Origin of the sequence: Microbacterium sp. Gd 4-13 (assembly GCF_003095395.1) — a bacterium.
Classification (GTDB): domain Bacteria; phylum Actinomycetota; class Actinomycetes; order Actinomycetales; family Microbacteriaceae; genus Microbacterium.
Window position 1 is genome coordinate 1 of the sequence record NZ_QEIJ01000005.1, and the last position, 228,547, is coordinate 228,547.

At 70.9% G+C, this 228,547-nt stretch carries 200 protein-coding genes, 2 tRNA genes, 3 pseudogenes and 1 riboswitch (1 of these 206 cut by a window edge); of the genes and pseudogenes, 81 read left to right on the plus strand and 124 right to left on the minus strand.

The window, feature by feature from the left end:
* The coding region (locus tag DEA06_RS16705; RefSeq protein WP_133241748.1) for an HNH endonuclease signature motif containing protein at positions 1-432 on the plus strand (432 nt) is incomplete at its 5' end.
* Positions 433-620: 188 nt separating this feature from the next.
* Here the strand turns inward: DEA06_RS16705 and DEA06_RS10535 are convergent.
* The 5 genes from DEA06_RS10535 to DEA06_RS10555 are packed head-to-tail and all read right to left on the minus strand — an operon-like array spanning position 621 to position 6,999.
* Positions 621-1,127, minus strand: coding sequence for a hypothetical protein (locus DEA06_RS10535; RefSeq protein WP_116647961.1), 507 nt, complete (start codon positions 1,125-1,127; stop codon positions 621-623).
* A complete protein-coding gene (locus DEA06_RS10540) occupies positions 1,127-3,127 on the minus strand; it encodes a primary-amine oxidase (protein WP_116647962.1) in 2,001 nt (666 codons plus the stop codon). Before DEA06_RS10540 ends, DEA06_RS10535 begins: the two co-directional genes overlap by 1 nt.
* Before the next feature lie 17 nt (positions 3,128-3,144).
* Positions 3,145-4,644, minus strand: coding sequence for a gamma-glutamyltransferase (locus DEA06_RS10545; protein WP_116647963.1), 1,500 nt, complete (start codon positions 4,642-4,644; stop codon positions 3,145-3,147).
* 1 nt (position 4,645) lies between these two features.
* A complete protein-coding gene (gene solA / locus DEA06_RS10550; protein WP_116647964.1) occupies positions 4,646-5,740 on the minus strand; it encodes an N-methyl-L-tryptophan oxidase in 1,095 nt (364 codons plus the stop codon).
* Positions 5,737-6,999, minus strand: a complete 1,263-nt coding sequence (locus tag DEA06_RS10555; RefSeq protein ID WP_165817976.1) for an aminotransferase class V-fold PLP-dependent enzyme — start codon at positions 6,997-6,999, stop codon at positions 5,737-5,739. The genes solA and DEA06_RS10555 overlap by 4 nt, the downstream gene beginning before the upstream one ends.
* 74 nt (positions 7,000-7,073) lie before the next feature.
* Here DEA06_RS10555 and DEA06_RS10560 point away from each other — a divergent pair, with 74 nt between their 5' ends.
* A complete protein-coding gene (locus DEA06_RS10560; protein ID WP_165817977.1) occupies positions 7,074-7,838 on the plus strand; it encodes a class II glutamine amidotransferase in 765 nt (254 codons plus the stop codon).
* Between the two features lie 46 nt (positions 7,839-7,884).
* Here DEA06_RS10560 and DEA06_RS10565 read toward each other — a convergent pair whose 3' ends face one another.
* Positions 7,885-9,003: a hypothetical protein gene (locus tag DEA06_RS10565; RefSeq protein ID WP_116647967.1), complete on the minus strand. Its 1,119-nt coding sequence runs from the start codon at positions 9,001-9,003 to the stop codon at positions 7,885-7,887.
* A gap of 58 nt (positions 9,004-9,061) precedes the next feature.
* On the minus strand, positions 9,062-10,666 hold the full coding sequence (locus DEA06_RS10570; RefSeq protein ID WP_116647968.1) for a ThuA domain-containing protein: 1,605 nt from the start codon (positions 10,664-10,666) through the stop codon (positions 9,062-9,064).
* Positions 10,667-11,326: 660 nt separating this feature from the next.
* On the opposite strand from DEA06_RS10570, the gene DEA06_RS10575 reads away from it, so the two are divergent.
* From DEA06_RS10575 to DEA06_RS16830, 3 genes and pseudogenes are all read left to right on the plus strand, one after another.
* Positions 11,327-11,842 carry a flavin reductase family protein gene (locus DEA06_RS10575; RefSeq protein WP_116647969.1) on the plus strand — a complete coding sequence of 172 codons (516 nt, stop codon included), beginning with the start codon at positions 11,327-11,329 and terminating at the stop codon, positions 11,840-11,842.
* A 244-nt stretch (positions 11,843-12,086) separates the two neighbouring features.
* Entirely contained in the window at positions 12,087-12,641 is a 555-nt protein-coding gene (locus DEA06_RS10585; RefSeq protein WP_116647971.1) for a CGNR zinc finger domain-containing protein, read from the plus strand.
* Positions 12,642-12,762: 121 nt separating this feature from the next.
* A pseudogene (locus DEA06_RS16830) lies at positions 12,763-13,383 on the plus strand (phosphoketolase); the annotation flags it as partial.
* Between the two features lie 42 nt (positions 13,384-13,425).
* On the opposite strand, the pseudogene DEA06_RS16835 reads toward DEA06_RS16830, so the two are convergent.
* The 8 genes and pseudogenes from DEA06_RS16835 to DEA06_RS10625 all read right to left on the minus strand — a co-directional run.
* Positions 13,426-14,286 (minus strand): annotated as a pseudogene (locus DEA06_RS16835) (MSMEG_0565 family glycosyltransferase); the annotation flags it as partial.
* Entirely contained in the window at positions 14,283-15,137 is an 855-nt protein-coding gene (locus DEA06_RS10595) for a carbon-nitrogen hydrolase family protein (protein ID WP_116647973.1), read from the minus strand. The gene DEA06_RS10595 and the pseudogene DEA06_RS16835, both read right to left, overlap by 4 nt.
* Positions 15,138-15,169: 32 nt before the next feature.
* Positions 15,170-16,429: an MSMEG_0569 family flavin-dependent oxidoreductase gene (locus DEA06_RS10600; RefSeq protein ID WP_116647974.1), complete on the minus strand. Its 1,260-nt coding sequence runs from the start codon at positions 16,427-16,429 to the stop codon at positions 15,170-15,172.
* Positions 16,426-16,725 (minus strand): MSMEG_0570 family nitrogen starvation response protein, encoded by a 300-nt coding sequence (locus tag DEA06_RS10605; RefSeq protein WP_116647975.1) that lies wholly within the window; start codon positions 16,723-16,725, stop codon positions 16,426-16,428. Before DEA06_RS10605 ends, DEA06_RS10600 begins: the two co-directional genes overlap by 4 nt.
* Complete coding sequence (locus tag DEA06_RS10610; RefSeq protein WP_116647976.1) at positions 16,718-17,620, minus strand: carbon-nitrogen hydrolase family protein; 903 nt, start codon at positions 17,618-17,620, stop codon at positions 16,718-16,720. Before DEA06_RS10610 ends, DEA06_RS10605 begins: the two co-directional genes overlap by 8 nt.
* Before the next feature lie 7 nt (positions 17,621-17,627).
* The gene (locus DEA06_RS10615) at positions 17,628-18,155 is read right to left on the minus strand and encodes an MSMEG_0572/Sll0783 family nitrogen starvation response protein (protein ID WP_116647977.1); all 528 of its coding nucleotides are present in this window, start codon (positions 18,153-18,155) and stop codon (positions 17,628-17,630) included.
* A 106-nt stretch (positions 18,156-18,261) separates the two neighbouring features.
* Positions 18,262-19,677, minus strand: coding sequence for an MSMEG_0567/sll0787 family protein (locus tag DEA06_RS10620; RefSeq protein WP_116647978.1), 1,416 nt, complete (start codon positions 19,675-19,677; stop codon positions 18,262-18,264).
* 1 nt (position 19,678) lies between these two features.
* The gene (locus tag DEA06_RS10625; protein ID WP_116647979.1) at positions 19,679-20,773 is read right to left on the minus strand and encodes an MSMEG_0568 family radical SAM protein; all 1,095 of its coding nucleotides are present in this window, start codon (positions 20,771-20,773) and stop codon (positions 19,679-19,681) included.
* A 243-nt stretch (positions 20,774-21,016) separates the two neighbouring features.
* Between DEA06_RS10625 and DEA06_RS10630 the strand changes: the two genes are divergently transcribed.
* On the plus strand, positions 21,017-21,247 hold the full coding sequence (locus DEA06_RS10630; RefSeq protein ID WP_116647980.1) for a hypothetical protein: 231 nt from the start codon (positions 21,017-21,019) through the stop codon (positions 21,245-21,247).
* A gap of 13 nt (positions 21,248-21,260) precedes the next feature.
* Here DEA06_RS10630 and DEA06_RS10635 read toward each other — a convergent pair.
* From DEA06_RS10635 to serS, 5 genes are all read right to left on the minus strand, one after another.
* A tRNA-Ser gene (locus DEA06_RS10635) sits at positions 21,261-21,352 on the minus strand.
* A gap of 107 nt (positions 21,353-21,459) precedes the next feature.
* Complete coding sequence (locus DEA06_RS10640; RefSeq protein WP_240606912.1) at positions 21,460-22,767, minus strand: LCP family protein; 1,308 nt, start codon at positions 22,765-22,767, stop codon at positions 21,460-21,462.
* Positions 22,768-22,834: 67 nt separating this feature from the next.
* A tRNA-Ser gene (locus tag DEA06_RS10645) sits at positions 22,835-22,919 on the minus strand.
* A gap of 234 nt (positions 22,920-23,153) precedes the next feature.
* Positions 23,154-24,041: an HAD family hydrolase gene (locus DEA06_RS10650; RefSeq protein WP_116647982.1), complete on the minus strand. Its 888-nt coding sequence runs from the start codon at positions 24,039-24,041 to the stop codon at positions 23,154-23,156.
* Positions 24,038-25,303 carry a serine--tRNA ligase gene (gene serS, locus DEA06_RS10655; RefSeq protein WP_116647983.1) on the minus strand — a complete coding sequence of 422 codons (1,266 nt, stop codon included), beginning with the start codon at positions 25,301-25,303 and terminating at the stop codon, positions 24,038-24,040. The genes DEA06_RS10650 and serS overlap by 4 nt, the downstream gene beginning before the upstream one ends.
* 86 nt (positions 25,304-25,389) lie before the next feature.
* Between serS and DEA06_RS10660 the strand changes: the two genes are divergently transcribed.
* From DEA06_RS10660 to DEA06_RS10670, 3 genes are all read left to right on the plus strand, one after another.
* Complete coding sequence (locus tag DEA06_RS10660) at positions 25,390-26,622, plus strand: diacylglycerol kinase family protein (RefSeq protein WP_116647984.1); 1,233 nt, start codon at positions 25,390-25,392, stop codon at positions 26,620-26,622.
* A 72-nt stretch (positions 26,623-26,694) separates the two neighbouring features.
* Positions 26,695-28,065 (plus strand): deoxyribodipyrimidine photo-lyase, encoded by a 1,371-nt coding sequence (locus DEA06_RS10665; RefSeq protein WP_116647985.1) that lies wholly within the window; start codon positions 26,695-26,697, stop codon positions 28,063-28,065.
* Positions 28,066-28,147: 82 nt separating this feature from the next.
* Positions 28,148-29,209: an LLM class flavin-dependent oxidoreductase gene (locus DEA06_RS10670; RefSeq protein ID WP_116647986.1), complete on the plus strand. Its 1,062-nt coding sequence runs from the start codon at positions 28,148-28,150 to the stop codon at positions 29,207-29,209.
* Positions 29,210-29,299: 90 nt separating this feature from the next.
* Here DEA06_RS10670 and pheA read toward each other — a convergent pair whose 3' ends face one another.
* Positions 29,300-30,253: a prephenate dehydratase gene (gene pheA, locus DEA06_RS10675; RefSeq protein ID WP_116648206.1), complete on the minus strand. Its 954-nt coding sequence runs from the start codon at positions 30,251-30,253 to the stop codon at positions 29,300-29,302.
* A gap of 503 nt (positions 30,254-30,756) precedes the next feature.
* Between pheA and DEA06_RS10680 the strand changes: the two genes are divergently transcribed.
* Together DEA06_RS10680 and DEA06_RS10685 are read left to right on the plus strand one after the other, a co-directional pair.
* Entirely contained in the window at positions 30,757-33,006 is a 2,250-nt protein-coding gene (locus tag DEA06_RS10680; RefSeq protein ID WP_116647987.1) for a glycosyltransferase family 2 protein, read from the plus strand.
* Complete coding sequence (locus DEA06_RS10685) at positions 33,003-34,538, plus strand: chitinase (protein WP_116647988.1); 1,536 nt, start codon at positions 33,003-33,005, stop codon at positions 34,536-34,538. Before DEA06_RS10680 ends, DEA06_RS10685 begins: the two co-directional genes overlap by 4 nt.
* Here DEA06_RS10685 and DEA06_RS10690 read toward each other — a convergent pair whose 3' ends face one another.
* A complete protein-coding gene (locus tag DEA06_RS10690; RefSeq protein WP_116647989.1) occupies positions 34,539-36,641 on the minus strand; it encodes an ATP-binding protein in 2,103 nt (700 codons plus the stop codon).
* Between the two features lie 7 nt (positions 36,642-36,648).
* Positions 36,649-37,305 (minus strand): response regulator transcription factor, encoded by a 657-nt coding sequence (locus DEA06_RS10695; protein WP_116647990.1) that lies wholly within the window; start codon positions 37,303-37,305, stop codon positions 36,649-36,651.
* Between the two features lie 101 nt (positions 37,306-37,406).
* Here DEA06_RS10695 and pgm point away from each other — a divergent pair, with 101 nt between their 5' ends.
* The gene (gene pgm / locus DEA06_RS10700; RefSeq protein WP_116647991.1) at positions 37,407-39,053 is read left to right on the plus strand and encodes a phosphoglucomutase (alpha-D-glucose-1,6-bisphosphate-dependent); all 1,647 of its coding nucleotides are present in this window, start codon (positions 37,407-37,409) and stop codon (positions 39,051-39,053) included.
* 85 nt (positions 39,054-39,138) lie between these two features.
* Here pgm and DEA06_RS10705 read toward each other — a convergent pair whose 3' ends face one another.
* The 4 genes from DEA06_RS10705 to DEA06_RS10720 form a co-directional block, all read right to left on the minus strand.
* Entirely contained in the window at positions 39,139-40,179 is a 1,041-nt protein-coding gene (locus DEA06_RS10705; RefSeq protein WP_116647992.1) for an NAD(P)-dependent alcohol dehydrogenase, read from the minus strand.
* A complete protein-coding gene (locus DEA06_RS10710; protein ID WP_116647993.1) occupies positions 40,176-41,303 on the minus strand; it encodes a glycerate kinase in 1,128 nt (375 codons plus the stop codon). The genes DEA06_RS10705 and DEA06_RS10710 overlap by 4 nt, the downstream gene beginning before the upstream one ends.
* Positions 41,304-41,328: 25 nt before the next feature.
* Positions 41,329-41,643, minus strand: a complete 315-nt coding sequence (locus DEA06_RS10715; protein WP_116647994.1) for a metal-sensitive transcriptional regulator — start codon at positions 41,641-41,643, stop codon at positions 41,329-41,331.
* 94 nt (positions 41,644-41,737) lie between these two features.
* Positions 41,738-43,393: an FAD-dependent oxidoreductase gene (locus tag DEA06_RS10720; RefSeq protein WP_116647995.1), complete on the minus strand. Its 1,656-nt coding sequence runs from the start codon at positions 43,391-43,393 to the stop codon at positions 41,738-41,740.
* Between the two features lie 416 nt (positions 43,394-43,809).
* Between DEA06_RS10720 and DEA06_RS10725 the strand changes: the two genes are divergently transcribed.
* Complete coding sequence (locus DEA06_RS10725; RefSeq protein ID WP_133241749.1) at positions 43,810-44,661, plus strand: hypothetical protein; 852 nt, start codon at positions 43,810-43,812, stop codon at positions 44,659-44,661.
* Positions 44,662-44,684: 23 nt separating this feature from the next.
* Complete coding sequence (locus DEA06_RS10730) at positions 44,685-45,026, plus strand: hypothetical protein (RefSeq protein ID WP_133241750.1); 342 nt, start codon at positions 44,685-44,687, stop codon at positions 45,024-45,026.
* Positions 45,027-45,030: 4 nt separating this feature from the next.
* Here the strand turns inward: DEA06_RS10730 and DEA06_RS16575 are convergent, their stop codons facing one another.
* Both DEA06_RS16575 and DEA06_RS10735 read right to left on the minus strand, forming a co-directional pair.
* Positions 45,031-45,171: a hypothetical protein gene (locus DEA06_RS16575; RefSeq protein WP_165817978.1), complete on the minus strand. Its 141-nt coding sequence runs from the start codon at positions 45,169-45,171 to the stop codon at positions 45,031-45,033.
* A gap of 94 nt (positions 45,172-45,265) precedes the next feature.
* Positions 45,266-46,237 carry a LacI family DNA-binding transcriptional regulator gene (locus DEA06_RS10735; protein WP_240606913.1) on the minus strand — a complete coding sequence of 324 codons (972 nt, stop codon included), beginning with the start codon at positions 46,235-46,237 and terminating at the stop codon, positions 45,266-45,268.
* Between the two features lie 54 nt (positions 46,238-46,291).
* Between DEA06_RS10735 and galT the strand changes: the two genes are divergently transcribed.
* From galT to DEA06_RS10750, 3 genes are all read left to right on the plus strand, one after another.
* Entirely contained in the window at positions 46,292-47,467 is a 1,176-nt protein-coding gene (gene galT, locus DEA06_RS10740) for a galactose-1-phosphate uridylyltransferase (RefSeq protein WP_116647998.1), read from the plus strand.
* Positions 47,464-48,630, plus strand: coding sequence for a galactokinase (gene galK / locus DEA06_RS10745; protein WP_116647999.1), 1,167 nt, complete (start codon positions 47,464-47,466; stop codon positions 48,628-48,630). The genes galT and galK overlap by 4 nt, the downstream gene beginning before the upstream one ends.
* Before the next feature lie 167 nt (positions 48,631-48,797).
* Entirely contained in the window at positions 48,798-49,643 is an 846-nt protein-coding gene (locus DEA06_RS10750; protein WP_116648000.1) for an NAD(P)-dependent oxidoreductase, read from the plus strand.
* 134 nt (positions 49,644-49,777) lie between these two features.
* On the opposite strand, the gene DEA06_RS10755 is transcribed toward DEA06_RS10750, so the two are convergent.
* From DEA06_RS10755 to DEA06_RS10765, 3 genes are read right to left on the minus strand one after another with little or no spacing between them, the layout of a single operon-like run.
* Positions 49,778-50,764, minus strand: coding sequence for an LLM class F420-dependent oxidoreductase (locus DEA06_RS10755; protein WP_116648001.1), 987 nt, complete (start codon positions 50,762-50,764; stop codon positions 49,778-49,780).
* A gap of 4 nt (positions 50,765-50,768) precedes the next feature.
* A complete protein-coding gene (locus tag DEA06_RS10760; RefSeq protein ID WP_240606914.1) occupies positions 50,769-51,845 on the minus strand; it encodes a site-specific DNA-methyltransferase in 1,077 nt (358 codons plus the stop codon).
* Positions 51,842-52,891 carry a biotin/lipoate A/B protein ligase family protein gene (locus DEA06_RS10765; RefSeq protein WP_116648002.1) on the minus strand — a complete coding sequence of 350 codons (1,050 nt, stop codon included), beginning with the start codon at positions 52,889-52,891 and terminating at the stop codon, positions 51,842-51,844. Before DEA06_RS10765 ends, DEA06_RS10760 begins: the two co-directional genes overlap by 4 nt.
* Before the next feature lie 134 nt (positions 52,892-53,025).
* Between DEA06_RS10765 and DEA06_RS10770 the strand changes: the two genes are divergently transcribed.
* A complete protein-coding gene (locus DEA06_RS10770) occupies positions 53,026-54,210 on the plus strand; it encodes an acetyl-CoA C-acetyltransferase (RefSeq protein ID WP_116648003.1) in 1,185 nt (394 codons plus the stop codon).
* Positions 54,211-54,317: 107 nt separating this feature from the next.
* Here DEA06_RS10770 and DEA06_RS10775 read toward each other — a convergent pair whose 3' ends face one another.
* On the minus strand, positions 54,318-56,480 hold the full coding sequence (locus DEA06_RS10775; protein ID WP_116648004.1) for an MMPL family transporter: 2,163 nt from the start codon (positions 56,478-56,480) through the stop codon (positions 54,318-54,320).
* Positions 56,481-56,565: 85 nt separating this feature from the next.
* The gene (locus DEA06_RS10780) at positions 56,566-59,898 is read right to left on the minus strand and encodes a family 16 glycoside hydrolase (RefSeq protein WP_116648005.1); all 3,333 of its coding nucleotides are present in this window, start codon (positions 59,896-59,898) and stop codon (positions 56,566-56,568) included.
* 346 nt (positions 59,899-60,244) lie between these two features.
* Here DEA06_RS10780 and DEA06_RS16915 point away from each other — a divergent pair, with 346 nt between their 5' ends.
* Both DEA06_RS16915 and DEA06_RS10785 read left to right on the plus strand, forming a co-directional pair.
* Positions 60,245-60,379, plus strand: coding sequence for a hypothetical protein (locus DEA06_RS16915; protein WP_276308350.1), 135 nt, complete (start codon positions 60,245-60,247; stop codon positions 60,377-60,379).
* A 3-nt stretch (positions 60,380-60,382) separates the two neighbouring features.
* A complete protein-coding gene (locus DEA06_RS10785; RefSeq protein ID WP_116648006.1) occupies positions 60,383-61,003 on the plus strand; it encodes a hypothetical protein in 621 nt (206 codons plus the stop codon).
* A 97-nt stretch (positions 61,004-61,100) separates the two neighbouring features.
* Here DEA06_RS10785 and DEA06_RS10790 read toward each other — a convergent pair whose 3' ends face one another.
* The 3 genes from DEA06_RS10790 to tatA form a co-directional block, all read right to left on the minus strand.
* Positions 61,101-61,463: a Sec-independent protein translocase TatB gene (locus tag DEA06_RS10790; RefSeq protein WP_116648007.1), complete on the minus strand. Its 363-nt coding sequence runs from the start codon at positions 61,461-61,463 to the stop codon at positions 61,101-61,103.
* Positions 61,460-62,221: a twin-arginine translocase subunit TatC gene (tatC, locus tag DEA06_RS10795; protein ID WP_116648209.1), complete on the minus strand. Its 762-nt coding sequence runs from the start codon at positions 62,219-62,221 to the stop codon at positions 61,460-61,462. The genes DEA06_RS10790 and tatC overlap by 4 nt, the downstream gene beginning before the upstream one ends.
* A 68-nt stretch (positions 62,222-62,289) precedes the next feature.
* On the minus strand, positions 62,290-62,535 hold the full coding sequence (tatA, locus tag DEA06_RS10800) for a twin-arginine translocase TatA/TatE family subunit (protein ID WP_116648008.1): 246 nt from the start codon (positions 62,533-62,535) through the stop codon (positions 62,290-62,292).
* A 428-nt stretch (positions 62,536-62,963) separates the two neighbouring features.
* Here tatA and DEA06_RS10805 point away from each other — a divergent pair, with 428 nt between their 5' ends.
* From DEA06_RS10805 to DEA06_RS10820, 4 genes are all read left to right on the plus strand, one after another.
* Positions 62,964-66,476 (plus strand): PQQ-dependent sugar dehydrogenase, encoded by a 3,513-nt coding sequence (locus DEA06_RS10805; protein WP_116648009.1) that lies wholly within the window; start codon positions 62,964-62,966, stop codon positions 66,474-66,476.
* Between the two features lie 91 nt (positions 66,477-66,567).
* Complete coding sequence (locus tag DEA06_RS10810) at positions 66,568-67,590, plus strand: sugar phosphate isomerase/epimerase (protein ID WP_240606915.1); 1,023 nt, start codon at positions 66,568-66,570, stop codon at positions 67,588-67,590.
* A 17-nt stretch (positions 67,591-67,607) separates the two neighbouring features.
* The gene (locus tag DEA06_RS10815) at positions 67,608-68,876 is read left to right on the plus strand and encodes a hypothetical protein (protein WP_116648010.1); all 1,269 of its coding nucleotides are present in this window, start codon (positions 67,608-67,610) and stop codon (positions 68,874-68,876) included.
* 78 nt (positions 68,877-68,954) lie between these two features.
* A complete protein-coding gene (locus DEA06_RS10820) occupies positions 68,955-70,097 on the plus strand; it encodes a hypothetical protein (protein WP_116648011.1) in 1,143 nt (380 codons plus the stop codon).
* A 265-nt stretch (positions 70,098-70,362) separates the two neighbouring features.
* Here DEA06_RS10820 and DEA06_RS10825 read toward each other — a convergent pair whose 3' ends face one another.
* The 3 genes from DEA06_RS10825 to DEA06_RS10835 form a co-directional block, all read right to left on the minus strand.
* Entirely contained in the window at positions 70,363-71,550 is a 1,188-nt protein-coding gene (locus DEA06_RS10825) for an ROK family transcriptional regulator (protein ID WP_116648012.1), read from the minus strand.
* A 98-nt stretch (positions 71,551-71,648) separates the two neighbouring features.
* Entirely contained in the window at positions 71,649-72,689 is a 1,041-nt protein-coding gene (locus DEA06_RS10830) for an ABC transporter permease (RefSeq protein WP_116648211.1), read from the minus strand.
* A gap of 8 nt (positions 72,690-72,697) precedes the next feature.
* Complete coding sequence (locus DEA06_RS10835; protein WP_116648013.1) at positions 72,698-74,182, minus strand: sugar ABC transporter ATP-binding protein; 1,485 nt, start codon at positions 74,180-74,182, stop codon at positions 72,698-72,700.
* A 305-nt stretch (positions 74,183-74,487) separates the two neighbouring features.
* Between DEA06_RS10835 and DEA06_RS10840 the strand changes: the two genes are divergently transcribed.
* The 3 genes from DEA06_RS10840 to DEA06_RS10850 all read left to right on the plus strand — a co-directional run bounded on the left by DEA06_RS10840 (position 74,488) and on the right by DEA06_RS10850 (position 77,841).
* Complete coding sequence (locus DEA06_RS10840) at positions 74,488-75,537, plus strand: substrate-binding domain-containing protein (protein WP_116648014.1); 1,050 nt, start codon at positions 74,488-74,490, stop codon at positions 75,535-75,537.
* 97 nt (positions 75,538-75,634) lie between these two features.
* The gene (locus DEA06_RS10845) at positions 75,635-76,777 is read left to right on the plus strand and encodes a Gfo/Idh/MocA family oxidoreductase (RefSeq protein WP_116648015.1); all 1,143 of its coding nucleotides are present in this window, start codon (positions 75,635-75,637) and stop codon (positions 76,775-76,777) included.
* Positions 76,778-76,836: 59 nt separating this feature from the next.
* Entirely contained in the window at positions 76,837-77,841 is a 1,005-nt protein-coding gene (locus DEA06_RS10850) for a sugar phosphate isomerase/epimerase family protein (protein WP_116648016.1), read from the plus strand.
* A 175-nt stretch (positions 77,842-78,016) separates the two neighbouring features.
* On the opposite strand, the gene DEA06_RS10855 is transcribed toward DEA06_RS10850, so the two are convergent.
* Positions 78,017-78,862 carry an alpha/beta fold hydrolase gene (locus tag DEA06_RS10855; RefSeq protein ID WP_116648017.1) on the minus strand — a complete coding sequence of 282 codons (846 nt, stop codon included), beginning with the start codon at positions 78,860-78,862 and terminating at the stop codon, positions 78,017-78,019.
* Between the two features lie 82 nt (positions 78,863-78,944).
* Between DEA06_RS10855 and DEA06_RS10860 the strand changes: the two genes are divergently transcribed.
* The 5 genes from DEA06_RS10860 to DEA06_RS10880 all read left to right on the plus strand — a co-directional run bounded on the left by DEA06_RS10860 (position 78,945) and on the right by DEA06_RS10880 (position 85,055).
* The gene (locus DEA06_RS10860) at positions 78,945-79,397 is read left to right on the plus strand and encodes a MarR family transcriptional regulator (RefSeq protein ID WP_240606916.1); all 453 of its coding nucleotides are present in this window, start codon (positions 78,945-78,947) and stop codon (positions 79,395-79,397) included.
* 65 nt (positions 79,398-79,462) lie between these two features.
* Positions 79,463-80,806 (plus strand): MFS transporter, encoded by a 1,344-nt coding sequence (locus DEA06_RS10865; protein WP_116648019.1) that lies wholly within the window; start codon positions 79,463-79,465, stop codon positions 80,804-80,806.
* 240 nt (positions 80,807-81,046) lie between these two features.
* Positions 81,047-82,777 carry a dihydroxy-acid dehydratase gene (locus DEA06_RS10870; protein ID WP_116648212.1) on the plus strand — a complete coding sequence of 577 codons (1,731 nt, stop codon included), beginning with the start codon at positions 81,047-81,049 and terminating at the stop codon, positions 82,775-82,777.
* Positions 82,774-84,126: an FAD-dependent oxidoreductase gene (locus DEA06_RS10875; RefSeq protein ID WP_116648020.1), complete on the plus strand. Its 1,353-nt coding sequence runs from the start codon at positions 82,774-82,776 to the stop codon at positions 84,124-84,126. The genes DEA06_RS10870 and DEA06_RS10875 overlap by 4 nt, the downstream gene beginning before the upstream one ends.
* Before the next feature lie 116 nt (positions 84,127-84,242).
* Positions 84,243-85,055, plus strand: a complete 813-nt coding sequence (locus tag DEA06_RS10880; RefSeq protein ID WP_116648021.1) for a hypothetical protein — start codon at positions 84,243-84,245, stop codon at positions 85,053-85,055.
* A 156-nt stretch (positions 85,056-85,211) separates the two neighbouring features.
* Here the strand turns inward: DEA06_RS10880 and DEA06_RS10885 are convergent, their stop codons facing one another.
* The 8 genes from DEA06_RS10885 to DEA06_RS10920 form a co-directional block, all read right to left on the minus strand.
* Entirely contained in the window at positions 85,212-85,637 is a 426-nt protein-coding gene (locus DEA06_RS10885) for a DUF126 domain-containing protein (RefSeq protein WP_116648022.1), read from the minus strand.
* The gene (locus DEA06_RS10890; protein ID WP_116648023.1) at positions 85,634-86,917 is read right to left on the minus strand and encodes an aconitase X catalytic domain-containing protein; all 1,284 of its coding nucleotides are present in this window, start codon (positions 86,915-86,917) and stop codon (positions 85,634-85,636) included. The genes DEA06_RS10885 and DEA06_RS10890 overlap by 4 nt, the downstream gene beginning before the upstream one ends.
* Positions 86,918-86,922: 5 nt before the next feature.
* Positions 86,923-87,720, minus strand: a complete 798-nt coding sequence (locus DEA06_RS10895) for an ABC transporter permease (protein ID WP_116648024.1) — start codon at positions 87,718-87,720, stop codon at positions 86,923-86,925.
* A gap of 1 nt (position 87,721) precedes the next feature.
* Positions 87,722-88,555, minus strand: a complete 834-nt coding sequence (locus DEA06_RS10900; RefSeq protein ID WP_116648213.1) for an ABC transporter ATP-binding protein — start codon at positions 88,553-88,555, stop codon at positions 87,722-87,724.
* A gap of 55 nt (positions 88,556-88,610) precedes the next feature.
* Complete coding sequence (locus DEA06_RS10905; RefSeq protein WP_116648025.1) at positions 88,611-89,699, minus strand: ABC transporter substrate-binding protein; 1,089 nt, start codon at positions 89,697-89,699, stop codon at positions 88,611-88,613.
* A 183-nt stretch (positions 89,700-89,882) separates the two neighbouring features.
* Positions 89,883-90,137 carry a hypothetical protein gene (locus tag DEA06_RS10910; RefSeq protein ID WP_116648026.1) on the minus strand — a complete coding sequence of 85 codons (255 nt, stop codon included), beginning with the start codon at positions 90,135-90,137 and terminating at the stop codon, positions 89,883-89,885.
* Between the two features lies 1 nt (position 90,138).
* Positions 90,139-91,245 (minus strand): hypothetical protein, encoded by a 1,107-nt coding sequence (locus tag DEA06_RS10915; protein WP_116648027.1) that lies wholly within the window; start codon positions 91,243-91,245, stop codon positions 90,139-90,141.
* Between the two features lies 1 nt (position 91,246).
* Positions 91,247-91,777, minus strand: a complete 531-nt coding sequence (locus tag DEA06_RS10920; RefSeq protein WP_116648028.1) for a UGSC family (seleno)protein — start codon at positions 91,775-91,777, stop codon at positions 91,247-91,249.
* 188 nt (positions 91,778-91,965) lie between these two features.
* Between DEA06_RS10920 and DEA06_RS16710 the strand changes: the two genes are divergently transcribed.
* From DEA06_RS16710 to DEA06_RS10940, 5 genes are read left to right on the plus strand one after another with little or no spacing between them, the layout of a single operon-like run.
* Positions 91,966-92,433, plus strand: a complete 468-nt coding sequence (locus DEA06_RS16710; protein WP_205781262.1) for a MaoC family dehydratase — start codon at positions 91,966-91,968, stop codon at positions 92,431-92,433.
* Positions 92,430-93,347: an SDR family oxidoreductase gene (locus DEA06_RS16715; protein WP_205781263.1), complete on the plus strand. Its 918-nt coding sequence runs from the start codon at positions 92,430-92,432 to the stop codon at positions 93,345-93,347. The genes DEA06_RS16710 and DEA06_RS16715 overlap by 4 nt, the downstream gene beginning before the upstream one ends.
* On the plus strand, positions 93,344-94,948 hold the full coding sequence (locus DEA06_RS10930) for an AMP-binding protein (protein WP_165817979.1): 1,605 nt from the start codon (positions 93,344-93,346) through the stop codon (positions 94,946-94,948). The genes DEA06_RS16715 and DEA06_RS10930 overlap by 4 nt, the downstream gene beginning before the upstream one ends.
* On the plus strand, positions 94,945-95,835 hold the full coding sequence (locus DEA06_RS10935; RefSeq protein WP_116648030.1) for an amidohydrolase family protein: 891 nt from the start codon (positions 94,945-94,947) through the stop codon (positions 95,833-95,835). Before DEA06_RS10930 ends, DEA06_RS10935 begins: the two co-directional genes overlap by 4 nt.
* Complete coding sequence (locus DEA06_RS10940) at positions 95,828-97,003, plus strand: acyl-CoA dehydrogenase family protein (RefSeq protein WP_116648031.1); 1,176 nt, start codon at positions 95,828-95,830, stop codon at positions 97,001-97,003. Before DEA06_RS10935 ends, DEA06_RS10940 begins: the two co-directional genes overlap by 8 nt.
* 80 nt (positions 97,004-97,083) lie before the next feature.
* On the opposite strand, the gene DEA06_RS10945 is transcribed toward DEA06_RS10940, so the two are convergent.
* Together DEA06_RS10945 and DEA06_RS10950 are read right to left on the minus strand one after the other, a co-directional pair.
* On the minus strand, positions 97,084-97,872 hold the full coding sequence (locus DEA06_RS10945; protein ID WP_205781264.1) for an IclR family transcriptional regulator: 789 nt from the start codon (positions 97,870-97,872) through the stop codon (positions 97,084-97,086).
* Between the two features lie 109 nt (positions 97,873-97,981).
* Positions 97,982-99,262 carry a D-arabinono-1,4-lactone oxidase gene (locus tag DEA06_RS10950; protein WP_116648033.1) on the minus strand — a complete coding sequence of 427 codons (1,281 nt, stop codon included), beginning with the start codon at positions 99,260-99,262 and terminating at the stop codon, positions 97,982-97,984.
* 106 nt (positions 99,263-99,368) lie between these two features.
* Here DEA06_RS10950 and DEA06_RS10955 point away from each other — a divergent pair, with 106 nt between their 5' ends.
* Positions 99,369-100,988 carry a DHA2 family efflux MFS transporter permease subunit gene (locus DEA06_RS10955; RefSeq protein WP_116648034.1) on the plus strand — a complete coding sequence of 540 codons (1,620 nt, stop codon included), beginning with the start codon at positions 99,369-99,371 and terminating at the stop codon, positions 100,986-100,988.
* A 130-nt stretch (positions 100,989-101,118) separates the two neighbouring features.
* Positions 101,119-101,280, plus strand: a complete 162-nt coding sequence (locus tag DEA06_RS16580) for a hypothetical protein (RefSeq protein WP_165817980.1) — start codon at positions 101,119-101,121, stop codon at positions 101,278-101,280.
* 5 nt (positions 101,281-101,285) lie between these two features.
* Here DEA06_RS16580 and DEA06_RS10960 read toward each other — a convergent pair whose 3' ends face one another.
* The 3 genes from DEA06_RS10960 to DEA06_RS10970 all read right to left on the minus strand — a co-directional run bounded on the left by DEA06_RS10960 (position 101,286) and on the right by DEA06_RS10970 (position 104,660).
* Positions 101,286-102,209 (minus strand): spermidine synthase, encoded by a 924-nt coding sequence (locus DEA06_RS10960; protein ID WP_346427032.1) that lies wholly within the window; start codon positions 102,207-102,209, stop codon positions 101,286-101,288.
* Positions 102,210-102,304: 95 nt separating this feature from the next.
* Complete coding sequence (locus tag DEA06_RS10965; RefSeq protein WP_116648035.1) at positions 102,305-102,982, minus strand: SDR family oxidoreductase; 678 nt, start codon at positions 102,980-102,982, stop codon at positions 102,305-102,307.
* 79 nt (positions 102,983-103,061) lie between these two features.
* Entirely contained in the window at positions 103,062-104,660 is a 1,599-nt protein-coding gene (locus DEA06_RS10970; RefSeq protein WP_116648215.1) for an AMP-binding protein, read from the minus strand.
* A 267-nt stretch (positions 104,661-104,927) separates the two neighbouring features.
* Between DEA06_RS10970 and DEA06_RS10975 the strand changes: the two genes are divergently transcribed.
* The gene (locus DEA06_RS10975) at positions 104,928-105,236 is read left to right on the plus strand and encodes a hypothetical protein (protein WP_116648036.1); all 309 of its coding nucleotides are present in this window, start codon (positions 104,928-104,930) and stop codon (positions 105,234-105,236) included.
* Positions 105,237-105,303: 67 nt separating this feature from the next.
* Here the strand turns inward: DEA06_RS10975 and DEA06_RS10980 are convergent, their stop codons facing one another.
* The 3 genes from DEA06_RS10980 to DEA06_RS10990 form a co-directional block, all read right to left on the minus strand.
* On the minus strand, positions 105,304-106,149 hold the full coding sequence (locus DEA06_RS10980) for a transglutaminase family protein (protein WP_116648037.1): 846 nt from the start codon (positions 106,147-106,149) through the stop codon (positions 105,304-105,306).
* Between the two features lie 52 nt (positions 106,150-106,201).
* Complete coding sequence (locus DEA06_RS10985; RefSeq protein ID WP_116648038.1) at positions 106,202-107,134, minus strand: alpha-E domain-containing protein; 933 nt, start codon at positions 107,132-107,134, stop codon at positions 106,202-106,204.
* Between the two features lie 105 nt (positions 107,135-107,239).
* A complete protein-coding gene (locus DEA06_RS10990; protein ID WP_116648039.1) occupies positions 107,240-108,961 on the minus strand; it encodes a circularly permuted type 2 ATP-grasp protein in 1,722 nt (573 codons plus the stop codon).
* A gap of 252 nt (positions 108,962-109,213) precedes the next feature.
* Between DEA06_RS10990 and DEA06_RS10995 the strand changes: the two genes are divergently transcribed.
* Positions 109,214-110,764 (plus strand): molybdopterin-dependent oxidoreductase, encoded by a 1,551-nt coding sequence (locus DEA06_RS10995; RefSeq protein WP_116648040.1) that lies wholly within the window; start codon positions 109,214-109,216, stop codon positions 110,762-110,764.
* 68 nt (positions 110,765-110,832) lie between these two features.
* Here the strand turns inward: DEA06_RS10995 and rocD are convergent, their stop codons facing one another.
* Together rocD and ddaH are read right to left on the minus strand one after the other, a co-directional pair.
* Positions 110,833-112,050, minus strand: coding sequence for an ornithine--oxo-acid transaminase (gene rocD / locus DEA06_RS11000; protein ID WP_116648041.1), 1,218 nt, complete (start codon positions 112,048-112,050; stop codon positions 110,833-110,835).
* Positions 112,047-112,943 carry a dimethylargininase gene (gene ddaH, locus DEA06_RS11005; protein WP_116648042.1) on the minus strand — a complete coding sequence of 299 codons (897 nt, stop codon included), beginning with the start codon at positions 112,941-112,943 and terminating at the stop codon, positions 112,047-112,049. Before ddaH ends, rocD begins: the two co-directional genes overlap by 4 nt.
* A 370-nt stretch (positions 112,944-113,313) precedes the next feature.
* On the opposite strand from ddaH, the gene DEA06_RS16720 reads away from it, so the two are divergent.
* From DEA06_RS16720 to DEA06_RS11025, 4 genes are all read left to right on the plus strand, one after another.
* On the plus strand, positions 113,314-116,838 hold the full coding sequence (locus DEA06_RS16720) for an Ig-like domain-containing protein (protein WP_205781265.1): 3,525 nt from the start codon (positions 113,314-113,316) through the stop codon (positions 116,836-116,838).
* Between the two features lie 163 nt (positions 116,839-117,001).
* Positions 117,002-117,379: a GntR family transcriptional regulator gene (locus DEA06_RS11015; RefSeq protein ID WP_116648043.1), complete on the plus strand. Its 378-nt coding sequence runs from the start codon at positions 117,002-117,004 to the stop codon at positions 117,377-117,379.
* The gene (locus DEA06_RS11020; RefSeq protein ID WP_116648044.1) at positions 117,372-118,223 is read left to right on the plus strand and encodes an ABC transporter ATP-binding protein; all 852 of its coding nucleotides are present in this window, start codon (positions 117,372-117,374) and stop codon (positions 118,221-118,223) included. Before DEA06_RS11015 ends, DEA06_RS11020 begins: the two co-directional genes overlap by 8 nt.
* Positions 118,220-118,861, plus strand: coding sequence for an ABC-2 transporter permease (locus DEA06_RS11025; protein ID WP_165817981.1), 642 nt, complete (start codon positions 118,220-118,222; stop codon positions 118,859-118,861). The genes DEA06_RS11020 and DEA06_RS11025 overlap by 4 nt, the downstream gene beginning before the upstream one ends.
* Positions 118,862-118,955: 94 nt before the next feature.
* On the opposite strand, the gene DEA06_RS11030 is transcribed toward DEA06_RS11025, so the two are convergent.
* Positions 118,956-119,420, minus strand: a complete 465-nt coding sequence (locus DEA06_RS11030) for a BphX family protein (protein ID WP_116648046.1) — start codon at positions 119,418-119,420, stop codon at positions 118,956-118,958.
* Positions 119,421-119,458: 38 nt separating this feature from the next.
* A complete protein-coding gene (locus tag DEA06_RS11035) occupies positions 119,459-120,106 on the minus strand; it encodes a TetR family transcriptional regulator (RefSeq protein WP_165817982.1) in 648 nt (215 codons plus the stop codon).
* A 60-nt stretch (positions 120,107-120,166) separates the two neighbouring features.
* Between DEA06_RS11035 and DEA06_RS11040 the strand changes: the two genes are divergently transcribed.
* Positions 120,167-121,450 carry a glycosyltransferase gene (locus DEA06_RS11040; protein ID WP_116648047.1) on the plus strand — a complete coding sequence of 428 codons (1,284 nt, stop codon included), beginning with the start codon at positions 120,167-120,169 and terminating at the stop codon, positions 121,448-121,450.
* Between the two features lie 13 nt (positions 121,451-121,463).
* Here the strand turns inward: DEA06_RS11040 and deoC are convergent, their stop codons facing one another.
* The gene (deoC, locus tag DEA06_RS11045) at positions 121,464-122,126 is read right to left on the minus strand and encodes a deoxyribose-phosphate aldolase (protein ID WP_116648048.1); all 663 of its coding nucleotides are present in this window, start codon (positions 122,124-122,126) and stop codon (positions 121,464-121,466) included.
* A gap of 16 nt (positions 122,127-122,142) precedes the next feature.
* Positions 122,143-122,295 carry a hypothetical protein gene (locus tag DEA06_RS16585; protein ID WP_165817983.1) on the minus strand — a complete coding sequence of 51 codons (153 nt, stop codon included), beginning with the start codon at positions 122,293-122,295 and terminating at the stop codon, positions 122,143-122,145.
* Between the two features lie 149 nt (positions 122,296-122,444).
* Between DEA06_RS16585 and DEA06_RS11050 the strand changes: the two genes are divergently transcribed.
* The 3 genes from DEA06_RS11050 to mtnB are packed head-to-tail and all read left to right on the plus strand — an operon-like array spanning position 122,445 to position 124,947.
* A complete protein-coding gene (locus tag DEA06_RS11050; RefSeq protein ID WP_205781266.1) occupies positions 122,445-123,623 on the plus strand; it encodes a hypothetical protein in 1,179 nt (392 codons plus the stop codon).
* Complete coding sequence (gene mtnC / locus DEA06_RS11055) at positions 123,620-124,318, plus strand: acireductone synthase (RefSeq protein ID WP_116648050.1); 699 nt, start codon at positions 123,620-123,622, stop codon at positions 124,316-124,318. The genes DEA06_RS11050 and mtnC overlap by 4 nt, the downstream gene beginning before the upstream one ends.
* Positions 124,315-124,947, plus strand: a complete 633-nt coding sequence (gene mtnB, locus DEA06_RS11060) for a methylthioribulose 1-phosphate dehydratase (RefSeq protein ID WP_116648051.1) — start codon at positions 124,315-124,317, stop codon at positions 124,945-124,947. Before mtnC ends, mtnB begins: the two co-directional genes overlap by 4 nt.
* Before the next feature lie 123 nt (positions 124,948-125,070).
* On the opposite strand, the gene mtnK is transcribed toward mtnB, so the two are convergent.
* The 4 genes from mtnK to DEA06_RS11080 are packed head-to-tail and all read right to left on the minus strand — an operon-like array spanning position 125,071 to position 129,984.
* Positions 125,071-126,273: an S-methyl-5-thioribose kinase gene (mtnK, locus tag DEA06_RS11065; protein WP_116648052.1), complete on the minus strand. Its 1,203-nt coding sequence runs from the start codon at positions 126,271-126,273 to the stop codon at positions 125,071-125,073.
* The gene (locus DEA06_RS11070) at positions 126,270-127,310 is read right to left on the minus strand and encodes an ABC transporter permease (protein WP_116648053.1); all 1,041 of its coding nucleotides are present in this window, start codon (positions 127,308-127,310) and stop codon (positions 126,270-126,272) included. The genes mtnK and DEA06_RS11070 overlap by 4 nt, the downstream gene beginning before the upstream one ends.
* Complete coding sequence (locus DEA06_RS11075; RefSeq protein WP_116648054.1) at positions 127,307-128,884, minus strand: sugar ABC transporter ATP-binding protein; 1,578 nt, start codon at positions 128,882-128,884, stop codon at positions 127,307-127,309. The genes DEA06_RS11070 and DEA06_RS11075 overlap by 4 nt, the downstream gene beginning before the upstream one ends.
* Positions 128,881-129,984: a substrate-binding domain-containing protein gene (locus DEA06_RS11080; RefSeq protein WP_116648055.1), complete on the minus strand. Its 1,104-nt coding sequence runs from the start codon at positions 129,982-129,984 to the stop codon at positions 128,881-128,883. Before DEA06_RS11080 ends, DEA06_RS11075 begins: the two co-directional genes overlap by 4 nt.
* A gap of 213 nt (positions 129,985-130,197) precedes the next feature.
* Between DEA06_RS11080 and DEA06_RS11085 the strand changes: the two genes are divergently transcribed.
* Positions 130,198-130,785 (plus strand): cupin, encoded by a 588-nt coding sequence (locus tag DEA06_RS11085; RefSeq protein ID WP_116648056.1) that lies wholly within the window; start codon positions 130,198-130,200, stop codon positions 130,783-130,785.
* Between the two features lie 114 nt (positions 130,786-130,899).
* On the opposite strand, the gene DEA06_RS11090 is transcribed toward DEA06_RS11085, so the two are convergent.
* The gene (locus DEA06_RS11090) at positions 130,900-134,586 is read right to left on the minus strand and encodes a bifunctional proline dehydrogenase/L-glutamate gamma-semialdehyde dehydrogenase (RefSeq protein WP_116648057.1); all 3,687 of its coding nucleotides are present in this window, start codon (positions 134,584-134,586) and stop codon (positions 130,900-130,902) included.
* Between the two features lie 54 nt (positions 134,587-134,640).
* Entirely contained in the window at positions 134,641-135,198 is a 558-nt protein-coding gene (locus DEA06_RS11095; RefSeq protein WP_116648058.1) for an acyl-CoA thioesterase, read from the minus strand.
* Positions 135,199-135,407: 209 nt separating this feature from the next.
* On the opposite strand from DEA06_RS11095, the gene DEA06_RS11100 reads away from it, so the two are divergent.
* Both DEA06_RS11100 and cofE read left to right on the plus strand, forming a co-directional pair.
* Complete coding sequence (locus DEA06_RS11100) at positions 135,408-135,926, plus strand: GNAT family N-acetyltransferase (protein ID WP_116648059.1); 519 nt, start codon at positions 135,408-135,410, stop codon at positions 135,924-135,926.
* 1 nt (position 135,927) lies between these two features.
* Complete coding sequence (gene cofE / locus DEA06_RS11105) at positions 135,928-136,686, plus strand: coenzyme F420-0:L-glutamate ligase (RefSeq protein WP_116648060.1); 759 nt, start codon at positions 135,928-135,930, stop codon at positions 136,684-136,686.
* A gap of 84 nt (positions 136,687-136,770) precedes the next feature.
* Here cofE and DEA06_RS11110 read toward each other — a convergent pair whose 3' ends face one another.
* The 3 genes from DEA06_RS11110 to DEA06_RS11120 all read right to left on the minus strand — a co-directional run bounded on the left by DEA06_RS11110 (position 136,771) and on the right by DEA06_RS11120 (position 140,137).
* Positions 136,771-138,540, minus strand: coding sequence for a gamma-glutamyltransferase family protein (locus tag DEA06_RS11110; protein WP_116648061.1), 1,770 nt, complete (start codon positions 138,538-138,540; stop codon positions 136,771-136,773).
* Positions 138,537-139,511 (minus strand): cytochrome b/b6 domain-containing protein, encoded by a 975-nt coding sequence (locus DEA06_RS11115; RefSeq protein WP_116648062.1) that lies wholly within the window; start codon positions 139,509-139,511, stop codon positions 138,537-138,539. Before DEA06_RS11115 ends, DEA06_RS11110 begins: the two co-directional genes overlap by 4 nt.
* 83 nt (positions 139,512-139,594) lie before the next feature.
* A complete protein-coding gene (locus tag DEA06_RS11120) occupies positions 139,595-140,137 on the minus strand; it encodes a helix-turn-helix domain-containing protein (RefSeq protein ID WP_116648063.1) in 543 nt (180 codons plus the stop codon).
* A 66-nt stretch (positions 140,138-140,203) separates the two neighbouring features.
* On the opposite strand from DEA06_RS11120, the gene DEA06_RS11125 reads away from it, so the two are divergent.
* A complete protein-coding gene (locus tag DEA06_RS11125; protein WP_165817984.1) occupies positions 140,204-140,878 on the plus strand; it encodes a DsbA family oxidoreductase in 675 nt (224 codons plus the stop codon).
* A 101-nt stretch (positions 140,879-140,979) separates the two neighbouring features.
* On the plus strand, positions 140,980-141,414 hold the full coding sequence (locus DEA06_RS11130; protein WP_116648217.1) for a nuclear transport factor 2 family protein: 435 nt from the start codon (positions 140,980-140,982) through the stop codon (positions 141,412-141,414).
* Between the two features lie 5 nt (positions 141,415-141,419).
* Here the strand turns inward: DEA06_RS11130 and DEA06_RS11135 are convergent, their stop codons facing one another.
* On the minus strand, positions 141,420-142,193 hold the full coding sequence (locus tag DEA06_RS11135) for an enoyl-CoA hydratase-related protein (protein ID WP_116648065.1): 774 nt from the start codon (positions 142,191-142,193) through the stop codon (positions 141,420-141,422).
* A 197-nt stretch (positions 142,194-142,390) separates the two neighbouring features.
* Between DEA06_RS11135 and DEA06_RS11140 the strand changes: the two genes are divergently transcribed.
* Positions 142,391-146,179, plus strand: coding sequence for a choice-of-anchor I family protein (locus tag DEA06_RS11140; protein WP_116648066.1), 3,789 nt, complete (start codon positions 142,391-142,393; stop codon positions 146,177-146,179).
* A gap of 168 nt (positions 146,180-146,347) precedes the next feature.
* Here the strand turns inward: DEA06_RS11140 and DEA06_RS11145 are convergent, their stop codons facing one another.
* The 5 genes from DEA06_RS11145 to DEA06_RS11165 form a co-directional block, all read right to left on the minus strand.
* The gene (locus DEA06_RS11145; protein ID WP_116648067.1) at positions 146,348-147,535 is read right to left on the minus strand and encodes a thiolase family protein; all 1,188 of its coding nucleotides are present in this window, start codon (positions 147,533-147,535) and stop codon (positions 146,348-146,350) included.
* Positions 147,535-148,710 (minus strand): bifunctional 2-methylcitrate synthase/citrate synthase, encoded by a 1,176-nt coding sequence (locus tag DEA06_RS11150; protein WP_116648068.1) that lies wholly within the window; start codon positions 148,708-148,710, stop codon positions 147,535-147,537. Before DEA06_RS11150 ends, DEA06_RS11145 begins: the two co-directional genes overlap by 1 nt.
* A gap of 32 nt (positions 148,711-148,742) precedes the next feature.
* Positions 148,743-149,642 (minus strand): methylisocitrate lyase, encoded by a 900-nt coding sequence (prpB, locus tag DEA06_RS11155; RefSeq protein WP_116648069.1) that lies wholly within the window; start codon positions 149,640-149,642, stop codon positions 148,743-148,745.
* 142 nt (positions 149,643-149,784) lie between these two features.
* Positions 149,785-151,311, minus strand: a complete 1,527-nt coding sequence (locus DEA06_RS11160) for an MmgE/PrpD family protein (RefSeq protein WP_116648070.1) — start codon at positions 151,309-151,311, stop codon at positions 149,785-149,787.
* Between the two features lie 195 nt (positions 151,312-151,506).
* On the minus strand, positions 151,507-151,920 hold the full coding sequence (locus DEA06_RS11165; protein ID WP_133241752.1) for a hypothetical protein: 414 nt from the start codon (positions 151,918-151,920) through the stop codon (positions 151,507-151,509).
* 141 nt (positions 151,921-152,061) lie between these two features.
* On the opposite strand from DEA06_RS11165, the gene DEA06_RS11170 reads away from it, so the two are divergent.
* Both DEA06_RS11170 and DEA06_RS11175 read left to right on the plus strand, forming a co-directional pair.
* The gene (locus DEA06_RS11170) at positions 152,062-153,648 is read left to right on the plus strand and encodes a HAMP domain-containing sensor histidine kinase (RefSeq protein ID WP_116648072.1); all 1,587 of its coding nucleotides are present in this window, start codon (positions 152,062-152,064) and stop codon (positions 153,646-153,648) included.
* A gap of 2 nt (positions 153,649-153,650) precedes the next feature.
* Entirely contained in the window at positions 153,651-154,307 is a 657-nt protein-coding gene (locus DEA06_RS11175; RefSeq protein ID WP_116648073.1) for a response regulator transcription factor, read from the plus strand.
* 15 nt (positions 154,308-154,322) lie between these two features.
* Here the strand turns inward: DEA06_RS11175 and DEA06_RS11180 are convergent, their stop codons facing one another.
* The 8 genes from DEA06_RS11180 to DEA06_RS11215 form a co-directional block, all read right to left on the minus strand.
* Entirely contained in the window at positions 154,323-155,354 is a 1,032-nt protein-coding gene (locus tag DEA06_RS11180) for a hypothetical protein (RefSeq protein ID WP_133241753.1), read from the minus strand.
* Positions 155,351-156,448: a phosphotransferase gene (locus DEA06_RS11185; RefSeq protein WP_116648075.1), complete on the minus strand. Its 1,098-nt coding sequence runs from the start codon at positions 156,446-156,448 to the stop codon at positions 155,351-155,353. The genes DEA06_RS11180 and DEA06_RS11185 overlap by 4 nt, the downstream gene beginning before the upstream one ends.
* Complete coding sequence (locus DEA06_RS11190; RefSeq protein WP_116648076.1) at positions 156,445-158,295, minus strand: ABC transporter ATP-binding protein; 1,851 nt, start codon at positions 158,293-158,295, stop codon at positions 156,445-156,447. The genes DEA06_RS11185 and DEA06_RS11190 overlap by 4 nt, the downstream gene beginning before the upstream one ends.
* On the minus strand, positions 158,292-159,428 hold the full coding sequence (locus tag DEA06_RS16840; RefSeq protein ID WP_116648077.1) for a glycosyltransferase family 4 protein: 1,137 nt from the start codon (positions 159,426-159,428) through the stop codon (positions 158,292-158,294). Before DEA06_RS16840 ends, DEA06_RS11190 begins: the two co-directional genes overlap by 4 nt.
* Positions 159,428-160,660, minus strand: a complete 1,233-nt coding sequence (locus DEA06_RS16845) for a glycosyltransferase (RefSeq protein WP_116648078.1) — start codon at positions 160,658-160,660, stop codon at positions 159,428-159,430. Before DEA06_RS16845 ends, DEA06_RS16840 begins: the two co-directional genes overlap by 1 nt.
* On the minus strand, positions 160,650-161,828 hold the full coding sequence (locus DEA06_RS11205) for a glycosyltransferase (protein ID WP_116648079.1): 1,179 nt from the start codon (positions 161,826-161,828) through the stop codon (positions 160,650-160,652). The genes DEA06_RS16845 and DEA06_RS11205 overlap by 11 nt, the downstream gene beginning before the upstream one ends.
* Before the next feature lie 174 nt (positions 161,829-162,002).
* The gene (locus tag DEA06_RS11210) at positions 162,003-162,464 is read right to left on the minus strand and encodes an SRPBCC domain-containing protein (protein WP_116648080.1); all 462 of its coding nucleotides are present in this window, start codon (positions 162,462-162,464) and stop codon (positions 162,003-162,005) included.
* Positions 162,465-162,633: 169 nt separating this feature from the next.
* Positions 162,634-163,254, minus strand: coding sequence for a TetR/AcrR family transcriptional regulator (locus tag DEA06_RS11215; RefSeq protein ID WP_116648081.1), 621 nt, complete (start codon positions 163,252-163,254; stop codon positions 162,634-162,636).
* 63 nt (positions 163,255-163,317) lie between these two features.
* Between DEA06_RS11215 and DEA06_RS11220 the strand changes: the two genes are divergently transcribed.
* Positions 163,318-164,295 (plus strand): zinc-binding dehydrogenase, encoded by a 978-nt coding sequence (locus DEA06_RS11220; protein WP_116648082.1) that lies wholly within the window; start codon positions 163,318-163,320, stop codon positions 164,293-164,295.
* Between the two features lie 43 nt (positions 164,296-164,338).
* On the opposite strand, the gene DEA06_RS11225 is transcribed toward DEA06_RS11220, so the two are convergent.
* Positions 164,339-164,818: an NUDIX domain-containing protein gene (locus tag DEA06_RS11225; RefSeq protein ID WP_116648083.1), complete on the minus strand. Its 480-nt coding sequence runs from the start codon at positions 164,816-164,818 to the stop codon at positions 164,339-164,341.
* A 9-nt stretch (positions 164,819-164,827) separates the two neighbouring features.
* On the minus strand, positions 164,828-165,841 hold the full coding sequence (locus DEA06_RS11230; RefSeq protein ID WP_116648084.1) for an aldo/keto reductase family protein: 1,014 nt from the start codon (positions 165,839-165,841) through the stop codon (positions 164,828-164,830).
* Positions 165,842-165,948: 107 nt separating this feature from the next.
* Here DEA06_RS11230 and DEA06_RS11235 point away from each other — a divergent pair, with 107 nt between their 5' ends.
* A complete protein-coding gene (locus DEA06_RS11235; protein ID WP_133241754.1) occupies positions 165,949-167,034 on the plus strand; it encodes an FUSC family protein in 1,086 nt (361 codons plus the stop codon).
* 9 nt (positions 167,035-167,043) lie between these two features.
* Here DEA06_RS11235 and DEA06_RS11240 read toward each other — a convergent pair whose 3' ends face one another.
* The 3 genes from DEA06_RS11240 to rlmN form a co-directional block, all read right to left on the minus strand.
* Positions 167,044-167,898: an ABC transporter permease gene (locus DEA06_RS11240; RefSeq protein ID WP_116648086.1), complete on the minus strand. Its 855-nt coding sequence runs from the start codon at positions 167,896-167,898 to the stop codon at positions 167,044-167,046.
* Positions 167,895-168,767, minus strand: coding sequence for an ABC transporter ATP-binding protein (locus DEA06_RS11245; protein ID WP_116648087.1), 873 nt, complete (start codon positions 168,765-168,767; stop codon positions 167,895-167,897). The genes DEA06_RS11240 and DEA06_RS11245 overlap by 4 nt, the downstream gene beginning before the upstream one ends.
* A 269-nt stretch (positions 168,768-169,036) precedes the next feature.
* The gene (gene rlmN / locus DEA06_RS11250) at positions 169,037-170,278 is read right to left on the minus strand and encodes a 23S rRNA (adenine(2503)-C(2))-methyltransferase RlmN (protein WP_116648088.1); all 1,242 of its coding nucleotides are present in this window, start codon (positions 170,276-170,278) and stop codon (positions 169,037-169,039) included.
* Positions 170,279-170,427: 149 nt separating this feature from the next.
* Here rlmN and DEA06_RS11255 point away from each other — a divergent pair, with 149 nt between their 5' ends.
* Positions 170,428-171,267: an HAD family hydrolase gene (locus tag DEA06_RS11255; protein WP_116648089.1), complete on the plus strand. Its 840-nt coding sequence runs from the start codon at positions 170,428-170,430 to the stop codon at positions 171,265-171,267.
* Positions 171,268-171,312: 45 nt separating this feature from the next.
* Here DEA06_RS11255 and DEA06_RS11260 read toward each other — a convergent pair whose 3' ends face one another.
* The 5 genes from DEA06_RS11260 to DEA06_RS11280 form a co-directional block, all read right to left on the minus strand.
* Entirely contained in the window at positions 171,313-172,779 is a 1,467-nt protein-coding gene (locus tag DEA06_RS11260; protein ID WP_116648090.1) for a DUF4407 domain-containing protein, read from the minus strand.
* A 146-nt stretch (positions 172,780-172,925) separates the two neighbouring features.
* Positions 172,926-173,759, minus strand: a complete 834-nt coding sequence (locus tag DEA06_RS11265; protein WP_116648091.1) for an NAD(P)-dependent oxidoreductase — start codon at positions 173,757-173,759, stop codon at positions 172,926-172,928.
* A 13-nt stretch (positions 173,760-173,772) separates the two neighbouring features.
* A complete protein-coding gene (locus tag DEA06_RS11270) occupies positions 173,773-174,549 on the minus strand; it encodes an enoyl-CoA hydratase-related protein (protein WP_116648092.1) in 777 nt (258 codons plus the stop codon).
* Between the two features lie 131 nt (positions 174,550-174,680).
* Positions 174,681-175,442, minus strand: coding sequence for an SDR family NAD(P)-dependent oxidoreductase (locus DEA06_RS11275; protein ID WP_116648093.1), 762 nt, complete (start codon positions 175,440-175,442; stop codon positions 174,681-174,683).
* A gap of 40 nt (positions 175,443-175,482) precedes the next feature.
* Positions 175,483-176,445 carry a LysR family transcriptional regulator gene (locus DEA06_RS11280; RefSeq protein WP_116648094.1) on the minus strand — a complete coding sequence of 321 codons (963 nt, stop codon included), beginning with the start codon at positions 176,443-176,445 and terminating at the stop codon, positions 175,483-175,485.
* Positions 176,446-176,610: 165 nt separating this feature from the next.
* Here DEA06_RS11280 and DEA06_RS11285 point away from each other — a divergent pair, with 165 nt between their 5' ends.
* Genes DEA06_RS11285 through DEA06_RS11305 form a run of 5 tightly spaced genes read left to right on the plus strand, consistent with a single transcriptional unit; the run spans position 176,611 to position 181,732 of the window.
* On the plus strand, positions 176,611-177,600 hold the full coding sequence (locus DEA06_RS11285) for an ABC transporter substrate-binding protein (protein WP_116648095.1): 990 nt from the start codon (positions 176,611-176,613) through the stop codon (positions 177,598-177,600).
* Between the two features lie 4 nt (positions 177,601-177,604).
* Complete coding sequence (locus DEA06_RS11290; RefSeq protein WP_116648096.1) at positions 177,605-178,456, plus strand: ABC transporter permease; 852 nt, start codon at positions 177,605-177,607, stop codon at positions 178,454-178,456.
* The gene (locus DEA06_RS11295) at positions 178,453-179,223 is read left to right on the plus strand and encodes an ABC transporter permease (protein ID WP_116648097.1); all 771 of its coding nucleotides are present in this window, start codon (positions 178,453-178,455) and stop codon (positions 179,221-179,223) included. Before DEA06_RS11290 ends, DEA06_RS11295 begins: the two co-directional genes overlap by 4 nt.
* Before the next feature lie 17 nt (positions 179,224-179,240).
* Positions 179,241-180,041, plus strand: a complete 801-nt coding sequence (locus DEA06_RS11300; RefSeq protein WP_116648098.1) for an ABC transporter ATP-binding protein — start codon at positions 179,241-179,243, stop codon at positions 180,039-180,041.
* Positions 180,038-181,732 carry a thiamine pyrophosphate-binding protein gene (locus DEA06_RS11305; protein WP_240606917.1) on the plus strand — a complete coding sequence of 565 codons (1,695 nt, stop codon included), beginning with the start codon at positions 180,038-180,040 and terminating at the stop codon, positions 181,730-181,732. The genes DEA06_RS11300 and DEA06_RS11305 overlap by 4 nt, the downstream gene beginning before the upstream one ends.
* A 491-nt stretch (positions 181,733-182,223) precedes the next feature.
* On the opposite strand, the gene DEA06_RS16590 is transcribed toward DEA06_RS11305, so the two are convergent.
* The 4 genes from DEA06_RS16590 to DEA06_RS11330 all read right to left on the minus strand — a co-directional run bounded on the left by DEA06_RS16590 (position 182,224) and on the right by DEA06_RS11330 (position 185,845).
* The gene (locus DEA06_RS16590) at positions 182,224-182,562 is read right to left on the minus strand and encodes a hypothetical protein (protein WP_165817985.1); all 339 of its coding nucleotides are present in this window, start codon (positions 182,560-182,562) and stop codon (positions 182,224-182,226) included.
* A 399-nt stretch (positions 182,563-182,961) separates the two neighbouring features.
* Entirely contained in the window at positions 182,962-183,747 is a 786-nt protein-coding gene (locus DEA06_RS11320; protein ID WP_116648100.1) for an energy-coupling factor transporter transmembrane component T, read from the minus strand.
* Positions 183,744-185,213 carry an ATP-binding cassette domain-containing protein gene (locus DEA06_RS11325; RefSeq protein WP_240606918.1) on the minus strand — a complete coding sequence of 490 codons (1,470 nt, stop codon included), beginning with the start codon at positions 185,211-185,213 and terminating at the stop codon, positions 183,744-183,746. Before DEA06_RS11325 ends, DEA06_RS11320 begins: the two co-directional genes overlap by 4 nt.
* Positions 185,210-185,845 carry an ECF transporter S component gene (locus tag DEA06_RS11330; protein WP_116648102.1) on the minus strand — a complete coding sequence of 212 codons (636 nt, stop codon included), beginning with the start codon at positions 185,843-185,845 and terminating at the stop codon, positions 185,210-185,212. The genes DEA06_RS11325 and DEA06_RS11330 overlap by 4 nt, the downstream gene beginning before the upstream one ends.
* Positions 185,838-185,947, minus strand: a riboswitch (TPP riboswitch). It overlaps the preceding gene by 8 nt.
* A 34-nt stretch (positions 185,948-185,981) precedes the next feature.
* Here DEA06_RS11330 and DEA06_RS11335 point away from each other — a divergent pair.
* Positions 185,982-187,502 carry a D-alanyl-D-alanine carboxypeptidase gene (locus DEA06_RS11335; protein ID WP_116648103.1) on the plus strand — a complete coding sequence of 507 codons (1,521 nt, stop codon included), beginning with the start codon at positions 185,982-185,984 and terminating at the stop codon, positions 187,500-187,502.
* Positions 187,503-187,603: 101 nt separating this feature from the next.
* Here DEA06_RS11335 and DEA06_RS11340 read toward each other — a convergent pair whose 3' ends face one another.
* From DEA06_RS11340 to DEA06_RS11355, 4 genes are all read right to left on the minus strand, one after another.
* Entirely contained in the window at positions 187,604-188,518 is a 915-nt protein-coding gene (locus tag DEA06_RS11340) for a nuclease-related domain-containing protein (protein ID WP_116648219.1), read from the minus strand.
* A gap of 69 nt (positions 188,519-188,587) precedes the next feature.
* The gene (locus DEA06_RS11345) at positions 188,588-189,106 is read right to left on the minus strand and encodes a hypothetical protein (protein WP_116648104.1); all 519 of its coding nucleotides are present in this window, start codon (positions 189,104-189,106) and stop codon (positions 188,588-188,590) included.
* Positions 189,103-189,933, minus strand: coding sequence for an LssY C-terminal domain-containing protein (locus tag DEA06_RS11350; RefSeq protein ID WP_116648105.1), 831 nt, complete (start codon positions 189,931-189,933; stop codon positions 189,103-189,105). Before DEA06_RS11350 ends, DEA06_RS11345 begins: the two co-directional genes overlap by 4 nt.
* Before the next feature lies 1 nt (position 189,934).
* Positions 189,935-190,996 carry an enoyl-CoA hydratase/isomerase family protein gene (locus tag DEA06_RS11355; RefSeq protein ID WP_240606919.1) on the minus strand — a complete coding sequence of 354 codons (1,062 nt, stop codon included), beginning with the start codon at positions 190,994-190,996 and terminating at the stop codon, positions 189,935-189,937.
* A 113-nt stretch (positions 190,997-191,109) separates the two neighbouring features.
* Between DEA06_RS11355 and DEA06_RS11360 the strand changes: the two genes are divergently transcribed.
* Both DEA06_RS11360 and DEA06_RS11365 read left to right on the plus strand, forming a co-directional pair.
* Entirely contained in the window at positions 191,110-192,315 is a 1,206-nt protein-coding gene (locus tag DEA06_RS11360; RefSeq protein WP_116648107.1) for an ATP-binding cassette domain-containing protein, read from the plus strand.
* Entirely contained in the window at positions 192,312-193,130 is an 819-nt protein-coding gene (locus DEA06_RS11365) for an ABC transporter permease (protein ID WP_116648108.1), read from the plus strand. The genes DEA06_RS11360 and DEA06_RS11365 overlap by 4 nt, the downstream gene beginning before the upstream one ends.
* Before the next feature lie 6 nt (positions 193,131-193,136).
* On the opposite strand, the gene DEA06_RS11370 is transcribed toward DEA06_RS11365, so the two are convergent.
* Positions 193,137-193,547, minus strand: a complete 411-nt coding sequence (locus DEA06_RS11370; RefSeq protein ID WP_116648109.1) for a hypothetical protein — start codon at positions 193,545-193,547, stop codon at positions 193,137-193,139.
* 115 nt (positions 193,548-193,662) lie between these two features.
* Between DEA06_RS11370 and cofG the strand changes: the two genes are divergently transcribed.
* From cofG to cofC, 4 genes are all read left to right on the plus strand, one after another.
* Complete coding sequence (gene cofG / locus DEA06_RS11375; RefSeq protein ID WP_116648110.1) at positions 193,663-196,107, plus strand: 7,8-didemethyl-8-hydroxy-5-deazariboflavin synthase CofG; 2,445 nt, start codon at positions 193,663-193,665, stop codon at positions 196,105-196,107.
* On the plus strand, positions 196,104-197,594 hold the full coding sequence (locus DEA06_RS11380; RefSeq protein WP_116648111.1) for an NAD(P)/FAD-dependent oxidoreductase: 1,491 nt from the start codon (positions 196,104-196,106) through the stop codon (positions 197,592-197,594). The genes cofG and DEA06_RS11380 overlap by 4 nt, the downstream gene beginning before the upstream one ends.
* Complete coding sequence (gene fgd / locus DEA06_RS11385; protein ID WP_116648112.1) at positions 197,591-198,610, plus strand: glucose-6-phosphate dehydrogenase (coenzyme-F420); 1,020 nt, start codon at positions 197,591-197,593, stop codon at positions 198,608-198,610. Before DEA06_RS11380 ends, fgd begins: the two co-directional genes overlap by 4 nt.
* A 63-nt stretch (positions 198,611-198,673) precedes the next feature.
* Complete coding sequence (gene cofC, locus DEA06_RS11390) at positions 198,674-199,351, plus strand: 2-phospho-L-lactate guanylyltransferase (RefSeq protein WP_116648113.1); 678 nt, start codon at positions 198,674-198,676, stop codon at positions 199,349-199,351.
* A gap of 97 nt (positions 199,352-199,448) precedes the next feature.
* Here cofC and cofD read toward each other — a convergent pair whose 3' ends face one another.
* From cofD to hemE, 11 genes are all read right to left on the minus strand, one after another.
* Positions 199,449-200,411: a 2-phospho-L-lactate transferase gene (gene cofD / locus DEA06_RS11395; protein ID WP_116648114.1), complete on the minus strand. Its 963-nt coding sequence runs from the start codon at positions 200,409-200,411 to the stop codon at positions 199,449-199,451.
* 100 nt (positions 200,412-200,511) lie between these two features.
* Positions 200,512-201,849, minus strand: a complete 1,338-nt coding sequence (hemL, locus tag DEA06_RS11400) for a glutamate-1-semialdehyde 2,1-aminomutase (protein ID WP_116648115.1) — start codon at positions 201,847-201,849, stop codon at positions 200,512-200,514.
* A gap of 97 nt (positions 201,850-201,946) precedes the next feature.
* Positions 201,947-202,930, minus strand: a complete 984-nt coding sequence (gene hemB / locus DEA06_RS11405) for a porphobilinogen synthase (protein WP_116648116.1) — start codon at positions 202,928-202,930, stop codon at positions 201,947-201,949.
* Positions 202,927-203,733, minus strand: coding sequence for a uroporphyrinogen-III synthase (locus DEA06_RS11410; RefSeq protein ID WP_116648117.1), 807 nt, complete (start codon positions 203,731-203,733; stop codon positions 202,927-202,929). Before DEA06_RS11410 ends, hemB begins: the two co-directional genes overlap by 4 nt.
* Entirely contained in the window at positions 203,730-204,728 is a 999-nt protein-coding gene (hemC, locus tag DEA06_RS11415) for a hydroxymethylbilane synthase (RefSeq protein WP_116648118.1), read from the minus strand. The genes DEA06_RS11410 and hemC overlap by 4 nt, the downstream gene beginning before the upstream one ends.
* A 10-nt stretch (positions 204,729-204,738) precedes the next feature.
* Entirely contained in the window at positions 204,739-205,413 is a 675-nt protein-coding gene (gene hemQ / locus DEA06_RS11420) for a hydrogen peroxide-dependent heme synthase (protein ID WP_205781267.1), read from the minus strand.
* Between the two features lie 128 nt (positions 205,414-205,541).
* Positions 205,542-205,823 (minus strand): hypothetical protein, encoded by a 282-nt coding sequence (locus tag DEA06_RS11425; RefSeq protein WP_116648120.1) that lies wholly within the window; start codon positions 205,821-205,823, stop codon positions 205,542-205,544.
* Positions 205,813-206,223 carry a phage holin family protein gene (locus tag DEA06_RS11430; protein ID WP_116648121.1) on the minus strand — a complete coding sequence of 137 codons (411 nt, stop codon included), beginning with the start codon at positions 206,221-206,223 and terminating at the stop codon, positions 205,813-205,815. Before DEA06_RS11430 ends, DEA06_RS11425 begins: the two co-directional genes overlap by 11 nt.
* 1 nt (position 206,224) lies before the next feature.
* Positions 206,225-206,629, minus strand: a complete 405-nt coding sequence (locus DEA06_RS11435) for a hypothetical protein (RefSeq protein ID WP_116648122.1) — start codon at positions 206,627-206,629, stop codon at positions 206,225-206,227.
* Positions 206,630-206,739: 110 nt separating this feature from the next.
* Positions 206,740-208,212, minus strand: coding sequence for an FAD-dependent oxidoreductase (locus DEA06_RS11440; RefSeq protein WP_116648123.1), 1,473 nt, complete (start codon positions 208,210-208,212; stop codon positions 206,740-206,742).
* Positions 208,209-209,243 (minus strand): uroporphyrinogen decarboxylase, encoded by a 1,035-nt coding sequence (gene hemE, locus DEA06_RS11445; RefSeq protein ID WP_116648124.1) that lies wholly within the window; start codon positions 209,241-209,243, stop codon positions 208,209-208,211. The genes DEA06_RS11440 and hemE overlap by 4 nt, the downstream gene beginning before the upstream one ends.
* Before the next feature lie 123 nt (positions 209,244-209,366).
* Between hemE and DEA06_RS11450 the strand changes: the two genes are divergently transcribed.
* Positions 209,367-210,704 (plus strand): glutamyl-tRNA reductase, encoded by a 1,338-nt coding sequence (locus DEA06_RS11450; RefSeq protein WP_116648125.1) that lies wholly within the window; start codon positions 209,367-209,369, stop codon positions 210,702-210,704.
* 176 nt (positions 210,705-210,880) lie between these two features.
* A complete protein-coding gene (locus tag DEA06_RS11455) occupies positions 210,881-213,772 on the plus strand; it encodes an ATPase (RefSeq protein WP_116648126.1) in 2,892 nt (963 codons plus the stop codon).
* On the opposite strand, the gene DEA06_RS11460 is transcribed toward DEA06_RS11455, so the two are convergent.
* Entirely contained in the window at positions 213,769-214,590 is an 822-nt protein-coding gene (locus DEA06_RS11460; RefSeq protein WP_116648127.1) for an ABC transporter permease, read from the minus strand. The genes DEA06_RS11455 and DEA06_RS11460 overlap by 4 nt on opposite strands.
* A pseudogene (locus DEA06_RS11465) lies at positions 214,587-215,596 on the minus strand (ATP-binding cassette domain-containing protein). Before DEA06_RS11465 ends, DEA06_RS11460 begins: the two are co-directional and overlap by 4 nt.
* Positions 215,597-215,796: 200 nt before the next feature.
* Here DEA06_RS11465 and DEA06_RS11470 point away from each other — a divergent pair.
* Positions 215,797-216,372: an HhH-GPD-type base excision DNA repair protein gene (locus DEA06_RS11470; protein ID WP_116648128.1), complete on the plus strand. Its 576-nt coding sequence runs from the start codon at positions 215,797-215,799 to the stop codon at positions 216,370-216,372.
* Between the two features lie 83 nt (positions 216,373-216,455).
* Here DEA06_RS11470 and DEA06_RS11475 read toward each other — a convergent pair whose 3' ends face one another.
* The 3 genes from DEA06_RS11475 to menC form a co-directional block, all read right to left on the minus strand.
* Complete coding sequence (locus DEA06_RS11475) at positions 216,456-217,841, minus strand: glycine--tRNA ligase (RefSeq protein ID WP_116648129.1); 1,386 nt, start codon at positions 217,839-217,841, stop codon at positions 216,456-216,458.
* 85 nt (positions 217,842-217,926) lie between these two features.
* Complete coding sequence (locus DEA06_RS11480; protein WP_116648130.1) at positions 217,927-218,406, minus strand: hypothetical protein; 480 nt, start codon at positions 218,404-218,406, stop codon at positions 217,927-217,929.
* Positions 218,403-219,536: an o-succinylbenzoate synthase gene (gene menC / locus DEA06_RS11485; protein ID WP_116648131.1), complete on the minus strand. Its 1,134-nt coding sequence runs from the start codon at positions 219,534-219,536 to the stop codon at positions 218,403-218,405. Before menC ends, DEA06_RS11480 begins: the two co-directional genes overlap by 4 nt.
* A 133-nt stretch (positions 219,537-219,669) precedes the next feature.
* Here menC and DEA06_RS11490 point away from each other — a divergent pair, with 133 nt between their 5' ends.
* Positions 219,670-220,479: an SDR family oxidoreductase gene (locus tag DEA06_RS11490; protein WP_116648132.1), complete on the plus strand. Its 810-nt coding sequence runs from the start codon at positions 219,670-219,672 to the stop codon at positions 220,477-220,479.
* A gap of 10 nt (positions 220,480-220,489) precedes the next feature.
* Positions 220,490-220,699 (plus strand): multidrug transporter, encoded by a 210-nt coding sequence (locus DEA06_RS11495; protein WP_240606920.1) that lies wholly within the window; start codon positions 220,490-220,492, stop codon positions 220,697-220,699.
* Positions 220,700-220,720: 21 nt separating this feature from the next.
* On the opposite strand, the gene DEA06_RS11500 is transcribed toward DEA06_RS11495, so the two are convergent.
* Positions 220,721-221,416, minus strand: a complete 696-nt coding sequence (locus DEA06_RS11500) for a GNAT family N-acetyltransferase (RefSeq protein ID WP_116648133.1) — start codon at positions 221,414-221,416, stop codon at positions 220,721-220,723.
* Between the two features lie 94 nt (positions 221,417-221,510).
* Here DEA06_RS11500 and DEA06_RS11505 point away from each other — a divergent pair, with 94 nt between their 5' ends.
* Positions 221,511-222,914 (plus strand): MFS transporter, encoded by a 1,404-nt coding sequence (locus DEA06_RS11505; RefSeq protein WP_276308354.1) that lies wholly within the window; start codon positions 221,511-221,513, stop codon positions 222,912-222,914.
* Between the two features lie 98 nt (positions 222,915-223,012).
* Here the strand turns inward: DEA06_RS11505 and DEA06_RS11510 are convergent, their stop codons facing one another.
* Positions 223,013-223,804 (minus strand): alpha/beta hydrolase, encoded by a 792-nt coding sequence (locus tag DEA06_RS11510; protein ID WP_240606921.1) that lies wholly within the window; start codon positions 223,802-223,804, stop codon positions 223,013-223,015.
* A 75-nt stretch (positions 223,805-223,879) separates the two neighbouring features.
* On the opposite strand from DEA06_RS11510, the gene DEA06_RS11515 reads away from it, so the two are divergent.
* Complete coding sequence (locus DEA06_RS11515) at positions 223,880-225,142, plus strand: peptide synthetase (protein ID WP_165817986.1); 1,263 nt, start codon at positions 223,880-223,882, stop codon at positions 225,140-225,142.
* A gap of 162 nt (positions 225,143-225,304) precedes the next feature.
* Here DEA06_RS11515 and DEA06_RS11520 read toward each other — a convergent pair whose 3' ends face one another.
* A complete protein-coding gene (locus DEA06_RS11520) occupies positions 225,305-227,311 on the minus strand; it encodes an AarF/UbiB family protein (protein ID WP_116648137.1) in 2,007 nt (668 codons plus the stop codon).
* A gap of 111 nt (positions 227,312-227,422) precedes the next feature.
* Here DEA06_RS11520 and mmuM point away from each other — a divergent pair, with 111 nt between their 5' ends.
* Together mmuM and DEA06_RS11530 are read left to right on the plus strand one after the other, a co-directional pair.
* The gene (mmuM, locus tag DEA06_RS11525) at positions 227,423-228,322 is read left to right on the plus strand and encodes a homocysteine S-methyltransferase (RefSeq protein ID WP_116648138.1); all 900 of its coding nucleotides are present in this window, start codon (positions 227,423-227,425) and stop codon (positions 228,320-228,322) included.
* Positions 228,323-228,331: 9 nt separating this feature from the next.
* Positions 228,332-228,547: the 5' portion of a hypothetical protein gene (locus DEA06_RS11530; protein ID WP_116648139.1), read on the plus strand. Its footprint extends 414 nt past the window's final position; the window shows 216 of its 630 coding nt (coding positions 1-216); the start codon lies at positions 228,332-228,334; its stop codon lies beyond the right edge, outside the window.

The following is a 228,547-nucleotide window of genomic DNA, read 5'->3' on the forward strand; positions in this document are numbered from 1 at the left end:
CGGGAACTCTGCGGCGGCGCGGACGGGTGGATGCGGGTGCTCACCCACCCCGAGACGGGGATGGTGCTCTCCGTCGGACGTGACCAGTACCGCACCCCGGCGGCGTTACGACGGCTCGTGGAATGGCGGGCCCCGACCTGCATGGCCCCCGGATGCGGAACCCCCGCCCGAAGGTGCCAGATCGACCACCAACTCGCCTGGGAACACGGCGGCACCACCGAACTCACGAACCTCGGCCCCCTCTGCGTCGGGCATCACACGATCAAGCATCACGGCGGGTGGCGCGTGAGACAGATCCCCGACAGCGGCGGCGCACTCGAATGGAAATCCCCCGGCGGGAGACGATTCGTGGTGCGACCGGAACGGAAAGTCCCCGTCTTCAGACCCGCACCCGACGACGACCGCACATCCGAAGCCACCGCACCCTTCTGACCCGCGCCCTCCTGACCCGCGCCCCCGCGACCCTTCGACAACCCCGGGGCGGACCGCGCCTCGAGCGCGAGCGGAGCGATGCGTCGAGCGGGGCGATGCGTCGAGCGGGCGGGGCGACGGCCCAAGGCCGACGCCGGGCATGCGCCCTCGCCCGGCGCATCGCGCAGCGAAACGCGCGAACTCCCGGCTCAGCCGACGGCCGCGCCCGCGAGAAGGAGGAGCGAGATCGCCATGCTGACGTACTGCACCCGCTCGAGCAGATGGGCGTGATGCAGACGCGTCGCCGACCACGCCGCGTACACGGCGGTCGCGGCGACCAGCGGCAGCACGAGCGAGACCGCCGAACCGCCGTGGTGCGACCCGCTGGTCGCGACCGGCCCACCCGACATCGCGAGCATGAGCCCCGCCATGAGGATGGCACCGATCGCGGAGTGCACGCGCATCCCCACGACCGCCGAGGGCTCGGTCGAACGTCGCCGCCTCGCCCCGAGCGCCATCGCCAGGGCGACCGTCAGCGCACTCCACCCGACCACCGGCACGAGGTGCGCGGCGGTGACGACGTCGAGCATCGCGAGGAACATCACGATCGACAGCGACAGCTCTCGCAGCCGCGGTCGCGGGCGGTCGAGGGCGACGCAGCAGGTTCCGAGGCCGGCGGCCCCCAACGCTCCCGCGTGCAGCAGTTCCGCCGGCATCAGTGGTGATCGTGGTGGTCTGCGTGCGGGTCGTCGCTGCCGTGATGCACGTGGGCGTGACCGTCATGGTCGTGACCGTGCCCATCGTGACCGTGCCCACCCGAGGGCGCGTGACAGGCGGCCTCCTCGGACGGCGGAACGTCGAGCGACGGGTTGCGCACGAAGAAGCCGTCGGGCTCCAGGCGCAGGCCGATCTTGTGAGCCGGCATGATCGGCCACTCCTCGGGCTTCGGGTAGTGGTGCACACCGACGATCGGCCACACCACGAGCTCAGCCCCGTCGAGCGGGCGGTCGGCCTGCTGCCAGGCCGTGATGCCCTCGGCCTCGAGCGGGGCCTGGTTCGGGTACTCCCCCGCGATGAACCGCTCCGAGGCGTCGTACGCGGTGGCCCACAGGTGCTTGCCGACGAACGGCGCCTTGCGCGCCACGACGCTCCCGGGCTTGGCGAACAGGCGCGTGGTGTTGAGCACCGACAGACGGTACGCCGTCGACTCACCGAAGCGGTTGGTGTTCTCCGTGTTCTCGATCCGCCAGTGCAGGGCGCGCGACGCATCCGCCAGGCGCGCCGCATCCTTCTCCGACGAGATGGTCTCCGACACCATCTTCACCGCGTTCCCCCACGGGTTCAGCTCGTCGTCCTCCTCGACCTCGGCGTGCACCTCGACGAGGCGGTTCAGCGGACCGTCGACGGCGGTGTCGAGACGGATGGCGAAGTAGTGCTGGTGGGTCGGAGCCTGCACGTTCGGACTCACCATGCGTCCGAACGGGGGCATCTTGCCGTCGTCGATGCCCGAGACCGACAGGATGCCGGTGAGCTTGATCTCCAGCTCGATGTTGCCGTCCTGGTAGAGCGACCAGTAGAAGCCGTAGTCGTAGTTCGCCACGGTCGCGAAGAACGAGATCACCAGCCGGCGCGAGCGACGCACGTCGGCCTCGCCGGTGCGGGTGTTCACGTGCTTCCAGAGGATCGAGTGGTCCTCCTCGTGCAGACAGATGCCGTTGGAGATCGTCATCGCCTCGCCGTTACCGTCGAGCACGTGCGCGTCGAAGTAGCGGATCTCGCCGAGGCAGTCGCACCCGAGTTCGAGGGAGGCGGTGAGCGGTCCCGCGCCGTACTCGCCCCAGTCGAAGAAGTTCTTGCGGTACGCGGTCGGGTCGGAGTCGAGGTAGGGCACGTACATCTCGTTGATCGACGCCCGGCGCATGACCGAACGGTCGACGTCGCCGTCCCGGTACGAGATGTCGTGCAGCACGAGCCCCTCGCGGTGGGTGAAACCGATGTTGAACGACCAGTTCTGCCAGGTGACGCGGTGCCCGTCGACGTCGAATCCGGGCCCCTGCGGTTGGGTGATCTCCAGCGGCGCGACCTCGCGGTCGGGGCCCCAGGTGCCCGAGCGGTAGTTGCCCGACTCGCTGGCCATCGGGATCACGCCGTGATCTTCGATGCGGATGACGTCGAGGGTCTCGAGATCGAGAATCGGCACGAGGCCCGCCACGGGCCGCGCGTAGCCGTTGTCGTCCACGCTCTCGCGGTACCAGACCGTTCCCCACGACAGTCGGCGGTCTGCGAGGTCCTCGGGCTCGAAGCCCGTGATCGACTCGGGGTCGACCCATACCAGCGAGGTGTCATGGATGCCGCGTTTGGCGAGTGCTTCGACGATGAGCGGGTGGTTGCGCGCCGCCTGGGCGATCGCCCGCGCCTCGTCGGAGGAGACGCCCGGACGCTTCGCGTCGACGTCGGCCCAGCCCGAGAGCACCGCGTCGCGGTCGGTACCCGACGTCCAGCCGGTGACCTCCCACGCGGCGTGGGCGTCGGGGTTCATGACCACCAGTCGCACCGGGCGGCCCTGACCCGGCGCGAGAGCGCGGGCGAGTCCTTCCTCCACGGCGATGCCCCAGAACCGCGGTCGCTCGCCGATACGCGCGTCGGCGCGCACCAGGGCGGTGATCTCGTCGATCTCGGTGGGCGTGAGCGGGTCGCTCCAGATGCGTGAGGTCATGGGGTTCTCCTCCAGTGTCAAAGGGTGACGACGCCGACACCGTCGGCTCGGGGATCGCTCGCGGCGTCGAGTAGGTGGTCGTCGCGTCGCCGCACGAGCTGCACGTGTCCGGCGACGTCCGCGCGAGCGGGAAGGTCGGCCACGGGAACGCCCGCGGCTCTCGCGCCGGCGAGCGCCTCGGGCGCGACACCGGGCTCGGCGGCCAGGGTGAGCCGATCGAATCCGAGGTCGACGTCTCCGACGATCCAGCGAGGCCGCGCGAGGATCGCGTCGAGCGGCTCTCGCATCGATGATCGGGCGGCGAAGAGCTGCGCGAGAATCCAGGGCTGCGCGCGACCGCCCTGGCAGCCGGCGATCACGAGGTTCGCGGCGTCTTCCACGATCAGGGGGCACAGGGTGTGGGGTGGGCGGGCACCGGCGCGCAGAAGGGCCGGCGATGCCGGGTCGGTGCTGAACGCACTCCCGCGGTTGTGGAACAGCACGCCCGTCGCGGGGTCGAGGAACCCCGCGCCGAAGGTGAAGTAGACGCTCTGCACGATCGTGATCGCCCACCCGTCGTCGTCGATCGCGACCACCGAGGCCGTGTCGCCGCTCGCCCGAGACTCGCCGATCGTCGAACCGGCACCCGCGGCGAGATCGAGCAGGGAATCCACGTCGATCGGACCCATTCGCGGATCGCCGAGGTGTGCCCCGCGGGCAGCGACGCCGCGCACGCTCGCGGCCACGAGGGCCGCAGCATCCGCGTTGCCCTCCGCGTCGAGACCGCCCGCCACCACACCCGGCACGAGGGCGCCCGCCGACGGCGGAGGCGCGACCGACCAGGTGCGACCGCCGAGGTCGGTCGACAGCGCGGGGGTCATCTCGGGGGCGTAGCCGGCGAAGTCGTCGAGGGTGTGCACGCCGCCCGCGCTGCGGAGGGCGGCGACGAGCAGGTCGGCGGTCGCACCGGAATAGAAGTCGGTCGGGTCGTCGGCGAGGCGGCCGAACGTGTCGGCGAGAGCCGGCTGCAGGTACGTGTCGCCCTCCGCCAGCAGGTCGCCCCTCGGCGCGAACACGGCCGACAGCCCGGGGTCGGCGAGAACCCCCTCCGCCCTCGACGCGATGGCGCGCGCGAGCCCCGCGCTGACCGTGACGCCGCCCCGCGCCACGTCTGCGGCGCCGCGGAGGGCCGGCGCGAGACCGAGCGCACCGCCGAGCGCGGCGATGGCCTCCCAGCCCGCGACCATCCCGGGCACCGTCACGGAGTGCGCTCCCTGACGCGGCACCGCCGCCCACTCCCCCGACACGGTCTCGATGGCGGCGGGTGCGGTGCCCGCCGCGATCACGGCGGTCGTGACGCCCGCGGGGTCTCGGACCAGCGCGATGAGGTCGCCGCCGATCGCGCACTGGTGCGGATAGACCACCGTCAGCATCGCGGCGGCGGCGAGCGCCGCGTCGAGCGCGTTGCCGCCGGCGGCGACCGCGCGCTCACCGGCGGTGACGGCGGCGCGATGGGGGGCGGCGAGGGCGACGGCCATCTCAGAGTCCTCGTCTCGCGGTCGAGATGAAGGAGAGGTCATCGCGCGAGCGTCCTTCGTGGAGGTCGGCGACGGCGTCGCCCACGGCGGCACCGAACTTGAACCCGTGTCCCGAGCACGCGGAGACGGCGATGACCTCGGGACCGTCGGCGAGCGGCCCGAGCACGAACCTCTTGTCTTCGGTCATCGTGTACAGGCACGCGGCGGCCTCGACGACAGTGGTGTCGATGCCCGGCACGTAGTCTGACATCAGCGCGCGCAGTTCGTCGACCTCGGCGGGGGTCGCGGGGGCGACGGGCTCTTCGGGGTCCCACACCGCTCCGGCGTCGACGCCGATCTTCAACCCGTTCCCGGCCGCGTCGGGGATGCCGAAGACGAGCCCCTCCGGGCGGTCGATCGAGAAGGCGCCGAGCTGCGGCGGCATCGCGACGGGCTGACCCGCGGCGACGGTGAGGGTGAGGATGCGCCAGACCTCGACGATCGGCGCGAGGGCCGGCAGCATCCGTGCCGCCCACGAGCCCGGCGCGACGACCAGGCGTCCGGCGCGGACCTCGTCGTCGCCCGCGCGCACGACGATCCCGGACGACGTCGTGTCCCAGCCGTCGACGCGCGCGCCGAAGCGCAGGTCGGCGCCGTTGCGTGTGGCACTCGCCCGGAGCGCGTCGAGCGCGGCCTCGGCCTCCAGCACCCCGGCGTTCGGGTCGTAGACGGCGCCGTAGCCCTCGGGGATCCGCAGGCCCGGGAAGACCCCGGCGACAGCCGCCGCGTCGGCCAGTGCGACGCAGTCCGGGCCCTGCAGCTGCGAGGCGCCCTCGTGGGCGTACACCCCACCGGTGCGGTGGATCAGTGTGCGACCGCTCTCGCGCTCGAGCGCCGCCCACGCCTCGTAGGCCTCGGCCACGAAGCCGTTCCAGACGGGGTTCGGGTAGGCGCGTCGGATCATGCGGGTGCGGCCGTGCGACGACCCGCGCGCGTGGCCCGCCGCGAACCGCTCCAGTCCGACGACCCGGTGCCCCCGCCGCGCGAGGCTCGCGACCGCCGCGGAGCCGTGCACCCCGAGTCCGAGCACGACGACGTCGGCCTCCACCACGCTCATGCCCCTCCCGACCGATGCGTTCGAGCGATGTGCGCGACCCGGTCGATCAGGGCCGCGAGGTCATTCTCGTCGTTGTAGACGTGGACCGACGCACGCACGACCGCCGAGAGGCCGCGGTCGCCGAGATCCCACTGGCCGTGGGTCGCCGGTACCGACACCACGCGGACGCGGTCGCGGGCGAGCTCGGTCACGACGGTCGCAGAGGGCACACCCTCGACGACGAAGGTCACGATCGCCGACGGGGTGTCGATCGCCTCGCCGAGCGCGACGCCGTCGATCTCGGCGAGCGCCGCACGGACGGTGCGCCCGGTCGCGGTGAGCCACTCCTGGGTCTGCGGGATGCCGCGTTCCAACGCTTCGTCGATGGCGACGCCGAGCCCCAGACGACCGGCGATCGACGCCTCCCAGGTCTCGAAGCGCCGGGCGGACTCGTCGACGTGCCAGTCGGACGCCGACGTCCATTGCGCACCGCGCACGTCGGGTGCCGTGGGGAGGAGGCGTTCGAAGGCGCTCGCCCCGACGTAGGCGAACCCCGTCCCCCGGGGCGCCCGCAGGAACTTGCGACCGGTCGTCACGAGCACGTCGCAACCGATCTCCCGCACATCGGAGTCGAGGTGGCCGACCGACTGGGTGGCGTCGAGCAGGAAGAAGCCGCCGTACGAGCGCACGAGCGCGCCGATCGCGGCGACGGGCTCGACCAGCCCCGACGAGGTGGGCACGTGTGCCGCCGTGACGATCGCCGGCGGCCCCTCGGCCAGCATCCTCTCGAGCGCATCGAGGTCGAGGAGGCGGTCGGCTCCGGCCGACACGATCTCGAGGTCGACACCGTCTTCGCGGGCGAGGGTCATGAGGTGCAGGGCGTGGCTGACGTAGGTGCTGCGCGAGGCGATGATGCGGGATCCCGCGCGGGGGCGGAGGGCGTCGAGCACGACCCGCAGACCCGTCGACGCGCTGTCGAGGAGGGCGATCTCGTGGCGTTCGGCGCCGACGAGGCGCGCCGCGGAGTCGTAGACCGCCTCGATGCGGGGCTTGACCTCGATCGCCGCCTCATAGCCGCCGATCGCCTCCTCGAGCCGCAGGTGTTCGACCGTGGTCGTCACGACCTGCAGCGACGGGAGGGCGGCGCCCGCGGCGTTGAAGTGCCGTGCGTTCCACGAGCCGGCCGTTCGAGCCCGCTCCCGCGCCACATCGATCGGCTGCGGGGCAGGGGGCTCGGCGGAGGTCGTCGACGGCGAATTCGCCACGGGCATCGAGTTCATGGACCTTCCCAGGGGAGCAGTAGGATCCAAACGTAACATAACTGGATCCAATGTGAGGCGGGCGGATGTCGAGGATGCTGGGGACGATCGCTCCGCGGGCGATGACGCCCCACGACGCCCTCGGCGCGACGCTTCTCAGCGCCTTCCTCGACCTCGCGACACTGCACTCCGACGGGTGGGGGTACGCCCGGGCCGACGCATCCGATCACCCTCCCCACCTGCTCACCGGTCTCACCCCCGCTCGCGACGCTCCGCTCGTCGAGTCCTCCGCGGTCTCGCTGCTCTATCTGCGCTTCGCCAGCGCCGGCGCCGCTGTCGCCCCGGAGAACCTGCAGCCCTTCGTCGCGGAAGGCATCGCCTTCGCGCACAACGGAGCACTCACACCCCGCACGCTCGCGCTCGACGCCCTCACCGACCGCGAACGAGCGGGGCTGCGGGGCACGACCGACAGCGAGGTGTATTTCGCTCTCGTGCGGCGGGCGCTGCGCTCGCTCTCCCCGACCGAGTCGGCCGTCGCGGCCGCGGCGGCCGACGTGCGGGCGCTCTACCCCTCCGCGTGCCTGAACGCGATGCTCATCGTCGACGGGGCGCTCGTCGTGGTGCACTCCCGGGGCACCGTCGAGCCGCCGCTCGCCGCCTTCGCGCGGCGCGGGGTCGCCGCGGACGACCTGCCGCCCGGCCACGGCGACGACTACAACGCTCTCGCGACGACGGTGCTCCCCACCGGCGCCAGGGTGGTGGCGACATCCGGCGTCGACACCACCGGCTGGCAACTCCTCGCCGAAAACGCGGTGCACGTCTTCGAGCGAAGCGGGGCCGCGCGCTCGATCCCGCTCTGACGCCGAGCACACGGGGTGCGCCCGAACGCACGGGCTGCGCGCGGACTCAGACCGTGCGTTCGGGCACAGCCCGTGCGCTCGCGGGCTCGTCCACCAGCCCCGCATCGTTCGGCTGCGCAGCGGCAGCGGAGACGGCGGCGGCGATGCGGGCCTGCACGCGCGCCTCCGACCGTGCACGAGCGCGCACGATCAGCACGATGATGACGGCGGCCACCGCCAGCAGGGCGAGCTGCGACCACGGGATCGTCCACACCGTGAACGGCGTCGCCGCCGCCGCGAGGGAGGCCTGCACGGCGTCCTCGCCCACGATCGTCGGCACGGCGGCCACCTCGCCCCAGGCGAAGAAGACCGGCCACACCGCGACCGTCGCCGAGGCGGCCGTCTGCTGAAGAGGCAGGATCTCGCGCTGCTCACCCGCCGCGCTCGCGCCGCCGATGCCGAACAGGCCCGCGGCCTGCGTCGTCGTGGTCGCACCCAGGCGCACGTTGCCCTCGTTGGAGATGACGTAGTCGACCGTCAGCGTGCCGGGGGCGAAGGGGTTCCACGACGGCGAATACGAGGTCGTGATCGAACCGGGAACGACGGATGCGACGACGTCGCCCGCCACGCGCAGGTGCAGGCGCACCCCGACGCGCGAGGCGACCTGCACCGACTCGTCGTCGCCGCGGGCGAGTTCGGCCACGACACCGGCCGGATGGTCGCCGGGCGTCGCCTCGTCGGGGACGTCGACGCGAAGAGGAACGAGCGTGGTCGCACCGGCCGGCACGTCGATGACGATTCCGCCACCATCGCGAGGGGTCGCCCCCTCCACCTCCCCGATGCTCACCCACGTGCCGCTGTCGACAGGGGTCTCGCCCGACGGCAGCAGGTCGAAGTTCCCGGCCTCGGTGACCACACCGTCGCTCGCGTAGATCGCGAACGGGGCGGCGGCGGCGCTGAAGTTGGTCACCGCGATGAACTCCTCCACCGATCCGCCGGGGTCGATCGTGTGCCGGAACGACACCCGCCCGTCCGGGCCCTCCGCCGACGCCGGGGCCACCGCCCAGGTCGTGCTGGTCTCGGCGGTCGCACTTGCGGGTGCATCGAGCGCGACCGCCGCCGGCGCGCCCCCGAGCAGGGTCGCGAGAGCGAGCGACGCGACGATCATCGGGCGGGTCCGCAGCATCCGCGGTTCTCCTGTCTGTGCGGGGGTGAGGCCGAAGCCCCACCCCCGCGTCGGTCGATCAGTCGGTCGGGAACAGCGACAGCGTCAGTCGCGCCGAGTAGTCGCCCTCGGGGGTTCCGAGCGGCGCGTCGAGGTACAACCACGCGTTCACGTCGGTCACCCCGCGGCGTCCGTCGGGCGTCGCCGAGGCGAGCACCGAAGCGACCGCGAGACCCGTGCCGCCGTCGACGGCGGTCGCGACCTGCGGCCCCGCCGACACCCCGTCGCGCGGGGTGACGAGGTTCGGGGCCCACCCGAGGTTCTCGGCGCCGATCGTGGAGTCGCCGGAGACGAACGCCGACGACTGGCCGGAGGCCGCCCACCCGCTGGTGCCGGCCTGCGTCGCGTTGCGCGAATCAGAGACCTTGACCGTCGGGAGCCCCGCGGTGAAGCGCCAGCGGTCGGTGAAGCCCGACTCCTGGTTGAGGCGCACCGACTCGCCGAAATCGGCGACGGTGAGCGCGAGAGCGCCCGGTGCGTCGACGATCGACACGTCGATCGGAACGCCGTCGGCGTCGGTCGGGCCGTCGGCGGTCAGACCGCGCTGCCACTCGAGGAGGTCGGCGATCTTCGCGTCGAGCACGTCGTCGTCGAGAGCGCCCGCGGCGCGCTGCGCCTGCAGCAGCGACGCGATCGCGTCGGCGTGGGCGTCGGCGGCGTCTGCCGTCTTGGCCCCGGCGAGGTGTCCCTGCACCGTGGCCTTGACCGCCTCGTCACCGGTCGCGGCCGCCAGCACTCCGGCGACCTCGGGGAAGGTGACGCAGTCGCCGCCGCCCGAGACGAGCCCCGCGGTCCATTCCAGCCCGCGCAGGATGTGCTCGAGGAAGACGGGGTCGGTCCACGAAGCATCCGTGTGGCCGGCACCCTCGTACCAGGAGCGTCCGCCCTCGAAGTTCTGGCACCACGCGAGCGGGTGGTCTTCGCCCATGCGGCCGTTGCCCGGGTTGTACGTCGTCTCATCGAGCGTGATGAGCACGTGCACGTCTTCACGCGGGTTGGTGGTGAAGTTGTACCACTCGTCGTAGCGCGACCACGCCTCGGGAAGCATCGTCGTCGACGGGTGGCCCGGGTTCTCGACCCGCATCGTGGCCTGCTGCTGCGCGGGGTGGTTGCGGAAGCGCGCCCCACCGCCGGTCAGCTCGCTGTACCAGGGCACGGTGTGCATCGCGTCGGTCGCGGCGTGCAGGCCGACGTAGCCGCCGCCGCCGCGGATGTAACCCTGGAAGGCGGCCAGCTCGGTGTCGTCGAGCAGGCGCGGGGTCGCGGGGTCCTGGCGGTTGGTGCCGTCGACGGGCGACGCGAAGACGATCGTGGCGTACTGGTCGAGGTCGGCGGTGCTGGTGAACGGCGTCGACGCCATGGTCAGTGCCGGCTGGCCGGGCGAGTTCCCGATCGCCGGATCCCACACATCGACCGTGAAGCCGTTCTGCTCCCCGAGCAGGATGAGCGCATTGGTCGTGTCGTCGATGTGCGAGTGCCGGAACCCGAGGGTCTTCCCGACGACGAGAACCTTGTAGTCCTCTTCCTCCGGTTCCGCGAAGGCGGCGGTCGGCGTGACGCCGAGGCTGATGGCGACGCCGGCGGCGGCTGCCACGGCCCCCCACCGGTAGACGGGTTGCTTCATGTGCAATCTCCCTTGAGTGCGTGGCTGGAACGGCCGGGCATAAATGTTGTCCGTCCCGACATATCGAGGTGAGGCTATCCGGGTTTCTGTGAACCGTCAATGAATCGGATGCCGCGCGTGAGTGCTCTTATGCCGGACCCGCACGACGAACCAGCCCCTGGGAGAGAGAAACTCTCGCTCTGGAACGCCCGGACTTCCGCTGAGCGGAACAGGGCGCACCTTGTTCGGGGAGTTTTGCGCAAAGAGCAGACAAAAGAGCGGCCGGCTCTGGTTGCGAATCGCGGAACTTCGACCGAAAGCCGCACGGGTGACCCGGGGGAAGAATCATGGCGCCGCGTCACGGCGGCCCGCCCGCGCCCTTCCGGCACACGGAAAGGCGACACCGCGGAGCCACGGCCCGACACCCGGAAACCCGCCAGCTTCGACCGCGCAACGCGCGCGTAACACCGCCCGTGCAGACTCGATCTCGCAACGTAAGCCGTTGCGGGCCGCCGGGCCAAAAGATCTCGGTGGTGTGGGAGACCTGGACAAGCGCTCGGCAGCGACCGCGCCGCATCCCGTCTCCGTTATTCCTGGCACTCGGACCGGACGAGACCGGCGCGCACGAGCCGCGCCCCCTCTCGCCGGCGTCGATTGCGCTCATCGATAGGAGGAAACACCATGTCCGATTCGCTCATCGCTCCCCCCGCCATCGACGCCCGCGTCTTCCGCGACACCCTCGGGCACTACGCATCCGGGATCACCGTGGTCAGCGCGATCGCCGACGGCGAACCCGTCGGCTTCACGTGCCAGTCGTTCTACAGCGTCTCGGTCGACCCGCCACTGGTCTCGTTCAGCGTGATGCGCACCTCGACGACGTACCCGCGCATCGCCGCCGGCGGCCGTTTCACGGTCAACGTGCTCGCGCACGACCAGCACCACATCTCCACCCAGTTCGCACGAAAGGGCACCGATAAGTGGGCGGGCATCGCATGGCACCCGGCCCGGTCGGGCAACCCGGTCATCGACGCCACGCTCATGTGGGTCGACTGCGAGGCCTGGGCGGAGTACGAGGCGGGCGACCACCTCGTGATCATCGGCCGCGTGGTCGAGATGAGCGCACCCGAGTGGCACACCGGGTCACCCCTGCTCTACTTCAAGGGCGGATACCGGCACCTGCAGGAGCTCGCGGGCTGAGGCGGGAGCGGCCGGCACGCTGACCGCTCCGGGCGGGACGCACGGGCTCGACTGCAGGTCGACACGTCTCGCGCCGCAGCCGAGGCAACGCACGTAGAGCAGCCGCCCCTCGCTGGTGCAGTGCGCGGACTCCGTCGCCCAGCCGTGCTCGTGCGCGGCGACGGGCGAGGGTGCGGGTGAGGGCGGCTGACGGTCGGAATCGAGCGGCGGGGCATCCATGCCTCCACTGTGATGTCATGGTCTTATGCATCTCAACCCTTACGGGGAGTACGCGGTGTTGCTCGCCGCATCCCTCGCCAACGACTGGCCCCGCAACCGGTCGGAGATCGAGGAGCGCACCCGCGACCACGGCATGACGATGGCCTTCCGCGTCGCCGCCGACGATCATGCCCGGACCCGAGCGGTGATCGACGCGTGGCTCACCGTGGTCGACGCTCCCACACCGACCGCGAGAGCGGCTCTGCTCAACGCCCGGATGGCGGCGATCGCCGCCTACCCGCGCCTGACCGACCATGACGGTGAGGGATGGCACCTCCACTACCGCGATGAGGAGCAGTCGCTCGCCCCCGTGCTCGACGCCGTGATCTCGGTGGGCACGGCGATGCACCTGACGACCCGAGGCATGAGCCGTCTTCGTCGGTGCGAGGCCGGCGCCGAACCCGGCGACGCGTGCGTCAACGTCGTCGTCGACGTGACCCGCAACGGCCGCCAGCGCTACTGCTCCGTCCGCTGCGCGAACCGCGCCGCCGTCCGGAGGCACCGGCGCCGCACCGCCGCGCCGCCGCCTCGGGGGACCTAGGCCCCTACCGGCGGAGCGGCCCGTGTGCTGGGGTGGGGTCACGCACGCATGGGCTTCGGTCGGGGCATCCCCCGGGAGACCGCTGAAGCCGGCGCACGCACCGTCGAGAAGGGATCACGCCATGACAGCGGAAACCGTAGCAGGAGGAGGCGGATCCACGGGGTTCGCGTTCCGCACCGACAGCGTCACCGACCGGACGCTCGACGAACTGGACGCATGGTGGCGAGCGGCGAACTACCTCTCCATCGGACAGATCTATCTGCTCGACAATCCGCTGCTGCGCGAGCCGCTCGCCCCCGCGCACATCAAGTCGAGACTGCTCGGGCACTGGGGCACCACGCCGGGGCTGAACTTCGTCTACGCCCACCTCAACAGGGTCATCCGCGACCGGGACCTCCACACGATCTTCATCGCCGGACCCGGCCACGGCGGGCCCGGGATGGTCGCGAACACCTATCTCGACGGGACCTATAGCGAGATCTACGACGACATCGACCACACGACCGACGGGGTCAGGAAGCTCTTCCGGCAGTTCTCGTTCCCCGGCGGGATCCCCAGCCACGTCGCCCCGGAAACCCCCGGCTCGATCCACGAGGGCGGCGAGCTCGGTTACTCGCTCTCCCACGCGTACGGCGCCGTCTTCGACAATCCCGATCTTCTCGTCGCCGCGGTCGTGGGCGACGGCGAAGCGGAGACGGGGCCGTTGGCGACGAGTTGGCACTCGAACAAGTTCATCGATCCGCTTCACGAGAGCAACGACCGGCACGCCCGCGGCGAGCGCCTCCATCGCGGCGAGACCGAAGCCCTCTTTCGTCGAGACGAAGCCCAGCACGGTGGCCCCCGCCACGAGAGACGGCACGTCGCCATCGGCAAGCGTGCCGAGGATGGTCGGCTCGATCCCGAGCTCGACCGCGCGCCGCTCGAATTCCCGGCGGTAGGAGCGGTAGTCGAAGAGAGTCTCCCCACCCCCGAAGACGAGACGCAGTTCCGGCCTCCTGCTCCGCAGCGTCGCGAAAGCCTCGAGCAGATCGAGCGAACCCTTGCGCGGCTCGATCCCGCCCAGAGCGAGCACGTAGTCCCCCAGGTCGGCGCGCCAGCGCGCGCGCAGCGCTTCTCCGGCCGGCCCCGCAGCATCCGCGAAACGTTCGGCGTCGACGCCGTTCGAGATCACGGTGGGCGCGTACCCGTACTCGGCCTCGACTTCGGCGGCGACGGCACGCGAGACGCAGATGCGGGCCGCCGGTCGATGGATGGCGAGTTCGTGACACTCGACGAGTCTCGGTGTGGTGAACGCGTCGAGGTGATGGATGGTCCGGATGCACTCACGGCCCGCCGCGATCACCGCGTTCGCCGAGATGCAGTCCTGCGCGTGCACCACATCGGCGCTGCTCGAGAAGTGCCGTGCCATGGCGCCGATCGAGCGCTCGATGCGCTCACCGACGCCTTCGCCCTCACGCGACTCGAAGGGAACGACGCGAACGCGCACCGCCGGGTCGACCTCTCGGAAGAAGGCCGTGTCGGACCCGCGGCCGAGAGTCCACACCTCGACGTCGTTGCCGCGGGCGGCGAGAGCCTCCGCCAGGGCCAGAGTGTGAACGACGCCGCCGCGCGGCTTGGTCGAGTACGTGACCTGGGCGATCTTCATGGCGCGGTCAGCCGGTAGGCGTGCTCCGCGCGCTGGTCGAGGTGGTTGAGGCTGCGACGAGCTCGTGCACGGGATGCTGCGACATCCGCCTCGGCGACGGCGAGACCCCCCTTCGCCCACGTCTTCGCGATGATCTCGCCGGCCGGGTCGACGATCTTCGCCTGGCCGAGGAATCGCAGGCCGCCCATGACGCCCGTCTGGTTGGACGACACGAGATAGACCTGGTTCTCGGCCGCCCGCGCGCAGTCGTACAGATCGAACAGGTGGGCCTGCCGGTCGTTGCGGATGCGATCGGAGCGGTCGGTGACACTCGCGGGCCACGCGCTCAAGCAGGCGAGGATCTCGGCGCCGTCGAGCGCGAGCGATCGCGCGGACTCGGGGAAGGTCTTGTCGAAGTCGATAAGCATGCCCAGCCGCCCGACGGGGGTGTCGAACGCCGAGAACTCGTCGCCCGCGCGATAGACGTCGGACTCGCCGAGCGGAAGATGCACCTTGCGGTGCGCACCCAGGATGCCGTCGCCCGTCACACAGACGGCGGTGTTGTACCTGACCTCGGCACCGTCGATGACCGCGCGCTCGGCCACCCCGAAGCACACCGTCATCTGCCCGGCCATGGCGGCGACGGCCGCGACCTCCGGCCCGTCGAGGTCGACCGACCGCGGCGCGCTGTCGACGGCGTGCGAGGGGTGCTCGAGCTCGAGCAGATATCCGCCGATCGTCGCATCGGGAAGGACGAGCAGATCCACACCTCTCTCACGAGCGTGATCGATGATGCCGGGCAGCTTGGCGAGGGTGCGATCGACGTCGCGGCCGAAGTGCGCCGCGACCCCCGCCATCGTCACTGTGCCCATTGCCTCAGGGTATAGCTCGGTGCCCGCTCGCCTCAGGCGACGGGAATCTGCTGCTGTTCGCGCACGGCGATCCTGCCCGCGACGTGCTCGGCATCACGGGCGATCGCGTGGAAGCGACCGGATCCCCACGTATGCATCCAGGGGAGGCCGATGAAGAAGAACCCGGGCACCTTCGACTCCCCGTACGTGTGCAGGGGATGACCCTGGTGGTCGAGGACGTCGAGGTTGCCGAGCCAGGACCAGTCCGCGCGGAAGCCGATCGCCCAGATCACTGATGCGACGTCGGCGGTTGCAAGCTGGCGAGGCACCTCGGTCGGCTGCCACACCGCGCTGTACCGTTCCTCTTCCGGGGCGTGGATCTCCTCACGCTCGATGTACCGGTCGATGTCGTTCTTGATCGACTCGGCTACCGAGTCGGCGTAGTCGAGATTGTCGGGCAGAGTGTCGTCGAACAGGAAGGCGCTGTCCGTGAGACCGACGGCGCGGCCGTAGAGACGTACACCGCGCACGGCGAACTGGCGCAGATCGATGTCACGACCGCCGTCGCGGCCGGTGACGTAGTGGTTCGTCGATTCGCGCTTGGCGAGCCCGTGGGCCGAGACCGGCACGTCGTAGATGCCCATCTCGGCGAGCCACGTCATGCAGTCCTTCCCGCGGTAGAAGCGGGCGACCCGGGGCGCGCGACCCAGCGCGAGGTGAACGTCGCGACCCTCGAGCAGGAGGTCCTCCGCGATCTGCGTGCCGGACTGACCCGACCCGACCACCAGGACGGGGCCCTCGGGCAGTTGAGCGGCGTTGCGGTACTCGTGCGAGTGCAGCTGGAAGACGTCGCCGGGGATCTCGCGCGCCCACGCGGGCGTGACGGGAAGGTGATATCCGCCCGTGGCGGAGGTGACCGTGTCGGCGGTGAGGGTGCCCGCGCTCGTGCGCACCGTGAACCCCCCGCCGGGGCGCTCCTCGACCAGAGAGACCGAGACCCCCTCCGCGACCGGCGCATCGAACGTGTCGGCGTAGTTCCTCGTCCACGCGTAGACCTCATCGCGTGCCATGAAGCCGTCGGGGTCGGGGCCGTCGTAGGGATAGCCGGGCAGACGGCACTGCCAGTTCGGTGTCACCAGGGTGAAGTTGTCCCAGCGGCCGTCTCGCCACTCGTGCACGAGCGTGTCACGCTCGATCACCACGTGACGGACGCCCTGCTGGACGAGATGCCAGCTCAGGGCGAGACCCGCCTGGCCCCCGCCGACGATGACGGCCTCGAAGTGATCGCCGTCGTTCAGCGCGACCGGGATCACGATGCGGCTCCCTCGAGGCCGGGCTGCATAGCGACGACCACGACCTCGCCGGCCGCGTACGCGGAAGCGGCGGTCGCGATGGTCTCCTCCGAGTGCATCGCCGAGGTGCAGGCGAATCCGTACCTGGCCCGCACCCGCTCACTGGCGATGGCGAGTGCCTCACTCGTGCGACCGACGAAGTCCGAGAGCGTGTACCGCTCCCCCACCCGCAGATAGTCGTGCATGACGAGACTCGGTGAATAGTGCGACGTCTGTTGGCCGTCGGGCCAACGCACGGCGAAAGTCATCTCAGGCATGAGCCAGCTCCCTCCAGCGTGTCGCGCTGTCACCGTCGGTCGCGGTGACCGGGCCATAGACGTCGGGCCGGCGGTCGCGCAGATGGAACATCCCCCCGCGCATCGCTCGGAACGTGTCGTCGATGTCGATCTCGGCGACGGCGAGGCCCGCGCCGAGCAGCGTCGTGGCGATGATGTTGCCGCCGGGGTCGACGACCTTCGCGTTGCCGACGTAGCGCAGCGACCCGAACGTGCCCGACTGGTTGGACGCCATCCAGAACACCTGGTTGTCCAGCGCCCGGGCGATGTCGAACTGGTTGAACCGGTAGGTCCAGCGGTCGTCCTGCAGGTTCTCCGCCGTCGCGGTGCGTGCGGCCGGCCAGGCCGACATGCTGACGACGATCTCGGCGCCGTCGAGTGCCAGCATCCGCGCAGCCTCAGGGAACGCCTTGTCGTAGCAGATCTGCATCCCCACCCGACCCACCGGGGTGTCGAACGCGGTGTACGTCGAGCCGGCCGAGTACGACATGTTCTCGCCCAGGGGCTGATGCACCTTGCGGTACGAACCGTAGATGCGCTCGCCGTCGAGGCAGACCGCGGCGTTGTACCGCGTCTGCCCGTCATCATCCAGCTCGCAGAACCCGATGGTGAGGATCGTGTCGCCGGCGAGCTCCTGCACCCGCCTGATCTCGGGTCCGTCCAACCGGATCGCAGGCGGGAGAGAGCGTCGGGTGTTCTGGATGGTATCGCCGTGGTTGCCGAGCGAGGAGAGGTAGCCACCGATGGCGGCTTCGGGGAACGCGACGAGGCGGGCTCCCTGAGCTCGCGCGTCTTCGAGCAGCTGCTCGATCAGCGCGTAGTTCTGAGCGAGGTCCCGCGTGAAGTTCGCCGAGACCGATGCGACGGTGACAGACATCCGTGCCTTAGAGGTTGTAGGTGGAGTTGATGATCGCGCCCTTGCGGGCGTAGTAGATCAGCGCGTCCTGCACGTCCAGCGGGTGCGCGGGGACGACACCCTCGATGAGGTCTTCCTCGCGCATGCCGTGCAGCGCCATGCCGAAGCGGCAGCAGTAGACCGTGCCGCCCTCCTTGATGAAGGTCTCGAGCGAGCCGTTCATGTTCAACTCCCCCGGGAAGCCGGAGTCGCCCGTCGTCGGGAAGCCGCGATTCGCCGTGCAGGCGAGCGTGCCCGGGCCGTAGAAGTAGATCGCCGACTCGAAGCCCTTTCGAAGGGCCCGCGTGGCCTGCAGGATCGCGACGAAGCTGACCGAAGACTCGTGCGGGATGCCGTGGATCAAGGTGAAGTAGGTCTCGCCGTCCTCGGCCTGGAAGTCGGGGAAGATCTTGGTCGACCCGTAGATGTTGGTCCCCTTGGGGAGCGAGGGGTGGGGGATCTCGCCGAGGGACGTGGCGATGTTCTCGGCGATCTGGGCGTCGATGTCTTCAGGCATGGTTCATCTCTTTCGTGGGGTGGAGCACGGGATGGAGCTGAAGGGAGCGTGTATCCACACTCCCCATTCGATGTTTCGATGTGGTTTCATCCGGAATGAGGTCGTGTTACGAAGCGGCGGAACCGAGGCCGGTCGCTGCACCATCGCACGCCACGGTCTCGACGCCGTCGGGCCACCGCAGCCGCACGTCCGTCCCGGTGTCGAGCGTTCCGATGACGGCGGTCTCGGCGATGCGCGACGCCGTGCGAGAGCGTCCCGGACGGTCGGCCGTCAGCATCCCGAACCCGGGAAAACATGTCAGCCAGTCGCCGAACGCGACGTCATCGGGCGCGGGGATCGCGGAGACGTCGAGCGTGAGGCCGGTACCCGATGCCTCGGCGAGCATCGCGGCGCTGCCGACGATGCCGCCCATGCTGACGTCCTTCGCCGCGGCGGGGCGGGCTCGACGGACGATCGCGCCGAGCTCGCGCAGCTCGGCCCCGGTGCGTGCCGAAGTGGTGTCCCACTGCTTGCCCTCGAACCCTCGGCGCCAGCGCCCGCGGAGATCGACGGTGAGACTGAGGTCGTCGCCCGCGCGTCCGCCGCCTCCCGGCACCGGCCGCTTGGTTCGTCCGAGTGCGGTCACCGAGAGCGACGACGCGACGCCGAGCTGGGTGTGTCCGCCGAGGATAGGAACGCCCCAGGCGTCCGCCCCGCTGCGCAGACCCCCGAGGATGCGACGGGCGAACGACGCGGTCGGTGCCGCGACCGCGTCGAGCAGCCCGACCGGCTTCGCACCCATCGCCGACAGATCGTTCATGTTGACCAGCACGGCGCACCATCCCGCCCACTCGGGGTCGCGCTCGACCATCGCCGGCAGAATCGCGTCGCACGCGGCGACCACGTCTGTTCCGTGGAGGGGGACCCCATCGTCGCCGACGTAGCCGGAACCGCCGAGAGCACCCGGGTCATCGCCGCGCAGCGCGCCGATGAGCTCGCCGAGCGGGCCCTTGGTCGCCTGCAGGAGTCGCTGGATGCGGTCGATGGGCCAGCGCATGCGCACGTGGGCGGATCCGCCGATCGATGCGCGCCCCCAGGTCTGCCATCCGAGGTGACGGAACAGCGGTTCGTTGCGCTCCTGCACGGTCGCCTCGAATCGGAGCACCCCCTGGGAGAGTGCGGTGGCGCAGGCCTCTCGTACGAGCGCGGAGCCGATGCCGCCCGCTCCGCGGGCGTCACGCCGCACCACGAGACGGCTGCCCGTCCACCACCCGATGTCGCGTCCTTCGACCGCCGGAGCGATTCGCACGCCCCCCAGAACGACTCCCTCCCGGTCGATGCAGACGAGCACGATGGTGCGCGGGTCGTCGTCGATCCGGTCCGCGTCATCGGCGTCGAAGATGCCCTGCTCGGCGACGAAGACCTCGCGCCGGATCGCACGGTAGTCGTCGATCTGGCCGCTCGTCGCCCGCGCAATGCGCCAGGCGGTCCGGTCACGAGCCGCCTCGGGGGCGAGGCCGGTGATGAGCGGGACGTCGAGCATGTCAGGCGCCCGCCGTCTTCAGCGCGCTGCAGGCGCCGCACGCCACGCAGCCCGCCCGCTGGTCCTCGCCGCGCATCCCCGCCGCGGTGAGCAGGTCCGCGACGCGCGTCGTCACCGAGTCGAGCACGGATCGGTGCGGGGCCGGCACCTTGTCGACGTCGGTGGCGAGGGTGCCTTTGAGGGGACGGAAGGGCACGACGAAGGGGTACACCCCCATCTCGATGAGCTCGCGCGCGCCGTCGACGAGTTCGTCGGGGTCCTCCCCCATGCCGACGAGGAGATAGGTGGAGACCTGGTTGAAGCCGAACACGCGCACCGCCTCGCGCCACGCCGCCCGATACTCGTCCATGCTCACGCGCGACTTGCCCGGCATCCACTTCCGGCGTACGTCGTCGTCCATCGATTCGACGTGGATGCCGATCGAGCGGGCTCCCGCGTCGTACAGGTCGGTGATCGCCCGCAGATCGGCGGGCGGCTCGCACTGCACCTGGATCTCGAGCCCCGGAACCGCCTTCTTGACCGCGCGCACGCATCGCGCGAGGTGCTTGGCGCCGCGGTCCCAGCCGTTGGAGGTACCCGTGGTCATGACCATGCTCGTGATGCCGTCCAGCCGCACAGCCGCCTCGGCGACCTCGGCGAGCATCGCGGGGGTCTTCACCGCGATCGTGAGTCCGGCATCGAGCGATGCTTCGATCGCACAGAACCGGCACCGTTCGCTCTCGTCATAACGTACGCAGGTCTGCACGACGGTCGTCGCCAGCACGTTGCGCCCGTGGAGCTTGGCGATCTTCTCGTAGTTGACCCCGTCGGCCGTCTCGAGATCGTAGAACTTCGGCCTCACCACGGGCTGCACATCGAAGCCGAGGTCGGCGCCCTCGAAGGTGAGCCTGCCACTGGAGCTCACGACATAGGGGCTCGAAGGATTGAGCGGGATCGCAGCGCCCTCGCCGTTTATGATGAAGTGGCCGTCGTCACTGGGCCCCGCACCCCCGGATCGCCGGACCGGCGCGTCACTGCGTACGCCGAGCAGCGCGATGTTCACGCGTGTCGAGACGTGGGCGGCGGTGTCGGTCGGAGCAGCCGATGCGGGAGTCATGACTCCAGTAGACGGACATCCTGTTTCGGTGTGGCTACGAACGGATAGCGACCGTGTTTCCGCCCGAGAAGTTTGCGTTTCGTCGAGGCGAGCCGTCGCGCCTGTGGAGGACTCGTCGCGCTCCCGCCGAGATGCGGGCAATCGGTCGGCGCGCGGGCCGATCCCCCGCCTCCCAACGAGGCCCGCGCCTTCCTCCCCCGCGCGACGGATGTGGGCCCCGGTGCCGCTGGCTAGCGTGAAGGCATGAGCGATTCCTCGAACAGCAACCGGGCGTACCTCGCCGTCGGAATCTCGTTCCTCGCGGTCGCGGCGACGATGTGGCTCGCGATGGACAGCTGGGCCATCGCGCTGCCGTTCGCGGCCTCGGCGATCACGTTCATCATCTTGGGCACCCGCCCCGCAGCCCCGCCCGAGACGGACGAGAAGGATGCGGGGCTCGACGGCGGCCCCGGAACGAAGAAATCCCCCGAGTGATCGGGGGATTCTCTGGCGGAGACGGAGGGATTTGAACCCTCGGTCCCCGTGAGGGGACTCCACCTTAGCAGGGTGGTGCACTAGGCCGAACTATGCGACGTCTCCAGGCTTCCGTCGCCGAAACGGCGGACGCACCCACCCATAGTAACGGGTGCCGCAGGTCTCACCGAACCCGCGCCGCCCGCCGCATCCGGGCGTCTCTCCGGCGCGGGTCAGCCGATCCCGGTCAGGTTGCCGTTCGAGCACGTCTCCTGCGCCGCCGTCACACCGGCGATCGAGTCGGGAAGAGCGACGGCCGACTCGGTCGGCGCCGGAACCCCGGTGGCGCTCTCGGTCGGAGCGGGCGCCTCGGGCGCGGCATCCGTCGGTTCTGCCGTGGGCTCTGCTGTCGGAGCCCCCGTCGGGTCGACCACGACGACGCCGTCGCCCTGGCTGGCCTCGCCGGTCAGCTCGAGCGGCTGGTTGGTGGCGAGGGCGTCCCAGAGCGCCGTCGCGGCCGACCTGTTCGGGATCACGCGGTTCGCGTCGACGGGGTCGGCCACGGTCGGGTACTGGATGAACGTGATCTCGTCGAACGGCACGTCCTTCACCGCGAGGGCGATCTGCGCGAGCGTCAGCGGGTTCGTGAGCGACGTCGACGGGTCGATGCTGTTGAGCGCCGTCGACGCGAGCTTGTAGAGCGTGCCCGGGTTCGACAGCACATCCTCGCTCACGAGCTTCTTCACCAGGCGCGACATGTACTGCTGCTGGTTCGAGATGCGACCCAGGTCTCCGCCGTCGCCGACGCCGTGGCGGGTGCGCAGGAACTGCAGCGCTTCGACGCCCTGGATCGTGTGCACGCCCGGGGTGAGATCGAGACCGGTGTACCGGTCGCGGATGCCGCCGGAGACGCAGACGTCGACGCCGCCGATCGCGTTGGTGATCTCGATGACCCCGCCCCACGTCACGGTGGCGGCGAAGGGGATGTCCTGCCCGCTCAGCTCGGAGATCGTCTTCACGGTGCACGAGAGGCCGCCGTAGGAGAAGGTCGTGTTGATCTGCTGCTTGGTCATCGCCGGCGACGTCGTGCCGTCGGCGTCGGTGCACGACGGGATGGGCACCATGAGGTCGCGCGGGAAGGAGATGACCGTCACCCGACGCGGCTCATCGGAGATGTGCACGAGCATGTTCACGTCGTTGAGCTCGCTGGCCGAGTCGGGCCCGGTGCAGCGATCGCCGAAGATGTCGGCGTACTCGGGCTCGCACTTGTCGGTGCCGGCGATGAAGAGATTCACGCCCCCCTCGATCGCGCCGATGTCGGGCGGAACATCCGACTGCCCCTCGAGCTCGATCGCGTCGGCGGTGTAGCTCTGCGTCAGGTCGTACAGCACGTAGCCGCCGACCCCGAGGCCCGCGACGAGCACCACCGCCACCGCGACGGCCACCACCTTCATCAGCTGCGCGAACGGATGCGGCGAGGTGAGGCGTCCGTGACGCGCCACCGTGCGGCGGCCGCGCTTGGCGGGCTTGATCGTACTCACTCGGGTCCTCTCGGGGCGGATCGTTCTCGCCGACCCCCAGGTCCGGCGGAGTGTGCAGATGCTCTTGCGGAGGGTGTGGGATTCGAACCCACGGGACATCTCTGCCCACTGGTTTTCAAGACCAGGTCCATCGGCCGCTCGGACAACCCTCCCGACAGCGTGCTTCGCAGCACCGTCGAACGGCGTCGAGTCTATCGAGTACCTGGCCGCCATTCTGACGCGCCGGTCTGGACAAGCCCTGATAGACGCGCCAAACGGATGCGGCGCGCCGCGCCATCGGCCCCCGGCCGATTTGGGGCGCCCTTCTCCCGTTGGGGCGCGGAATTCCACGCCCCAGTCAGAAGATTGCGCCCCGAACGCACGGAGACGGATGCGGCGCGGGTGCCCTACAGCGCGCGGAGGATCGCGGCGACGCCGCCCTCGTCGACCGAGAGGCCGATCTCGCTGGCCGCCGCGTGCACCTCGGTGGGCCCCTGGCGCATGGCGATGGCGCGGCCGCCGTGCTGGACGGCCCACTCGAACATCCCGATGTCGTTGCGCCCGTCGCCCATGACGAGAACGCGCTCGGGGGCGATGCCCAGCCAGCCCCGCACGAGCTCCAGCGCCGTGGACTTGTCGACGCCCATCGGGGCGATGTCGAGCCACGCGGTCCACCCGATGGCGTACGACACCTGGTTCAGGCCGATACGCGCGACGAGGTCGACGAAGTCTTCGTCGCTCTTGCCGGGCGAGACGACGACCACGCGGCAGACGGGCTGGTGGCTGAGCTGTTCGAACGTGACGTGCCCCGCGCCGCGCAGGTTCCAGTCCTCGAGGTACTCGGTGTACAGGCGGGTGCCGTCGGGCAGCTCGACCATGTAGCGCGCGTCGGAGAGGTGCTCGCCCAGCAGCGTCAGCACCTCCGACGCATCGAACGTCTCGGTGTGGGCGCGCTCGTATCCGTCGGCGCCACCGCCGCCGACGCGCTTCATCACGATCGCACCGTTGGAGCACACCGCGTACTCGGGCCAGATGCCCAGGCGCTCCATGATCGTATGCGTGCTGTCCCAGCTGCGGCCGGTCGCGAGCATCACCTCGTGACCGCGCGACCGCGCGAGCTCAACGGCTTCGACGACCCCGGGAGAGAGCGTCTCGTCTTCGAGGATGACGGTTCCGTCGACGTCGAGGGCGATCAGCATCCGCTCGGCGAGACCGTCTTCGGCGAGATCCTCCACCAGCTCGGCGGCGTCCTCCTGCTCGACGATGTCGACGCTGCCCGTGTCGGGGATCGTCATTCGACGGGCTCCATGACCTCGAGGCCTCCGAGGTAGGGCCGCAGCACCTCGGGCACCGTCACCGAGCCGTCGGCGCGCTGGTGCGTCTCGAGCAGGGCGACGATCCAGCGGGTGGTCGCGAGCGTGCCATTGAGGGTCGCGACCGGCGAGGTCTTGCCGCCCTCGGGACGGAAGCGGATGTCGAGGCGCCGCGCCTGGTAGGTCGTGCAGTTGGAGGTCGAGGTGAGCTCGCGGTACGCGCCCTGGGTCGGCACCCACGCCTCGATGTCGTACTTGCGCGCGGCGCTCGATCCGAGGTCGCCGGCGGCCACGTCGATCACCCGGTACGACAGACCGAGGTCCTGCAGCATCCCCTCCTGCATCGCCACGAGACGCAGGTGCTCGGCCTCGGCTTCTTCGGGGGTCGTGTAGACGAACATCTCGAGCTTGTTGAACTGGTGCACGCGGATGATGCCGCGCGTGTCCTTGCCGTACGACCCGGCCTCGCGGCGGTAGCAGGTCGACCAGCCGGCGTAGCGTTTGGCGCCCCGCTCGAAGTCGAGGATCTCGTCCATGTGGTACCCGGCGAGGGGCACCTCGCTCGTGCCCACGAGGTAGAGGTCATCGTCTTCGAGGTGGTAGACCTCGTCGCCGTGCTGGCCGAGGAAGCCGGTGCCGCGCATGACCTCGGGGCGCACGAGGGTCGGCGGGATGATCGGAGTGAACCCGGAGGCGAGCGCCCGGTCGAGGGCGAGCGTCATGAGGGCGAGCTCGAGGCGCGCCCCGATGCCGGTGAGGAAGTAGAAGCGACTGCCCGAGACCTTCGTGCCGCGTTCCATGTCGATCGCGCCGAGCTTCTCGCCGAGGGCGAGGTGGTCGAGCGGCACGAAGTCGTAGGCGGGCACGTCGCCGTGCGTGCGGAGGGTGACGAAGTTGTCCTCGCCACCGGCGGGCACGCCGTCGATGACGATGTTCTCGATCTTCGACAGCGCGAGATCGGCGGATGCTTCGGCCTCGGTCACCGCGTGCTGAGCGGCTTTCACGCGCTCGCTCAGCTGCTTCGCCTCGGCCACGAGGGCGGCCTTCTCCTCTTTGGGTGCCTGGGCGACGCGCTTGCCGTGGGCGTTCTGCGAGGCCCTTAGCTCCTCGAAGGCCGTGATCGCGGCGCGGCGACCCCGATCGGCCGCCAGGGCATCGTCGACGGTCTCCGGAGACTCGCCCCGGGCCACCTGGGAGCGCTTGACGAGCTCGGGATCTTCACGCAGCAGGGTCACGTCGATCACGCGATCAGTCTAGAGTCCGCGAGCGCCGACCTCACCCGCGGCCGACCCCGTCCGCGCCGAGAGCCCCCGCCCCTAGGGTGGGAGCCATGGCCCCAGCCCCGGCAGTCCCCGGCGACGACGATCCCGGCGCGGGCGAGCACGACCCGGTCTCCGCGGCATCCGATGCCCCGGGTCCTCGCGGCGCCGACGACGACTCTCCCGCGCCCGCGGACGCCGCCGCACCCGACGGCGTCATCCGCCAGCCTGACGACGTCGCGCCCGACTCGTCGGCCGAGGCGGCGGGCGAGGCCCGCCGCGTCGACGCGCTGGGCAATCCCGCCCCGCTCGCAGCGCCGCGGGGAACGGGGAAGCGCGCGGCCCTGGTGTACAACCCGACCAAGGTGAGCCCCGCGACCCTGCGTGCGAAGGTCGTCGCGTTGTCGTCGGAGGCGGGGTGGGACGCCCCCCTCTTCTTCGAAACGACCGTCGACGACCTCGGCGACGACGCCACGCGCGCCGCGGTCGACGACGGCGTCGACGCGGTGCTCGTGGCCGGCGGTGACGGCACGGTCCGCGCGGCGGCCGAGACCCTGACCGACACGGGCATGCCGCTGTCGATCATCCCGAGCGGCACGGGCAACCTGCTCGCGCGCAACCTCAACCTGCCGCTGACCGACCCCGACGCGATGATCCGCGCCACGTTCCACGGCGACATCCACCCCACCGACGCCGGCGTCGCGCGCCTGCGACGCCCCGACGGCACGACCGAGGAACACGGCTTCGTCGTCATGGCCGGCATGGGGCTGGATGCGGCGATGATCGCGAACACGAACTCGCAGCTGAAGAAGACCGTCGGCTGGGTCGCCTACGTCGACGGAGCGGCGCGTTCTCTCGTGAAGGCGCAGCCGTTCCGCATCATGTACCAGCTCGACGACCGGCGCCTCCACGGGGCGAAGATCCAGAGCATCCTGTTCGCGAACTGCGGCACCCTGCCGGCCGGCATCTCGCTCATCCCGGGCGCCTCGATCGGCGACGGCCTCATGGACGTCGCGATCATTCAGCCCACCGGCCCGTTCGGCTGGCTCGGCGTCTGGCGCAAGGTCGCCTGGGACAACTCGGTGCTCCGGCGCTTCCGCGCCGGGCGCCGGGTGCTCGAGCGTCGGCGCGATTCGTCCGTGCGCTACCTGCGCGGTCATGAGATCGAGACCGCCACCTCCCCCGCCCAGCCCGTCGAGCTCGACGGCGACGAATTCGGCGAGGCCACCCGCATCCACTGCCGCATCGTGGCGGGCGGTCTGCAGCTCGTCGTGCCGAAGGGCCACGACACCTCCAGGCTGTAACACGACACCTTCACGCTGTAAGGGGGTGTCAAGCCCGACGATCACGGTCGGCGCCGCCGATAGCGTGGCGGGATGGTGAGTCCCTCCGTCGTCTGGTTCCGCGACGATCTGCGGATCGCCGACAACCCGGCGCTGCGCGCCGCCGTCGACCGCGGCGAGCCGGTGATCTGCCTCTACGTGCTCGAGGGCGACGCCGACGGGATGCGCGAGCTCGGCGGGGCGGCGAAGTGGTGGCTGCACCACAGCCTCGACTCGCTCGGCGAGCGCCTGCGCGAGCGCGGTGGCGCCCTCGTGCTGCGCCGCGGCCGAGCGGCCGACATCGTTCCCGCGGTGGTGGCGGATGCGTCTGCCGGGGCCGTCTTCTGGAACCGTCGCTATGGCGGGGCCGAGCGCGAGATCGACGCCGGGATCAAGGCCGCCCTGCGCGATGACGGGGTCGAGGTGGCATCCTTCGCCGCATCCGTGCTGTTCGAGCCGTGGACCGTGCAGACCGGATCGGGCACCCCGTACTCGGTGTTCACCCCCTTCTGGCGCGCATGCCAAGACCTCCCGGCGCCGCGGGCGCCGCTGTCGGCGCCCCGCGAGATCGACGCTCCCGGGACCCTGCCCGACTCCGACGACCTCGGCACGTGGGAGCTGCTGCCCACGAAGCCCGATTGGGCCGGCGGATTGCGCGAGGCGTGGGAACCCGGAGAGCCCGCCGCCCTCAGACGACTGAAGGGCTTCCTCGACGACGACCTCGGCGACTACGACCGCTCGCGCGACGAACCGGCGGGCGAGGCGACCTCGCACCTGTCCCCTTATCTGCGGTGGGGCGAGGTCAGCCCGTACCAGGTGTGGCACGAGACGGTGAAGCAGCGCAGCACGGGCGCCCACGCGGCATCCGCCTCGCGATTCCTCTCCGAGATCGGCTGGCGCGAGTTCGCCTGCCACACGCTCTTCCACTTCCCCGATCTGGCCACGAAGAACTGGCGCAGCGGCTTCGACGCCTTCCCGTGGCCGCGGCTGAACCCCGAGCACCTCGAGGCGTGGCAGCAGGGACGCACCGGGGTGGCCCTCGTCGATGCCGGCATGCGGGAGCTCTGGCACTCGGGCGCGATGCACAATCGCGTGCGCATGGTGACGGCGTCGTACCTCGTGAAGAACCTGATGATCGACTGGCGCCTCGGCGAGCAGTGGTTCTGGGACACGCTGGTCGACGCAGACGGGGCGAGCAACCCGTTCAACTGGCAATGGGTCGCCGGCTCCGGCGCGGACGCCGCCCCGTACTTCCGCATCTTCAACCCCGAGCTGCAGCGCAAGAAGTTCGACGCGCACGACGAGTACGTCCGTCGGTGGGCACCGGATCATCTCGACGGGAACGCCCCCGAACCGCTCGTCGACCTCGGCGACACACGCCGCCAGGCCCTCGCCGCGTACGAGGACGTCAAGCGGGCGCGCTGAGCGGCACCGGGGCCGAAGAACACGCCCCAAACCCGGCGCGCGACCCGGAATGCGAGCGGATGCTGCGTCGTTGCATCCGGCGATGACTACTCCGCCGCTCGCCCTCTCCGTTCTCGATCTCATCCCGGTCCGAGCCGGCCAGTCGAGCGCGCAGGCCGTTTCCGCCTCCCTCGACCTCGTCGCCCGTGCCGAAGAGCTCGGCTACCGCCGATACTGGTTCGCCGAGCACCACAACATGCCCGCCGTCGCCTCGACGACGCCGCCGGTGCTGATCGCGGCAGCCGCCGGACGCACCAGCCGCATCCGCGTCGGGTCGGGCGGCGTCATGCTGCCGAACCACTCCCCGCTGGTCGTGGCCGAGCAGTTCGCCGCGCTCGAGGCGGTCGCACCGGGGCGGGTCGACCTCGGGATCGGTCGCGCCCCCGGCTCCGACCCCGTGATCACGCAGCTGCTCTTCCGGTCGGGCACGACGAGCGACGTCGACCGCTTCCCCGAGCACATCCGCGACATTCTCGCGCTCACCTCCCCGGAGGGCGCCACCGTGCGCTTCAGCTCCGGCGGCGAGTACACGGTGCACGCGACACCCGCAGCATCCGGCTCGCCCGAGGTCTGGCTGCTCGGATCGAGCGACTATTCCGCATCGCTCGCGGCCGCACTGGGCCTGCCGTACGTCTTCGCGAACCACTTCTCGGGCCACGGGCTCGAGCGAGCGCTCGACCTCTACCGCACCGGGTTCCAGCCGAGTGAGACCCTCGCCGCGCCGCGCACGTTCCTCACGGTGAACGCGGTGGCCGCCCCGACCGCCGACGAGGCCGAGGCGCGGGCGCTGCCGCAGCTGCGCATGATGGCGCGTCTGCGCTCGAACATGCCTCTCGTGCCGCTCGAGACCGTCGAGCAGGCGCGCGCGCTGCCGTTCGATGCGATGGCCGAGTCGCTGATGTCGCAGACGCGCGCGACGTGGTTCGTGGGCACGGGCGACTCCGTCGCCGCCGAGCTCACCGCATTCGCCGCCCGCCACGGGGTCGACGAGGTCATGCTCTCACCGATCGCCGGCGCCTTCGACGGTGAGCCGCTCGACGCGGCCGACGGACGGGTGCAGACGCTGTCGCAGGTCGCCGGCGCGCTCGTTCCCGTCGCCGCCTGACGCGCCGCATCCGGCCGTCGACACACCCCATCCGGCCGAGACACCCCGCCTGGCGCGGTGTCTCGGCCGGTCGCGGTGTCTCAGAGGTCGCTACGCCTCGGGCTCGCCGCTGATGAGCGAGCGCAGCCAGTCGCGCGCCTCGACGAAGACGTCGTCGGAGTAGCGATCGGGGTAGCGGACGATCGCGCGATCGGCGCGGGCGTACGAGCCGAGGAAGATCATCTTCGGGCTGAAGCGGCGCAGCCCGAGGAGGGCGTCGGCCATGCGCTCGTCGTACACGTGGCCGTCGGCGTCGATGACGAAGCGGTAGCGCCCGAGTGCATCGCCGATCGGGCGCGACGCCAGCAGGCTCAGGTTGATGCCGCGCGTCGCGAACTGCTCGAGGAGCTCGAGCAGGGCACCCGGGTGGTCCTCGGGCAGCTCGACGATCAGAGAGGTCTTGTCGGCACCGGTCGGCGGTGCCGGCGCGACCGTGCGGCTGACGAGCACGAACCGGGTCACGGCATTCGGGTTGTCGCCGATGCTCTCGGCGAGCACGGCGAGATCGTGATGGGCCACGATGCCGGGGGCCGCGATCGCGGCGTCGGCGTCGCTCGTGCCGTCGAGGATCCCGAGGGCGCTGGCGACGTTGCTGGCCGCGGGGATGTGCGCGTGCGCGGGCAGGGCGTCGGTCAGCCAGCCGAGGCACTGGGCGTAGGCCACCGGATGGCCCGCCACGAGCGACACATCCTCGAGCCGGGTGCCGGGTCGCCCGACGAGCACGAAGTTGACCGGCACCAGATACTCGCCGACGATCCGAAGACCGGGCATCGTGGCCAGCGCGTCCTGTGCGGTCGAGACCCCGCCGTCGACGGAGTTCTCGATCGCGATCATCGCGGCATCCGATCGTCCCTCGACGACGTCGGCGAGCGCCTCACCGACGTTCCTCACTGCGCGCCAGTGCTGATCGCGGGCCTCGGGCACCTGTGCGAGCGCGGCCTCCGTGAAGGTTCCCGCCGGCCCGAGGTAGCTGTATGTGCGGCGGGTGGGGGCGGTCTCGGGCATCACGGCGATCAGCCTAGCCCCCACCGACCACCCCACCCGCCCACCGGAGGCCCCCCTGAGCTCCGGGAGAAGCAGCATCTCGGCGCGGGTCCGCGATGACGTATCCGTGGTGCCGACGGCTGCGCCTGCGGCACCGGGGTGCTGCTTCGTCCGATCCTCGGCGCGAGGTCGTCCGCGCCGTGGGAGTATGCGTCGCATCCGGCGTCCGAGTCCCGAGGGCGCACAGCAGGTTGCTGCGGGAAGGTGGTCGCGCCCCCAGGGCTCGAGCATCGGTGCGACTCGATACACGCTACGCAAGCCCGTGGGCCGCGTCCGTGGACGCCGACCACCGAAAATGGTGGTTTTCCGCATCCGGCCACAACCCCCCGAAACAGTGGCCCGAGGGGGTCTCGTGCCCGGGGGTGCGGGTCGACAATGTGTGCGGCCTCCTCCCCGAGGGCCAGCCGTCCGACAGATCCGCGCTGAAGCGTTCTCGTACCGCGCGGACGAAAGGTCCCGCCGCCATGACCCGATCAGCACCCGGCCGCTCGCGCACCGCATCCACGCGCCACCGCCGACGCGAACGCACGAACACCGCCCGCACGCAGCCGGCGATGCACGCACGCCCGGGCCGGGCCGTGATCGTGCGCGCCCGATTCGCGGTGGCCCTGTGCGCGGGACTGTGGGCGCTGTATATGACCACCGTCGCCGTCACGCTCGCGCGCGGCGAGGCGCTGACCTCGGTGTGGCATCTCCTCGGCACGATCGTGTTCCTGGTCTCGGTGACCGCCCTCACCTTCTCGGCATGCATGTACCTCCTCGCCCGCGCCGGCGCGCTGCCGCGTTTCGAGCGCCACCGCCGCGCACGTCGGGCCGACATCGACGCGTTCTTCGCCGAGAACCCGGTGCGCGTGCTCGCGCTCGTGCCCTCCTACGCCGAGGATCCGGCCGTTGTGCGCATGAGCCTCTGGTCGGCGGCCCTGCAGGAGGTGCCCCACCTGCGCGTGGTGCTGCTGCTCGACGATCCTCCGGCGCCCTCCGATCCGACCGTCGCCGCGCGTCTCGATGCGACCCGAGCGGTCGCCGTCGAGATCACCGAGGCCCTGCAGCCCGTCCGCAGCGAAGCTCGGGCGGTGATCGACGACATCGTCCGGCACCCCGCTGCCGTCGTCGACGTCGCACGGGTGGCCGACGTCTACGACCAGGCGACCGCCTGGTTGCGGCGGATGGCCGACTCCGAACCGACCGGGACCAACGTCGAGCTGTTCTTCGTCGAGCGCGTGCTGCGCTCCCTGGCCGACGACCTCGACGCATCGGCGTCGGCGCTGCGCGAGGCCGGCGAAGACGCGAGCTACGCGCTCGATCAGGGACGCGCCCTGCAGCTGCTGCGCCGGGTGTCGTCGATCTTCTCCGTGGAGACCGACGTCTTCGAACGCAAGCGGTACGCGTCGTTGTCGCACGAGGCCACGAAGGCGATGAACCTCAACGCCTACCTCGGTCTGATCGGCGGGCGCCACCGGCTGCGTGTCGCCGGCGCCACCGCGACTGAATCGCTCCGCTCCCCCGAGGAACGGTACGAGATCGTCGAGGTTCCGGAGTGCGATCTCGTGCTCACCCTCGACGCCGACTCCCAGCTGCTGCCCGAGTACGCGCTACGGCTGGCCCACCAGCTCCACCAGCCCGGCTCCGAGCGGGTGGCCGTCATCCAGACTCCCTACTCGGCCTACCGGGGCACCCAGACGCGGATCGAACGCCTGGCCGGCGCGACGACCGACCTGCAGCACGTCGTGCACCAGGGGCTCACCGCCTTCTCCGCGACCTTCTGGGTCGGGGCCAACGCGATCATCCGCCGCGCCGCCCTCGAAGACCTCCGACGCACCACGGTGGAGGACGGCGTCGAGGTCGTCCGGTTCATCCAGGGCGTGACCGTCATCGAAGACACCGAGTCGAGCATCGACATCGTCGATCACGGCTGGAGCCTGTGGAACTACCCCGAGCGGCTGAGTTACAGCACCACCCCTTCCGATTTCGGCTCGCTCGTCATCCAGCGCCGCCGATGGGCGAACGGCGGGCTTCTGGTGCTGCCCCGCCTCCACGCCCTCACCGTCCGACGTCGCGGAACCGGCCATCCCCTCACACTGGTGGAGCGGATGCTGCGCGCCAACTACCTCGGCTCCATCGCCTGGGTGACGGTGGGGTTGCTGGTGCTCATGACCGTCTTCCCGCTCGACGGCGAGCTGGTCAGCATCGTCCTGCTCCTGATCGCATTGCCCTACTTCATCGAGATGGCCCGCGACCTGCGCTACCTCGGGTACCGGCGGATCGACGTGCTCGGGATCTACGGGCTGAACCTCCTGCTCGTCGCCGTCAACCTCGCCGGCACGATGGCCTCCATCGCGCAGGCGCTCTCCGGTGGGACGTCGGCCTTCGCCCGCACCCCGAAGGTGCACACCCGCACTCCCGCGGGTGCCCTCTACGTCGTCGCACCGTTGGCCATCGCCGTCGGCGCCGCGCTCATCGGCCTCCGCGCAGCATCCGAGGGCGCCTGGCCGGCCGCGGCGTTCGCCGCCTTCACGGCGCTGTGCATCGCCGGGGCCGTGGTGCGGCTGATCGGCGTCCGGAACGCGATCTCCGACATCTGGAACGGGTGGTTGGAATGGATCTGGGTGGACGCTCCCGCGGCGACCCGTGAGCCTCGAGGCGAGCACGCCGCACAGCCCTGGCGTCGCGTGCTCGAAGACGGCGTGCTCGAGCCGACCGGGGCACTCCGATGAGCCCGCGCAGCGCTCGCTCCGGAACGCGGTTCGCCGGCCGTCGCCTCTCGCCGATCCGGGCGGTGTCGACGGTCGCGGCCGCGCTCGCCGCCGGAGCGGTGGCCGTCGGCGCCGCGATCACGCCGTTCCTGCCGACCGACGTGGCGGCAGCGAACGACCACCGATGGTTCGCCGGGTACTACGACGTCACCCTCGAGGACGGTGAGAAGCTCGCCCGCAGCAACCTCGCCGACAGCGCGGGTGGCGTCGTGCTCGCGTTCGTCGTCGCGGCCGACGAGCACGACTGCACGCCGACGTGGGGGAAGGCCTACGGACTCGACGACGCGGCCGGTCGATTCGAACTCGACCGTCGCGTCGCCCGCCTGGTCGGCGAGGGGCGGCCGGTGGCGGTCTCGTTCGGCGGCGCCGTCAACACCGAGCTCGCCGTCGCGTGCACCGACACCGACGATCTCGTCGGCGCCTACCGCGACGTCGTCGATCGGTACGGGGTCGACACGATCGACCTCGACATCGAAGGAGACACCCTCTCCGACACGGCGGCCTCGACGCGGCGGGCCGAGGCGATCGCCGCGCTGCAGCAGGAGCGCGCGGCCGATGATCGAGTGCTGACGGTCTGGCTGACGCTCCCCGTGGCGCCCGACGGGCTCACCTCCGAAGGGCTCGCCCTGGTGGAGGACATGCTCGATGCGGGTGTGGAGATCGCGGGCGTCAACGCGATGACCATGAACTACGGCAGCGGGGGAACCGCCTCGCTCATCGATCTCAGCACGGGTGCTCTCGACGCGACCGCCGCGCAGCTGCGCGAGACCTGGACCGCGCGCGACCTCGCACTGCCGCCGGGAGGCGTGTGGAGCATGCTCGGAGCGACGCCGATGATCGGGCGCAACGACGTCCCTGGAGAGGTGTTCTCGACCGACGACGCCCGCGCACTGAACGCCTTCGCCACGGAGCGTGGCATGGCCCGGCTATCGATGTGGTCGATCAACCGGGATCGCACGTGCGGCTCGAACTACGTCTACACGGGTGTCGTGTCGAACGAGTGCAGCGGCGTGGAGCAGGTCGGAGAGCGGTTCGCCGACCTTCTCGCCGAGGGATACGTCTCCCCCGCGACAGCCACCGCCGCACCCCGAACTCCCGGGGTCCCCGACGATCCCGAGACCAGCCCCTACCCGATCTGGACGTCGACGACGTATTACTCCGCCGGAGTGACGGTGGTCTGGAACGGGTCGGTCTATATCTCGAAATGGTGGAACGAGGACGGCGCAGCGCCCGACGACCCGAGCCTGGACGCCGCAGCATCCGCGTGGACGTACCTCGGACCGGTCCTCGCGACCGACCACCCGTTCACCCTGCCGACCCTCCCCGAGGGCACCTACCCCGGCTGGGATCCGGCGACCCTGTACGACCAGGGCGATCGGGTCATGTGGGAGGGGACGGGATACGAGGCCCGGTGGTGGTCGCAGGGGAAACGACCGGACCGCTCGGTGCTCGACCGCGACTACTCGCCGTGGAAGGTGCTCACCGAGCCCTGATCACCCTCCGAACGTCGACGAACGCCCATCCACGAGCGCCTGCGCGCGATGCGGGCGGTCCGCCGGCAGGAGGCGTCCGACGAACTTGCGCTCGGCGCGCGCGAGCTCCCCGGACATCCAGTCGGTGATGGACGGGAGGTCGGCGTCGGCGGGGGTCGCATCGCCCGCGTCGTCGAGGAGCACCACGTCGACCCCGCGGATGCGAGCGGCCATGGCTGCGTCGATCACGGCCTCGCTCAGCAGACGCCCGGCACGGTAACCATCGCGCAATCTGCCCTCGACCGCCCGCGCCAGCGCCCGGTCGGCGTCGGCGAGCTGCTCCCCTCTCGCAACACGCTCGAGAAGGGGGCGCGCATAGCGGTCGACCTCGTGGGCGTGGATGTCGAGTTCGCGCTGCACGGCGGCGTCCCACGCTCCGCGCCGTGCGACCTGCAACACCTTGTCGGCCACCGCGATCGTGGAACGCCGGAGGCGCGCGAGCGCGAACGCCGCGGTGGCCCCGAGACCGACGACGACGGCCGTGCGCACACCGGCGCTGACCAGTTGCACCGGCGCTCCCCCGCGCACGGAGGCGTCGGCGGCGAGGACCAGCAGCATCGCCGCGGCGCCGCCCAGGGCGATCATGGGCCTGCCGCGCAGCGCGACGAAGACGAGCACGAATCCCGCCGCGGGCAGGAACCACCCCGTGCCATAGGTGATGGGGGCCGGGGTCGCGACGAGGGCGACGGCCACCACCACCCACAGGAGGGCGGCCGTGACCGAGGCCCGAACGACGGACAACACCGAGCGCGGGGCGCGACGGACCACCTCGGCGGCGGCGAGCACCCCGGCGAGGGTGAAGAGAGTCGGCAGCGGCCAGCTGCTCCCGAGCGCCGCGGCTATCGCGATGAACGACTGGGCGACGAGGAACAGCCCCGCGGCCGCCGTCATCCGCAGCCGGAGCGCGCCCCGGGTGCGGTCGCTCGGGTCGGGGGCGGGGAGAGGCGGTCGCCAGGTGAGCTGCACCGTCGTGCCGTCGCCGGGCGTCGACAGCACCACCGCATCGCCGCCGGGAACCGCCCGCATGACGCCGATGATGCTCAGCGCGATGCCCAACCGGTCGGCGGCGACCGCCGAGGGGTCGAACCCCGACCCGTCGTCGCTGATCTCGACGCGCGCGCCGTCCGCGTCGAGCGAGACACTCACGCGGCGACGGCTCCCGTCGGCATGTCGGATGCTGTTGTCGAGCGCTTGTCGCGCGGCCGTCACCAGGGCGCGCGCCACGTCGTCCTCCGCGGTGACCGCATCGGCGGTCGCAGACACATCGACCCGCGCGTCGGCGCGGAGGGCCGCCCCACGAAGATCCGCGAGCCAGTCCGTCTCCCCGTCGCGGTGATCGACGATCCCCGTCGCCCGCAGCGCCTGACGGCGAACGGCATCCGCCGTCAAGGGGAGTGCGTCCGCCGCGCCGCGGAGAGCGGCCAGCACCTCATCGTGAACGAAAGCGGCGCCACGCGCACGGGCAGCCAGGCGACCCCGCTCCGTCGCCTCGCGGCGGATGGCGGCCTCGGCGCGGTCGGTCGCCGCGTCCAGCTCCACCGCGGCGCGCAGGACGCTCGCACCGACCACGCACAGCAGACCCGCCGAGAGCATCGCCTGCGCGTCGTTCACGAAGCCGTTGAGCGAGTACCCGCCCAGCACCACCCGGTACACCGCGATCATGACCGACCACGAGGCGATGACCACCCACCCGAGGCGCTCGCCTCCCGCCACGACCGTCGCCAGAGCGACGACGCCGATGCTCGTCATCGACCATGGCACGGTCCCCCCGCCGCTGACCAGACCCGTCGCCGGCGCGAAGGAGAACATACCGACCGCGTAGGCCGCCACACCGATACCGGCTCCCACCCGCACCACCCGCGCCGACGACCACGGCGCCGCAGCCGCGACGAGGGTCAGCACGGCGTACGCCGCGCCGCTCAGCATCAGATGCCAGAACGGCACCCCCGCCCGCCCCGACGGGTCGGCGACCAGGGTGCCGACGAGCATCGACACGACCGCCGAGATGCCGACGGCGACCATCAGCAGGCGCAGAGTGGCCAGCTCCGCGCGGCCGACGTTCATCGAGAGGTCAGCCGCGACTCGGGACAGGCACGAAGCCGTCCTCGATACCGCGTCGGTAGAGATCGACCTTCGTCGTGGCCGGGCGCCCGATCAGGCGATAGACCGACCGGATGCGGCGCAGATGATCGTTGACGGTGTTCTCGCTCACGAAGAGCGCCGCGGCGACCTCTCGCGCACCCATCCCGGAGGCGTAGAGCGACAGCACCTCGCGCTCGCGAAGAGTCAGCGGCGCCGCGTGGAGGGTCGGGTCGGTGTCCAGCGCCGACGCCCACTCCGTGCTCGGCACATGCTCGCCGGCCGCGGCCGCGGTCATGACGGCCACCAGTTCGTCACCCGGAGTCGACTTTCGCGCGATCCCGAGCGCCTCGGTGCGCGAGGCCTCGCGGATGAGGAAGGGGTTCTCCGCCGACGTGAGAACAAGAACGTGCGCGCCCCAGGCCCGCAGCGTGTCGACATTGCGGTCGGGCGTCGTGTCGTCTCTCAGGCTGAGATCGAGCAGCACCAGATCCGCGTCGCGCGTCTGAGCGACCATGTCGGCGACCGATCGCTCGTGCCGGGCGAAGACGAGCCCCTCGGCCCCTTCGACCAGGCTGCGAACGGCAAGCCCCACCAGTTCATGATCGTCGACGATCGCGATGCGCGCCGGCCCCGCCCCTTGCCCCATCTGACTGAGTATGGCCTAACCCGAGGGTCGGCAGGGGTGCGAAACCAGCAGTTCGTGTCAAAGGCGTCCCGCAACGGGCTCTCACCGGGCAGACTGGGGGAATGAGCAGTCGCGCAGGACGCCCCGCCGAAGCATCCGATCTCATCGACATCGATGAACTGATCTCGGCCTATTACGACCGCAAGCCCGATGTGACGATCCCGGAGCAGCGCGTCGCCTTCGGCACGAGCGGCCACCGCGGCTCGTCGTTGTCGACGAGCTTCACCGAGAACCACATCCTCGCCACCACCCAGGCGATCGTCGACTACCGTGCGGCGCAGGGGATCCGCGGGCCGCTGTTCCTCGGCCGCGACACGCACGGGCTGTCGCTGCCCGCCGAGCGCAGCGCGATCGAGGTGCTCGTCGCGAACGGCGTCGACGTGCGCATCGACGCACGCGACTCGTGGGTGCCCACCCCGGCGCTGAGCCTGGCGATCCTCAACCACAACCGCGGCAAGGCGCTCGATGACCCGACCCGCGGCGACGGCATCGTCGTCACCCCCAGCCACAACCCTCCCCGTGACGGCGGCTTCAAGTACAACCCGCCCCACGGCGGCCCCGCCGACACCGACGCGACGAGCTGGATCGCCGACCGCGCGAACGAGCTCATCGCCGCCGACCTCGAGGGCGTGCAGCGCACGCGTTACGCCGACATCGACGGCGAGGCGCTCGGCGAGTACGACTTCCGCGAAGCGTACGTGCGCGACCTCGAGGGGATCATCGACATCGAGGCGATCAAGCGCGCCGGCGTGCGCATCGGCGCCGACCCGCTCGGCGGCGCATCGGTGGAGTACTGGCAGCTCATCGGCGAGCACTACGGCCTCGACCTCACGGTCGTGAACCCCGATGTCGACCCGACGTGGCGCTTCATGACGCTCGACTGGGACGAGAAGATCCGCATGGATCCCTCGTCTCCGTCCGCGATGGCCGCGCTCGTCGCCCGCCGCGAGGAGTACGACATCCTCACCGGCAACGACGCCGACGCCGACCGCCACGGCATCGTCACCCCCGACGCGGGCCTGATGAACCCGAACCACTACCTCGCCGTCGCGATCGACTACCTCTTCGCGCACCGGCCGGGCTGGCCTGCGGATGCCGCGGTCGGAAAGACGCTCGTGTCGTCGATGATCATCGACAAGGTCGCCGCGTCGCTCGGCCGCACCCTCCTCGAGGTGCCGGTGGGCTTCAAGTGGTTCGTGCCGGGCCTCCTCGACGGTTCGGTCGCGTTCGGCGGCGAAGAATCGGCCGGGGCGTCGTTCCTGCGCACCGACGGAACGGTCTGGACGACCGACAAGGACGGCATCCTGCTCGCCCTGCTCGCCGCCGAGATCCTCGCGGTGACCGGCAAGACTCCGTCGCAGCGCTACGCGGAGCTCGAAGACACCTACGGCTCGTCGGCGTACCAGCGGGTCGATGCGCCCGCCTCCCCCGCGCAGAAGGCGGCCCTCGCGAAGCTCTCGCCCGACGCGGTCACCGCGACCGAGCTCGCCGGCGAGCCCATCACGGCCAAGCTCTCGCACGCTCCGGGCAACGGCGCGGCGATCGGCGGCCTGAAGGTGCAGACCGAAGACGCGTGGTTCGCCGCGCGCCCCTCCGGCACCGAAGACGTCTACAAGCTCTACGCGGAATCGCTCCGCGGCGAAGGCCACCTCCGCGAGGTGCAGGAGCAGGCGCGCGCGGTCGTCGCCGAGGCCCTCGGCGGGTCCTGACCCGCAGCATCCGCTCACGACGACACCCCGGCCTCATCGAGACCGGGGTGTCGTCGTTCGTCGCTGCGCACGCAGCGGCGGCGGGTCAGATGGTGGCGGCGTCGATCACGAAGCGGTACCGCACGTCGCTGGCGAGCACGCGCTCGTAGGCCTCGTTGATCTGCGCGGCGTCGATGAGCTCGACCTCGGGCGCGATGCCGTGCTCGGCGCAGAAGTCGAGCATCTCCTGCGTCTCACGGATGCCTCCGATGCTGGAGCCGGCGAACGAGCGGCGGTTCGAGAACAGCGTGAACACCTGGATCGGCAGCGGCTCGGGCGGCGCGCCGACGTTGACCATCGTGCCGTCGAGCGAGAGCAGACCGAGGTACTGCTTCAGGTCGAGCGGTGCGCTCACGGTGTTGACGATGAGGTCGAGGCTGTTCTTGAGCGTCTCGAACGTCTCGGGGTCGCTCGTGGCGTAATAATGGTCGGCGCCCATGGCGAGGCCGTCGTCCTTCTTGCGCAGGCTCTGCGACAGCACGGTCACCTCGGCGCCCATCGCGTGCGCGATCTTGACCGCCATGTGCCCGAGCCCGCCGAGGCCCACGACGGCGACCTTCTTGCCGGGTCCGGCGTTCCAGTGGTGCAGCGGCGAATACGTCGTGATGCCGGCGCAGAGCAGGGGAGCCGCCTTCTCGTACGGGATCGCCTCGGGCACACGCAGAACGAAGTCCTCGTCGACGACCACCTTCTGCGCGTAGCCGCCCTGGGTGATCGAGCCGTCGCGGTCGACGTTGGCGTAGGTTCCGACATTGCCCTTCAGGCAGTACTGCTCCTCGCCGGCGAGGCAGTTCTCGCACTCGCGGCAGGAGTTGACCATGCATCCGACGCCCACGCGGTCGCCGACGGCGTGGCGGGTGACGTCGGAGCCGACCTCGGCGACGGTGCCGACGATCTCGTGCCCGACCGTGAGCGGGTAGGCGACCTCGCCCCACTCGCCGCGGATCGTGTGGATGTCGGAGTGGCAGATGCCCGCGTAGGCGATGTCGATGAGCACGTCGCGCGGGCCGACCTCGCGGCGGTCGATCGTCGTGGGCTCGAGGGGGGAGGTGGCGGATGCGGCGGCGTACGCGCGAACGGTGGTCATGTGACTCCTCGGGGATGGAGTTCGAGCGTATCCGCGAGCCGGGCCCCCGCGGCGCGGATTGACACGACGGGATCGAGCACTGCCGCCGCGGCCGACCCCGCGAGCTCGGCCAGCGACACGGTCGCCGTGAAGGCCGACACGTCGGCGTCGGCGGAGAGGCGACCGCAGACGAGCGCCGTGCGGCCGGGAGCCAGCGCCGCGACGAGCGCCGGCACCTTGCCCGCGGCCGACTGCCGGTCGTACGCACCCTCGCCCGTGACGACGTGGTCGGCGGATGCGGCGGACTCGACCAGTCCCGTCAACGCGGCGATCTCCGGCGCGCCCGCGACCAGGTCGCCACCCCAGGCGAGAAGCGCCCAGCCCGTACCGCCCGCGGCCCCGGCGCCCGGAGCGGCCGCGTCGACCGCGGGCGCGAACGACGCCAGGCGTGCCAGGCCCGCGTCGGCGCGGGCGAGGCCCGCAGCATCCATCCCCTTCTGCGGACCGAACACCCGGGCCGCACCCCGTGCGCCCAGCAGGGGGTTCTCGACGTCGGTGAGCACGCGCACTCCCCCGGGCGGGAGCGGCGCGAGTGCGGCGAGGTCGACGGCCGCGAGACGCTGCAGCCCCTCGGCCCCCGCGGGGATCGGGTCGCCCGCCGCATCGGTGAACCTCGCCCCGAGCGCGCGGAGGAGGCCGACCCCGCCGTCGGTCGAGGCGCTCGAGCCGATCGCGAGCACGAGCTGCGAGACCCCCGCGGCGAGAGCGGCGGCCACGGCGCGGCCGAACCCGAGGGTGGACGCCGTCCACGGGCGAAGCGCCCCGTGCAGCAGCTCGATGCCCGACGTCTGCGCGAGCTCGACCACCCCGATCCCCGCCGGCGCATCGGCTGTGGCGGGGAGGCGGAGCCATACCGCGCCGACGGGTTCACCCGCCGGACCGGGCACGGTGACGGGCACGCGCACGGCCCCCCGAACGGCCGCCGCCACGGCATCGAGCGTGCCCTCCCCACCGTCGGCCATCGGCGAGAGCACGATCTCGTCGCGGGGGCGCACCGCGCGCCAGCCCGCGGCGAGCGCGGCCGCCGCATCCGGTGCCGTGACGGTGCCCTTGAAGCTGTCGGGTGCCATCACGATGCGGGCCATGCCACCATCCTGGCGCCGCACCCGCTCAGGCGAGGGTGAGGAACAGCTTCTCGAGCTCGGCCACGGTGAGCCCGCCGCCCGTCTCGCTCGCCCGTCCCTCCGACGCCTCGCCCGCGGTCGCCTCGTCGTCCAGGCATTCGCGCATGGCCGTCGAGATGATCGCGAAGCCCGCCCTGTCGAGGGCGCTCGAGACGGCGGCGAGCTGCGTGACGACATCGCGGCAGTCGCCGCCGCTCTCGACGGCGGAGATGAGACCCGCCAGCTGACCCTGGGCGCGCTTCAGCCGGTTCGCGATCTTGCGGGTCGCGGCGGGGTCTCGAAGCTGACCGGACGAGCTCATTCGCGACCCCCTCTGGCCGGTGTCGGCGCTGATCGAAGGAGCGTGCGAGGGGTGAGACGGGACATACGTCTGCTTCTTTCTCGAGGTCGGGCGGTCATGCGTGGGGGGCTTGCGCGGAAGGATTCTGCGATGCCGATGTTCCGGCGCTCCAGGTGAGCCAGCCGCCGTCGAGGTTGCGGACGTCATGGCCGAGCTGGGTGAGGAGCCGCACGGCGGTGTGGCCGCGCTGCCCGACCTGGCAGTGCACGACCAGCGGCGCGTTCGGAAGCTCCCGGTGTCGCGCCCGCAGCTCGTCGAGGGGCATGAGCACCGCGCCGGGAATCAATCCGGCGGCGTGCTCGGCGGCCGACCTCACGTCGACGACGACCGCCCCCGCCGCCCGGTAGTCGCTGAGCTCGTGCCATTGGATCGATCGGTCGATCCCCCGCGCGATGTTCTCCGCGACGTTGCCCAGCAGGTTGATCGGGTCTTTCGCGGATCCGTATTGCGGGGCGTAGGCGAGCTCGAGATTCGAGAGCGACGAGGCGGTGAGACCGGCCGCCATGGCCACCGCGATCACGTCGAGGCGCTTGTCGACCCCGTCTCCTCCGACGATCTGCGCGCCGAGGATGCGGTCATCGTTCGGATCCACGAGCAGCTTCATCGCCATCTGCTCCGCACCCGGGTAGTACGTCGCGTGCGAGAACGGATGCGTGTGGATCACCCGGTGCGCGCGGCCGGCCGCCGCGAGCCGCCTCTCGCTCCACCCGATGAGACCGATGGTCACGCCGAGCACGCCCACGATGGAGGTGCCCGATGCCGGCGCGGCCTCCCCCGCGTCGTGCCCGGCGATGTCGTCGGCCGCCGCGCGACCGTGTCGGTTCGCGAGCCCCGCCATGGTCACCAGCGTGGGCTCGGCGTCGATGCGGTCGATCTTCTCCACTCCGTCGCCGACGGCCCAGACCGAGGCGACGCTCGTGCGCTGGCGGCGGTCGACGGCGATTCCGCCGGTCGGGCCGATGGCGAGGCCGGCAGCCCGGGCGAGACCGCTCTCCGGGGCGACGCCGCTCGCCTGGACGACCAGATCGGCGGGAACCTCGGTCCCGTCGCTCAGCCGGACGACCCCGGGGGCGCTTCCGACGACCGTCGTACCGCACCGCACGTCGACTCCGGCGTGTTCGAGCACCCGGCGCACGGGGGCAGCCATCTCGGGGTCCAAGGGCGAGAGAACCTGCGGCCCGCGCTGGACGAGCGTCACGTGAGCCCCTCGGGCCAGCAGGTTCTCCACGGCCTCCAGACCGATGAACCCGGCCCCCACCACGACCGCTCGAGGCTCGTCGACGTCGGCGAGCACGCTCATGATCCGATCGACGTCGTCGAGGCTCCGCAACGTCGTGTTCGGCACCGCACCGTGGCGCGGTTCGGCGGAGGCACCCATGGCCAGCACGAGATCGTCGTAGTGCTCCGTGCGAGATACGCCCGAGTCGAGGTCGACGACATCGACGGTGTGCGCGACCGGATCGATCGCCACGACCTCGTGCCGCACCGCCACGGTGATCCGAAACCTCGCGGTGAGCGCCTCGGGTGTCTGGAGCAGGAGGGAGGAACGCTCGGCGATCGCCCCGCCCACGTAGTACGGAAGACCGCAGTTCGCGAACGACACGTGGGACCCTCGCTCGAAGACGACGATCTCCCGGTCCTCGTCGAGCCTGCGCAGGCGCGTGGCGGCCGACATTCCCCCGGCGACCCCGCCGACAATGATCGTTCTCATAGGTCCCATGATACCCCCGGGGGTATATTGCTCGCAGCAGACACCGCGTCTGCGATGAGCAGACACCGCGTCTGCGATGAAAGGGGTTGCGATGTGCCGTCAAGTGACGTGCCGAACGTGCGGCAAGACGAGTTGGGCCGGCTGCGGCCAGCACGTCGACGAAGTGATGCGCGGAGTGCCGCGGGCCGATCGCTGCCCGGGCCACCCGAAGTCCGAGACCTCGGGCGGCGTTTTCGCGCGGCTGTTCGGGCGCGTCTCGAACTGAACCCCCCGACGTCGCCCGATTCCCGTGCACTGCGGAGGAGATGTGCACACCGGAGGGAGCTCTGGCTCACAGCATCCTCCGTACCGCACATCGCCTCCCGTGTGTGCGGGAGCGGCGCTCCGCGAGAGCGCCGCTCGTGGGAGAGTGGGGCATGCGCTGGGGACGTCGCCGAGAGATGGCTCACGACACCTTCGATAAGGCCGGGCTGCCGGGCTTCTCCCGCGTCGACGGACTGCTCCTGCGCGAAGGGCCCGGGGACGCCGTTCCGATGGCCGTCTTCGAGGACGCGATCCCCACGGTCACCGAACGCCGACGGATACTCGAGCGCGGCTACGGCCTGCATGTGCTGGGCGTTCCGGCCGCACATCGAGATCTCACGTTCCTGAGCGACTTCCTGGGATTGACCGCTCTCAGCGTGACCGGGGTCGACTACGACACCCGGCCCGTCAGTGAGATCACGACGCTCGAGCATCTGTCGCTGGAGGTCTTCGGTGCGCCCGAAACGGACCTCCGTCCGCTCACCTCGCTGACGTCTTTCGCGGGCGCATGGGAGACCAACCAATCGGTCTTCGAGATCGCCACTCTTGAGCGGGCGTCTTTCCATGACGTGGAGGCGAGTGCTGTGACCGAGATCCCGGCTCACCTCCTCGAGCTCGACCTGGCGAGCGCACCGCGCATCCGCTCGCTCCACGGCACCCGGGACGGCGACGCGGCGCTGCGCCGACTCTCGATCGACCGGGCCCGCCTCTTCGATGCGACCAGTCTCACGACATTCCCCCACCTCTCTGCCCTCGCGATCAGCGATGTCACTCGGCTCGTCGGCACGGCGGCCCTCGCCGACCTTCCGCTTCGAGAGCTGGGGCTCCTGAACTGTCGCCACATCGCGGACATGGCGGAACTCGCCCGGCTGACGAACGTCCGCGCGACGGTGACGGGCAGGTTGGCCGCCTCGATAGCCGAGATACGCACCGGCTGCGAACCACCGTGGGAGTACACGACCTAGCGGCGGCGGCTATCGTGTCCGGCATGATGCCCTCGCCCCAGGCTCCGCCGGAGCGTCGGGTGATCCGCATGTTCTGCGACTACGGACGGCGCCACCCGCTATGGGAGAGCTCGACCCCGACCTGGGACGTCGACTACACCACGACGCCGGAGACGTACGGCCTGTCTCCGGAGCTGGCCGAGAATCTCGAGGGATGGCAGGCCTTCTTCGAGAGCCACGGCGATCCTTTCGAGGGATGGGACAGCGATGCCAACCTGCAGAAGTGGCTGCGCGACGGCGCCTGGCTCGCCGACCGCCTCCAGGCGGAGGTTCAGTCGTTCGCCGATGTCAGACGCGAGTTCGGTCCGCTGAACGATCGCGAATGATCGGTCAGGCCGGCTCGGTGGTGCGGATCAGACCGCAGTTCACGCACGACCACGCCACGAGGAACCGCTCATCGTCGAGGATCTCGAACGTGAGCGGATCGCCGCAGGTCGGACACGACCGCGGGTCGGGGGCCTGCGCGCTCATCCGCCCAGCCTAGGGATCCGCCGAGTTGCCGCAGTCTGGGGCGTCAGAGCCGGGCGTGACCCCGGGTTGTGGCACCTCACCAGCGAGCGCGCGGTCAGACCGCTGAGCTCGACCGCACCACGAGGGCGGGCGGGAGCGACACCAGGGGCGCGGCCTCTCGGCCCTCGATCAGTGCGATCAGGGTCGCGACGGCGCGCGCGCCGAGCTCGTCGAAGTCCTGACGGACGGTCGTGAGGGGCGGGCGGAACTCCGCCGCATCCACGATGTCGTCGAAGCCCACCACCGCGACGTCGTCGGGCACCCGCCGGCCGGCATCGGCGAAGGCGCGCAGGGCACCCAGCGCCATCTGGTCGTTCGCCACGAACACGGCCGTGGAATCGACAAGACCGGATGCTGCGGCGTGCCCCGACCGCGACGTCCAGTCGCCGCGGGCAACCGGCGGCGGGGTGACCCCCGCAGAGGAGAGCACCTCTCGCCAGCCGCGCTCGCGCTCGACGGCGGCGAAGGAGTCGGCGGGCCCCGCGAGATGGTGCACCGTCGGGTGCCCGAGATCGAGCAGGTGCCGGGTGGCCGCGGCCGCACCCGCGGCGTGGTCGGTCTGCACGAGGGCGAAGCGGTCGTCGGGGGCAGAGTCCACGGCGACGAGTCGCATGCCCTCGGGCACCGCGGCTTCGCGCGTGAGGGGGGTCGCTTCGTTCAGCACGATGGCACCGCCCACTCCCTCGTCGTGGAGCCGGGCGAACGCCTCGAGCATGCCCCGCTCGCCGCGGGCGGTGGCGACCGTGAGGGCGTAGTCGCCGGCGGCCGCGACCTCGGCGATGGACTGCAGCATCCGGGAATTGCCGACGGTCGCGAGCGTCGAGACGATGAGCCCGATCGTGCGGCTCTGCCCCGTGCGCAGCGCGCGAGCCGCGCGGTGCATGCGGTAGCCCAGATCGCTCATCGCGCGCTCGACGCGGGCACGGGTCTCAGGATCGACCCGCGGACTGTCGTTCGCCACCCGCGAGACGGTCTGCGCCGATACCCCCGCGCGCTCGGCGACATCCGCCATCGACACTCGCAGCATCCTGACCTCCCTGGTCATGTTGACGATATCACGCGCGCAAGCTAGCGTGTTATCGTGAACACGCAACGCATCGACGCGGTCCCCCTCGGCGGGGGAGTCGCGAAGCGCTCCACCCGCCTCGCCGACGGTCGGGAGCTCATCTACTTCGACGACCCGGGCACTGCCCTGGGCCCCGATCGCGCGATCGACGAGCGCACCCTCGACCCGAGGCCGGCGACGGCGACGATGCGGCAGGACGTGCTCACCGGCGACTGGATCTCGATCGCCTCCGCCCGGCAGAACCGTGCGTTCCTTCCGCCGGCGAACCTCGACCCGCTGGCACCGCAGACGCCGACCAACCCGTCGGAGATCCCCTCGCTCTACGACGTCGCCGTGTTCGAGAACAAGTCGCCCTCCTTCGGCCCCGCGCTCGCGCAGGCCACCGGCGACGCCCCCGCCGGAGACGATGCTCCGGCCGGCGACGACGACCTCGTCGAGCTCGGCCTCGGACGCAGCCGCACCTCGGTCGGCCGCTGCGAGGTCGTGTGCTTCAGCCCGGCCCACGAAGGGTCGTTCGGCTCACTGGGCGTCGTCCGTGCCCGCACCGTCATCGAGGCGTGGGCCGACCGGACCGCCGCACTGTCGGCGCTCCCGGGCATCGAGCAGGTGTTCCCGTTCGAGAACCGCGGCGAGCAGATCGGCGTCACCCTCGCGCACCCGCACGGCCAGATCTACTCCTACCCCTACGTCACCCCGCGCACGCGCCGTCAGCTCGAGGCCGTCGAGAAGGTCGGCGGCGACCTGTTCGCCCGCATCCTCGAGTCGGAGCAGTCGTCCGAACGCGTGGTCGTGCGGGGCGAGCATTGGACGGCGTTCGTGCCGTTCGCCGCGCGCTGGCCGATCGAGGTGCATCTGCTCCCCCACCGCCATATCCCCGACCTCGCCGCGACCAGCGACGCCGAGCGCGACGAACTCGCCCCGCTCTACCTGCGGCTGCTCCGCGGCATCGACGCTCTCTACGACACCCCGACCCCCTACATCGCCGCCTGGCACCAGGCGCCCGTACGTGTCGGTCGCGACGGCATCCGCCTGCACCTGCAGCTGACGTCGCCGCGGCGCGCGGCCGACAAGCTCAAGTTCCTCGCCGGCAGCGAATCGGCCATGGGTGCGTGGATCGCCGACGTCACCCCCGAGTCCCAGGCCGAGCGCATCCGCGCGGCCATCGCATCCGTTCCCGAGGTGTGCGAATGACCGTGTCGCTCTCCGCAGCATCCGCCCTGCTGGCCACCCTCACCGATCGCGCTCCCGAGGGGGTGTGGTCGGCTCCGGGCCGTGTCAACCTCATCGGTGAGCACACCGACTACAACGAGGGCTTCGTGCTGCCGTTCGCGATCGGGCACCGCACGGCCGCGGCCCTCGCGGTGCGCGACGACGACGTCATCCGGGTAGCCAGCACGTTCGCCGACGGACCCGTCGAGGTCGCGCTCTCCCAGCTCGACGCGGCGATCGACGCCGGCGGGCTCGGGTGGGCCGCCTACCCGCTGGGCGTCGCGTGGGCGCTGCGCGCCGCGTCGACCGCGGGCATCGCGCGCGGTGTCGACATCGCCATCGCGTCCGACGTGCCCGTCGGCGCCGGGCTGTCGTCGTCGGCGGCCATCGAGAGCTCGGTCGCCTCGGCCCTCAACGACGTGTGGGGCGCGGGCCTCGACCTCGTCGCGCTCGCCCGCGTCGGGCGGATCGCCGAGAACGACGCGGTCGGGGCTCCCACCGGCATCATGGACCAGATGGCGTCGATGCTCGGCCGCCCGGATGCGGCGACCTTCCTCGACTGCCGCACGCTCGAGGCCGACTCCGTCGACCTCGGGTTCGACGCGGCAGGGCTCGAGATCCTCGTCGTCGACACCCGCGTCGAGCACGCGCACTCGTCGGGCGGGTACCGCGAGCGTCGCGCGTCGTGCGAAGCGGGCGCCGCCGCGCTCGGCGTCACCTGGCTGCGCGACGTCTCGGTCGCCGACCTCGACCGCGCACGCGAGATCCTCGACGACGAGACCTTCCGCCGAGTGCGTCACATCGTGACCGAGAACCAGCGCGTCCTCGACACGGTGGCGACCCTGCGCGCAGACGGACCGACGGCGATCGGCGAGCTGCTGACGGCGTCGCACGCGTCGATGCGAGACGACTTCGAGATCTCGGTGCCCGAGCTCGACCTCGCCGTCGACACGGCGCTCGAGGCCGGCGCCCTCGGCGCGCGGATGACCGGCGGCGGGTTCGGCGGGTCGGCGATCGCACTTCTGCCGCGCGAGAAGATCGCGGATGCTGCGGCCGCGGTCGAGCGCGCCTTCACCGCCGCGGGCTACACCGCCCCGCACCTGTTCACCGTCGCCGCCTCGGAGGGCGCCCGGCGCGACGCCTGACCCGATCTCTCGACGCTCCGAGGATGCCGCCGCGTTCGGCGGGATCGCGTCTGCGAAGCCTCCGGTGGGCGTGAGCGCCGCAGCATCCGTTCTTCGACGCATGGTCGGTCTGCGGCGTCGAGCGCAAGCGGGCCTCCCACCGAGGGGCGGCGTGCCACTGTGGAGCCATGCGTATCGCACTGACGGGATCATCGGGAAAATTGGGCACGGTCGTCGCCCGCGAACTGCGCGAGCACGGGCACGAGGTGATCGGCCTCGACGTGGTCGGCACCCGCGGACCGGGGTTCGTCCAGGTCGACCTCACCGACTACGGGCAGGTGATCGATGCCCTCGCCGGCGTGGGCGACCAGCACGACGGGGTCGATGCGCTCGTGCACCTCGGGGCGATCCCGGCACCCGGCATCCGCTCCGACATCGCGACGTTCCACAACAACATCACCGCGAGCTTCAACGTGTTCTGGGCGGCCGTCCGGCTCGGCATCGACCGGATCGTGTACGCCTCGAGCGAGACGGTGCTGGGGCTGCCGTTCGACGTGCCGCCGCCGTACATCCCCGTCGACGAGGAGTACCCGGCTCGTCCAGAATCGGTGTACTCCCTCGTGAAGCACCTCGAGGAGCAGCTCGCGATCGAGCTCGTGCGCTGGAACCCGCAGCTGTCGATCACCGCGCTGCGCTTCTCGAACGTCATGGTGCCCGACGACTACGACGAGTTCCCGTCGTTCGACGCCGACGCGACGACCCGCAAGTGGAACCTGTGGGGCTACATCGATGCCCGCGACGGCGCCCAGGCGGTCGAGCGTGCGCTCGAGATCGCCCCGCCCGGATTCGACCGCTTCATCATCGCCGCAGCCGACACCGTGATGGATCGCCCGAACGCCGAGCTCATCGCCGAGGTGTTCCCCGGGGTGGAGCTGCGCGGCGAGTTCGGCGACCACGACACCCTGCTGTCGATCGACAAGGCACGTCGCCTCCTCGGCTACGCCCCGCAGCACTCCTGGCGCGACCCCCGCTGACCCCGGATGCCGGGGCGGCTCCGCCGCATCCGATCAACACTCTCCCGCTCGAACCCACACGCCCGCGCTGCCGCGGGGTGTGGATTCGAGCAGTTGAGTGTGGAGCGGATGCTGCGCCCCGACGCGAGGCGCGCTCAGCGCAGCGCCGGCACGACCTCGCGCTCGAAGAGGTCCACACCGGAGCGGTCGTAGGCCGCCTCGGGGAAGTAGTGGATGGCGTAGCCGAGGCCCGCGGCGGCCCGTTCGGAGAGACGCTCGACGATCTGCTCGGGGGTGCCGAACGCGGGCGACTCGCGGTAGTCGCGTTCCATCTGCGCGGCCCGCTCGGCTCCGACGTGGGGCGTCAGGCGGGCGATGACCGCGTCGAGCCGATCGGACGCTTCCGCCTCGGTCGCAGCGACGATCGTGTTGAAGTTCGTCGATCGGGTGATCTCGTCGAAGTCGCGGCCGAGCGCGTCGGTGTGACCGCGCAACACCTCGGACTTGTGGGCGAACTCCTCGATCGAGCTGCCGAAGTTCGTGTACGAGGCGTACTTGGCCGCGATCTTGAGCGTGACCTTCTCGCCGCCACCGGCGATCCAGAGCGGGATGCCGCCCTCCTGCAGCGGGAGCGGCCGGACGATCGCACCGTCCGCCTGGTAGTAGGTGCCGTCGAGGGTCGCCGAACCGGTCGTCCACGCCTGGTGCATGATCTCCACGCCCTCGCGGAGACGCCCGAGCCGCTCGGCGATCGGCGGGAAGCCGTAACCGTACGCCCGCCACTCGTGCTCGTACCAGCCGCCGCCGATGCCCATCTCGGCGCGCCCGCCCGAGATCAGGTCGACGGTCGCGGCGACCTTGGCGAGGTAGGCCGGGTTGCGGTAGCCCATGCACGTGCACATCTGACCGAGGCGGATGCGGTCGGTCGAGGCGGCGAACGCCGACATGAGCGTCCACGCTTCGTGCGTGGCTTCCTCGCTCGGCACGGGGGTCGTGTGGAAGTGGTCGTACACCCACAGCGACTCCCACGGACCCTCGTCGGCGTCCTGCGCGAGAGAGGCCATGACGCGCCAGTGGTCGGCGGGGGCGATGTCGACGAGGTCGAAGCGCCAGCCCTGGGGAATGAAGAGTCCGAATCGCATGGACTCAGGCTACGGGGGCGGAGGCGACCTCGACCACGGTCGCGTGCGGTATCCGCTCGCGCATGACCGCGACGGCGGCGGGATTGTCGTCGACGAGCACCGCGTGCCGACCGAGGGCCGCGGCGACCGCCCCGGTGGTGCCGCTGCCGGCGAAGAGGTCGAGCACGTGATCGCCCTCGCGGCTCGACGCCTGCACGATGCGTCGGAGGATGCCCTCCGGCTTCTGCGTCGGATAACCGGTCTTCTCGCGCCCGGTCGTCGGCACGATCGTGTGCCACCACACGTCGGTGGGGAGCTTGCCCCGCGCCACCTTCTCGGCGGTGACCAGACCCGGCGCCATATAGGGCTCGCGGTCGACCGATTCGGAGTCGAAGTGGTAGCGCTGCGGGTTCTTCACGTAGACGAGGATCGTGTCGTGCTTCGTCGGCCACCGCCGGCGGGTCTTCGCCCCGTAGTCGTAGGCCCAGATGAGTTCGTTCAGGAACCGCTCGCGCCCGAACAGGGCATCCATCAGCACCTTGGCGTAGTGCGCCTCGCGGTAGTCGAGGTGGAGGTAGAGGGTGCCGTCGTCGGCGAGCAGCCGCCATGCCTCGACCAGCCGCGGCTCCAGAAACCCCCAGTAGTCGTCGAACCGGTCGTCGTAGGCCCGCAGATCTCCGCGCAGCCGCTCGTACTCGCGCCCGTGGAACCCGCGCCACACGATGGTCTGCGCGGCATCCTCGCCCGTACTCAGGACGGATGCTGCGACCTCGGCGTCGCGCTCGCGTGATTCCGCGGTCTCTGCCGCTGCCGCCCCGGGTTCATCCTGAGTTGTGACTGCAGACGACGCCGCAGCCGTACCGGACGCAGCCGCAGCCGTACCGGGCGCAGCCGCAGCCGTATCGGGCGCAGCCTCGTCGGGGGTGGGCGCCGGCGCCCACGTGCGGGCGGTCTCGACCGCGCGCTCGCGCGTGCGCCCGGTGTTGAAGGGCGGGTCGAGGTAGACCAGCGTGAAGGCGCCGTCGGCCAGGGCCGCGGCGGCGGCGAGGTTGTCTCCCGAGTAGATCTGCACCGATCCGGGGAGGGCGGCGCCGGAGGTCACGGCACCCGGTGCAGCCAGGCGTCGCTCGAGAACTTCGATGCCACGAGCGCCTCGGCCTCGGCGTACTCCTCGTCGCTGATGCGGCCGGGTACGGCTCCGTACAGGGTGGAGAACGTCGAGATGAAGCGGTCGATGATCTGCTCGCGCGGAAGGCCGGTTTGGCTGCGCAGCGGATCGACCCGCTTGGCGGCCGAGACCGTGCCCTTGTCGCTGAGCTTCTCGCGGCCGATCCGCAGCACCTCGGTCAGCGTCTGGCCGTCCATGTCGTAGCTGAGGGTCGCGTGGTGCAGGACGCCGCCGTTGGCGAGTCGCTTCTGCGCGGCACCGCCGATCTTGCCGTGGGGCCCGGCGATGTCGTTGAGCGGTTGGTAGGTCGCGTCGATGCCGAGCGACTGCAACGCCTGCAGCACCCAGTCGTCGAGGAACGCGTAGGAGTCGGCGAAGGTCATGCCGGCGACGAGCGAGGCCGGCACGTAGAGCGAGTACGTCACGATCGAGTTCGCGGCCATGAGCATCGCCCCGCCACCCGAGATCCGTCGCACGACGTCGAAGCCGTGGCGGGCGGCGGCCGCCGGGTCGACCTCGTTGCGATACGACTGAAACGAACCGATGACGACGGCGCTCTCGTCCCACTCCCACAGGCGCAGGCTGGGCCGGCGCCGGCCGTCGCCGACGCGAGTGGTGAGCACCTCATCGAGGGCGAGATTCATGCGCGGCGAGACGGGCTTGTCGTGCAGCACCTCCCACTCGAAGTCCTTCCACCCGGGGGCGGTGATGAGGGCGCGGCGGACGGCCGTGGCGACCGACTCCGGCGTGAAGCCGAGCAGCTGAGCGCCCTCGGGCAACGCCGCGCGGATCGCGGCGGCGATCGTCGGCACGTCGGACTCGACGGCGAGGCCGTTCACCGCCGCGTCGATGTCGTCGAGCGCGGAGTCGGGCTCGAGGAAGAAGTCGCCTGCGAGGTGGAACCCCGAGATGCGGCCGTTGACGTTGTCGAGGTCGACGACGACGAGCTTGCCGCCGGGTACCTTGTATTCGCCGTGCATAGGGAGAGCCTACGCACCCGGCGGCGGGGACGTCAGCGGGCGGGACGTGGGGCTCCGCCCCGGGGTCGCGGTCGACGAGGTCGTGGCGGCGACGGAGCCCGCCTCATCGTCGCCGACGCGCTTAGGGTGAACGCATGACCACGGACGACGTCGTTCTCGTTTCCGCCGCTCGCACCCCGCAGGGGCGCCTGAAAGGGCAGCTGTCTTCGCTCTCCGCCACCGAGCTCGGCTCGATCGCGATACGCGCGGCCCTCGAGCGCGGCTCCGTGCCCGCCGACGCGGTCGACGCGGTACTCGCCGGCCAGGTGCTGCAGGCGGGAGCGGGGCAGAATCCTGCCCGCCAGGCGGCGCGGGGGGCCGGCATCCCCTGGGGCGTCCACGCCGCGACGATCAACAAGGTGTGCCTGTCGGGGCTCACCGCCGTGATCGACGCCAAACGCATGATCGACGCCGGAGACGCGAAGGTGGTGGTCGCGGCCGGCATGGAGTCGATGAGCCGCGCGCCGCACCTGCTGATGGGCTCGCGCGAGGGGTGGGCCTACGGGTCGGTCGAGGCTCTCGACCACATGGCGCACGACGGGCTCACCGACGCGACCGACAACGAGAGCATGGGCGCCTCCACCGAGCGCGCGAACGAGCGGTTCGCCGTGAGCCGCGAGGCTCAGGATGCTGTCGCCGCCCGCTCGCACCAGCGCGCGGCCGCGGCGCAGGAGGCCGGAGTGTTCGACGCGGAGATCGCGGTCGTCGAAGTGCCGCAGCGCAAGGGCGCCCCGGTCGTCGTGTCGCGCGACGAGGGCATCCGCCCCGACACCACCGTCGAGACGCTCGCGGGCCTGCGCCCCGCCTTCGCCGCCGGCGGGTCGCTCACCGCCGGCAACTCCTCCCCGATCTCCGACGGGGCGTCGGCGGTCGTGCTGACGACCCGCTCGCACGCCGCCGAGAACGGCTGGCCGGTCCTGGCCGTCGTCGGCGCCCACGGGCAGGTGGCCGGACCCGACAACTCCCTGCACGAACAGCCCGCGCGTGCCATCGAGGCGGCGATGGCGAGGCAGGGCATCGTCGCCGCCGACCTCGACGTCGTCGAGATCAACGAGGCGTTCGGCGCCGTCGTCGCGCGCTCGCAGGCCGAGCTCGGTCTCTCCGACGACGTCGTGAACATCCACGGCGGCGGGATCGCGATCGGTCACCCGATCGGCGCATCGGGCAACCGCCTCGTCGTGCACGCCGCGCACGAGCTCGTCCGTCGCGGCTCGGGCACTGCCGCCGTCGCCCTCTGCGGCGGGGGCGGCCAGGGCGACGCCCTCATCCTCACGCGGTAGCGGAGCCCCGCCGCATCCGCTCGGCCCCGAGAGCCCAGAACACCCGGACGCGCATCCCGCGTGCTCCGGGTGTTCTGGGCTTTCGACGTGGGTGGGAGGGGGGAGGGTCACATCTTGGCGGGTTCCGGTACGCGGATGACGCGCGCATCGGGATCATGCCTGCGGGCACCGGCGGACGGCCACCAGTTCCCGCGGCCGAGGAGCGTCATGGCCGCCGGCAGCAGCAGCCCGCGGATGAGCGTCACGTCCAAGAGCACGGCCACCAGCATCCCGATGCCGATCTCCTTCATCGCGACGAGCTCGCCGACCGCGAAGCCCAGGAACACGATGCAGATCGCCAGAGCGGCGGTGGTCACCACGGGGCCGGTCTGCGTGATCCCGTACCTCACGGCCTCGGCGTTCGCCGCGCGCGGATCGACGGCGGGGTCACGCTCGACCCACCTCTCGCGGATGCGCGCGAGCAGGAAGACCTCGTAGTCCATCGTGAGTCCGAACGCGAGAAGCCCGATGAACAGCGGCGTGGTCACGTCGAGGGTGCCCACCGGCTCGAACCCGAGGAGCGCACTCCCCCAGCCCCACTGGAAGATCATGACGAGCACCCCCAGCGTCGCCGTCATGGTGAGGATGCTGAGAAGCAGCGCCTTCACCGGAACGATGACCGACCGGGTCAGGGCGAACAGCAGCGCGAAGCTGGCCACGGCGACGACGCCGACGGCGAGCGGGATGCGCTGCAGCAGATGCTCCTGCGTGTCGACGAGGGCCGCCGCGGGGCCGGTCACCTGCACGGTCAGGTCGGTGTCGACCGCCCGCGCCTCGTGCACCAGGCGTTGCGCGGCCGCGCTCGTCGCGCTGTCGCCGACCGGGGTGAAATCGACGGCGGTGACGTCCCCCGGAAGGTCGGCGACGAGATCGGCGTCGGCGACATCGGGCGACGCGGCGATGCGGTCGAGGACGGCGACGACGGCGGGGTCGCCGACCGCGCCGTCGACGACGACCGTCACCGGCTCGACGCCGAACCCGGCGAAGCCCGTCGTCGTCGCCTCGTAGGCGCGGCGCTCCTCGGCCGCCGGCGGCAGCGAGCGGATGTCGGAGCTGTCGAGTGCGAGGGAGGAGAGGGGGGCGGCCAGGGCGAGGAGGACGACAACGGCGCCGATGACGACCGCGACCGGCCGACGCTGGGCGAGACCGGCGGAGCGTGCGAGCCAGCCCCGCGATGCCGACGCGTCCGGGCGCGACCACGGCCGCGCCCACGTGCGGACCCCCCGGGCCGGAAGGTGCCGGTGCACCACGGCGAGCGCCGGCGGAAGCAGCGCGAGACCCGCCGCGGTGGACAACACCACCACGATCGCGCCGCCCAGCGCCATACCCGACAGCAGGGGGTCACCCAGGAGGAGCACGCCGACGAGGGCGATGAACACGGCGAGACCCGAGATGAGGACGGCCCTGCCGGCGGAGGCCACCGTGCGGGTCATCAGGAGCTCGAGCGGCGCATCGGGGTCGTTCTGCCGCTCCTCGCGGAAGCGCATGATCACGAGCAGGCTGTAATCCACTGCCAGGCCCAGACCCAGGATCGTGACGATGTTGACCGCGAACTCGTTGACGGGCATGACCGCGACCACGGCCCCGAGCACCAGGAGCGTCACCACGATGGACGCCAGAGCGACCACGATGGGCAGGATGCCGACGCGGAAGCCGCCCAGCACGATGACGAGGACGACGAGCAGGACGACGATGGCGATCCCCTCGCCGATCGCGGCGTCGGTGAGGGCGCGATCGACGAAGGCCTGCTCGGCGAGCAGCTGCCCTCCGACGAGCACCTCGGGGGCGGCGATCGTGTGGAGACGCTCGGAGACCTCCGCGGCCACCGCGAGGGCGGCCTCCCCCTCGAGTGCGCGGTCGATTTCGACCACCACGAGCGACGATCGACCGTCATCTCCGATCGCGCCACCGGAGGTGTAGGCGTCTGAGACGTCGACCACTCCCGGAACCTCCCGGATGCCGGTCAGCACCGACGTCGCGCTCTCGCGCAGCGCGGGAGAGAAGAAGTCCTCCCCCGCGATCACGGCCGTGACGAGCTCTCCTTCGGGGTCAAGCTGGTCCAGGCGCTCCTGGGCGATCAGCGACTCGGCGCCGGCGGGTGCGTCGTCGACCGACGTCATCCGATCGAAGACGTCACCGGCGAAGACCGCCCCGATGACGATGAGGAGACCCCACACGCCCAGGAAGAGGAAACGGCGCCGAACGGTGGCGCGGCCGAGGGTGGCGAGCATGGGGTCCTCCCGGACTGACGGGGCAAAAGGAGACCCTCCGGTGGCGGACACGAGGTCCGCCACCGGAGGGCGAGGTTCTCTGCGCCTAGCGGCAGCTCTTCGCGGCGTAGGCGGTCGTCGCCTCGCCGGTCCTGCTGTCGCCTGTCGCTGCGACCGTCGCCGATCCTGCCGGGACGGAGGCCTGGCGGGTGGTGAAGGTGTGAGCCACCGTGGCGCCGGGCTTCACCGCCTTGACGACCTTCTCGCCGTACGCGGACGTCAGCGTGACGTCCACAGGAACCGTATCGGAGTTCGTGGCACGAACCGTCAGCGATCCCTTCCCGGCGATGCAGCGGACCTCGCTGGTCGCGCTCACCGACAGGGGCGCCGGAGCGGTCAGATCCTTGACGCGGATGTTGCGGTACGACACCGCCTCACCGCCGCCGTGGTTCTGGACGCCGATGAAGCGGTCCTCGAGAAGGCGGTTCGGATCCGTGCTCGTGAAGTCGTTCACGAGGGTGCCGTTGAGGTAGATCTTGATGTTCTTCCCCTTCACGACGATCTCGTAGCCGTTCCACGAACCGACGGGGTTCAGCGACGCCTCGACGGCCTCCGCGTTCGCCCCCTGGAAGGTGTAGATCGCGCCCGTGGTGCGATCCGCCGCATCCGTCGCGTCGATCTGGATCTCGTACCCCTGGTTCACCGCGACCCACGGGTCGTTGCCCGGGTTCGGGAACCCGACGAACACGCCACCGTTGTGGTCGGCGACGAGCTTCCAGTCCAGCTTCAGGCTGTAGTCGGTCAACTGCTCGGTGCGGTTCCACAGCAGACCCAGGCCGCCTTCACCACGGATGCTGCAGTCGTCCTGGCGTCCGAACCCACCGGGTCCGGCCATGCGCCAGTCGTCGAGGCTCGCGAGCGTGCCGTCGAACATGCCGCGGTAGCCGTCTTCGATCTGTGCCGGGGCGCAGATGTCGGTGGCCGAGCCGATCGACAGGACGTCGACGTTGATGTTTCCCTTGTTACCCGTCTCGTACTTGAGGGCGATGCTGTTCGCCCCCGCGACGAGGTCGAGGTTGCGGGTGATCGTGCTCCAGGTCTTCCAGTCACCGGTCGACGGGAACGTCCAGTTGTCGACCTTGGTGCCGTTGACGTAGAGACCGACGTCCTTCGCCCCGGGTGCGGGGTTGGGCCCGTTCGAGTACCGCACGTTCACGGGGAAGTTGCCCGCCGTCTCGGAGTCCACGGTGAACGTGAAGGCCGATCCCGCGTTCCACATGCCGCCAGCGAAACCGGCACCGGAGTATCCGCTGTGCTCCCAGTCGACCTTGGCGCCGCCGGTGAGCGTCGCCTCCTCGGCCTCGTACCAGCCGCGGTCGGCCGGCGAGACGTAGCCCGGCAGCGAGTTCAGCGTGTACCAGGCCTCGGTGCTCCACAGGTCGTTGCCCGAGGCCGCCTCGAACGGACGCGGCGAACGGATGTAGACCACGCGGTCCTGCTTCAGTCCCTCGATCTGCAGCGTGACCGTGCGCTTGTCGTCGGAGACCTGGGCGCCGGAGACGCTCAGCACCTCCTCGTCGAGCTTGGGTCCGCCGTAGGTGGAGGTGGGCAGGTAGCGCCACTGCTTGGCCTGGTAGGCCTTCGAGATGTTGGCGACCGTCTCGTCCGAGATGGGCTCGGTGTACTCGATCTGGAATCCGCCTTCGACGACCTTCATCGAGGTCATGTCGAACGCGCTCGGGGTCGTGTTCGGAACCAGCTTCTGGAGGCCGTAGGTGAGCTTGCCCGCCTCACCCCAGTTGCCGCCCTCGCCGGTGCCGCCGATGTAGAGCGACTTGTCCGGGCCCTCGATGACGCGGTTGACCCCGACCTCGAACCCGGCGGAGTGACGGAACACCGCACCCTGGAACTCACCGTCGACCTTCTCGAGGAAGGCGCGCTGCAGACCGCCGTAGGTCACGTCGCCGAACATCATCTGGCCGGCGAAAGGACCGTCCTTGAGCATGATCGGCGTGCTCGGGGAGTTGCCGATCTCGTTCTGCGGGATCCAGACGACGGGCTGGGTGACGGGCTGGTCGTCGAACAGGCCCGGCTTGCCGTCGATGTCGGTGGTGAAGTGGTTGAAGAAGCGACCCGGCTTGATGTTCACCAGCTTGTTGGACGGAAGCCATGCGCCCTGGTTGTCCATCGCGAACAGCTCGTTCTCGGGGCCGAAGGCGACGCCGTTAGGCGTGCGCAGTCCACCGGCGATATAGGTGAGCTCCCCCGTGGTGCGGTTGATCGCGACCGACGTGCCGCGGTTCTTCGCCGGCTGCGGGTTGGTGGTGGCCCCGCCGTTGTTGATGGCGACCGAGAGGTTCACGTAGAAGTTCTCGTCGTCGTGGATGAGGCCGAACGCGAACTCGTGGAAGTTGTTGCCCGAGGGGTACTCGGCGACCTTCCGCTTGGCGTCGAAGAGGCCGTCACCGTCGGGGTCGCTGAGCTCGGTGAGCTGGTAGCGCTCCGATACGTAGATCTTGTCGTCGATCACATCGATGCCCATGGGGTTGAGCAGTCCGTCGGCGACCTTCTTGTAGGTCACGTCCTGGGGGCCGGCGGCCGTCTGGACGCCGTCGAGGAGGTACACCTCGCCGGGCTTCGACGTGTCCCAGCCGCCCGAGTTGACCGAGCCGGTGGTGAGGACGGCCAGCTTGTCGCCGAGGAACGCCAGGCCCGAGACCTTCGGGGTGAAGCCCTCCGGGCGCAGGTTCACGAGGGAGTAGTTGGGGTTGACCGCGTCGAGGCGCAGACCGTCTCCGGCGGAGTCGGTGCTGCCCTCGCAGTACTTGGTGCCGGGGGCGGTCACCCGCACGACACCGGCCTCTGTGCTCAGAGCGCTGGTGGGCACGAGAACGAACGAAGACGTCCCGGGGACCTTCCATTCGAGCTTCAGCGCCTGGCCGTTCGTGGCCTCGAACATCTCGACGAAGAGGTCGTGGACGCCGACGTCGAGGGTGGTGGTGCCCTCGACCGCTTCGGTGCCGTGCAGGCCGTCGTTGTCGATCAGCAGCTTGCCGTCGAGCGTCATGCGCGATCCGTCGTCGCTGCTCAGGCGGAACGTGTAGGCCCCGGGGGTCTCGACGGTGAGGTTCGCCGTCACGTGGGAGATGAAGTTGTCGTTGCCGCCGAAGTCCTCGTCGGTCGAGTAGTTGATGTTCGACATCAGCTTGTCGACGTTCGGGGTCTGGCCGGACTTCAGCGTGCAGAGCTGGGTGAGGGGCGGGGTGTAGTAGGTCCGCAGCGTCACACCCTGGTCCTGGCGAGGCAGGTCCGCCGCGGAGGCGGGAACGATCGCGCCGGCGGCGACCAGCACGCTGCCGAGCGCCACCGCGATCAGGGATCTCGCCGCTCGGCGAGTGCTGCGCCGGCGAGTGCCGGACAAGACAGCAGATTCGGGCATCTTTGCTCCTTTGGGTCATTGCCGCCCCGCGCGCGAGTGCCGAGACAAACAGCGGCGAGAACGGGCGTCGTCATCGTAGGCAACTTTTGCCGCGTTGTCTACAAAACCTGTCAGGTGAATGGTGTTTCGCTCCCGGCTGCGAGGTCGGACCGAGGATCTGCAGACGACGATCCTTCGCTCAGAGGCGGATCGAGACCTGTGTTTTCGGCATTCCGCGACCAGAAGAACATTTGATGCCATTCCGGCAACTTCTGCTTGACGGTTGTCAGTCTGCCGACTACTGTCACATCGAACCCGAGTACACCGACCTTCGTGACAGCGCGGCCACGAGACGATTTCGTCATCGATGCCCACCGTCTCGACGGTCGGCATCCCGTTCACCGGGCTGCGCACCGCTGCCCCGCCCATCGAACACATCGCGGCCGACCCGTCGGTCGCACCCTCGCGGGCCGTCGTCGCGACGACCGCAGAACGGAGCTGAACCATGATGACCTCCACCCGCAACGGGCTGGGCGCACGCATCGGCGTCGCCGCGCTCGGCATCGGCATCCTCACCGCCCTCGGCTCCGGTGCAGCCATCGCCGCGACCGAGGACTCCGTCGACGTCAGCGTCGAGATCGAACCGAACGCTGAACCGGGAGCCCTCGCCCTGACCGTGGCCGGCGAGTCCGCCGCCCTCACCGAGACGGATTCGATCGGAACCGACCGGGTCTTCACCGGGACGCTCCCGACGGTCACGGTCACCGATACCCGCCTCGCCGAGGACGTCGATCCCGAGGCGTTCTGGTACGTGCTCGGCTCGATCACCGACTTCACCGGTGACGCCGACCAGCCCGACATCCTCGCGGCCGACGCCTTCGGCTGGGCTCCGGCGATCACCGCGGGCGACCCCGCGCTCGTCAGCGAGGGCGACGAAGTGCTCCCCGGCGCACCGTTCGGCTCCGGGTTCGGCGACGACCAGGAGCTGCTCGCCCTGGCCGACAACGCCGCCGCGGCCGCGCCCGGCTCCTACTCCGCCAACGCCGAGCTGACGCTGCGCACCCCCGGCACGGTCGCCCCCGGCAGCTACGCCGCGACGATCACGCTGTCGCTCTTCGAGGGCTGACACGCACCACACGGTGAAGGGCGGGGCGAGACGATCTCGTCCCGCCCTTCGTCGTTCCGGCCGACCTCCGCACGCCTGGTCTGACGGATGCGTCGACTCAGGCCCGCGTGTCGCCCTCGCCGACGGCCCGCCGACCCGCCGACGGCTCCACCGGCACCGGGGCGGCGCCCCGATGCCGACCCTCCGCCGCCGACGGCGCCTCCGTCTCGGCGATGAGGGCTTCGCGCACGATGCGACGCGGGTCGAACCGACGGGGATCGAGCTGACGCCAATCGCTGTCGGTGAACTCGGGTCCGAGCTCCTCTCGGAGGCGGCCCTCGGCGGATCGCGCGAACACCGTGGCGCGGTCGACGACACGGCGAAGGCCTGCCGCGTAGACGGGCAGTCGAGCGGGACCGATGAGCATCGCGGCGAGGAAACCGATCAGGATGAGCTTCTCGAACGTCAGGCCGAAGGTCATGCCTGAAGCTCCGAACGATCGGGCACGACGGGCAGCGCCTTCGCCTTCCGGCGATCGAGGATCAGCGAGACCCCCACCGCCGCGAAGAAGAGAGCACTCAGCACTCCCGCCAGCATCAGCATCGAGATGACATCGGCTGCGGGTGTGGCCAGGGCCGCGAAGAGCGTGGCCACGAGGATGGCGATGCGCCAGCCGCGAAGGATCTCACGCCCGCTCATCACGCCGGCGAGGTTCAGAGCGACGAGGAACACCGGCAGCACGTACGCGACTCCGACGACGATCAGGAGCTTGAACACGAAGTCGTAGTAGAAGGACGCCGTATAGAACTGAGCCCCCTGCTCGGGCACGAAGGTGGCCATGAGCTCGACGATGTGCGGAACGATCGCCAGACCCGAGGCGCAGCCGGCGAAGAAGAGCGGGATCGCGGCGGCGAGGAAACCGACGGTGTAGCGAACCTCCGACCGGCTCAGCCCGGGCATGATGAACGCCCAGATCTGCCACAGCCAGATGGGCGCCGAGGCGAGGATGCCGATGGCGAAGGCGATCCGCATGCGCAGATCGAACCCGCTCGTCACAGTGTCGAAGTTCAAGACGGCGAAGTCATCGCCCCGCGATGCCGCGACGACGCGGATCGGTTCGGTGATGAGGTGGATCACGGCGTCGGTGAAGATGAAGGCGCCGACCATCCCGAGCACGAGGGCGAACGCGGCGATCATGAGCCGCTTGCGCAGTTCGACCAGGTGGCCGCCCAGCGACATGCGCCGATCGCGGCGGTGCGCCTTCTTCTCGGCGGCCGACGCCCGCAGGGGCGCGGACACCTCTTATCTCAGCGCGTCGACGCGCGGTCGCCGGCGTCGGAGGCGGCGTGCGGGGCCGCCGCCACTCCAGGCGCAGGCGCAGGTGCGGCCGCGACGCTCTCATCCTCCGACTTCATCGCCTTCATCTCACCCTTGAAGACGCGGGCGGACTGCCCGACGCTCTTCGCGAGCGCCGGCAGTTTGGCCGCGCCGAAGAGGAGAAGGATGACGGCGAGAACGATGAGCAGATGCCATCCGGTCAGTCCGTGAAGCATGGGGCCCTCCTTTGGGCTGCGGGCGACATCGCCCGAAAGATCGAGACGGCGACGGAGCGTTGGGAGGCTCCGACGGCAACGGGGCCGATGCTATGCGCGACGACGGACATTTACAAGATACGAGTAGATGAGAGTCTTGTTACCGGTTATTCGTCACCTTTTGATTGACCGCTGTTGGAACATCCGTCATGATGACGACTGAGCAGCTCGCTCATAGACGGACCGAGCGCTCGACCCCCCGCAGGCCCCACGGTTCGTTTCGCTGCGTCCCGCGGCCCGGCCTGCCCCAACTCGACGAGGAGTGGAGGACATGGCGCGCGGAGGACTCCGCGCGGGCTTAGGCCCGGGTCGCCACGCGAAGCCGTTGGACCGGCTGGTGACGACCCGGTGAAAACAACTCGAACTCGCAAAACAGGAGCTGTTTCACGATGAATCTTATTTCCCGGCGGCAGAGCCGGCGCCAGCGCGCCGTAGCCTCTTTCGCCATCGGCGCCCTCGCGCTGACGGCCCTGGGTGCGGGCGCTCTGCCCGCGTACGCCCACGAGGGCGATGACCACCCGCCCGTCACGGAAGAACCAGGCACCACTCCCCCCGTCACGACCCCCGATGACACCGCAGCAGCGCTCGACTGGTCGAACTACGAGAAGGTGCTGCTGACGAAGAACGTCGGCGAGCCCATCGACCTCGCGGTGATGCCCGACAAGAAGGTGCTCCACACCGCTCGTAACGGCGATCTGCGTCTGACAGACCCCGCCACCGGTGTCACGAAGACGGTCAACACGATCCCCGTCTACATCAACTCCGAGGACGGCCTTCAGACCGTCGCACTCGACCCCGACTTCGAGAACAACAACTGGGTCTACCTGGTCTACTCGCCCATCGACGCCGACGGCGACGGAGTCGCCGACACCCCGGTGGGCAACGCGCCCAACAGCCTGCCCGCAGGAGCCGACGAGTCGTACTGGGATCGGTGGGTGGGCGTGAACCGCCTCTCCCGCTTCACCTGGAACGGCTCCAGTCTCGACATCGCCAGCGAGCAGAAGATCCTCGACGTCGAGGTGCAGCGCGGCCAGTGCTGCCACGTCGGGGCCGATATCGACTTCGACGCCGACGGCAACCTCTACCTCTCCACGGGTGACAACACCCCGGCGAGCACCCCGGGTTCGAACGGCTTCGCGCCGAACAACGACGCGCCCGGAATGAACCCCGGGTTCGACTCCCGTCGCGGCGCCGGCAACACCAACGACCTGCGCGGCAAGATCCTCCGCATCCACGTGGAGCCCGACGGCACGTACACGATCCCCGAGGGCAACCTGTTCGCCCCGGGAACCGAGCTGACCCGTCCCGAGATCTTCGTGATGGGTGTGCGCAACCCGTTCCGCATCGAGGTCGACCCCGAGACGAACTCCCTCAGCTGGGGCGACTACGGCCCCGACGCCTCCAAGGCCGTCGCGGCCGGCGCCGGCCGCGGCCCCATGGGTTACGTCGAGTGGAACGTCGTCGGTCTCGACGAGCCGCACAACGCCGGGTGGCCCTACGTCCACGCCGACAACTTCGCCTACAACGACTGGGACTTCGCCACCGCGACCCCCGGGGCGTTCTTCGACCCCGAGAACCTGGTCAACGACTCCCGATGGAACACCGGTCTCACCGAGCTCCCCGCCGCACGGGCGGCAACGCTCTACTACGGCGACAACCCGGGTGACCAGCCGCGCGACGAGCTCGTGAACTTCGGCACCGGCTCGGGCCAGGCGCCGATGGGCGGACCCGTCTACCACTACGACGAGTCGAACCCCTCGACCACCAAGCTGCCGCAGCACTGGGACGGCAAGGCGTTCATGGGCGAGTGGTCTCAGGATTACATCGCGGCGTTCTCCGTGAACTGGGACGACTTCACGGTCGGGGCCATCGAGGACTTCCTCCCCAATGCCGCGCTGAGCTCCAACGGTCAGCCGATCCACGACAACCCCACCGACATGGAGATCGGTCCCGACGGATCGATGTACGTGCTCGAGTACGGAGACGGCTACTTCCGGGCGAACCCGGATGCCGGCCTGTACCGGATCGACTACGTCGCGGGCAACAAGTCGCCCCAGGCGCGCTACACGGCGACCCCGCGTTCGTCGTCGTCCGCTCCGCTCACGGTGCAGTTCGACGCATCGGGATCCACCGACCCCGAGGGTGAAGCACTCACCTACGAGTGGGACTTCGACGGCGACGGCACGTTCGACGCCACCGGCGTGACCACGTCGTACACCTACACGACCATCGCGAACTACACCGCACGTCTGCGCGTCTCCGACCCGCAGGGCAAGTTCAGCCTCACGTCGCAGACGATCTCCGTCGGCAACCAGGCACCCGAGGTCACCATCGAGTTCCCCGGCAACGGCGCGTTCTTCGACTGGGGCCAGGCGGTTCCGTTCAAGATCACGACGGCGGATGCTGAGGACGGCACCGCGACCGACTGCACCAAGGTCGCGTGGACGTACGGTCTCGGACACGACGAGCACGCCCACCCCGAGTCCTCGGGCACGGGATGCACGGGATCGTTCCGCACCGACCCGAACTCGCCCGAGCACGGGCCCGGCGCGCTGCTGTACGGCGCCGTCGTGGTGACGTACACCGACAAGGGCGCGAACGGCCTCCCGCCGGCGACGGGCGAGGCATCGATCCGCCTCAACCCGAAGACGCAGCAGGCCGAGCACGCCATCCAGCGCCAGGGCGTCGTCACCTACGCCGACTCGGGGGCCTCGGGCGGCAACGCCATCCGCGGCCTGGGTTCGGGCGACTTCCTCAAGTACGATCCCGTGAACTTCTCGGGCATCGACGGGGCAGTCGTGCGCGCCAACGGCGGCGGCGAGGTCCAGCTGCGCTGGGGCGCGGCCGATACGGCACCGTTCGCGACCGCGACGATCCCCGGCGGCTCCGGCTGGCAGGACGTCTCGATCACGTTCGACGCTCCCGAAGGATCGGGCGCCCTGTTCGTCACCTCGGCGGACGAGCTCGCGGTCGACTCGGTGAAGATGGTCGGCGCCGGCGCTGCCGACGTGACGCCTCCCACGGTGACGCACACCCTCGCCCCGGCAGCACCTGCCGGTGTCGGCGGCGTGTACAACGTGCCGGTGCGTTTCTCGCTCCGGCCGGTCGACAACGGCGCCCTCCAGAGCGTGCAGTACTCGCGCGACAACGGTGCGACGTGGACCACCCTCAGCGCGAACCAGCAGTACGGTGCGACGTTCTCGGCGAACGGTGTCTACGACCTCCGCTACCGGGCGACCGACGCCGGCGGCAACGTGTCGCAGGTGGGCTCGGTGTCGTTCACGATCGATCTCGACGCTCCGAACGAGCCGACGGTCGACTCCCGGACGCTGGTGACGCTCGGCTCGCCGCGCGCCACCTACGGCGCCCCGGGCGACGTGGTCGTGGCGGTCACCGGCGAAGGCGGCGTTCCCACCGGTGAGGTCGTGCTCTCCGTGGGCACGACCGAGGTCGGACGCGGAACGCTCGATGCCGAGGGCAAGGCGACCATCACGCTCCCGCAGGATCTCCCGGTCGGCACGCACACCCTGCGTGCCACCTACGGAGCCGACGAGGTCTTCAAGACCTCCGCGGGGACGGGCCGCCTCATCGTGTCGCAGGCACGCTCGACGACCGAGGTCGTCGTCGCGCCGAACCCGGTGAAGCCCGCCGTGGCAGCCACCGCGACCATCTCGGTGGAGTCGTCGACGGGCATCGTCCCGTCGGGAACCGCCACGGTCACGGTGCGTCGAAACGGCGCGGTCGTCGCGACGGTCACCGGCACGCTGAACGCGGAAGGTGACGTCGCCGTGACGCTGCCGAAGCTCAGCACGGCCGGCACCTACCAGGTGCAGGCGGCGTACGACGGCTCGACCGGCATCGCCAAGAGCACGGCGACAGCCAGCCTGACCGTCAAGAAGTAACAACTCGGTGAGGGGTCGCACTCCCGGTGCGACCCCTCACCACCCCGGCCGCCCCCGGGCCCACCGGGCGGACCCACCTCGAAGGAGAGTCATGAGTCACCACCACGATCACGCGCACCCGACGGTGTCGGCCCAGCCGATGAGCCGTCGGACCCTGCTGAAGGCACTGGCCGCATCGTCGGTCGCCGTCGGCATCGGTGCCGCGGCCGCACCGGCCGCCTCCGCAGCATCCGCCTTCGGCACGAAGGCCGCCCTCCCGACCGTCACCGCCGGCAAGCGCCTCGTGCCCGTCAACCGCATCGGCATCCAGCTCTACACGATCCGCGACAAGGTCAGCTCGCTGGGCTTCCGTGCCGTGTTCGAGGAGCTCGCCAACATCGGCTACTCGGAAGTCGAGTTCGCCGGGTACACCCAGGGCCAGAACGGCGCCATCACGCCGGCTCAGATCCGTCAGCTGCTCGACGACAACGGCCTGCGCGCCGTCGGCGCCCACGTCAACCTGAACGCGGGCAACATCGACGCGCAGCTGGAGATCGCGAACGTGATCGGCATGCCGCACCTCGGCCAGGGCGGACCCATCGCCGGAGGATACGGCGGGCCGCTCCCGAAGGAGCAGTGGACCACCGCGATCGCAGCATGGAACGCGATGGGCGCCAAGGCGAAGGCCGCCGGTATCAAGCTCTACGCCCACAACCACGCCCAGGAGTGGAACTTCACGACCGACACGAACGAGCGCGTCTACGACCTGCTCTGGGACGGCTTCGACCCCGACCTGGTGTTCTTCGAGATGGACGTCTACTGGGCGCACGTGGGCAAGTACCTCTACCCCGGCGTCGAGCCGATCGACTACATCAAGCGCGACCCGCGGCGCTTCCCGATCCTCCACCTCAAGGACGGCAAGACCAACACGGCCAGCACCAACGGCTACGACATCGTCGAGTTCGGCGCCGGGAACATCGACTACACGGCGTTCCTGTCGGTGCTCCGCGACCGCGGTCAGCGCTACGGCGTGTTCGAGCAGGACAACGCCTCCACCGTCCCGCTGAACCCGGGAGGCAACTCGCTCGCCAACGCCGACCGCAGCTACGACAAGATCGCCGCGCTGCGCGGCTGAGAGACCAAGGACATCACATGAGAAACCTGATCAAAGCGTCCACGGTCGCGCTCGTCGTCGTCGGGGGCAGCCTCGTCGCCGTCCCCGCCTACGCGGCCGACCTGACCTGCTCCGGCGACCTGGGCAGCCAGACCGTCGCGGGCACCCTGACCGTCCCGGCCGGCGTCGACTGCGTCATCGGCGGTGGCACGGTCGAGGGCGACATCATCGTCGAGGAGGACGGCTGGCTCGACGCCACGTCGGTCACCGTGACCGGTGACGTCATCGCCACCGACGCCTACGGCGTGTCGATCGACGGCACCAGCGTCGCCGGCGACATCGTCGCCTATTCGGCCGACACCCGCGGCGGCTTCCTCTACCTCAACGACCTCGCGGTCGGCGGGTCGGTCGAAGCCGGCGGCATCGACGTCGAGGTCACCGACAGCACCGTCACCGGTTCGCTGAACACCCTGGCGGCCACGTACGTCGACCTCCTCCGCACCTCGGTGGACGGCGACGTCTCGATCGACGGCTCCGACTTCGGCGTCTCGGTCTTCGGCGCCATCGTCAAGGGCGGTGTCTCGGTGAGCGGCAGCTCGCGCGACGTGCTCATCGGTGCCGACGCCGACGGCGTGGCCGACTCGTTCGGCAACACCATCGGAGGCGGCCTCTCGCTCACCGGCAACACGGCGAACCTCCGGGTCGCCTCGACGACGGTGTACGGCGGCATCGCCCTCGACGGCAACACCCCCGCAGCGGCCTTCGGCACCGGCGTCCTCGCCGGTTCGGTCACCGGCGACTACACGGGCGAGGCGCCCGGGCAGGCCGACGGCGACCAGTCGATCGCGGTCACCGTTCCCGAGCAGGGCGACGGCGAGCTGACCTGGTCGCTCGAGGGCACGTCCAACCTGGTCGACCTCGGTGTGGCCGAGGAGCGTCTCGACCACTACTTCGCCGACGGCGAGATCGTGCCGATCCGCATCCAGGACACGCGTCGCGACAACCCGGCGTGGTCGATCACCGCGCAGGTCTCGGACTTCACCGCGGGCGGCGCGGCCGTCTCGAGCAAGTACCTCGGCTGGATGCCCGAGGTCTTCGAATCCGAGGGTGGAGCCGTTGCCGGCCCCGCTGTCCCCTCGGGCTTCGACAGCGGCGACGGACTGTCCGCGGCACGCACGCTGGCACAGGCGGACGCAGGTCACACCCGCGGCTCGTCGCTCGTCGGCGCCGACCTCGAGCTCAAGCTTCCGCTCGACACCCCCCGCGGCACCTACACCGCAACGGTCACGCTGACTGTCCTCGGCTGATCACCCCCTCCCGCCCCGGTCGGCGACGTCGAGTCGTCGGCCGGGGCGGGATCCCTTTTTCGAAAGCGAGCCCCCGCCATGTCCCAGGCGACCCTGTCCCCCTCCCCCCTCCCTCGACGGCACCGCGGCTTCCTCGCGGTCGTCTTCGGCCTCCTCCTGGCCCTGACCGCCCCCGGCGCCGCCGCCTTCGCGCAGACCACCGCCGACCCGTCGTACGAGACGACCGTGTCGTGGAGCGTCCGCCCGGCCGATACCGCACAGGGCACCGGCCGCCCCAACTTCGCCTACGAACTCACCCCCGGCGGCACCGTCGGCGACGCCCTCATCGTCACGAATCGCAGCGTCGATCCGATCGACCTCGGCGTCTACGCGGCCGACGGATTCCTCACCGCCGACGGAACCCTCGACATCCTCGCCGGCGGCGAGCCCTCCACAGAGCTCGGCAGCTGGGTCGACATCGACGTCCCCCAGCTGGCGCTCGCCAGCGGCGAAACGGTCGAAATCCCCTTCACCGTCGCCGTTCCCGCCGACGCCTCACCGGGCGACTACGCCGCCGGGGTCGTCGCCTCCATGCTCGTGACGGGCGACGACGGCACGATCACCGAGCGGCGCCTCGGCTCCCGCATCCACCTCCGCGTCCTGGGCGACCTCGCGCCCGCACTGTCCGTGACGAACGTCGCGGTCGATTACCACGGCACTGCGAACCCCATCGCCGGCGGAGCAGCCACGGTCACCTACACGCTCGTCAACGACGGCAACACCCGCCTCTCGCCCGACGTGAACGTATCTGTCGCCGGCCCGTTCGGGTGGGCCCCTGTCACCGCCGCCGAAGAGGTCCCCGACCTGCTCCCCCGCAGCTCCATCGAGCGCACCGTCGAACTCGCCTCCGTGCCGCCGCTGGCGCTGCTCACCGCGGAGGTCACCGCGACGTCGACGGTCGTCTCCCCCGGCATCACGACCGACGCGGTCCTCCCGGAGCCCCTCGTCTCGAACGGATCGGCCGCCACCGCCGCGGTCCCCTGGACGGTGCTGGCGATCCTCCTGGTCATCGCCGCACTCGTCTACTGGCGGATCCGCGCGCACAAGAGCGCCAAGGCGCAGCACCAGCGCGCGATCGACGAGGCCGTCGCCGCCGCGAAGGCCGAGCTCGCCACGCCCGAGACGACCGACGGCACGGCCCCCGTGCCCGCCGGCAGCGGCGCGACGCCCGGCTCGCCCTGAGCGAGTCCCCCAGACACACCTGCGGCGCGGGGAGGGACACTCCGCGCCGCAGGTGCACCATGTCTACGGCGCGTCGCCCGGCGCGCGCCCGCTCCTCAGCTCGCCGCTTCGGAGGAGATATCCACCTCTGAGGACGAGGGTCGCCGGTCGTCTCACCCCAGCACACGACGGTGCTGCGCTGACCGATGGAGAGGACCGCGAGCGCGCCCCTCAGAAACCGCGATCTCCTCCGATGACGAAGACCGACGGATGCGGCGCTGCCGCCTCAGGACGAGATGAAACCGCTGCTGAGGGCCTCGGGCGAGAGCGCGTGCTCCACCGCGAGCATGCTGGCGCCGAGCACGGCGGCCCGCTCGGCGGCGATCGACTGAACGATCGAGAGGTATTCGGTGGCCAGCGGGGTGGAACGCGTGTAGACGACTTCCCGCACGCCGGCGATGAGGTGCTCGCCCACCCGCGCCATGGATCCGCCGATCGCGATGATCGAGGGGTTCATCAGGCTGACGCAGGTCGTGAGCACCTCGCCGATGTCGCGCCCGGCCTGGCGCACCGCCTGGATGGCGTCGATATTGCCGCGCTTGACCAGGTCGACGACGTCGCTGCCGGTGTGGGCGTCGATGCCCTGCTCGCGCAGCGCGCGCGCGATCGCGGGACCGGAGGCCAGCGCCTCGAGGCAGCCGCGGTTGCCGCACTGACAGGGCACGTTCGCGCCGCGGGCGACCTGAACGTGTCCGATGTCGCCGGCGATGCCCTGCGCGCCGCGCTGCAGCTCGCCGCCCGAGATGATGCCGGTGCCGATGCCGGTCGAGACCTTGACGAACATGATGTGGTCGACCCCGGGCCAGGCGACGGCGCGTTCGCCCAGAGCCATGATGTTCACGTCGTTGTCGACGAGCACGGGCACGGGCATCGGCAGGTGCTGCTGGATCCAGCCGGGGATGTCGAAGCGGTCCCAGCCGGGCATGATCGGGGGGTTCACCGGCTGGCCGGTCGAGTGCTCGACGGGGCCGGGCACACCGATGCCGATCGCGGCGACGTCGCCGACGGTACGGCCGGATGCGGAGAGGAGCGCGGTGGCGCTCTGGATGAGCCAGGTGAGAACGGGCTCGGGGCCGAGCGCGACGTCGAGCGCCTCGGAATGCTCGTCGAGCACGTGACCGGTGAGGTCGGTGATGGCGACGGTGGCGTGCGACGCGCCGATGTCGGCGGCGACGACGACCTTGGCCGCGGGGTTGATGGCGAACTGCGACGGCGGGCGTCCGCCGGTGGAGACACCGTCGGCGACGGGAGTGATCAGACCCATGCGCATGAGCTCGTCCACCCGCACCGCGACCGTGGAGCGGGCGAGCCCGGTCGATTTCGCAAGTTCTGCGCGCGTGCGGGGAACCCCGTCGCGGAGCAGCTGGAACAGCTGGCTCACGCCTGTCACAGACTGTGTGGAGTCCGTCGTCATTCTTGCCACGCCCTCAGTAGATCACTAGATGCTATCGCTCAGCCGTTAAGTCGACGGCGGCCACGCAGAAGCGTGGCCGCCGTCGCTACATGTTCGCCTCAGCTCGACTTTCCGGACGGCCGTGCGAAGCGCTGCTGCAGGAGCACCGCGACCACGATGATGATGCCCTTCGCCACGGCCTGCACCGACGAGGTGAGGTTGTTCTGCACGAACACGTTCGTCAGCGTCGCGAAGATGAGCACGCCGAAGACCGTGCCGGTGATCGTTCCTCGGCCACCGATCAGCAGAGTTCCGCCGACGACCACCGCGGCGATCGCGTCGAGCTCGTACAGGGTGCCGTTCGTCGAGCTTCCCGCGGTGGTGCGAGCGAGAATCATGACGCCGGCGATGCCCGCGCAGAGACCGGCGATCGCGTAGAGCCACATCGTGTGCCGCCGGACGTTGATACCGGCGAGGCGCGCCGCCTCGCGGTTACCGCCGATGGCGACCGTGCGGCGGCCGAAGGTGGTGCGGTTGAGGAGGATCCACCCGAGCACTGCGACCAGAGCAAAGATCCAGATCAGCATGTCGACGCCGAGGATGTCGGCGTTGAAGAAGTCGAGGAAGCCGCGGTCGCCGACGACGAGCGTGCGACGATCGGCGAGAATCTCCGCGAGACCGCGCGCAGCAACGAGCATGGCGAGCGTCGCCATGAACGCCACGACGTTTCCATACGCGATCACGATGCCGTTGATGAGGCCTGCGCCGACGCCGACCAGCAGCGCGATGACGACGATCACCACCCAGTGGAGGCTGTCGGCGAGATCCTGCACCACAGCCAGGGCCGCGACGACCGACGCGAGGCCCATCACCGATCCGACCGACAGGTCGATGCCGCCGGCGATGATGACGAGCGTCATGCCGACGCTGATCACACCGATGATCGACGCCTGGCGGAGGATGACGAGGATGTTGTCGACGCCGACGAAGTTGCTGCCCGCCGTCACCGCTCCGACGATCACGATGACCAGGAGCGCGACGACGAGGCCGAGGTTGCGGCCGACGGGTCCGGAGAGGGCGCGACGCCATGCGGGCTGAGGGGAGTCCACGGGCGTTGCCGCGGTCTCAGGAGGGGCGCTTCGCAACCCGGTGGGGGACATCTGCTCGCTCACGCGGCGGATCCTTTCATGACGAGGTCGAGCACTCCGTGCTCGTCGATCTGGTCGGACGGGAGGGTGCGGAGGATGCGACCGTCGGCGACGACGAGAACGACGTCGGCGAGTCCGAGCACCTCCTCGATCTCACTGGAGACGACGACGACGGCGTTGCCGGCGGCGGCGAGATCACGGATGAGGGTATAGATCTCGGCACGAGCGCCGACGTCGACGCCGCGGGTGGGTTCGTCCAGGAGCAGCACACGGGTTCCGTGCACCAGCCACCGGGCGAGCAGGATCTTCTGCTGGTTGCCGCCCGACAGCGTGCGCGCAGCCCGGTCGGGGTCGGCCGGACGCAGCTCGAACGCTTCGATCTGCTCGAGTGCCGTCTTCCGAGCGGAGCGGTCGTCGGTGAACCCGGCCTTGGTGAACTTCTTCATCGATGCCAGCGTGATGTTCACGAAGATCGGCTCGTCGAGCACGAGGCCCTGACTCTTCCGCTCTTCGGGCGACAGCCCGATGCCTGCGTTGACCGCGGAGACGACCGACCCCTTCTTCAGGGTCTTGTCTCCGACCTTGACCGAGCCGCGTGTCGCCTTGCGGGCCCCGTAGACCGTCTCGAGGATCTCCGACCGGCCGGAGCCGACGAGGCCGGCGAGTCCGACGACCTCACCTGCCCGCACCGTGAACGAGACGTCGTCGAAGACGCCGTCGAGCGCGAGGTCCTTCACATCGAGCACGGTGGCCGCGTCTGCAGCGATCGGCGTGCGCTCGGGGAAGACGTTGGCCACCTCGCGGCCCGTCATGAGGCGGATGAGTTCGGGAGTCGGAGTGTCGGCCGCCGAGAGGCCCACGGCGGTCGTGCGGCCGTCCTTCAGGACGGTGATGCGATCGCCGATCTGACGGATCTCCTCGAGGCGGTGGGTGATGTAGACCACCGCAATGCCCTCGGACGTCAGCTCGTGCACCACGTGGAAGAGGTTCTTGACCTCTTCGGTGTCGAGCACGGCGGAGGGCTCATCCATGATGATGAGCTTGATGTCGTGCGAGAGGGCACGCGCCATACTCACGATCTGCTTGTTCGCCGCGCTCAGCGACCCCACCTCGGTATGGGGCGAAAGGTTCGCGTGCCCGAGGCGCTTCAGGATCGCCGTGGTCTGCTTTGCGGCCTCCGACCTCTTGGTGAAGCCCCCGCGTGCGAGTTCATGGCCCAGGAAGATGTTCTCCGCGATGGTGAGGCCGTCGACGACGTCGAGTTCCTGGTACATCGTGGCGATGCCCAGCTCGATGGCGGACTCGGGCGACGGGATCTCGACGACCTCGCCGCGCCAGCGGATCTCACCTCCGTCGGGACGGTGAACACCGGCCAGGGTCTTGATGAGGGTGGATTTGCCCGCACCGTTCTGCCCCAGCACACAGTGGACCTCGCCCGGCGCTATATCGAGATCGACGCCGCGCAAGGCCCGGACGCCGGCGAAGGACTTCGTTACACCCCGCACCTGGAGTAATGACGACTGATGGTCAACTTTGATCACCGGGCGAACATAACACGACACCGCACCAGCGCGCGACCCTTTCCCGCGAGCCGATGCGGTGAGCGCGCAGACACCACCCGCGCACGCGCGAGCGGGCGTTTGCGCGCCCGTGGACAGGTCACCCGAACTTATAACCGTCGGATAACAAAAGTTGCCCAATCGACCATCACTTCTGTTACGGTGATGCTCGTCAGCGTGGACCTCTCCTTCGTATGGAACTCCCGAGAGCACGCCGGCCCAAGCTGCATCACATTCAAGGAGGAAAGAACATGCGCACAATCCTGAAGTCGCGCTCTCGCCTGGTTCTCACCGGCGTTGCGCTTCTCGCCAGCGTCGGACTTCTCGCGGGTTGCACCGGCGGTGCCACCGAGGGTGAGAACGTCGTCGACCAGGGCACCACGACCGAAGAGAACGCCGAAGCCGGCGACACGGTCGTCATCGGCTTCTCCGGCCCCGCGGCCGACCACGGTTGGCTCGGCGCCATCAACTCCGGCGCCCTCGCGGCCGCCGAGAGCTTCTCCGACGTCGAACTCCGCCAGGCCGAGGGAACCAACGACGTCACCGCGCAGATCGCGGCCGTCGAGACGTTCATCAACGACGGCGTCGACGCCATCGTGCTGCTCCCCAGCGACGGCGCGGCCCTGACCGAGGTCGCGATCAAGGCGATGGAGGCCGGCATCCCGGTCATCAACGTCGACCGCGAGTTCTCGAGCCCGTTCGCCGCGCGCTCCACCGTTCTCGGTGACAACTACGGCATGGGCGTCAGCGCCGGTACCTACATCTGCGAGCAGCTCGGGGACAACCCCGACGCGATCGTCGGCGAGATCGCCGGCATCGACTCGCTGCCGCTGACCCAGGACCGCTCCGCGGGCTTCGCCGACGCGCTGTCGGACTGCGGCCTCGAGGTCGGACCCCGCGTCGCCGCGGACTTCACGGTGCAGGGCGGCGAATCGGCCACCTCGCAGATGCTCTCGGCCAACCCGCAGATCGACGCCATCTGGAACCACGACGACGACCAGGGCATCGGCGTCCTCGCGGCGATCTCGGCTGCCGGTCGCGACGAGTTCTTCATGGTCGGCGGCGCCGGTAGCCGCAACGCCATGGAAGAGATCGAGTCCGACACCGGCGTGCTGAAGGCCACCGTCATCTACCCGTCGACCCAGGCCGCGGACGGCATCGCCCTCGCTCGCCTCATCGCACAGGGCAAGACCGCGGGCGACCTGATCACCCCGAGCGTTCCGAACCGCATCGTCCTCGACGCACCCGTCGTGACGAAGGACAACGTCGCGCAGTTCATCGACCTCGCGTTCGAGTCCTGATCTGATCGTGTGGGGGCACCCGTCATCCGGGTGCCCCCACCTTTCACCCACTGTCTAGAGAAAGACCTTTGCCTTGACCAAGCCCCTCCGCGTCGCAATGATCGGCGCCGGTTTCATGGGTGTCGCTCATTCCCAGGGATGGCGCGTCGCTCCTCGCTTCTTCGAACTCCCCCTGCAACCCGAGATGTCGGTGCTCGTCGGCCGCGATCTCGAACGCACGCGGACGTCCGCCGAATGCTGGGGCTGGTCGGAGGCTGCCACCGACTGGCGCGAGGTCATCGCCCGCCCCGACATCGACGTGGTCGACATCGTCACCCCCGGTGACACCCACGCGGAGATCGCCATCGCCGCGCTCGACGCCGGCAAGCACGTGCTCTGCGAGAAGCCGCTGGCCAACACCGTCGCCGAGGCCGAGGCCATGACGGATGCTGCCGAACGCGCCGCCGCGCGCGGGGTGCGCTCCATGGTCGGCTTCACCTACCGCCGCGTCCCCGCGGCCACCTTCGCCCGCGACCTCGTCGCCGCCGGCCGCATCGGCGACATCCGCCAGGTGCGCGCCGAGTACCTGCAGGACTGGCTCAGCGACGCCGAGGCGCCGCTCACCTGGCGCCTGCAGAAGGACCGCGCCGGGTCGGGAGCTCTGGGCGACATCGGCGCCCACGCCGTCGACCTCACCGAGTTCATCACCGGCCAGACCCTCTCGCGCGTCTCGGGCATCCTCGAGACGATCGTCGCCGAGCGCCCTCTCCTCGGAGAGTCGTCGGGGCTGTCGGGCACCGCGACCACCGAGCGCGGCGCGGTCACGGTCGATGACCTCGCCCTCTTCACGGGGCGCCTGTCCTCGGGCGCTCTCGCCTCCTTCGAGGCCACCCGCTTCCGCACCGGGCGCAAGAACGCCCTGCGCATCGAGATCGCCGGCTCCACCGGCGCGCTCTCGTTCGACCTCGAACGCCTCAACGAGCTCGAGTACTACGACGCCACGGCTCCGGCCGAGGAGCAGGGGTTCCGCCGCATCCTCGTCACCGAGCCCGGCCACCCGTACGTCGGCAACTGGTGGCCCGCCGGCCACATGCTCGGTTACGAGCACGGCTTCTCCCACCAGGCGAAGGACTTCGTCGAAGCGATCGCCGAGGGCTCCGCCCCCACGCCGTCCTTCGCGGACGGCCTGCACGTGCAGCGCGTCCTCGACGCCGTGGAGCGCAGCTCGAACGACGACAGCGCCTGGACGGCCGTCGACTGACCGACTTCTCCTCCCCCGCCTCCTCAGGCGATTCCGAGTACCGACGAAAGGACACCGCGATGGCGCGACCGATCACGCTTTTCACCGGCCAGTGGGCAGACCTGCCCTTCGAGGAAGTCGCCCGCCTCGCGGGCGAATGGGGCTACGACGGCCTGGAGATCGCCTGCTGGGGCGACCACCTCGACCCGTGGCGCTGGGACGACGACGCCTACGTGCAGGGCAAGCTCGACGTGCTCGAGCGCAACGGCCTGAAGGTGTGGACGATCTCGAACCACCTCAAGGGCCAGGTCGTCTGCGACGACCCGATCGACCAGCGTCACCGCGATATCGTCTCGGATCGCGTGTGGGGCGACGGCGACCCGGAGGGCGTGCGCCAGCGCGCCGCCGAAGAGCTCAAGAACACCGCGCGCCTGGCCGCGAAGCTCGGCGTGAAGACCGTCACCGGCTTCACCGGCTCGTCGATCTGGAAGTACGTCGCGATGTTCCCGCCCGCCAGCGCCGAGATGGTCGCCGCCGGCTACCAGGACTTCGCCGACCGCTGGAACCCGATCCTCGACGTCTTCGACGAGGTCGGCGTGCGGTTCGCCCACGAGGTGCACCCGTCGGAGATCGCGTACGACTACTGGACCACGAAGGCCGCCCTCGAGGCGATCGGTCACCGCGAGGCGTTCGGGCTCAACTGGGACCCGTCGCACATGGTGTGGCAGGACATCGACCCGGTCGGCTTCCTGTGGGACTTCCAGGACCGCATCTACCACGTGCACTGCAAGGACACGAAGAAGCGCCTCGTCGACGGTCGCAGCGGTCGCCTCGGGTCGCACCTGCCGTGGGCCGACCCGCGCCGCGGCTGGGACTTCATCTCGACCGGCCACGGCGACGTGCCGTGGGAAGACGCCTTCCGCATGCTGAACGCCATCGGCTACCAGGGGCCGCTGTCGGTGGAGTGGGAGGACGCCGGCATGGACCGCCTCGTCGGCGCCCCCGAGGCGCTCGGCTTCGTCCGTCGCCTCTCGAGCTACGAACCGTCGGCCGCGGCCTTCGACTCGGCCTTCAGCACGAAGTAGCCTCGACGACAAGGGCCCGACTCCCCAGCCCGGGGGTCGGGCCCTTGCTCTGTGCCGGCCAGCTCCCGCGCGCAGCATCCAATCCACCTTCCGCTGCGCGAATCAACACTCCGCCGCTGCGCGGGAGTGTGGACTCGACCACGGATGCGTTGATCGGATGCTGCGCAGACCCGCGTCAGGTGCGGGAGGGGAAGCGCGGGGCGAGCCACGCGAGCAGATCGGCGCGCACCTCGGCCTGGTTGAGCTCGTTGAAGATCTCGTGCCGGGCGTCGGGGTACACGAGCGTCGTGACGTCGGTGAGACCGGAACGCGCGCGGTAGGCATCGGCGAGCTTGTGCACGCTGCGGGGACCGCCGACCGAGTCCTCCCGCCCGACCATCAGCAGCGCCGGGATGTTCCGCAGGTCGCGGGCGGGGCGCCCGAACAGCCGTACGGCGTCGAGCGGGCCGAAGAGCTTCAGCAGCGGTACCGAGGTCGTCAGCGGATCATCGAGGAAGGCCTGTCCGACGTCGGGGTCGGACGAGAGCCACTCGGTTCCGGTGGCGCCCTCGGCCTTCCACGCCGCGTTGAGGTTTCCGGCGTTCAGCGAGCCGGGCCAGCGCAACGCTGATCCGCTCAGGACGAGGGCGTCGTAGAGGTCAGGATGCTGGTTCACCAGGATCTGCGCGAGGAACGATCCCCACGAGTGGCCGACCAGCACGAGAGGCAGACCGGGGTTCTCGTCGCGGATGCGCTCGGTCAGCTCCCGCACCGCGTCCACCGCCGCGCGGTGTCCGCCGCGCCCCAGCCGTCCGAGCTTCGCGGGATCGCCGCCGTGCTGGCGCATGCCGGTGCGCCCGTGGCCGCGGTGGTCGTCGGCATAGACGGTGTAGCCCTCGGCGACGAGCGAGTCGACGAGCGCGCCGTAGCGACCGGCGTGTTCACCCACGCCGTGCAGCAGCTGCACCACGGCGCGGGGTCGATCGGCGGGATGGACGTCGTAGACGATCGCGACACCGTGCGCATCGGCGAACTCGGGCATGTCGCCGAGCCTAGCGGGGCAGTGGCGTGAACCCTCTTCCACCCTGCCCTTAGCTCGACTAATGAGTTATGCTAAACACTGCATGAACGACTCGACGACGCCCCCAGAACCACCGAGCGACCTCGGCACCGCAGCATCCGATTTTCGGATGGCGACCTTCCGACTCGCCCGCCGCCTCCGCGCCCAGCGCGCGGTCGACACGATGAGCGATGGCCAGTTCGCCGTGCTCGCTGCCCTCAAGGTCTTCGGACCGCACACGCTCGCCGAGCTCGCCACCCGCGAGCGGGTGACCGCGCCGTCGATGAACCGCACCGTCAACAGCCTCGAGGAGTCGGGGCTGCTCAGCCGCACGCCCTCGCTCGACGACCGCCGCAAGATCACGCTCGATCTGACCGACGAAGGACGCTCCGTCGTGGTCGAGACGGCCCGCCGCCGCGACGCATGGCTCGAGGGGGCGCTGGCCGAGATCACCGACGACGACCGCGCCACTCTCGCCCGCGCCGCGCAGATCATGCAGAGGCTGGCAGACCGATGATCCCCACGACCCCTCCCCGCGCCGCTCGCGCGTCGCGCGGAGCCTCTGGCCGCGTGGGCCCAGCGATGTTCCGATCGTTCGCGGTGTTCAACTACCGCGTGTGGTTCGTCGGCGCTGTCGTGTCGAACGTCGGGGCGTGGATGCAGTCGACGGCCCAGAGCTGGGTCGTGCTCACCCAACTCACCGACGGCGACGCCGGCGCGATGGGCGTGACGATGGCGCTCCAGTTCGCGCCACCCCTGCTGCTGGTGGGAGTGACCGGGTGGGTGGCCGACCGCTTCGACCGCCGGCGGCTGATCATGGTGACGCAGACGGTCATGCTGCTGCTGGCCGTCGCCCTCGGTGTGCTCGTGCTCACCGGCGTCATGACCCTGCCGCTCATGTACGGCTTCGCCCTCGCCCTCGGCGTGGTCACGGCGTTCGACAACCCGGCTCGCCAGGCGTTCGTCTCCGACCTCGTCGCGCGAGAGAACGCGTCGAACGCCGTAGCGCTCAACGCGGCGTCGTTCAACACCGCACGCCTCATCGGACCCGCCGTCGCCGGCGTGCTCATCGTGCTGATCGGCAGCGGTTGGGTGTTCCTCGTCAACGCCTTCACCTTCGTCGCCATGCTCGCAGCCCTCGCCATCATGCGCCCGCACGAGCTCGTGCCGCGCCCGAAGATGCGGGGCAGCTCACGCCTGGCCGACGGATTCCGCTACGTCGGAAAGCGCGGCGACCTGGCGGTCATCTTCGTGATGGTGTTCCTCCTCGGGGCCTTCGGCATGAACTTCCCGATCTTCGCGTCGACCATGGCTCTCGAGTTCGGACAGGGGGCCGACGGATTCGGTCTCCTCAGCTCGATCCTGGCGATCGGCTCGCTCACCGGCGCGCTCCTCGCCGCCCGTCGAGAACGCGCGCGACTGCGGCTGGTGGTGGTCGCCGCCGGCGGTTTCGGAATCGCCATGCTCGCCTCCTCGATCGCCCCGAGCTACCTCCTGTACGCCGTGACCCTCGTCTTCGTCGGTTTCTCGGTCGTCACGATGCTCACCACGGCGAACGGCTACGTGCAGACCACGACCGACCCCGCCCTGCGCGGTCGGGTACTGGCCCTCTACATGGCGATCCTTCTCGGCGGCACGCCCGTCGGCGCTCCCGTGGTCGGCTGGATCGCCTCGGAGTGGGGCCCGCGCGCGGCCATCCTCGTCGCCGCGATCGCGGCGCTCGTCGCCTGCGCGGTCGGCGTCACCTGGACCCTCCTCTCGGGCCGCGTGCATCGCCACGAGAGCCGGCGCTTCGCCCTCACGCTCGACGAGACGCGTCCGATCGATGTCGTGCCCGAACCGGTTCCGGAGGAGTTCAGCGACGAGGTCGCGGGCACCACCGCCATCCCCCTTCCGCGTCCGAACGAGTCCGCCCCCCACCGCTGACGCATCGCCGAAAGTGCCCGTTTTCGCCGAGAGAGGCCGAGCAAACGCGCACCTTCGGCGAAAACGGGCACTCTCGCCGCTTTCCGGCGCCGCGGGAACGCCTTCCGCTGAGTGGAAAGGAGGGGCGGATGCTGCGGCCCCTCCGACGTACGTTGGATGCGGCGATCGGCACTCCCCGCGATCGCTGACAACGACCGCGCCGACGCGGTGCGGTCGGCACGGCTGAGATCGAGGACGACGATGCCCGAACTGCGCAGCAACCTGCCTCCCACCTCCGCTCTGGGAATCGCCCGGCGCGCCCATTGGGTCTCGCTCGGGATCCCCGTGTCCGACCTGCGCAAGCCGAAGGTCGCGATCGTCAACACCTCGTCGGAGCTCGCCGCCTGCTACGCCCACCTCGACGAGATCGTCCCGGTGCTCAAGGAGGAGCTCCGCGCGCAGGGGATGCTGCCGTTCGAGATCCGCACGACCGCTCCGAGCGACTTCGTCACCAGCGCCGGTCGGGCCGGGCGCTACATCCTGCCCAGCCGCGACCTCATCGTCAACGACATCGAGGCGGCCGTCGAGGGCGCGAAGCTCGACGCGATGATCTGCCTCAGCTCGTGCGACAAGACCACGCCCGCGCACCTGATGGCCGCCGGGCGCCTGAACATCCCGACCGTCGTCGTGGCGTGCGGCTACCAGCACTCGGGCCGCGCCGAGGGGCGCGAGGCCGACGTCGAGGAGGTCTTCCTCCTCGCGGCGAAGTCTGCCGTCACCGGCGAACCCGTCGACGACCTCGAAGAACTCGCCGACGACGCGATCCTCGGCCCCGGCGTCTGCGCCGGGATGGCCACCGCCAACTCGATGCACGTCGTGGCCGAGGCCCTCGGTATGGCCGTGCCGGGATCGACGCCGGTGCGCGCGAACAGCGAACGCATGTGGGATGCCGTGCGTCGCTCGGCCGCGGCGCTGGCCGACCTGGTCGAGCGCGATGTGCGCCCGCGCGACATCATCACGGCCGGGTCGATCCAGAACGCCGTGCGGGCCATGCTCGCCGTCGGAGGCTCGATGAACACGATCAAGCACCTCCAGGCGATCGCGGTGGAGTCGGGGATCGACGTCGACGTGTGGGAGGCGTTCCGGGTGCTCGGACGCCAGACCCCCCTCCTCGCCTCGGTGCGCCCCAACGGCCCCGCGCTCGTGGAGGACTACGAAGACGCCGGCGGCGCGGCGACGATGCTCCGCGAGCTCCGCCCCCTGCTCGACCTCGGTCGGCTCACCGTGACCGGACAGACGATGGGCGAGGCGCTGGAGTCCGCGGCCCCCGCGGACGGCATCGTCATCCGCTCCCTCGACCACCCCTTCGGCACCGACCCGGCGATCTCGGTGCTGCGCGGCACGCTCGCCCCCGGCGGCGCGGTCGCCAAGCGTCCGGTCCCCGACCCCGGCCCCCACCGCTTCACCGGTCCCGCTCGCGTCTTCGCCAACCGCGAGGAGGCGATCGACGGGATATCCAGCGGGCGTCTGCGCGAGGGCGACGTCGCCGTCATCCGGGGCATCGGCGTCTCCGGAGCGCCCGGGATGGGACTCACCTCCGCCTTCATCTTCGCCCTGCACGCACGCGGTCTCGCCGACAGCGTCGCGCTCGTCACCGACGGTCAGTTCAGCGGCCTGGTGAACCAGGGCGTCTCCGTCGGCGAGGTCTCCCCCGAGGCCGCGGCCCCCGGCGCTCCGCTCGGTCTGGTCAGAGACGACGACGTGATCGACATCGATCTCGCCGAGGGCCGGGTCGACCTGCTCGTCGATCCCGCCGAGCTGGCGGCGCGCCCGCCGTACTCGCCCCCCGTCGAGCGCGACTCCGGCGGCGGGATGCTCGACCAGTACGAGCAGCTGGTGCAGCCCCTCTCGTGCGGCGCCGTCCTGTGCGCCCGCCCGGGGCGCAGCACCTGCGAGAAGACCCCCGAACAGCGAACGAAGGAAACGGTATGACCTCTTCCACCATCCACCTTCCCGCGCGCGCGGTCCCGGTGATCGGCGAGTACGACGTGGTCGTGATCGGGGGCGGGCCCGCGGGGCTCCTCGCGGCGACCGCCGCTGCCCGAGCGGGCATGTCGACACTGCTCGTCGAGCGGTACGGATTCCTCGGCGGCGCGGGCACGATGGGTGGGCTCAGCACGTTCTGCGGTCTACACGCCAGGGTCTTCGGCGAAGACAAGCTCGTCATCCACGGGTTCGCCGACGAGCTCCTCGACCGCCTCACCGCGCTGGATGGCTTGAACACCCCTCACCTGACGATCGAGAACCGCATCATGGCGGTGTCGTTCGACATCTCGGCGTACAAGATCGCGGCCGACGAGCTCGTTCTCGCCGCCGGCGCCGAGCTGCTCTTCCACGCGACGGCGGTCGATGTGGTGATGTCCGACGAGAAGACGATCGACGCCGTCGTGCTGGAGTCGAAGTCGGGCCGCAGCGCCGTCCGCGCCCGGTTCTTCATCGACGGATCGGGCGACGCCGACATCGCCGCCTGGTCGGGGGCACCCTTCGAGCGCTCCCCCGAGTTGCTCTTCCCGTCGCTGATGTTCCGCATCAACGGCGTGCACCCCGAGGAGGCCGGCGAGGCGTGGAAGACCATCCGGCGCCTCATGGAAGACGCCGAGGCCGCGGGCACGCACTCGTTCCCCCGCAAGAAGCCGATCGTGCGTCCGCAGCGCAACCCGCTCGAGTGGCGTTCGAACCTTACCCAGCTCCACAACGACGACGGCACCGCCGTCGACGGCACCGATGTGCGCCAGCTCACCCACGGCGAGATCCAGGGGCGCCAGCAGGTCAAGGAGACGTTCGCCTTCATCCGCGAGCGCACCCCCGGTTTCCAGGACTCGTACGTCGTCGACATCGCGCCCCAGATCGGCATCCGCGAGACGCGTCGCATCGTCGGCGGCTACCAGCTGACCCAGGACGACGTGCTCGGCAACGCCGACTTCGACGACACGATCGGGGTCAACGGGTGGCCCGTCGAGGCGCATGTCGCCGGTGACGTCGAGTTCCGCTTCGCCCCCGAGGGCAGCCGCGGCTTCCACCAGCTGCCGTACCGCATGATCGTTCCCCAGCAGGTCGGCAACCTCCTCGTCGTCGGCCGATCGGCATCGATGACGCAGGGCGGTCAGTCGTCGGGCCGGGTGACGGGCCCCTGCTTCGCGATGGGCCAGGCCGCCGGCACGGCCGCCGCGCTCGCGCTCTCGGGCGGCACGGATGCTGCGGACATCGACGTCTCCGCGCTGCAAGCGCAGCTCGCGACAGACGGCGCCTACCTCGGCACCGACCTCACCGTCGCCGTGTAGGCCGCCGCCGCCGCAACTGCGAAGCGGGCAACGCCTGCGCCCGTCGCACAACGTGGGCATTCGAAGCCGGCTTCTCACGAGACAGCTGACACCCGGGGCTCGATACATTGACTCCCGTGATCATGAATCTCGAGATTGATCAGGACTGGTTCTTGGAGGGGGCCTTCCCCGCAGTGGTCCTCGGCGCCGAGCCCGGTCCGCAGTGGTGTCAGGCATATGCGCCACTCGCTGAGCAAGGGGTCGGGATTGCGTACGGCGACCTCACTGAGACCACCCTGCGCAAGGAAGTTTCGCTGTCATTCCTCGAGCCGGTCATAGAGATCGTCCCTCGGCTGAGCGTCGTGACGATCGACCGCGTGTTGGACGTGGAGGTGCTGGAGCGAGCATCAGCACTGACCAATCTCGTCCTCCAGTGCAACGGTCCGTTGCGTGTCGACCTCAGCCGACTCCCCCTGCTTCGCGAGTACCAAGGTCGCGTGACCGCCGGCACCGCCTCGGTGCTGGCGAATCCGCACCTCGAACGCCTTGAGCTGACAGGGAGAACACCGAAGAAGCTACCGGCGATCGCGGCGCCCCTGACGACCTACCGACAGATTGGCGGCACGCCCGAACTACCAGAATTCCTTCACCCCGAGCGCCTCACGGAAGTAGAGAGGGCTGGAAGTAGGACTTTTGATCTGACGATCCTCCGCCAGTTCGAACAGCTGCAGCGGTTCAGACTGGAGAGATGCCCAGACGTGACAAATGTGCGGGAGATCGACTCATTACGTCATCTCGACAGCATCGTCCTGCAGAACTGCACGACCTCGGAGTCATGGGCGAACTTCACACCCCCGCGACATGGCTACCTCACGGGCTTGCGTCCCCCTCTTCCGAAGGAATTCGCGGCCAGACTTCACCAGCTGGGGTGGGCCACTGACACCGCCTGACCCCGCGTCGCGTGGCACACCACCACGGCCGCAGCATCCGCCCCTCGCCGTCACGACGGGAGGAGGTCTCACGAAGGGAGGACCCTGAGCACCCGGGGCGTCCTCCGCTCGTGAGAACTCCTCCGTGCGTCCTGCGCGCAGGACGGCCGCGCGGGTCTACGCGGCTCGACGCAGGATCGTCACCACGCCGTGGTCGCCGTCCACGCGCACCCAGTCGCCGGTGCGGATCGCGGCCACGGGGTCAGGGCTGCACTCGACCACGCTGGGAACGCGGGTGACGATGGCTCCGAGCACGGCCTTCGTCGTCATGACGTTGAACACCATCGCGCGCGGGGCCGTGCCCATGAGGCGAGTGCTCTGGAAGAAGCCCGACCAGCCCGACGAACCCTTCGCGCCGGGGAAGACGAGGATCTTGTCGGTGAAGCACACGCCGAACAGCTCGTGGCGCGGCTCGATCACCGTGCCCTTCGACGGGTCGATACCCCCGAACCCCGAGATCGTCTCCGTCGAGACGAGGGCCTCACCCTCGACGACGCCGGCGACGATCGGTCGACCGGTGAACGTCTCCACGACGGTGGTCATCGCGAGAGCTCGCCGCGCCAGGTGCCCGTGACCGCAGCATCCACGCACTCCTCGAGAGTGCCGAACCAGCCCTCGATGCCCAGGATGGCCGGCAGGTAGTGCACCTGCTTGGCCGAGTCGGTCGCCATCACGCGGGTCCCGTCGGGGGCGGCCTTCGACATCGCGGGACACGAGTCGGTCAGAACGCGCCCGCCGGCCCGTTCGATCGCGCGGGTGTAGCCGCTGCGATCGGCCATGGTGCGGATCGCCGCCGGCGTCATCACCCAGAGCTCGGTGTCGGAATGGATGCGGCGTCCCTCGAGGCGTCGGGCGACGCGCTCGAGCTGGTCGAGCGAGGCGTGCGGACAACCGAGGATGATGAAGTCGACGTCCGTCGATTCGCCCTGGTCGTTGAGGGTCTCGTAGACCAGGCGGCGTTCGGCCTCGCCGTACACGAGCGGCTCCGGGACGGCGGCACCGCCGAACGCGGCCTCGAGCGACGTCGCCTCGGGCGTCACGCCCGGGATGTGGTAGATCTCGACGCCGCCGGCGGTGGCCGTCGCGGCACCGAAGTGCTTGAGGTCGGCCAGATCGGGGTTCACGAGCTCGCCCGTGATCACGGGCCGCCCCTCCTGGACGGCGTCGCCGACGAAGTACCCCAGCATCCCCCACTCCTGGAAGTCGTCGACGGGTACGCCCGCGACGAGATGGTGCGTGCCGAAGCGGTTCTCGGGGAGATGGTTTCCCCAGTAGGGGATGCGGCCGGTCAGCCCGGCGGCCCCGGTGGAGGCGCCCCCTTCGCAGTTCGTCCGCGCCCCGAGCACGGAGTTGCAGTAGACGACCGCCGACGACTCCATCCACGCGCAGTGCTCGCCCCGCACCGGGATGTTGCCCACCTGGTAGGGGGTGCAGGTGGCGAGGATGTTCACGCCGCGTTCGCTGAAATACGACTCGGCATCGCCCTGCAGCACGATCGACTGCTCGGGATAGGACGTGAGTCCCGACGCATCCTTGCCGAAGCCGTGCTGCAGTTGGCACGTCGGCACCTTCATGCGAGGAATCTCGATGTCGTCGTCGCAGTCGAGGTTGATGACCGCGAACGACTTCGCCCAGCCGCCCTCCTCGACGAGTTTCGCCTTGGCCGGCGAGGGCTGGGTCATGGTGCCCGCGACGTTGCGCGTCTCGCACAGCCGCTCCGCACCGAGGGCCTCGCCGTAGCGGATCAGCAGATCCATCGCGGCGGCCACCGCTCCGCCCTCGGCGCCGTCGCGCATGCCCTTCTCCTCGTCGGTGAGCAACACGGGCGTCAGGCCGTCGCTTCGCGCAGGCCGTAGACCGACTCGTGCCAGGGGATCACGAAGCGCTTGGCCTCGTTGACGATCAGGTAGAGCACGAGCCCGATGAGCGAGAGCAGGATGATGAGTGCGAACGTCCTCGCGGCATCCAGAGAACTCATCGCCCTCACCACCATCGCCCCGAGCCCCACGCTGCCGCCGAGGTACTCTCCGACGATCGCGCCGATCGTCGCGAGCACGATCGCGACCTCCATCCCGGCGAAGAGGTAGGGCTGAAGGCTCCGCATCTCGAGCTGGAGGAAGGTCTGCGCGCGGCTCGCGCTGATGCTGCGCATCACCTCGCGCTGCCCCTGCTCCACCGAGCGGACGCCGAGCAACACGTTGAGCATGACGGGGAAGAAGGCCAGGAGCGCGGCGAGCAGCACCTTCGACGTGATGCCGAAGCCGAACCAGATCACGAAGAGCGGGATGAAGGCGACCTTCGGTGCGACCTGGGCCGCGACGATCAGGGGACGGATGCTGACCTCGAGCCACGGGAGCTTGCCCAGCACCACACCGACGACGATCCCGCTGACGACGGCGATCGCGAACCCGACGATGATCTCGAGGACGGTCACCCCGACCTCTTCCCAGGTGCCGCCGTCACCGAGGAGCACGACGAGGGCCTCGCCGACGGCGAGCGGCGGCGGGAAGACCAGCGGATTCACCTCGAGCGAGGTCACGAGGATCTGCCAGACGGCGATGATGACGATGATGAGGGCGGGCGTGACGATCCACGGCAGCAGCTTCATGATCCGGGGCTTGGGCATGTCAGTGCTCCTCGTCGAGGTCGTGGCGGAGGGCCCGCACGATGTCGTTGAACTCGGGCATGGTCTGCAGATCCACCGAACGGGGCTTGGGGAAGTCCGCGGGAAGGATCTGACGGATGCGTCCGGGGCGCGGCGTCATGTGCACGACCCGGTCGGCGAGGAAGACCGCCTCGGGGATGTCGTGGGTGACGAACACCACCGTCGAGTTCGTCTCCAGGACGATGCGCTGCAGCTCGAGGTTCATGCGCTCGCGCGTCAGCGCGTCGAGGGCCCCGAACGGCTCGTCCATCAACAGCAGGTCGGGCTTCGTGCTCAACGCTCGCGCGATGGCCGCGCGCTGGCGCATGCCTCCTGAGAGCTCGCGCGGGTACGACTTCTCGAACCCGGCGAGACCGACCAGCTCGGCCAGCTCGCTCGCGCGGCGCCGCCGCTCCGTCTTGCCGACGCCGCGGATCTTCAGCGGCAGCGCGATGTTGTCGAGCACCGAGAACCACGGGAAGAGGTTGCTCTCCTGGAAGACGAAACCCAGCTTCGTCACCGCGGAGCTGTCGACGCGTCCGTCGCGCCACAGCTCCTTTCCGTCGACGGCGATGGTGCCCGCCGTCGGCGGCAGGAGCCCCCCGATCATGCGCAGCAGCGTGGTCTTGCCGCATCCGGAACGCCCGATGAGGGCGACGAACTCCCCTCTCTGGATCGACAGGTCGACCCCCGACACGGCGTGGGTCGTGCCGTTCTTGGTGTGGAAGTCGCGTCCGACGCCCTGGATGTGCAGGCTGGGGACGGCGGTGGCTCCGCCCGTGGGGGCCGTGGTGGTGTCGAGCGTGTCGTTTCTCATCGGCATGCCTCTCATTCGTCGAGTGCCGCGGGGGTCGGCGTGGACTGCGGGCGGATCAGCCGGCGGGGAGGTAGTCGTTCGTGATCCACTGGAGCGGGTCCTGCCCGCCCTCGACGAAACCGGCCTTCGTGTAGACCTCGTAGGTGTCCGACCAGGCGTCCATGTCGTTCTCGAGCAGCGAGACGCTTCCGTCGGGGTCGACCCAGGTGCCGGTCACGTACTCGGCGAGCGCCGCCCGCGCGACGGTGTCGTCCTGAAGCGCGGGGAAGTTCCAGTCGCCGCTGTCGCGCATGATCTGCAGCACGTTGTCGAAGTTGTTCTCCGCGTCGTCGATGACGAACTGGGTGGCTTCCTTGATCGCGGTGAGGAACAGCTCGATCTCCTCGACCCGTTCCGGGTTGTCGAGGTTGGACTGCGTGGTGATCCACGTCTGGATGTCGGGCTGGTCGACGAGTCCGACCTGCTCGATGACCGCGTCGTCGTTCTGCTGCTCGATCGCGAGCGAGGTGTCGAGGCTGACGATGTAGCCCGCGAGCTGTTTCTGGCGCACGACCTCGAGGGTGGCGGCCGTGACGGGGACGGCCTGGCGGGTGACCGAGTCCTGGTCCACGCCCGCCTCGTCGAGGGCGAGGTTCAGCATCTTCTCGCTCGTCCCGCCGATCGAGCCCATGCCGATGGTCTTCCCCGACATGTCTGCGGGATCGACGATCGGGTCCTCCGTCGTCGAGACGACCCGCAGATTCGACCGATAGGCCATCGTGCCCACCGCGGTGATCGGCTGACCGCTCTCCATGGCGGGGAAGACGTCGACCGTGCTGGCGCGGGTGATGGTCGTCGCCCCGCCCACGAGCGACTGGATCGCGGCGGCCGTGCCCTGCACGGGCTGAAGGTCGACGTCGAGCCCGTTCTTCTCGAAGTAGCCGCCCGAGGAGGCGAACATCTCGGGCGTGAAGCTGAACGACTCCAGCGGCAGGAAGGTGACGACCGTCATCTCTTTGAGCTCGCCGTCGGAACCGGAGGGGCTCTGCCCTCCTCCGCCCGAGCAACCGGCGAGGGCGAGGGCTCCGGCAGCGATCAGGGCCGCCGTGGCACGGATGCCGCGCCGTGCGCGCGAGGGGGCCGTCGAGGTCTGTGCGGTGATCATGTCTGACTCCTGTGTCGGAACGATCCGCCCGCAGCGTTGCGGTCGGCCTGCCCGAGTCTGCCGACCGCTCTCGCCGACTCCAACCCGAGTTTTCACTCAGCGAAAGGATAGTTGCTGGCTGTGAAAGCCCTCCACGAACGATGACCCCCGGCCGTCTGGCCGAGGGTCACTGTTCGCGCGACCTCAGTGGGCGTCGGCGGGCAGCACGACGTGGTCGAGGCTGTAGGGCGTCGGCTCGAGGGCCGCGGCCATGATCGCCTCCATCACCGGCTGCGGCACGAGGCAGTCGGCGCACGCGCCCTCCGTGGCGTCGATGCGAACGACGATCTTCTCGTCGTCGGCCGGCGTCCACGACAGCACGTAGCCGTCGGTCGCCATCATGTCGGTGAACTGCTTCAGCGCAGCATCCACCGATGCCGCTTCGGTCGGGTCTGTCATGTCACTCTCCGATCCTGCTGTACGAGTACGGGAACTCCCGGGGCGGGTTGAGCGTGAACACCTCGACGATCGCCGAGACGCCCGCGTTGTTCGCGCCGGCGACCATGATCTGCACCGAGGTGCGATGGCTGAGCGAGGGCACGACATCGGGCTCGTCGGTGGAGCTGGCCGAGTCGGGCATCGAGTCGGGATGATCGGATGCGAGGCGCCACCGGGTCTTGTGCGACAGGGCGTCCTTGCCCACCGCGACGAGCTCGTCGCGGGTGCGGTGCGCGTTGTCGAAGATGAAGTCGCGCAGGTCGTCCTTGCTCCAGCCGGCCGAGGCGAACACCTCGGCGTGCTCGGGAGTGAGCACGAGAAGGGCGCTGGTGTACTCGTGGATGAGCGCACCCGTGCGCCGGATGGTGTCGACGTAGTCCAGGGCGAGCTGCTCGGGAACCATCGTGTGCCGCGCCTCGATGTGCACGACCGAGCGGATCACGTAGGCCGTGACCACGCTGTCGGACGCGTCGAAACCGTACTCGGTGTGCAGCGGGGGCCAGGGGCTCTGCTCCTCGTTCTCGCCGATGCACGAGGAGTACTTCGACGGGTTGCCCTGCGTGGCCTGGTCGAGCTTGTGCGGGTGCAACCCGAAGACGTTGATGCAGCCGAGCCGGATCGCACGACCGATCGTGGCGTTCGAGCGGGTTCCCGATCCGAAGATGTTCCCCTCGCTGTTCAGCCCGATCTCGTGACGGATCGGTCCGTTGACCACGAGGAAGGGGGCGGTACCCGTCGTCGACTGCCAGATGCCGCGCGCCGGGTGCGGCTCCTTCGCGATCGCCTCCCATGCGGCGACGACGACGGGGAAGTACTCGGGCTTGCACCCGGCGAGCGCCGCATTGATGGCGGCCAGCTTGATGGTGAGGTGCCGGTTCAGGTGGGTGATCGTGAAGATCACCTCGGCGGGATCGCGGTCGACCGCCGCGAGGAAGGGAGCCAGCGACGACTCGGTCACCGGAACGACCGGCAGCCCGTCGGTCCACTCCTGGTCCCAGTAGTAGTCGAGGATCTCGTGGATGCGGTCGATGTCGACGTCGGGGATGTTCCCGAGGATCTGCGCGGTCATCTCACCCCTCCAGACCGAGGATGCGGACGACCTCGGGCACGGCGACGAGAGCGCGCTCGCGCACCTCCGGCGCCGACAGGCTGGCCATCGGGTGCTGCACCGCGTGGAAGTCGAACCCGGGGAACCCCTGGACGGAGGCCATCGCCCGCCCCGACATCAGGAACGAGTCGGAGGTGATCGCCACGGTGGGGATGCCGGCCCGCTCGAAGAGGATGCCGTCGGCGACGGTCGCGGCGCTGCACGAACCGCAGTCGCCCACAGCGGTGATCACGACGTCGCACTCGGCCACGATCCGGTCGAGGAGCTCCTTCTTCACGGGGGTGCCGAAGTAGTCCTTCGTGTACAGCCGGGATTCCCCCGCACCGTAGTGCTCGCGGAGCTCGGTGACGATGTTCTCCAGCAGCATGGTGGAGTTCGGCTTGGTGTTGTCGAGCAGGCCGATCGTCAGGCCTTTGAGGCTCACCGGTCTGGGCGACAGGGTGTCGTCCTGCGTGTTCTCGGCCGTTCCCGTGGGGTCCAGCAGAAGTTCCATGTTCGCCATCGCGGCTCGCCCTTCGTCGTCATCGGTCGTCGGCGACCCGACTATGACACGGCGCCTGATCGACCCCGCGGGGCACTTCCACCAGGTGAAAAACCGCTGTCGTCCGCACGCGGACTACCGAGAGGATCGCCAGGGACGAGCCGCCGCGACGGCGCGCGACACGCAGCGAAGGAGCTGGCATGACAGAGACACGCACGGCGACCCCCACGACGATGGCGGAGTTGCCCGCGCTGGCCGGAGCAGAGCTCGGCCCGTCATCGTGGCGGGAGGTGCCGCAGGCCGACATCGACACCTATGCGGTGCTGACCGGAGACGACAACCCGATCCACGTCGACGAGGTGCGCGCCGCATCCTCTCCCTACGGCGGTCGGATCGCTCACGGCATGCTGACGCTCAGCATGGTCGTCCTCCACCTCCGCGAGATCTACCGCGTCACCGACGCCGGCATGGGCATCGTGTACGGGTTCAACCGCATCCGCTTCCCGAACGCGGTGCGCTCGGGCGCCCGCATCCGCGTCGGCGGCACCGTGTCGCAGGTGGAGGAGATCACGGGCGGATACCAGGTGACCCTCGAGCTGGTCTTCGAAACGGAGGGCGAGACGAAACCCGTCTGCGTCGCCGAACTCGTCCTGAGGCACTACCGGTGAGCGCCGTCCGCCTGGACGGGCGCGTCACCATCGTCACCGGCGCGGGACGCAGCCTCGGCCGCGCCTACGCGATCGCCCTCGCCGACGCCGGATCGGCCGTGGTCGTGAACGACGTCGACGCCGAGAGCGCCGAGTCGACCGTCGCGCAGATCGTGGAGCGGGGCGGTCGCGCGGTCAGCTCGATCGGAGCGGTCGGACCCGCCGAGACCGCCGACGCCCTCGTCGCTGCGGCCGTCGACACCTACGGCCGTCTCGACGCGCTCGTCGCCAACGCCGGAGTGCTCCGCGACCGCGTGCTGTGGAAGATGTCGGATGCGGAGTTCGACGCGGTGGTCTCGAGCCACCTGCGCGGAACCTTCACCTGCGGGCGGGCCGCCGCGACGTACCTGCGCGAGCAGGGCGAGGGCGGTCGGCTCGTGCTCATCGGGTCGCCCGCCGGCCAGTTCGGCAGCTTCGGCCAGACGAACTACGCGGCGGTCAAAGCCGGACTGGTCGCGATGGCCCGCACCTGGTCGCTCGAGCTCGCTCGAGCCGGGATCACGGCCAACGCCGTGGTGCCGACGGCGCTCTCGCCGATGACGGCGACCATCCCGGCGTACGCCGAGCTCTACGAGCGCTACCTCGCGGGCGAGCCCATCCCGGCCTCGTTCCGGCACGACAACGCGCTCGGGACTCCGGAGGACGTCGCCCCGCTGATCGTCTGGCTGGCCTCGGCCGACGCCGGCGACGTCACCGGTCAGGCGATCGGCATCGGCGGCGACAAGCTCACCCTGTACTCGCACCCCGCCGAGCTCGACGCCGCATACTCCGACGGCGGATGGGATGCGGCGGGGATCGCCGACACCTGGCGGTCGACCTTCTCCTCGCAGGCGCAGCACTCCGGCCCGCCCGTGCGGAAGGCGGTGGGCGCATGACGTCGGCTCCGCACTACAGCGACCTCTGGCAGGGAATCGCCCGCGCCGCCCCCGACCGCCCCGCCGTCATCAGCCGCGACGGCACGGTGACGTGGTCGCAGCTCGCCGCCGAAGCGGGCGCGCTCGCGACGCATCTGGTCGATCGTGGCCTGAAGGTCGGAGACGCGGCAGCGCTCCTGCTCTACAACCGCACCGAGTACCTCGCCTTCACCTGGGCGTGCCTCGCCGTCGGGGTCTCGCCCGTGGCGATCAACTACCGCTACCGTGCCGGCGAGGTGCGCGAGCTCGTGCTCGACTCGGAGGCGCGGGTTCTGCTCACCACCCGCAGCCTGGGCGAGCTGGCCCGCGAGGCCGTCACAGGACTCGACGTCGAGATCATCGAGGTCGACGACGGCTCGCCCGCCACGGCCGGCGCGCTCGATTACGCCGATGTCGTCGCCACGGGCGGGGCGCTCCCCGAGAGCGCACCGCGGGGGGCCGAGTTGCGGCTCTACACGGGCGGCACGACGGGGTCGCCGAAAGCCGTCGTGTGGGATCTCGATACGCTGCTCGTCGCGCGACGGCAGTCGACGTGGGGCCTGCTCGGAATCACCCCTCCGGAGGATCTCGCCGAGGCGGTTCAGATCGCGGTCGACCCCGCCACTCCCCGGATCGTGACCCTCCCCCTGACGCCGCTCCTGCACGGCACGGCGCAGTCGACGACGATGGGAACGATGGCGCTCGGCGGCACCGTGGTGCTGCATGCCGCTGCGCGCATGGACATGGAGGAAGCCGCCGACCTCATCGCGGAGTTCGACGTCTCGCGCCTCATCGTGGCCGGAGACGCCCTCGCCCTGCCCCTGGCCGAGACCGTCGAACGTCGCGGCACGGGCCTGCCCGGAGTGCGGTGGATCCTGAGCTCGGGAATGCGCTTCAGCGACGACGTGAAACGGCGACTGCACGCCCTGGGCGACCTGGCCATCGTCGACATGCTCGCCTCGAGCGAGGGCGGCCCGTTCGCGTTCGGAGTGACGCACGGGGAGGACGAACTGCCCGCCCGGCTCGTGCTCACCCCCGGCGCGGTGCTCCTCGACGACGACCTCGCCGAGATCCAGGCCGATGCGGGGGCTCTCGGCATCCTGGCCTTCCGCGGCATCCTTCCGAAGGGCTACTACCGCGATCCCGCGAAGACGGCCGAGACGTTCCCCACCATCCGCGGCAACCGCTACATCATGCCCGGAGACTGGGCACGCGCGAGGGGCGACGGCTCGGTCGAGCTGCTCGGGCGCCTCAGCGCGGTCGTGAACACCGGCGGCGAGAAGGTCTTCCCCGCCGAGGTCGAGGAGGCCCTCCTGTCGCACCCGACCGTCGACGACGCCGTCGTCTTCGGCCTGCCCGATCGCCGCTTCGGCGAAGTCGTGAGCGCGATGGTCTCCCCGGTGCCCGGGCGCGAGATCGACGTCGAGGAGCTGCGGACCTACCTCGACGAACGTCTCGCCGGCTACAAGAAGCCCCGGCACGTCTTCGTGCGGGCGAGCCTCGAACGGTCGATGACCGGGAAGGTCGAGCTCGCCCGCGTCAAACAGGACGCGGAGCGCGAGCTGGCGGAGGCGGTGCGATGAGCGCGGGCTGGCCGGGGTTCGACCCCGCGAAGGTGTCGATGATCGACGTGCACGTGCACGTGTCGATCGACGAATCGGGACGCACGGCCTCGCCGCCCGCGCTCACCGAGGCGATGGCGGCCTACTTCAAGAGCAGCGAGAAGCCGCGCACCGTCGATCAGACCGCGGAGTACTACCGCGCCCGCAACACCGGCGCCGTCGTGTTCACCGTCGATGCGACCACCAACCTCGATCATCGCCCGAACAGCGTCGACGACCTGGTCGCGGGTGCGCGAAGGAACTCCGACGTGCTGATCCCCTTCGGAAGCGTCGATCCGCTGCAGGGCGAAGCCGCCGTCGAAGAGGCGAGACGCCAGGCGATAGAACTCGGCGTGCGCGGGTTCAAGTTCCACCCGTCGGTGCAGGCGTTCGACCCGTCCGACCCCGCCTACATCCCGCTCTTCGCCGCGATCGAAGAGCTCGGGCTGCCGATCCTCGTCCACACGGGCCAGACCGGCGCGGGAGCGGGGCTCCCGGGCGGATGGGGCTTCCGGCTCAGCCTGTCGAACCCGATGCTGCTCGACGACGTCGCGGCGCGGCATCCTCACCTCCCCGTGATCATGGCGCACCCGAGCGTCCCCTGGCAGGACGAGGCGATCTCGATCGCGACGCACAAAGCGAACGCGTGGATCGATCTGTCGGGATGGTCGCCGAAGTACTTCCCGCCCGCGCTGGTGCGCGCGGCGCGCACGTACCTGAAGCACAAGGTGCTCTTCGGATCCGACATGCCTGCGCTCACCCCCGAGCGGTGGCTGACCGACTTCGCGCTGCTGGAGTACCCCGACGACGTGCGCGCGATGATCCTGAAGGACAACGCGGTGCGACTCCTGGGCCTCGCGGGTGAGTGACGCGGCGACCGACCTGTTCGGCTTCTCCGACCGGCTCTCCCCCGCCGCGCGGGCCAAGCTCGCGGCGCTGCGGGCGCTCCTCGACGAGCGCGCGCGGCCTCACCTGGCGCAGTGGTGGGAGGACGCCCACTGCCCCGCGCATCTGCGCCGGGAGCTCGCCGCGCTCGACCTGGAGGACGACCCGGCCGTCGCAGGACCCGACGGAACCCCCGACCCCCTCTACGTCGGTTTCAAGCACTTCGAGTTCGCCCGGTGCGACATGTCGATTGGCACGATCTACGGCGGCCAGGTGGGCATGTTCCGCACCGTGGTGCGTGAAGGCGGCTCGCCGGAGCAGGTCGCCCGGTGGGACCCGGGGATCGCCTCGTTCTCGGTGACCGGATGCTTCGCCCTGACCGAGCCGGAGCACGGCTCGGATGTCGCCGGCGGCATGCAGACCACGGCGACCCGCGACGGCGAGGGGTGGCGTATCAGCGGTCGCAAGCGATGGATCGGGAACGCGGCCATCTCGGACGTCATCCTCGTCGTCGCCCGCGATGCGTCCGACGGGCGGGCGAAGGTCTTCCTCGTACCCCGGGAGGCACCGGGGGTCTCGCTCACCGACATCTCGGGCAAGATCAGCCTGCGGATGGTGCGCAACGCCGACATCGAGCTGACAGACGTCGTGGTTCCGGAGTCGGACCGCCTGCAGCGCATCGACGACTTCGGCGACCTGTCGGCGATCCTCGCGAAGCTCCGGCACGTGGTCGCCTGGAACGCGGCCGGCCTCCAGGTGGGCGCCTACGAGGCGGCGCTCGCCTACGCCCTCCGGCGCGAGCAGTTCGGCCGGCCGATCGCCGGCTTCCAACTCGTGCAGGAGAAGCTGGCACGGATGCTGGGAAACGCCACCGCCTCGCTCGCGATGGCGGTGGGCCTCACCGACCTGCGAGAGGCGGGACGCCTGGGTGAGGAGCACGCGGCACTGGTGAAGATGTGGACGGCGGATCGCGCGCGCGAGACCGTCGCACTCGCGCGGGAGGTGTGCGGGGCGGAGGGCATTCGCGTCGACACCGACGTGGCGCGGATGTTCGCCGACGCCGAGGCGCTCTACACGTTCGAGGGCACCCGCGAGATCAACGCCCTCATCGTGGGCCGAGCGGTCACCGGTCTCAGCGCATTCACCCGCTGAGAGTCCAGGACACCCGGACGCCGGGGGCGAAGTGTCCGGGTGTTCTGGACTCTCAGCGGTGCGGTGCGGGTCGGCGCGGGTCAGGGGGTCTCGCCGAAGCCCGCCGCCCCGAGCGCGCGAGAGATCGACGTCGCCGTCAGACGCACCAGGTGGATCATGTTCTTGCCGTCGACGTCTTGCTCGGTGAGCGCGAGCGAGACCGCGGCGATCACCGTTGCGTCGGCGCCGAAGACAGGGGCGGCGACGCTCACGTGGATGTTGTCCACCTGGCGGTCGCTCACGGCGTAGCCGCTGCGGCGGATGTCGTCGAGGACGCGGGTGAGCGTCTCGCGGTCGGTGTACGTGCGCGGCGTGAACTGCTCGAGGTCGCCCTCGACGACCTCGGCCCTGATCTCCTCGGGCGCGTGGGCGAGCAGCACCTGCCCGATCGCCGTCGCGTGCATCGGGTAGCGGTTGCCCACCAGCGGACGGCGTGCCGGGCGGCGCGGGCTCTGGAAGCGCTCGATCGAGATGAGCTCCCTGCCCTCGCGGATGGCGAGATGGGTGGCGTAGCCCGTCGTCTCGTACAGGTCCTGCATGTACGGGCGCGCCAGGCGCTGCAGGCCCACGGCACGCGGCGCGAGCGAGGCGACCTCCCACAGGCGCAGGCCGATGCGGTAGCGCCCCTCCGTCTCACGCTCCAGGGCCCCCCACTCGGTGAGGCGCTGGACGATGCGATGGCAGGTCGCGATCGGCAGCTCCGTGCGGCGGCTGATCTCCGAGAGCGTCTGACGCACCCGGCCGCCCTGGAAGGTTCCGAGGATCGTGAAGGCCCGGTCGATGACCGAACGCGCCGATGCGTCCTGAGGCCCCGCGTGCTCCGTCGTCACCCTCCCAGTATGGCGGCGCGCGGCTTTCCGCACAGCGAAAGTGCCCGTTCTCGCCATCCGTGCCCGAAAAAGCGGCCACTCTCGGCGGGAACGGGCACTCTCGGCGCGATCAGCGCGGCAGGCGCGCTCCGACCCGCTCGAGATGCGCGTTGACGAAACGACCCTCGGGGTCGAGGCGCTCGAAGACCGCGCGGGCGTCGGCGATGCGGGGGTGCACCGCCGCGATCCGCTCGGCATCGAAGGCGTGCTGCTTGCCCCAGTGCGGGCGCGCGGCGAAGGGAGCGAGCGCGGCCTCGATGTGCGGGATGACCTCGGCGACCTCGGCGGCACGATCGTGCCACGTGAAGTGGATGGCGAGCACGTCGCGCTCGTACGCCGGGCTCAGCCAGAGCCCGTCGCGCGCCGCGGTGCGCAGCTCGCTCACGGCGAGGTGCGGGCGGATCATCGGGGCGAGGGCGCGCACCGCGCGCAGGGCGTCGGGTGCGGCCGATCGGTCGACGAAGTACTCCGTCTGGATCTCGGCGCCGAACGACGGCTCGCGGTCGAGGCGGAAGTGCGGCAGTCGCAGCATCCAGGGCCCCGGGATCCCGCCGAGCTCCGTCACGTTGTCGTGACTGCCGAGCGGCGAATCGTCGTGCACGATCACTCCGTCGAGGAGCGCGGCGGCAACATCGTCGTCGTCGGAGACCAGGCGCGTCTTCACCCAGACGTAACCGATCTCGTCGTCGTCCCAGTGCGTGAAGACCGACACGCTGTAGCCGGCGCCCGTGACCGCGTCGAGGTCGGCGAGCGCGGCCTCCCACGTGACACCGCCGTAGATGTCTTGGCGCACCCGGTAGGTCGGAACGATGTCGAGCTCGACCTGCGTCACGATGCCGTACGCGCCGAGGCCCACGACCAGCGCCTCGAAGTCGGGGTCGCCGCGGCGCACGTCGCGGACCTCGCCGTCGGCGCCGACGTAGCGCAGCGCGCGCACGCCGGTCGACAGAACCGCGTTGCCGTTGCCCGATCCGTGGGTGCCGGTCGCCGTGGCACCGGCGACGCTGATGTGAGGGAGCGAGCCCAGGTTGCGCAGCGCCCATCCCTCGGCCTCGAGCGCCTGCGCCAGCACGCCGTAACGCGTACCTCCGGGCACCCGCACCACGTGCGCGGCACCGTCGATCTCGATGCCGCCGTCGAGCGAAGTCAGATCGATCAGCGTGCCGCCGGTGTCGGGCAGATCGGTGAACGAGTGCCTCGTGCCGAGGGCATGGATGCGGTCGCCTCGACCGCGCACGAGCGCCACCAGTTCGTCGAGGTCGCGGGGTCGCGCCCGGTTCGCGGCGCGGTACGCGTAGGTGCCGGCCCAGTTCTTCGCGGGTTCGGCCTGGTCGTGCGTGCCTTTGTCCATGCGAACAACCTATCCGCGCGACGTGGGAGCCGAGGTCGCCCCGAGCAGAATGATCTCGCGGCGGTCGCCACTCGCCTCCGGCGATATAGCTAGATAATCTAGCGACATGTCGCATTCGTCGAAGCTCCGCTGGGTGGGGCTCGTCTTCATCAGCATCGCCGTCTCGCTGATCATCGTGGACTCCACGATCGTCAACGTCGCCATCCCGTCGATCGTCGACGACCTCGGCATCTCGTCGACCGAGGTGCAGTGGGTGCAGGAGGCCTACACCCTCGTCTTCGCTTCGCTCCTCCTCGTCTTCGGCAGCCTCGCCGACCGCTTCGGACGACGACGGATGCTGCTGATCGGCGTCGTGATCTTCGTGATCGCCTCCGTGGCCGCCGCCCTGGCCCCCACCGGCGGGCTGCTCATCCTCTCCCGCCTCGTGCAGGGCGTGGGCGGGTCGATGATCCTCCCGACGACGCTGTCGCTGATCAACGCGACCTTCCGCGGCCGCGAAAGGGGTATCGCGTTCGCGGTCTGGGGTTCGACCATCGGCGGCATGGCCGCCGTGGGCCCGCTCCTGGGCGGATGGCTGACGACCGCCTTCTCGTGGCGGTGGGCCTTCGGCATCAACATCCCGCTCGGCATCATCATCGTGGTCGGCGTGCTGCTCACTGTCGCGGAATCGCCCAGCGACCGCGCCGAGCGGATCGACGGTGTCGGCGCGGTGCTGTCGGTCGTCACCATGAGCACCCTGGTGTTCGGCCTCATCGAGGGGCGCACCTACGGCTGGTGGCTCGTCGACACCGTGCCGACCCTCGGCGACGCGACCTGGCCGTGGGAGCTCTCCCCGGTGCCGATCGCGTTCGCCGTCGCGCTGCTCGGGCTCGCGTCGTTCATCGCCTGGGGCCTTCACCGCAGGCGCCGCGGCCGTTCGACGCTTCTCGCCTTCGGGTTGTTCGGCATCACCTCGTTCCGCAACGGCAACATCGCGGCGATGGTCGTCTCGCTCGGCGAGTTCGGCATCATCCTCGCCCTTCCCCTGTGGCTGCAGTTCGTCATCGGGTTCGACGCGCTCCAGACCGGCCTCATCCTGCTCGCCCTCGCGATCGGCTCGTTCGTGGCGAGCGGCATCGCCGGGGCGCTCTCGGGTCGCGTCGCCCCCGTGTGGGTGGTGCGGGCGGGCCTCGCCGCCGAGATCGTCGGCGTCGCCGGGATCGCCCTCGTCATCGGCCCGAACGCGTCGTGGGTTCCGCTGCTGCCGTTCCTCTTCGTCTACGGCCTCGGCGTCGGGCTCGCCACCGCCCAGCTGACCGGCGTCGTTCTCGCCGACGTGCCCGCCTCCGAGGGCGGCCAGGCGTCGGGCACGCAGTCGACCTCTCGGCAGCTCGGCGCGGCGCTCGGGGTCGCTGTGCTCGGAACGGTGCTGTACTCCAGCACGGCCGGGATCCTCGGCGCTTCCCTCGCCGACCAGGGGATCCCCCAGGCCCAGAGCGACCAGATCGTCTCGTCGGTGGTCGACAGCGCCGGCGCCGCCATCGCCGGGCTCGAGGCGTCGGGCCAGAGCGCCGCCGTCGCGGATGCGGCGAAGGAGGCCTTCTCCGACGGAACGCGGGCCGCCGCGTTCACGGCAGCCGGCTTCCTCACGCTCGGACTGCTGGCGACGATCTCGCTCGGGTCCGCAGCATCCGCCCCCGCCCGCCGCCGCGAGGACGAGCCCACCGAGGTCTCCGACCGCCCGTGAGCTGCCGCATCGGATCCCGGCCCGCACCTCGAGGCGGCGTCATTCTACGAGGCGCCGTCCGATCCGGAAGAAGGGTCGACGCGCCACGAGGAATGGCGCACGCTGGGCAGTCCCAACGAAGGAGTTCGACATGAGCGACAACGACCACTCGAAGAACGACCCCGACGGCGACGTCAAGCCCGACGGCCTGGGCACGGACGGCACCATTCCGAACGAGCTCGGCGGCGTGGCGGCCGGACACACCGGCACGGCCTCGACGTTCGAACCGGAAGAGGACGAACAGGCCGACTAGCGGCCTCAGCCTGCCGACGGAGAGTGGTCGTCGACGTCGGGTTCGGCGCGAGCCACGTCGGCGATCTCTTCCTCCGGGCGGGGCGCGACCGTCTCGTCGACCTCGATCTCGGGAACGCTCGGCTCGCCCGGCTCGGGGATACGGTGCGGTTCGACGTGCTCGGCACCTGTTGACACGGTGACCCCTTCGTTCGACGATCCGTCCAGCGTATGTCCGCCCGCACCAGGCCGCCGGGCGGCGACGTACACGGTGTTCGACGACGTGCCGCCGGTGAGCCGGTTGGCGAAGTCCACGACGTGCGCGGTGGCGTCGTCGAAGACCGACGACAGCGTCGACAGGAAGTCGGCGTCGGGCGGGTCGTCCGACCAGAGGGCGAAGATGCCGCTGTCGGCGAGGTGGCGAGCCAACGAGGCGAGCCCCGCGGCCGTGTAGAGATCGGCGTGGGTCGGATCGAGCGTGTGACGCGGCGAATGGTCGACGTCGAGGAGGATCGCGTCGTAGAGCTCGTCGTCGGCACCCGGCGCGCGCCGCACGACCGCGAAGAAGTCGTTGTGCACCAGCGAGACCCGCTCGTCGCGCACCAGCTGCGCCGACACGGGCAGCAGCTCCCGCTCGTGCCAGCCGATCACGGCGGCAAGAGCGTCGATGACGGTGAGACTGCCGACCCGCTCATCGGCCAGCGCGGTCGCGGCGGTGCACCCGAGCCCGAGCCCGCCGACGAGCACGCGCAGGTCGTCGCCCGCCGCGGCGACCAGCCCCAGGGTGGCGAGCTCCTCCTCGGCCACGGTGAACAGACTCGACATGAGGTACTCGTCCTTGAGCTTGACCTCGTAGATCTGCTCGCCCGTCGCCGGGTCGGCGCGCCGCCGGAGGGTCAGCTCACCCATCCGGGTGTCCTGCCAGTCGAGCTCTTCGAATCGCGCGCTCATGGGTGTCTCGATCTCCGGCGCGCAAGAGGGCGCGCCTTCGCCCGAGGCTACCGGGCGATGCCGGGGTCGGTTGCCGCGACCGAGGTGGCGCGCGGTCAGAGGTGGGTGACCCCGCGCACGCGATGCCCGACCGCGATCGACTCGCCCGAGACGGCGGCGGCGAGAGGCGAGGCGAGGAAGGCGATGAGGTCGGCGATCTGCGCGGGCGACGACTCGCCGCCCCGCCCCGGCTGCACGTCTGTGCTGGGCTCGTCGGTCACGCGGCCCGGGTTCACGACGTTCACCGTCACCCCGGTTCCCGCGCACGCGTCGGCGAGGTTCTCGGCGGCGATGATCAGCGCCGCGTTGCGGATCGATCCGCGCACGTCGCCCGTGACGAGAGCGTTCTGCCCGGCGACCCCGATGATGCGGCCGTAGCCGGCCTCGCGCATGAGCGGGAGCGCGGCGTTCGCCGCCCGGAGGAATGTCATCGCCTTGCCGTCGACGGCGGCCAGCACATCGGCGGGATCGGCGGAGAGGGCCGGGTCGAGGGTCTGCGCCGCCGGCGCCGCCGTGACGACCAGCGCATCGAGGCGGCCGTGCTCGGCGAGCACGCCGGCGATCGCGGAGGCGACCGAGCCGTCGTCCGCAGCATCCATCACCACGTCTCCGGAGCTGCGCCCCGCGCTCAGCACGGTCGCGCCCTCGGCGCGGAGGCGCTCGACAACCGCGCTGCCGATGTAGCCGGTGCCGCCCACGACGAGGGCGACGTGTCCGTTCAGGGCCAGATCCATGGTTCCTCCGAGGTTCGGTCGACCCGTCGAGGCTACGCCGTCACGCCCGCCGTCGACCCTCGGCCGATCGGGGGTGTCGTCAGCCGGCCGCAGCCGCCTTCTCGCGGGCGCGCAGGTCTTTCCGGAGGATCTTGCCCGAGGCCGACTTCGGGATCGCGTCGATGAACTCCACGCGACGCACCTTCTTGTGCGGCGCGACCTGCTCGGCGACGAAGCCTGCCACGTCTTCCTCGGTGAGGTCGGTGCCCGCGACCGCGACGACGAAGGCCTTCGGCACCTCCTGGCCGTCGTCGTCCGAGACACCGATCACCGCGGCATCCGCGACCTTCGGATGCGACAGCAGCAGCGCCTCGAGCTCCGCGGGTGCGATCTGGTAGCCCTTGTACTTGATCAGCTCCTTCAGCCGGTCGACGATCGCGAAGTAGCCGTCGACGTGGTGCACGCCGATGTCGCCGGTGTGGAGGAAACCGTCGGCGTCGATCGTCTCGGCCGTGGCGTCGGGGCGGTTGAGGTATCCGAGCATGACGTTCGGCCCCCGCACCCAGATCTCGCCGGGAGAGGTGAGTCCGTCGGCGCCGTGCTCGTCGATCTCGGCACCCGAGTCGACGTCGACGAGCTTCGCCTCGACGTTCGGCAGCAGCACCCCGACCGCGCTCTCGGGCACGTCGTCGCGGTCGAACGGCGTGGCGTGCGAGACGGGGCTCAGCTCGCTCATGCCGTACCCCTGCAGCACGTGGGCGTTCAGGCGCCGCGCGGTGGCACGCGCCGTCTCGCCGTCGAGCGGGGCGGCGCCCGAGAAGACGGTGTGCACGCTCGAGGTGTCGAAGTCGTCGACGACCGGGAGCTTGGCGAGCGCGACGGCCACGGGCGGAGCGATGAAGAGGAACGTGCAGCGGTGGTCCTGGATGCTGCGGAGAAACTCGACGAGGTCGAACCGGGGCATCGTCACCAGGCTCGCCCGCTGGCGCAACGCGAGGTTCAGCAGAACCGTCATGCCGTAGATGTGGAAGAAGGGCAGAACCGCCAGCACGCGATCGTCGCGCCCGAGGTTGATCGCGATGCGGCACTGCTCGACGTTCGCGACGAGATTGCGGTGCGAGAGCATGACGCCCTTGGCCATCCCGGTCGTCCCCGAGGAGTAGGGGAGAACGGCGACGTGGGTCGCCGGATCGAACGACACGGCCGGCGCTGCCCGCCCCTCGGCCAGCAGCGCACGCAGATGGGGATGCCCGTCGGCGCCGTCGAGCACGATGATCCGCTCGTCGGGGATGCCCACCGCCCGCGCCGCCTCGGCCGCGTGCTCGAGGAGGGGCGAGATCGTGACGACCCAGGTGGCAGCGGAGTCTCGCAGCTGCTCCTCGATCTCGTGCGCCGTGTAGAGCGAGTTGACGGTCGTGGCGACGGCTCCCAGGCGCAGCACCCCGTGGAACACCGTCGCGAACGCCGGCACGTTCGGGCACAGCATCGCCACGACGGTGCCGACCTCGACACCGCGGTGGGCGAGAGCACCCGCGAACGCCTCGATCTGGCTGCGCAGTGCTCCGTAGGTCGTCTCGGAGCCGGTCTGCGGGTCGATCAGCGCCACGCGGTCGAGGTCGGAGTCTTCGAGCGATGCGAAGAGGTACTCGTAGACGCCGACATCGGGGATGTCGAGGGCCTCGTAAGGGCTGGTGAACATGCGGAGCACCTCTCGCTTCGTCGCGAACTCGTCGCCGCCCGCGGGCAGCGACTGGATGCTCCACTCTCGCCTGATGAGCCTCTCCAGGGAACCCCTTGCGCCCAGGCCTGCCGATCCCCCCGCGCCGAGCGTTCGCCCGAGCGCACGGCATGCGCCCGAGCGCACGGGTTGAGCACGCACGCACGCCGTGTTCTCGGGCGGACGTCGTGCCCTCGGGGTGCATGCTCGCACTGGCACTTGCGCGGTAGGGCCCGTAACGTCGGCGGGATGACCGCCCCGACGACCCGTCGCATCGAGCTGACCCTGCGCAAGCCCTGGTTCGCGCTCTACGCCGGCGTGCGCCCGACCCTCGTGCTCGACGGGCGCGGCCAGCCGACCCAGTGGGGCCTCGGCACGTGGCAGGTGCCGAGCGACGGCGCGACCGTCGCGATCTTCCTCTTCACCCGCGTCTGGCGGTTCGGGCAGGCGGAGCTCACGCTCTCGCCGGACGACCGCTCGCTCGTGTACCGGGCTCCGTGGCTGCCGTTCCTCCGCGGCAGCATCCGCCCGGCACCTCCCGCGAACGCGCAGGCCTGACCCGCGCACCGACGGGCCGGAGACCGCCGCGCCCGAACGCGGGCAATGAGCGACCGCCTCCGCACGCTCACATCTCGCGGGTGATCGTCACCTTCACGTTCAGCGCCGACTTGAACGGACCGGCGTACACGCCGCGCAGCGGCGGAACGTCGTTGTAGTCGCGCCCTCGACCGACGAGCACGTGACGGTCGCCGATCTCGATGTTGTTCGTGGGGTCGAAGCCCTGCCAGTCACCGGCGAACCATTCCACCCACGCGTGCGACTCGCCCGTGACGGCCACGCCCACCTCGGCGTTCGGACGCGGGTGCAGATAGCCCGAGACGTACCGGGCGGGGATCCCCACCTCGCGGAGGGCACCGAGGGTGATGTGCGCGATGTCCTGGCACACGCCCTTGCGCGCGACCCACGCCTCGTGAGCCGTGGAGAGCACGCTGGTCACGCCGTGCATGTACTCGACCGCGTCACCGAGCGCCTCGGCGATCGCGTGCGCCGCGGCACCCGGGTGGTCGTGCTGACCGGCGATGGATCGGGCGATCTCGGCGACCTCGGGGTGGGGCCGCGTGCGCGCCGTCTGCGTGAGCTGCTCCACCGTCGCGATGGAGCGTTCGGCCTCGGCCGCCAGCGACTCCCACGACACGTCGAGGTGCTGGATCGGCCGCGGTCGCACCTCGACGAGCGAGCGAGCGGTGATGCTCAGATCGTCGTGGGGCGAGAGCACGTCGAACGCGCTAACGCGGGTGCCGAAGTAGTCGATGTACTGGTTCACCGACGTCGAGGGGTCGATGTCGAGCGACGAACTCAGCACGAACTGGCTGTCGGTCGAGACCGGCAGCATCCTCGCCTCGTTGTACGAGGCCGACACGTCGCCCTGGTACGAGAAGCCGGTCGAGTGCTCGATGCGCAATCTCTTCATGCCTGCCCCCGCCCGCGGGGGCACAGCCCCGGTTGGTGAGCCCGTCGAACCATCACGAGATCTCTCCGATCCAGCTCGGCTCCGCCTGCGTCGGGAAGAAGCGCTGGCGAATGGCCTCGGATGCTTCGCGCGTCACCTTCTGCACTCGCTTCATGTGGTGCGGCAACTCCGAGAGCACGTCGCTGATGGGGCTGTATTCGAGGTCGTTGCGGATCTGCCCGAGCGCCCGCAGCACCGTGTTCGAATGCCCGACACGATCGGCGCGCGGGTCGATGAGGCTCATGCACTCCTCCGCGCGCTGGATCGAGTAGATGATCGAGCGGGGGAAGAGCCGGTCGAGCAGCAAGAACTCGGCGGCGTTGTGGGCGCTGGGCATGCCGCGGTAGGTGCGCAGGTACGGCTCGTACGCCCCGCACGAGCGCAGGATGGTCGTCCACGACGGGCCGGATGCTTCGGTGAGCGATCGCGTCGCCAGGAGCCGCGCCGTCATGTCGGCCCGCTCGATGCTGCGACCGAGGGTGAAGAACTGCCAGGCCTCGTCACGGCTGGTCGAGGAGTCGACGATGCCGACCGCGAGGGCGGCGCGTTCGCGCACCCAGCCGAAGAACTCCGACACCTTCTCGGTCTGCAGGCGCCGGGGCATGCGCGAGTTCGAGGTGTTCAGGGTCTCCCACAGCTCGGTGGAGACGATCTCTCGCGCCCGCCGGGCGTTCTCGCGCGCGGCAGTGAGGGCGTACGAGATGCTCGCCGGATTCATGCGGTCGATCGCCAGGCGCTGCAGCACGTCCTCGCGCCGCACGTGCTCGAGGCCCTCGGGCTGGGCCGAGCCCATCACGCTCAGCAGCGACCGGCAGGCGGTGTCTTCATCGATCCAAGGGTCTTCGAGAAGCAGCTGCAGGTGCACGTCGAGGATGCGCGCCGTTCCGTCGCTGCGCTCGATGTAGCGCCCGATCCAGAACAAACTCTCTGCGATGCGGCTCAGCATGAGCCGTCCTTCCTGGTCCCTGAGCGTGTCGAAGGGTCTGCGATGCGGCTCAGCATGAGCCGTCCTTCCTGGTCCCTGAGCGTGTCGAAGGGTCGGCGATGCGGCTCAGCATCCGGCACCGTCCTGGGCCTGCTGCTGCTGTTGTTCGGCCTGCGGCCCGTGCTCGGGGTCGGACTGCTGCTGCTGCTCCTGCTGCTCGCTGCGCGAGAGGGGACGGTCGTGGGGCGACACGACCGGCGCCGGCTGCCCGTCGTAGATGATCGGGATCGCCTCGGTCACCGTCGCCGCCTGATCGGCGACGAGGCCGGCGAGTCCGACGCCCTGCCCGTACTCGACGTGGCCGGGGGCCGAGCCGCCGACGATCCAGGTGTCTTTCGATCCGCCGCCCTGGCTCGAGTTCACCACGAGCTGCCCCTCGGGAAGCGCGACGCGAGTGAGCCCGCCCGGCAACACCCAGACATCTTCGCCGTCGTTGACCGCGAACGGCCGCAGGTCGGCGTGACGCGGACGCATGCCGTCCTCGACGAGGGTGGGGATCGTCGACAGCATGACCACCGGCTGCGCGATCCAGCCGCGCGGATCGGCGAGCAGGCGCGTGCGCAGCTTCTCGAGTTCGGAGGGCGATGCGTCCGGCCCGACGACCAATCCCTTGCCGCCCGACCCGTCGACGGGCTTGACCACGAGCTCGTCGAGGCGGTCGAGTACTTCCTCGAGCGCGTTCGGGTCTTCGAGGCGCCAGGTGTCGACGTTCTTGAGGATCGGCTCCTCGGCCAGGTAGTACCGGATGAGGTCGGGCACGTAGGTGTAGACGAGCTTGTCATCGGCGACGCCGTTGCCGACCGCGTTGGCGATCGTGACGTTGCCCAGCCGCGCGGCCAGCATCAGTCCGGGGGCGCCCAGCATCGAGTCGGCGCGGAACTGCAGGGGGTCGAGGAACTCGTCGTCGACACGACGGTAGATGACGTCGACGCGCTGCGGACCGCGGGTGGTACGCATGAACACCTTGCCGCCGGCGGTGAGCAAGTCGCGCCCCTCGACGAGCTCCACGCCCATGAGGCGGGCGAGCAGGGTGTGCTCGAAGTACGCGGAGTTGTAGACGCCGGGGGTCAGCACCACGACGTTCGGGTCTTCGATCCCCGGCGGGGCCGAGGCGCGGAGGGCGGCGAGGAGCTTGTTCGGGTAGTCGCCGACGGGGCGCACGCGCATCGAGACGAAGAGCTCGGGAAGCGTCTGCGCCATCACGCGGCGGTTCGAGATCACGTAGCTCACGCCCGAGGGCACGCGCACGTTGTCTTCGAGCACCCGCATCTCACCGTTCTCGTCGCGGATGAGGTCGATGCCCGAGACCTGGATGCGTACGCCGTTGGCGCTGCGGATGCCCGCGGCCTGGCGGTAGAAGTACTGCGACGACGAGATCAGACGCGCGGGGATGACCCCGTCGCGCACCGCGTGCTGGTGGCCGTAGGCATCGTCGAGGAACGCCTCGAGCGCCTTGACGCGCTGCTTGACGCCGGCTTCGACCTTCGACCACTCGTCGTAGGTGATCACGCGCGGCACCGCGTCGAGCGGGAAGGGGCGCTCCTCGCCGGCGAAGTCGAACGTGACGCCCTGCGCGAGGTACGAGCTCGCGAGCGAGTCGGTGCGCCCGCGCAGCTCTTCCTGCGTCATCTTCGCGAGCGCCTGATAGAGCTCGCGGTATGCGGTGCGCGACTCGGCCGCCTCACCGGGATGAGCGGGGTGACCGAACATCTCGTCGAAGGCGGGTACCCCCGACGCCGTCTTGCGCGGCGCCAGCGTGGAGCCGTATCCGTCGAACAGGTCGCCCATCCCCTGAGCCTATCCCCGCCCGTGTTGCGGCATTGTTTCGCCCCGCAGCATCCGTCTCCCTCTTCTTCGCTCCCCTCCCCGCGAGAGGATGCGGCTTCGTCGAGGCCGTGCGGTCTCGACGGCGCAGGAGGGCGGATGCTGCGGGGGCGCGCCGCGGCCGCGGAGATCAGCTGCGCTGCGCCCGCCTGAGAAGCCGCCGGGGGCTCTCGTCGCAGCATCCGCCCGCCCCTCGGGCGGACGTACGCTGAGCGCATGCCCGTCGCCTCCCGACCTTCACCGCTCCTACCCGCCATCGCCGGCGTGGGCTCGGTGGCGCTCGCCGCGGGCGCGGGAGAACTCGTCGCGGGGCTCGTCGCCCCCGCATCGAGCCCGTTCGCCGCCGTCGGCGGCGCGATGATCGACCTCGCGCCCTCGTGGGCGAAAGACACCGCCATCGCGCTCTTCGGCACGAGCGACAAGATCGCGCTCCTCGTCGGCATCGGCCTCGTGGCCGCGGTCCTGGCCGCCGGCGCCGGGGTTCTGGAGGCACGCCGCCCGCCCTGGGGCCGCTTGCTCGTGCTCGCCATCGGCATCGGCGGCGCGGTGGTGGCCGCCACCCGCCCCGACGCCTCCGTCGCCTCCTGGTTCCCCGCGGCACTGGCCGGTGCGATCGGCGCGATCGCGATCCGGTACCTGGCCCGTTCGGCGGTGCGGTCGCAGGAGGCCGCCGGGCGCACCGACGGCGGTCCCGCCGATCCCGGCCGCCGCGGATTCTTCGTCTGGGCGGGAGCCGTCACGGCGACCGGCGTCGTGCTCGCGATCGCCGGCAGCGCGGTGCGGGCGGGCGCACAGGTCGTGACCGCGGCCCGCGACGCGATCCGCCTGCCGACGCCCGCCTCGCGCGCACCCGCGGTGGCCGCGGGGGCCGAGCTCGGGATCGACGGGCTCGCGCCGGTCATCACCCCGAACGCGGACTTCTACCGCATCGACACCGCCCTGGTCGTTCCCCAGGTGTCGACCTCCGACTGGTCGCTGCGTATCCACGGCATGGTCGAGCAGGAAGTCACCATCACCTGGGACGAGCTCCTCGCCCTTCCGCTGGAGGAGAGCATCACCACGCTCACCTGCGTGTCGAACGAGGTCGGCGGCGACCTCATCGGCAACGCCGTGTGGCTGGGCTACCCGATCCGCGAACTGCTCGCTCGCGCCCGACCGAGCGCCGACGCCGACATGGTGCTCTCCCGCTCGATCGACGGGTTCACGGCCTCCTCGCCGATCGAGGCCCTCACCGACGAGCGCGATGCGATCCTCGCCGTGGGCATGAACGGCGAACCCCTGCCGACCGAGCACGGCTTCCCCGTGCGAATGGTCGTGCCCGGTCTCTACGGCTACGTCTCGGCCACGAAGTGGGTGACCGAGTTGGAGGTCACCCGTTTCGACGCGGCGACGTCGTACTGGACCGACCGCGGCTGGTCGGAGCGCGGACCGATCAAGCTCGAGTCGCGCATCGACGTGCCGCGCCGCAGCACCTCTCTCACCGCCGGCGAGACGGTCATCGCCGGAGTCGCCTGGCAGCAGCACGTGGGGGTCGCCGGCGTCGAGGTGCAGATCGACGAGGGCGAGTGGCAGCAGGCCACCCTGGCCTCGGCCATCAGCGACGACACCTGGGTGCAGTGGAGCCTGCCGTGGCAGGCAGCATCCGGCACCCACCGGCTGACCGTGCGCGCGACGAACGCGGACGGCGAGACCCAGACCCCCGACCGCGCCGACGTCGTGCCCGATGGCGCGACGGGCTGGCACTCGGTCGAGGTCACCGTGCGCTGACTGCACCGGCGAAACCGCACGCCTTCGTCGAGCGGTCTCGGCGGCCGGGGCGAGGCGGATGCTGCGCGTCAGACCGTGAGCACGTGGCGCAGCTGCTCGACGGCCCAGTCGAGCTCGGTGCCCCGAACGACCAGCGGCGGGGCGAGGCGGATCGTCTGCCCGTGGGTGTCTTTGACGAGGACGCCGCGTGCCAGCATCCGCTCGGCCACCTCGCGCCCGGTGCCGACGGCGGGATCGATGTCGACGCCCGCCCAGAGACCGGCCACGCGCACCGCGGTCACGCCGTGACCGACGAGCGCGTCGAGCCTGGCGGCGAGGTGCTCACCGAGAGCAGCCGCGCGCGTCTGGAACTCCCCCGACGCCAGCATCTCGACCACCTGCAGGCCGACGGCCGCGGCGAGCGGGTTGCCGCCGAAGGTCGAGCCGTGCTCGCCCGGGCGGATGACCCCCAGCACGTCACGGTTCGCGACGACGGCAGACACCGGCAGGATGCCGCCGCCCAGCGCCTTGCCCAGGAGGTAGACGTCGGGCACGACACCCTCGCGATCGCAGGCGAAGGTCGTGCCGACCCGGCCGAGCCCCGACTGGATCTCGTCGGCGATGAACAGCACGCCGCGCGCCGTGCAGAGCTCGCGCACGGCCCGGAGATACCCCTCGGGCGGAATGACCACGCCCGCCTCACCCTGGATCGGCTCGATCAGCACGGCGGCGGTGCTCTCGTCGATCGCAGCCTCGATCGCCGCGGCATCGCCGAACGGCACGTGCACGAAGCCCGGAGCGTAGGGACCGAAGCCCTCGTACGCGACGGGGTCGTCGCTGAAGCCGACGATCGTCGTCGTACGGCCGTGGAAGTTGCCGTTCGCGACGACGATCTTCGCCGCATCCGGTGCCACGCCCTTGACGCGATACGCCCATGCGCGGGCGACCTTGATGCCCGTCTCGACCGCCTCGGCCCCGGTGTTCATCGGCAGAACGAGGTCTTTGCCGCACAGCTCGGCGAGCGCCGCGGCGAACGGCCCGAGTCGGTCGTTGTGGTAGGCCCGGCTGGTCAACGTGAGCCGATCGAGCTGCTCGCGAGCCGCCGCGAGGATCGCGGGGTGTCCGTGCCCGAAGTTGAGCGCGGAGTAGGCGGAGAGCAGGTCGAGGTAGCGCTTGCCCTCGACATCGGTGACCCAGGCGCCCTCGCCGCGCGAGATGACCACCGGCAGGGGGTGGTAGTTGTGGGCGAGGTGGTCGTCCTCCGCCGTGATGATCCGCAGGGTTCCGGTGTCGGTCGAGGTGCTCATCGCGAGCCGCCGCGCAGTTCGAGGGTGCAGCACTTGATGCCGCCGCCGCCGAGCAGCAGCTCCGACAGATCGATCAGCACCGGGTTGTAGCCGCGCTCGCGCAGCTGCGCCTCGAAGCCCTTGGCCCGGGGCGAGATCAGCACGTTCCGGCCGTCGCTCGCGGAGTTGAGCCCGAAGACCGCGCCGTCGACGTCGTCGACCTGGATCGCGTCGGGGTAGCGCTCGGCGAGGATGCCGCGGCCTTCCTCATCGAACGCGCTCGGCAGGTAGGCGATGTTCGCCCGCTCCACCCCTCCGGCCCCTGAGCCGGTCGAAGGGCCCTGAACGGGGTCGAGCACCGAGATCGCCGTGTCGAGGTGGTAGAAGCGCGGGTCGGTCAGCGTCAGCGACACGACCTCCTTGCCGAAGACCTCTCCCACCTCGCGGTGGCTGTCTCCGGTCGAGCGGAACCCGGTGCCGGCGAGGATCGTGTCGCCGACGAGCAGGAAGTCGCCCTCGCCCTCGTTGACCTCGGCGGGCTCGGCGACGGTGTAGCCGTTGTCGCGGAACCATTCCATGAACGCCGGCCCCTCGGCCGCGCGCTCGGGGAAGCGGAACTTCGCGCCGTAGGCGATGCCGTCGATGAGGAAGCCCCCGTTGGCGGTGTAGACCATGTCGGGCAGGCCCTCGAGCGGTTCGATGAGCTCGACCTCGTGACCGAGCGCGAGGTAGGTGTCGTAGAGCGTCTGCCACTGGCGCAGCGCCACGTCGGTGTCGGTGGGCCGGCTCGGCTCCATCCACGGGTTGATGCTGTAGCTGACGGTGAAGTGCTGGGGCCGGCACATGAGGTAGCGACGGTGCTGCGCGATGCGCTCCGCCGGAACGGAGGGGGCGGCGGTTTCGTTCGTGGACATGGGGCTCCTCGACTGTGCGTATAGCAAGGGGCGGCGGACGCTGTCCTGGGGCCCGGCGGCTCCCCACCTCTGCTCTCGACGAGAGCGAAGGGGACAGACAGACCCGGGCACGCCGCATCCATTCTGCACCCCGCACTCTCCGCGCGCGAGCACCGCCCCTCGCGCCGTACGGGCCGTGTTCGCGGGTCATTAAAAGCGTGTTACCAACCTGTTAATCGGCGCCGGTCGCGCGTCCTGGATCCATAGCCTCTGATCGGGGCCGACTCCCGGCACCCGCCCACCCGCACCCGTGCACGGACGGCGCCGTCTTCGTTCCTCGAGGATGGGCACCTGGCCGTTGTTCGTCGTGCCCTGCCGCACCCGGAGAACCGTGAGAACTCGCCTGTCCTCGCGCGCACGTCCGATCGTCGTCGCAACGGCCATCGTGCTGCCCGCACTCGTCCTGAGCCCCACCCCCGCATTCGCCGCACCCCAGAACGGAATCGTCGCTTCCGGCGACGAGTGGTCGATCACGACCGCCCCGGGCGGCTACCTCGTCACGTACGAACTCGACGAGGCACTGCCGATCGTCAGCGACGCCCCCACTCTCGTCGTCGACGGCAAGACCGTCGGTCTCGCGATCGAGTCCGCCGACGGCCTGTCGCTGTCGGCTCTGACCACCGACCCCGCCGTGCGCTCCGCGCGCACCGTGGAGAAGGGCTGGGCGTCGAGTGACGGCGACAAGGCCGCCGAAGGAGGTCTCACCGAGGTGACCGACGAGGAGGTCAACGACGCGCTGGAGAGCCAGCTGCGACGGTTGGCCGCTCCGGAAGCCACCGAAGATCCGAGCGATCTCGGCTCCTACGCCGTCACCGAGGCGGAGTACGACTTCGGCGACCGCTCCGTCGCGCTCGCCGGCATCAGCGGGATCCGCGGCGAGATGACCGGCAAGATGTACCTCACGGATGCGCCGGGCGAACGGCCGACCGTGATCCTCCTGCACGGGCGCCACGGTTCGTGCGCGACCGGCACCGCCAACCCCCTGCGGTGGCCCTGCGGGCCGGATCAGGTCAACGTCCGCTCATACCAGGGCTACGAGGGCACCGGCCGCGCCCTCGCCTCGCACGGCTACAACGTGCTGTCGATCGCGGCGAACGCGGTCAACTCCAATGACAACCAGCTGGCACTCGACTACGGCGCGCAGGCCCGCGGACAGCTCATCCTCGACACGCTCGGGATGCTGGAGAAGGCGAACGACGGGAAGCCGGTCGTGTTCGACGACATCAGCTGGCCCAACGCCGAGGGTTCTTCCACGAAGACCACCCGCACGCTCGACCAGGCGCTGACCTACGCCACCGCCCGGACCGACGCGCCGGCCACGGCCGCGGGCGTCACCGCAGCGTCCCTCGCGGGTCGCTTCGACCTCGACCGCGTCGGGGTCATGGGCCACTCCCGAGGCGGCGAAGGGGCGACGTCGGCGGCGACGCTCAACCAGGGCCTCGAAGACCCCTACGGCATCATCTCCGTTCTGCCGTTGGCACCCGTCGACTTCGGCCGCATGACCGTTCCCGACGTGTCTCTGGGCGTCTTCCTCCCCTACTGCGACGGCGACGTGTCGAACCAGCAGGGGCAGCACATGATCGACGACTCCCGCCACGCCTTCGGCGACGACGTGATGCGGTCGGCCGTGTGGGTCATGGGCGCCAACCACAACTTCTTCAACACGGTGTGGACGCCCGGGCTCTACCCGTACTCGACGAGCGACGACTGGAACCGCAACGACACCACCTCGAGCTGCTCCACCCGTGACGCGTCGCGCCTCACCCCCGCACAGCAGTACCAGGTCGGCGTGTCGTACATGACGGGCTTCTTCCGCCTCACGATGGGCGGCGAGACGCAGTTCCAGACACTCTTCGACGGATCGACGAAGCCCACCACCACGGCGACGACGTTCGCCGACGTACGGGTGATGGCCAGCCAGCCCACGACGGCCACGACCCTCGTGACCGACTTCGCCGAGAGGAGCACGCTCGTACGTACGGCGGGGAGCGCTTCCGCGCAGGTGTGCGCGAACGCGGAGACGGCCACCTCGATCGCCCCGACGGTTCCCTACTGCACCACCCGCGAGATCGGAACGGCTCGGGTTCCGCACTGGACTCCCGTGCGCTTCGGACTGAACGTGCCGGCGACCCCGGTGACCCGGGTCACCTGGACCGGATCGGCGACCGACCCCGCAGCCGCCAGCACGGGCGAGCTGCGCGTATCGGTTCCCGCCGCCCAGCGCGATGTCTCGAGCCGGTCGCAGCTGACGGTGAAGACGGCCCCCGATCGGACGGTTCCCACCGGCACCGACTTCACGATCTCGGTGATCGACGGCGCCGGCAACACCTTCTCGCGCGCAGCATCCGCCATCGACCCTCTCGCGATCAACCGCATGCCCGGCGGCACCAACACGACCCTCAACAAGTTCGTGCTGCAGCAGCTGACGATCCCGACGGCGGAGATGACCGGCATCGACCTCACCGACGTCCGCGAGATCCGCTTCACGGCGGGTGTCGGCGCCGACGGAACGGGCGCGGGCGGGGTCTATCTCTCCGATCTCGCGTTCGACACCCCGACCCCGGGCAACGCCGTCGCGCAGCAGAGGACCACGGTGAACGTCGCCTCGACCAGTGTCGAGGAGGGCAATGGCCCGAGCACCGCCGACGTGGCGGTGTACCTCGACGCACCCGCCGAGACCTCCGTCTCGGGCTGGGTCAGCGTGGTGGGTGCGAGCACGGTCGCCTCCGCGGTGCAGAAGGTGTCGTTCGCGCCGGGCGAGATCTGCCAGGCCATCACCGTTCCGGTGAACGGTGACACCTCCCCCTACCCCGCCGGCGCAATGGGCATCACGGTGAGCGTCACGAACACCACGAACGCCGTGATGGGGTCGGACGCCTTCGGCCGGCTCGTCGTCCGGGAGGACGACGGTCTGCGCCCGCTCGCCGACCGGGAGACGCTCCCCGTCGGGGCGATCAGCGCCGGCGCCGAGGTGCCGACGGTCGGCGTGCAGGGCGACGCGTGCGCCGAACTCGCCGCCGCGGGAGAGCCCGGAGAGCTGACCGCATCGAGCACCGAGGTGGCTCCGGGCGACAGCCTGACGCTCACCGCGACCGGGTACCGTTCGGGCGAATCGGTGGAGTTCGGCTTCGGCGACCTCGCCCTCGACCCGATCGTCGCGAACGCCGACGGGGTCGCGGTCGCGACGATCGAGGTCGACGAGGAGTCCGAGCTCGGGCCGCAGGACGCGTTCGCGGTCGGTGCAGGATCGGGTCGCGTGCAGGAGACCTCGGTGGCGGTTCTCGCACCCACCGAGACGACGCTCGCCGTCGATGCCGGCAGCGAGCTCGTCGCCGGTGCGCCGCTCACGCTGGTGGCCACCGTGACGGGGGCCGAGACCGAGGGCGTCGTCACCTTCACGGAAGGGGCCGCTCCCACGGCTCGCGCGGATGTCGCCGCGGGCACCGTGCTCGGCACCGCCGAGGTCGTGGACGGGGTCGCGACGCTGACGATCGAGGGTGGGCTGCCCGAGGGCGACCACGCGATCGTCGCGACCTTCGGTCGCACCGACGTCGCGTCGGCGTCGAGTTCGGCGGCGCTCGTGGTGACGATCGCCGCGGCACCGGTCGACGGCGGGGGCGAGCCGACTCCGACTCCGACCCCGACCCCGACGTCGACCCCGACGTCGACGCCGACACCCGGCTCGACCACGACGCCGCTCCCGGCCGGCACGGGCACGACGGGCGGACAGACCGGCGCCCTGGCAGCTACGGGCGTCGCGGGCATCGGCTCGCTCGCACTCCTCGCCGCAGGTGCGCTGGGTGTGGGTCTGGTGCTGGCGATCCGACGGAGGCGGGCGGTCGACTCCGAGTCCTGATCGCTCCCCGGGGCGCCGTCTCTTCGGAGGCGGCGCCCCTTCGCGTGCCGTCCGTCAGATGCAGGTCTCATCACATGTCCCCGCGCTCGGTCAACGATCGACGAGGCCCGAGGTGGCGCTCTGCGACGATACTGTTATTGTGTATATATACAGAAGGGAGCTCGTGAAGATCATCATCTCCACCGACACCGCGGCGCCGATCTACGAACAGATCAAGACGCAGGTGCGGACGGCCATTCTGTCCGGCGAGACAGCCTCTGGCACGACCCTGCCCTCGCTCCGGCAACTGGCCGCCGACCTGCGCGTCAGCGTGATCACCATCACACGCGCCTACAACGACCTCGTCGCGGAGGGTTTGGTGAAGAACGAGCACGGGCGAGGGTTCGTCGTGCGCGAGGTCGATTCCGATCTCGCGGCGACCGCGCTACGACACCGCGTGGACGCTGCGCTCCGCGACCTCCGCCTCGCCGCCCACCACGCGCAGCTCGACATCGACGACATCCATCGACTCCTCGACGACGTCTGGAGAACACATGACTGACACCATGGCACGCCTCGATGATGTGGCCATCCGCCGCCGCTCCTTCGCGCTCACCGACATCTCGCTCGACATTCCCCGCGGCGCGATCGTCGGTCTCGTCGGTCCGAACGGCGCCGGGAAGACCACCCTCATCCGCACGCTTCTCGGCCTGGTGACGCCCGACTCCGGGATCGGCGAGGTCATGGGGCTCCCCGCAGGCTCGCCGGCGGCGCTGGCGCGCACCGGAGTCGTGCTCGATCAGCCGGCCGCCTCCCCCGACTGGCGCGTCGCCAGCATCGGTCGCCGTCTGGCACCGTTCTACGACCGGTGGGACCAGCAGCGCATGGACGACCTGCTCGATCGCTTCGCCGTCCCGCGCAACAGACGCGTGGGGGAGCTGTCGCGGGGCCAGGGCATCACCCTCACCCTCGCCACAGCCCTGGCGCAACGCCCGGAGCTCCTGATCCTCGACGAGCCATCCAGCGGCCTCGACCCGGCCTCGCGTCGCGAGATCAGCGACGTCATCCGGGAGTTCATGATCGATCCCGACCACGCGACCTTGTTCTCGACCCACATCACGACCGACCTCGACGACCTCGCCGACGACCTCGTCGTCCTGGTGGGCGGCCGCATCGCTCGTCGAGGCCCGCTGGCAGACGTGCGCGACGAGTACGCGGTCGCCCGCGGCTCCGGCCCGCATCCCGACCGGGGTCTGATCGGCGTGCAGCGCCTCGGGCCGCAATGGTCGGCACTGATCAGCGCTTCCGAGACCAGCGCTTTCGGCCCCGACATCGTCATCGACGCAGCCAGCGTCGACGACATCATCATCCACCTGTCCATCGAGCACGAGCGGAGCGCAGCATGACGATCCTGAAATTCGCCCGATTCGACCTGGCTTCGTGGCTCCCCCGCAAGCAGACGATCCTCCCCCTCGCGTTCATCGTGGTCGTTGCGGCGGTGCTGCCCGTTCCCGGCATGGCCGTGGTCGCGGCCGCCTTCGTCGCGTCGATCATGCTGTCCGCCCCCTTCTTGGGCGACGAGCGCGGTCGACTCGAGACCCTCTACGGCATCCTCCCGGTGTCGCGCGGCAGTGTGGTCTTCGGCCGTACTCTGGCGATCCTCGTCTTCACGGCGATCGCCGCGGCCATCGCCCTGGCCGCGACCGCGGTCGTCGCCCTCGTGAGGGGCGACACGGTCGCCGCCGAGCTCATGGGAGTAGCGCTGGCCGCCGGTTTCGCGTTCATCGGCCTGGCTATGGCGCTGCAGCTGCCGGTGCTGTTCCGTATCGGCTATGCGCGCGGGCGGCTCGTCACCTACGCGCCGGCTCTCGCCATCGCCGCATTCCTGTGGCTGAACCAGGCGCTGGGTCTCGTCGATCTCGCCGACGGCGTTTCGGCCTCTACGGCGCAACTGATCGGCGCGGGCGTCGGCCTGGGGCTGGCCGGTGTCGTCGTCGGCGCGCTGCTGGCGACCCGCCTCTACCGCACGCGCGAGCTGCGCTAGCCGTCATCGCGCGCGGGCACGCCGGCCTCCCGCGCGGGCCGTGGGCGACGCATCCCCACGGTGCGCCGCCCGCGGCCTCACCTCTCCGGCACCGTCACCGACTCGTCGCCGCATCGGAACGCGCGGATGCTGCGGGCGTCGCGGGCGCACGACGAGCGCGACGCTGCCACCGCCGGAGGAACAGCACGCCCGTCGTGATCAGCACCAAGTGGAAAGCTGCGAAGGCGACGTAGCTTCCCGGCGAGTAGGCGCTCGCGATCATGTACACGTCGTGCCCGACACCTCGCACGACCGACAACGCCACGAGCAACCACACCAGCGACTCCCACCACCGCGGTCGGAACGAGGCGAAGACCAGGAACGCTCCGAGCACGATCTCCTCCAGTCCGAACATGAAGGTGAAGTCGACGAACCCGTTCCACGCCGGGCCTCCCCGTGCCGCGTCGAACCCGGGCACGAGGCCATCGACCCTGCCCGTGTTGAGGAGAGGGATGAACGTGACGCCGAGCGCCATGTAGACGAGTCCGACGATGCGGAACCACCACGCGAGAAGTCTCATGGACCGCACGCTAGCAGTTCGTTAGATGCACCGTCTAGTCAATTTGACGACCGCTCACCCCATCGTTCGATGAGGCTCACGAGAGCCCGCTCCATCCACGCGCGGTACCGCTCGTCATCCCACCCCGACCTCCTCACGAAGAAGTCGTAGGTCTCGGGACCGACGAGGTGGTTGAGCTCATCGGTGGCCTCTTCGATCGCTCCCGTCGACAGCATCCCGCGCTCCCGAGCCCACCGCGCGGCGAGACCGATGTCGGATCGGCGACGGGCATCCAGATCTGCGACGGCGGCGCGAGCGACAGGATCGGTCTCGGCAGCCACGGCCATCGCCTGCGTGAGCCCCGCGGTGCGGCGATTGGCCTCCGCCACGTAGTCGAGCCAGCCGCGCAGCGCATCGGCACTGTCGGCGCGCGCCATGATCTCGGCCATCGCCGGCCGTTCCGACAGGCTGTGCCGCCCCTCATCGCCGGCGAAGGTGCGCTCGAACGCGGCGATGAGCAGAGCGGCCTTGGTGCCCGCCAGGCGCACCGACTGCACCGAGACGCCGGCCTCGCGAGCGATCGAGGTCATCGTCGTCGCGGGATACCCGTCGCGGGAGAACAGGGCGGCCGCCGCATCGACGATGGCCGCGCGGGTGCGGGCGGCCTCCGCCTCACGCACCGGCGAGGAATACGTTCTCGGCGTCACAACGACCTTCCATTTATGGCTAGAGTCTGCATCTAACGAAACTTTACGTGGGAGTGCGCGGTGGCCACCTATCTTCTCGCGGCGAATCCGATCCACGGGCACGTCGGTCCGATCCTGAGCGTCGCCCGGCACCTCGTCGCACGAGGGCACCGGGTCGTCGTCCTGACCGGAACCCGGTTCTCGTCGCAGGTCGAGGGCGCCGGGGCGGAGCACCGGGCGCTGACCGGGACGGCAGACTACGACGATCGACGGCCCGACACATACCTGCCCGACGGTGCGCGCTACCGTGGCGTCCGACGAGCGGAGTACGACATCCGCACCATCTTCGTCGAGACGATCCCCGACCAGTACCGATCGATCCGTCCGCTGATCGACGACCTGCGTCCCGATGCGGTGTTGGTCGACGGAGCCTTCGCCGGAGTGCTGCCCCTCATCGCGCAGACCGATGACCGCCCGCCCATCCTGGCGCTGGGGGTGACGCCCCTCAGTCAGACCTCGCGCGATGTCGCTCCCTACGGTCTGGCTCTTCCCCCTCCCCGCGGTCGGTTCGACCGGCTGAGGTACGCCGCCATGGGCGCCGCGGCGCGACGCGTCGTCTTCGCGCCGACGCAGCGGGCCGGCGCCCGCGCCTTCGCCGCCACCGGCGCCGAACTGCGCGAGTTCATCATGGACGCCTCCCGCCACTACGACCGGTTCCTGCAGACGGGCCCGGCGGCCCTCGAGTACCCCCGCACCGATCTCGCCACCAACACCCGCTTCGTCGGCGTCCTGCCGCAGGGTGCCACGATCTCCCGTCGCCCCTCGTGGTGGGAAGAGCTCGACGGCGAACGCCCGGTCGTGCACGTGACGCAGGGGACGATCGACAACCACGACTTCGGTCGGCTGGTGCGCCCCACCCTCGACGCCCTCGCCGATCGCCACGCGGCCGTGGTGGTGACCGCGGGCGGACGCGAGGTCGAAGCCATCGGCCCCCTTCCGCGCAACGCCTACGCGGCGAGCTACCTCGACTACGACGCGCTCCTCCCCCGTGTCGACGTCGTCGTCACGAACGGCGGATACGGCGGGGTGCAGGCGACCCTCGCCGCCGGCGTCCCCCTCGTCGTCGCGGGCGGCACCGAGGACAAACCCGAGGTCGCGGCCCGCGTCGGCTGGACCGGGGCCGGAATCGACCTCCGCACCGGCACACCGGATGCTGCGTCCGTCGGTTCTGCGGTCGCATCGATCCTCAATGACCGCTCCTACCGCGCCGCGGCGCAGCGCATCGCCGCCGACGCGGCGACGCACGACGCCCTCGGCGAGATCGCACAGCATCTCGCCGAGGCCGCCGGTGGTGTTACCCCGTGACGGGGCCCCGGCGTCAGTAGCCCGACCCGGCGGCACCGTCCTCGACGATCGTGCGCGTGCTCGAGAGGCCGAGGCGCGAAGCGCCCGCCGCGATCATCGCCTCCGCGTCGGCGCGCGTGCGGATACCGCCCGAGGCCTTCACCTCGAGGCGATCGCCGACGGTCTGCTTCATGAGCTCCACGGCGTGCACCGTGGCACCGCCACTGGGGTGGAACCCGGTCGATGTCTTGACGAAGTCAGCCCCGGCCGCCTCCGCGGCCCGGCAGGCGCCCACGATGGCCTCGTCGGGGAGCGCGGCCGACTCGATGATGACCTTCAACACCGTCGGCGACACGGCCGCTTCCCGCACCGCGCGGATGTCCGCCTCGACGTCGGCGAAGCGCCCCTCGAGAGCGGCACCCACGTCGATCACCATGTCGATCTCGTGGGCGCCCTGAGCGACGGCGAGTCGGGTTTCGGCGGCCTTGATCTCGGAATGATGCTTTCCGCTCGGGAAGCCCACGACGACGGCGAGCTTGAGCCCCTCCGGCAGATCGACGGGAAGGACAGACGGAGACAGGCACACGCTGTACATGCCGAGCGCGGCGCCCTCCGCGATCAGCGCGGCGACGTCGTCGCGGGTCGCCTCGGGCTTGAGCAGGGTGTGGTCGACGTAACGTGCGAGCGAGGTGGTCATCGTTTCTCCGATCGAATCAACGAGCCGCGGCGAGTGCGCGACTGTCCAGCAGTTTGTTCAGCACGAGTGCGAGCACGAGGATGACGCCGGTGGCGATCATCTGCACGAACGACCCGATGCCCATGAGGTTGAAGAGGTTCTTCAGAACCGACAGCAGCAGTGCGTTCAACTTTTGAGCGGGTTCCTGCTCACATGAGCAATTCACCCCCGATGACGTGCGCATATGCGCACAGATTGCGCACATGGGGCCCCGCCGAGACGACCCGGTGGGACTCTCGCGCCGAGCGCCCGGCCGCCGCCGCGTGGAAGGATGGGCGGGTGACCGCGACCCTGGAGAACTCCGTCGTCCTGGACGAAAACGCGGGCGTCGTCCGCATCCTCGACCGCCGGGTCTTCCCGGCTCGCATCGAGTGGGTGACCGCCGAGACGCCGGATGCTGTCGCCGCGGCGATCCGCGACATGGTGACCCAGAGCTCGGGCCCGCTCTACGCCGCCACCGCCGGCATGACCCTCGCCGCGTTGCAGGCGCGCGACCTGCCCCTGCGTGACGCCCGCACCGCGCTCGGTGTCGCCGGGCGCACCCTCGCGACGGCGCGCCCGACGAACGCGCACCCGCGTGACGCGGTCGCGACGATCCTCGCCGCGGGGCGCGACGCCGACACGACGACCGAGCTCGTGACCGCCACCCTCGACTCCGCCCGGACGGTCGACCGCGACTACCGGGAAGCCGCCCTCCGTCTCGGCCGCGCCACCCTGTCGCTGCTCCCCGCGGCGCCGCGCATCCTCACGCACTGCTGGGCGGACGCCTACCTGTTCGGCCTCGTCGCCGCCGCCGCCGAGGCCGGCCGGGAGATCGAATGGATCGCGACCGAGACCCGCCCCTACCTGCAGGGCGCGCGACTGACCGCGCACTCGCTGCGCGAGCTCGGCCAGCAGGTCACGCTCATCACCGACGGCATGGGGGCCGCCGCGCTGTCGTCGCCCCGCGGCGTGGGCACCGGCCCGATCGATGCCGTCGTCACCGCCGCCGACCGGGTCTCGCTCGACGGCTCGGTCGTGAACAAGGTGGGCACGCTCGCCCTCGCGGCCGCAGCATCCGCCTTCGACGTTCCGTATTACGCCATGGTGGAGGCGCCCGACCGCGCCGCCCCGACCGGCGCCGACGTGGTGATCGAAGACCGCGACCCCGCCGAGGTGCTCGACGTGCTCGGGCACCGGTCGGCCAGCCCGCTCGTGACCGACGCGTGGTACCCCGCGTTCGACGTCACACCGGCGCGCCTGGTGACCCGCATCGCCACGAGCCGGGGCACGTTCGAGCCCGCGCGTGTCGCCGACCACTTCGCCGCCGACCCCGAGGCGCTCGCAGAGATCCCCAGCGCTCCGCCGCTCCGGCGACGTCGCACGCCGGCCGTGCCGGTGCCCGTGAACGCCTCGACACAGCCCGACACCGTCGCCTTCCACCCCTTCTCGAACGACTCCTCCGGAGGACCCGAATGACCGTCACCCCCTCCGCCGACGTCGTCGTGCTCGACATCGAGGGCACCACGAGCGAGGCCGGCTTCATCCTCGGCGACCTGTACGACTACGCGCGCCCCCGTCTCGAAGAGGCTCTCGGACGCGAATCGCTGCGGGCGGCGCGAGCCGACGCGATCGCGGAGACGGGACTGCCTGCCGGAGCGAGCGACAGCGAGATCGCCGATGCGTTGCGCGCCCTGATGGCGACCGACGTGAAGTCCACTCCGCTGAAAACGATCCAGGGCGTCATCTGGGCCGAGGGCTTCGCCGCCGGGGAGATCACGTCGCAGTTCTTCGACGACGTACCGCCGCGCGTGCGCGCGTGGGCCGACCAGGGTCTGCGGATCGCCGTGTACTCGTCGGGCTCGGTCGCCTCGCAGCAGCCGTGGTTCCGCCACGCTCCGCAGGGCGATCTGTCGACCCTCGTCGAGGCCTGGTTCGACACCGTCAACGCGGGCGGCAAGAAGGACGCGTCGTCGTACGCCACGATCGCCGAGGCGCTGGGCGTCGCCCCGGCCCGCGCCCTGTTCCTCACCGACCACCCCGAAGAAGTCGCCGCCGCCCGCGCCGCCGGCTGGCAGACCGTGGCGCTCGACCGCGCCGGCGAGCCGTGGGCCGGCGCCGCGTTCGACGGCCCCGTGGCGCATACCTTCGACGAGATCGAGATCGCCCGATGAGCGCCCTGTCGACCGCGCGCACGCTCGAAGCCGGCGCGATCCTCGCCGCCGAGGCCGCCCGCTTCTCCGGCTACGGCTGGATGCGCGGCACCTCCGGAAACCTCTCGCTCGTGATCGACCGCGATCCGCTCGTGCTGGCGGTCACCGCCTCGGGCCTGGACAAGTCGGAGCTCACCGAGGCCGATGTCGTACTCGTCGGCCCCGACGGTGGGGGCCTCGACGCCGACGATCCGCGCCCGCCGTCGGCCGAGGCCGGCCTCCACGCCCACATCGCCGCGCGCACCGGTGCCGGCGCGGTGTTCCACGTGCACGCGCTCGACGCGGTCATCGCCGCGCACCGCTGGCCCGACGGCGTCGAGATCAGCGGCATGGAGATGCTCAAGGGCATCGGACACCGCGCCCACGACGAGACCGTCGTCATCCCCGTGATCGCGAACGACCAGGACATGGCGGTCGAGGCCGCCCGCTTCGACGAGGCCTACGTGCCCGCGACCGCCGACGTCCCCGAGGTGCCGGTCATGATCGTGGCAACCCACGGCATGTACGCCTGGGGCGAGGATGCGGCGGCCGCCCGCCGCCACCTCGAGATCGCCGAGTGGCTCCTGCGCTTCACCGTCGCCACGCGCTGACCGCGCAGCATCCGCTCTCTGACGCCCTCCGGCACACGGCTCCGGCCCCAGCGCACGGGCTACGCACGCACCCACCCCGTGCTCTCGAGCGCAACCCGTGCGCTCGAGCTGACTCTCGCCGCGCTACGTCAGGAGCGGCTCGCGCGTCAGCTGCGTCAGGCGGCGCGGATCGGGATCGATCAGGCGCGCGACGCCCAGCGTGCGGGCCGTGAGCAGTACCCGGCGAGCGGCGATCGCGCGCTCGTGCTCGGGCAGGGTCTGGATATCGGCGACCTTCGAGAACCCGACGATGCGGCGCACGGCCTTCGCCGCGGCGTAGATCGCGGCATCCGAGCGGATGCGGCGCAGCGTCACCGCGAGCACGTCGTCGCCGTACACCCGCGGGTCGACGCGGTCGGGCCAGCGGCGGGTGAACTCTTCCTCGAAGGCGGCGATCAGCTCGACCGGCAGCGCGAGCAGCGCCTCGGCGTCGGCCTCGCGGCCGAGCACCGACGCCCGCGCCGCGGCGATGATGAGGTTCGCCCACACCGCGCCCAGGTCGAAGCCCGTGGGCGCGTAGGTGCCGAACTCCGAGTCGAACGCGCGGACCGAGCCGCCGTCGGCACGCACGAACACCGACCCGGTGTGCAGGTCGCCGTGCACGAGGCTCTGGTGGTCCTCCTGGAACTTCTGCTTCGCGAGCCCGATCTCGCGCACGAACACGCGGTCGGCCCGCAGCTCGCGCACGTCGTCCTCGTTCGCGGGCAGCCACCCGTTGTGCTCGTGGTCGACGTAGGGCTCGGTGAAGACGAGGTCTTCGGTGATCTCCGACAGTTCGGGGTTCGCGGCCTCGGCGATCCGTCGGCGCCGCTCGGGCCCGGGGGTGCCGAAGACGCTCGTGGCGAAGCCGATCGCGCCGACGTAGGTGCCGAGCTCTGCGGCGGCGTAGGTGTGCAGGCGCCCCGCGTTCAGCTCGTTGCGCCACACGGCGTGATCGCTGAGGTCTTCGATCGAGAGGGCGAGGGATGCCTCGTCGAAGCCGTAGAACGCGGGGACGTGCGCCGCATCCACCGCCTCGTGGGCGGCGAGCACGACCGCCTCGCGCTTGGCCCGCTCGCGGGTGAGCGGCCAGGTGGGGTCGACGCGCACGTGCGGCAGCGACTGCTTGACGACGACGCCGCGGCCGGCGGCGTCGGTGACGATGAAGACGAGATTGAGGTTGCCGTCGCCGACCTCGACCACGGAGACGATCGACGCGGGATCGACGGGTCCGGCCAGCTGCGGGCGGGCGAGGAGGTACGCACCGACCGTGTCGACGGTCAGGAGGTCGGCTTCGAGGTCGCTCATGCGGTGGTGCTCCCGGCGATGATCGTGGTCTTGCGGCGGCGGAACGTGAAGCTGAACAGCAGTGCCACGAGCAGCACGACGCCCTTGCCGAAGTCCTGGATGTAGTAGGGCAATCCCATCATGGAGAAGCCCGTCACCATGACCGCGATCAGCACGGCCCCCAGCGCCGTGCCCCAGGCGTTCGGCCGGCCGATGCCGAGCACCGAGACACCGACGAGCGCGACGGCCACCGCGTCGAGCAGTAGCGAGTTGCCCGCCGAGACGTCACCCTGACCGATGCGGGCGGCCAGCACGAGCCCCGCGATCGAGGCGAGCACACCGCAGCCGATGTACGCTGCGGCGCGGTAGGCGCGCACCCGCACGCCGGCGAGCCGAGCGGCCTCCGGGTTCGATCCGACCGCGGCGAGCGCGCGGCCCCAGCGGGTGCGGTCGAGCACGAACCACAGGAGGGCCGTCAGCACCAGGAAGAGCACGACCGGCACCGAGACGGGGCCGAACGAGCCGCGGTCGAACCAGAGGAAGTCGGCGGTGAAGCGGCCGGGTGCGGTGGAGCCGTCGGCGAGGGTCATCTGCGACGAGATCGACTTCCCGTCGACGATGATGAGCTTCAGCCCGACCACGGTGAACATCGTCGCGAGGGTCGCCAGCAGATCGGGGATGCGGGCGAAGACGATCAGCGCCGCGTTCAACGCGCCGATCAGCGCGCCCGACAGCAGCACGACCCCGACGGCGATCCCGCCGACCTGACCGGCGATCACGAGCGTCCACGCCGCGATCGAGACGGCGAAGCCGGCGTTGGCTCCCACCGAGAGGTCGAGGCCGCCGACCGTCATGGCGAGGGTGACACCCAGGCCCGCGATCCCGACGGGCGCGATGAACTTCAGCATCCCGAAGACGTTCTCGACCGTGCCGAACGCGGGCTGCGTGGCGAAGAAGAACACGATGAGCAGCGCGGTGACGGCGACGAAGCCCCACTTCGCGACGCCGTCGATCACGCGCGTTCCGATACCGGGGGCGGATGCTGTCGTGAGGCTCATGCCGTCTCCTTCGGGTGGCCGGGATCATCGAGCAGCGCATTGACGATGCGCGCCCGGTCGTGGACTCCGGCGGGGGTGTCGAGGGCGATCCTGCCCGAGACGAGCACGACGATGCGGTCGGCGACGTCGAGGATCTCGTCGACGTCGCTCGAGAGCACGACGACGGCCGCGCCCTCTTTCGCCCGGGCCCCTGCGGCGTCGCCGATGCGTCGACGCGCGCCGATGTCGACACCGCGGAACGGCTCGTCGAGCACGGCGAGGGCGGGTGCGGTGCGCAGCCAGCGGCCGACGATCACCTTCTGCTGGTTGCCGCCTGACAGATCGTCGACGGCGGTGTCGGCCGATGGCGCGACGACGTCGTAGGCCTCGATCACCTCGTCGGCCACCGCGCGCTCGCGGCGCACGCCGACCACACCGAGCCGGTCGGAGATCTCGCGCAGAACCGGCAGCCCGACGGTGCGAGCGATCGACCAGCCGGGCTGGATGCCGCCGCGCTGGCGGTCTTCGGGAACGAGCACGACCCCGGCCTCTTTCGCCGCCGCGGGGGTGGCCGGCCGGTAGTCGCCGCCGGAGAGCGTCATGCGGGCCTCGCCGGCGGACCGCACGCCCGCGACCGTCTCTGCGAGCTCGGTCTTGCCCGCGCCGAGAAGCCCCAGGATGCCGGTGACCTGCCCCGCGTGCACGTCGAGCGCGAGCGCCTCGGCGCCCGGGATGAGACGGGCCCCGTCGATCGAGAAGACCACGTCGCCTGCCGGCTGCGGGTCGGTCACGTGCTGCTGCAGTTCGGTGGGAACCCCGAGCATGGCTTCGAGGGCGGCGTGCCAGTCGAACGGCCGCGAGGCGGCGAGGGTGAGCCCGCCGTCGCGGAGCACGAGGATGCGGTCGGCCAGGCGCTCGATCTCACCGAACCGGTGGCTCACGAACAGGATGGCCAGGCCCGGTCTGCCGGGCTCGCCGTCGCGCAGCGCCCGCAGCACCTCGAACAGACGATCCGCCTCCGACGCGGTGAGCGCCGACGTCGGCTCGTCGAGGATCAGCAGCTTCGGGGTGGATCGCAGGGCGCGGGCGAGGATCAGCAGCTGCGCGTCGGAGGTACCCAGGCGCCCGGCGTCGGCGCGCAGTACCTCGTCGGGCCAGTCGAGCCCGAGGCGCGCGAGCGCGGCACGGGCGACGCGTTCGGTCTCGGCTCGGCGCACCACCCGGTGCCCGCCCGACGAGAGGTCGGTGAGCGCGATGTTGTCGGCGACCGACAGCGACGGCACGATTCCGTCGGCGATGCGCTGGTGCACCGTCTCGATGCCGGCCCGGCGCGCCCGGGCGGGCGAGGTCAGCCGCGTCGATGCGCCCGACACCTCGATCGACCCGGTGTAGCCGGGGTTCGCCCCCGACACGGCGCCGATCAGCGTGGACTTGCCCGCGCCGTTCGTTCCGAGGAGGGCGGTGATGGTGCCCGCGGCGAGCTCGAGCGAGACGTCGCGCAGCACCTCGTTCGCGCCGAAGCGCACGCCGACGCCGCTCAGGCGGACGACCGGCCGGTCGTCCGCCTGAGCGGGAAGGGGCGTGGAGGAGGTCATCCCGAGACGGCGGGGAGCCAATCGGCGACGACGACGTCTTCGAGCAGCAGCGACGGCTCGGCCTCGCGCAGCTGGGCGACGTTCGTGATCTCGTTCTCGAGCAGGAAGTCGCGGGTGACGGTGATCGCGGGGAACTGCACCTCGGTCTCGTCGAGCTCGCCCGCCAGCGAGAGCGCGAGGGTACGCACGACCGCGGCGCCGATCGAGGCGGGGTCGGTCGCCGAGGTCGCGACCCAGGGGCTGCCGTCGGCGATCATGACCTCGATGTCGGCGTTGGAGATGTCGATGCCGTAGACCTTGACCTTGTCCTGCAGGTTGTTCTGCGTCACCGCCTGCACGACACCCTTGGTGATCTCGTCGTAGGGGGCGAAGATCGCCTGCACGTCGGGGTTGGCCTTGAGCGCGGCATCCGTCAGCGGGATGTTGTCGGTCGCGGTCGACTCGGTGACCTCGCCGGTGAAGAACAGCTGGTCGAGGTCGTACTCGGTGAGGTAGTCGTCCCAGACGGCCTTCCGACGGTCGAGCGGCGCGAAGCCCTCGGCGCTGACGAGACCGACCTTCGCACCGTCACCGGCCGTGGCGACGAGCTCGTCGAGCACGCCCTCGGCCATCGACGTGTCTGACTGCGACGTGACGAGCACGCCGTCGGTGTCGTCGAGCGCCAGGTCGTACACGATCACGGGAATGCCCGCGTCGACGGCCTCGCGGATGCGCGGCTCGATCGTGTCGGTCTGACCGTGGTCGACGATGATCGCGTCGGGCTTCGACGCGATCGCCTGCTCCAGATCGGACGCGTGCTTGGCGTTGTCGTTGCGCGCATCGCTGACGGTCAGCTCGATGTTCGCCGCGGCCGCTTGCGCCTTCGCGCCGGCCGTCCACGCGGTGAAGTAGTCGCCCGCGCCCGACTGCTGCACGAGGGCGACGGTGACGGGCTCGCCGTCGAAGGGCGCCGGCGCGTCGGCCGTGGCCGCCTGCTGCGATGCGGCGGGAGCGGCAGTGCCGCCCGTGTTCTGCTGGGCGCAGCCGGCGAGGACGAGCGCGGTCGCACCGGCGGCGGCGGCGAGGCCGAGCAGACGGCGATTGTGCGAGAGGAACGACATGGAGGTCACCTTCGGGTGAGGGGTGCTGTGGGCGCTGGGGGACGGCGACCGGTGCTGTCCGGCGCGGGAGCAGTAAACCAGTTCGAGCAGGCACCGACCCAATCCGCCGTTGCGCATTGTTACGCCGAAGTCGACGGAAGTGCTCGTGAACTGGCCGCGCGGTCGGTGGACGCGCGAGAATCGACCTCACACACCCCATCCGAGGAGATCCCCGTGACACTTCTGACCGTCTGGAAGGACACCGACCCGAGCGTGCCCGTGCTCGAGTCCACCGACGAGAACGAGATCCGCGAGGCGCTCGCGACTCTGGGCGCCCGTTTCTCGCGCTGGGAGGTCAAGGACTTCGCCGACGACGCACCGCTCGACGAGGTGCTCGCGCTCTACTCGACCGAGGTCGAGGGCGTGAAGCAGAGCGAGGGGTACACGCTCGTCGACATCGTCGGCCTCTCGCCGTCGCAGGAGAACTACGACGAGGTCAAGGTCACGTCGCGCGAGAAGTTCCTCTCCGAGCACAAGCACGACGACGACGAGGACCGCTACTTCGCCAAGGGCGCGGGGGTCTTCTACCTCCACGTCGACGGCAAGGTCCACGCCCTCTACTGCGAGCCCGGCGACCTCGTCTCGGTGCCGGCCAACACCACGCACTGGTTCGACATGGGCACCTCGCCCGAGTTCACCAGCATCCGTTTCTTCCACGACGACGACGGCTGGGTCGGCCACTTCACCGGCAACCCGATCGCCGACACCTTCCCGACGTTCGACCAGCTGCAGGCCCGCCGCGCGGAGCTCGCCGCGGCCTGACGCGCCGCAACAGCCTGAGAGCCCAAGACACCCGGAGACGCGGAGCACCGCGCCCGGGTGTCTTGGCCTTTCAGCGGCCGGATGCCGTGGCGACCGGATGCTGCGGGGCGGGCGTCAGATCGCGCGCTCGCTCCACGCGTCGGGGTTGCCGAAGCGGTGGGCCGTGATGGAGATGGCCTGTTCGCGCAGGAACGGCAGCAGCTCGATGCGCCCGGCGGTCGTGACCTCGTCGGCGTAGACCGCGAGGTCGGGATCACCCGACGTCGCCTCGGCCAGCGCGCGTCGCAGGCCCGCCACCGACGCGGGCGAACCCACCAGCCGCACGCGCGAGGGGCGGGGCCGCGGGTCTTCGTCGGCCGCGGCCGCGACGACGTCGCCGACCCCGGCCATGCGCTCGATCCACTCGTCGTCGCTCTCCACCCACACCGGGACGTCGAGGTCGCCGAGCACGCGGCGCACCTCGCCCGGGAGCCCCACCGGCGAGCTCAGCGCGAAGCTCGAGCCCGATCGCACGCCGGCGAGCACGACCCTCAGCACGGCCTGCCACGCCGCGTCGCCGGTCGCGCGCACCGCGACCGACGCCGGGCGGTAGCGGAAGAGGTTGCGCTCGACGCCGAGCTGCGAGACGTCTTTGACGCGGCCGAACTCGCGGTCCCACGCGATCGCGTCGGCGAGCGCGCCACGGCGCAGCCATTCGAACGCCTCGTACGAGAGCGTCGGTTGCGCCGCCTCGATGATCGCCGTCAGACGCGAATCGAGACCGCGCAGGTGCAACGTCGACGACGCGGTCGCTCCCGTCGACGGGCGCCAGGTGCCGAGGCCGATGAGGTGGTTCGGGCCGCCCGCCTTCGCACCGGCGCCGACCGATGAGCGCTTCCAGCCGCCGAACGGCTGGCGCTGCACGATCGCGCCCGTCGTCCCACGGTTGACGTAGAGGTTGCCCGCCTCGACACGGTCGAGCCAGAGGGCGAGCTCGTCGGGGTCCTGCGTGTGCAGTCCCGCGGTCAGCCCGTAATCGACCGCGTTCTGCAGCTCGATGGCGTGGGCGAGGGAGGTGGCGTGCATGATGCCGAGCACCGGCCCGAAGAACTCCTCGCGGTGAAAACGCGAACCCGGCTGCACCCCGGTGCGGATACCCGGCGTCCAGTAACGGCCGGCAGCCGGACCGTCGAAGTCGAGCTCGCGCGGCTCGACCAACCACCGCTCGCCCTCGCCGAGGGTGGTGAGTGCCCACTTCAGCTTGCCGCGCGGCTCTTCGATGAGCGGGCCGACCTCCGAGAGAGGGTCGGAAGCGGGCCCGACGCGCAACGAGGTCGTCGCGTCGATCAACTGCCGGGCGAAGCGCCGCGAGCGCGCGACCGGTCCGACGAGGATGGCGAGCGACGCCGCTGAGCACTTCTGCCCACCGTGCCCGAAGGCGCTGCGCACGAGATCGGACGCGGCGAGGTCGAGATCCGCCGATCCCGTGATGATCATCGCGTTCTTGCCGCTCGTCTCGGCGTGCAGGGAGAGCTCCGGCCGCCACGACCGGAACAGCTGCGCGGTCTCCCACGACCCCGTCAAGAGCACCTGGTCGACCGCCGTGTGCTCGATGAGTCGGCGCCCGAGCGCCTCTTCGTCGAGATCCGCGAGGGCGAGCAGGTCTCGCGGCACCCCGGCATCCCACAGCGCCTCGGCGACGACGGCGGCGGTGCGGCGGGCCTGCGGGGCCGGCTTGAACACCACGCCCGAGCCGGCGGCGAGCGCGGCGAGCACTCCCCCGGCAGGGATCGCGATCGGGAAGTTCCAGGGCGGGGCGACCACCGTCACCCGGGCGGGCACGAAGACGGCGCCGCCGACGCGGTCGAGTTCTCGCGCCGTGGCGGCGTAGTAGTTCGCGAAGTCGACGGCCTCGCTCACCTCGACATCCGCCTCGGCGAGGACCTTGCCGGTCTCGGAGGCCGCGACCTCGATCAGCGCGCCCCGGCGTTCCGCCAGCGCGCGCGCCGCGCGCTGCAGCACCGCGGCCCGCTCGGCCGCAGACGTCGCGCCCCAGGAGGCCGCAGCATCCGTCGTTCGAGCCACGAGCGCGTCGAGAGCATCGCCATCGTCGACGCGCGCCGCGGCGATGGTCGCGGTTCCGGCCGACGAGTCGTCGACGCGGGCGAGCACCTCGCGCGCCCACTCACGGTTCGCGGGCAGCGCCGGGTCGGTGTCGGCGACGTTGCGGAAACCGGGCGCGCCGACCGCGTCGCCGGCCTCGCGCGGGGCGTAGACGGCCGTCTCGACGAACGCCTGCCCGCCGAACAGCACGTGCTCCGGTGGGGCATCGGATGCCGCGGCGTCGCGGGCGATGCCGAGCACCGCCTGAGTGAGCCCCGGGTCATCGGTCTGCGGCTCGCGCAGGATCGCCGGCTCGGGGGCCTGCGCCGCCACGCCCCTGTCCTGCCGGCGGTTCGGACCGGTCGGCAGTGCGGGATCGGCCGCGCGCTCGAGGGAGGCGAGGAAGCGGTCGCGCTCGCGGGCGTACAGCTCGGGGTCGTCGGCGAGATCGAAGGCGGCCGAGAGGAAGTTCTCGCCCGACGCGTTCTCTTCCAGGCGGCGCACGAGGTAGCTGATGGCGACGTCGAACTCGTCGGGCCGCACCACCGGCACGTAGAGCAGCACGTGGCCGACGTCGCGGGCGACCGCGGCGACCTGGCCCTGAGCCATGCCCAGCAGCATCTCGATCTCGACAGACTCGCGCACGCCTCGGTCACCGGCGAGCTCCCACGCGTGGGCGATGTCGAACAGGTTGTGCCCGGCTACCCCGATGCGCACGCCCTCGGTCGCCTTGGCCGTGAGCGCCTCGTCGAGGCAGCGCAGGTAGTTGGCGTCGGTGTCGAGCTTGCTGCCGTACGTGGCGAGCGACCAGTCGTGCATGATCGCGTCGACGCGTTCCATCGCGAGGTTCGCGCCCTTCACGAGCCGCACCTTGATGCGCGCGCCACCGGCGGCCACCCGCTGCCGCGCCCATGCCGTGAGCTGCCGGAGGGCGGGGAGGGCATCGGGGAGGTAGGCCTGCAGCACGATCCCGGCCTCGAGATCGGCCAGGCGGGGGTCCTCGAGGATGCGGGTGAACACCGCGATCGTCAGGTCGAGGTCGCGGTACTCCTCCATGTCGAGGTTGAGGAACGTGGGGAGGGTCGACGACGCCGCGTCGAGGTACAGCGGGAGAAGCCGCTCGACGACCCGGTCGACGACGTCGTCGAAGGCCCACATCGAGATGTGTGAGGCGATGGCCGAGACCTTGACCGAGACGTAGTCGACGTCGGGTCGGCGGACGAGTTCGTGGATGCCCTTCAGCCGGCGCTCCGCCTCCGCCTCGCCGAGCACCGCCTCACCCAGCAGGTTGAGGTTGAGCCGCGCGCCGTTCTCGCGGAGAGCGGCGATGGCGGGACCGAGCTTGTCGGGGCGCGCATCGACGACGAGGTGCCCGACCATGTCGCGGAGGGCCCGGCGCGCGATCGGAACGACCGGTGTCGGCAGCACCGGGGCCACCGCTCCCCCGACCTGCACGGCTCCGCGCAGGTACCAGGGCAGGAAGTCGGGCACGAGCGGCGCGATCCGGCGCAGCTGCGCCGCCGCAGCTGCGAGGCTCTCGGGGCGCATCACGCCGTCGACGAACCCGATCGTGAAGGGCAGGCCCTGAGGATCGCGCAGCACTCCGGCAAGACGCTGCGCCGCCGCATCCGTCGGCTCTTCGGCCGCCGCCGAGACCCACCGTCCGGCGAGGGCTACCGCCCGGTCGGCGAGCTCTGCGGGGGCGACCGGGTGCGACATGGCACCACCCTAAGTCGCGGGGCGAGCGCGGGCCGAGCGGCACCCCGGCGGGGTTCACTCCCACATGCTGGGGGCGGGGCGCTTCGTGGAGGGCAGAGCGGATGCTGCGGCCCACTCGTGCAGCCAGGGCGCGACCTCGGGGAGTCCCTCCGGGCGTCCGATGGCGGCGAACAGCTCCTCGTGGGGAACCGTGCCGCCCGAGCGACGCAGCATCCGGGCTCGGATGATCGCCTGCGCGTAGATCTCGCCGTCGACGACCGCGCGGTGCTCCAGGAAGAAGGCGCGGTCGTCATGCCCGATGAACCGGGTCTCGATGACGAAGCTCTGCCAGAGATTCAGCGACTTCCGGAACGTGATGGTCTCGTTCGACACGACCGCGTACCAGCCCTGCGCGCGGGTCGCGTCGGCCAGGCCCGTGCGGATGAGGAGGTCCCAGCGCCCCAGGTCGAACAGCGACAGGTACCGGCCATTGTTCATGTGGCGCAGCAGGTCGATGTCGGTCGGGAGCGTGCGTACGCGGATGCGGCTGATCGCGGTGGCCGCCAGCGGGCGACTGCGGCGGTGCAGGCGAGCGCGAAGGATGACGAGGAGGGTGCGCCAGATGACATTCACGAGGCGCGATCGTATCGACCCGACAGCGATCTCGCCCCTTTCGTAGTCGATGACCTACAAAGAGATCGCCCTTTCGTCAGCGATCCCCACCAGGGCGCGCGGGCTTTCGGTCGGCGCGAGGGCTTCCGGGCGCACGAAGCCCGCGCCCGGGCCGAAAGCCCGCGTCCGGCCGATTTCCGAGCCCTCGGGCTCACGCGTAGAGTCTGCTCATGGCACCCGAAACACCTATCGAGATCCAGCGCGACATCGTCGTCCGCCCGGTTCGCGACGTGGACGCCGAGGCCCTCGGGCGCGTCCACGCGACGTGCTGGCACGAGACCTACGACCACCTGATCAGCAAGGCCGCGCTCGAGCGCGTGTCGGCTCGCCGCATGGCCGAGCTCTGGACGCACTGGGCGTCGCAGGGCGAGGACTACCGCATGCGCGCAGCCCTCGTCGACGGCGTCATCGTCGGATTCGTCGGCTCCGGCCCGTCCCGTGACGAGGATGCTCCCCGCGCCCGCGAGTTGTTCTTCATCTACCTCCTCGATGCCTGGCACGGCACCGGCATCGGACAGCAGCTGTTCGACGCGGCCGTCGAGCCCGGCGAAGAGCTCTACCTCTGGGTCGCCGAAGACAATCCCCGCGCCCACCGCTTCTGGGTCCGTAACGGCTTCACCCTCGACGGCGCCTCGCACACCGAGCCCTTCCTCGGCGAGACGCTCACCGAGGTGCGCTTCGTCCGCTGACGTGCTGCAGCTCTGGGCCCTCGACGGCATCGGCGAGATCACGCCGGGAGTCGACCTCGTCGATGTGATCGCCGCCGCCGCGGGCGGCGAGCTGCGTGACGGCGACATCCTCGTCGTGACCAGCAAGATCGTCTCGAAGGCCGAGGGCCGGATCATCGACGCCGACGATCGTGAAGACGCGATCACCGCCGAGACCGTGCGGATCGTCGCGACCCGCACCTCGGCCACCGGCCACACCACGCGCATCGTCGAGAACCGCCTCGGCATGGTCTCGGCCGCGGCCGGCGTCGATGCCAGCAACACGCCCGCGGGCACGGTGCTGCTCCTCCCCGAAGATCCGGATGCGTCGGCCCGACGTCTGGCGGAAGGACTGCGCGAACGCACGGGCGCACTCGTCGGCGTGCTGGTCTCCGACACCCTCGGACGCGCGTGGCGGGAGGGTCAGACCGACTCCGCGATCGGCGCCGGTGGCGTGCACGTCTTCGAAGACCTCCGCGGACAGACGGATGCCGAGGGCAGGCCGCTCGTCGTGACGATGCCCTGTGTCGCCGACGAGATCGCCGCCGCCGCGGATCTCGTCAAGGGCAAGGCATCGCGCCGCCCCGTCGCCGTGGTGCGGGGGCGCGCCGATCTCGTGGGCGCGCTCGACCTCCCGGGCGCGCGGTCGATCGTCCGCCCGGGCGAACGCGACATGTTCCGCCAGGGCGCCGACGAGGCCTACGCCGACGGATTCGCCGCGGGCGCCGCATCCGCCCGGTGACCCTGACCGCGAGACCGCTGCGCCGCGGCGAGACCCCCGCAGAATGTCGGAGTCTCGGCGCGCGGATCGGGTCTCGCGGTCAGCTCAGCGCCCGGCGGCGTAGCCTTGCATGCCGCGCGGGTTCGCCGCGGCGATCAGCATGCCGTCCTCGCGGATCCCGGCGGCGCTGAGACGACCGAGCGACCACGACCCCGACACGGTCACGTCGTGGCCGCGCTCGCGCAGCTCGGCGACCACGGCGTCGCCGACGCGGTCCTCCACCACGACACCGAGCGGCTCGGAGTCCCGCGGGTAGAACGACGAGGGCATGTGCGTCGAGTGCCAGTTCGCCGCGTCGATCGACTCCTGGAGATTCATGCCGTGCACGAGGTGGTTCAGCAGGAACGCCACCGGCCACTGGTCCTGCTGGTCTCCGCCGGGCGTGCCGAACGCGAGGTACGGACGCCCGTCGCGCAGCAACAGCCCGGGACTCAGGGTCGTGCGCGGGCGCTTGCGCGGTGCGAGCGATCCGGCAAGACCCTGTTCGATCCAGAACATCTGGGCGCGGGTCGGCAGCGAGAACCCGAGACCGGGGATGACCGGGGAGCTCTGCAGCCATCCTCCGCTCGGCGTGGCGGCGACGACGTTGCCCCACCGGTCGACGACGTCGAGGTGGCAGGTGTCGCCGCGGGTGAGGCCGTCACGGGCGACCGTCGGCTCGCCGATACCGGCGGTACCGGTCGACGGGGCCGCCACCTCGCGTGGCAGAACCGGCACGCGTCCGCCCGGCCTCCCCGGGTTCTGGCCGTCCGCCGCACGCGACCCGATGAGCCCGGCACGCTCGCGGGCGTAGTCGTCGGAGAGGAGGGCGGCCAACGGCACGTCGACGAAGTCGGGGTCGCCGTAGTAGGCCTCGCGATCGGCGAAGGCGAGCTTCGCCGTCTCGATCACCGCGTGCACCGTCTGCGCCGAACCGGGCGCGCCGAGGTCTTGGTGGGCGAGCATCGCGAGCTGCTGGAGCAGCACGGGTCCTTGCCCCCAGGGCCCTGTCTTGGCGACGGTGACACCGGCGAACTCGATGGTCGCGGGCGCCTCCCAGGTCGGCTCCCACGATGCGAGGTCATCTGCGCGAAGCAGGCCGGCGTGGTCGCGTCCACTCGAATCGCGCACCGGGTGCCGCATCCATGCGTCGACCGCTTCGGCGACGAACCCTCGATAGAAGGTCTCGCGTGCACGGGCGATCACGCGCTCGCGCGACCCGCCGCCGGCGCTCGCCTCGCGGACGATGCGTTCGAGGGTGTCGGCGAGAGCGGGATTGCGGAAACGGGCGCGCGGCGACGGCGGCGCCCCGCCGGGAAGGTAGATCTCGGCCGACGTCGGCCAGTGCGCGGCGAACAGCTCGGCGACGGTGCCGATCGTTGCCACCGCCTGCGGGATGAGCGGGTACCCGTCGCGCGCGTAGCCGATCGCGAATCGCGTGATGCGCTCCAGGGGCAGCGTTCCGTGACGCTCGAGCATCGACATCCAGGCGCCGAAAGCGCCGGGGACGACCGCCGCGAGATGCCCGGTGCCGGGGACCACGTCGAGTCCGAGCGCGGTGAAGGCCGAGTGATCTGCTGCCGCCGGCGCCGTCCCCTGCCCGCACAGCACCCAGGGTCGCCCGGAGGCGACGTCGAAGCCGATGATGGGCGCGTCGCCGCCGAGTCCGTTCAAGTGCGGCTCGACCACGTGCAGCACCAGGCCGGCCGCCGCAGCCGCGTCGAAGGCGTTGCCGCCCTCCTCGAGCACGGCCATGCCCGCCGCCGACGCCAGCCAGTGCGTCGAGGCCACCATGCCGAACGTGCCGACGAGCTCCGGCCGCGTCGTGAGCGTCATCGGGTCCGCCCCTGCGTCGGCACCGGCACGACCCGCACGTCGCCGAAGAGCCGCGCGATCGGAACGAGAACCGCAGGACGGGCAGCGACCCATCCCGCTGCCAGCACCACCAGCGATGCGACGAAGATCGCGAAGCCCGTCCAACTCACCGTGTCTTGCGACGCATACATGTGGTTCAGGTTACGCAGCGCACCGGTGGCGAAGACCAGCGCGACGTGCACGGCGATGAAGACGAGGAAGTAGATCATCGTCCAGACGTGCACCCGCCGCGCCGCGTCGAACGGCAGCAGCCGGTTCAGTCGATCGGCCGTGCGAGGCCAGAACATGCTCAGACGCGCCCCGGTGACGATGGCGGCGGGGGCGGCGACGAACACGGTCGTGAAGTAGAAGAGCTGCTGCAGGCTGTTGTAGTTGACCCAGCCGTTGTGGGTCGGCCAGTCGAGGGTGGCGTACTGCAGGCCCGCGGCGAGCGCATTCGGAAAGACCTCCCACGAGGTCGGCACGATCTTCATCCACTGACCGGTGGCGAAAAGGAGAGCAACATACAGCACGCCGTTGGCGATCCAGAGCACGTCGAGCGCGAGATGGAACCACACCGTCAGGCTCATCTTTCGCCGCTTCTCGCCGCGCGGTGACCAGAAGGCGATGGGCCGCTTCTGCCTGCGCACCTGCCAGCCCGAACGGATGATGAGCGCGATCAGGAACGTGTTGAAGAAGTGCTGCCAGCCCAGCCAGGCAGGGATGCCGACCGGCGCGCCGGCGGGCAGTGGGTACTCGCCGGGATGCTGCGTCAAGAACTCCCGCACGGGATCGAGCGCGACCAGCGCTCGAGCGCCGATGACGACCAGCGCCGCCAGCGCGACGAGACCGATGATCCCGACGACGCTCGCGCCGGCCCACTGCCGCCGGGTGAAGCGGATCCGGCGCGCGCCGGGGGGAGCCTTCACCCCCGGACGATCAGCCGCTGCCACAGTCCGATTCTAGGAAAGGTGGATGCTGCGCCGGACCGGATGCGACCCTGATCGAACGACCGTCGCCAGCCGTCAGCGCCGCACTACCGACGGATGCCGTCCAGTGCGAGCCCGAGCAGCCTTTCCGCGTACTCGACGGGATCGGGCGCGGTCCGGGAGCCGAGCGAGAGGGAGTTCACGAGTGCGAGGAGGTCGAATGCCGACACCGTGGCAGAGACCTCACCGCGTTCGAGAGCGCGCGCGTGCAGAGAACTGGCTGTGGAGATCAGCATGGTTTCGCACGCACTCGTCGCCGGGTCGGGGACGGTGCCGAGGATGAGGGCATCCGCGACGCCCCGGGTCGACGCACTGAACCGGGCCAGTTCACGAAGCCATGCCTCCAGCGCCTCACCCGCCCCCATGCGGGCGCTGAGCACATCGGCGTGCTCGCAGATCGTCGTGATGCGGTCGACGAAGACGGCTTGGAGAAGGGCGCGGCGGGTGCGGAAGCGCCGATGCAGGGTGGCCGATCCCACGCCGGCGTTGCGGGCGATGTCCTCGAGCGAGGCGTCTGCACCGACGCGCTCCACTTCGACCGCAGCCGCTCGGACGATCGCGTCGTAGTTGCGTTGGGCATCAGCTCGCATGGGGCTCCTTCACGCCGTCCCGAGAGACATTGACAAGTGGGGGCTGCCACCACTTATATTAGTGGGGTGATACCCCATTTTAGCGACGATGACGAGACCAGCAAGGTGCGCAGCCCAGCGATCAGGATCGAGGTGTGGTCGGACGTGCAGTGCGTCTGGTGCTACGTCGGCGACGCCCGCCTCCGACGAGCCGTGGAGGCGTTCGCCGGAGAGGTCGAGATAGAGCACCGGTCCTTCGAACTGCAGCCCGGCTTCCCCTCCGAGGTGGACGCGACGGAGTATCTGCGGGCGAACCGCGGCATGGACGACGCCGACCAGGAACGGGTCTTCTCGCAGATGAAGACCGTCGCCGCCGCCGAGGGACTGCAGTACGAGCCGCAGTCGATCCGGCCCACGAACTCGCACCTGGCCCTGGAGATGCTCCACTACGCGCAGACTCAGGGCGTCCGCCGACGAATGAGCGACCGTCTCTACCGCGCGTACTTCGTCGAGGGCCACCACCTCGGATCGGTCGATGCGCTCGTCGAGCTGGCGGGCGACGCGGGGCTGGACCCCGAGCGGGCGCGCGCTGTCCTGACGGCCGGCACCTACCGGGCCGCCGTCGACAGGGACGCCGACACCGCGCGCGCACTCGGCGCCCGCGGCGTACCTTTCATGGTCGTCGACGACCGGTTCGCGATCCCGGGCGCGCTCGGCACCGAGGAGCTGACGCAACTCCTCACCCGCGTCGCCGAGGCATGACCGACTCGATTCCCTTCGCTCTCGTCCCGCAGGCCGCGGCCTGCGTCGATGGCGTCTGCACCTTCCCCACCCCACCCGCAACCAGAACGGAACACCCTCTCATGGACACGATCACCCCCACACCGCACGAACGGTTCGAGATCCTCGACCTCGTCCACCGCTATTCGACCGGGATCGACACTCGGGACTGGGCTCTCTTCGCGTCCACGTTCACCGACGACGCTCACGTGGACTTCGGGTTCGCTCAGTGGGAGGGCGCCCCGTCGTTCACCGCCTTCATGCGAGAGACCCACGACCCCGCCGGACGCACGCTCCACCGCATGACCAACACGGTGGTGACCGGGATCGACCCCCTGACGGCCCGCACCTACGGTGACGCCATCGTCCTGCAACCCGACAACGTCCACGGCACGATCGCCAACGCCTGGTACGACGACGAGATCGTGCGCACCCCCGACGGCCTTCGAATCCGGCGCCGCGTGGTGCACATGATCTCGATGCGCGCCATCGGACCCAATCTGGTCGCCGAGATGTGACCTGATCAGCGGTGGCGGAAGCGCGCCTCGCGCTTCTCGCGGAAAGCGGCCATCCCCTCCTTCTGGTCGTCGGTCGCGAACAGCGCCGCGAACGCCTGCTTCTCGAAACGGAGCCCCTCGGCGAGCGGTGTCTCCAGGGCCGCGTCGAGCGCCGCGGTCGCCGCGTACAGGGCAGGGAGGGGCTTGGCCGCGATTCCCTCGGCGATGCCGGCGACCTCGGCGAGCAGCCGGTCGGCCGGCAACACGCGCGAGACGATCCCCGCGCGCTCGGCCTCGGCAGCATCCATGGTCCGCCCGGTGAGGATCAGGTCGGCCGTCTTGTACGACCCGATCGCCCGCGCCAGTCGTTGCGACCCTCCCATGCCGGGAATCACCCCGAGCGTGATCTCGGGCTGGCCGAAGCGCGCGGAGTCGGCGGCGATGACGAGGTCGCACATGAGCGCGAGCTCGCAGCCGCCGCCGAGGGCGTAGCCGGCGACGGCGGCGATCGTGGGCGTGCGCACGGCGGCGAATCGGCTCCACGCCCCGAAGTGGTCGTCCACGATCATCTCGACCGAGGTCTTCGCCTCCATCTCCTTGATGTCGGCGCCGGCGGCGAAGGCTCTCGCCGACCCGGTGACGACGATCGCACCGATCCCGGAGTCGGCGTCGAACGCCTCGGCCGCCTCGACGACCTCACGCATGAGCGTCGTGTTCAGGGCGTTGAGGGCGTTCGGCCGGTTCAGGGTGATCCAGCCCACGCGTCCGCGGGTCTCGGTGAGGATCGTCTCGTACGTCATGGGGTCCCTTCCGAAGAGCGGATGCTGCGCGCCAGCCCTCCGATCCTCCCCCGGCGCGCCCGCGGAGTCGACCGTCGCCGGATGGTCGTCTCTCGTTCACCTCGCGGTCACCACGACCGGCGAGGGTCGACGAGGCCGGTCTGGAGTTCCACGGAACCGGTGCGTACCCCCGTCTCATCACCTACCCGAGGACACGCATGCCCACGCATTCCTTCCGCCGCGCCGTCGCGTTCACCGCGACCGCCGCAGCGGTGTGCGCGCTCGCCCTGTCGAGCGCCACCGCGGCTTCCGCCGCGATCGTCCCTGTTCCGATCACGCGCAGCGCCGACGGTGCCGCGCTCGCGCTGAGCCCGATCGGCACCTTCGAGTCGGGCGTCTTCGACGAGTCGGCTGCCGAGATCGTGCAGACCTATCGCGACCGCATCTTCGTCGTCAACGCGCAGGCGGGCTCGGTCAGCGTGCTCGACAACGCCGATCCGACGAAGCCGGTCGAGCAGTTCGCTCTCACGTCGGAGGGCGTGGCCAACTCGCTCGCGATCCGCGACGACGGCCTCGGTGTGATCGCCTTCGAGGCGCCGGTGAAGACCGACCCGGGCCACGTCGTCTTCTTCGACGCGAATGCTGCGGATGCGGCATCCGCGATCCTCGGTGAGATCACCGTCGGGGCCCTTCCCGACATGGTCACCATCTCGAAGGACGGCGCGTACGCCGTCGTCGCCAACGAAGGCGAGCCGGCCGACGACTTCACGACCGACCCCGAGGGATCCGTCGGGGTCATCAAGCTGCCGTCCACCGTCTCGCTGCCGGCGACCGCCGATGCGAAGACGGCGAACTTCCGCGCGTTCGAACCCGGCGGCACCAAGACCCTCGACCCGAAGGTGCGTATCTTCGGCCCGGACGTCGCCGCTGCGGGCCAGGACCCGACGACGCTCTCGACCAACCGCGTGAGCCGCAACCTCGAGCCCGAATACGTCACCGTCTCCGGCACGACCGCGTACGTCGCGCTGCAGGAGGCCAACGCCATCGCGGTGGTCGACCTCACCAAGCCCGAGGTCACGAAGATCCTGCCGCTGGGCTTCAAGGACTACGCGAAGAACACCCTCGACGCGAGCGACCGCGACCCCGAAGGGGCCCCCACCTACAACCAGAAGAGCTACGCGGGCTTGTTCGGCATGTACATGCCCGACGGCATCAGCTCGTACGTCGCCGCCGACGGCAGAACCTACCTGGTCACCGCCAACGAGGGCGACGGCCGCGAGTGGGGTGACTACGACGAGACCGCCCGGGTGAAGGACCTCGGCAAGAAGGGCCTCGCACCGGTCTGCGCCACTTCTCCCCTCGCATCGAAGCTCGGCGACGCGGATCTGGGTCGCTTGAACGTCACGACCTCGATGGGCCTGAACGCCGACGGCACCTGCTACTCCGAGCTCTACACCTTCGGAGGACGCTCGTTCTCGGTCTGGTCGACCGACGGCGTGCTGGTCTTCGACTCGGGCAGCCAGTTCGAGCAGGTCACCCACGACGCGAACCCCGCCTTCTTCAACTCCAACCACACGGAGAACAACCTCGAGGGCCGCAGCGACGACAAGGGCCCCGAGCCCGAGAACCTGGTCGTCGGCGTCGTGGACGGCCGGACCTACGCCTTCGTCGGCCTCGAGCGCGTGGGCGGCGTGATGGTCTACGACATCACGACCGCGAGCGCCCCGACCTTCGTCACGTACGTCAACAACCGCGACGTCACGAAGACGCCGGGAACGCCCGCCGCGGGCGACCTCGGCCCCGAGGGTCTCGCGTTCACCTCGGCGCTGCGCTCCCCCACGGGAACGCCCCTGCTGACGATCGGCAACGAGGTCTCCGGAACAACGACGACCTTCGAGGTCGACAGTCTCCTCAGCGACGACGCACAGCCCGACGTGCAGGTGCTCACGATCAACGACTTCCACGGCCGCATCGTGCAGGAAGCCTCCAACGGCTACGCCGGCGCGGCGGCCCTCACCGGTGCCGTGGACGCGTACCGCGCGCAGAACCCCAACACGCTGTTCGTCTCGGCGGGCGACAACATCGGAGCCTCGGCATTCGAGTCGTTCATCCAGGACGACCAGCCGACGCTCGACGCACTGAAGGCCGCGAAGCTGGACGTGAGCGCCGTGGGAAACCACGAGTTCGACCAGGGCTTCGATGACATCCAGCGCGTGATCGACACCCTCGGCGGCCCGCAGTACGCGCTCGGCGCGAACGTGTACGAGAAGGGCACCGACACCCCCGCCCTCGAGGAGTACACGGTCGAGACCACCGAGAGCGGCGCGCGCATCGCCTTCATCGGCGTCGTCACCCCGCAGACGCAGACGCTGGTCAACCCGGCCGGTATCGCCGACATCGAGTTCGGCGACATGGGAGAGGCCGTCGACCGTGTCACCGCCGAGATCGTCGCCGCCGATGCGGCCGACGTGGTCGTCGTCCTGGCGCACGACGGCGGAGCGAGCTCGAGCATCGAGGCGCTGCAGGCCGACACCACCTCCGACTTCGGTCGCCTGGTGCACAACCTGCCGGCCGACGTCGACGCTGTCGTCTCGGGGCACACGCACCAGACGTACGCGGGCGAGGTCGACGGCGTTCCCGTCGTGCAGGCGAACCAGTACGGCACGCGCCTCGGAACGCTCGACATCGACCTCGACGCCGACAACACGCTGGTCTCGATCGAGCCCGGTCTCGTGACCCTCTTCGACGCTCCGGTGTCGATGAGCGCCGCCTACCCGAACCTCGAAGTCAACGAGGTCGTCGCCGAGGCGAAAGCCGAGGCCGACATCCTCGGTCGGGAGCAGGTCGGAACGATCACCGAGAGCATCAACCGCGCGAAGACTCCGGCCGGCGCCGAAGATCGCGGCGCGCACTCGACCCTCGGCAACACCGTGGCAGACGTGTACCTGTGGGCCACGAGCGAGAACCCCGAGTACGGCGGCACCGACGCCCAGATCGCGTTCATGAACCCGGGCGGCCTCCGCGCCGACCTGGTGCCGGGCGAGAACGGCGCGGTCACCTACCGCGCGGTTGCCAATGTGCAGCCTTTCGGCAACACCCTGGTGACCCTGGAGCTCACCGCCGCGCAGCTGAAGGCCGTGCTCGAAGAGCAGTGGCAGCCGGCGAGCTCCAGCCGTCCGAAGCTCGCGCTCGGAGTCTCGGAGGGCTTCTCGTTCGAGTACCTCGAGACCGCGGAGCGCGGGTCGCACATCGGCGCCATCACGCTGAACGGCGAAGAGCTCGACGTGAAAGACACCGCCACGACCTACAAGATCGTGACCAACTCGTTCCTTGCGGCGGGCGGCGACAACTTCACCACGTTCGCGCAGGGTACGCGCGCGGCCGACTCCGGGCAGATCGACCTCGCCGCCACGGTGAACTTCTTCGAGGCAGCTGACGGCCCCGTCGCCCCGTCCCCGGCCGATCGCGCGGTGCTGGTCACCAGCATCGACCCGGTCGGGCCGACCGACCCCGGCACCAGCCCGGAGCTCCCGGGAACGGGCCCCGACACCACGCCGCCGGCACCGACCAACCCGGGCGGCACCCCGCCCGCGGCGGGAACGCAGGTCGGCGGCGACTGGGCCGACGTCACGCTGAGCAATGGCGGACGCATCGAGCAGGGCCGCACCCTCACGGTGACGGTGTCGGGTCTCAAGCCCGGCCAGCAGATCGCGGCGACGCTGTTCAGCCAGCCGCTCGTCGTCACCGGCATCCCCGCCGCCAGCGCCCAGGGCGTCACGACCTTCGCGGTCGCGATCCCGGCGGACTTCGACCTCGGGGCGCACCGCCTCGTGGTCACGTCCGCGGGCCTCGCCGACATCTCCGTCGGCGTCACGGTCGTCGCACCCGGCGCCCTCGCGGCGACCGGTGCCGAGCTGCCGTGGGGCATCGCGTTCGGGGCGGGCTTCCTGCTGATTGCCGGAGGCCTCGCCTTCGCCCTCCGCAAGCGCCGCACCGTCGTCGGCTGACACCAGCCGCCTGCCACAGAGGCCCTCACCCTTCGGGTGGGGGCCTCTGCCGTCGGCCGCAGCATCCGCTTCACCGAAAGTGCCCGAAACCGCCGAAGGTGCCCGAGAAGGGGGGCACTTTCGGCGGTTTCGGGCACTCTCGGCGCGAGCAGCGGCCGAGACGCGGGCTCAGCCGTCCCAGCGACGGAACAGCGCGGCGAGCGCCTGGCCGCCGCCGATGCACATCGTCACCACCGCGTACTCGAGATCGCGGCGGCGGAGGTCGAGCGCCGCGCGCACCGACAGGATCGCGCCGGTCGCCCCGACCGGGTGGCCCAGCGCGATCGCCCCGCCGTACGGATTCGTCTTCTCGGGGTCCAGGCCCGCATCGCGGATGACGGCGACCGCCTGTGCGGCGAACGCCTCGTTGAGCTCGATCACGTCGACGTCGGCGGGAGTGAGCCCGGTCTGCGCCCACAGCCGCTCGAGGGCGATCACCGGGGCGTAGCCCATGATCTCGGGGTCGACCCCGGCCGTGGCCACCGCTTCGAGCGTGGCGAGCCCCGCGAGACCCCGATCGCGCGCGTCGGACTCCCGCATCAGCACGGTCGCCGCCGCCCCATCGTTGATACCCGAGGAGTTGCCCGCGGTGACCGATCCGCCCTCGCGGAACGCGGCGCGCAGGCCCGCGAGCACCTCCAGGGAGGTGTCGGGGCGCGGATGCTGGTCGACCGCCACCTCGACGCCGGTGCGGCCCGGCGTCTTCACGGGCACGATCTCTTCCGCGAAGGCCGCCCGCGCAGCATCCGTCGCCGCGCGCCGTTGACTCTCCACCGCGAACTCGTCCTGTTCGCGACGGGAGACGCCGTAGCGTTCGGCGACGTTCTCGGCGGTCGTTCCCATGTGCGTGCCGCTGAACGGGTCGGTCAGGATCGCGAGGGTGCCGTCGAGCAACCGGCGGTCGCCGAGCCGAGCGCCGTCGCGGGCGCCGAAATCGAGGAACGGCGTGCGCGACATGCTCTCGTCGCCGCCCGCGACGACGACGTCGACGCCGCCCCACAGCAGCTCCTGCGCGCCCGACCAGATCGCCTGCAGCCCCGAACCGCAGAGGCGGTTGACGGTGAACGCGGGCACGCGGGTCGGCAGCCCTGCGGCGAGCGCCACCCGGCGGGCGTTGTAGGCGTCGGGTCCGTTCTGGGCGATGCAGCCCATCACGACCTCGTCGACGTCGGCGGGGGCCAGGCCCGCGCGCTCGAGCGCAGCGCCGACCGCCACCGCTCCGAGCTCGTGAGCCGGAACCGTCGACAGCGATCCGGCGAAGCTCCCGATCGGTGTGCGCGCACCGGCGACGAGCACGACCCGCTCGCGGTCGGCCATCAGCCCGCCGCCTCCTCCGGGCGGTCGGCCGTATCGTCGGCGACGACGAGATCCTCGGAGCCGTCGAGGTGGCGCTCGTCGGGCCCGTTGTACTCCGACAGCGGGCGGATGAGCGCGTTCGACGCCCGCTGCTCGCGGATGTGGGCGGTCCACCCCGTGACGCGCGCAGCGACGAACAGCGGCGTGAAGGTCGCGGTGTCGAAGCCCATCAGGTGGTACGCCGGCCCCGAGGGGTAGTCGAGGTTCGGGTAGATGCCCTTGCGGTCGACGAACTCCGTCTCGAGCGCGTCGTAGAGATCGAGCACGTCCGGCCTGTCGTAGTGCTCGACGAGCTCGACGAGGGCCGCGCGCATCGTCGGAACCCGGGAGTCGCCGCGCTTGTAGACGCGGTGCCCGAACCCCATGATCTTGCGCTTCTCGGCGAGCGCGGCGTCGAGCCAGGGCACGACGTTCGACGCGTCGCCGATCTCGTCGAAGACGTGCATGACCGCTTCGTTCGCGCCCCCGTGCAGGGGGCCCTTCAGCGCTCCGATCGCACCGACGACGGCGGAGTACAGGTCGCTCAGGGTCGACGTGATCACGCGAGCGGTGAACGTGGAGGCGTTGAACGAGTGCTCGGCGTAGAGGATGAGCGAGACGTTGAACGCGTCGACGACGAGCGGCTCGGACTCCTCCGCGAACGTCATCCACAGGAAGTTCGCTGCGTAGTCGAGGTCGTCACGGGGCTCGACCGGCTCGATCGGGTCGTCGTCGCGACGACGGCGCTGGTCGTACGCGATGACGGCCGGAAGAGCGGAGAAGAGGCGGATGCTGCTGGCCAGCTCCGCCTCGGGGCTCGCATCGTCGGCGTGGGGATCGGTCGCCCCGATCACGCTCACCGCCGTCCGCACCACGTCCATCGGGTGCGCGGTGGTCGGCACCAGGTCGATCGCCGCTCGCACGGCCGGCTGCAGCATCCGGTTCTCCCGCTCCGCGGCGCGCAGCTCGGCCAGCTGCGCGGAGGTGGGCAGCTCGCCGTGCCACAGGAGGTAGGCGACCGCCTCGAAGGGCTGGGAGGCGGCGAGCTCCTGCACGGGGTAGCCCCGGTAGAGGAGGCTGTTGGTGTCGGGGTTCACCTTGCTGATCGCGGTGTAGTCCACCACCACGCCGGCGAGGCCCTTCTTGATGTCGGTCATCTCTCTCCTTCGAGATCGGCGGATGCTGTGGTTCAGCGCTCCACGCGGAAGTCGAACACGTTCGTGTCGAACCGGGTGTATCCCTCGTAGTCGATGAGGTCGTACAGGTCGGCGCGGTGCTGCATCTCGCCGAGCTTCGAGGTCAGATGCCCCTCGTCGTCGAGAGTGTCGAGCGCCCTGTCGGCGGCGCCCATCGCCAGACGCAGGAGCGAGACGGGCCAGATGACGATGTTCACGCCGGCGCTGCGCAGCTGCTCGGTGGAGAACAGCTCGCTCTTGCCGAACTCGGTCATGTTGGCCAGGATCGGCACGTCGAGCGCCTCGCGCATCGCCTCGAACTCACCGAGGTCGCGCATCGCCTCGGGGAAGATCGCGTCGGCGCCGGCGTCGACGAGCGCCTTCGCTCGGTCGATCGCCGCCTCGAGACCGTCGATCGCGCGAATGTCGGTGCGCGCCATCACGAGGAAGTTCGGGTCGCGCCGCGCGTCGACGGCGGCGCGGATCCGCTTGACGGCGGTGTCGCCGTCGACGACGCTCTTGCCGTCGAGATGCCCGCAGCGCTTCGGGTTCACCTGGTCTTCGATGTGGGCACCCGCCAGCCCCGCGTCTTCGAGGGTCTGGATGGTGCGGGCGACGTTCATCGGTTCGCCGAACCCGGTGTCGGCATCGATGATCGCCGGAAGCTCGGTCATGCGGGCGATCTGCTGCCCGCGGCCGGCGACCTCGGTGAGCGTCGTGAGTCCGATGTCGGGCAGGCCGAGGTCTGCGGCGAGCACGGCGCCGGAGATGTAGACCCCGTCGAAGCCCTTCCGCTCGATCAGCCGCGCCGACAGCGGATTGAACGCGCCCGGGAAGCGCAGCAGCTCGCCCGATGCGAGGCGTTCGCGCAGCATCCGCCGCTTCTCGTGCGCCGGGGTCTGGGCGTAGAGCATCAGCCGACCTCCACCCCGCGTGCGCCCGTACTCAGGATGGATGCCGACGCGACAGCCCGGTAGGGGCGTGTCGCGGCCGCCGCGGCACGACCATCCTGAGTTCGTGCGCGGCGAGTGGGGGCATCCGCGACGCGACCGAGCATCAGAACAGGCCCTTGGGGGCGGGGGCGAGGGCGAGAACGCCGTGCTTGGCGACGATGTTCAGCTGCAGCACCTCCGCCGCCGTGAGCTCGGGCAGGCGCTCGGCGAGGTCGAGGAAGCGCTCGATCTCCTCCGGCAGCAGCACGGGCTCGGCCAGCAGGCGGAACTTGCGCACGTAGTCCTCGCGCGCGAACGGGCGAGCGCCCAGCGGATGGGCATCGGCGACGGCGATCTCGTCCTCGACGGTCGAGCCGTCGGCGAGGGTGATCACGACGCGGCCGCCGAAGGCCTTCTCGTTCGGGTCTTCGGAGTGGTAGCGACGGGTCCACTCGGCGTCCTCCGCGGTGGTGACCGTGCGCCACAGCTCGACGGTGTCTGCACGGCCGGCGCGCTCGGGCGTGTACGAGTCGACGTGGTGCCAGGCGCCGTCCTGCAGCGCAACGGCGAAGATGTACGGGATCGAGTGGTCGAGCGTCTCGCGCGAGGCCGCCGGGTCGTACTTCTGCGGGTCGTTCGCACCGGAGCCGATGACGTAGTGCGTGTGGTGACTCGTGTGCAGCACGATCGAGGCGATGTTCGCCGGGTCGCGCAGATCGGGCCGCTCGGTGCCGAGACGACGGGCGAGGTCGATCCACGCCTGCGCCTGGTACTCGGCGGAGTGCTCCTTCGTGTACGAATCGAGGATCGCGCGCTTGGACTCTCCGGCGGCGGGCAGCGGAACGTCGTACGAGGCCTCCTTGCCGTCGAGCATCCAGGCGACGACGCCGTCCTCTCCCTCGTAGATCGGGGCGGGCGCCGTCTCGCCGCGCATCGCGCGGTCGACCGCCTCGACGGCGAGCTTCCCGGCGAACGCGGGCGCGAACGCCTTCCACGTCGAGATCTCACCCTTGCGCGACTGGCGCGTGGCGGTGGTGGTGTGCAGTGCCTGCCCGATCGCCTGCCGGATGGTCTCGGTGTCGAGACCGAGCAGCGTGCCGATCCCCGCGGCAGCCGCGGGGCCGAGGTGGGCGACGTGGTCGATCTTGTGCGTGTGCAGCGAGATGGCCCGCACGAGGTCGATCTGGATCTCGTAGGCCGTGGCGAGCCCCCGCACGAGCGCCGCCCCGTCGCGACCCGTGTGCTGGGCGACGGCCAGGATCGGCGGGATGTTGTCGCCCGGGTGGGAGTAGTCGGCGGCGAGGAACGTGTCGTGATAGTCGAGCTCGCGCACGGCGACCCCGTTCGCCCACGCGGCCCACTCAGGGCTCGTGCGTCGTTCGAGGGCGCAGCCGAAGATCGTGGCGCCGGGGCCGCTGATCGAGACCGGGTGGTCGAGCGCCTGCTGGCGAGCGGCGCTCACGGGACGCCGGGTGAGGGATGCTGCCGCCACCGCGGCGTTGTCGATGACCCGGTTGACGATCATGTCGACGACGTCGTCGTCGACGCCCACCTCGTCGGTCGCGACCTCCGCGAGGTGCCATGCCAGCTCGCCTTCGCGGGGCAGGTGCTCGTCGCTGCGGTGGACTCGGAGGTGATGGGAGATCGTCATGGGGGGCCTTTCGTGGGGCATTCCCTACCCATACTGCCTGCCCGGCGGTGAGAGGGCCTCCCCCTTCCGCCCTCGGCGTGAGCCTCTTGACGAAACGTGGCACCACCCCACGGCAGCCCGTTGCACGCGGTGCGGCCGTTCGCAGGTTGCCGTCGCGGTCAGGCGGTGGCCCACCCGACGTCGCGACGACCGCGATCAGTCATCGTCGCCGTCGTCATCGTCGCCGTCGTCGTCAGCACCGTCGTCGTCAGCATCGTCATCCCCGTTGTCGTCGTCGTCGATCGGCTGGGGCGCCGGCGGCGCGACGGGCTGAGGCGCGACGGGCTGGGGCGCCGGGGGCTGCGGCGCTTCGGGCTGCGGCGCTTCGTTCATCGGCGGCTGCGTGCCCTCCGCCGGGGGCGCCTCGGAAGACGTATCGCCGCCGGCCGGTGCAGAATCCTCGGGCTGCGGAACGACGGCGGGGCGGTTGCCCGTGAGCGGTCCGTCGTCGAACGTGCGGTCGACCGACGTGCGCGGCTCGAGCACTGCGGCGACCGCGACTGTGCCGCCCGCGCCCACCACCGCGGCGAGCGCGATCACTCCGGCGACCATCCACGCGCGTCTGCTCATCACTGTCGATCCTCTCTCGGGCACGTCGATGCCGGCGTTCGACCATCAGCCTCTCCAGGCTGGATGACACGAACGAAAGACGACGATGAGAGCGTTCTTAGTCTCGCGGGGTCGGTCCCCGCCCGCCACCATACTGAGACCATGGGATCGCGCACCGCCGGCAGACGTGGCGTCGCCTGGACCGTGCGCACCCGCATCATCGCCGTGATCACGGTCGCGTCGGCGATCGGGATGCTGTCGGTCGGGGGCGTGGTGTACGTCGTCGAGCGCGCGCGCATCATCGCCCAGGTCGACGGCCGGTTGGACGCCGGCTACGAATCGGCACGGTTCCTTGTTCGTGACGGTGCGACGGGAGACGCACCCTGGACATCATCGGTCGACGCGCTCGAGTCGGTCGTCACGAGGATGAGTCCCGACGACAACACCGGCGCTCTCGGCGTGATCGACGGGGCAGCCGCCCTGGTGCCCGGGGTGCCGCTCGACGTCGACCTGCAGAGCGCGCCCGGTTTCGTCTCGCACGTCGCCGCCCGCGGGGCGGAGCGCTCGGTGATGGGCACGTACGCCGAGGACGGCGTCACCTGGCGCTACCTCGCGGCCCCCATCGAGATCGAAGGATCCCCCGACCCGGCGCGCGTGATGTTCGTGCTCGCCTACGACCTCGAAGCGGAGCTCGCCGAGATCGACGGGCCCGCCCAGGTGTACCTCCTCGCCGCGGCCATCGCGATCGCGCTCATCGCCGGAGCGGCCGGACTCGCAGCCGCGCGTCTGCTGCGTCCCCTCCGCCGCATGCGCGAGACCGCCGAACGCGTGTCGGCCAGATCGCTCGCCGAACGCCTGCCCGTCGAGGGCCACGACGACGTGTCGGAACTGGCCTCGACGATGAACGACATGCTCGACAGGCTCGACGACGCGCTCGAGAGCCAGCGCCGGCTGCTCAGCGACGTCGGGCACGAACTCAAGACACCGATCACGATCGTGAGCGGCAACCTCGAGGTGATGGACGTCGACGACCGCGACGACGTGCAGAGCACACGGGCGCTCGCGATCGACGAGCTCGCCCGCATGGGCCGGCTCGTGCAAGACCTGGCCGACGAGGCGTCACTGCACGGCCCGGCTCCGATCGCGGTGCGACCGACCGATGTGTCCGAGCTCGTCGCCCAGGTCGCCCGGAAGGCCCAGGGAATCGAAGGAGCAACCGTGACCGCCGGCTCGGCGCCGCGCGCCATCGTCGAGCTCGACTCGGCGCGTATCACTCAGGCCCTCCTTCAGCTCGCGCAGAACGCCGTGTCGCACGGCGGGGGCGAGCTCGGCATCGGCGCGCGGCGGGTCGGCGACACCATCGAACTGTCGGTGCGCGATCACGGCCCCGGAGTGCCCGACGAGGCGAAGGAGCGCATCTTCGAGCGCTTCCAGCGCGGCGACACCGAGGGGCGCGGTGCCGACGGCAGCGGGCTGGGTCTGAGCATCGTGCAGGTCATCGCGCGTGCGCACGGCGGATCAGCGAGCGCCCGTGACGCGGAGGGCGGGGGCGCGGAGTTCGTCATTTCACTGCCGAGCCCGCACCTGTCGGCGGTGGAGCTGACCACCGTCGAGCCCGAGGCCCACCCGCCGAGGCCCCCACGCGCGCGCACCGTACGGATCGACGATCGAGAGGTGGTCGTGCCTCCCCGGCCCGACCTTCCTTCCGGGCCGCCTGTCCGCACCCCCGGCGACCGGACGGAGATCTGACCGTGGCATCGATACTCATCGCCGACGACGAGAAGCGCATCTCCGGCTTCATCGAGAAGGGCCTCAAAGCCGCCGGCTACGCCACGAGGGTGACACCCAACGGCACCGAGGCGTTGCACCTCGCCCGCTCGGGCGAGTTCGATCTCGTCGTCCTGGATGTGAACCTTCCCGGGATGACCGGCTTCGAGGTGCTCGAGCATCTTCGCGGCGAGGGACACGGCATCCCCGTCATCATGCTGACGGCGCGAGTGGAACTCGAAGACACCGTCGCGGGCCTCGAAGGCGGGGCCGACGACTACCTCGGAAAGCCCTTCCGGTTCGACGAGCTGCTCGCGCGCATCCGGCTGCGGATGAAGAAGGATGCGGCAACCGCAGCGCCCGAGCTGAGGCACCGCGACATCGTCCTCGACATCAGGACGAGAGCGGCGAGCATCGACGGACGCGAGGTGGAGCTGTCGGCACGGGAGTTCGCCCTCGCCGAAGAGTTGATACGCCACGCGGGTCACGTGCTCAGCCGGGAGCAACTGCTCAGTCGGGTGTGGGGGTACGACTTCGACCCGTCCTCGAATGTCGTCGACGTCTACATCGGCTACCTGCGGCAGAAGCTCGGGGCCGGCCGCATCGAGACGCTGCGAGGGGTCGGCTACCGTCTGGTCTGACCGCGTGCGCCGCGCCTACGCACTCCGCAGCCACCGCAACGCGAGCTCGCGCCACGCGGGCCGGAAGAGGTAGAGCGCCCCGAGGCGCAACCGTGTCGCCGACTCGTACGCGTGCACCCGGTCGGGCTCCACGCCCGTCGCACGCGCGACACCGTCGATCGCCGCGCGGGCGACGGCCGTACGCGATGGCTCGAGCCGGCCCTGAGCGGCGCGGAACGCCACGTGCGCGCGCAGGTTGCCGAGATCGAGCGCCGCCTCCGCGATGGTCACGGTGTCGAGGTCGAGCAGGCCCGGACGAGACGACGCATCCCACATCACCTGTTTGTCGTGGAGGTCGCGGTGCGCGAGCGCGGCGCGACCGCGCGGACCCGCCACGAGTTCCTCCGCGACCCGGTCGCTCGTGCGGCGCACCGCGGACGCCTCGCCTCCGAGGTGGGGCTCGGCGTGCCGCATCCACTGCTCGAGCACTCGCGCCTCAGCCTCGGCGTCGTGCAGGGGCAGCTCGCCGCAGGAGCCGTCCAGCAGCATGCCCCAGGCTTCGGCCCAGCCGTTCCACGCCCGCGCGAACTCCGCCTCGGCAACGCGTCGGTCGGAACCGAGATCGAACAGAGTACGGCCCGGCAACGACGCGAATCGCACGACCCCGCGCGCCGCGTCGGTCGGAGCCGAGGTCACGGCGGCTCGCGCGAACCCCGCCGAGAAGGCGGCGCCCGCCGCGTGCGCGGCGAGCACGGGCTCGGCGGCCCCCTCTCGGACGACCTTGGCATACCCGCCTCCGCGGGCGATCCGGACGACCGCGCGACGCCCCGGTCGCCAGGAGACGACCTCACCGGCTCCGGCGACATCGGCCAGCGCGGGCAGCCGGCGATCGCACACCGCTTCGGCGACACGGACGTCGCCGCCGCACCAGCGTCCTGCGCGGACGCCGACGATCCCGTCCGCCGTGACCTCGAGGTCGGCGCCGTCTCCGGCCGCGCGAGGCCACGCGCGGCGGACGGTCCACGTGCGTCCGTGCGCGGCGACGCGGCGCGGCACCAGCGCGGTCACGGCGCCGTCTCCTCGGCGAGGGCGACCGCCGCGTGCACGCGGGCCGGCCACTCCGGGTCTCCCCGGCGGAACGGTTCGATCGCGCGCAGGAGCACGCACACCGGAAGCCAGCGTCGCAGGGCGTCGACGTCGACGACGCCCTGCGCCCCCCGATATCCCGCCACGAGCGCATCGCTCAGCACGCGGCGGCCGGTGCGCAGCAGCTCGTCGGCCGTGAACGACGCCAGGTCGCGCATCGGGTCGCCGCCCCCGCACCGGTCGAGATCGATCACCCGCACCCCGTCACCCACGAGCACCTGATCGGCACTGAAGTCGCCGTGGACCACGGTCGCGCGCCCGGTCACGGGTGCGCAGGCCACAAGCGCGGACGCCCTCTCTGCGAGCTCGGGCAGCACGCCGCCGACGGCGGCGGCCGCGGCGGCCGCCTCGGCCGCCGCATCGGCCATGACGAGCCCCGGTGCCGCGCCGACCCCGTGGAGGGAGGCGAGAACGGCCCCCGCCCGCTCAGCGGAGTCCGTCGACGGGAGCTCGGAGAGATCGCCGATTCCCCAGCGGGGGGCCGACCACGCCCGGGAGCCCAGGCCGCGCGGCTCGAGCACGGCCACCCCCCGGTCGAACAGATGCCGGTGCAGGGCGAGCACCCGGTCGACCGGGTGGTGGGTCAGTTTGACGATCCCGTGCGCCCCGGCATCGAGCACGAGGCGCCGGTGCGGGTTGTACCGCAGCACGGCGGCGCGGCGCGCGAGCCCCGCCGACCGGTTCTCCACCGACCGCACCGCTCGCGCGAGCGCGCGGTCGCTCAGCGCCGGCCCTGTCACCGCGTGCGCAATGGAGTCGACCGGCCGCACCCCGCCGCCGTGCCGGAGAGCCTTCCCCGCCTTGTCGGGGCCGTCGTAGGCGGCCACCCAGCGCGGCCCCTCGTCGCTCTGGACGGCCGCGACGATGCTCGTCCCCGCCTTGTACCGCAGGCGCGTGAGCCGCACCTCGGCTCCGAGGGCCTCGCTGAGCAGGTGCGGGTCGAGGAGCGTCCCGAGGCCGGCGACGGCCGGGTCGGCGCGCGCGAGACGCGCCGCGGCCCGTGCGGCCCCGTTCATGCCCGCGCCGCCGCGTCTGCCGCGAGCCCGCCGCGCCCGTCACGCCCGGCCTGCAGAACCCACGCGCGCACGCGGGAGTCCGACAGTCCCATCAGCAGCCCCGGCGGACCGTCCTCGACGATGCGCCCCTGCTCGAGCCAGAGCACACGGTCGGCGGCGAGAGCCTGGGTCACGTCGTGCGTGATCATGATGGTGGTGCGCCCACGGGTGAGCGCTCGAAGCGACGCGCCGACCTCGTGCCGCGCCTGCGGGTCGAGCCCGGTGGTCGCCTCGTCGAGCACCACGACGGGCGAGTCGCGCAGTAGCGCCCGTGCGATGGCGAGGCGCTGCCGCTGGCCGCCCGAAACCGTATTGCCACGCGAGCCGAGCATCGTGTCGTACCCCTCGGGGAGGTCGAGGATGAACTCGTGGGCGAAGGCGCGCCGAGCGGCCTCCTCCACCTCGTCGTCGGTGGCATCCAAGCGTCCGTACCGGATGTTCTCGCGCACCGTCGTGGCGAACAGCACCGACTCCTGCAGGAGCAGCGACACCGCCGACCTCACACTCGGGATGGTCGCCCCGCGCAGGCTCTCGCCGTCGACGCGGATGTCGCCGGCGATCGGGTCGGCGGTACGCACGAGCAGACCCGCGAGAGTCGACTTGCCCGCCCCCGACGGGCCGAGCAGACACAGTTGCTGGCCCGGCGCGATGCGCAGCGAGAGGTCGCGGAACAGCGCCCTCCCGCGGCCGTCGTCGACGCTCAGCCGATCGAACCACACCTCTCCGGCAGTCGCGCGCAGCGGCCGGGCGTCGACCGTCTCGGCGATCTCGACGGGCTCGTCGAGCAGGTCGGCGACCCGCTCCCCCGAGGCCGCGGCGCGGGCGATACGACCGGTGTACTTCGCCAGGTCCTTCAAGGGGCGCATCGCGAGCTTGAGGTAGGCCACGAAGATCACGAGGTCACCCGCGGTCATCCCTCCCGAGAGCACCTGCCACCCGCCCCCGAGCAGCACGGCCGCCGTCGCGAACCCCACGATGAGGTCGGTGCGACGCTCCAGTCCTGCGGCGAGCCGCCGGGCGCGCACACCCTCGGTGAGCGCCGTCGCGTTTCCACGATCGAACACCCCGCCCACCTTCTTCTCCAGCCCGTACGCCTGCACGACGCGGATCGCGCCGAGCGTCTCGGCGGCGGTGTCGGCGAGCGCCCCCTCTCCCTTCCGGGTCGTGCGCGAAGCATCCGTGATCTTCTTCGAGCTGCGCCGCGACGAGATCGCGTAGGCCACCGCCGCGGCCGCGACGACCAGCGTCAGCAGGGGGTCCATGAAGCCCATCACGACGATCAGCACCGCGAGGGTCGCCACGTTGCCGACGAGCGGCAGGCCCGCTGTCACGGCGACCTCCTGCAGGCGCCCGATGTCGCCGACGAGCCGCTGCACGACGTCGCCCGCCGACGACGAGGAGTGGTAGCGCAGCGAGAGTGCCTGCACGTGCGAGAACACCCGAGCACGCAACTCGGTCGCGACCCTCGACCCGACCAGCGCGAACGCGATGGTGCTGAGGTAGGCGGCGAGAGCGCGCAGGGCGATGATGCCCAGGAGCAGCACCGCGCAGGCCACGAGCAGCCCGGTGGTCGCCGGGGGGATCCCGGCCGCTGCGCCCGCCGTCGCCCCGAGGCTGGCGGCGACGGCGTCGATGACGAACTTCAGCGGCCAGGGCTCGAGCACCCGGAACGCGACGTCGGCGAGCAGCGCGACCATGCCCCCCGCCATCAGCCACCCCTTGCCCCGGAGGTGGGGTCGCACGATCTGCAGGCTGCGCGCGAGCGCGCCTCTGGTCGCTACCGGCTGGCGCGCACGCGACGGGCTCATGCGGCGTCCTCTCGCGGGAGAGAAGCGAGAATTCCCGACAGCACACGGCTCCAGTCGTGGGCGGCGACGGCGCGCTCTCGCGCGGCAGCCCCCATGCGGGCGCGCAGCGCCGGCCGGTCGCGCAAGCGGGCGAGTGCACCCGCCAGCGCCTGGACGTCTCCGGGATCGGTGAGCAGGCCCGTCCGCCCCGATTGCACGAGGTCGGGAAGCTGACCGAGGCGGGAGGCGACGACGGGCACACCGGCTGCGAGGTACTCGCAGACCTTCAGCGGAGAGAAATAGGCGTCGCCGGCACGATACGAGGCGACCCCCACGTCGAGTGTCGCGAGCAGGCCCGGTACGGCATCCGGCGCCACCGCGCCGTGGAACACCGCGTCGACACCCCGTTGCGCCGCATGGCGACGAAGATCCGCCCCCGCGGGCCCGTCGCCGATGATGACGAGACGGGACGGGTGATCGGATGCTGCGAGCAGCCCCATCGCGTCGATCAGCACGTCGACTCCGTGCCACGGCTTCAGCGTGCCCACGAATCCCACGGCGAACGGCTCTCCCTCAGCGGGACGCACGATCGACGGGCGGATACGGGCGGTGTTCACCCCGTTCGGCGCGACGATCGGGGCGATCGCCCCGTGGGCACGCGCCCAGTCCGCGACCGGGGCCGAGACGCAGGCCACGACGTCGGCGGCCGTCAACGCCGTGCGGGCGGTCGCCGCGGCGAGGTTCTCGTCCACGAGCACGCGGTGGGTGCGCTGCTCATCGATGAGCGGGGCGTTGACCTCGAGGACCGCTCTGATCGGAAGCGAGCGCGCGACGCGCGCGCCGATGGCGGCGAACAGCGAGAAGCGCTCGTAGACCAGGTCGCAGCCGTCTGCGACGACCGCGTCGGCGAGCTCCGCCGCGGCGTCAGCGACCGCCCGCTCGCGCATCCGGTCGTCGCCGCGTGCCACTCGTCGCTCGATGACGCGCAGATCTGCCAGGTCCGCGGGCGGGTGGTCTCCGCGCCGCGTCGCGTAGACCACCACCTCGTCACCGCGATCGCGGAAGGCGCGCACGATCTCCTGAATGTGGACGCTGGCGCCCTTGGTTCCGAACACGGGCACTCCGGGGTCGGCGCAGACGTAAGCGACGCGCATCAGGCCACCTTCCTCTCGGTCGCGAAGGAGGCCTCCGCGGTGAGCGCCGCCAGCCGGGCAGCCTGGCGGGCGGCGTCGAATTCGTTCTCCACGAGCGCACGCGCCCGGCGCGCGATTCCGACGCGGTCGAATCCGGGACGAGCAACCGCCATGATCGCCTCGCTCAACCCGACGACGTCGCCGGGTTCGCACAGGAGCCCGGTCTCGTGGTGGCGGATGACTTCGGGAATCCCGGTCACCGCGGTCGAGATGCACGGCACACCGCTGGCCATCGCCTCCAGCAGCACGGTGGGCAGCCCGTCGACGTTGCCGTCGCCCCCGACCAGGCACGGCGCGACGAAGAGGTCGGCTTCGGCGAGGCACCGGGCGACCTCGTCTTGGGGCAGCGGCCCGCGCAGGCGGATACCGTGACGATGCGGCGATCTGGCGATGCGCGCGGCGATGTCGTCGCGCAGCTCCCCGTCGCCGACGATGTCGAGCCGTGCCGCGATCCCGGCCTCTCGCACGCGGTCGAAGGCATCGATGAGCACACCGAAGCCCTTCTTCTCGACCAGGCGCCCGACCGACAGCATCCGTAGCTCGTCGCCGGGGGCACGCGTGACGAAGGGGAAGCGCGAGAGCTCCAGACCGTTGTACACGCGGTGCAGACGATCGCGGCGGGGAAAGGTCTCGCGCAGGTGACGCAGGTTGAAGTCGCTGACCGTCACCGCGAAAGCCGCGTCGCGGAGCTTCATGTCGAGATCGTCGGCCGAGACCGAATCGTGGAAGACGTCCTTCGCATGGGCGGTGAAGGAGTACGAGATGCCGCTGAGCCGCGCCGCCAATCGCGCGACCGATGTCGCCGTCGAGGCGAAGTGGGCATGCAGGTGGGTGATCCCGCGTGCGCGCACCTGCCGGGCGATCTCGATGGCCTGGATGGCATCGCTCGCCTCGGACGCCACGAGGTCGCCGAGGTGGCGCCCGATCGCCGCCGCGAGGAACGGGTCGGCTGCCGCGTCGCGCAGCACCTGCCACAGGGGCGCGACGCGACGAGGCGGGGCGATGGCCCGCACCGGCGCTGTGACCCGGGCGAGCTCGCTGTGGAAGCGCGTGTCATCGGTGGGGCGAAGGGAGAAGATCTCCAGGTGCTCGCCCTGCGCTTCGCGGGCGAGGATCTCGGTGACCACGAACGTCTCGGAGAACCGGGGGTAGACCTTCACCACGTAACCGGTGCGGGGGGCATCAGACAGCATGCGCGAGAACCTCCCGTCCGGCGCGGGCGTCGGCGATGAGCCGGGCCGCGAGCGGTGCGACGGCGTCGAGTCCGCCGAGGTCGATGCCGGTACGCGTCGCGCGGTCACCGACCCGACGGGCGAAGAAGTCCTCGATCGCCCGCGCGTCGGCCTCGGAGGGGGAGAAGGTCTCGATCGCACCGGCACGGGCGAGCGCGACGGCCCGGAGGCGTTGCTCGTCTCGACGATCGACCCGGGGCACGACGAGGATCGGAGTATCCGTGCTCATCACCTCGCACACCGTGTTGTAGCCGCCCATCGCCACGACGGCCGCCGCTCGTCGCGCGAGTCCGAGGACGTCGGGCACCGACTCCACGACCTCCGTGCGTTCTGTCGCGGCGGCACGCACGGACGCCCGGTCGCTCTCGGGCATCTGAGGACCGACGACGACGAGGTGCCGGAACCCGGCGGGCACCGCCGCTCGCGCCGCCTCCCGCGCGATGCCCGCTCCGTCGCATCCGCCCCCGACCGTGGTGAGCACGAACGGGTCTTCCACCTCGACGGGGGCGGCATCGCGGCCGTGGGCCAGGTAGCCGGTGTGGGTGACCAGGTCGTGCAGACCGCGAGGGAGCTCGCCGCTCGCGGTGATGTCGTGGACGGTGGGGTCGCCGTAGACCCAGATCGCATCGAAGTGCTCGCGGACCGCTGCGGCACCGCCCAGCGCCCGCCACTCGGCACGGGCCACCGCGGGGCGGTCGAGCACGTCACGCAGTCCGAGCACCGTCGCACAGGAGGGCCGCTGGGCTCTCAGCTGCCGCAGAGCCTTGTCGAGTTCGCGGTGCACCCCGAACGGGTGGCGGTCCACGACGAGGAGATCCGGACCGAACTCCTTCAGCACCGCCGCCACGACCGCCGAACGCATCGCCGTCACCCGGTCGATGCCGGCGGCGAGGTGTCGGGAACGATACCCGCCCTCGCCCACGGTGACGCTGGGAAGCACCACCCAGTCCCATCCGGCAGGAGCCGCAAACCCCGTGGCCGACGCCTGACCGGTCAGGAGCACGCCGGTGACCTGCTCGCCGGTCAGTGCGGGGAGCGACCGTGAGAGCGCGTGGGCGATGGCGAGGTTGCGCCGAACATGGCCGAGGCCGACGGAATCGTGCGACGACAGAGCGATGCGGAGGACCATGACGTTCTCTCCCGGGGAGTGCGGCGCGGATGGACCGCGGCGGCGGGTGGCCGCAAGACAACGATCGCGGCGCCCGCTAAGCCCCCCGTGAGACGTCTACGAGAGCGTTCTTAGAAAGACGAACGCCCCCGCACGCCCGAGTGTTCGCGGCGTGCGGTCGACTCGAGGCCCCGGTCAGCCGTGCACCGCGGACTGCCCCAGGTGCGTGACGAGTTCGTCGAGAGCGCTCGCCCAGCCGTCGTAGAAGCTGTCATCGCCGGCCATGCCGTCCACGCCGCGCAGGTCGAAGGTGAGGCGGGTCAGGTCGCCCGCCGACGCGATGGTGACGGTGACGACGGGGGTCGCGTCGGGATCGGCACCCGGCTCGCCCCAGGTGAAGACGAGGCGCTCCTGCGGCACGACCTCGCGGTAGACGCCACCGGTGGGGGACTCCTCGCCGGAGGCGTCATCGACCATCGTGTAGGCGTAGCGACCGCCCTTCTTCGCGTCGATGGTCACCGTCTCGCGCGGTGTGGTCATGCCGACCGGGTGCCACCACTGGGCGGCGTCGTCGGCGTCGGTCCACGCGTTCCAGATCTGCTCGGGGGTCGCGTCGAGCAGTCGTTCGATGGTGAAACCGCGGGAGGAATCGATCATGGGTGTGCTCCTTGCCTGCCGCGGCGCGCGTCGTCGCGGTTCGAGCACGGTACGTCGCGGTTCGCGTTGCGTCGAGGCGGTTGCGCGCACAGCCGATCGGCGGTGTCGAGTCGGCAGCAGCTCATCGACGCAGCCACCGGGCTCGTCCAGAACGATCAGGGGGTCGTCGCTACGGCACCGCCGTGAAACTCCCCTGAGCGACCCGCGGCTGCCAGGTCGCGAGAACGGCCGCGGCAGCATCCAGGCTCTCGGCGGCGGCCTCGTCGTCGGCGCGCGCCTGAGCCAGTGCAGCCAGCACGAGAGAAGAGCAGGTGACGGCGAGCGTGCGCTGAGACGCGCCGTCGAGGTCGGGTCGCCGCGCGGCGACACCCGCGCGCACGGCGCCGCGGATCTCGTCGGTGTACTCGGCGATGATCACGCGGACGCCCTCGTCTTCGCTCGCCAGCGGTGTGCACGCCGCGTTCACCAGCAGACACCCCGATCTCGCCGAGGATGAGGGAGAGGTGATCTCGGCGCGGAGCGCACCCAGGTAGCGCTCCAGTGCGTCGGGGGCGGGGTCGTTCTGCCGCAGCGCCGCGAGGCGGGGGCGGGCGACATGCGCGAGGTAGTCGACGACGACCGCCTCGAACAGCCCCCGCTTGCTCCCGAACGCGTGGTAGAGGCTCGACCGCTTCAAAGAGGTCGCCTCCTCCAGCTCGCCGATCCCCGCTTCGGCGTACCCGCGCGACCAGAACAGGTCGCGCGCCGAGCGCACCACCTCGTCGTGATCGAACGTTCGCTGTCGTCCCATCGGATTCCCTCCGTCGGGGTCTATATTAGACCGATCGTTACACAATTTCGGAAGGACATCCCCATGCGCGCGATCACCCACCACGAGTTCGGCGACCCGGCGGCAGTGCTCACGGTCGAAGACGTTGAGACCCCCACCCCCGGCGACGGAGAGGTGCGCATCCGCACGCTGCTCTCCCCCATCCACAACCACGACCTCTGGACGATCCGCGGCACCTACGGCTACAAGCCCGCTCTTCCGGCCCCCGCCGGAACCGAGGCCGTCGGCGTCGTGGAAGAGGTGGGCTCCGGGGTCGAGTCCCTGAAGGTGGGCCAGCGCGTCGCCACGGGCGGCACTCTCGGGGTCTGGGCCGAGCAGTTCATCGCCCGCGCGGAGGGTCTCGTCCCCGTCGCCGACGGCCTCCCCGACGACGCCGCCGCCCAGCTCGTGTCGATGCCGTTCAGCGCGATCAGCCTGCTGGAGTTCCTCGACCTGAAGCCGGGCGACTGGATCGTGCAGAACGCCGCGAACGGCGCCGTCGGTCGCATGGTCGCCCAGATCGGCGCCGCGCGCGGCATCAACGTGGTGGGCCTCGTGCGCCGCGCGTCGGGCGTGCAAGAACTCGAGGATCAGGGCATCTCGCGCATCGTCGCGGTCGACAGCGAGGGCTGGCAGCAGCGCGTCGCCGACCTCACCGGCGGCGCCGACATCGTGGCCGGCGTCGACTCCGTCGGCGGGCGGTCGAGCGGCGACGTGCTCTCGCTCCTCGCCGAAGGAGCGACCCTCGTCGCGTTCGGCGCGATGGACAGCCCGACGATGGAGCTCGCCTCGGGCGACGTCATTTTCAAGCAGGCCACGGTGAAGGGCTTCTGGGGCAGCAAGGTGTCGGCGAGCATGGATGCGGCGACGCGCACCGAACTCTTCGGCGAGCTCTCGCGGCACCTGTCGTCGGGGGTGCTGACGCTTCCCGTCGCATCGATCCACGGGTTCGACGATGTCGCGGCGGCCGTCACCGCCTCCGGCGAAGCGGGCCGCGTCGGCAAGGTGCTCCTGCGCCCCTGACCGGTCTCGGGCCGGTCGTCGCGTCACCTCGCGGCGCCCGGCCCTACTCGGCGGCGAGCTCGACCATCGTCGCAAGCGCCTCGAGGGCCGGTCGCTGGCCCTTCACGAGGCGCTCGCGCGCCTCATCGATCGCGACCCACTCGGCCCGGTCTACCTCGGGGAACCGTGCGGTCGCTCCCGACCGCGGGGGCCACTCCATCTCGAACTCGCCGAAAGTGAATCCGGATGCGTCGAAGCCTGCGCCGTCCGCGACGAACACCACGACGCGCTTGCCCGACGAGTACGCGAATGTACCCAGTTCGGCATAGTCGGCCGACGGCGCATCGACGCCGAGCTCTTCGCGGAACTCGCGGCGCGCAGCATCCATCGCCGACTCGTCGTCGGGATCGAACTCGCCCTTCGGGATCGACCAGGCGGCGGCATCCTTCGAGGCCCAGAACGGGCCTCCCATGTGGGCGATGAGCACCTGCACCCCGCCGCCGTCGAGGCGGTACAGCAGGATGCCGGCGCTCATCGCCACCATGGGCGGGCCTCAGGCTACTCGGGTCGCGGGCGACGTCTCGTACGTCTTCTGCCCGTCGCGCTCGACAGTGCCACCCAGCGCCTCGTCGATCGCGGAGAGGGTGTCGGCGTCGAGGGTGATACCGGAGGCCTTGACCGTGTCGGCGAGCTGCTCCGGGCGCGACGCGCCGACGAGCGCGGCGGCGACGTTCGGGTTCTGCAGCACCCAGGCGATCGCCATCTGCGGCATCGACAGGCCCGCCTGCTCGGCGATGGGCTTAAGTCGCTGCACCGCGGTGAGCGTGTCGTCGGTGAGGAAGCGCTTGATGAAGGTGGCGCCGCTCTTCTCGTCGGTCGCGCGCGACCCCTCGGGCACCGGCTGGCCGGGCAGGTACTTGCCGCTCAGCACGCCCTGCGCCATCGGCGACCAGACGATCTGCGAGATGCCGAGTTCTTCGCTCGCGGGAACCACCTTGTCTTCGATGACGCGCCACAGCATCGAGTACTGGGGCTGGTTCGAGATGAGCTGGATGTTGAGCTCCTTCGCGAGTGCGTGACCCTCGCGCAGCTGCTCTGCGGTCCACTCCGAGACACCGATGTAGAGCACCTTGCCCTGGCGCACCAGGTCGGCGAACGTCTGGAACGTCTCCTCGAGCGGCGTCTCGTAGTCGAAGCGATGGGCCTGGTAGAGGTCGACGTAGTCGGTGCCGAGGCGCTGGAGCGAACCATTGATCGACTCGGTGATGTGCTTGCGGCTCAGACCGGTGTCGTTGGGTCCGCCCGGTCCGGTCGGGAAGTACACCTTCGTGAAGATCTCGAGCGACTCGCGCCGCTGCCCCTCGAGCGCCTTCCCGAGGATGACCTCGGCGGCGGTGTTGGCGTAGGCGTCGGCGGTGTCGAACGTCGTGATTCCGGCGTCCAGAGCGGCGTGCACGGTCTTGACGGCGGCGTCGTCCTCGACCTGCGACGCGTGCGTCACCCAGTTGCCGTACGTGATCTCCGAGACCTTGAGACCACTGTTGCCCAGATAGCGATAGTTGACCATGCGTCAACGCTACTGGCGTCCGCGGGCGCCGGCTCCGGGTTGCGCCGACGGTATCGAGGATGCGTCAACCACCCCCGTTCGCAGGCGCGCCTCGGTAGCGTTCCCTCGTGAGCACCTCTCCGACCCGCGCTCGGATGACCGGGCAGATGCGCGCGGCGCGCACCCTCGTGGCGCCCTCGCGCGTGCTGCTGGCGGCGAAGACCGCGGGCGCCGCCGTCCTCGCCTGGTACCTCGCGCCGCTCATCCCCTTCGCCGCCGACGAGTACTCGTACTACGCACCGCTCGGGGTCGTCGTGAGCATGTATCCGACGCTGGCCGATTCTGCGCGCTCGAGCGTGCAGACGGTGCTGGGCCTGGCGATCGGCATCGGTTTCGGTCTCGTCGCGGTCGGTCTCGACGCCGCCGGGGTGCCGGCCGCGGTCGCCCTCGCCGGCATCGTCGCGATCGGAGTGCTGCTGGGCGGCGCACGCGCCCTCGGCCCCGGGCGGGAGTGGATCGTCATGGCGGCGCTGTTCGTGCTGCTGATCGGCGGGAGGGGCGACCCCGACCAGTTCTCGGTGTCGTACCTCGTCACGATGGCGTTCGGGATCGTGGTCGGTGTCGCGGTGAACGTCCTCATCGCACCCCCGGTGTTCCTGCCGTACGCCTCCCGACGGCTCAGCGAACTCCGCGACACCCTCGCCGCACGGCTGGACGAGATGGCCGACGCCGTCGGTGCAGGAGGCGTCGACCACGACGCCCTGGCCGCGTCGATGAGCGAGCTGTCGACGATGCTCCTGACCGTCGCCGACGAGGTGCGCGAGGCCGACCGCAGCCTGCGGGGCAACCCGAGGGGCCGCCGCCAGGCGGCCGCCCAGGAGGAGAACACGCGTCGCTTGCGCGCGCTCGAGCACGTGACGTTCTTCGCACGCGACCTGGCCGACATCCTCGGCCGCATCCCCCCGGCGAGCGCCCCGCTGCGAGGCGACGCGCGCGCGCTGCTCGCCGAGGCGGTGCGCGCGTGCCGCGACGTCGTCGCCACCGCGCCGGGTGACCGCGACACCACGGCGCTCATCGAGACCGCCGGCGCGGCGGTCGAGGGCTACCTCGCGTCGCTGGAGCCCGTCGACACCGGCATCGCCGAGCTGGCGGAGACCGTGACCGCGGGGGTCAGCCTTCGCCGCATGATCGACGCCTGCCGACCGTTCGCCTGAGGCAGAGGCCTAGCTGTCCTTGCGGATCCAGCGGAAGGTGATGCGCACGAGGATCAGGCCGACCACGAGCCAGATGAGCGTCACCCCCAGCGTGAGTCCGTGCTGCCACGTGCCGCCCGGCTCGTCGGCGGCGAACACCTCGGGCAGGAAGACCGATCGCATCCCCTGAGCCAGCCACTTCAAGGGGAAGATGCTCGCGACGTTCTGCAGCCACTCCGGCAGCACCGAGAACTGGATGAAGATGCCCGAGATGAACTGCAGCACCAGCACGATCGGGATGACGACCGCCGAGGCGCTGCGCCCGGTGCGCGGGAGGGCGCTGAGGCCGATGCCGAGGATCGCGCACGTGGTGACCCCGAGCAGGAACACCCACGCGAAGGTCAGCCACCGTTGCGGGTCGGTCGGCAGCGCGACACCGAAGAAGATCCCGGCGATCGCGATGAGGAGCGCGGCCTGCAGGAATCCGGTGACGAGCACCTGGCCGAGCTTGCCCATGAAGTACGACACCGGTGACAGCGGCGTCCCGCCGAGACGCTTGAGCGACCCGTCGCTGCGCTCCATCGCGATGTCGATCGCGAGGTTCTGCAGGCCCGAGAGCAGCAGACCAGCCGCGAGCATGCCCGGCAGGTAGTACGCGGCCGAAGAGATCTCGCCGTCGGGCGGCCCGAAGGTCGCCGAGCTGAAGGCCACCGCGAAGATGAGCAGGAACATCACGGGGAACAGGAACGTGAAGAAGACCGAGTCGCCCTGCCGGAAGTACGAGCGCACCTCGTAGGCGACGCGCGAGAGCCCGAGGCGCAGGGTGCGCCCCAATCCGAACGAGCCGACGCCGGAGCGGTTCGGACTCGAGAGCGCCGCGCTCATGCCGCGACCTCCTCGGTCGATGCGGCCGCCGGATCGACGAACGAGAGGTAGATGTCCTCGAGGCTCGGGCGCACCACCTCGAGATTCTCGGGTTCGCGCCCCGACGCGGCCACGAGCCGCGTGACGAACTCGCCGGGGCTCGACGTCCGCTCCTGGTGCACGACACCGTCGTGGCGCCAGCGCACCACCGGCACACGCGACGCGGGCCCGCCGAGCTCGTCGATCGGCCCGATCGAGGCCAGTTCGCCGCCGACGAGGATGGCCGCGCGCTGCGACAGCTCGGCCGCTTCGTCGAGGTAGTGCGTGGTGAGGAGGATCGTGGTGCCCTCCCCCTGCAGCCCTCGGATGAGATCCCAGAACTGCCGCCGCGCCTCGGGGTCGAAGCCGGTCGTGGGCTCGTCGAGGAAGAGCAGATCGGGCTGCCCGATGATGCCGAGCGCAACGTCGACACGTCGACGCTGGCCGCCCGAGAGCTTGCGGACGGGTGTCTTGGCCTTCTCGGTCAGACCGACCGCGGCGATCACCTCATCGACACGGCGGGCGCGCGGATAGAAACCCGCGAAGTGCGTGAGCAGTTCCTTCACCGAGGCGGTCGGGGCCTCGCCGGTGTTCTGCAGCACGATCCCCAGGCGGGATTTCCACTCGAGCGTGGCGTGGTGGGGGTCGACGCCGAGCACCGACACCGTTCCGCCGCTGCGATCGCGATACCCCTCGAGGATCTCGATGGCGGTGCTCTTGCCCGCCCCGTTCGGGCCGAGCAGCGCGAAGGTCTCGCCTCGATGGATCTCGAAGCTGATCCCCTTGAGCGCCTGGAACCCCCCGCGATAGGTCTTGGTGAGGCCGGACACCTCGACGACGGATTCGGTCATGTCTTCGAGAATGCCCTGAACGGATGCTGCGCACCACTCTCACGGCCAGGTCCGCAGCATCCGTTGCCCTGCCGAGCCGACGCCGGCACGCATCCGGCGTAGGAGAAGCCGCCGGCGTAGGCCGCTCCGCCGCCGATCGGCCTACCCTCGCGCCATCTCCTACCCCCGCGACGCCACGAGGTCGGCGAGCGCGCCGTTCGGCACCGCCAGCGCGGTCTTCGCGCGCTCGGAGGCAAGGTCGACCCCCGCGGTGCGCACCGAAGAAGAGGTCAGGCGACCGGTGTCGCGGAGGCTGCGACCTGGTCGTCTTCGGTGGCGACGAGCTGCCCGCAGGCGCCGTCGATCTCCTTGCCGCGGGTGTCGCGGAGGGTCGTGGGGATGCCGGCGTCGTTCAGGCGCCGCACGAACTCGTTCTGCACGGGCACCTCCGACGCGGTCCAGATCGAACCGGGGGTGGGGTTCAACGGAATCGGGTTCACGTGCACCCACCCGCGACCGCGGGCGTTGAGCTTCTCTGCGAGGAGGTCGGCGCGCCAGGCGTGGTCGTTCATGTCCTTGATGAGCGCGTACTCGATCGAGACGCGGCGCCCGGTCTTGTCGAAGTAGTCGCGCGCGGCGTCGAGCGCCTCGTCGACCTTCCAGCGCGAGTTCACCGGGATGAGCTCGTCGCGCAGCACGTCGTCGGGCGCGTGCAGCGAGAGAGCGAACGTGACGGGGATGTCTTCGTTCGAGAGCTTGGTGATCGCGGGCACCAGGCCGACGGTCGAGACCGTGATGCCGCGCGCGCTCATGCCGAGGCCGTGGTCCTTGTCGACCATGACGCGAACGGCCTGCATGACCCGGGCGTAGTTCGCGAGCGGCTCGCCCATGCCCATGAAGACGATGTTCGAGACGCGATCGGCGGAGTGGTCGTCCTTCTTCTTGCCGCCGAGGCCGCCATCGGCGATGAGCCGGTTGGCGCGCACGATCTGCTCGACGATCTCCGCCGCAGACATGTTGCGGGTGAGGCCGGCCTGACCCGTCGCGCAGAACGGGCAGTTCATGCCGCACCCGGCCTGCGACGAGACGCAGAGCGTGATGCGACCCGGGTAGCGCATGAGCACCGACTCGACGAGGGCGCCGTCGTGCAGCTTCCACAGGAACTTGATCGTGTCGCCGCGGTCGGTCTCGAGGCGCTTCACCTCGGTCAGCAACGGCGGCAGCATGCCGGCGACGAGGTCGTCACGACCGGCCGCGGGCAGGTCCGTCATGAGCGCGGGGTCGCTCGTGTAGTGCTGGAAGTAGTGCTTCTCGAGCTGCTTCGCGCGGAACCCCGGCATGCCGAGTTCCTTCACCTTCGCGACGCGCTCGTCGGCGGTCAGGTCGGCGAGGTGCACCGGCGGCTTGCCGCGCTTCGGGCTCGCGAACTGCAGCAGCGGACGACCGGTCTCGTCCTTCTTCTGCGACCAGCCCTCCGTCGCCGGGCGCACCTGGCGGGGCTTCGTGGTGCGCACGGGGGGTTGAGTCGTCATGGCTCCAGGGTACCGGCGAGCGCCTGCGAGCAGGCCGGGGGCGATCCAGCGATCGCTCGGCCTCGACGCGGTAGCCTCGCCAAGGCCGTGCCCGACGATCGTCGGCGGATGCCACAGCATCCCTCACCCCACCCGGAAAGCCCCACACCATGACGTCTCGCCGCATCGCATTCCTCGACGTCGACGGAACCCTCATCGACCACCAGCAGCGCCTGGCCCCCTCGGCCATCGAGGCGGTGCGCGGCGCCCGCGCACGCGGCCATCTCGTGTACCTGTGCACCGGTCGCGCCCGCGCAGAGATCCCCGACCACGTCGCGGCGATCGGTTTCGACGGGGTGATCTCGGCCGGCGGCGGCTTCACCGATCGCGGCGACGAGCACGTCGCGCGACACCTCATGCCGCCCGAAGACCTGGCCGAGCTCACCGCCTTCTTCGAAGCCCACGATGTCGAATACATCCTGCAGGCCTATGACGACATCTACCCGAGCCGCGGCATCCTCGCCCGCGTTCGGCCGATCTTCGATGGCGCCGAAGCGGGCGCCGATGACCCGGCGGCGGTCGCCGCGCTCGCCCGAGTCGAGAAACGCATGGCATACAAGGGGCCGGCGCCCGTCGACGCGATCGCCAAGGCGACGTTCGCCGGAACGCACCCCGACACGTTCTCGGTGGTGCGCGACGGCCTCGGCGCGCGCTTCCACGTGATCACCGGCACGATCCCCTACCTCGGAGGATCCGGCGGCGAGGTCAGCCTGCACGGCGTCACCAAGGGTTCGGCGATCGTCGAGCTCGTGACCCTGCTCGGGATGAGCCTCGACGACGCGATCGGCATCGGCGACAGCTACAACGACCTCGAGATGCTGCGGGTGTGCGGCGTCGGTATCGCGATGGGCAACGCCGACGACACCGTCAAGGGGTACGCCGACGAGGTCACCACCAGCGTCCACGACGACGGCGTGCACACCGCCTTCACCCGCCACGGCCTGATCTGACCCGCCCGCGGGACCCCTCGTCAGAGTCGATGGCCCGTCGCGCGCTCAGGGCGCGTCGCGCGCTGTCGCGATCGCGGCACGCGCCCGCCAGGTGCGGGCGGTCACGCGGTCGAGGGCGACCTGCCGCCGCAACGCGTCGGCCTTCTCGTACACCGACGGATCACCGAAGCTCGTGAGCACCTTCACCAGCACGGGCAGCAGCTCGATCATGAAGAACAGCCCGGCGATCAGCCAGTGAGCCCAGGCGAGCACCGGCTCGCGCTGCGAAAGTCTCTCGAGCGCTCCGATCTGACTGAGGATCCCCTGCGCCTGGGCATTGCCTCCCGCCACGGCGGCCGCGCGCTCGTCGTAGGCGGCGAGGGCTGCGTCGTATTGCGTTCGAGCGGTGACCAATTCGTCTTGGGCCCGCTGCTTGTTCGTCTCGGCCGATGCGGCCGCGGCGCTCGTCCCGGCCGCGTTCGCCGCGCTCAGGGTGGCGGTGGCCTGCTGCAGTTCAGCGGCGAGACCGTCGTACGACGCCTGCGCACCCGCCAGCTGCGCCTCGGCGGCCTCCGAACTGGCGCCGTCTCCGCTCACACCCGTGCACCCCGGGACGGTACCCGCACCCGCGCCCGTCAACTCGCACTGGTACAGAACACGGGCCTGGTCGATGACGGCCTGCTGCGCGGCGAGCTGGGCAGTGAGCTGGTCGACGCTCTGCTGGGCGGCGGCGGCTTCGGCCGAGGTCGACGAGGTTCCCGCGACGATACCCGTGGCGGCCTGGTCCTCCAACGCGCTCACCCGCGCGGATGCTGCGTCGAGCGCCTGCTTCTCAGGACCGCCGGCCACCGCCTCCTGGTCCGACAGCGCCTGCGAGACGTTGGTCGAGGTGACCTCGCGTGCGATGTCGTTCTGGAACACCTGCAGCACGAGCGGCTCGGCGACGACGATCCCGATGAGAGCGGCCATCACCACGCGGGGCACCGCAATCCCCAGCAACCTCCAGGGATTGCGGGTCGAGCGCATGCTCGAGGTGAGAAACCGGTCGAGGTTGAAGATGATCAGCGCCCAGACGATGGCGAGGGGCGCGGCCAGCCACACCGAGATACGCACCCCGGTGATGAGAGCGAACAGCATCGACAGCGCCGACACCAGAGCGGTGCCGGCCAGCACGAAGAACATCTGCACGAACCGCGGCGTCTCTTCCGGCACGTCGTCGAGCACCGCGCCGTCAGCACCCCCGAGCACCGCCAGCCGGCGGCCCCACGGCATGCGCCGCCGACGAAGCGTCAACCGGCGGCGCACTTCGGGTGCGGGCCCGCCCTCAGCCGGAGGCGCCTCGGACGCAGGCTCCTCCTCGGACTCAGGCTCCTCATCGACGACGACGGGCTCGGATCGATCGGCCTGCTCGTCGTAGCGCCCGGGCGTCTCACGCACATCGCCGAGATATTGCGCCTCGCTATCGTCGTGCGCAGCGAACTCGATTCGACCGTCGGAGCCGTAGCGGCCCGGTCGATGGGCGGAGAAAGACATCCGTACAGAGTAAGAGCACGTTCCTGGGCGGTGCCCGGGGACCGCGAGACGTCATCCCCGATACGAGACTGCACCGCCGGGCGGAAGTCTCGTATCCAGGTTGACGTCTCGCGGTCTTGCCGGGGTGCCGGATCGGCCGCGCGCGGTCAGTCGAGGAAGATGTCGGGGAACAGCGCCGAGTCGGGCGTACCCGGAACCGCCGCGTAGCGCGCGAAGTCGGTGACGCCGGCGGCTTCGAGCACGTCCTCGACGATCAGCGTCTGCCCGGTGCGCTCGCGGGCCGGGGTGGTCAGCACCTCGTAGGCCGCGTCGGCGTAGATCTCGGGCGTGCGGCTGGCGGCCATGATCCGGTCGCCGCCGAGAACGTTCTGCACCGCGGCGGTCGCGATCGTCGTGCGCGGCCAGAGGGTGTTCGCGGCGATCCCGGCCTGGGCGAACTCCGCCGCGATCCCGAGCGTGGCCATCGTCATGCCGAACTTCGCCAGGCTGTAGCCCGTGTGCGCGCCGAGCCACTTCGCGGTGACGTTCAGCGGCGGCGACAGCGACAGGATGTGCGGGTTCTCGGCGTCCCTGAGCACGGGGATCGCCGATCGCGACAGCAGGAACGTGCCGCGCACGTTGACCCCCTGCATGAGGTCGTACTTCTTCGTGGCGAGGTCGAGCGAGCCCGACAGGTCGATGACGCTCGCGTTGTTGACCACGATGTCGATACCGCCGAACTCGCCCTGGGTCTTCAGCACCGCCTCGGTGACGTCGTCGTCGTTGCGCACGTCGCCGACGATCGGCAGCGCCTGACCGCCCGCCTCGCGGATCGCCGCAGCCGCGGTGTGCACCGTGCCCTCGAGCTTCGGGTGGGGGGTGTCGGTCTTCGCGAGCATCGCGATGTTCGCGCCGTCGCGCGCGGCGCGCAGGGCGATGGCGAGGCCGATGCCGCGGCTCCCGCCCGACATGAGGATGGTCTTTCCTGCGAGGGATGTCATGGGTTTCTCCGGGTCAGCGCGGGGACGTGGCGGATGCTGCGGCGAACGCGCCGACGCGAGCGTGCGCGTCGGCGGTATCGAAGGCGGCGCCGATGGTGGCCGCCTCATCGTCGAGGTTCTCGGCGAAAGAGCGGCCGGCGCCGGTGCGGACGAGCCGCTTGGCCTGGCCGAAAGCCCCCGTGGCACCGCTGAGCCACGACCGGGCGACCGCCTCGGCCCGGGCGGCGAGGTCGGCCGTGGGAACCACCTCCGCCACGAGCCCCCACGCCTGCGCCTCGTGGGCGTCGAGCGTGCGGTCCTGCAGCAGCAGCTGGAGGGCGCGGCGCTGACCGATCGCGGCGGGCAAGAGCGTCGAGACTCCGAGGTCGGGGGTGAGGCCGATGTTGGCGTACTTGCTGACGAACTTCGCGCCGTCGGCGGCGACGATGTAGTCGGCCGCCAGCATGAGTCCCAGTCCGCCCCCGGCGACCGCCCCCTGAACGGCGGCGACGATGGGCACCGGGATCTCCGAGAAGATGCGGATGCCCTCGTGGATCACGCCGGCGGCCTCGGCCACCGCGGTGCCGTCGGCCCCCGACGTCGACATCGCGATGACGTCTCCTCCGGCGCAGAAGGCCGGCCCCGCAGCATCCAGGATCACCGCCCCGATCGCGGGGTCGACCGCGACGGCACGGGCGACGTCGCGCCAGCGCGCGCCCATCTCGAAGTCCATCGCGTTGAGCGACGCGGGCCGGTTGAAGGTGACGCGGGCAAGCCCCGCGTCGACGGAGAAGAGGATGCTGTCGGACACGGTCGCTCCTTTGTCGGGGTACGCGCGGGGCAGATCGCCGCGGCGTCGCCGAACCGTGTGGGCTCGCGGCGCTGCGGAGTTCGGCACCAGCCTAACGGGGCGCGCCGCGACCGCCGCGGGCGGTGTCGGGTCTACTTCGGCGGCATCCGGATCGCCCCGTCGAGGCGGATCGTCTCGCCGTTGAGGTAGCCGTTGTCGACGATCGCGAGCACGAGGCGGGCGTACTCGTCGGGTGCGCCGAGCCGGGCGGGGTAGGGCACTTGCTCGCCGAGCGAGTCCTGCGCCGCCTGCGGCAGCCCCTTCAGCATCGGCGTCTCCATGATGCCCGGGGCGATCGTCACGACGCGGATCGCGTGGCGGGCGAGCTCGCGCGCGATCGGCAGGGTCATGGCCGCGACACCACCCTTGCTCGCCGCGTACGCGGGCTGGCCGATCTGCCCGTCGAAGGCGGCGACGCTCGCCGTGTTGACGATGACGCCACGGTCGCCCGCAGCATCCGGGTCGTTGCGGCTCATCACGGCCGATGCCTGGGCGATGACGTTGTACGTGCCGACGAGGTTGACGCGCAGCACGCGCTCGAAGAGGTCGAGCGGCGTCGGGACTCCGTCGCGATCGAGCACCTTCGCCGGCGGCGCGATGCCCGCGCAGTTCACGAGCACCCTCAGCGGCCCCGCCTCCGCGGCGAGCGCGACGGCGGCGGCGATCTGCTCAGGGTCGGTGACGTCGGCCGGCACGAAACGCGCGCCGAGGTCGGCGGCGACCGAGGCCCCGGGAGAGGTGGGCAGGTCGACGAGGGTCACGTGCGCCCCGGATGCGGCGAGCCGCCGCGCGGTAGCGAGTCCGAGCCCGCTCGCCCCACCCGTGACGAGGGCTGCGGAACCGTCGATGTCCATGCGCCCACCCTAGCCACGGCGTGAGTTGCCGCAATCGGGGTCATCCGAGGGCTTCATCCCCCGGGTCGCGGCATCTCAACGGGCTCCACGGAGGTTGAGGCGACCAGAACTGCTCCGGCGCGGTGTGCACGGCCTCCGTGACCGCTTGGCGGAACCAGTTCAGGGCGGCACTCTCGTGGCTCGTCGTCCGCGCGAAGAGCCGCACCTGGATCGGCGCGAGGTCCACCGGCAGCGGTCGAACGGTGAGCGGCCACGTGGGCATCCAGTTCTGCGCCAGGCTCGACGGCACGACGGTGACCCATGGCCCCGCGTGGAGAAGACCGGGCAGGGCGGAGGTGTGCCCGACGGTCAGACTCGGGACGATGCCGAGCCCCGCCCGCTCCAACGCCGCGCCGACTCCCGGCGCTGCGGAGTCGCTGGAGGTCATGAGGTGCCGTGCGGAGAGGAACGCGTTCCGCGAGATCTGCGGACGGGCGGCGAGAGGATGCTCGCTCGACATGAGGAGCACGTAGCGCTCGGACTTGAGGATCGTTCCGACGAAGTCGCCCGGTGGCGGCGTCGACGCGATGGCGAGGTCGACGAAGCCTCGGGCGAGCCACTCGGTCAGGGCGCGAACGTCGAGCGGTACGACCTCGATCTCGACACCGGGCGCCTCCGCCGCGAGCGAGGACAGGATCGTCGGGAGGAATCCGACCTCGCCGAGCTCCGACAGCGCGAGCCGGAATCGGTACCGGGCAACGGCGGGGTCGAAGTCGCGCAGGCCCGCCAGAGCCGATTCGACCTGACTGAGAGCCCCGTGGAAGTCGGGGTAGAGCTGATGGGCGGCCGGCGTCGCGCGCAGGGCGCGACCGTCTCGGCCGAAGAGCTGATCGTCGACCTCCCGGCGCAGCCGCGTCAGAGATTGACTCACGGCCGACTGCGTCACGAAGAGACGCTCGGCGGCCGCGCTCACCGACCCCGTCTCATAGACGGCGACGAACACGCGGAGCAGGTTCAGGTCCATGCACGCACCGCCGATCCTCGGGTGGGAGCCTCCCGATATCAGTGAGGCTAATTCCACACATGACGAATGTTAAGTGTTGCGACTGGATCGACGGGCCCAGACTGGCGCTAGCCGTTGCGCAACGATGCCGACGGCCGACCACGTTCGATCAAGGAGGCTCGACAAATGGTTCATCGATCACGGAATCCGCGCCGGACGGCATTCGCCGTCCTCGGCGCCATCGCGACGCTCGCCGTGGCGGGGTGCTCGACCTCGGCAGGCACTCCCTCGGGCGGGGGCGATGATGCCGGCTCTCGCACGGTCAACGTCGCGGTGCTGCCGACCTCGAACATGGCGGCCGTCTACCTCGGCGAGGCGCAGGGGTTCTTCGAAGATGAAGGCCTCGAGCTGAACATGACCACGGTGGGTGGCGGGGCGGAGATGATCGCCGGGATGCAGGCCGGGTCGTTCGACTTCATCGTCGTCGGATACGTGCCCCTCTTCGCTGCAGCCTCGAACGGCCTGGATCTGCAGATCATCTCGGCCAACGACGTGGGCGGAGCCACCCCCGACGAGGAATGGCAGGCACTCGTCGTCGGCGCCGACTCGGATGCGCGATCCGCCGAGGACCTCGAGGGTGCGACCGTCGGCGTGAACGCCCTCAAGGGCGTCGCGGAGGCCACGATCCGCGCCTCGCTGCAGCAGCAAGGCGTCGACGACACGTCGGTGCAGTTCGTCGAGATCCCGTTCTCGGAGGTACCCGCCGCCCTGTCGAACGGGACCGTGGATGCTGCGTTCGGATCCGAACCGTTCATCACGGGCACCCTGGCGGACGGCGGGAGGATCGTCGACACCCCCTCGTACAACCTCGGCGCGAACTTCCCCAACGGCGCCTGGGCCACCTCATCGAGACTCGTCGCCGACGACCCCGACCTCGTGGATCGCTTCGAGCGGGCGGTCACCGCGTCGGTCGACTACGCCGCGGAGAACGAGGACGCCGTTCGGGAGATCCTCCCCGAGTTCACCGCCCTCACCCCCGAACTGGCCAACCAGATCCGCCTCCCGATCTTCCGATCCGGGCTCGATCGCGACCAGCTCGACACGCTCTCCCGAATCCTCGTCGATTTCGGCGTCATCGATCGGGAGCCCGATCTGGATCAGATGATCTCCGGGTGATCCGATGACCGTCTCCTCCCCTGTCCGCACGCCGAGCGCCGCGTCGGCACGCGCGCTCGGCGTGCACGGCGGCGGACTCCTCCGCAGCGCGTGGCACGACGTAGGCTCGCTCGGCGGGGCCGTGGTCATCGTGCTCGTCCTGGAGCTCGTGACGAGGCTCGAGATCCTCCCCTCGCGCTACCTCCCGCCGCCGACGGTCGTCATCTCCCGCCTCCTCGCGCTGCTCACCGACGCCGTCGCGTGGCAGGCGATCGGCCTCACCTTCATCGCCTGGTTCTTCGGATTGCTCATCGCGACCGCCGTCTCGGTGCCCCTGGGCCTGCTGCTCGGCACGAACGAGCTGGCGTATCGAGCGACGCGACCCATCGTGGAGTTCCTTCGCCCGGTGCCCTCCGTCGCCCTCATCCCGGTGGTGTTCCTCGTCTTCCGGCCGGGCTCGCTCGAAGGCACCGTGTTCCTCGCGGCGTTCGCGGCGACGTGGCCGCTCCTGGTGCAGATGATCTACGGGGTGCGAGCGATCAACCCCGTCCAGATGGCCACGGCGCGCTCGTTCCAGATCGGAGCGGCTCGCCGGTTCACCCGAGTGATGATGCCGGCGGCGACCCCCTACCTGGCCACCGGGCTCAGGATCTCGTCGTCGGTCGCGCTGATCCTCGTCGTCACGGGTCAGATCATCATGGGAGCGCCCGGCATCGGCCTGCAGATCAACCGGGCGCGAGAAGGAGCGGACGTGCCGCTCATGTACGCGTACGTCATCATCGCCGGGGTGCTGGGGCTGATCCTCAACACCGTCTTCACCCGGCTCGAGCGGCGGGCGCTCCATTGGCACCCCTCGCAGCGAACGGGTGCGCGATGAAGCGGCCGGTCGTCTACGCCTCGGCGGAGATCCTCGTCCCCGTGCTCGTCGTGCTCCTCATCCTGTGGTTCACCAATACCGGGTCGAGCTTCTTCCTCCCCCCGCTGCAGGACGTGTTCGTCGCCTTCGCCGGCAACTGGCTGTTCGCCCTCGTTCCCACCGAGCTCCTGCCCAGCGTGTTCCGATTGCTGTCCGGGTACGTCATCGCGATCGTGATCGGCGTCGGAGCGGGCATCGTCATCGGAAAGAGCCCCCGGATCCGCCGTCAAGCGGCGCCCGTGATCGAGTTCGCGCGTGCGATCCCGCCACCGGCCCTGCTGCCCTTCACCCTGATCGCCTTCGGCACGGGAGACGAGGCGAAGATCATCCTCATCGCCCTCGTGTGCGTCTGGCCCATCCTGCTCAACACCGTCGACGGGATCACCGGTGTGGACTCCACCCTGAAGGAGACCGGCGCCAGCTACCGCATCACGCGGTGCGACACCCTGCTGCACGTCGACCTGCGCGCGGCCAGCCCGCAGATCTTCGCCGGAATGCGGGCCGCCCTCCCCCTTGCCCTGATCATCATGGTGATCAGCGAGATGGTCGGCGCCACCAACGGGGTCGGATTCTTCATCATCCAGGCCCAGCGCACCTTCGCGATCGCCGACATGTGGTCGGGGATCATCCTGCTGGGCCTTCTCGGGTACCTGCTCAACCTGCTTTTCACCCTCGTAGAGCGACGCGCCCTCGCCTGGCATCACGGCGCTCGTGCCACCGTCCGCTGACTTACGGAGTCGTCACCATGCTCACTTTGAAGAACGTCTCACGACGCTACGGCGATGCCCGCACCGGGACGCTCGCGGTCAGCGATCTCAGTTTCGAGATCGGCTCGAACGAGGTCGTGACCATGGTCGGGCCATCGGGATGCGGCAAGACCACCGTGCTGAAACTGATGGCGGGTCTGTTGTCCCCGACCGACGGATCGATCGAGATCGACGGCCGGCCCGTCGTGCGCCCGCCCGAGGAGATCGCGCTCGTCTTCCAGGACTACGTCAACTCGCTCTATCCCTGGATGACGGTCGCGCAGAACGTCGATTTCCCGCTCCGACGCAAAGCGCCTGAGCGCGCGATCCGTCGCGAACGCGTGAAGACAGCCATCGATTCGGTGGGGCTTGGCGGATTCGAGGACCACTACCCGTGGCAGTTGTCGGGCGGCATGCAGCAGCGGGTGGCGATCGCCCGCGGGCTCGCCTATCAGCCGAAGATGCTGCTGATGGACGAACCGTTCGGCGCGCTCGACGCGCAGACCCGAGCCGACCTGGAGGATCTCGTCCTGCGCGTGCGCGACACCTTCGGGGTCACCATCGTCTTCGTCACCCACGACATCGACGAGAGCGTCTACCTCGCCGACCGGGTGCTCGTCATGGGGCCACGACCCACCTTCATCGAAGCCGACCTCCCGGTCGTCCTGCCGTCGCCGCGGGATCAGATCGAGACGAAGGAACTCGCCGAGTTCGCCCGGGTGCGCGGAGACGTCTACCGGCGCATCCGACGGTCCAGCGAGGCGATGCGCACGGAAGCCACGCGGACGGTGACGGCATGAGCGGCATCGACACCCTCGAAACCACAGCGGCGACCGCCGAAGGAGAGGGCGAGCCGATGACGGTGGCGGAGGCCGTGGGTCGTGCGTTGGCCGAGCGAGGTGTCGCTCACGTGTTCGGCGTCGTCGGGAGCGGCAACTTCATGGTCACGCACGGTCTCGTCAGCTCGGGGGTACCGTTCACCGCCGCGCGGCACGAGATGGGCGCGGCGTGCATGGCCGATTCGTACTCGCGCCTCACCGACCGCGTCGCGGCGGTGAGCCTTCACCAGGGCTGCGGCTTGACCAACGCGATGACGGGCATCGGCGAGGCGACCAAATCGAACACACCCCTCCTCGTCGTCACGGGCGACACCGCCGTCGGACAGGAGCAGGGCAACTTCGTCATCGACCAGGACTCGCTCGTGGCAGCGGTCGGTGCGGTACCCCGCCGCATCCACTCGTCTGCGACGGCCGTGGCCGACGCGGTCGCCGCCTACGACATCGCCGTTCGCGACCGCACGACCGTCGTGCTCTCGCTCCCGGTCGACCTTCAGGCGGAGATCTGGCAGGAGCAGCCGGCGCCCGCCCCCGCACCTCGAGTGATCCCCGCGGGGGCCTCGGCCGAGGCTCTTGCGGAACTCGTCCGGATCCTCACCGCCGCACAGCGCCCGGTCATCCTGGGCGGGCGCGGCGCGCGGCAGGCCGCCGCGGAGCTCCGTGCGCTCGGGGAGCAGACCGGGGCGATCCTCGTTCCTTCCGCGGGTGCGCGCGGACTCTTCACCGGCGAGGAGTGGGCGCTCGACGTGATGGGCGGATTCGCCACGCCCGGGGCGCGCGAGCTGATCCAAGAGGCCGACGTGCTGGTGGCGTTCGGAGCCGCGCTCAATCAATGGACGGCGCACCACGGCACTCTCACCGCCCAGCCCACCCTCGTGCAGGTCGACGATCGGCGCGAGGCGTTCGGGAAGCACCGCGGCGTATCGCTCGGAATCGTCGGCGACACGGCATCGGTCGCATCGGCCGTCACGGGCATGCTCGCGGCGCAGGAGGCCCCCCGGATCGGGCTCCGCACCCCCGAGACCCGAGCGCGTATCCGACGCATCCGTCACTGGGTCGACGACCTCCCGGCCGAGCGGCATTCCCCCGGCCACATCGGAGCGGGGGCCCTCACGGCGGCCCTCGACGCGATGCTGCCGATCGAGCGCGTCGTCGTTCCCGACGGAGGCAACGTCAACATGTACCCCGGCGCGTTCCTGCGCGTGCCCGACGAGCGCGGTTTCGTCATGCCGCTGTCGTTCCAGTCGATCGGCCTCGGACTCTCCAACGGCATCGGCGCCGCGATCGCCCGACCCGATCGGATGGCCGTGGTCGGAACCGGCGACGGCTCGTTCCTGATGGCCGCGGTGGAACTCGACACCGCTGTCAAAGCCGGCCTGGGCATGATCGTCGTCGTCTACAACGACGAGGCCTATGGCGCCGAGGTGCATCTCTTCGCCGATCATCCCGAGAAACAGGCCATCGTCCGCTTCCCTGAGACCGACATCGCCTCGATCGCGCGCGGGTACGGATGCGCCGGCGTAACCGTGCGCTCGCTCGACGACCTCGCCGGGGTGCAGGCGTGGCTCGACGGCCCCCGCGACCGGCCACTCGTCGTCGACGCCAAGATCACCGGCGACGCGTCGCCGCTGATGCGCGAGAACCTCGCCCACTGACCCGGCCCGGCCCCCGCCCCGCATCCGCCCCGTTCCGCGTCCAGAATCCAGGAACAACGGCCCCTCGCGACCCGGTGCGAGGGGCGCAGGGGCCGTTTCTCCTGCATTCCGAACGCTGGCGGCCGGAGGCAGGATGAAGGAATGGTCGACGAGGAGTACGCGGCGTGGGTGCGCACGTCCGCGCCCGGGCCGGAGACCGCCGTCCCGGCACGCATCCGCTAGATCACGTACGCACCGCGCACTCTTGAGTCGTCGATGGAGGCGGAGGCGGAACGGATGCGGTGAGCTGCCCCGTTCACGCCAACGCCCCGGGTGCTCTCCCGCGGATCCGATGACGAGCACGAATGGCTCGTCACGGCGGCGCCGCCGGGGCGGTCGGCGGTCGGCCCGCGCTGGATCGAGAGACCGGCCGACCGTCTGATGGTCTGCCACGGCGACGCGTGCGCGCCGAACACCCTCGAGGCGCACGCGGAGATTGCACCACAGTCGACCTATAGCCCCGGCGCGTCCTTCGGGCGCAGATCGCCGTGACGTCCGACGAACTCATCGCGTTCTGCTGCGCTCGCGAAAATCACATCGACACCGGCGAAGTAGGGGCAGAACGCCCAGCTTGTCCGATCGTCTGTGATGATCGCGTACCCCCGTTCCTCGACGGCACTCCGAAGAACAGCGTCGAGCGCAGCCTGTCGAACACCCGTATCGCTCGCCCACGAGAACGCCGTCGGACCGCGATGCTCACGGGACTCGCGGCGCCAGGGAAAGAGATCGATCGGAAGAGCCCGGGACCACCCACCGAAGAGGTCGGCCGCCCCGTACTCCTCGACGACCACACGCACTGGCCGACCATCCTCGCCTCGCAGATCATCGAGAAGCGCGCGAAGGACGACAGTGGCCTCTGCGTCAGAACCGGCGTCGCGGGCGCCACGGATGTGGAACCGCGCCCATCGCTCGGGCAGCTGCGAGCGCAGGGCCGCACCGTCGGGGACGCAATCGCCGAACGCCTCGTTCCACGCGGCATCGAGGTCACGACGTCGATCGCTATCCTCCGCGACCCGGAAGACGCGGCGCCGACCATGAGCCGCTCGAAGCGCTGCCTGCGCTCGGCCGACCAGCATCCTGAACATCACTCCGACACTATCCAGATCCGATGGCGACCTGACGCGGTGAGGTGCCTCGACCGGGCGACGCGGGGCCCCGCACACGGCACCTCGAGGCGCACGCGCCGCGCGTCAGAGGCCGAAGATGGGGCGCCAGGCCCCGGAACCCACCGAGATGACGACGGATGCTGCGGCGATGACGACCGCGATCGCGATGAGGGCGGCGTCCCTCCCGCGCAGGCGTGACGGGCGCGCCCAGGTGCGGGGTCCGGGGGCGCCGAAGCCGCGCGACTCCATGGCGGTGGCGAGCTTCGAGCCGCGCCGGATCGCCAGCACCAGGAGCGCGAAGGTCTGTCCGAGCAACCGGCGCACCCGGCCGGCATCGGCGACCCCCCGCGCACGGCGGGCGAGGGCGAGCTCGCGCCAGTCCTCGATGAGCAGGCCGACGAGGCGCAGGCCCGCGAGTCCGCCGAGCACGAACCGCGCCGGCAGGCGCAGGATCTGGCCGAGGCCGTCGGCGAGATCGGTCGGGTCTGTCGTCGCGAACAGCACCACGCTCGGCACGGCGATGGCCAGGACGCGCAGCAGGATCGCGAGCGCCAGCGCGATCGAGCCGTCGCTGACGCGCAGCACGCCCCACTCGACGTACACGTCGCCGGCGGGCCGACCGTAGAGCACGGTGGCGGTCGAGGCGACGACGGCGCCCGCCGCGATCGGCCAGAGCCGCAACCACAGGTCGCGGATCGGCAGACGCGCGAAAGGGAGGAGCACCAGGGTCGCGACCAGCGTGACCCCCGCCGAGACGGGGTCGATCGAGGCGAGCAGCGCGCCGGTGAGCACGAGTGTCGCGGCGAGCTTCGCCACGGGATTGAGGCGGGCGAGCGGTCCGTCCGCAGGACCGAGCGTCGTCAGACTCATGAGCGCCCCACCTCGAGCTCGGCGTCGGCGAGCGCGGCCACGAGCTCCCGGTCGTGGGTGACGAAGGCCACGGCCGTTCCGTCGGCGCGGAGGCCATCGAGCAGGCCCGCGATCTCGCGCCAGGTGCGGGCATCCTGCCCGAACGTGGGCTCGTCGAGCACGAGCACGCGCGGGGCGGTGGCGATCGCCGCAGCCACGGTGAGGCGTCGCTTCTCACCGCCGGAGAGCGTGAACGGATTGACGTCGGCGAGCCGGGTCAACCGCAACCGCTCGAGCAACTCGTCCACCGTGCGCGCGATCTCGTCGGGATCGCGCCCGAGCGCACGCAGACCGACGGCGAGTTCATCGCGCACGCGGGTGGTGAGCAACTGATGCTCGGGCTCCTGGAACACCATGCCGATGCGCGTCAGCAGCTCGCGGGAACGCCACCGCGAGGGCGTCGCCGTCAGCTCGCCCGCGAGGGCCGCTGTCGCGGCCAGGGCGCCGCCGGCCGGCGCGAGCAGACCCGCGACGGTCAGCGCCAGGGTGGACTTGCCCGCTCCGTTGGGTCCGGTGACGGCGAGCGCTCGTCCGGCGGCGAGGTCGACCGAGATGCCGGATGCGACGACCGACGCCGCGCGCGCGGCGAACGCCCGACGACCCACCGACAGGTCGGATGCGGTCAGCAGGGTCTCGGATGCGGCGGACCTCGGCCGCCGATCGATCTCGACCGGGATGCCCGGTACCCACACGCCCGCTTCGGTCAGCGATCGGCCGTGCGCGGCGAAGACGGCACCGGGCGGGCCGTCGGCGACCACCCCGCCGCCGTCTCCGCCCTCGAGCACGATCACCCGGTCGACCGCGTCGGCCCACAGGGCGACTCGATGCTCGACGACGATGAGGGTCGCGCCGGTCGCCCGTGCCGCCGCCATGACGGCGTCGCGCACGAGCTCGGCGCCCTCGGGGTCGATGTTCGCCGTCGGCTCGTCGAAGAGCATGAGGCCGGGTCGCATCGCCAGGATCCCGGCCACGGCGAGGCGCTGCTTCTGCCCGCCGGACAGCCGGGACGTCGGGTGGTCGCGGCCGATTCCGAGACCCACGGCCTCGAGCGCGGCATCCACCCTCGACCAGATCTCCTCGCGTGCAACGCCGAGGTTCTCGCAGGCGAAGGCGACGTCGTCACCCGCCCGCGCGAGCACGACCTGAGCGTCGGGGTCTTGGAGCACCAGTCCCGCGCGACCGCGTGCGGCGGAGGGAGCTGCACCGTCGAGCGTCAGCTCGCCGGTGCTCTCCCCGTCGTCGAGGTCGCCGAGCACGCCCGCGAGGCCCCGCAGCAGCGTGCTCTTGCCCGAGCCGCTCGCCCCGAGGAGCAGCACGCGCTCGCCCGGGGCGATGTCGAGATCGAGCTCGCGCACGGCCCAGCGCCGGCGGCCGGCGTGACGCCACCCCCAGGAGCGGGCGCGGACGGCGGCAGGCGCCGATCTCACGCGGCGTCGGCTGCGGTTGTCTCGCGGGAGCGGTAGGCGCGGCCGGACGCGAAGCGGTCGAGCGCGCCGGTCGCGGCGAGCGCCCGGGCCAGCACCCACGACACGAGACCGGCGATCACCACGCCGGAGACGATCGCCGAGACGAAGTAGACCGCCCGGGCCTCGAAGGCGAGCGCGGCGACCGAGGAGAACGTCGTGTCGAGCAGCGCTACGGCGAGACCGGCGAGGGCGCCCGAGAGCAGGGCGACGCCGAGGCGCCAGTTGGCGTAGGCGAACAGGGCGAACGCGAGCTCGGCGCCAAGGCCCTGCACCACGCCCCAGATCAGGGTCGTGAAGCCCCACTGGGTGCCGATCGCCATGGAGACGACGGCGGCCACGATCTCGGTGTAGAGCGCGGCGCCCGGCTTGCGGATGATCAGACCGCCGAGCACGCCGGCGAAGAGCCAGCCTCCGGCGAGGAGCCCCGACAGGCCGGGGGTGAACGCCAGCGCGGTGTCGAGCACCGGCCAGGCCTGGCCCCACAGCCAGAAGACCAGCCCGGCGGCGACACCGATGACGCTGGCCACGACGATGTCGACGACGCGCCACGAATAGCGGTGAGTCCCGGTGGATGGGGACGCGGAAGTGTGCATTTTCTCTCCTCCCTGCGCTGGCATGACCCAGATCAGGTTCGACGGTCGAAGCGTGGATCGCTTCCTCTCAGCCCGGCTCACCGGACTCCCGTGGTTCCAGGCGAGTATAGACCCGCCCGCGAGGTACGTTAGGCGCATGGGACCCGACGCCACCGCGCCGCCGTCGCGGCGTGCGTTGCGCACGAGCACCACCGCGCCGCATCCGATCGTCGACGACGCCGCGCAGACGCCCGTCGAGGCTGCCGGCGACGCCCCGCAGGCCGATCCTTCCGAGCCCGTGCTCGATGACGCGCCCGCCGAGGTCGTCGCGGCGCAGTCCTCCCGCTATCCCGCGCTGACCTGGGTCGACGAGAGCCGTGTCTCGTCGACCGCCGCCCCGGCCTCTCTCGCGGTCGACGCGGCGCCCGTGGCGACGGGCACCGACCTGCTCGCCGGCGCACCCCGACGTTCGATCTTCCGCCCCGGGGTGCTCGCGCCCGTCTTTGTGATCCTCGCCGTGACCGGCGCCTACGTCGCCACGACCCTGCTCTGGCCGCTCTACGCGGTCGCCCCGCAGATCGAGGCGGTCGCCGTGCAGCCGGTCGCCGCCGCCGCCGCGACCCCCGCGTGGCCGACCGAGGGTGGAGCCGCGATCACCGTCGCCGGAGCCGGGGGGATCCTCTCGTCGTCGTCGGAGGCCGAGTCGATCGCGAGCATCACCAAGGTCGTCACTGCGCTCGTCGTTCTCGACGAGATGCCGCTGGCCGCCGGCGAGGCCGGACCTGATTTCGCGTTCACCGCGGCCGACCGCCGGCAGTACTGGGCCGACCGCGCCGCCGGCGAGTCGGCGCTCGACGTGCCGGTCGGCGGAACGCTGAGCGAGTATCAGATGCTCGAGGGTCTGCTGGTGGGTTCGGCGAACAACTACGCCGACCGCCTCGCGGGCAACCTCTACCCCTCCGACGCGGTCTTCGCGAGTGCGGCGCGATCGTGGCTCACGACCCACGGCATCTCGGGCATCACGATCGAAGACCCCTCTGGCATCGTCGCGGGCAACGCCGCCACCCCCGAGTCGCTCATCCCCCTCGCGATCAAGGCCCTCGAGAACCCCGTCATCGCCGAGATCGTCGCCAAGCCCGAGGTCGACCTGCCCGGCGCCGGCCGCGTCGAGAACACGAACGACCTGTTGGACGACCCGGGTGTGGTCGGGCTCAAGACCGGCACGCTCGACGCGTACAACCTGCTCGCCGCGAAAGACATCGCGATCGGCGACACCACCGTGCGCGTCTTCGGCTCGGTGCTCGGCCAGCCCGACCGGGCGACGCGGGATGCGGCGATGCGCAGCCTCTTCGCGCAGATCGAGACGGAGTTGCAGCCCGAGCCCTCGGTGCCCGCGGGCACCCGCGTCGGCACGATCGAGACGGCGTGGGGCGAGTCGGTCGACGTGGTGACCGCCGATGACGCGACCGTCGTGCTCTGGAACGGCGGCGCGGCCACCCCGGCCACCGATTTCTCGCTCGGCGACGCCGTCGACGAGGGCGCCGCCGTGGGGACGCTCGTGGTGACCGGCCCGCTCGACGCGGACTCCGTCGAGGTGCGCCTCTCCGGAGACATCGAACCCCCGTCGCCCTGGTGGCGTCTCACCCACCCGCTCGAACTGCTCGGCCTCAGCGGCTGACGCGGGTTCCCGCCGGCATCGCGTCCAAAACGCAGGACGAACAGCCCCTCCGGGGACGCCAACGGGCCCCCGCCCGCCGTTGCTCCTGCGTTCCGTGCGGCTCAGACGTGTCGCACGCGCTGCTGCAGTCGGGTGCGGATGTCGAACAGCTCGGTGCCGCCGATATCGCGGGCGCCGGTGACGCCCTGCCGCAGCAGGGTCGACAGACCCGACTGCGACACCACGGCGACGGGCACGCCGCGCACCTTGCCGAGGTCGGTGACCGCGCCGAGCACGTCACCGTCGGGGAGCACCACGATCGCGCCGCTGAAGCGCACTCCGGCCCCGCGCGCGATCACGCGCTGCCGCGAGACGAGCTCGGTCACGGGGGCACCGGAGACGTGGGCGCCGACGATCTCGCCGCGACGGAAGCCGATCGGGCCGCCGAAGTCTTCCGAGAGCACCGCGTAGAGGCCGCTCGGACCGAGCACGATGTGGTCGAGCTTGTCTTCCGGGTCGCCGTCGCGCGACGCGTCGACGTCGTGCCACACCGTGTAACCCATGCCGAGATCGGCGACGATGCGGGCGGTCGCCTCCTCGGCGAGCGCGTCGGCGAGCATGCGGCGCAGCTCGTGCGGCGCCGATCGCACGAGCTGCGGATCGTACGGATCGGGCAGCTCGACCCCGCGGCCGACCCACTCGCGCACGAGTGTCAGGTAGCGCTCGCGCCGCCACCCGCCGGGCTGGCCGTGCGTGCGGGCGCGCGGCCGCGTGTCGGCGCGGGGAGGACTCGCCCGCGGCGCCGACCACTCGGGCGCCTGCGTGCCGCGACCGCGGTCGTACGACGCACGCGCATCGGGCGTTCCGATGAGTTCCCAGGCGCGCTGCACCTGCACGAAGACCGCGGCGTCGCCACCGGTGTCGGGGTGGGTCTGCCGCAGACGCAGACGGTAGGCGCGACGAAGGGCCTCGTCGTCGACGTCGGAGGTCACTCCGAGCACCTCGTACGCCGACGCGGACACCGGGCTGTCGAACACCTCACCCTCCTCTGCCGCGCGCACACGCAGCATCCGACAGGCTAACCCGACGCAGGTGTGCGGGGGCTGTCAGTCACGCCGACGGCGGTGGGCGTACGCGGCGGCGCTGCGGCTGGACAGCGCGAGCAGGATGAGGATGTCGAGCGCCAGCGTCACCAGCGTGGTGCCCACCCGGATGTCCTGCCCCTGGGCCCACCACCCGGTGAACGCCGTCGAGATCGACAGCACCGCGAAGACCATCACGACGACGCGCGGGAAGTTGCGCCCGCGCAGGATCAGCAGCCCGAAGACGGCCTCGCCGAGCAGGAACCCGCCGCAGACGATGACGAAGATCACGAGCGTGACGCCGAGAAGCTCGGGGGTGATGTCGGTCGGGTCGTCGTCGAAGACGCTCACCCACGACGACCAGTCGAGCGCGACGATCGTGATCCAGAAGAACCCCGCCGCGACACGCAACAGCACGAGAGCGGCCCCCGCGGTGGTCGAGATCGGCCGTTTCATCGACGGGTCGGCGCGCGGCCTCTCGAGGGCGGCGGGCAGTTCGAACGCCGCCCGCTTCTCGGGCGGGTGCTCTTCTCGACGACTCATGCCGCCACCCCCGTCTCAATCGCGCTGACGTCGATGATGGGCAGGTCGCCGTCGGTGCGGATGCTGTCGCCCCCGCCGTTGCGGGAGTGGTACCCGGTCGAGAAGTCGCGGATGACGTCGACCCTCACGCGGGGCTCCGCCGCCGTGAGGGAACCGACGATGTGGTCGCGCTCGATGTCGGTGTCGGCGTCGATGCGGTGGGTGACCTGGAGGGTGAACAGCGACAGGCCCACCGCGGTGTCGAACGTGCCCGCCGCGACCCACTCGACGCGATAGCCGCCCGGCAGCAGCCACCCGTCCGGGCATCGCCAGAAGCGCACGTGATGGCGTTGCGACGGATTGCCGGCGAACTCCTGCTGGTAGGCGAAGTCCTGCTGCCGCCCGAACAGGAAGAGCGGGCTCACCGGCGCCTCGTCGTAGCTGCGGCGCGTCACGGTGGACGTGATGATGCGCCACGACGACCGCAGGGTCACCGGGTCGGCCGGCCGCCACGAGGCCGTCACGAGCGCCGCCTCGATCTGCTCGCGCGTGCCCATGAACGCGAGGTTCACCGGGTCGCCGAGCAGTCCGTCGCTCGTGCGGGCGCGGCCGATGAAGTAGTCGGGCACGTAGACGGCCGTGAGGATGCGGTGCAGGCGCGGCAGCACGAGGTAGGCCAGCAGCCCCCAGAACGCGATCGCCATGGGGATGCCCCACCAGCCGACCGCGAAGGTCTCGGTGAAGCCCAGGTAGGCGAGCCAGACCGACGCGAGCCCCGCGAAGACGAAGAAGAACCAGTCGAGCGCGGCAGAGAAGGTGCGCGGACGTCGCTTCTTCGTCGTGGCCATGTCAACTCCAGAGCGGTGTGGTGGGTCGATGGGCGAACGCCTCGGCGAGCGCGGTCGGCGCGATCTCGTCGAGCGACGCCGGAGCCCACCGGGGCGAGCGGTCCTTGTCGATGAGCTGCGCGCGGATGCCCTCGAGCAGGTCGGGCTGGGTCGCGGCGAACCACAGCACGAGGCCGTATTCCTGCTCGAGCGCGGCCCGGAGGTGCGGCAGCGTGCGGGCGCGGCGGACGGCCTCGAGCGTCACCACCATCGCCGTGGGTGAGAGCTCTCCGAGCGTGTCGGCAGTGGCGGATGCTTCGGGCTCCGGCCGTGCGCGCAGACGATCGACGATCTCGCCCACGCTGTCGGCGGCGAACGCATCGTCGATCCACACCCGAGCGGCCTCGAGCGGGGACGGCGGCGGGGTCTCGTCGAAGAGCAGCACCATCTCGGCCGGGGTGGACGGATCGGCCCGCGTCTCGAGAGCGTCGCGCAGCGCGTCGAGGTTCTCGCTCGGCACGACGTGATCCGCGAAGCCGGCGTAGACGGCGTCTGCGCCGTTCATCGACGCGCCCGTCAGCGCGAGGTACTCGCCGAGACGGCCGGGCGCCCGGCCGAGCAACCAGCTGCCGCCGACGTCGGGGGTGAGGCCGATGCGCGTCTCGGGCATCGCGAGCACCGATCGTTCGGTGACGACGCGCACGGTCGCGTGCCCGGCCAGGCCGATGCCCCCGCCCATGGTGATGCCGTCGGCGATGACGACGATCGGGGCCGGGTACTCGGCGATGCGGGCGTTCAGGGCGTACTCGTCGCGGAAGAAGACGCCCGCGGCGTCCGCGTCGCCAGAGCGGATCTGGTCGGCGAGCCCGCGCACGTCGCCACCGGCGCAGAACCCTCGGTCACCGGCTCCGTCGAGCAGCACGATCCCGACGTCGGGCTCGTGCTCCCACTCGTCGAGGGCCGCTCGCAGACTCCTCACCATGCCGAGGTCGAGCGCGTTGAGCGCCCTAGGGCGATTCAGCGTGAGGTGCCCGAGCCCGCTCGCGGCTCGAGCGATCACACGGGGTTCGGTCGCAGCATCCACTCCGTCACGGTAGCGCGCCGGGCGCGGCACGGTCTGAGACGCAAGGAAATGCGGGATCGGGGGGTGTTTCCGCCAAGATGGAAGGAACGCACGCATGAACGGGAGGTTTCGGCATGCCAGACGGACAGGTGCTGGAATTCTCCGGGCTGGTCAAACGCTTCGGCCCGGTCACCGCGGTCGACGGCCTCACCGCACGCGTCGAGCCGGGTCTGGTGACCGGGTTCCTCGGGCCGAACGGGGCCGGCAAGACGACGTCGCTGCGGATGCTGCTCGGACTCGTCCGCCCCACGGAGGGCACCGCCACGATCGGCGGGCGCACCTACGACAAGCTCGACCGACCGCTGCAGAGCGTGGGCGCCGCGCTCGAAGCATCCAGCTTCCACCCCGGGCGCACGGCCGCGAACCACCTCAGGGTCTACGCCGATGCCGGGGGCATCCCCCGCGCCCGTGTCGACGAGGTGCTCGGTCTCGTCGGGCTCTCCGACGTCGGCGGACGCAAAGTGGGCGGCTACTCGCTCGGCATGCGTCAGCGGCTCGGACTCGCCTCGGCGCTGCTCGGCGACCCCGGCGTGCTCGTGCTCGACGAGCCCACGAACGGACTCGACCCCGAGGGGATCCGGTGGATGCGGGGACTGCTGCGCACCCTCGCCGGCGAGGGTCGCACCGTGCTCATCTCGTCGCACCTGCTCGCCGAGGTGCAGCAGACCGTCGACGCGCTGCTCATCATCGCCTCGGGAAAGCTCGTCTTCCAGGGCGGCATCGAAGACCTCGCCGAGCGCAGCGAGCACGCGACGATCGTCGACGCCCCCGACCGCGCGGCCCTCATCGCCGCGATCGAGGCCGCCGGACTGGAGTACGCGGTGCTGCGCAACGGCCTGACCGTGCACCGGGTCGAACCGGTGGAGGTCGGCGCGATCGCCGGCGCGGCCGGCGTCGTGCTGTCGAGCCTGCAACGCCGCGGGGCCGGGCTCGAAGAGATCTTCCTCGACCTCGTCAACGGCGTCGTCGCCGCGCCCCCGGCCGATGCTGCGCCGAGCCCCGCGCCTCCCGCGGTCGAGCCCCAGCCGGCCCCTGAGCCCGAGCCTGCTCCTGAGCCTGAGCCCGAGCCGGAGGCGGTTCCTGAGCCCGAGCCGGAGGCGGTTCCTGAGCCGGAGGCGGTTCCTGAGCCCGTCGAAGGGACCACTCCGACGGACCCTTCCACACGCACTGCCACCGACTCCCCCGAGCCGTCGACCGCGGCCTTCACCGTCGCCGCCACCGGCGTGATCGACACCGTGCCGCCCGCCGAGAGCGACCCCGCCGAGGAGGAGCAGCGATGAGTCTCGCAACCGCAACCCGCTCCGAGCTGACCAAGCAGTTCACCACCTCCATCTGGTGGATCCTCGCCCTGGTGCTCGCCGTCTACGTCGCCGTCGTGGCGGCCGGTTTCGGGTGGGCCCTCGCCGCGGTCGCCACCGGTGCCCTCCCCGGCAGCACCGGCCCCGCTCTCGCGCTCGACACCCTCCCGCCGGTGATCTACAGCGTCGCCACCTCGTTCGGCTACGTCTTCCCGCTGCTCATCGGCACCCTGATGGTCACGGCGGAGTTCCGGCACAAGACGCTCACCCCCTCGTTCCTCGCCACCCCGCGCCGCGGCACGGTGCTCGCCGGCAAGGTCGTGGTCGCGCTCGCGATCGGCGCTCTCTACGGAGTGATCGGAACGATCGCCGCCGTCGGTCCGGGCGCGCTCGTGCTCGCCGCATCCGACGTTCCGACCCTGCTCGGAGAGAGCGACACCTGGGCCATGCTCGCCCGCATGGTGCTGGCCTTCGCGCTCTGGGCCCTCGTGGGTCTCGGCGTCGGAACGGTCGTGCGCAATCAGGTCGTGGCCATCGTGCTCGTGCTGGCGTTCACCCAGTTCATCGAACCGATCGCCCGGGTCGCGGGCGCGTTCGTCGAGGGGATCGAGCCGATCGCCCGTCTACTCCCCGGCGCCGCGGGCGACGCTCTCGTGGGCAGCAGCGCCCTGTCGGTCGCGGCGGCGAGTGCCTCCGAACCGCTCGAATGGTGGGTCGGCGGTCTCGTGCTGCTCGGCTACGCGGTCGTGTTCCTGGTCATCGGGCAGTTCACGACCTGGCGTCGCGACGTCGACTGACCCGGATCAGCCCCGCCGGCGGGGCTTCTTCTTCGCGATCGCCGCGACATCTTCGGGTTCGCCGTCGACCTCCAGACGCAGAGCCTGGAGAAGTGAGGCGCCGTGCTGCGTCGTGAGGATCAGCCGCTCGAACTCGTCGTGCCCTTCGAGGTCGATGACGACGCTCGATCGGCGCCGTCGGATGAGCACCAGGTCGTTACCCCCGGCCGACTTCCACGTTCCCATCGCGATCGCGACGGGCAGGTAGATGCCGGGGTTCGGCACACCGCGCAACCACGTCCACGCGTCGTCGGTGAGCTGGGCGCGCACGATCGTCTCGCGCGGCACACGCAGGTTGCCGCGGCGAAACGTCATCGCCTTCTCGGTCGGCGACAGCACGACCTCGAGCTGTGTCGAATCGAGCAGAAGCGAGACCATGCCTCCATCCTGCCAGCGGTCGACGCCTCCTTCCGGGCCGGATGCTCACAGGACGACAACGATCCGCCCCACGCCCGTCGGCCCCGGCGCGCGGGAGGCGGGATAGCCTGAAACCATGAGCGTCGGCAGCACCGTATCTCCCGTCGACGACCTGCTCGACGCACTCCGCGGGGGCGCGGCTCTCGACGCCGACGCAGCCGAGGTGCTGCTCGCCGCGACCGGCGCCGACCTCGAGGCGCTGCTCGACCTCGCGGCGGCGACCCGCGACGAAGGACTCGCGGCCGCCGGCCAACCCGGTGTCATCACGTACTCGCGCAAGGTGTTCGTGCCGCTGACGACCCTCTGCCGCGATCGCTGCCACTACTGCGTCTTCGTCGACACCCCCGGGCAGCTGCTGAAGAAGCGCAAGCCGGCCTTCATGTCTCCCGAGCAGGTGCTCGCGGTCGTGCGGCAGGGCCAGGCGATGGGCTGCAAAGAGGTGCTGCTCACCCTGGGCGACCGGCCCGAAGACCGCTGGCCCGAGGCCCGGGCCTGGCTCGACGAGCACGGCTATGCCTCGACCCTCGACTACGTGGCCGCGATCGCGCGACTGGTCACCGCCGAGACGGGGCTGCTCGCCCACGCGAACCCCGGGGTCATGCACGCCGACGAGTTGCGGATGCTGCGCCCCACCGCCCCGTCGATGGGCATGATGCTCGAGACCACCTCGCGCCGGCTCTTCGAGGAGCCCGGGCAGGTGCACTTCGGCTCGCCCGACAAAGACCCCGACCTGCGGCTGAAGGTGATCGACGAGGCCGGCGCGGCGGGCATCCCGTTCACCACGGGCATCCTCGTCGGGATCGGCGAGACGCTCCGCGATCGAGCCGAGTCGCTCATCGCGATGCGGGAGCTGCACGAACGTCACGGTCATGTGCAGGAGATCATCGTCCAGAACTTCCGGGCGAAGCCGCGCACCGCCATGCAGGACGCCCCCGACGCCGACCTGCTCGAGTACGTCGCCGCGGTCGCCGTCGCCCGACTCGTCTTCGGGCCCCACATGCGCATCCAGGTGCCGCCGAACCTCTCCGACGCGGCCGAGTTCGCGCTCCTGGTGCGCGCGGGTGCCGACGACTGGGGCGGCATCTCGCCGCTGACGGCCGACCACGTCAACCCCGAGCGCCCGTGGCCGCACCTCGACGACCTGGCGCGCATGACGGCCGAGCTCGGCTTCGCCCTGCGCGAGCGCCTGACGGCTCAGCCCCCGTTCGTCCGTGACGCTGACCGGTGGATCGACCCGGCCCTCCACTCCGCCGTCGCCGCCCTCGCCGACCCCGCGACAGGGTTGGCCGCGGATGTGACGGCGGCGCCTCGCGAACCGTACTCAGGCTCATCGGCACCGTCGTCGTCGCATACCCCCGGAATCTCGGGCGTGCCCGCGGTCGCCGACGCGTCCAGCCTGAATACGGGCGAAAGCCGCGTCGATACTGCCGGGGACGCCTCGCCCGACCGGCGTCCGAGCAGCGACGCGCGGCGGCTGGCGGAGGCCGCCGCGGGCGATCCCCTCGCGCTCGACGACGCCGAGTGGGCGACGCTGCTGCACGCGACGGGCACCGATCTCGACGCGCTCGCGGCCACGGCCGACGACGTGCGCCGGTATACCGTCGGCGAGACCGTCAGCCTCGTCGTCAACCGCAATCTGTCGTCGTCCGGGTTCCGCGCCGCCGGTCGTCGCGGCGTGGGCACGTTCGGCCTCGACGACGTCGCGCAGATCGCCGCCGACGCGGCCGACCTCGGCGCCACCGAGGTGTGCGTGCAGGGCCGGCTCGAGGCGTCAGAAGATCCCCGCGCCTACCTCGACATCGCGCGAGCGGTGAAGACCGCAGCCCCCGGCGTGCACCTCCACGCCTATCGCCCCCAGGACGTGTGGGACCTCGCCGACCGGGGCGGGCTCGGCCTCGACGGCGCTCTGGCCGCCCTCCGCGACGCGGGCGTCGACACCGTTCCCGGCACCGGCGTCAAGGTGCTCAGCGACCGGGTGCGCGCCCTCGTCGCCCCCGGTGACGTCGAGGTCGACCGCTGGGTCGCGGCCATCACCGCTGTCCACCGCGCGGGCTTCCGCTCGACGTCGGTGCTGTTCTACGGACACGTCGAGACGGCCGCCGAGCGCGTCGCGCACCTGCGCGAACTGCGCCGCATCCAGGGCGAGACGAACGGGTTCACCGAGTTCGTGCCCATACCTCTGCCGGGTCACAGCATCCCGCTCGTCGCCGGCCGCGCTCCGCTCGACGAGCACCGCGCGATGGTCGCGGTCTCACGCCTGCTGCTCTCGGGCAGCATCCCGCACGTGCAGATCCCGTGGACCCGGGTGGGGAAGGATGCTGCGGCCGAGCTGCTGCGCTCGGGCGGCGACGACCTCGGAGGAGCGCTCCTCGACGGACGCGTGCTCCCCGACGCCGGGGTCGAGCAGGGGCTCGAGCTGCCGGTCGCCGACGCCGCGCGGATCGCCGCACGCCTGTTCCGCCCGTTCCGTCTGCGCACCACCGACTACGGCACCCCGGCCCGCGGGCCGGGCATCCCGTGACCCGGGTCGACGTCGCGATCGTCGGGGCGGGGTTCGCCGGCCTCGGCATGGCGATGGCCCTGCGTCGCGCGGGCCGCGACGACTTCGTCGTGCTCGAGCGCGGCGAGACGGTCGGCGGCACCTGGCGCGACAACACCTACCCCGGTGTCGCCTGCGACGTGCCGTCGCACCTCTACGGTTTCGCCGCGCACCCGCACCCGGCGTGGTCGGCCACCTTCGCGCCGGGGCCCGAGATCCACGCCTACCTCGAAGCCGTCGCCGAGCACGAGAGGCTCGGCGACCGCCTGCGCCTGCGCACACCCGTGTTGGGCGCCGAGTGGGATGCTGCGGCCGCCCTCTGGCGGATCGACGCGGGCGGGGAGACCATCGAAGCGTCCTCGCTCGTGCTGGCGTGCGGGCGCCTGACCGAGCCCCACGTGCCGTCGATCCCGGGACTCGAGTCGTTCCCCGGCGCGATCTTCCACTCCGCGCGCTGGGACCACTCCGTCGAGCTCGCCGGCGCGCGCGTCGCGGTCGTGGGCACCGGCGCGAGCGCCGTCCAGCTCGTGCCCGAACTCGCCCGTACCGCCGACGTGACGCTGTTCCAGCGCACCCCCGCGTGGATCGTGCCCCGCGGCGGCCGCGACTACAGCGCCGAAGAGCGGGCGAGGTTCGCCACCCACCCCGATGAGCTCGCGCGGCTGCGCGCCGAGCTCTACGTCGAGGGCGAGGCGCGCTTCGCGTCGCGCTCGGGCGATGCCGCCGCCTCGGCCGCCGCCCGCGCGGTCGCTCACGCGCACCTGGAGCGTCAGGTCGCCGACCCCGTGCTCCGACGGGCGCTCACCCCCGACTACGCCTTCGGCTGCAAGCGGGTGCTGCTCTCCGACGAGTTCTATCCGGCGGTCGCGTCCGACGCGGTCGCCCTCGAAGCATCCGCCCTCGCATCGGTGGACGGAACAACTCTTGTCGCCGGGAGCGGTGCGCGGTACGAGGCCGACGTCATCGTGCTCGCCACCGGATTCGCCGCCTCGCGGCAGCCCTACGCCGAACTCGTGCGCGGGGAGGGTGGCACGACGCTGGCGGAGCACTGGGCGGACGGCATGACGTCGTTCGCCTCGACCGTCGTGCCGGGCTTTCCGAATCTCTTCGTGCTCAACGGGCCGAACGCGAGCCTCGGCCACAACTCGTCGGTGCTGATGAGCGAGGAGCAGGCGGCGTACGTCGTGCGCGCCCTCGTCGAGCGCGACCGTCGCGCCGACGGCGTGCTGCGCACCCGGCCCGAGGCCGAGGCGGCGTACACCGACGAGATCGCGACCGCCGCCGCATCCACCCCCTGGCTCACCGGGTGCGGCAACTGGTACGTCGACGATCGTTCGGGGCGGCTCACGCTGTTGTGGCCCGGCACCGTGCAGGCTTTCCGTGAGCGGCTCGCCGCCGCCGACGGAAGCGAATTCGAACCCGCGCACGCGCCCTCGCGTCACGGCCAGACCAGAGGAGAGACGACATGACCGTCCCGTTGCGTTTCGGATACAAGGCGTCCAGCGAGCAGTTCGGTCCGTCCGAGCTGCTCGATTTCGCCGTGCTGGCGGAGGAGATGGGGTTCGACTCCGTCTTCCTCTCCGACCATCTCCAGCCCTGGATGCACGAGGGGGGCCACGCCCCCGCGGCACTCCCGTGGCTCGGAGCGCTCGGCGCCCGCACGTCGACCATCGTGATGGGCACGTCGGTGCTCACCCCCACGTTCCGCTACCACCCGGGCGTCGTCGCGCAGGCCTTCGCGACCCTCGGTGTGATGTACCCGGGGCGGGTCATCCTCGGGGTGGGCACGGGTGAGGCGCTCAACGAGGTCACCCTCGGACTGGAGTGGCCCGAGCCGCCCGAGCGGTTCCAGCGCCTCAAGGAGGCGATCATCCTCATCGAGAAGCTCTGGGCCGACGAGCGCGTCACCTACGAGGGGACCTACTACTCGGTCAAGGACGCCACGATCTACGACCGCCCGCCGGCCGACCAGACCGTGCCGATCTACATCGGCGCGTCAGGGCCGGCGGCCACGCGCCTGGCCGGACGCATCGCCGATGGCTACATCACCACGAGCGGCAAAGACCCGGCGCTCTACACCGACACGCTGCTGCCCGCTCTCGCCGAAGGTCTGGAGAAGGCCGGACGCGAGGCCGACGCGATCGACACGATGATCGAGGTCAAGGTCTCGTACCACCCCGACCACGACACCGCGATGGAGAAGACCCGCTTCTGGGCGCCCCTCGCCCTCTCTCCCGAGGAGAAGCGCGACGTGCACGACCCGCTCGAGATGCAGCGGCTCGCCTCCGAGCTGCCGCTGGAGCGCGCGGCATCGCGCTTCATCGTCTCGACCGACCCCGATGAGCACGTCGAGAAGATCGCGCGGTACGTCGAGCTGGGCTTCCGTCACCTCGTGTTCCACGACCCGGGGCACGACCAGGCCGAGTTCCTGCGCATGTACGGGGCCGAGATCCTGCCGCGCCTGCGCGCGCGCTTCGCCGACTGAACCCTTCGCGGGTTCGCGGCAAGCCCGCCCCCGTTCGCCCCGCCCTCGGGCAGAATTGTCGTGATGTCTCTGACTGACCGCTTCTCGCCGCGCTCCTCGCCCGCGCCGGCCGAACACGCAAGCTCCGGGTGGGTCGTCATCGTGCCGGTGAAGTCGTCGGACGTCGGCAAGTCCCGGCTGTCGGATGCCGCGCCCGACCGCGCGGCGCTGGCCCGCGCGCTCGCGCTCGACACCATCGCGGCCGCGGCGGCGGCGACGGCGGTCGAGCGCGTGATCGTCGTGACCGAGGACGCCGACATCGCGGCCGCCGTTCGCCGGATGCGGACGGTCGACGTCGTCCGCGAGGGCGACACCCGCGGGCTCGACGCCGCGATCGCGACCGGGGCGGCCGCCGCCGGATCCGACGTGCCGCGTGCAGCCCTGCTCGGCGACCTGCCGGCGCTGCGTCCGTTCGACCTCGACACCGCTCTCGAGGCCGCGCAGGCCGTGGAGCGCGGCGTGGTCGCCGATGCCGAGGGCGAGGGGTCGACGCTCGTGACCGCCCGGGCCGGCGCGACCTGGCTCTCGGCCTTTGGCGAAGACTCCTTCTCGCGCCACAAGCTGCTGGGCTGCACGCCCCTCGACCTGCCCGCCGACTCGACCCTGCGCCGTGACGTCGACACCGCCGAACAGCTGGCCGCAGCATCCGCCCTGGGTCTGGGCGAGCGCACGACCGCCGTGCTGACGTCGTCTGCGGCCTAGCCCCGGCGGACTCAGCGCACGAGTTCTGCCCGAGCACACGGGTCGGGCGCGGCCAGAGCGCGTGCGCTCGTGCGCAAGCCGTGTTGTCGCGGGCGGATCAGACGCCGGCGGCGGCGAGGGCAGAGGCTGCGATCGCGGCGGACGCGTCGACGTCGCTCATCCACAGCGGGGTGACGACAGGGCGGATGCCGGCGGCCTCGACCGCCGCGGCGCCATCGGCGTCTTCGGTCGCGACGAGCCACGCGTCGAGCAGGCCGCCCCTCGACCGGGCGCCGTAGTGCGCCCCGACGGCGGCGGCGGAGGTCTCGACGCCGATCGCGGCGAGGCAGACGTCGGCCATACCGCGCGCCACCCTGCCGCCGATGATCGGCGAGACACCCACGACGGGCGCGGATGCTGCGGCCAGAGCCTCGCGGATGCCCGGCACCCGCAGGATCGGACCGATCGACACCACGGGGTTCGACGGCGCGATCAGCACCACGTCGGCGGCGGCGATCGCCTCCGTCACGCCGGGCGCGGGTACGGCCGACCCGACCCCGGGGTTGTCGAAGCGGGCGGGGGCGAGGGTGGCGCGATAACGCGTCCACCACTCCTGGAAATGCAGGTCACGGCCGTCCTCGAGCACCACGCGGGTGTCGACCTCGGCGTCGGTCATCGGCAGCATCCTCACCCCGAGCGGCCAGCGGGCCGACAGCCGCTCGACGACCTGCGCGGGGGTCGCTCCGTCGCGCAGCCATCCCGTGCGGGCGAGGTGCGTGCCGAGATCGAGATCGCCGAGGGTGAACCACGGCCAGCCCGCACCCCACGCCTGGAGCTCCTCGTTGACGCGCTCGGTGTCACCCTGACGCCCCCACCCGCGCTGGGTGTCGTTGACCCCGGCGAGGGCGTAGAGGATCGAGTCGATGTCGGGCTGCAGCCGCACGCCCGAGAGCCACAGGTCGTCCCCGGTGTTGACGACGACCGTCGCCTCGGGCCCGCCGCGGCGTGCGAGCGCCTCGCGCACGCCGAGCGTGAACTTCGCCCCGCCGACCCCGCCGGCGAGCACGACGACGCGGGTCATCGGGAGCCCGCCGCCGAAGGTGCCGCCTTCTGCCGAGGGTGGTCGAAAACTCGGCCTGGTTCGGCGGGAACGGGCACCTTCGGCGAAGGTGCGACGCCGGTCACGAGCCCAGCGGAGGCTGAGGGGCGGATGCTGCGGCGCGGGCCGCATCCGGAAGCGCCGCCACGATGCGCTCGAGGGCTGCCTCGTCGTGCGCGGCGGTGAGGAACCATGCCTCGTAGACGCTCGGCGGGAGGGAGACACCCGCGTCGAGCATCGCGTGGAAGAACGGGGGGTATCGCCAGGCGTCCTGCGTCAGCGCTGTGGCGTAGTCGCGGGGGGCGTCGGGGAGGAACGCGACACCGAACAGCGACCCCGCGCGGGGCACGGCGTGCACGACGCCCTCGGCGGTGAGTGCCGCCGACAGCGCGTCGGCGACGACGGCCGCTGCCGCGTCGACCCGGGCGTAGACCTCGGGGGTGGCCAGGCGCAGGGTCGCGATGCCGGCCGCGACCGACAGCGGGTTCCCCGAGAGCGTGCCCGCCTGGTAGACGGGGCCGAGCGGGGCGAGGGCGTCCATGACGTCGGCGCGACCGCCGAGAGCGGCCAGCGGCATCCCTCCTCCGACGACCTTGCCGAAGGTGAAGAGATCGGGGGTGAAGGCCTCGCCGGCCGCGGCCTGCAGGCCCCAGTACCCCGCGGGGTGCACGCGGAAGCCGGTGAGCACCTCGTCGATGATGAGGAGCGCGCCGTTGTCGTGGGCGATGTCGGCGAGCGCGGCGTTGTAGCCGGGAAGCGGAGCGACGACGCCCATGTTCGCCGCCGCCGCCTCGACGATGACGGCCGCGATCCGGTCGCCGTGCAGCGCGAAGGCCTCGCGCACCGCGTCGAGGTCGTTGTAGGGCAGCACGAGCGTCTGCGCCGCGATCGGGCCGGGGACACCGGCCGATCCGGGCAGGGCGAGTGTCGCCACGCCGGAGCCCGCGGCGGCCAGCAGTCCGTCGGAGTGGCCGTGGTAGTGCCCGGCGAACTTGATGAGGAGGTCGCGGCCCGTGACGCCGCGCGCGAGGCGGATCGCGGTCATCGTCGCCTCGGTGCCCGTCGAGACCAGCCGCACCTTCTCGACCGGCTTCGCATCGCCGACGGCTACCCGCTCGGCGATGAGGGAGGCGAGCTCCACCTCCGCGCCGGTCGGCGCGCCGAACGAGAGCCCGCGGGCGGCCGCGGTCTGCACGGCCTCCACGATCTCGGGGTGCGCGTGACCCAGCAGGGCGGGACCCCAGGAGGCCACGAGGTCGACGAACTCGCGTCCCGCAGCATCCGTCACCGTCGCACCGCGCGCCGAAGCGAGGAACCGCGGCGTGCCGCCGACCGACCCGTAGGCGCGCACGGGCGAGTTCACCCCGCCCGGGATCACCTCGCGCGCGCGGTCGAAGAGCTCGTCATTGCGATCGGTCATTCGGGTCTCCGTTCGAAATCCAGGAGGAAAGAGTCATTCCGTCGCCCCGCCCACCCAGAACGCGTGTTCTTCCTGGGTTCTGAACGGCGAAGGCGGCTCAGGGGGTGTCGCGCAGCCAGCGGGCCGCTTCGACGGCCCAGTACGTGAGGATCGCGTCGGCGCCGGCACGCCGGATGCCGAGCAGGCTCTCTTCGATCGCACGGCGACGGTCGATCCACCCGTGCGCTGCGGCGGCCTCGATCATGGCGTACTCGCCCGACACCTGGTACGCCCAGACGGGGATGTCGACCGAGGCCCGCACCTCGGCGAGCACGTCGAGGTAGGGCATCGCGGGCTTGACCATGACGATGTCGGCGCCCTCTTCGGCGTCGAGCAGCGCCTCGCGCACGCCCTCGCGGCCGTTGGCGGGGTCGAGCTGGTACGTGCGGCGATCGCCGACGAGCTGCGAGTCGACCGCCTCGCGGAACGGGCCGTAGAAGGCCCCCGCGTACTTCGCCGAGTAGGCGAGGATCATCGTGTCGGCGAAGCCCTCGGCGTCGAGGGCGGCACGCACGTGAGCGGTCTGGCCGTCCATCATGCCCGACAGGCCCAGCAGGGCGGATCCCGCCCGGGCCTGCGCGAGAGCCATCGACGCGTACCGCTCGAGGGTGGCGTCGTTGTCGACCCGCCCCTTCGCATCGAGCACGCCGCAGTGCCCGTGATCGGTGAACTCGTCGAGGCAGAGGTCGGTCTGCACCACGAGCGCATCGCCGACCTCGGCGACGAGCGCCTCGGTCGCGACGTTCAGGATGCCGCGGGGGTCGTCGGCTCCGGATCCCCGGGCGTCGCGCACCGCGGGCACGCCGAAGAGCATGAGCCCGCCGACGCCGGCGCCCGCAGCATCCGTCGCCGCGCGGCGGAGCGAGTCGAGCGAGTGCTGCACGACCCCGGGCATCGACGAGATGGGCGACGGCTCGGTGATGCCCTCGCGCACGAACATCGGCAGCACGAGCTGCGACGGGGCGAGGTGGGTCTCTCGCACGAGACGGCGGATGGCGGGTGACTGTCGCAGCCTCCGCGGCCGGTGCTGCGGAAAGCTCATGGCGTGAACTCGTCGGCCGAGTGCGGGAGGGGGAAGCGCGCGACCGAGGCGATGAGGGAGTCGACGGTCTGCTGCTCGGCGATCACGTCGACGGCGAGCCCGGCGCGACGGGCGTCCTTCGCGGTGCGCGGGCCGATCGCGGCGATGACGGTGGACTCGGGGATGCGGGGGAACTGGGCCTGCACCTGCTCTGCGACCGATCCGCTGGTCACGAGGATCGCGTTAATGCGGCCGGAGGTCACATCACGGGCGATCTTGTCGGTGACGGGGACGCCGACCGTGCGGTAGGCCACGACGCTGCGCACGTCGTGTCCGGCCTCGATCAGCATGCGCGTGAGCACCGGTTTGGCGATCTCGCTGCGCAGCGCCAGCACCCGACGGGAGTCGCGTTCGAGGGAGATCATCTGCTCGGCCATGCCCGCGGCGGAGTTGTCGCGCTCGGGCACGAGGTCGACGCGATAGCCGGCGGCCTGGAGGGCGGCGGCGGTCGTCTCGCCGACCGCGGCGACCTTGGTCGTCGCGGGGAGCACGGCGCGATAGGCGTAGAGCACGTCGACCGTCGTCGCACTGGTCACGGTCAGCCAGTCGAACGCCCCGGCCGCGAGATCACTGAGGGCGGCTTCGAGCGAGGCCTGATCGTTCGTCGGTGCGAAGTTGATCAGCGGCGCGATGACGGGGGTCGCTCCCTGGTTGCGCAGGGTCGCGGCGACACCGTCGCCCCAGGGGCCGCCCCGCGGCACGAGGACGCGCCAGCCGGCCAGGGGCCGGTCGGGCGTCGGGGTATGCCGTGGGCTGGAATTCATGGGGTCGACTCTCGTGGGACAAGATCGGCCGCCCCACGTTCGAGCAACCGATGTGCGACATCTTCCCCGGTGCGCGCAGCTCGCGCGATCGGGTCCGCGCCATCGGCAGCAATCGCACCATCGCCGCTGCCTGCTGTCCGAGCATACCCCGGCTCGAGGCGGACGGTTCGGTCCATTCCGATGCGGTGCGCCCCGTCGAGGGCGTAGACGAGAGCGCGGATCCGCAGATCGCCGTCCGAGACGGAGGCGTGGGCGCCGACCGGTGCGTGGCATCCGGCGTCGAGGGTGGCGAGCACCGCGCGCTCCGCCGTGATCTCGATCCGGGTCTGCAGATCGTCGAGTCGCCCGAGCGCGTCGAGCAGGTCGGATGCGGCGTCCGTCCGCGTTTCGACGGCGAGCGATCCCTGTCCCGGTGCGGTCGGCCACTCCTCGAGGCCCATGGGCTCGGCGACGAGCCCGCCGAGGTCTCCGCCGAGCCTCGACAGACCGGCGGCGGCGAGCACCACGGCGTCGAGATCGCCGTCGCGCACGCGCGACAGCCGCGAGTCGACGTTGCCGCGCAGGTCGCGCACCTGCACGCGGTGGTTGCGCCGCAGCACCTGCGCGATGCGGCGGGGCGACCCGGTGCCGACGACCGCCCCCTGGGGGAGTTCGGACAGCGGCGTGCCGTCTCGGGTGATGACGATGTCCCTGGCGTCTTCACGGGCCGGAGTGGCGGCGATCACGAGACCCTCGGGCTGCGCCGTCGGCAGATCTTTGAGCGAGTGGACGAGCAGGTCGCACTCGCCCGCGGCGAGCGCCTCGCGCAGGCCGTTCGCGAAGACGCCGCGCCCGCCCAGCTGCGACAGCGACGCACGGTTGATGTCGCCTTCGGAGACGATCGGCACGAGCAGCACTTCGCGGCCGGATGTGCGGGTCAGCGCGTCGGCGAGCTGCTGCGATTGGGCGAGGGCCAGCGCGCTGCGTCGGGTGCCGAGGCGGAGGGGCGCGCTCATCGCGCCCGACTCACTGCAGAACCTCGGGGATCTCGGCGAGGTCGAGCAGACGCCCGGTGTAGAAGGGCACCTCTTCGCGCACGTGCCGGCGCGCCTCGGTGTAGCGCAGCTCTCGCATCATGTCGACGAGGTCGGTGAGCTCGTCGGCCTCCATCGGGAGCAGCCACTCGTAGTCGCCCAGCGCGAACGACGCGACGGTGTTCGCGATGACGCCCGTGAAAGCGGCGCCCTTGCGTCCGTGATCCATGAGCATCGCGCGGCGCTCCTCCTCGGGGAGGAGGTACCACTCGTAGCTGCGCACGAACGGGTAGAGGCACAACCACTCGCGCGCGTGCTCGCCTCGCAGGAAACCGGGCACGTGCGAACGGTTGAACTCGGCGTCGCGGTGCACGCCCATGGCGTTCCACGTCGGCAGCAGGGTGCGCAGCAGCTCGGTGCGGCGAAGCCGGCGCAGCGCCCGCTGCAGCGACTCCGCGTCGGGGCCGTGCAGCCACACCATCAGGTCGGCGTCGGCTCGCAGACCGCTGACGTCGTAGAAGCCGCGGACGGTGACCGCCCCGCCCTGCTCGATCAGCGCGACGATGTCGGCCAGCTCGGTGCTGTCGGCCTCGCCGAGGGGATTGTGGGGGTCACGGCGGAAGACCGCCCACAGGGTGAAGGCGGATGCTGCGGAGTCATCGGGCATGATTCCAGTCTCTCTCTGCGTGCCGAGCGCGCCAAACGCCGATGGCCGGAACCTGTCGACGACGAGCTACCGGCGCCGCTCGGGCGCGAATACGGTCGTCGCCCTCGCGGGAACGGCGCCGGACGGCCTCAGCGTGCGTAGGTGCGGACGGCGAACCAGACGATGCCGCCGACGGCGACCGCGACACCGACGACCGCTGCGGCGGCTCCGGCGGGGTTCTTCCGCCGGAAGTCGCGCGCCTTGGCCGTCACGCGGGTCAGACCGTGCTCGAGCCGACGGGGCACGTTGGCTTTGATCTCGATCGCGGCCAGGGCGGCCTTGAGCTCGGCGCGGGCGCTCTCGACCGGGTCGGTCAGACCCAGGGCGACGCCGGTGCGGGGTACGGGAACAGGGGAACGATCAACGCTCATCGCCGGCCTCCTTGACGATCCGGATGTCTTCGGCCACGGCCGAGCCGGGGTTGGTGCGCTTGCTCAGCTTGCGGAAACGCATGATGCCGAGCAGCGCCAGGACGGCGACGATGACGAGCATGCCGCCGAAGACGACGAGCGCCGAGAGCCACACCGGCCACCACGACGACAGCCCGGCGATGACGAACGCGAAGAACACCGGCAGCGACCAGAAGAGCACGAACAAGGCGCCGACGAACCACCCGGCGCCGATACCGGCGTCTTTCGCCGTCTTCGACAGCCACGCCTTGGCGGCGTTGATCTCGGCGACGACCAGGTTGCGGACGAGTTCGGGGATGTCGCCCAGGAGGGTGAAGAGGCTGTCGTCCGCGCGATCGCGGAATCCGCGGGGCGTGGTCACCTCAGCTCCCGGAGGATGCGGCGGGCTTCGAGGTCGACCGCGAACTCGTGGTGGAGGTCGAGGGAGCCGCCTTCTTGGCGTCGTCGACCGATTCCTCGACGGCGTCGGCGACCTTCTTGGCCGACGACTTCGCCGCGGAACCCGCGCGCTGGGCGCGCTCCTGAGCGGTTCCCGACTCGGATGCGGCGTGCGTGACCTTCTTCGCGCCGTTCCACAGTGCGCTGGGCACGGCCTTCAGAGCGCTGGCGCCGAAAGCCTGAACACGGGTCACCTGCGTCTGCACGGGGTCGAGTTCCCAGACCTTGATCGCCTGGGTCTTGATCTGTTCGTAACGCTCACGCCCGGCACGCGTGCCGAGCACATATCCGGCCGCAAGGCCGATAACGAGTCCTGCTTTGCCCTTCATAAGGGCCTCCTCACGCTCGGTGGAGCCTGTTGTCTGGGTCCCAGGCTAGCCAGATATTCCGTCAGAGGCATCCACCCTTGACATCCCACGGCCCGCGGGGCACTGCGCCACTAGAGCGGTGTTCCGCCGTTCCAGAGCAGCGCGCTGCGCAGACGATCGGCCTCCTGCTGCGCGTCGGGCACCACCTGGGCAAGGCCGGTGCCCGCCAACCAGGCTCCCGCCGCGCCGATCCCCGAGACTGCTCGGATCACGTCGCGCGAATCGCGGGTGCGCTCCGCACGCCCGATGAAGGCCCCCGGCTGCGACTGCGTGTAGCGCTCCCGCCGCGCCGCTCGCAGGTGCGCAGGTTCGAGGGCGACACCGAGAAGAGCGGATGCTTCCGCCACAGCCAGGTGCGCCGCATCCGCGTCGTCCAGGCCCGCCGTCGCGGGCTCCTCTCCCTGCGCGCCGAACGAGACGCGCACGACGTGGACACCGGGCTCGGCCTGCTGCGCCAGCCACGACCACTTCGCCGTGGAGTGCGTGAGGGCCTTCGCGGCGCGCGCGCCGGGCACGACCAGCACGCCCGAACCACGGGGGTGACGGTCGAGGCCGGGCGCGTCGACGACGAGAGTCACGACCTCGACGACCGGCGACTCCCCCGCCTCCGGGTCGAGGTCGGGAACGTGCGGTGCGAGCAGCCGTCGCGCCGACGCCTCGGGCAGGGCGACGAGGACGGCCCCGGCGGCGAGCTCGGTTCCGTCGCTCAGGACGACGCTCCATTCCTCGGCCCCGGTGTCCGGCTCCGCGGCGACGCGGCGCAGCTCCGACACCTCGGCGTCGGTTCGCAGCTCGACGTCGAGGTCGGCCAACCGTGCCACGAGGGCATCGACGAGGCGACCCATGCCTCCCACGATCCCCTCGACGGCGCCGCCGGGGGCGGTGGTGCGGCCCGCGGTGAGATCGGCGACCGCGCCCGAGAGCGAGCCGGTGCGGGTGAGGGCGGCGTTCAGCCCGGGTGCGGCGATGTCGACGTCGATGTCATCGGGGCGGGCGCTGTAGACGCCGCCGATGACCGGTGCCACGAGCCGATCGAGCACGCGCTCGCCCATGCGCGAGCGCACGAGCGCGCCCAGACTCCGCTCGTGCCCGATCGTCAGCGGGGGGCGGATGCGGTCGACGAACGCGCGCCACACCCCGCGGCGGCCGATGATGCGGCGCACCTCGGGCGACCACGGGTTGCCGGGGATGCCGAGCACCCCGCCGCGGGGCAGGGGTGCGGCCGCACCGCCGGGCAGCCCGGCGACCCACGCCCCCGCCGGGTTCGGGGTCGTGACCGCGTCGCCCAGGCCGAGGTCGTCGACGAGCGCGCGCACCGTGCCGCCCCGGGTCGCGTAGCTCTCCGCGCCGACGTCGAGGGTGAACCCGCCGACCTCGGCCGACCTCAAGACACCACCGAAACGGTCGCCCGCCTCGAGCACGGTGACCCGCAACCCGACCTTGGCGAACTCGAGCGCGGCGGTGAGTCCTGCCATTCCGCCGCCGACGACCACCGCGTGCGACTCGGCCGCGTGAGCGGCGAGCCGGTCGAGCGGCTCGCTCACGCGTCGAGCCCGTGGGCGCGCTCGACGATCCTCGTGAGCACGCCGGGGTCGGCGTCGGGGGGCACACCGTGGCCGAGGTTCAGCACGTGGGCGCGGGCGGCGCGGCCCCGGACGATGACGTCGTCGACGTGCGCGGCGAGGACCGGCCACGGGGCGCCGAGGAGCGCGGGGTCGATGTTCCCCTGCACGGTGGTGTCGGGTCCGAGCACGGCGGCGGCCGCGTCGAGGGGGGTGCGCCAGTCGACGCCGACGGCGTCGGCGAGCCCGCCGAGGCGCATGTCGTCGAGGATGCCGCCGGTTCCGACACCGAAGTGGATGCGCGGCACGGTGATGCCCTCGAGCGCGGCGGCGGAGTGCGGCGCCACGAACTCGAGGTAGTCGGAGCGCGACAGCGAGCCCGCCCACGAGTCGAACAGCTGCACCGCCGAGGCGCCGCCGTCGATCTGGGCGTCGAGGAACGCGCGCGAGACGCCCGAGAGCCACCCGGCGAGCCGGTGCCAGGCGTCGGGGTCGGCGTGCATCATGCCGCGGGCGCGAAGGTGCTCTTTCGAGGGGCCGCCTTCGACGAGGTAGGCGGCGAGGGTGAAGGGCGCCCCGGCGAAGCCGATGAGGGGCTTGTCGCCGAGCTCCGCCGTGACGATGCCGACGGCCTCGCGCACCGGCGCGGCCGCGGCTGCGACCTCGGCGGGGTCGATGGCGGTGATGCGCGCGACGTCGTCGGACGAGCGCACCGGGTCGGCGAAGACCGGCCCGCGGCCGGGCTCGATCTCGACGTCGATCCCGGCCAGGCGCAGCGGCACGACGATGTCGCTGAAGAAGATGCCGGCGTCGACGCCGTGCCGACGCACCGGCTGCAGCGTGATCTCTGCGGCCAGATCCGGGGTGAGGCAGGCGTCCAGCATCCGCGTCCCGACACGCAGCTCGCGGTACTCGGGGAGGGAGCGCCCCGCCTGCCGCATGAACCACACCGGCGGCCGGTCGGGGCGGTCGCCGCGCAGCGCGCGCAGCAGGGGTGCGTCAGGTGTTGCCATGGCAGCCATTCTTCCACCGGCGCCTGGGCGCCCACCGCCCACGGGCGCCTTCGGATGTCTCGTCGTCGAGACACCTCGGCGCTCGCAGCCGCCCCCGCCGACGCGGTGGGTAGAATCGACGACGTGCTGCTGTGCGTCAGCGCGAGTCACAAGACCGCGTCCTTCGATCTCCTCGAGCGCCTCAGCGTCCCCTCCACACCCGTCGCCCCGCTGATCGCGGCGCACGCGGAGTGCGTGCAGGGAGCGGTGGTCGTGGCCACCTGCAACCGCTTCGAGGCGTACGTCGACATGGACGAGCCGCTCACCGCGTCGGGCGCCGTCGGGCTCGAGGCCACCCTCTCGGCGATCGAGGCCGCGACCGGTGTGCCCGCGTCCGAACTCGACGGCTCGTACCGCCTCATGGGCGGCGACGAGGTCGCCGAGCACCTGTTCGCCGTCGCGTCGGGCCTCGAATCCGTCGTCGTCGGCGAAGGAGAGATCGCCGGCCAGGTGCGTCGCGCTCTCACCGAATCGCGCCGTCTCGGCACGACCTCGGCCGAGCTCGAGCGCCTGTTCCAGAGGGCTTCGGAGGCCCAGCGCGGAGTGAAGAACGCCACCGCCATCGGCCGTGCCGGGCGCTCGCTGGTGCGACTCGCCCTCGACCTGGCCGACAGCCGCATCACCGACTGGTCGAAGCTGCGGGTGCTGCTCATCGGCACGGGCTCGTACGCGGCGGTCACTCTCGCCGCGCTCCGCGACCACGGCGCCGACGACATCTCGGTGCACTCCCCCTCGGGTCGCGCGACCCCGTTCGCCGCGAAGCACGGCATCCGCGCCGTCGCACCCGAGCGTTTCCCGTCGGCCGTCACCCACGCCGACCTCATCATCACGTGCACGAGCGCCGAGCACCACGTGCTCAGCGCGGCCACGTTCGCCGCCGGCCGCGGCGCGTACGACACCGCGATCGAGGGCCAGCCCGCAGCATCCGCCTGCCCCATCGCGACCCCCGACCGCCGCCTCGTCATCGACCTCGGCCTGCCGCGCAACGTCGACCCCGATGTGGCGGGCGTCGCCGGTGTCGACCTGCTCGACCTCGAGACGATCCGCATTCACGCTCCCCTCGACGAGCTGCAGGCGACGGATGCGGCGCGCCAGGTCGTGCGCGACGCCGCCCGCCGGTTCGCCACCGTCGGCGAGCGAAAGAGCATCACACCGGCGGTCGTCGCCCTGCGCACGCACATCTTCGGACTCATGGAGTCGGAGATCTCGCGTGCCCGCGCCCGCGGCGACGACGACGGCCGCACCGAGCAGGCCCTCCGCCACCTCGTCGGCGTGCTGCTGCACACCCCCACCTCGCGCGCGCACCAGCTCGCCGAAGACGGACGCGCCGACGACTACATCACCGCGCTCTCGACGCTCTACGGCCTGGAGGTCGCCGAGCCCGAGGCGACCGCAGCCGACACCGAGCCCGGCGTCGCCTGACGCGTCGCCCCCGCCCCTGACGGTCCCGTCCCTGACCGGGAGACCGCTTCGCGCCGACGAGACCGCGACATTCACCCCGGGTCTCGGCGCGCGGTTGCGGTCTGGCGGACGTGCGGGCACGGGCGGGGCCGGCCGGCACATCTCGGCACCCCGCTCGGCGGGCCTAGGGTGAGAGCGTGAAGCTGCGGTTCTTCGGGGGACTCGTCGCGGGGGACGGATCAGCGGTCGTCGCCGGTCGCGGCCAGCAGGCACTGCTTCTCCGCCTCGCCGTCGACACCGCGACGACCGTGGGCTACCGCGCCCTGACGGAGGACATCTGGGGCCAGGACCCCCCGGCCGACCCCCGCGCCTCGCTGCACTCCCTGGCCTCCCGCCTGCGGCGCGCGCTGCCGCAGGACGCCCTCGTCGCCGCGCCCGGCGGCTACCGCCTCGCCTTCTCGCGCGAGGACATCGACATCACCCGCTTCGCCGACCTCGTGGCCCGCGCCCGCGCCGCCGCCGACCCCGGAGACGCCGCTTCTCTCGCCCGCGAAGCGCTGTCGCTGTGGAACGGCGACCCGTGGACCCCCGGCGACGGCTTCGACTGGCTGGTGCGCGATCTGCTCGAGGACCGAGCCCACGCCGAGCGGCTGGCCGGAGCGCGAACCGTCGTCGCCGACGACGTCGTGCGCGAGAGCGCCGGCGACGTCTTCCGCGAGAGCACCGTGCCGGCGGCCATCACGAGTCTTGTCGGGAGGGAGGCCGAGCTCGCCCTCATCGAGCAGCAGCTCGCCTCCGAGCGTCTGGTCACGGTCGTCGGCCCGGGCGGAGCGGGCAAGACCACGCTCGCGTTCGAGACCGCCCGCCTCCGCGCCGGCGCGATCATCGTCGAACTCGCCCCCGTCGCCGCGGGCGACGTATGGAGCGCGCTCGCCGGCGCCGTCGGGCGCAGCGTGCGCCTCCCCGATGCGACGAGCACCCCCATCGGGGTGCGCGACGGCGTCGTCGAGGCGCTCACCGGGCGCCGCGTGCTGATCGTGCTCGACAACTGCGAGCACGTCTCGCGCGAGGCCGCCGAGGTCGCCGTGGACGTACTGCAGGCTCTACCCGAATCGCGCGTGCTCGCCACCAGCCGCGAACCCCTCGGCGTGCCGGGCGAAGCGTTCGTCGACCTGGGTCCGCTCCCCCTCCCCGACGCGGTCGAGCTGTTCGGCCTCCGGGCGCGCGCGGCCTCCGGGTCGGTGCCCGATCCCGCCGATGCGGCGACGATCGAGGGGATCGTCCGCCGACTGGACGGGCTGCCGTTGGCCGTGGAGCTGGCCGCGGCGAAGACCCGCACGCTGTCGCTGATCGAGATCGCGGCGGGCCTCGACGACCGATTCCGCCTGCTCGCGGCGGGTCCTCGCGCGACGGCGCCCCGCCATCAGACGCTCCGGGCGCTCATCGACTGGAGCTGGGACACCCTGACCCCCACCGAACGCACCGCGCTCCTCGCGGCGGCCGTCTTCCCCGACGGGATCGCGGCGACGGATGCTGCGGTGATCGGCGCGCGGTACGACCTCCCCGCGTCGGCCTTCGACGAGCTGGTCGACCGATCGCTCCTGAGCCGGCGGCACGGACGCTTCCGGATGCTCGAAACGGTGCGCGAATACGGTCTCGAGCGCCTCCGCGCCGAGGGACTCGACGACCGGTTCCGTGCGTCGCAGGCGGAGTCGATGGCCGAGCTCGCCTCCGCCCGCGACGCGACGCTCCGCGGCCCGCAGGTGCGGGCGGGCCTGGCGTGGTTCGACACCAACGAGGAGAACCTGTCGAGCGCGCTGCGCTTCTGCGCGGAGACCGCGAGGCGCTCCACCGGGGTCCGCCTCGTGCGGGCGATGCTCTGGCCGTGGATCCTCCGCGAACGCACCGCCGATCTCGCCGGGAATGCCGCGGTCTTCGCCGCGACGGGCGGAGCGCTCGACTCCGAGCCCGAGGTCGTCGTGGCCGGCGTCGGACTCCTCGCCGACTCGTTCTCTCTCGTGATGGACAGCGCCGTGCTGGCACCGACCGCGGGCGGGCGTGGCGACGTACCGCGCTACGACGAGCGGGCGGCCGAGATCGCCGCGGCCTCGGCGCAGCATCCGTCCGAGCTGGCCGCCGCGCTCCCCGCACTTCTGCGCGGCATCGCCGAGGCGATGTCCAACCTCGGCCGCGACCTGAGCTGGTCGCACGGAGTCACCTTCGCCGAGGGGCCGACCGATCACCTCCCGCCGTGGACGCGGGCGTTCCTCGGCGTGCTCCGCGCGGGGGCGGCGGCAAACTCCGGTGACGTCGAGACGCTCGGTGCGCAGAGTGCGCTGGCGCTGCGCACGTTCAGCGAGATCGGCGACCCGTGGGGCATCGCGTTCGCCGGGCAACTGCAGTCGGAGTGGCTCATGCTGGAGGGCCGTCTGGAGGAGGCCCTCGAGATCGCCGACCGGTCGACCGACGTCTTCTCCGGCCTCACGTCGGCCAGCGACGCGGTGCAGCAGCGGTCTCAGACCGTCGGACTGCTCGTTCGCCTGGGCCGCGTCGACGACGCCCGATCGCGGGTCGACGAGCTCGACGACTTCGCCCGGCAGGACGGCTCGGAGCGCGCCCTGGTGCAGGTGCGGATGAGCCGGGCGCTCGTCGAGATCGCGGCGGGAGACGCGGAGGCGGCGTTGCGTGAGCTCGCCGTGCTCGACCGGGGCCTTCCGGCGGGGTTCCCGTCGCAGCTGACGGCCTGGTGGGGATCGAAGCGCGCCCAGGCTCTCACGCTGCTGCACCGCACCGACGAGGCACGCGCGGCGCTGCGCGACGCCGTGCCCGTCGCGATCCGCAGCGGCGACCAGCCCATCATGGCCGACGTCGCGCTGTCGCTGGCCGGCTGGCTGGTCGAGACGGGTCAGGATGCGGCGGCCCGCCGCGCCCTCGCGACGGCCTCGGCGTTGCGCGGTAGCGCCGACGAGCACGACCCGTACCGCACCCGCCTGGTCGCGCGGATGGCCGCGGCGCCGGAGGAACCCGTCCCCGACGCCGCGGCCGAGTTCATCCGGCTCGCCGCCCTGCTGGACGACGACGCGGTCTAGGCCTTGCGCATGTAGGTGCGCACCGTCAACGGTGCGAACACCGCGACGATCACGGCCGCGCCGATCAGCGTGATCACCACGTCGGATCCGACGGTGCCGTTGTTGACGAGATCACGGACCGCCGTCACCAGGTGCGAGACGGGGTTGATGTCGACGAACCACTGCAGCCACCCGGGCATCGTGTCGGCGGGGACGAAGGCGTTGGAGAGGAACGTCAGCGGGAACAGGATCACCAGCGACACCCCCTGCACGCTCGAGGCGGTCCGCGCCACCACCCCGAAGAACGCGAAGATCCAGCTGACCGCCCACGAGCAGACCACGACCAGGACGCCCGCGGCGACCACGGCGCCGAAGCCACCGGCCGGACGGAAGCCCATGATGAAGCCCATCGTGAAGGTGAGCGTGGTGGCGATCGCGTAGCGCACCGTATCGGCCAGGAGGGCTCCCGACAGCGGAGCGATACGGGCGATCGGCAGCGATCTGAACCTGTCGAACACCCCCTTGTCCATGTCTTCGCGCAGCTGCACGCCCGTCACGACCGACGTGGTGATGACCGTCTGCACGAGGATGCCGGGGATGATGATCGGCAGGTAGCTCTGCACGTCGCCGGCGATCGCGCCGCCGAAGATGTAGGTGAACATCAGCGTGAACAGGATCGGCTGCACCGTCACGTCGATGAGCTGCTCGGGGGTCCGGCGGATCTTGAGCAGTCCTCGCCACGCCATCGTCAACGTGTTCTGCACGGTCTGCGCGACGCCCGCGTGATTGCGGAGGTCGCGATCGGCGACCGGTGTGAGGGGTGCGGTCAGGGTGCTCATGCGCGTGCTCCTTCGAGATCGGGGATGTCCGCGGCATCCGCGTCGGACGACGGTCCCGTGCCGGTCAGCGTGAGGAAGACTTCGTCGAGGGTCGGTTGCTGAACGCTGAACTCGCTCAGGTGCACCCCGCCCTCCCGGAAGGCCAGGAGCAGGTCGTCACCCGGTCGGGGTCGCTCATCGGCACGGTGAGTCGGGCCGCCTCCGGAGAGACGATCGCCGACGCGCCCAGCACCCGGTCGACCGTCTCTCGAGCCAGGGCCAGCTCGGCGCCGTCGCGCAGGCGGAGCACGAGAGAGGCCTGCCCGACGGAGGCCTTCAGCTCGGGCGCCGTTCCCTCGGCGACGACCCGACCGCGGTCGATGACGGCGATACGGTCGGCGAGCTGGTCGGCCTCGTCGAGGTACTGCGTGGTGAGGAGCACGGTCGAGCCGTTGGCGACGAGCCGGCGGATCGTGTCCCACATCTGCCCACGCGTACGGGGGTCGAGGCCCGTCGTGGGCTCGTCGAGGAAGATCAGCGGCGGCTGGGCGATGAGCGACGCCGCGAGGTCGAGGCGGCGCCGCATCCCTCCCGAGAACTTCGCCAGCGGACGACGAGCGGCCTCGGTGAGCCCGAACTCCTCGAGCAGCTCCCCCGCCTTCCGACGGGAGTCGACCCGCGACAGCCCGAGCAGGCGCCCGAAGATGATGAGGTTCTCGGTGGCCGACAGGGTCTCGTCGACGGAGGCGAACTGCCCCGTGAGGCCGATGAGCTGGCGCACGACCTGCGCCTCGCGCACGACGTCGCGCCCGAAGATCTCGGCGCGGCCCGCGTCGGGACGCAGCAGCGTCGCCAGCATGCCGATGGTGGTGGTCTTGCCGGCGCCGTTGGGGCCGAGCACACCGTAGACCGTGCCGGCGTCGACGATCAGGTCGACCCCGTCGACGGCGCGGTTGGTGCCGAAGGTCTTCACCAGGCCTTCGGCGCGGACGGCGGGGACGCGCCCCGAGGGAGCGGATGAGCTCATGGGTTGTCTGCCTTTCTGTGGGCTGACACCAGAGTGCGTCGGGGGCGCTGTCACGGCGCCGTCGTCGTCGAACCGCCGCTGTCACCGCGCTGTCAGCGAGACTCCATCCTGTGCGCGAGACTGCGCGCGTCGCGTGACGTCTCGTATCGGGGGTGAAGTCTCGCGGTTTCCGGGCGGGAGCCCTGCGGCACACTGGAGGGATGACGCTGCACATCACCGACGACCCGGCCGCCGACGAACTGCTCTCGAGCGACCCCCTGGCGCTGCTGATCGGGATGCTGCTCGACCAGCAGGTCGCGATGGAGACCGCGTTTGCGGGGCCGCTCAAGGTGCGCGAGCGCGTCGGGTCGCTCGACGCATCCACGCTGGCCCACTACGACGCCGACGCCTTCGCCGAGGCCTTCAAGACCGCACCGGCGGTGCATCGCTACCCCGGGTCGATGGCGGGTCGCGTGCAGGCCCTGTCGGCCGCGGTGGAGCAGGACTGGGACGGCGACGCCGCCGCGATCTGGACACGGGACGAGCCGACCGGCGCCGACGTGCTGAAGCGGCTCAAGGCCCTCCCCGGCTTCGGCGAGCAGAAGGCGAAGATCTTCCTCGCCCTCCTCGGCAAGCAGCGAGGTTTCACGGGCGAGGGGTGGCGCGAAGCATCCGCCCCCTACGGCGAGGAAGGGTCGTTCCGCTCCGTCGCCGACATCACCAGCCCCGACTCGCTCACGAAGGTGCGCGAGCACAAGCGCGCGATGAAGGCCGCCGCGAAAGAGAAGTCGGCGTAGGAGAAGGGCCCGGCGTAGGACGATCCGCACGGGATCGGCCTACGCCGAGGGCGTCTCCTACGCTCGAACCGTCGTGCGGGCGCTTACGCGCCGCGGAGGCGCTCGGCGAGGTAGCCGTGCAGAGCGTCGAGCGGCACGCGCTCCTGCGACATGGTGTCGCGGTCGCGCACGGTGACGGCGCGGTCGTCGAGCGAGTCGAAGTCGATCGTGACGCAGAACGGGGTGCCGATCTCGTCCTGGCGACGGTAGCGACGGCCGATCGCGCCGGCGTCGTCGAAGTCGACGTTCCACTCCGAGCGCAGGTCGTCGGCGACCTCGCGGGCCAGCGGCGACAGACGCTCGTTGCGCGACAGCGGCAGCACGCCGACCTTGACGGGCGCGAGGCGCGGGTCGAGCTTGAGCACCGTGCGGGTGTCGGTGCCGCCCTTGGCGTTCGGCACCTCTTCCTCGCGGTAGGCGTCGACGAGGAAGGCCATCATCGCGCGGGTGAGTCCGAACGAGGGCTCGATCACGTACGGGGTGTAGGTGGTTCCGCTCGTCTGGTCGAAGAACGTGAGCTTCGCACCGGATGCTTCGGAGTGGCTCGTGAGGTCGTAGTCGGTGCGGTTGGCGACACCCATGAGCTCGCCCCACTCCTTGCCCGGGAAGCCGAAGCGGTATTCGACGTCGATGGTTCCGGCCGAGTAGTGCGCGCGGTCGTCTTCGGGCACGTCGAAGCGGCGCATGTTGTCGGCGTCGACGCCGAGGTCGATGAACCAGTTCCAGCAGGCTTCGACCCAGTGGTCGAACCATTCCTGCGCTTCGTCGGGCGCGGTGAAGTACTCGATCTCCATCTGCTCGAACTCGCGGGTGCGGAAGATGAAGTTGCCGGGGGTGATCTCGTTGCGGAACGCCTTGCCGACCTGGCCGATGCCGAACGGGGGCTTCTTGCGCGACGCGGTGAGCACGTTGGTGAAGTTGACGAAGATGCCCTGCGCGGTCTCGGGACGCAGGTAGAAGAGACCGCTCTCGTCGTCGACGACGCCGAGGTAGGTCTTCACCAGGCCCGAGAAGGAGCGCGGCTCGGTGTACTGCCCCTTCGTGCCGCAGTTGGGGCACGGCACGTCGAGCAGGCCGTTCTCGGCGGCACGGCCCTTGCGCGCTTCGAAGTCCTCGATGAGCGTGTCGGCGCGGAAGCGCTTGTGGCAGTGCAGGCACTCCACGAGCGGGTCGGTGAAGGTCGCGACGTGGCCGGACGCCTCCCACACGCGCTTGGGCAGGATGATCGAGGAGTCCAGGCCCACCATGTCGCCGCGCCCGCGCACGAACGTCTGCCACCACTGGCGGCGGATGTTCTCCTTGAGCTCGGTGCCGAGCGGGCCGTAGTCCCACGCCGAGCGAGAACCGCCGTAGATCTCGCCCGCCTGGAAGACGAACCCGCGGTGGCGGGCGAGGGCGATGACCTTATCAAGGCGGGACTGTTCGGCCACGGTGGCTCCAGGGGTCGAATGCGACGCGGGGGTTCAGCAGCCGACTGGCCGCCTCCCCCATCTTAGTTCCGGGGCGGGATCGCGCTCAGCCGGTCGAGCACTCGCGTCGGTGGAGGTCGGAGAGAAACCCGAGCGAGTCCGCGACGGCCATGCGCGCGATGGAGTCGGCGGCACCGAGCGTGAACTTCACCTCGAGCATCGTGGTGCCCTCGTTGGCCGCGTCGCAGTTCACCGCCGGCAGTTGCACGCGGATGTCGACCGTACGCCCGGGGGCGATGTCGGTCTCGCCGGCGACGACCCGCTCGGCGAGCCCGTCGAGCCGGTCGTCCTCGAGCTCGACCTTGCCGATGACGAGGGCGTCGTCGGCCGCGTTGTGGATCTGCACCTGCGCCTGACGCGTGGCGACGTCGCCGGCCAGCTGCACGACCGAGGCGGTGATCCCGATCGGGAGGGCCGTCGCCGACGGCGAGGGGTGCGGGGCTTCGGCGCAGCCCGCGAGCGCGAGCATCGCGAGGGCTCCCGCGAGGAGGGCAGCGCCGCGCTGCCGGGTGGTGCGTCGTCTCACCGGGCGATCGTCTCCCGGTGCACCGTGAACTGCTCCAGCGCCTCGTGGTCGATCTCGATACCGAGGCCGTCGCCGGTGGGGACGCGCACGTGGCCGTCGTCGAGCGTGATCGGTTCGGTGACGATGTCACGCGCGTAGAAGCGCGACGACGCCGACACGTCGCCGGGGAGGGTGAAGCCGGGGAGGGCGGCGAGCGCCGCGTTCGCGGCCCTGCCGATTCCCGTTTCGAGCATGCCGCCGCACCACACCGGGAGCCCCGCAGACCGGCAGAGGTCGTGGATGGCGACGGCCTCGAGGTAGCCCCCGACACGGCCGGCCTTGATGTTCACGACGGATGCGGCGCGCAGCGCGATCGCGTCGGCCGCGGCCTTCGCCGACACGATCGATTCGTCGAGGCAGACCGGAGTGCGAAGACGACGGGCGAGGGTCGCGTGATCGACGAGGTCGTCTTCCTGCAGGGGCTGCTCGATGAGGAGCAGATCGAAGGGGTCGAGATCGGCGAGCAGCTCGGCGTCGGCGATCGTGTAGGCCGAGTTGGCGTCGACCTGCAGCGGGATCGCCCCGAAGGCCTCGCGCACGGCTGCGGTGTCGTCGATGTCGCGGCCCGGTTTGATCTTGATCTTGATCCGCGCGTAGCCCTCGTCGAGGTAACCGCCGACAGCGTCGACGAGCGCGGCCGGGTCGCGCTGGATGCCGACCGAGACCCCCGACGGCACTCGATCGTGCACGGCGCCCAGATGAGCGGCGAGCGAGCGCCCCTCGGCGCGGAGCGCCGCGTCGAGCACGGCCGTCTCCAGGCCCGCCTTCGCCATGCGGTGGCCGACGAAAGGCGACAGCACGCCCGCGACCTCCTCGGCCGAGACGGCGGGGCGCTCGAGGAGAGCGGGGATCAACCAGCGGCGCAGCACGTCCCACGCGCCGTGGGTGTACTCGCTCGAATAGAGCGGCGCGTGCTGGGTGACGACCTCGCCCCAGCCGTCGCCGGCGTCGGTGAGCGCACGCACGACGATGACCTCGCGCACGTCCTCCGTGCCGAACGACGTGGTGAACGGCGAGACGAGCGGCAGGTGCAGCACGCGCAGCTCGACCGCCGACAGGCGCACCGGGGCCGTGGAACGCGCGGGAGACATGCGTTCAGGGTAGCGGCGGCAGCCTGAGCAACCGCCCCCGGCGGGCGGCACCGCCGCGGCGGGCACGCTAGTGACCCGCCACCGGGCTGGCAAGGCCCGGGCCGGTGAGCCGTGCGCGGCCTAGCCTCGGGGTATGGCTACCGACTTCTCCCCCCGCCACGCGATCGTGACCGCCTCGGACTCCGGCATCGGGGCCGCCACCGCCGTCGCCCTCGCCGAGGCCGGACTCGACGTGGGCATCACATGGCACTCCGACGAGGAGGGCGCCCAGGGCACCGCCGACGAGGTGCGCGCCCGTGGAGGACGCGCCGTGGTCGCGCGGTTCGACGCCACCGACTTCGATGCGGCCGGGCGCGTGATCGACGGTCTCGCCGACGAGCTGGGCGGGGTCGACGTCTTCGTCAACAACGCCGGCGGCGGCTCGGGCGGCCCCTTCCTCGACATGGATCTCGACGCGTGGCGCCAAGACATCGCGCTCAACCTCGACGGCGCGTTCATCGGCCTGCAGGTCGCCGCCCGGCGCATGGTCGCCGCGGGTCGCGGCGGGCGCCTCATCGCCGTCTCGAGCGTGCACGAGCACCAGCCGCGCGTGGGCAGTGCCGCGTACGTCGCCGCCAAGCACGGCCTCGGCGGGCTCCTCAAGACCATGGCGCTCGAGCTCGGGCGCTACGGCATCACCGCGAACTCCGTGGCGCCGGGCGAGATCGCCACGCCCATCAACGACATGGACGCCTCCGACGCGGAGTCGACGCACCGCGGCGGCATCCCGCTCGGACGCCCCGGCACGCCCGACGAGATCGCCGCGGTCGTGGCGTTCCTGGCCTCGCCCGCCGCCGCCTACGTCTCGGGGGCGAGCTGGGTCGTCGACGGCGGGATGCTGAACATGGGCCCGCAGGCGGGATCCCACCTCGAGAGCGATGCCTGGCGCGACGCCGGGAAGTAAGGGGAACACCATGACCGACCTTCGACACGATGGCGCCGAGATGAGCGACGCCGAGAAGCGCCACGACCAGCTGACGAGCGCCCCCGATTCGACCGAGGCCGACGCCGCGCCCCGCATCGACGTCGCCGAGCACGACGGCGTGACGCGGATCGACGTGCGCGACGACGCCGCGGTGCGCCCCGGCCCGGGCCCCGGCACCCCCGAGGCCGACGGCGCCTGACGCTCGACGGATGCGGCGCGCTCAGCGCCGGGCGAAGAGGTAGCCCCGGGCGGGGTCGAACCCGCTGACGCGCAGGCCCGCGGCGGTCAGCGCGAGGAAACGCTCGCGCACGTCGAGGCGCCACCGCGCAGCATCCGCCGGCGACGCTCGGCGCAGCGCCGCGATGTCGCGCGGGATCGCGACCGCCTCGACGACCTCGCTCGCCGGAATCTGCGCCGGGGTGACCGCCCACGACACGAGGATGCGGTCGGACGCATCGCCGCGGTTCACGTCGTCGTCCATCGGCCCGTACTGATCGACGAGGTACTCGGCGACGTCGGCGCCGAGGACGCCCACATTAAAGTGCGCGTTCCGGGCGATGAGCGGGTCGAAGGTCCACGTGATGCGCTCCACCCCGCGCTCGCGCGCCCACGCGCGCTGGTGCCGCTTCACCGCGCGGCCGATCCCCCGCCCCTGGGCCGACGGCAGCACGCCGGTGATGTGCGAGTGCAGCGTGCGCTCGGCGGGAGGGCCGAAGAATGCGGCCGAGGCGGCCAGCATCCGCTCGCCCTCGAAGACTCCGACGGCATAGTTGCCGGCGTGCTCGAGCGCGCGCAGGATGTTCGCCGGCATCGTCGAGCGCTCGCCCGTCCATACCTCGTCGAAGAGGCGGGATGCGGCGTGCACCCCCTCGACCGACGAGAGCGCGCGAATGTCGAGGCCGTCCGATTCGGGCATGCGCCCAGTGTCGCATCGCGCGCGACGACCCCTGGCCCTCCCGCGCGCGGCTAACCTGGGGCCAGTGGGCCGAGACGAGAACGCACGGAAGCGATTGACGCGAAGCTCGCCGCAGTGGGCCGTGATCGCCGTCCTGGCCGTCGCCGGACTCTGCTCGTCGTTCATGTTCACGCTGGTCGTGCCGATCCAGACGCAGCTGCCCGAACTGCTGAACGCCTCGCGGGACGACACCGCCTGGGTCGTCACCTCGACGCTGCTCGCCGCCGCCGTCACCACCCCGATCGCGGGGCGCCTCGGCGACATGTACGGCAAGCGACGCATCGTGCTCGTGCTGCTCGCCGTGCTGGTGCTCGGCTCGGTGATCGCTGCCCTGTCGACGGGCATCGGCAGCATGATCGTGGGCCGCGCCCTGCAGGGCGCCGTGGTCGGTGTCGTTCCGCTGGGCGTGTCGATCCTCCGCGACGTGCTGCACGAGAAGCGGGTCGACAGCGCGATCGCCCTCATCAGCGCGACCCTCGGCGTCGGGGGCGCGCTGGGCCTTCCGATCAGCGCTCTCGTGTCGCAGTACAGCGACTGGCACGTTCTGTTCTGGATCGCCGGGGGCCTGGGCGCGGTCGTCTTCGTGCTCGTGCTCCTGGTGGTGCCGGTGAGCGTGCTGCGCACCCCCGGCCGGTTCGACTTCGCGGGCGCCGCGGGTCTCGCGATCGGACTGATCGGGGTGCTCCTCGCCGTCTCGCGCGGCAACACCTGGGGGTGGCTCTCGCCCCTCACGCTCTCGCTCGGCATCGGCGGCGTCCTGGTGCTGCTCGTCTGGGGCTGGTACGAGCTGCGCATCGACGATCCTCTGCTCGACCTCCGCGTCGCCGCCCGTCGACCGGTGCTGCTGACGAACCTCGCCTCGATCGCCATGGGCTTCGCGCTGTTCGCCTCGAACGTCGTCTACCCCCAGATCCTCGAACTGCCCGTCGAGACCGGCTCGGGCTTCGGTCTGTCGCTTCTCGCCGCGAGTCTCGTCGTCATGCCGTCGGGCCTCGTGATGATGGTGCTCTCGCCGATCTCGGGGCGCCTGGCCCGCACGATCGGCCCGCGCGTGCTGCTGGTCGCCGGCGCGATCTCGCTCATCGCCGCATACGGCTTCACGCTGCTGTTCGCCAGCGAGGTGTGGCACCTGGTCGTCGCGAACATCCTCATCGGCTTCGGTATCGGATTCGGCTACGCCGCGATGCCGATGCTCATCATGCGCTCGGTGCCGCCGAGCGAGACCGGCGCCTCGAACGGGCTGAACGCGCTCGCGCGGTCGCTCGGCACGAGCACCGCCGCCGCCATCGTCGGCGTCGTGCTGGCATCGATGTCGACGGTGCAGAACGGCTCGCAGGTGCCCACCCCCGAGGCCTTCCAGGTGTCGTTCCTCCTGGGCGGCGGAGCCGCTGTCGTCGCGCTGGTGCTGGCCCTGTTCATCCCCACACGCTCGGTCGAGAAGCATCCGTCGCTCCCCTAGCCGCTCGTGAGGTGCCGCGCTCCGGGGCATCCGGGCGCCGCGCTCCCCCGGATCGAGGCAACTCGCCGCGCCCGAAGATGAGGGGCGGATGCTGCGGGTCAGCCCGCGCGTCGCGCCGCGGCGCCGACGTGCTCGGCGAAACGGCCGGCCCAGCCGAGCACCTCGTGCGGCGAGCGGGCGACCGACAGGACGCTGCCGGGGATGATCTCGCGCAGCTTCTCGGCCGTGGAGAGCGGATGCGCCGGGTCGCCCGCCCACGCCAGCACCAGCGTCGGCGTCGAGATCGCGCGGAGCCTGCCGACGGGCGGGAAGTCGGTGTCGGCCGCCCCGCGCAGCACCGTCGGCAGCAGACCCGCGTCGACGGCCGGGTAGCTCTCCGGCGCGTCGGCGAGCGCCGGCGGAACGGGGGCGGAGCTGCCGAGCTCGACCAGCGCGTCGACGCCCTCGCGCTCGACGAAACGGGCGTTGCGCCGGTAGGTCTCGGCCTGGGCGGCGCGCGTGGTCCACGCGGTGGGCGGCACGACCAGGGTCAGGCTCGCGAAGCGGTCGGGGTCGCGAACGGCGGCGTGCAGCAGCGTGCCGGTGCCCATGGACGGGCCGACGCCGTGCACGCGTTCGCCGGGGGCGACCTGGTCGAGAAGACGGAGGAGATCATCGGCGAGGCGGTCCCATCCGTACGAGGCGGGATCGGCGTCGCCCGTGGAGCGGCCATGGCCGCGGGCGTCGTAGCGCAGCACACGAGCGGCGTGGAGCGCACGGCCCAGATCGAGCCCGAGCTGCGCGTCGCGGGAACGGCTCGACGTCAGCCCGTGCAGCTGCACCGCCAGCGGTCCCGCGTCGCCGGTGACGTCATAAGAGATCGCTGCTCCACCCAGGTCGAGCAACCCCACCGTCATCCTCCGTCACCAGCGCGAGATATCGTCCGCCTAGACTACGGCGCCATGCGGTTGACTACAGTCACACGGATGACTCTCCCCCCGGGACGGTTGTCCAGCTTCGTCGTCCGCACGAGTGAGACGCCCGGCAGGCGCCTGCCGGTCTCGTTCGATCAGAGGCGTCACGTCGGCGAGGGGCAGCGCCCCGGCTCATGGATGGCGGTGTCGTTCCGCCTGCCGCTCGGCGTCGACCGGGAACAGCTCGCGTCGGCCTGGATGCGGGTGATCGCGCGGCACGGCACCTTCCGCACCGCCTTCCGCCCCGGCGACGACGGCCCGGCCCTGCACGAGGTCGACGTCGAAACGGGCGCGTGGACGCAGCATCCGGTCGCCCCCGGGCGCACGGCGCGCGAGGTGGTCCGCGACGTCTTCGACGAGGCCTGCGCGCCGTACCAGGCACCGTCGTACCGACTCTGCCTGCTCGAACCGCACGACGAGACCGAGGGCGGGGTGGTCGTGATCGGCGCCGACCACTCGCACGTCGACATGTGGTCGTGGCACGTCGTCATCCGCGATCTGCTCGCCGCGATCGACGCCCCCGACGTCGCCGTCGAGCCCGCCGCGCCCTTCGCCGAGCACACCGACCTGCTCGAGCGGATGCCCCCGGCGCCCTCACACGTCTCGGAGCGGTGGGACGCGATCCTGGCGGCGGAGGCCGGCGCGATGCCCCTGTTCCCCCTGCCGCTCGGCGACGTGTCGCGTCCGCGACGAGCCGTGGTCGAGGTGCGCGACGTGCTCGATTCGGCCGAGCTCCGCCGGTTCGACGCCGCGGCGTCGGCGCTGTCGGTGCGTGCGATCGCGCTGGCGATCAGCGTGCTCACCCGGGTGACGCGCACGCTGGCCGATGCGCCGCTGCGCGCGGTCTTCCCCGTGCACAGCCGTCATGACCACCGCTGGCACGACGCGGTCGGCTGGTTCATCACGAACGCGGTGATCGAGAGCGACGACGACGATCCGGCGGCCTGCGCCGCATCCGTCAAGGAGGCCATGGCGCTGGGGTCGTACCCGCTCGCGCCGATCCTGGCGCCCTACGGCGGCATGCCCGTCCGGCCCGGGATGTTCGCCCTGTCGTGGCTCGACGTGCGGCGCATGACCATGCCGACCGACCCCGAGCTCGAGATCCAGCACGTGTCAGCGGCGATCGACGTCGACGGCGTCATGATCTGGTTCACCGCCACCCGCAACGGCCTGCAGCTGCGCTCGCGCTACCCCGACACCCCCGAGGCGCGGGCGAACGTGGGCGCGTGGCTCGACGCCCTCGAAGCCGGGCTGGAGGATGCTGCGGCCCGCTGACCGGCACCGCACACACGTCCCCCCGGGGGCATTCCCCCGTCGCATCCGGCGGGTCCCACCCACCACCCGCGTCAGGGGAACCCCGGGAAGGATCCTCCCCTGTCACGAATGAAGGGCGGGACCAGCCGTTCGCGACAGGGGAGCGAAGGGAGCGCCCGAGGACTACCGCGGTGCGCGCACGAAGAGCTGTCGCACGACGCGCAGGAGCCCGAGGAACCCGAACAGGCCGATCGCGGCGCCGAGCAGGTCGAACAGCCCCCATCCGCCCGGGTACTGGGGGCCGGTGTCGACCACCGTCAGCACGATGGCGACCACCACGGCCGTGATCGACACCAGGGCGCCCACGATCTGCGCCGCGATCGAGCGGACGAACCCCTCCTGCGCCTCACCGGGGATCGCGCGCACGCGCAGGCCCGCGGTGCCGTTCTCGATGCCTGTCATGAGGTTCTCCAGCCGTTGCGGCAACGCCTTCGCCCGCACCGCCGCCAGGGCCGCACTCGCCTGGGCGTCGAGGGCGAGACGCTGGGGCGACACCATGCGGCGCGCGAGGCCGGGCACCACCGGGAGCGCGCGGGCGATCATGTCGAAGTCGGGTACGAGCACCCGCAGGCATCCCTCGAGCGTCGCGAAACTGCGGAACGCCGATGCGAGGTCGCCCGGGAGGGCGATGCGATGGTCGCGGATGACGTCGACCATGCGGGAGAAGATCGACCCGTCGCCGGCGGGCCGGAAGCGCTCGGAGGTGAGCACGATGCCGATGTCGTGGCGGAACGCGTCGATGTCGGCATCGGCCGGTACGTCGACGATGAGCAGCAGCGCGTCGCTGGCGATCACGTCGTCCTCGGTGAGCGCCCCGAGCAGCAGCGCGGTCATGTGCTCGCGCTGGCTTCTCTCGATCACCCCGATCGCCCCGAAATCGATGAGGCCGAGCGACCCGTCGTCGCGCAGGATCACATTGCCGGGGTGGAGGTCGGCGTGGAAGACGCCGTAGAGCAGGATCTGCTGGATGACCGAGGTCATCAGTCCGATCGCGAGGGCGTCGCGGGCATCGTCCGACATCGCGTCGAGTCGGTCGTGCGCGCGGCTGAGCGGCTCCCCGGCGACGAGGTCCATGGTGAGCAGACGCTTCGTCGACCCGTGCGCGTGCACGGCCGGGATCGACAGCAGCGGACTCTCGTCGCCGTCGGCCTCGGCGATGAGGTCCAAAGCGGTGCGCATCATCTCCATGTTCCGCGCTTCGATGCGGTAGTCGAGCTCGTCGAGGAGCGTGGAGGTGAACCCGCGCGCCACCGATTCCAGCCGCAGGTCTTTGCCCGCGCGGGTCTGGCGCTCGGCGCGCTGCGCCAGGCGCAGGATGATGTCGACGTCGGCCTCCACCTGCGCGCGTGCCGCCGGCCGCTGCACCTTCACCACGACCGGCGTCCCATCGAGGAGTGTGCCGGTGTGCACCTGCGCGACCGACGCCGCAGCGAGCGGCACGGGGTCGATCGACGCGAAGACCTCGTCGATGGGGCGGTCCAGCTCGTCCTGGATCACGGTCTCGACGACGTCCCACGCGAGAGTATTGGCGCTGGACTGCAGGGTCGACAGCGCAGAGATGTAGGGCTCGGCGATCAGGTCTCGGCGGGTGGAGAGCACCTGGCCGAGCTTGACGAAGGTGACGCCGGAGTCGTTGATGGTCGACACCAGCGCCTGCGCTCGCTGCTGGCTGGTCGTGAGCTCCCGCTCCACGCGCGACGTGCCGTGGACGAGCCAGCCCGCGCCGTGCTGCGACGCGATCGCGAGGATCTGGAGGTAGCGGCGGGTGCGCTTGCGCTGGCGGATGCCCGCGCGGGCCACGTCGATCGGGTTCGGCAGCGGTCTCGTGGGAAAGATGGCCTCGAGCGCGACGAGCACCGCGAGCCCCAGGGCGAAGATCCACGCGAGAGACAGAACCACGACCGCCAGCGCCAGGAGGGCCGACTGCACGTCGTCGGTGCGCCGGTCCACCAGCAGGCCCGACTGATCCAGCATCCAGTTCGAGAACGGCAGTCCGACGCTGAAGACGAGGAGTCCGACGAGGATGCTGCGCGGCCAGCCGACCGGGGTCTCGAGGATGCGTCGCGCCACGAAGCCGACGAGCACCGCCGAAGCGATCGCGAAGAGCGCCGTCAGGATATCGGCGAGCACGGGTGCACCTCCCTCTCGCCGGCCGTGATGCCGGCTCGTGCACACACTAACAACGCCGCGCCGGTCACCTCACGCCGGGATTCGACCGCCGCAGTCGGAGACAATGCAGGGATGGATCTCTCCGCCGGGCCGATCGTGCTCGACGGCGGGCTGGGCACGCTCCTCGAGGCGCGCGGGCACGACCTGTCCGACCCGCTGTGGAGCGCGCGGCTGCTCGCCGACGACCCCGATGCGATCCGCGCCGCGCACGCGGAGTACTTCGCCGCCGGCGCGCAGGTCGCGATCACCGCGTCGTACCAGGTGGGCTTCTCGACGCTCGCACGGCGCGGTTTCTCAGCCGGCGATACCGAGCGGATGCTGCGCGCGAGCGTCGACCTCGCCGCATCCGCTCGTTCGACCGCCGTCGGCGGCGACATGCCTCGCTGGATCGCCGCATCGATCGGCCCCTACGGCGCGACTCTCGGCGACGGCTCGGAGTACCGCGGCGCGTCGGGGTTGACCCGCGACGAGCTGCGTCGCTGGCACGAACCGCGGTTCGCGGTGCTCGCCGACGCGGGGGCCGACCTGCTCGCCATCGAGACCATCCCGACGCTCGACGAAGCCGCAGCTCTCGTCGATCTCGCGCGCGGCTCCGGGCGCCCCGCGTGGTTGTCGTTCACGGTCGAGGGCGGGCGACTGCGATCGGGGCAGCCGATGGCCGACGGTTTCGCCCTGGCGAACTCCGCCGACGAGATCGTCGCGGTGGGGATCAACTGTTCCCACCCCGACGAGGTTCCCGGTGCGATCGCCGCCGCCCGGTCGGTGACCGATCGCCCCGTCGTCGTCTACCCGAACTCCGGCGAGCGCTGGGATGCCGCCGCCCGGGTGTGGCGTGGTGCTGCGGGCCTCCCCGAAGACGACCGGGCGGCCGGTGCGAGCCTGGTCGGCGGATGCTGCCGGGTGGGGCCCGCCGACATCGCGCGGATGAGGTCGAGGGTGCGTGCCGGTGGACCGACCGATGGCCTTCGGTAGCGTGGAGGCATGCAGCGGCGCAGACGTTCCTGGGTGATCGGCGGTACGGCTCTCATCGTCTGCGGGGTGCTGGCGATGTTGTCGTCGTCGTTCCTCGGCACCCCCGCCGTTCGGGTGATCGCGATCACGGGAGACGTCGCGTGGGCGTTCGGCGTGCTGATGTTCGCGATCGGGCTCACCCGCGAGCAGAGCCTCGTCGCCCGCAAGCCTCTCGGAACGATCGCG

Coding starts and splice junctions, on each gene's coding strand:
- DEA06_RS10535 (WP_116647961.1), bottom strand. CDS start 1,127: ATGCCGGCGGAACTGCTGCACGCGGGAGCGTTGGGGGCCGCCGGCCTC.
- DEA06_RS10540 (WP_116647962.1), bottom strand. CDS start 3,127: ATGACCTCACGCATCTGGAGCGACCCGCTCACGCCCACCGAGATCGAC.
- DEA06_RS10545 (WP_116647963.1), bottom strand. CDS start 4,644: ATGGCCGTCGCCCTCGCCGCCCCCCATCGCGCCGCCGTCACCGCCGGT.
- solA (WP_116647964.1), bottom strand. CDS start 5,740: ATGAGCGTGGTGGAGGCCGACGTCGTCGTGCTCGGACTCGGGGTGCAC.
- DEA06_RS10555 (WP_165817976.1), bottom strand. CDS start 6,999: ATGAACTCGATGCCCGTGGCGAATTCGCCGTCGACGACCTCCGCCGAG.
- DEA06_RS10560 (WP_165817977.1), top strand. CDS start 7,074: ATGCTGGGGACGATCGCTCCGCGGGCGATGACGCCCCACGACGCCCTC.
- DEA06_RS10565 (WP_116647967.1), bottom strand. CDS start 9,003: ATGCTGCGGACCCGCCCGATGATCGTCGCGTCGCTCGCTCTCGCGACC.
- DEA06_RS10570 (WP_116647968.1), bottom strand. CDS start 10,666: ATGAAGCAACCCGTCTACCGGTGGGGGGCCGTGGCAGCCGCCGCCGGC.
- DEA06_RS10575 (WP_116647969.1), top strand. CDS start 11,327: ATGTCCGATTCGCTCATCGCTCCCCCCGCCATCGACGCCCGCGTCTTC.
- DEA06_RS10585 (WP_116647971.1), top strand. CDS start 12,087: ATGCATCTCAACCCTTACGGGGAGTACGCGGTGTTGCTCGCCGCATCC.
- DEA06_RS10595 (WP_116647973.1), bottom strand. CDS start 15,137: ATGGGCACAGTGACGATGGCGGGGGTCGCGGCGCACTTCGGCCGCGAC.
- DEA06_RS10605 (WP_116647975.1), bottom strand. CDS start 16,725: ATGCCTGAGATGACTTTCGCCGTGCGTTGGCCCGACGGCCAACAGACG.
- DEA06_RS10610 (WP_116647976.1), bottom strand. CDS start 17,620: ATGTCTGTCACCGTCGCATCGGTCTCGGCGAACTTCACGCGGGACCTC.
- DEA06_RS10615 (WP_116647977.1), bottom strand. CDS start 18,155: ATGCCTGAAGACATCGACGCCCAGATCGCCGAGAACATCGCCACGTCC.
- DEA06_RS10620 (WP_116647978.1), bottom strand. CDS start 19,677: ATGCTCGACGTCCCGCTCATCACCGGCCTCGCCCCCGAGGCGGCTCGT.
- DEA06_RS10625 (WP_116647979.1), bottom strand. CDS start 20,773: ATGACTCCCGCATCGGCTGCTCCGACCGACACCGCCGCCCACGTCTCG.
- DEA06_RS10630 (WP_116647980.1), top strand. CDS start 21,017: ATGAGCGATTCCTCGAACAGCAACCGGGCGTACCTCGCCGTCGGAATC.
- DEA06_RS10650 (WP_116647982.1), bottom strand. CDS start 24,041: ATGACGATCCCCGACACGGGCAGCGTCGACATCGTCGAGCAGGAGGAC.
- DEA06_RS10660 (WP_116647984.1), top strand. CDS start 25,390: ATGGCCCCAGCCCCGGCAGTCCCCGGCGACGACGATCCCGGCGCGGGC.
- DEA06_RS10665 (WP_116647985.1), top strand. CDS start 26,695: ATGGTGAGTCCCTCCGTCGTCTGGTTCCGCGACGATCTGCGGATCGCC.
- DEA06_RS10670 (WP_116647986.1), top strand. CDS start 28,148: ATGACTACTCCGCCGCTCGCCCTCTCCGTTCTCGATCTCATCCCGGTC.
- pheA (WP_116648206.1), bottom strand. CDS start 30,253: ATGCCCGAGACCGCCCCCACCCGCCGCACATACAGCTACCTCGGGCCG.
- DEA06_RS10680 (WP_116647987.1), top strand. CDS start 30,757: ATGACCCGATCAGCACCCGGCCGCTCGCGCACCGCATCCACGCGCCAC.
- DEA06_RS10685 (WP_116647988.1), top strand. CDS start 33,003: ATGAGCCCGCGCAGCGCTCGCTCCGGAACGCGGTTCGCCGGCCGTCGC.
- DEA06_RS10690 (WP_116647989.1), bottom strand. CDS start 36,641: ATGAACGTCGGCCGCGCGGAGCTGGCCACTCTGCGCCTGCTGATGGTC.
- DEA06_RS10695 (WP_116647990.1), bottom strand. CDS start 37,305: ATGGGGCAAGGGGCGGGGCCGGCGCGCATCGCGATCGTCGACGATCAT.
- pgm (WP_116647991.1), top strand. CDS start 37,407: ATGAGCAGTCGCGCAGGACGCCCCGCCGAAGCATCCGATCTCATCGAC.
- DEA06_RS10705 (WP_116647992.1), bottom strand. CDS start 40,179: ATGACCACCGTTCGCGCGTACGCCGCCGCATCCGCCACCTCCCCCCTC.
- DEA06_RS10710 (WP_116647993.1), bottom strand. CDS start 41,303: ATGGCCCGCATCGTGATGGCACCCGACAGCTTCAAGGGCACCGTCACG.
- DEA06_RS10715 (WP_116647994.1), bottom strand. CDS start 41,643: ATGAGCTCGTCCGGTCAGCTTCGAGACCCCGCCGCGACCCGCAAGATC.
- DEA06_RS10720 (WP_116647995.1), bottom strand. CDS start 43,393: ATGAGAACGATCATTGTCGGCGGGGTCGCCGGGGGAATGTCGGCCGCC.
- DEA06_RS10725 (WP_133241749.1), top strand. CDS start 43,810: ATGCGCTGGGGACGTCGCCGAGAGATGGCTCACGACACCTTCGATAAG.
- DEA06_RS10730 (WP_133241750.1), top strand. CDS start 44,685: ATGATGCCCTCGCCCCAGGCTCCGCCGGAGCGTCGGGTGATCCGCATG.
- DEA06_RS16575 (WP_165817978.1), bottom strand. CDS start 45,171: ATGAGCGCGCAGGCCCCCGACCCGCGGTCGTGTCCGACCTGCGGCGAT.
- DEA06_RS10735 (WP_240606913.1), bottom strand. CDS start 46,237: ATGCTGCGAGTGTCGATGGCGGATGTCGCCGAGCGCGCGGGGGTATCG.
- galK (WP_116647999.1), top strand. CDS start 47,464: ATGACCGTGTCGCTCTCCGCAGCATCCGCCCTGCTGGCCACCCTCACC.
- DEA06_RS10750 (WP_116648000.1), top strand. CDS start 48,798: ATGCGTATCGCACTGACGGGATCATCGGGAAAATTGGGCACGGTCGTC.
- DEA06_RS10755 (WP_116648001.1), bottom strand. CDS start 50,764: ATGCGATTCGGACTCTTCATTCCCCAGGGCTGGCGCTTCGACCTCGTC.
- DEA06_RS10765 (WP_116648002.1), bottom strand. CDS start 52,891: ATGCACGGCGAATACAAGGTACCCGGCGGCAAGCTCGTCGTCGTCGAC.
- DEA06_RS10770 (WP_116648003.1), top strand. CDS start 53,026: ATGACCACGGACGACGTCGTTCTCGTTTCCGCCGCTCGCACCCCGCAG.
- DEA06_RS10775 (WP_116648004.1), bottom strand. CDS start 56,480: ATGCTCGCCACCCTCGGCCGCGCCACCGTTCGGCGCCGTTTCCTCTTC.
- DEA06_RS10780 (WP_116648005.1), bottom strand. CDS start 59,898: ATGCCCGAATCTGCTGTCTTGTCCGGCACTCGCCGGCGCAGCACTCGC.
- DEA06_RS16915 (WP_276308350.1), top strand. CDS start 60,245: ATGCCCACCGTCTCGACGGTCGGCATCCCGTTCACCGGGCTGCGCACC.
- DEA06_RS10785 (WP_116648006.1), top strand. CDS start 60,383: ATGATGACCTCCACCCGCAACGGGCTGGGCGCACGCATCGGCGTCGCC.
- DEA06_RS10790 (WP_116648007.1), bottom strand. CDS start 61,463: ATGACCTTCGGCCTGACGTTCGAGAAGCTCATCCTGATCGGTTTCCTC.
- tatC (WP_116648209.1), bottom strand. CDS start 62,221: ATGTCGCTGGGCGGCCACCTGGTCGAACTGCGCAAGCGGCTCATGATC.
- tatA (WP_116648008.1), bottom strand. CDS start 62,535: ATGCTTCACGGACTGACCGGATGGCATCTGCTCATCGTTCTCGCCGTC.
- DEA06_RS10805 (WP_116648009.1), top strand. CDS start 62,964: ATGAATCTTATTTCCCGGCGGCAGAGCCGGCGCCAGCGCGCCGTAGCC.
- DEA06_RS10810 (WP_240606915.1), top strand. CDS start 66,568: ATGAGTCACCACCACGATCACGCGCACCCGACGGTGTCGGCCCAGCCG.
- DEA06_RS10815 (WP_116648010.1), top strand. CDS start 67,608: ATGAGAAACCTGATCAAAGCGTCCACGGTCGCGCTCGTCGTCGTCGGG.
- DEA06_RS10820 (WP_116648011.1), top strand. CDS start 68,955: ATGTCCCAGGCGACCCTGTCCCCCTCCCCCCTCCCTCGACGGCACCGC.
- DEA06_RS10825 (WP_116648012.1), bottom strand. CDS start 71,550: ATGACGACGGACTCCACACAGTCTGTGACAGGCGTGAGCCAGCTGTTC.
- DEA06_RS10830 (WP_116648211.1), bottom strand. CDS start 72,689: ATGTCCCCCACCGGGTTGCGAAGCGCCCCTCCTGAGACCGCGGCAACG.
- DEA06_RS10840 (WP_116648014.1), top strand. CDS start 74,488: ATGCGCACAATCCTGAAGTCGCGCTCTCGCCTGGTTCTCACCGGCGTT.
- DEA06_RS10845 (WP_116648015.1), top strand. CDS start 75,635: ATGATCGGCGCCGGTTTCATGGGTGTCGCTCATTCCCAGGGATGGCGC.
- DEA06_RS10850 (WP_116648016.1), top strand. CDS start 76,837: ATGGCGCGACCGATCACGCTTTTCACCGGCCAGTGGGCAGACCTGCCC.
- DEA06_RS10855 (WP_116648017.1), bottom strand. CDS start 78,862: ATGCCCGAGTTCGCCGATGCGCACGGTGTCGCGATCGTCTACGACGTC.
- DEA06_RS10860 (WP_240606916.1), top strand. CDS start 78,945: ATGAACGACTCGACGACGCCCCCAGAACCACCGAGCGACCTCGGCACC.
- DEA06_RS10865 (WP_116648019.1), top strand. CDS start 79,463: ATGTTCCGATCGTTCGCGGTGTTCAACTACCGCGTGTGGTTCGTCGGC.
- DEA06_RS10870 (WP_116648212.1), top strand. CDS start 81,047: ATGCCCGAACTGCGCAGCAACCTGCCTCCCACCTCCGCTCTGGGAATC.
- DEA06_RS10875 (WP_116648020.1), top strand. CDS start 82,774: ATGACCTCTTCCACCATCCACCTTCCCGCGCGCGCGGTCCCGGTGATC.
- DEA06_RS10885 (WP_116648022.1), bottom strand. CDS start 85,637: ATGACCACCGTCGTGGAGACGTTCACCGGTCGACCGATCGTCGCCGGC.
- DEA06_RS10895 (WP_116648024.1), bottom strand. CDS start 87,720: ATGCCCAAGCCCCGGATCATGAAGCTGCTGCCGTGGATCGTCACGCCC.
- DEA06_RS10900 (WP_116648213.1), bottom strand. CDS start 88,555: ATGAGAAACGACACGCTCGACACCACCACGGCCCCCACGGGCGGAGCC.
- DEA06_RS10905 (WP_116648025.1), bottom strand. CDS start 89,699: ATGATCACCGCACAGACCTCGACGGCCCCCTCGCGCGCACGGCGCGGC.
- DEA06_RS10910 (WP_116648026.1), bottom strand. CDS start 90,137: ATGACAGACCCGACCGAAGCGGCATCGGTGGATGCTGCGCTGAAGCAG.
- DEA06_RS10915 (WP_116648027.1), bottom strand. CDS start 91,245: ATGACCGCGCAGATCCTCGGGAACATCCCCGACGTCGACATCGACCGC.
- DEA06_RS10920 (WP_116648028.1), bottom strand. CDS start 91,777: ATGGAACTTCTGCTGGACCCCACGGGAACGGCCGAGAACACGCAGGAC.
- DEA06_RS16710 (WP_205781262.1), top strand. CDS start 91,966: ATGACAGAGACACGCACGGCGACCCCCACGACGATGGCGGAGTTGCCC.
- DEA06_RS10930 (WP_165817979.1), top strand. CDS start 93,344: ATGACGTCGGCTCCGCACTACAGCGACCTCTGGCAGGGAATCGCCCGC.
- DEA06_RS10935 (WP_116648030.1), top strand. CDS start 94,945: ATGAGCGCGGGCTGGCCGGGGTTCGACCCCGCGAAGGTGTCGATGATC.
- DEA06_RS10950 (WP_116648033.1), bottom strand. CDS start 99,262: ATGGACAAAGGCACGCACGACCAGGCCGAACCCGCGAAGAACTGGGCC.
- DEA06_RS10955 (WP_116648034.1), top strand. CDS start 99,369: ATGTCGCATTCGTCGAAGCTCCGCTGGGTGGGGCTCGTCTTCATCAGC.
- DEA06_RS16580 (WP_165817980.1), top strand. CDS start 101,119: ATGAGCGACAACGACCACTCGAAGAACGACCCCGACGGCGACGTCAAG.
- DEA06_RS10960 (WP_346427032.1), bottom strand. CDS start 102,209: ATGAGCGCGCGATTCGAAGAGCTCGACTGGCAGGACACCCGGATGGGT.
- DEA06_RS10965 (WP_116648035.1), bottom strand. CDS start 102,982: ATGGATCTGGCCCTGAACGGACACGTCGCCCTCGTCGTGGGCGGCACC.
- DEA06_RS10970 (WP_116648215.1), bottom strand. CDS start 104,660: ATGTTCACCAGCCCTTACGAGGCCCTCGACATCCCCGATGTCGGCGTC.
- DEA06_RS10975 (WP_116648036.1), top strand. CDS start 104,928: ATGACCGCCCCGACGACCCGTCGCATCGAGCTGACCCTGCGCAAGCCC.
- DEA06_RS10980 (WP_116648037.1), bottom strand. CDS start 106,149: ATGAAGAGATTGCGCATCGAGCACTCGACCGGCTTCTCGTACCAGGGC.
- DEA06_RS10985 (WP_116648038.1), bottom strand. CDS start 107,134: ATGCTGAGCCGCATCGCAGAGAGTTTGTTCTGGATCGGGCGCTACATC.
- DEA06_RS10990 (WP_116648039.1), bottom strand. CDS start 108,961: ATGGGCGACCTGTTCGACGGATACGGCTCCACGCTGGCGCCGCGCAAG.
- DEA06_RS10995 (WP_116648040.1), top strand. CDS start 109,214: ATGCCCGTCGCCTCCCGACCTTCACCGCTCCTACCCGCCATCGCCGGC.
- rocD (WP_116648041.1), bottom strand. CDS start 112,050: ATGAGCACCTCGACCGACACCGGAACCCTGCGGATCATCACGGCGGAG.
- ddaH (WP_116648042.1), bottom strand. CDS start 112,943: ATGTCCACGAACGAAACCGCCGCCCCCTCCGTTCCGGCGGAGCGCATC.
- DEA06_RS11020 (WP_116648044.1), top strand. CDS start 117,372: ATGACTGACACCATGGCACGCCTCGATGATGTGGCCATCCGCCGCCGC.
- DEA06_RS11025 (WP_165817981.1), top strand. CDS start 118,220: ATGACGATCCTGAAATTCGCCCGATTCGACCTGGCTTCGTGGCTCCCC.
- DEA06_RS11030 (WP_116648046.1), bottom strand. CDS start 119,420: ATGAGACTTCTCGCGTGGTGGTTCCGCATCGTCGGACTCGTCTACATG.
- deoC (WP_116648048.1), bottom strand. CDS start 122,126: ATGACCACCTCGCTCGCACGTTACGTCGACCACACCCTGCTCAAGCCC.
- mtnC (WP_116648050.1), top strand. CDS start 123,620: ATGACCGTCACCCCCTCCGCCGACGTCGTCGTGCTCGACATCGAGGGC.
- mtnB (WP_116648051.1), top strand. CDS start 124,315: ATGAGCGCCCTGTCGACCGCGCGCACGCTCGAAGCCGGCGCGATCCTC.
- mtnK (WP_116648052.1), bottom strand. CDS start 126,273: ATGAGCGACCTCGAAGCCGACCTCCTGACCGTCGACACGGTCGGTGCG.
- DEA06_RS11070 (WP_116648053.1), bottom strand. CDS start 127,310: ATGAGCCTCACGACAGCATCCGCCCCCGGTATCGGAACGCGCGTGATC.
- DEA06_RS11075 (WP_116648054.1), bottom strand. CDS start 128,884: ATGACCTCCTCCACGCCCCTTCCCGCTCAGGCGGACGACCGGCCGGTC.
- DEA06_RS11080 (WP_116648055.1), bottom strand. CDS start 129,984: ATGTCGTTCCTCTCGCACAATCGCCGTCTGCTCGGCCTCGCCGCCGCC.
- DEA06_RS11090 (WP_116648057.1), bottom strand. CDS start 134,586: ATGTCGCACCCGGTCGCCCCCGCAGAGCTCGCCGACCGGGCGGTAGCC.
- DEA06_RS11100 (WP_116648059.1), top strand. CDS start 135,408: ATGGCACCCGAAACACCTATCGAGATCCAGCGCGACATCGTCGTCCGC.
- DEA06_RS11110 (WP_116648061.1), bottom strand. CDS start 138,540: ATGACGCTCACGACGCGGCCGGAGCTCGTCGGCACGTTCGGCATGGTG.
- DEA06_RS11120 (WP_116648063.1), bottom strand. CDS start 140,137: ATGCGAGCTGATGCCCAACGCAACTACGACGCGATCGTCCGAGCGGCT.
- DEA06_RS11130 (WP_116648217.1), top strand. CDS start 140,980: ATGGACACGATCACCCCCACACCGCACGAACGGTTCGAGATCCTCGAC.
- DEA06_RS11135 (WP_116648065.1), bottom strand. CDS start 142,193: ATGACGTACGAGACGATCCTCACCGAGACCCGCGGACGCGTGGGCTGG.
- DEA06_RS11140 (WP_116648066.1), top strand. CDS start 142,391: ATGCCCACGCATTCCTTCCGCCGCGCCGTCGCGTTCACCGCGACCGCC.
- DEA06_RS11145 (WP_116648067.1), bottom strand. CDS start 147,535: ATGGCCGACCGCGAGCGGGTCGTGCTCGTCGCCGGTGCGCGCACACCG.
- DEA06_RS11150 (WP_116648068.1), bottom strand. CDS start 148,710: ATGACCGACATCAAGAAGGGCCTCGCCGGCGTGGTGGTGGACTACACC.
- prpB (WP_116648069.1), bottom strand. CDS start 149,642: ATGCTCTACGCCCAGACCCCGGCGCACGAGAAGCGGCGGATGCTGCGC.
- DEA06_RS11160 (WP_116648070.1), bottom strand. CDS start 151,311: ATGACGATCTCCCATCACCTCCGAGTCCACCGCAGCGACGAGCACCTG.
- DEA06_RS11165 (WP_133241752.1), bottom strand. CDS start 151,920: ATGAGCAGACGCGCGTGGATGGTCGCCGGAGTGATCGCGCTCGCCGCG.
- DEA06_RS11170 (WP_116648072.1), top strand. CDS start 152,062: ATGGGATCGCGCACCGCCGGCAGACGTGGCGTCGCCTGGACCGTGCGC.
- DEA06_RS11185 (WP_116648075.1), bottom strand. CDS start 156,448: ATGAACGGGGCCGCACGGGCCGCGGCGCGTCTCGCGCGCGCCGACCCG.
- DEA06_RS11190 (WP_116648076.1), bottom strand. CDS start 158,295: ATGAGCCCGTCGCGTGCGCGCCAGCCGGTAGCGACCAGAGGCGCGCTC.
- DEA06_RS16840 (WP_116648077.1), bottom strand. CDS start 159,428: ATGCGCGTCGCTTACGTCTGCGCCGACCCCGGAGTGCCCGTGTTCGGA.
- DEA06_RS16845 (WP_116648078.1), bottom strand. CDS start 160,660: ATGCTGTCTGATGCCCCCCGCACCGGTTACGTGGTGAAGGTCTACCCC.
- DEA06_RS11205 (WP_116648079.1), bottom strand. CDS start 161,828: ATGGTCCTCCGCATCGCTCTGTCGTCGCACGATTCCGTCGGCCTCGGC.
- DEA06_RS11210 (WP_116648080.1), bottom strand. CDS start 162,464: ATGATCGATTCCTCCCGCGGTTTCACCATCGAACGACTGCTCGACGCG.
- DEA06_RS11215 (WP_116648081.1), bottom strand. CDS start 163,254: ATGGGACGACAGCGAACGTTCGATCACGACGAGGTGGTGCGCTCGGCG.
- DEA06_RS11220 (WP_116648082.1), top strand. CDS start 163,318: ATGCGCGCGATCACCCACCACGAGTTCGGCGACCCGGCGGCAGTGCTC.
- DEA06_RS11225 (WP_116648083.1), bottom strand. CDS start 164,818: ATGGTGGCGATGAGCGCCGGCATCCTGCTGTACCGCCTCGACGGCGGC.
- DEA06_RS11230 (WP_116648084.1), bottom strand. CDS start 165,841: ATGGTCAACTATCGCTATCTGGGCAACAGTGGTCTCAAGGTCTCGGAG.
- DEA06_RS11240 (WP_116648086.1), bottom strand. CDS start 167,898: ATGAGCGCGGCGCTCTCGAGTCCGAACCGCTCCGGCGTCGGCTCGTTC.
- DEA06_RS11245 (WP_116648087.1), bottom strand. CDS start 168,767: ATGACCGAATCCGTCGTCGAGGTGTCCGGCCTCACCAAGACCTATCGC.
- rlmN (WP_116648088.1), bottom strand. CDS start 170,278: ATGACGACTCAACCCCCCGTGCGCACCACGAAGCCCCGCCAGGTGCGC.
- DEA06_RS11255 (WP_116648089.1), top strand. CDS start 170,428: ATGACGTCTCGCCGCATCGCATTCCTCGACGTCGACGGAACCCTCATC.
- DEA06_RS11260 (WP_116648090.1), bottom strand. CDS start 172,779: ATGTCTTTCTCCGCCCATCGACCGGGCCGCTACGGCTCCGACGGTCGA.
- DEA06_RS11265 (WP_116648091.1), bottom strand. CDS start 173,759: ATGACATCCCTCGCAGGAAAGACCATCCTCATGTCGGGCGGGAGCCGC.
- DEA06_RS11275 (WP_116648093.1), bottom strand. CDS start 175,442: ATGGACATCGACGGTTCCGCAGCCCTCGTCACGGGTGGGGCGAGCGGG.
- DEA06_RS11280 (WP_116648094.1), bottom strand. CDS start 176,445: ATGGACCTGAACCTGCTCCGCGTGTTCGTCGCCGTCTATGAGACGGGG.
- DEA06_RS11285 (WP_116648095.1), top strand. CDS start 176,611: ATGGTTCATCGATCACGGAATCCGCGCCGGACGGCATTCGCCGTCCTC.
- DEA06_RS11290 (WP_116648096.1), top strand. CDS start 177,605: ATGACCGTCTCCTCCCCTGTCCGCACGCCGAGCGCCGCGTCGGCACGC.
- DEA06_RS11295 (WP_116648097.1), top strand. CDS start 178,453: ATGAAGCGGCCGGTCGTCTACGCCTCGGCGGAGATCCTCGTCCCCGTG.
- DEA06_RS11300 (WP_116648098.1), top strand. CDS start 179,241: ATGCTCACTTTGAAGAACGTCTCACGACGCTACGGCGATGCCCGCACC.
- DEA06_RS11305 (WP_240606917.1), top strand. CDS start 180,038: ATGAGCGGCATCGACACCCTCGAAACCACAGCGGCGACCGCCGAAGGA.
- DEA06_RS11320 (WP_116648100.1), bottom strand. CDS start 183,747: ATGAGTCTGACGACGCTCGGTCCTGCGGACGGACCGCTCGCCCGCCTC.
- DEA06_RS11330 (WP_116648102.1), bottom strand. CDS start 185,845: ATGCACACTTCCGCGTCCCCATCCACCGGGACTCACCGCTATTCGTGG.
- DEA06_RS11335 (WP_116648103.1), top strand. CDS start 185,982: ATGGGACCCGACGCCACCGCGCCGCCGTCGCGGCGTGCGTTGCGCACG.
- DEA06_RS11345 (WP_116648104.1), bottom strand. CDS start 189,106: ATGAGTCGTCGAGAAGAGCACCCGCCCGAGAAGCGGGCGGCGTTCGAA.
- DEA06_RS11350 (WP_116648105.1), bottom strand. CDS start 189,933: ATGGCCACGACGAAGAAGCGACGTCCGCGCACCTTCTCTGCCGCGCTC.
- DEA06_RS11360 (WP_116648107.1), top strand. CDS start 191,110: ATGCCAGACGGACAGGTGCTGGAATTCTCCGGGCTGGTCAAACGCTTC.
- DEA06_RS11365 (WP_116648108.1), top strand. CDS start 192,312: ATGAGTCTCGCAACCGCAACCCGCTCCGAGCTGACCAAGCAGTTCACC.
- DEA06_RS11370 (WP_116648109.1), bottom strand. CDS start 193,547: ATGGTCTCGCTTCTGCTCGATTCGACACAGCTCGAGGTCGTGCTGTCG.
- cofG (WP_116648110.1), top strand. CDS start 193,663: ATGAGCGTCGGCAGCACCGTATCTCCCGTCGACGACCTGCTCGACGCA.
- fgd (WP_116648112.1), top strand. CDS start 197,591: ATGACCGTCCCGTTGCGTTTCGGATACAAGGCGTCCAGCGAGCAGTTC.
- cofC (WP_116648113.1), top strand. CDS start 198,674: ATGTCTCTGACTGACCGCTTCTCGCCGCGCTCCTCGCCCGCGCCGGCC.
- cofD (WP_116648114.1), bottom strand. CDS start 200,411: ATGACCCGCGTCGTCGTGCTCGCCGGCGGGGTCGGCGGGGCGAAGTTC.
- hemL (WP_116648115.1), bottom strand. CDS start 201,849: ATGACCGATCGCAATGACGAGCTCTTCGACCGCGCGCGCGAGGTGATC.
- hemB (WP_116648116.1), bottom strand. CDS start 202,930: ATGAGCTTTCCGCAGCACCGGCCGCGGAGGCTGCGACAGTCACCCGCC.
- DEA06_RS11410 (WP_116648117.1), bottom strand. CDS start 203,733: ATGAATTCCAGCCCACGGCATACCCCGACGCCCGACCGGCCCCTGGCC.
- hemC (WP_116648118.1), bottom strand. CDS start 204,728: ATGAGCGCGCCCCTCCGCCTCGGCACCCGACGCAGCGCGCTGGCCCTC.
- hemQ (WP_205781267.1), bottom strand. CDS start 205,413: ATGCCCGATGACTCCGCAGCATCCGCCTTCACCCTGTGGGCGGTCTTC.
- DEA06_RS11425 (WP_116648120.1), bottom strand. CDS start 205,823: ATGAGCGTTGATCGTTCCCCTGTTCCCGTACCCCGCACCGGCGTCGCC.
- DEA06_RS11435 (WP_116648122.1), bottom strand. CDS start 206,629: ATGAAGGGCAAAGCAGGACTCGTTATCGGCCTTGCGGCCGGATATGTG.
- hemE (WP_116648124.1), bottom strand. CDS start 209,243: ATGGCAACACCTGACGCACCCCTGCTGCGCGCGCTGCGCGGCGACCGC.
- DEA06_RS11460 (WP_116648127.1), bottom strand. CDS start 214,590: ATGAGCACCCTGACCGCACCCCTCACACCGGTCGCCGATCGCGACCTC.
- DEA06_RS11470 (WP_116648128.1), top strand. CDS start 215,797: ATGACGCTGCACATCACCGACGACCCGGCCGCCGACGAACTGCTCTCG.
- menC (WP_116648131.1), bottom strand. CDS start 219,536: ATGTCTCCCGCGCGTTCCACGGCCCCGGTGCGCCTGTCGGCGGTCGAG.
- DEA06_RS11490 (WP_116648132.1), top strand. CDS start 219,670: ATGGCTACCGACTTCTCCCCCCGCCACGCGATCGTGACCGCCTCGGAC.
- DEA06_RS11495 (WP_240606920.1), top strand. CDS start 220,490: ATGACCGACCTTCGACACGATGGCGCCGAGATGAGCGACGCCGAGAAG.
- DEA06_RS11500 (WP_116648133.1), bottom strand. CDS start 221,416: ATGCCCGAATCGGACGGCCTCGACATTCGCGCGCTCTCGTCGGTCGAG.
- DEA06_RS11515 (WP_165817986.1), top strand. CDS start 223,880: ATGACTCTCCCCCCGGGACGGTTGTCCAGCTTCGTCGTCCGCACGAGT.
- mmuM (WP_116648138.1), top strand. CDS start 227,423: ATGGATCTCTCCGCCGGGCCGATCGTGCTCGACGGCGGGCTGGGCACG.